The sequence below is a fragment of the Ruegeria sp. CH6 genome, assembly GCF_056537005.1.
Genome location: NZ_JBQFQS010000001.1, coordinates 1 through 225941, shown reverse-complemented (window position 1 = coordinate 225941; position 225941 = coordinate 1). Strand labels below are relative to the sequence as shown.

Here is a 225941-nt window from a genome sequence, read left to right as displayed (position 1 = left end):
GTCGGTTTATTCGCTGGGCGAACTGCAGGCACTGTGCGGCGTCGCCAAGGAATATGGGCTACCTGTGCATCTGGATGGCGCACGTTTCACCAATGCGATGGTCGCGCTGAATTGCTCGCCCGCTGAAATGACGTGGAAGGCCGGTGTAGATGCCGTCAGCTTTGGCGGCACCAAGAACGGTCTGATGGGGGTCGAAGCGGTAGTCTTTTTTGACGAGAGCAAAGCCTGGGAGTTCGAGCTGCGCCGTAAACGCGGGGCACATCTGTTTTCCAAACACCGCTATCTGTCGGCGCAAATGGCGGCCTATCTGCAGGATGATCTGTGGCTGAGGTCAGCGCGTCAGGCCAATGGCAACTGCGCCCGCCTCGCCGATGGCCTGCGTGCAGCAGGTGCTGAATTCTTGCACAAGCCCCAAGCCAACATGATTTTCGCCAGCTTCCCGCGCAGCAAACACCGCGCCTTGCACGACGCCGGTGCGGTCTATCATCTGTGGGGCGCTGAGCTGGAAGGCGAAGACGAAGATGAAATGCTGGCCTGCCGACTGGTGTGTGACTGGTCGATCGGCGAAGAACAGATCGACCAATTCATTTCGCTGCTCTGAGCCTATTCTGACCGGGTGTTCTCTTTTGCACCCCAGAACCTGAGTATCTGTTCAGCCGTTTCGTGTGGATGGGATATGGGCAGCATGTGCCCTGCCCCATCTATCACTCGGTCCGATGCAGATGGCAGACGGTTCTGAAGTCCGGTGTTGATCACCTGAATCGTGGGCTGTGTCCGTGATCCCCGCAAAAGCAGGACTGGCATCGTCGCGCGATCCAGTTGACCGGCTTTCAACAAACCAAGCCGGTCATCAAACAATACATCCTCAACCGGGGCGACCAGTTGGATACCCCGCTCCATCGCTGCCCGTGTTCGTTCGGGTAAATCCGGCCACCGGGGGCCGTCATCCAAAGTCCACATCCGATTGAACAACCGTGCAGCAAGCCTGTATTCCTTCGCGGCCAGCGCAGTCAGATAGGGCTGAGCCTCGCGGTCATGATCCTGAACCAGATGTGGCGCATCGTGTTTCACGACGGCGAAAAACACGGGTTCGATTAGGACAGCACTGCGAACAAGCTCGGGATATTCGACAGCAAGCCGCAATGCGATCATCCCGCCGAACGAATGACCGATGACATCCATGGGCTCGGTCAGTTGATCCAGAGCTTGTCTTGTCACAGCATCAAAAACATCGCCCTCACCATCCCAGTCTGGGCTTTGCCCGTGAAACAGCATGTCCGGTGCAATCAGTGTCGCCTCATCCTTCAGCGCGGCGGCCAATCCGACCCAGGCCCTTGAGTGGGCTATGGTGCAGTGCAGGGCGAGCACTTTGCGCTCCCCCTCTCCCAATTGCCGGACGAAAGTCGCTTGAGACGATGAGGCTTCGTCCTTCACCCCTTGGTCTCCGCCAGATGCCGGTCCAGATCATCCAGCCGATCCTGACCCCAGAAACGCTGGCCATCCGGCGTGATGTAGAACGGTGCACCAAACACACCGCGATCCACGGCCTCTTCAAGATTTGCTGCGTAGGTTTCGGCGCCCAGCAACAGGCCGCTGTCAGCCAGTTTGGGATCAAATCCCGCCTGCGTCAGGCAATCCCGGATGACATCATCCTGCGCGATGTCTTTATCCTCGGCCCAGCAAGCTCGCAGGATCGAGTGGCACAGCTTACCCACATCGCCTGAACCGTCCTGAATGGCGGCAATGATTGCATATGATGACGGCGCGGCATTTGTTGGCCAGTGCGCGGGCTGCAGATTGAAATCCATTCCCAGATTGCGGGATTGGCGCAGCAGTTCCTGCGCCCGGTATTCTATGCGGGAAATGTGCCTGTCTTTGGGCGGCGTTCCCCCGGTACGGCCGAACAGAGCGATAATGTCCAAAGGTTTGTAGGCGATCGTTGCACCATGTTTCGCCGCAACTTCCTCGAGTCGCATGCCTGCGAGATAGGAATAAGGCGACAGTGTCGCAAAAAAGTAGTCAATGTCGGCCATGTGCACTTTCTCCGCTACGTTATCTTTGCGGGACGGTAAGGCCATGCTAAGCGGTGTCAACATCACGAATCTGTCACATTGCCATTGCTGCCCGGGGATTTTCAGCCGATGCCGACACTTCACGAACCCAAGCTAATCGCTGGGAACGCCAATCTTCCTCTTGCCGAAACCATTGCCCGCCGAATGAGCCTGCATCGCGGTGTTGACCAGGGTCTGGTCGACGCACGCGTCGAACGGTTCAACGACGGCGAGATCTTTGTCGAGGTCTTCGAAAACGTTCGCGGCGAGGATATGTTTATCATCCAGCCGACCTCGAACCCGGCCAACGACAATCTGATGGAGCTGCTGATCATCGCTGACGCACTGCGCCGCTCATCAGCGCAGCGTATCACCGCAGTCATTCCTTACTTTGGCTATGCCCGTCAGGACCGCCGCACCAAGGCCCGCACACCGATCAGCGCCAAACTAGTCGCGAATATGCTGACCGGCGCGGGGATCGAACGCATCCTGACCATGGACCTGCACGCCGCCCAGATTCAGGGCTTTTTCGATATGCCCGTGGACAACCTCTATGCCTCGCCGATCTTTGCTCTGGACGTGAAAAACCAGTTCAAGGAACAGATGGATGAAATCATGGTGGTTTCGCCGGATGTAGGTGGCGTCGCCCGTGCTCGTGAGCTGGCCAAGCGGATCGGTGCACCTTTGTCTATCGTCGACAAACGCCGCGAAAAGGCGGGTGAAGTTGCTGAGATGACAGTAATCGGTGATGTGAAAGACAAGATCTGCCTGATCGTCGACGACATCTGCGACACCGCCGGAACACTCTGCAAAGCTGCGCAGGTTCTGATGGATAACGGTGCCAAGGAAGTTCACTCGTACATCACCCACGGTGTCATGAGCGGCCCTGCTGTTGAGCGAGTGACCAACTCGGTCATGAAGTCGCTCGTTCTGTCCGACACCATCCAACCGACGCCTGAAATCGCAAAGGCATCGAATATCCGCATCGTGCCAACAGCACCGATCTTCACACAGGCGATCCTGAATATCTGGAACGGCACAAGTGTTTCCTCGCTATTCGAAGACAAGACGCTGACACCGATCTACGAGTCGCTATATCACGCGAAGTAATCCGAACCGGGCGGCCTGCTGAGGCCGCCCGGTTTCCTTTCCGGTCAACTGCGCGACGATAACTGCAGATGGCCGCCTTCCCAACCTTCTTGACTGCGACCCGTTTAATGTTTGCAATGATCCAATGTCGTTGCATGCGTTTTGAATTTTGCTCCGTAGCCAAAAAGGACAGGTTGTTGCTGGAATACTCCACGTTTCGAGAACGTCCGATCCCCGTAACCACAAACCCTCCTACAGCTCTGGACTATCGAGAGTTCCCTGTGGACCAAAATGATCCGCGCGCTCAGGAACCTCTGGTCGATCTGGCTGACTACGAGATACCAAGTTTCAATTTCTACGCCCGCAGGGACGGCCTGAACACGCCCTACCGGCGTTGTTTTGCCACTTCGGACCCACATGTGCGAGTTCGCAAAGCTCTGGCTGAACGGCTTGCGGATATCAATGAAGAGCTCGCCAATCTGGGCATTGAGATTTATGCGCTGAATGGATTTCGCCCGCTCTCGGTCCAGCAGGAACTTTGGGACTTTTTTGTTGCCCGGGCGCGCAGGTCATTGAAAACCCCGACCGATGAGGAATGTATCGCCTTTGCGGGCCGGTATTGTTCGGACCCCCGCAGCTTTGATCCTGATGACCCACGTACTTGGCCAACGCACATCACCGGAGGCGCGATTGATCTGACGTTGCGAAACAAAGATACTAAGGAACACCTCTTCTTCGGCGGAATTTTCGATGATCCCTCGGACATTACGCACACCACCTATTTCGAAGAGATCCTGTGTTCGGTGGATGGCGATCCGGAACAATTGTCGCTCAGCGATCAGGAGGCTCTGCAAAATCGTCGACTATTATACTGGGCGATGTGCAGTGCCGGATTCACGAATTACGCATATGAATGGTGGCATTTCGATCTTGGAACGCAGCTTTGGGCGGCAAATCGGTCACTCGCTGCCGCTGGCGAACCAAAGCATGCTTGGTATGGCCCCGCGTCGACATAGCTTGCAGGCCAGAGCAGGCACGTTCAGGAGATATCCCAGTCATCCTCGTGCGCCACTTCCCCGATCGCGGTCCATGCGGCGCGAATGCGGGCGATGCGGGTGTCGGACCATGTACGGAACACGGCATTGAAGCCCTCGGCTGTGATGTCCTCGGCTTTCACTTCGGCACGCAACGCAGACGAGGTATCCACATCCCAGAGGGAGACACCAATCTGTAAAACCGGAGGCAACCGGAATGGCTGACTGAACCTAACTGATTTGCGCCTTTCGCGCGGTCCCTGACCAGTCCACATGCTGCCACCATCGGAAAACTCCGAGAACAACAATACTTCGCCTTGGTCGATGCCGATTGGATGGGTCCGAAAAGTTTTCATTCTGTGATCTTTGTACTTGAATATAAAAGCCTTAGCCTGCCCCAGCAGGAAAATCACCAATAAAAAAACGGCCCCGCCTGGCGGAGCCGTTCATAATGATCAGAAAGTCACGGAGCCTTACAGGCTCATGTGCGTCCCAAGGGCTTCCATGTCGGCCAGCAGCTTGGCAGCATCGTCGACGATGGTTTGATCATCGCCAGTCTTTGCCGCCTCGTGCGAAGCGCGGGCCTCAGCGATCAGGTCGTCCAGATGCGACCGGGTCACTTCGGCTACCGGAATGGCCTTTTCGGCCAGAACCGACAGGCCATCGCCGTTGATCTGAGCAAACCCACCGGTGACCAGGTACTCGCTGGACCCTTCGGGTGCTTCGACCTTCAGGATGCCCGGGCGCAGCGTGGTAATTGTGGGGGCATGATCGGGCATTGCCGTCATGTCCCCGTCCGCGCCGGGAATCTGGACCGCGGTGGCCGCGAGCGAAGCAAGGCTCCGCTCTGGGCTGACGAGGTCGAATTGCATCGTGTTTGCCATCAGGGATACTCCTTAGGCGGCTTCTGCGGCCATCTTCTCCGCTTTGGCGATCACTTCTTCGATGCCGCCAACCATCAGGAAGGCCGCTTCGGGCAGGTGATCGTATTCGCCAGCAACAACCGCTTTGAACGACGCGATGGTCACATCCAGAGGAACCTGAACGCCGGGCGAACCGGTGAAGACTTCGGCCACGTCGAACGGCTGCGACAGGAAGCGCTCGATCTTACGGGCACGTGCCACGGTCAGTTTGTCCTCTTCCGACAGTTCGTCCATGCCGAGGATGGCGATGATGTCCTGCAGCGACTTGTAGCGCTGGAGGATCTGCTGAACGTCGGTCGCAACCTTGTAGTGCTCTTCACCAACGATGGCCGGGTCGAGCAGACGCGAAGTCGAGTCGAGCGGGTCAACCGCAGGGTAGATACCCTTTTCCGAGATCGCACGGTTAAGAACGGTGGTCGCGTCAAGGTGAGCAAACGAGGTTGCCGGCGCAGGGTCGGTAAGGTCGTCCGCAGGCACGTAGATCGCCTGAACCGAGGTGATCGAGCCCGACTTGGTCGAGGTGATGCGTTCCTGCAGGGCGCCCATGTCGGTGGCCAGTGTCGGCTGATAACCCACCGCCGAAGGAATACGACCCAGCAGAGCCGAAACCTCGGAGCCCGCCTGCGTAAAGCGGAAGATGTTGTCGACGAAGAACAGAACGTCGGTACCGGACTGGTCGCGGAACTGCTCGGCCAGTGTCAGACCGGTCAGAGCAACACGTGCACGTGCTCCCGGAGGTTCGTTCATCTGACCGTAAACCAGGGCCACCTGCGATTCCGACAGGTTGTCCGGCTTAATAACGTTCGATTCGATCATCTCGTGGTACAGGTCGTTCCCTTCACGGGTACGTTCACCAACACCCGCGAACACCGAGAAGCCCGAGTGCACTTTTGCGATGTTGTTGATCAGTTCCATGATCAGAACGGTTTTACCAACGCCGGCGCCGCCGAACAGGCCGATCTTACCGCCTTTGGCGTAAGGGGCCAGCAGGTCAACAACCTTGATGCCGGTCACCAGGATTTCCGACTCGGTCGACTGTTCGTCGAACGCGGGTGCGGGCTGGTGGATTGCGCGGGTTTCAGATGCAACGACGTCGCCCTTTTCATCGATCGGCTCGCCGACAACGTTCAGGATACGGCCCAGAGTAGCATTGCCAACCGGAACCGAAATCGGTGCGCCTGTGTCGGTTACTTCCTCGCCACGGACCAGACCTTCGGTCGCGTCCATCGCGATGGTGCGGACAGTGTTTTCACCCAGGTGCTGAGCAACTTCCAACACCAGACGTTTGCCGTTGTTGGTGGTTTCCAGCGCGTTCAGAATTTCAGGCAGCTGATCTTCGAAGTGCACGTCGACGACGGCCCCGATGATCTGTGTGACTTTGCCTTTTGCATTCGCCATGTTTCGTCTCCGGTTTTCTTACAGCGCTTCGGCGCCGGAAATAATTTCAATCAGCTCGTTGGTGATCACGGCCTGACGCGAACGGTTGAACTGGATCGTCAGCTTGTCGATCATCTCACCCGCGTTGCGCGTCGCGTTGTCCATCGCGGACATCCGTGCACCCTGTTCAGACGCTCCGTTTTCGAGCAGAGCCGAGAAGATCGCGGTCGCAACCCCCTTAGGCAGCAGGTCGGCCAGAATGGCCTCTTCGCTGGGCTCGTAGTCGAATACCGCACCGCTGTCGTCACCCTCGGTTTCCTCAAACGAGGCTGGGATGACCTGCTGTGCCGTCGGAATCTGGGTCACAACGTTTACGAACTTCGAGTAGAAGATCGTGGCAACGTCGAACTCACCCCCGTCAAAGCGGGACAGGATGTCCTTCGCGATGTCTTGCGCGTTGGTGTAACCGATGCGCTTGACCTCACTCAGGTCGATATGTCCAACGAACAGATCGCCAAAATCACGCTTGAGCGCGTCGCGGCCCTTCTTGCCGACGGTCAAAACCTTGACTGTCTTGCCCTTCAGGCGCAGCTCTTCCGCTTTGACACGGGCCAGCTTGGCGATGTTCGAGTTGAAGCCGCCACAAAGGCCGCGTTCAGCTGTCATGACAACCAGCAGATGGACATCGTCACTGCCCGTACCACGGAGCAGCTTGGGGGCGCTGTCGCTGCCCCCGACCGAAGCCGCCAGCCCCGCCATCACGGCATTGAACCGCTCGGCATAGGGACGCGAGGCTTCGGCAGATTCCTGGGCGCGGCGCAGTTTTGCAGCCGCGACCATCTGCATGGCCTTGGTGATCTTGCGGGTCGATTTGACCGACTCGATCCTGTTTTTAAGGTCCTTAAGATTTGGCATATGCCCGCCTCTCCCTTAAGCGAAGGTTGCGGCGTATTCGTCCAGCGCAGCCTTGATCTTGTCGGAAGCGTCACCCTTGATCTTGGGATCTTCGTCCGTGATCCACTGAAGCAGATCCGCGTGTTTGCCACGCAGGTGCGCCAGCAAGCCAGATTCGTAACGGCCAACATCGGACACATCGATCTTGTCGAGGTAACCGTTGGTACCGGCGAAGATGACGCAGACGATTTCAGCGTTGGTCAGCGGCGAATACTGCGGCTGTTTCATCAGCTCGGTCAGACGTGCACCACGGTTCAGCAGCTGCTGGGTCGCGGCGTCGAGGTCGGAACCGAACTGCGCAAACGCAGCCATTTCGCGGTACTGAGCCAGCTCCAGCTTAACCGGACCAGCGACCGATTTCATCGAGTTGGTCTGAGCCGAAGAGCCCACACGCGAAACCGACAGACCGGTGTTCACAGCAGGACGGATGCCCTGGTAGAACAGTTCGGTTTCAAGGAAGATCTGACCGTCGGTGATCGAGATCACGTTGGTCGGAATAAACGCCGAAACGTCACCACCCTGAGTTTCGATAACCGGCAGAGCGGTCAGCGAGCCCGCACCGAAGTCTTCGTTCAGCTTCGCCGAACGTTCCAGCAGACGGGAGTGGAGGTAGAAAACGTCACCAGGATAGGCTTCACGTCCGGGCGGACGGCGCAGCAGCAGCGACATCTGACGATACGAAACAGCCTGTTTCGAAAGGTCATCATAGATGATCAGTGCGTGGCGGCCATTGTCACGGAAGTATTCGGCCATCGCGGTTGCGGCGTAGGGTGCCAGGAACTGCATCGGGGCCGGGTCGGACGCGGTTGCGGCCACAACGATCGAGTAGTCAATCGCACCGGATTCTTCCAGTTTCTTCACCAGCTGAGCAACGGTCGAACGCTTTTGACCGATCGCAACGTACACGCAGTACAGCTTCTTCGACTCGTCGTCGCCTGCTGCTTCGTTGTAGACTTTCTGGTTCAGGATCGCGTCCAGAGCAACGGCGGTTTTACCGGTCTGGCGGTCACCAATGATCAGCTCACGCTGGCCACGGCCGATCGGGATCATCGCGTCAACCGATTTCAGGCCGGTTGCCATCGGCTCGTGAACCGATTTACGCGGGATGATGCCCGGCGCTTTAACGTCTGCAACACCACGCTTGGTTGCGTTGATCGGGCCTTTGCCGTCCAGCGGGTTACCCAGACCGTCAACAACGCGGCCCAGCAGCTCGTCACCGATCGGAACGTCCACGATCGAGTTGGTGCGCTTAACAGTGTCACCTTCTTTGATGTCACGGTCGGAACCGAAGATAACGACACCGACGTTGTCGCTTTCCAGGTTCAGCGCCATGCCCATGATGCCACCGGGGAATTCGACCATCTCACCGGCTTGCACGTTGTCCAGGCCGTATACACGGGCAATCCCGTCACCGACGCTCAGCACGCGGCCGATTTCGGCCACTTCGGCTTCCTGACCAAAATTCTTGATCTGGTCCTTCAGGATTGCAGAAATCTCTGCAGCTTGGATTCCCATTTATCCGACCTCTTTCATTGCATTCTGTAGGGAGTTCAGCTTCGAACGGATCGAACTGTCGATCATTTTCGAGCCCACTTTAACGACAAGACCGCCGATGAGGCTTTCATCAACGGTCGCATTGATTGTTACGGTCTTGCCCACACGCTCGGACAGCGTCTTGGACAGTTTTTCCATCTGAGTTTTGGTCAGCGCCTTGGCCGACGCAACATCCGCGGTCACTTCACCGCGCTCATCCGCCAGCATGTCACGCAGGACCTGAATCAGTTGCGGAATAACAAACAGGCGGCGTTTCTCAGCCATCAGGCCCAGCGTGTTGCGCAGGATGGTGTGCAGACCCATCTTGTCGGCAATCGCGGTAATCGCTGCTTCCTGTTCGGAGCGCGAAACCAGCGGCGAGGCGATCAGGTCGCGCAAGTCGGCGCTTTCGCCCAGAGCTGCTGCCAGATCATTGATGCCGGTTTCCAGACCTGAAAGGTCATTATTCTCTTTTGCGATCTCAAAGATCGCGGTGGCATAGCGCTCGGCGATGCCTGTGGAAATCGAAGCTGGTTCGGACACGTCCACCCTTCCGATATTTTGGGCCCCGAATTCGCGTTGCGGCAGCTACCCCGGGGGCGTGAAGAAACCCCGGCCAGACGGTCGGGGATCAAAATCACCGGGGGTCTAGCAGAGCCGAACCCAGCTCGCAACATATTATAGTGGTGACGGATTTATCCACAATCTGTTTAAATTCATGCACTTAAGTTGAGTGCGACCCTTTTTATCAGCCGATCCGGTTGAAAAATGTTACCAACTTGCAGGTTTTTGCGATTCCTGTGACCTTTTTCCCGCATTTTTGGCCGCCGCAATACCGCTCCGGGGCACAAAGAGATCAGGCAGGCTTTAGCAACCCATCCAGCGCTTTGATCGGGCGTTTTTCAGCGTCCTTGGTCACGGTGCCACTGGGAGGCCGGATGAGTTTACTCACCTCGACCATCAACACGCCACCTGCCATCACAGACGGAATGCGCTGGCCTGTTCTCTCAATCAGGTTCCCGGATTTCAGCCAGAACCGGCGGAATGACGGAGGCATATAGAGCGCGGAACAATGGTTCTCGGGCACGAAGTGATGCGCTTTGAGCTGCTTCTCAAGCTGACTGGCAGTATAAGGATGACCAAAGCCAAAGGGTGTCCGATCAGACCTGGACCAGAGGCCACCCCGGTTTGGCACGATGAACATAGCCTTGCCTCCCGGCCCCAGAACGCGCCAACACTCATCAAGCAATTGGCTTGGTCTTTCTGAGTTCTCAAGCCCGTGCATGACGACCAGCTTGTCTACATGCCCGGTTTCAATCGGCCACATCGTCTCTTCGGTGAGGACCGAGACGTTGGGCATACCTGCGGGCCAGGGCATTACCCCCTGCGGGCCAGGCATCAGGCCAATCACTCGACGGGCATCAGCCAGATATGGACGTAACAAAGGGACGGCAAAACCAAATCCAGCGACCGTCTGACCTTTGGCTTCGGGCCATAAATCGATCAACCGACCGCGAATGGCCGCCTGCGCCGCCCGCCCCAGCGTGCTGCGGTAGTAAAAGTTCCTCAGATCCTGCACATCAAGATGCATTGCGGACACCCGGTCAATCGGCTTAGCTGGGCGCAGTCTAGCAACGAAAGGGCAAAAGGCCATGCCTCTTGAGATCGTCACAATTCCTTGCCTCAGCGACAATTACGCCTTTCTGGCCCATGACGCCACCAGCGGCGAAACCGCACTGATTGATGCCCCCGAAGCCGGGCCGATTCTAGCGGCCCTTGAAAAGCGTGGTTGGCAACTGAGCCATGTTCTGCTGACGCATCACCATTGGGATCATGTGGATGGTCTGGCCTCCATCCTGGAGAAACACCCCGCAAAAGTTGTTGGGGCGGCGGCAGACGCGCATCGTCTGCCTCCTTTAGACTTGCAAGTTTCCGAGGGCGATACATTCGAGGTTGGCGGTGAACCGGTCGAGGTGCTGGATGTTTCGGGCCACACTGTCGGTCACGTTGCATATTACATGCCCAAAAGCAGCGTCGTGTTCACAGCCGACAGCCTGATGGCGCTGGGATGCGGACGCCTGTTCGAAGGAGATGCCGCACAGATGTGGGCCTCGCTCAGCAAACTCGCTGCCCTGCCGGATGATACGCTGGTCTGTTCAGGTCACGAGTACACGCAATCCAACGCCAGATTTGCCGTCACGGTCGATCCCGACAACCCCGACCTTAAGAAACGTGTCGCCGATATCGATCGCGCACGCGCTGCCGGAGAAGCGACCGTGCCGTCATTACTGGCCCTGGAAAAGTCAACAAACCCGTTTTTGCGTGCCGCTGACCCGACGATTCTGGCGTATTTGGGGATGGAGGGCGCGGACCCTGCAGACGTATTTGCAGAAATCCGGTCTAGAAAAGACCGGTTTTAGGGCTTATTTGACGCTCCTCACGGCCACGGTCACGGGAAATGTGACTGTCAAGTGAAAGAAAACCCTTGAAGCCGGGGCGCGATCAACCAAACTCTAATAGTATGAGGACATGGTTGGGATGGGGATCCTGCCGATACTCGACCCCCTTCCGGCCCAATACAGAGGAGCACCCGCGTGCCTTCATTCTCGAGCACATTAGAACAAGCCATTCACGCGGCCCTGGCGGCAGCGAATGAAAGGCGTCATGAATTCGCAACGCTTGAGCATCTGCTGCTTGCGCTGCTGGAAGAGCCGGATGCGATCCGCGTCATGAAAGCCTGCAGTGTCGACCTGGACGAACTACGCAGTACATTGGTCGAGTTCATCGATGAGGACCTGTCAAATCTGGTCACCGATATCGACGGCTCTGAAGCGGTTCCAACCGCTGCCTTCCAGCGGGTCATTCAGCGCGCAGCAATCCATGTTCAAAGCTCAGGCCGTACAGAAGTCACCGGCGCCAACGTTCTGGTGGCAATCTTTGCCGAGCGGGAAAGCAATGCGGCCTATTTTCTGCAGGAACAGGATATGACCCGCTATGACGCGGTGAATTTCATTGCGCATGGAGTGGCGAAAGATCCGGCCTATGGCGAAAACCGCCCTGTGACGGGTGCCGACCAGGTCGAGGACGAAGCGCAACCTGCCGCGAGCGAATCCGAACAGAAAGAGAGCGCCCTCGGTAAGTACTGCGTGGACCTGAACGCTAAGTCTCGCGCAGGTGACGTTGATCCACTGATCGGTCGCGCCTCGGAAGTCGAGCGCTGCATCCAGGTGCTGTGCCGCCGCCGCAAGAACAACCCGCTGCTGGTGGGTGATCCAGGTGTTGGCAAGACTGCGATTGCCGAGGGTCTGGCCCACAAGATCGTGGCCGGTGAAGCACCCGATGTACTGTCCAACACCACGATCTACTCGCTGGACATGGGCGCCTTGCTAGCTGGCACCCGCTACCGCGGTGACTTTGAAGAGCGCCTGAAAGCGGTGGTGACCGAACTTGAGGATCACCCGGATGCGGTGCTGTTCATCGACGAAATCCACACCGTAATTGGTGCAGGTGCCACTTCCGGTGGCGCAATGGATGCGTCGAACCTGCTGAAACCTGCCCTGCAGGGCGGTAAGCTGCGCACCATGGGTTCTACCACGTACAAAGAGTTCCGTCAGCACTTTGAGAAAGACCGCGCGCTCAGCCGCCGATTCCAGAAGATCGACGTGAATGAGCCTTCGGTCGAGGACAGCGTGAAAATCCTGCGCGGCCTCAAGCCGTATTTCGAAGAGCATCACGAGATCAAATACACTGCAGATGCGATCAAAACCGCCGTGGAGTTGGCCGCGCGATATATCAACGACCGCAAGCTGCCGGACAAGGCGATCGACGTGATTGACGAGGCCGGTGCCGCACAGCATTTGGTCGCAGAAAGCAAGCGCCGCAAGACCATCGGTGTGAAAGAGATCGAGGCCGTCGTTGCCAAGATCGCGCGCATTCCACCCAAGAACGTCACCAAGGACGATGCCGAGGTTCTGAAAGATCTCGAAGCTTCACTGAAACGGGTGGTGTTTGGTCAGGATGAGGCCATTGAAGCGCTGTCCAGCGCGATCAAGCTGGCCCGTGCCGGTCTGCGAGAGCCTGAAAAGCCAATCGGCAACTACCTGTTCGCCGGTCCGACCGGTGTGGGTAAAACCGAGGTGGCGAAACAGCTGGCCGATACGCTTGGTGTGGAACTGCTGCGTTTTGACATGTCGGAGTACATGGAGAAGCACGCGGTTTCCCGTCTGATCGGTGCACCTCCGGGTTATGTCGGGTTTGATCAGGGCGGTCTGCTGACCGATGGTGTCGACCAGCACCCGCATTGTGTGCTGCTGCTAGACGAGATCGAGAAAGCGCACCCTGATGTGTTCAACATCCTTTTGCAGGTGATGGACCATGGCGAACTAACCGATCACAATGGCCGCACTGTGAACTTCCGGAACGTGGTGCTGATCATGACCTCGAACGCAGGCGCACAGGAACAGGCCAAGGCCGCCATCGGCTTTGCCCGTGATCGCCGCGAAGGTGAGGATACCGCCGCGATTGAACGCATGTTCACGCCGGAATTCCGTAACCGTCTGGACGCAGTGATCTCGTTCGCGCCGCTACCGAAAGAGGTCATCCTGCAGGTGGTCGAGAAGTTCGTACTGCAGCTTGAAGCACAATTGCTGGATCGCAATGTGACCATCGACCTGACACCAAAGGCCGCCGAGTGGCTGGCCGACAAAGGCTATGACGACAAGATGGGTGCGCGACCACTGGGCCGTGTCATTCAGGAACACATCAAGAAGCCTCTGGCCGAGGAGCTGCTGTTCGGCAAGCTGGCCAAAGGCGGTGTGGTCCGCGTGTCTGTGATGAAAGGCGAGTTGAACTTGGAAATCCTCGGCCCTGATCAGCCGCGTATTCCTGGCGACAAGCCGCCATTGCTTACCGCAGATTGATTGCGCAACGTTTCAAACAGAAAACCCGCCTATCAAGGCGGGTTTTTTCGTCTGAGGCCAACAGCATGATTGCATGGCGGAACTAAGGGCGGGTTTGGGCCAGAGAACCCGACGACATTAGCGGATGCGTGGCTGACTGTTTCGCACCGGGCAAGGCACCGGTAACTGCTGTGATTGGCTGCCCTGTGCCGCGATATAGGCCGACAGGATGCTGTGCGCATAGCGCGGCCCATTAACCCCCTGAGACAGGGCAGACAGGATCGCAATGCCGACATCACGTGCTTTGCGAAACCGCCCAGCCTTGGTGGGCACAAAATACTCAAAATCTATGAACCGAATCTGGCGCCCGCTCCAGCACATATCTCGAAAGGCCGGGCGCCCATGTGCCAGATTTACAGAGTGTAAACGCGCCAAGGCCTGCCCAGCGGCGCGGCACGCTTTGAGTTTGTCCGCGGTCGTAACGTTTGCTTTCTTACAAAGCTTGGTCAAGCTGGTGCCGGCGTCTTCAACCGCTATAAAATCCGAGCCTTCCGCTAATATCCTCGGTACAGCCGCGCCGCGACTCCAAAGAAAACGATGAGACCGCCGATCTCGGTCAAACGCCTGTTCAGGCTTGCCCTTGACCAACCAGAGGTGCGGCGCAAAACGCTCAATGCGTTTTAGCCAAAACCGGGTGCCTCGTTGGGACTGGCAAAGAGTCACACGTTGATATGGCGCGCGCAACGCCTCATCCACTGAATTGTGTATCTCAGCCTTCTTGTCCGTCACGTTCTGCTCCAATTAACCTCAGGTAATAGATAGGAATTCCGCGCGTACATTTCACCTTATGCGGATCAACATTCCGGTCGGTTCCGATCATTTTTTGCAATTTAGGATGTGGCATTGGTCAATACCGCTTGGTGAGGTTCAATTCGGTCCGAGTGTATTGCGCGCAAGCCTTGGTTGGTTTGGTCCGAGCGTCGGTGAAGGAAGCCGAGTTAATCCAGAAACCCAAAGCCCTGGTCGGCAGCAAAGTGTGCCCCCCACCCTCCACTGTTGGCAGCAGTCTGACACAAATGATGTCCTGGCGAATCTGATCGCGCCGTTGCTCTGTAACCGGGCAATTATGCATTTGCGCAGGCGCAGGACACATATTTCGACGGAATGGTTCTCCCCTCGCGTTTCATAGTTACGTTTGAAACGCGAAAGGGAATTTGATGACCAAGACCGTCGCTATTTGGAGTGCTGCTTTCGCCCTGTCAGCCATCGCAGCCATTGCCACCGCTCAGCACAGATTTCGATATCACGACGAAACGAAAACCCGGCCCCTGAATTTAGTGGCTGCCACTGTCGATCCGGGCGCCAGTACCTCTGAGATTTCCGAGACCCGCAAAGCTCTCCGCGTCTCGGCAAATGGAATTCCCGACCATCTTGTCGGGCGCTTTCCCAACCGGGGTAACCCACACAGTATTTCCGCGCAGAATGTAAGCTTGAAGGTACCGGCCAACCCAAAGCCCAAGGGGACAGTAACGCCGCTTGAACTGGGCTGGAACTTTGGCGTGTCACTGAACGGTGTAGTGTTCGATCCGCTGGCAGCCGAGTTTTGGCACGGTGATCCCAGATCGGGTTGGTCCTACAATGCATTGGGCGGTGCGATCGCGCTGGGGCTTGATGAGAACCATGCGCACGTTCAACCAAACGGGAAGTACCATTACCACGGCATTCCGACGGGTTTCATTGAACTGCTGGACTATTCATCGGACAGGCACTCTCCACTGATCGGGTTCGCCGCAGACGGTTTCCCGATTTACGCAATGACAGGCGTTGTGAACGGGAAGGTGACGGAAATGACGTCGTCCTATCGTTTGAAAAGCGGCAACCGTCCAGGGGGTCGCGCACCCGATGGCAAGTACGATGGCACTTTCAACGAGGATTTTGCCTATGTTCCCGGGCTCGGAACTCTGGACGAGTGCAATGGCACATTCACCATTTCTCCCGAGTATCCGGAGGGAACCTACGCCTACTTTCTGACCGAGGAATATCCGGTCATACCTCGGTGCTTTGCCGGTTCACCAGACAAAAGTTTTCGCTTCGGACGGCGCTGACCGACCCACGCATTGGTTAGCGAGTTCTGACGTTATCTTTCGGTGAGTTTCAGCTCGATCCGCCGGTTTTGCGCCCGTGCCTCCGGTGTGTCCGCCGGGTTGACGGGCTGGAACTCACCAAAACCGTTCGCAGCAAGCCGATTTGGCGGTATCCCCAGCGCGTCGACCATATAGCGCACCACGGACAAGGCGCGGCCCTGACTCAATTCCCAATTGTCGCGATAGCGGCCGGAACCGGCCAGAGGAACGTTGTCCGTATGACCATCGACCCGGATCACCCAGTTCAGACCCTCGGGGATTTCGGCAGCAACACTGCGCAGGATCTCGGCGACCTTCGCAACCTCCTGGCGCCCTTCCGGGGACAAGACAGCCGAGCCTGTATCAAACAGGACCTCGGATGAGAAAACGAACCGGTCGCCTTCGATACGGACACCTTCCTGATTACCCAGAACGTCCCGAAGTCGGCCAAAGAACTCGGACCGGTAACGTTGCAGGTCTTCGGCCTGAGCAGTCAGCTCCAGATTCTGCCCCGCCAATGCTTCGGCTTCTGCCTCCAAACGAATTCGCTCAGCCTCTTCCAACAGACGGCGTCGCCGTTCCTCGGATGCAGCGCGAGCCAACGCAGCATTCAGGTCCTGTCCAAGCGTCTGGATCTGAACCTCAGCCGCAGCATTGCGATCCTTGTAGTCATCCAACAGCGCTTGCAGCGATCCCAGTTGGCCACGCAATGCTGCGATCTGCTGGTTCAGCAGAGCCGTTTCGCGTTGCGCCTTTGCCGAGATTGCCTTTTCGGCAGAGATTGCCTCGCGTGCAACAGCCAGAAGCGCTTCGCGTTCTTCGGCCAGTGTTCTCTGAGATTGCGCCTCAAGCTGTGCCTGTGTCTGCGCTTCCAGCGCCGCCCTCAGCTGCGCCTGCAGCTCTTCGTTATCCAGCGCTCCAAACTGACGCTCAAGCTCGGCCCGGGCCGCTTGTGCAGCAGCCAGCAGGGTCAGGGTTTCCTCGGCCTCTTTACGCTGGGCTTCCAACGCCAGCGTCATAGCGGTCAGCTCCGCATCGGCATCCTGCAATCTGTTGCGCAGGTTTTCGGCTGCGGCAGCCTCGGCCAGCCTTGCGGCCTCTTCATCGCTGAGCTGTTGTTCAAGTGCCGTAATCTGGGCTGCACGGTCTTCACCGCTTTGTTCAAGATCAGCAACCAGAGCCTCCAGTGCCTCGCGCCGAGCGGCAGCAAGGCGTGCGGCTTCGGCCTGAGCATCAATCTCATCCCGGCTTTGAGCCAGGGCAAGATTCAGAGCCTCTTGTTCGCTCAGAAGCTGCTCGCGCTGTGTTTCGAGGGCTTCGATATCGCCAAGTGCACGTTCCTGATCCGCCAGCAACGCGGCGACCTGCGCCTCAAAATCCGTAATGCGAAGCTGCGCCTCATCCAGCGCGACAGCCTGCCTGTCCCGCTCTACCGTAAGCGACGAGATCAGAGCCTGCGCCTGCGTCAGATCGCTTTCGGCCTGAGAAAGCGTCGTGTTCAACGCCCCGAGCCGGGCTTGCAGCCGGGTGTTTTCGCGTTCTTCCAGACCGAGGGCCGCTGCAAGGGCCGAAACCTCGTCAGACAAGGCGGTCAGTTCATCCTCTTGTCCGGAAATCGTTTCGCGCAGCACGAACTGAACCACCATGAAGATGGTCAGCACAAATGTAAGCACCATCAGAAGACCCGTCATCGCATCCACGAATCCGGGCCAGACAGAGCCCTGAAAACGTTGACCGGTACGCCGGGACAGTGCCATCCGTTACTCTCCCTCGGATGTCGTGCGAACGGCACCGCGTGGCAGGGTTAGCGCCTTGACCAGCAGTTCGAAATCCTTGCGCAATTCGTTCATGCTGTCCTGTCGCCCTGCAGAAATCTCTTCGAGAATACGTAGCAACTGAACGTCCATTGAACGCAGGCGCATCCGGCTTTCTGCATCGATCCCTTCGCCTGCACCATGTTCGCGCATGTGATCCAGCAGGGCGTCCTGACTCAGCGCTACCCTTTCGAGCGCCGCTGTCACGCCTTCGCCTTCGGACTGACGTTGGTTCATATCGCCAATCACGTTCACCAACTGTCCCAGCTTGGCAGAAACCTCTGCTCTTTCCTCCTCCTGCGCTGAGAACAGATCCTGCAGCGCATCCATCTGTTCGGACATCGCATCCAGAACCGGCGTCAAAACCGCCAGTTCTGCACCACCTTCATCGCCCGAAGAAAATCCGACGCGGGTGATCGTCGACAGCCATTCCTCAAGCTCGCGATAAAAGCGGTTCTGTCCATGTCCTGCAAACAGCTCGAGCAAACCAACAATCAGCGATCCGGCGAGGCCCAGCAGTGACGATCCAAAGGCCACGCCCATGCCTTGCAGCTGGGCTTCAAGCCCTGTCATCAGACGGTTGAATACCGCCAGCCCTTCCTCACCTTCCTGTGGGTTCAGGCTGCGGATCGTGTCAACGATGGCAGGAACCGTTGTGGCCAGACCAAAGAAGGTGCCCAAAAGGCCAAGGTAGATCAGAACGTTCGTGATATATCGCGTGATCTCACGCTCTTCCTCGATTCGTTCAGCGACCGAATCCAGAATTGATCGGGTAGAGGTCGAGCTGATTTGCGAGCGCGCCCCGCGCGAGCGCAGCAGCGATGCGAGCGGTGCCAGCAACTGCGGCGGGCTGGTGTCATCTCTTTCGACACCGCCGACAAACGCTTCGATCCAGCGAACTGATCCGATTAGCTGGGTCACCTGATAGAAACAGGCGAATACGCCGATGACGAAGACCAGCAGGATGAAACCGTTCAGGTAGGGATTCGCGTAAAAGACGGGCAGCACATAAGGCAGCGCCATAAAGACCCCAAGGCCCGACAAGCCAATTGCGATCAACATCATCACGATCTGACGAATGGGATGCGAGAATTGCGGTCTCGCGCCCTGCTGTGCCTGCGCCATGCGCGTCATTCCTGGTATTGCCTGCTCTGAGGCAAACCTACCGAATTAACAGTCGCTAGGCCAAGGGTTTATGCAGTAAGACTGCGGACCCGTTGCGACAACCACTCAAGATCCGGATCGCGTAGTCCGATTTCGGCCAGATGTTCAGCTGTATTGTACAGATATTCGGTGTTCGGACCGCGCCCGCCCACCGCATGTGCGATGATATTTGCTTGCTCTTCCAAAGGCATACCGCCGCAATACTGAACGTGATGCGGATCAATCACGTAAGTCACGGCATTTATGACCTGTCCATTGTCTAGATCAACGTCCAGCATACGCTCGACATAGGCCGAGGAAATCAACTCACGTTCGCGCAGCTCGTCCAGCGTACGCTCTTCATGCCCGGCTTCGACGGCCAGGGCCAGACCGGTACAATTCGCATCACGTTGTTCATCCAGCGCCAACACAAGGCCTGGCTTGTCTTCGGTTCCGCGATGGTGGATCGAACTCATGCAGAATGAGCGGGCATATCCATGCAAAGTAGCGCGTTCGCTGCGCGCCACGGGAAATCCGGGATTCCACAGCAGCGATCCATATCCGAATACCCACATTGTCATTGCACTGGTCCTTGCCCGTTTGCGCCTATAAACATCAATTCCGAGGCAGGAAAAAGGGCCATTATTCTCATGCGCGGTCTCATACGAGTTCTTATCTTTTTAACGATTATCTGGAGCGCCTATTGGTTCGTCGCCGGCTACGGGCTGCGCAGCGCGGTCACCAGTTGGTTCGACAAGCAGCAGCAACTGGGCTGGCAGGCTGATTTTTCGGATGTCGGTACGGCAGGATATCCGACCCACCACATGACACGGCTGGATAATCCGGCACTGGCCGATCCCGTCAACGGTACAGCATGGAGCGCGGATTGGATCGAGTTCCAAAGCCCTGCAATCTGGCCCGGACGCCAAGTGTTGCGTTTTGCCGATACGCCGCAGCGCCTGTCTTATTTCGATGAAACGGCGACCATTCAGGCCAGCGAGCTACAGGCAGAGCTGCAATTGCAGCCGGGGGTCGCGCTGGAGTTGGAAAAGATGGCCCTTACCGCAGGACCATGGACCATTTCGCGGGAAGATGAGACCTCAGCAGCGGGTGACACGCTTAGCCTGATCATGGCACAGAGTGAAACGCCCGAGATTTATGCCGTCACGGCGACCATTGATGGGTTCACCCCGGGTGAAGACCTTCGCGGCCTTATGCGGACCGCCACCTCGCTTCCGCAATCCTTCGAGACGCTGGAATTGGACATGACGGTTACGTTTGACAAGCCGTGGGATCGGAGTGCGCTGGAACAACGCCGCCCGCAGCCTGTCGCCATCGATCTGGGGCTTGCCGAAGTCAAATGGGGTGAACTGCGCCTGTTCGCCGCCGGAGAGTTGAACGTTGACGAACAGGGAATTCCGACCGGTGAGATCGCCGTCAAAGCGGAGAATTGGCGTGACATGATCGCAATGGCCAATGCCGCAGGCGCCCTGCCCGATCAGGCAGTTGATCCGGTCACCCGCGCGCTGAAGCTGCTGGCAGGTCTGGGCGGCAATCCCAACTCACTGGATCTGCAGCTGAATTTCCGTGACGGGTTCGTGGCGTTGGGCCCGTTGCCATTGGGCCCTGCACCGCGGCTGATACTGCGCTAGCGGCAGTACGGGCCGCTGCGATAACGGGCTGTATCCAGATGGAAATGGTCCCGGTGGTAGCGGTCCGAGTTCGGCCCCAGCACTGTACCAAACGGCCCACATGCGCCACGCCAAACTTTGATCAATTGCTTCTGCGAGGGATTCTTGCGCCAGCCATTGAGGACTGTCACAACCTCGCCATCGGCCATTTTAAAGCCCGAGATATCAATGGCCCGACCCTTGCCGTGTTCAGAAACTCGCGCGCCCTTGCGATTGTTCCGGGTGCGGCAGGCATAATGGGCCGCAACCTGCAGCTCAACAATCGGGCCACGGCGTTTGAAGGTGGGCTTGACCGACTTGTCGACCCAGTTGTTTAACGCGATGGCGGTACCGCAATCCATGGTCGACGGGCGACTTAGCCTCACTCCGGATACCGATGTAATCTGCACGGCATCCTTGATGCCGCAGGCCTTGATCTTACCCGGCACTTTCCCGACAGGTTTGCCCTGAATTGCGATATCACCGCATACTGAGTTTTTGCGGAGCTTTCTTTTCTTGAAAAGTATCTCCTGCTCAAGCGTCTCAGGGCGCAGATATGGTTTCAGAGATACATCAGGGCTGAGCAGAGGCAGATCCGCAGGTCGTGCCGCAGCGGCCATCACCTGAGGAGACTCAGGCCTCAGCTTTGGCTGTACCTTAGGGATCGCTGCAATCGGCGCTGCACTGGCCAGAAGTAGCGCCGGCATCGCAGTTACATTGTTGGTTTCAGCTATTGGTCGCGCAACAGGAACCAAAGAGGTTTCGAGGGGTTTCGCACCAACCGTGACTGGCGACAACGCTGCAAAACAGATCAGAAAACCGCCTCGAACAAGCCTCATGTCGTGGCCTTTCCTCGTCCAAAATCCGGGGCATCCGTATCCTGACCGGCATCAATGATGCCGCGCCGGATGGCCCGGGTACGGGTGAAGTAATCGAACAGCTGCTCTCCATCGCCGGTTCGGATGGCGCGCTGCAGGGCAAAGAGCTCTTCAGTGAAACGGCCCAGAATCTCAAGCGTTGCGTCCTTGTTCGTCAGGAACACATCCCGCCACATTGTCGGGTCCGAGGCCGCGATCCGCGTAAAATCACGGAAACCGGCGGCCGAATATTTGATCACCTCAGTATCTGTCACCCGCCGCAAATCATCCGCAACACCCACCATCGTATAAGCGATCAGGTGCGGTGCATGCGACGTCACCGCCAAAACCAAATCGTGGTGGTCAGCGTCCATCTCATCGACATTGGCGCCCATGCCTTCCCAAAGCGCTCGCAGTTGTGCGACGGCGTCGGGATCAGAACCCTTAACCGGAACCAACAGGCACCAGCGATTGTCAAAGAGCTCGGCAAATCCGGATTCCGGACCAGAATGCTCGGTTCCAGCCAGCGGGTGAGCGGGAACAAAATGCACGCCGTCGGGGATGTACGGCCCGACAGCTTCGATCACGTGACGCTTGACTGATCCGACATCCGTGACAGTTGCGCCCGGTTTCAGCACCGGCGCGATATCCTGCGCCACCGGTCCCATCGCACCAACAGGCACACAAAGCACCACGAGATCGGCGCCTTCGACCGCCTCTTGCGCAGTGTCACAGACGCGATCACACAGTCCTATGCGCCGCGCGGTTTCGCGGGTGTTTTCGGAACGGGCATATCCCGTCACCTCGCCTGCGAGACCTGCGCGTTTGATCGCCCAAAACATCGACGAGGCGATCAGACCCAAGCCGATCAGCGCCACCCGGTCATAAATCTGGCTCATGCGGCGCCCCCTTTGAACGCGGTAACGGCCGCAAGCACGCGGCGGCAGGCTTCTTCGTCGCCTACGGTGATCCGCAGGGCGTTCGGCAGGTTGTAGCCCGCAACCTTGCGTACAATCAAACCCTGAGATTGCAGATAGGCGTCGCAGGCCTCGGCCTCAGCCAGATCCGAGAAGCGGGCAAGGATGAAATTAGTATTCGATGCGTCAGATGGCACGCCGATCTCTGCCAGTTTTTCGGAAAGCCACGTGCGCAGACGCGCGTTTTCGGACCGGCAGAACTCGACATACTCCACGTCGCGTATCGCGGCTTCAGCCGCAGCCAACGCGGTCAAGGACAGGTTGAAAGGTTGGCGCACGCGGTTCAGCACATCAATGATGGACTGGTGCGCGTAACCCCAGCCGACACGCATCCCGCCCAGCCCGTAAATCTTGGAGAAGGTTCGGGTCATGATGACGTTCTCAAAACGATCCACCAGTGATGCCCCGCCATCAAAACCATCTACGAATTCGGCATAGGCCCCGTCGATTACCATTAGGCAATCGACAGGAAGTTTTTCCGCCAAACGTGTAAGCTCGGCATCCGAAATCATGGTTGAGGTGGGATTGCCCGGATTGGTGACAAAGACGATCTTCGTTTGCCCGGTCACAGCCGCAAGGATTGCGTCGACATCAACCTTGCGATCCTTCTCATCCACCATGACAGGAGTCGCCCCCGCCATACGCGCGATGATCGGGTACATGGAAAATCCGTGCTCAGTATAGATCACCTCATCACCCGGACCGGCATAGGCCTGCGCCACGAATTGCAGAACCTCGTCGCTGCCTACACCACAGATGATCCGGCCAGCATCCAGCCCGTGACGCTCACCAATGGCTGCGCGCAACGAATAGTGATCTGTGCTTGGATAGCGATGCAGGGTGGTCGCGCTGTCACGCACGGCCTCGATCGCTTTGGGGCTGGGTCCGAACGGGTTTTCGTTCGAGCTGAGCTTGATGACATTCGCCACGCCTTCGACATGGGACTTGCCGCCCTGATACAGAGCGATGTCCATGATGCCGGGTTGCGGAATGATCTGGTTCATGAGGGGCTCCTTGATTGCGCCCCTCATACATTTCTCAACGCCTTGAGAAAAGCGGCAATTCCCTCAGGCGGCTTTGAAGCGCGCTGTCGCCGGGTCGGCGTTGTAATAGGGCGCGAATTCCTCGGTCCGGTGCGACAGGTCATTGACGCTGTCGATGATGAACTGAACCGTCTCTTCGCTCATCAGATATGAGAAATTCAGACGCACCCAGCCGGGTTTCTTCATCTCTTCACCTGCTGACAACGCCGCATGTAACTGCTCGGAAGTCTCGCGATCAATATCCAGCAGGCGATGGGCATAGGGACCGGCGCAGGCACATCCGCCACGGGCCTGAATGCCGTAGATGTCACTGAGCATGCGGGTAAACAGCTGCTGATGAACCGGCTGCCCCGAGCTATCCCGAACAAGGAATGAAAAGATCGGCAGACGATGCGGATTATCTGCCCCCAGCAGCGTCAGGTTCGGGTTGTCACGCCAACCATCCAGAGCCATTTTGTTATACAGAACCTCGCGTCTTCCGATCTCATCAGTTCCGACAACATCCTTGACGATAAAGGCAAGCGCAGCCCGGATATCGCCGATGACATTGGGCGTACCGGCCTCTTCCCGCGTCGCCAGATCTTCGCTGTAGTCATGCCGCCACGGGGACACGAAACTTACGGTACCGCCACCCGGCCAACTGGGACACGTGCGCTGAACGGCGCGCTGATTGACTACCAATACACCTGATGCGCCCGGACCGCCGGGAAACTTGTGTGGTGAGACGACAATAGCATCCTTGCGAGCATCTTCTGGACCCATATCCATCGGCAGGTAAGGGCCGCCGCCTGCATAGTCCCAAACGGCCAGCGCCCCATGCGCCCTAAGAAGACGCGTGACCGGATCGGGATCGGTGATGATACCCGTCACGTTCGACGCGGCCGAGAAAGAACCAATGATCAGATCAGACCCTGCATTGTCAGCCAGTGTTTGTTCCAGCACTGCCAGATCAGGCCCGCCAGCGGGCGCTTCGGGAATTTCGATCACCTGCGCCTTGCTTTCCCGCCAGGGCAGAATGTTCGAGTGATGCTCGTATGGACCAATCAGGATAATCGGCCGGTCAGCCTCTTCCACTCCCAGTAAGCTGACCAGCCGATTAAGCCCAGCAGTGGCTCCGGACCCGGTAAAGATCACCGCGTCCTCTCCCCTCGCGCCAACAATGCGGGCTATTTCCGCACGCGCTTCGCGACGAAGCCGTGTCATGTAGGAACCGCAATAGGAGGCCTCGGTATGGCTGTTCGCATAGAACGGCAGCACATCTTGGGCGATAAAATCTTCGACCTGCCGCATAGCGCGGCCCGAAGCGACGTAATCCGCATAGACAAGCGGTAAGTCCCCATGCAGACCAGGGATGAGGACACCCTCACCGATCAGCCCATCGCGCAGCGTGGAATTGTGAGCGGTGGATTGGATATCTGCACGAAACTTGGACAGGGTCATAACATAGGCTCCATATTGCATAACCAATGTGATTGATTTGGAATGCAGAAACTTCACCAATCTTTGCCTGTATTTCCCAAGATTTGTGTCATATGATTAGATATGGCCCATAAAATAGATCATATTGACACCCTCATCCTGAAAGAACTGCAAAAGGACGCGACCCTCTCGCAGCGCGAGCTGGCGGATCGGGTTGGCTTGTCCCAGAATGCTTGCTGGCGGCGCCTGAAGGTGTTGAACGACGACGGCGTTCTACAGGGGTCTTCCGCGCGGATTGCACGGGAAAAGCTGGGGCTCAATCTTGTTGTCTTTGTGATGCTGCGTACAAGGCATCATTCGGCGGAGTGGCTTCAAGCCTTTCGCAGCCATGTCCTGACCATCCCTGAAGTGGTCGATTTTCATCGCATTGGCGGAGATTACGACTATCAGTTGAAAGTCGTGACCGAAGACATGGCCTCTTACGACAAGGTCTATCAGCGACTTATCGAAAAGGTCGAACTGGACAGCGTGACCTCATACTTTGCCATGGAGGCTATTGCCGAAGGCCGACCGCTGCCGATCTGATCAGGCCGTGAACAGCGGGCGCAGCTTGCGAAAGTGTGGAACTGCGATGGAACGAAAGGCCTTCAATTTGGCCGACGGCCACACATCCGGATGGGCCACCACCCAGATATCCGCATAAGGTTGCGGTGAAAGTGTCGGGAGTTGAACGAGACCAGGCAGTGACCGCCCCAGAAACATCGGCATCCTTACAGCACCTAACCCCGCCTGCGCGGCGGACGACATGGCAACCATATCGTCAAATCGCATTCGAATACGCGAGCCGGGGTGTGTCTGCATCACCTCCTCAGACAGGTCTGGCTGTTTTTCATAAACCAACCAATCCACCGGCCCATGCGGGGCGTCCGACACACGCTGCATAAGTTCTGGTGAGGCGTAGTAAGCCGAGAATTGTTCGGCCAAGCGCAGACCCTTCAGGGTGTCACCCGGATTGCGACTAATGCGGATGGCTATGTCTGCTTCGCGCCTGTTCAGATCCACAATCTCATTGTCAGCCCGAACTCTGAGCTTAACACCGGGATGTTGAGCCGAGAACGCGTCCAGAACCGGTGAGAGTACATACGCAATCAAAAGCTGAGGTGCTGTCAGGGTTAGCTCCCCGTCCAGACGCGTATCCTGACCGGATAACCCTCTGAGCATGGCGTGCTCAGCGCCTTCCATGCTTGCCGCATGCTGCGCCACCAGATGTCCGGCCTCGGTGGGGCGGTAGCCATCTGGCAAACGTTCAAACAACACCTCTCCAGTGGCGGTTTCCACGCGCGCAATACGGCGGGCAACGGTGGTGTAGTTTACACCAAGCCGCTCTGATGCAGCGGTCAAGGTACGCGCGCGCACCACGGCCAGCACGGTTCGATAGTCATCCCAGTTTATCGTCATGCATGCGTTTATGCATAAGCTAACTGCAATTGCACGCGTTTTCGCAAAAACCTTTCCAACATAGGTTCTACCTGCACAACTAAGGAGTAGATTGATGATTTATGCCTACGCCAAATTGACAGTAAATAACCCCGATGCTCTGGCCGCCTATCGTGAAAAAGCCGGGGATGCGCTGGCACGCCATGGCGGCAGGGTCGAAACCGCGTCAGCAGAGCCTACCGCTCTGGACGGCGCGCCAGACCTGCCGGACGTTGCCGCCCTTCTTTCATTTCCAGATCGCGAGTCCGCCTTGGGATGGATCAATGACCCGGCGCTGAGTGATGTCCACGCACTGCGCCGCAATATCGGATCGTCCGACATAATCCTGCTTGGGTAAATAAAGAAAGAGCCGCGCTTTTGGGCGCGGCTCTGAAACTTGGATCGTTTCGGCGAAGATTAGTTCTTCGCGTAGAATTCGACGACCAGGTTCGGTTCCATCATGACCGGGTAAGGCACATCGCTCAGGCCCGGTGCACGAACGAAAGTCGCGGTCATTTTCGAGTGATCAGCATCGATGTAGTCAGGAACATCACGCTCGGCCAGAGCAACAGCTTCCAGAACAACAGCCAGCTGCTTGGATTTGTCACGGACTTCGATCACGTCGCCTTCTTTGACGCGGTAGGACGGGATGTTGACCCGCTTGCCGTTCACTTTGACGTGGCCGTGGTTCACGAACTGACGTGCAGCAAACACGGTTGGTACGAACTTGGCGCGGTAAACAACAGCGTCCAGGCGGCGCTCCAGCAGACCGATCAGGTTTTCACCGGTGTCGCCTTTTACACGCTCAGCTTCGGCGTAGATGCGGCGGAACTGCTTCTCGGTCAGGTCGCCGTAGTAGCCTTTCAGCTTCTGCTTGGCGCGCAACTGCAGACCGAAGTCCGACAGTTTACCCTTGCGGCGCTGACCGTGCTGGCCGGGGCCATATTCACGACGGTTGATCGGGGATTTCGGACGACCCCAGATGTTTTCGCCCATCCGGCGGTCGATTTTGTACTTGGCAGACGTGCGTTTGGTCACGGCTGATCTCCTTCGTTTAGGTCGAGGCCCAGCGGGCCACTATGAAGGGCGTTGTCCTCTTGAGGTCTCCCCCATGACAGGCATCCCCTTGCGGGGGCCACCAACACCAATGAAGTCGCGCTTATATCTTGGGAATTGTCAGAGTCAACATACTGAGGCCACCCTGCAGGAAAAATCCCGCGATGGCCGCATAGCCCTGCTTGCCACTTTATTCTGCTGCGTAAACAACGTGAGGAGTAGATGTCGACTCACGTTTCTCTTCTGAACGAGCGCCGGGAAACGCCACAACTGTCTGATCGATCTCCCGATCGAAATCAGCCAGGTCAGTTTGCGCGGAAACACTGCTCACCCAGAACTCCTGATCCCGTTCAGGACAACCGTTTTCAAAAATCAACACCGGGGAATCGCTTCCCTCAACTCTGATCAGTTCTGCCGAAAATTGCTGAGAGCCATTCGAAAACTCGATGGTCGCAACCGAACCGATTACGGGGCCAATCGCCGAAAGCATGTCGATGCCCGAGGTCAATAACGGTGCCACAGAGTGGGCCGTCTGCACCAAACCAATGGTCTCTGCGGCAGAAAGCTGTACTGCTTTACCACGCCATGACCAGGCGGACCCAACAGCTACGAGGGCAAGTGGCGCTGCCTCAAGCCCGTCAAGTTCTGTTTGATTCCAGGAAACTGCTATACGACCGTTTAAACCGGTACTCATCTGCCCACTCATACCTTTCAACACCCCACCAATTACAAGGCCTGTGTATCAACGATAAATTCGGCGGAAAAGAGACGTAATTGCAGCAATCACGAGATTGTTGCCTGTGTGTCAAATCAAATTGATACTTAGATCAACCGCATGTCAATCTGATTCATGCATATTTCCCGATATGCGCTCTCAAAGATCTAACGTCCTCACATATCAATATTGGTATCAATATTAGGGACTGCAAACACCCTATGCGAAGTACCGAATTAAACCCAACAAAGCGAATCATTTACCCTTAGCGTCAACACCATAAGCTTATGCTTTTAAAACGATTATCTGCTTCTGCATCAGCAAGTGCGGATACGGGTGATATGCCTAAATCAGCACCAACTAGAGTTGCCATGACCCGACAAAACAAGTTTTTTGATGACTGGAGAGTACACTAAACTTCGTGAAGTGGTGCCCCCACACGGACTCGAACCGCGGACCTACTGATTACAAATCAGAAGTATAGATTTTTACAGATAGTTCAGGTTGGTTCATTTTAATATATATTTCAGTAGTTTATGCGATTTTTAAAACGATAATCAGTCGGTTTACAGCTCAGGAAAGTCCATGTAAGCGTTGTCGAGCGTTTGAAAAAACGTTTGAAAACGGAGCCCAACATGACCCCGACGATCAATTTCGACAGCATTCCGCAAGTGCGTAAGGTTGCAGGAAACAAGCCCGAGGTGGGCACCACTTGGTATGCCCATGATGGCGACAAATACCCCTGCCTTTACTTAGGCGTCGGCAAAACCCGCGCCTCTTGGTATTTCAAAGGTCGGTTGAATGGGCGGTCACAGCAAAAGGCATTAAAAGCCACCTTCCCAGACACAACGGCAGCGCAGGCATTCGCAAAGATCAAAGCGCTTGGCGAGATGCACAAGGATGGCGCGTCGGCGGATATCAAAACGGTGCGCGACGCGTGGATGCACCATTGTGCTTCGAGCCAAATGTCGGATCGGCATCAAGCAGACATGACAGGCAAACTCGAACGTTGGGCATCAGAAATACTCGACAAGTCGCCGACCGACGTATCGACCATCATGATCCAGAAAGTCATCAACGCCATCGACACAGGACGCGGCAACAACTCAGCAGCCACAAAGCGCCACATCAGGGTCGCGCTGTCTTCCGCTTTCAATAGGTTGAGCATTCGCAACCCAGCTGAGGGTGTCACTGTTCCGAAAGCAAATGAACGCCCGCCAATTTGGTACGACCTGTGCGATATTCATCGCGACCTTGATCCCGATGACCTCTCAACTGTTTGGAAAGCAATTTGGGAGAAACGAGAACAAAACATCATCCTCGGCACTGCTTGGTTGCTGATGTTGTTCACCGGCATTCGCTCAGAAGACGTTTGTTCACTTCGTTGGGAAGCGGACGGCAGGCACGGCTTCGTCGACCTTCAACGCAAAGAGTTGGTGTTTCCAAAGCTCAAATCGGGTGTGCGAAACCGCGCATTGCCAATCGGGGACATAGCGACAAACGCTCTGCTGGCTGTTCGACACTCGGATAGCGAGTGGGTGTTCCCAGCCAACTCAGTGACGGGATACATCGGCGGTGGCCACGGCCTCGACACACTCAAAGCGACGGTCGAAGGCAAGCGTGTCGCCGTTATCCGCCCCCACGACACGCGCAAGTTTTTTCAAGAGGCGTGCAACGAGGCGCTTCTGCCTGACCACGTCATGCACTACCTGCGCGGTGACAAGGCGACACAGGGCGACGGAAAAATGCTGATGAAGTACACGGCCCGCGTTGGAACGTCAGCGCCAAACATGGTCGAAACGGTCATGTGTGAACACATCAAAACAACACCTAATTTCGTCGGTTGATGCAGCGTGGCTGTTTGACTACGTTGATCTTCGCCGACGGAAACGTCAGCGGCAGTCAATGCCGCGCCCATGATGGGGGCAACAGCATATGCTTTGGTGATGCGTGCGACGATGCCCCCGAAGCTGAGGGGAAAATTGTCGCCGGTAGCAACTGAAACCCGACTGTTCGAATTGGGACAGACAGAGAGGTTGGTTGCCGATGTCCGTACAAACAATCCGCGCGCTCGAGGAGCGTATCGAAGCGTTGGAGTTGGAGCTCACAACGCCCAAAATCATGACCACACCGCAGGTATGTGAATTCCTCGGAATTTCCGAAGGGCAATTCTACATGCGGAAACAGGCAGGAGACAGCCCGCCCGCAATGTACTGGTCGGAGAGAACGGTTCGGTATGACCGAGACGACGTTATCGCATGGGCACAATCGAAAAAAGTGGGGCAGGCATAAGACCCGCCCCATTGGTTTGGTGTTACCGCGAAGTCGATGGAATAACTCGTTTATATACGGGATCGTGGCGACGCTAAACCGATGATGCGGGTCCAACCTGAATTGGTATGGACAAAAAACTCATGGACGCGGGGTATCGCCTGATACCCCTGAAAGACAAACAGAAGCGACCACTGCACGATAAGTGGGGCGAAAACAAATACACGCTCGACGACCTCAAGCGGCAAGTTGGCATCGTTATTGAACAGGGCATGGTGGATGTCGATCTTGATTGGCCTGAACTTCGGTGTCTCGCAACGGACGGCCAATATGACACGACGGCATGGGGGCGCCACGGTGAGGTCACTCATCTCGTTTACCGCGCCGATCTGAAAGAGCCTGTGACGTTCAGATTGCCCAATGTAACAGGCGCACCAACCCTTACAGGTGAACATGCCTACACTGTCTGCGAACTTCGAACATCCGCACAAGGTGAGGCGTATCAGGCGATGATTCCGAGCAGCATCCACCCCGATGGGGATGAGCTGCAATGGTTCAATGAAATCGTTCCGCAAGAACGACCTGCTGATGCGCTCGTACAAGCGTTTGGGATTTATGCAGGGATAGCCGTGTTGACGCGGTTTTATCCCGGTGAAGGGATGAGGGACGAACTCGCCTTGGCTCTGACAGGTTGCATGGTGCGCGCGGAATGGTCGGAAGATCAGATTGCACAGTTCATGACCTACCTGTGTCAACTGACAGGCGATACCGAAGTCGAGATGCGGGCAAACAAAGCGAGACGCACCCTCAGGCGCCTTGAAGCAGGCCGAAAAGTTGCGGGCATTCCGAAGGCGGCAAATATCTTGGGTATCCCGATTGAATGGATGCAGGAGATTGCCGTTTGGTTCGGTTGGAAGAAGCGCAATCCAAAGGGCACAGGGTCCGCCGTATTTCTGTCCGCTCAAGTAGCCGAAGTGTCAAAGCAGGCATGGGATGCACTTGCCGAGTATCGCGTCGATGGTGATCCAGGCGTCTACGCCTACGGAGACGCGCTCTCTCGCGTAGATGACGGGCGGATGCAGTTGCTCGATGGTTCCGCCCTGAAATTCGAACTGAACCGTTGCACGACGTGGCTTGCTCAAGACGACAACAAATGGAAGCCAGTGTCGGCTCCCCCCAACGTTGTTGAGGACATGCTATGCGCACGTCGCCGTGATGTGACCGTACCGACGCTCAAACAGGTTTCCATCGTTCCGACTTTCACAAGCGACGGCCGCCTCTTGAACGAAAACGGCTTTGACGAAGCATCAGGGATCTTCCTTGACCTGCAAGTGTCGGTTGATGTGCCGACGGAGCCAACTCGTCAACAGGTTTGGTCGGCATTGAGACAGCTATGGACGCCGATCTCGCAGTTTCCGTTTGAGGACAAGTCGGACAAAGTTCATGCCCTCGCCATGATGCTCGAACCCTACATGCGGGATATGTTTGGGCCGACGCCGCTCTACTTCATCAATAAACCTGCGGCAGGAACGGGGGCATCACTGTTCATCGAAACATCGCTGTTCCCGACGCTCGGGAAGTGGCCCGATGCCCAAACACCGCCGCGCTCAGACGACGAAATGAAGAAGACCCTCACGGCATGTTTCGTCGAGGGCATTCGGTGCGTCTACTTCGACAATGCCAACACTCTGAACTCAGCATCGTTTGCGTCTGTGCTGACGGCTGAGGTTTATGCCGCCCGCATCTTGGGCGTATCAAAGATGCTTAGCGTGCCTGTGCAGGTTCAGTGGGTCGGCTCGGGCAACAACACCGAATTGTCGGGCGAGTTGTTCCGTCGCACGGCGGACATCCGCATGGATGCGAAGATGGCCAACCCCGAGGATCGGGACGTGGCGCAATTCCGCATCAAGGATTTGAAGTCGTGGGTGCGGGAGCATCAGGCAGATCAGGTTCGCGCGGCCCTGACGATCATTCAGTATTGGGTCAATCTTGGGATGCCGTCGGGCGCGGGTTCGAAGGCATCTTATGAAGCATGGGCGGCAAAAATGTCGGGATTGTTCGATGCAATTGGCGTGGGCGGGTTTCTCGCGACTCCTGCGGAACGTCGCCCCGAAGACCCTGAGGAAGAAGTTGCACGAGAATTGTTCATCGCAATGGATCGGGCGCACCGTGGGCGTGTCGATCCGTCGGGAGATCGGAACGAGTATGGCGAACCCGTACGTCGTACCGATTGGACGAAAGCGGTTCGGGCGGGTGACGTGGTTGATCTCATTCGGGCGCTGAACATCGACTTCGACTTCGGGTTCAAAGACGAGCGGAAGGCGATGGGGGCGTTCTTGAACAGGTTCAACGGGCGCGTGTTCGAGTTCGAGGCGGAAACAGGTCGGATGGTTGCCTTGAAGTTGTCGAAACATACCACGGGCCGTGGGACGTTTTGGCGGGTTGAACGCACCGTCGCTGAGTGATGGTGCACATGGTGCGGGCATGGTGCAGGCGGATTGTGCTTGGTTTTCAAGATGGTGACACCATGTGCACCATCGACACCATTGGATCAGCGTATTTGTTCGTAAATGGCAGTGGTGTCGGAATAGTGACTTTCACGCGCGTGCATAAAACTGATGGTGCACATGGTGCACATGGTGTTACGCACTTGATCTGCCAGTACAAAACCGCTGCACCATGGGTGCACCATCGACACCATCGGGCATTCTGTAACACCATCGGTGCGCGGCAACGCTCTGTGCCCTGCCTACCTCCTGTCGCAATCTCCGCCCGCTTGTTGCGAGATGGTCGCAACTGGCCCGAAAACTCCTACCCTACTGATGCCATATCAGTAGGACTGCCCATAGAGGCGTCATGGCAGCAAGTGGTTTCGCTATGGTGATCCTGAAGTTTCAAACGCTTTTTCACACACGGGTGAATTGGCGAGCAAAAAATCGTTGACCATTACGCAAACCCAGGAAAATCGGTCAGATGCTCAAAAGCGCCTGCCGACTCCGCGCCTCCCGTATGATCTTCTGTACTGGGGTGCACGAATTTGAACGGGAGGTGGACGTTTTCCTAGCTTAAACTGTTCGACCATGAAGGATCTCTTGAGCGTGTACATCAACGCAGAGTTTTCCAAACTTCGACCAATTACCCAGAGTTCATCAATTCCAAAGTCAAACACAACAGGAGCATTCAAACCGGCCCATTTCTTAAGGAAGCGAGAGTCGTAGTAGTAAAGTTCGTATACCTCGGCTCCACTGGAATTTGGCGTTCCGGCGTGCTTCAAAGCTTCCATGAATTGTTTGATGCTACTTTCCAGCCTTAAACCATCAACGATCCAGCAAATGTCGTTGTGGAAAGCTGTTCTGATCTCAACTTCTTCTCGAGAAATTGCTGAATGCTGAAACTCTAGTGCAAGCCCCTGCGGGGTTAGAACATCGGCAATGTGAAGCTCACCGTTGTCGTCGCGTCGTCCAATTTCTTGCCAGTCATTTGGGAACTGATTTTTCCACTGTCTGTGCCATTCTTTCTCTGGCTCCCACCAGTGATCACAGTGCTTGGTGGATTTGTGGGCCCAATGCCAAACGCGCACCTTCCCACACTTGGCGACAACCACGCTATCGCAGAAAGGGCAACTTGCTTTGAGCTTTGGGGCGGGCTCAACTCGCTGCCCATCAAGTATAGCAAATTTCACTATTCAACTGCTTTCTCAGTGCGACCAAGCATTCGATCTAAGTTCACAGCCAGAGTCAGATTCCCAGAGCAAGAAGAAGCCAGTCTTTGAGACTGCCTAGTAACAACGCGAGTTTCTCCCAATACGGCAATGCGGCTAGGACAGCAACTCCTGCGGCTTTTCCAAGGGTTGAACCAAACGACTTGCAAAATTCGTCGACGGTTTTGTCCAGCTTCCCTGCCACCCAACCCACCGCTTTCTTGAGAAAGGAAGCCTTCTCGGCCACGGCTTCTACATTCGGCGCGTCGGACTTTAGCTCCTTCTCAATTTTTTCTAGGCTTTGAGTGGCTGTCTCGAGTTCATCGCCCTGAAGTTCAAACTCTTCGGGCGGCTGATTGTGCCCCATTCCGCCATGTGAAGGAGGCTTGGGCATTTCCTCCCTTAGGGCCGCGATTTGTTCGAGAATATCGCTACGGGCGGTTTGTTCCTCTTCACTTCCAAGACCCGAAGGTCGCGTGTTTGAGGCAATTTCCCGAAGTTCCTCGAACTCCATGTCCTCCTCGTCATAATCGTCGGCGACCGCATCTTCGTAAAAGTCGATACTCGCTTGGTGTCGAGGCGAGGGAGCCCAATCGAACGTTCCGTCGCTTTGGATTTCATCGACTGCTTCTAGTATCGCATCCTCGGGAACCACATCTTCAAAATTGTCGCGCAGCTCTTCCTCAGCGTTATACGGCCCCCCTTTAATATAGAGGTACCCACCTTCTCGACTGTTGTATGGCGTCTCGTTCGCCGGATCTTCGTAGAGGTAGTGAAACCAATCGACCAATTTCTCCACTATCGCAGCTTTGGTGAGCGCGGCGGTCCAAGCTGGGTTTTCTTTGAACCGATCACGCAGATCCCCGGGATCCTCTTCGTCAAACTCAGGTTCAGGTTCAAGACCGTAGTCAAAGTCTTTGATCAGTCGGTGTTTGCCCACGTTTGTTTCTTTGAAGCCTTCCGACCCGACTGGGTATTCTGAAACAGTCCAGCGCAGTTCACCCAGTTCATCATGATCTACTAATGCTTGGTAGATCGTTTCCGGGCCCATACCTCGTTCGCTTCCACCCACAGGCTCCCAGTCCAATTCGTCATCATAAATTTCAAATTGCTCCGAGGTTTCGGCGTGTTGAATAGTCGCTGTGCCTCGCGCAAAAATAATCATTCTGAACCTATGATTTAATGATCGAACTCTCCAAATGCGTGTACTATGAGCTTAGCCGCTTGCGCCACCTAAATCTCCCACCGCTCTACCTTTTTCTTCGGAACATCGCCCTATAGCGAGGTGTTACACAATCATCGCTGGGTTTGCGGCGTGCCAATGAAAATGCGCTGCACTCGCGCGCACTCGGTGACCCAGTGGGCTGCCTCCTTTCGGCCTTGCCTGCCGGGTGCGCGCTCAACACAGAGAGGTTCCGAATGCCTGCACATTACCTGACCCTGCGCGCGACAATCGACAAGTACGACACCGTTACGATTGAAGGCAGCAACAACGCCTCGACCTTCGATCTCAAGGTGCCCAAAGGCATCGACCTGGCTGACGACATCGCCGCGACACTGAACGTCGGGCAAGGCAACGTGCACCGCGACACTTACGCCGTGCTGACCAATGACCGTGGTTGCGTCGTGAAGGTCGGAGATGGGACGTTCATGATCCCATGGCAGCGCATCACCGACGTGGTTTCACAACTCAGGGCATGATACTTAGCAACTGCCCACAGACGCCCGAAGCGGCCCTCGTGACGGCAATCATAATGCAGGCATACCGTGATCTGTTCATGACCGTTCGGACAGGTGCCACCGCATCCTTTACGGCACGCGCCGACCAAGATCAGGCCATGTCTTTCCTAACGGATCGGACAGGTACGCTCGCGCGGCATCGCAACCACCTTTGTAGCTTGATTGGCTGGGACGGCGATGTTTTGGCCGAGCGCATTCGCGCCATGATGGAAGGCGACGACTTTCCGATCTCACCGGACTGCACTCCAGCGATTAGGACCCGTCACGCACAGGCCGTCGAGATAATTCGCGCGCGTTGGCGGTACCTAAAAAACCCGCCCAAACAACCCCTTCCACCTAATTCTGCCGGTCGGAGATGTGAGGCAGCCCCATTAAATTCGAACGTGAACGCAACGGTGTGCGACGTTCCTGTCTAATCCAATTCGGATGAGCGCGACGCCCACCAAAGCGTCGCGCTCATTTTGGAAAGGACAAGATCGTGACGGACGACACCACGGCTGCATTGCAAGCCCTCATCAAGCAGGTCGAAACCCTCACCACCACGGTGACGGATCAGGCGAAACGCCTCGACGGCCTGCACAACTTCAACACCCGCATCTTGGATGAAAAGAAAGACCTCCAGCGCAAGCTGACCGCCAAACCTGACGGCAAGACAGACGCTGAGATGGAGAAGCTCGGCTTAGAGCGGAGTTCTGACGGCAATTGGTATCCCAAGGGAACACGCCCGACCCACAGTCTGACGCGCGCAGAGGCGCGTGATCCACATAAGTATCGTGAGGCCAAAGCGGCTGCTGAGAAAGCGGGGGCGACATTGCAAATCATCGACCCGGATGCGCCCGAAGATGCGCACCACCGTGGCCGCCCCGACACCGCAACATCGCGCACCACCGTCATCAAAGACGAGGATACGCGCCGCGCCTATGTGCGCCGCGATGTGTTGGGATCGTCTGAATTCCGGGCGCAGTATCGGAAGCTGCGCGAGGACGGGTTTACGCCCGTCTCATGGGACCAGCCGGACGAACTGCCCCAACACATGCAGACGAAGTTTGCGTTGATGGAGAATTCCCATGACGCCGACTGATCGCGCCTGCCTGCAATATGCGGTCCACGTCGCGCTTGGCTTGGATCATGCCTACGTCACACCGGATGGCGCGTGCGTCATGGTTGATTCCATTGGTCGGTTCGACCCGTCAAACAACTCGCTTGATGCGGTTATCACAACGCTTGCCCAGATGATGAAGCTCCATCTTGGCGGCGTCAGGTTTGGAGAGTTGCGCAACGACCTCCTGCGGTCGGGCGTGGGGGAACAGTTCGCAAATCGCGTTCATGATCATCTGGTCGATGTCTCCGTTGAGGAATGGGCGGCGCTCCGCGCCCGCATCCGTTGGTATGGCGACGATACGGGCGAACCGTTGCCTGCCTCAACCGAAGTTCAAGGTGAGTCCTGAAATGGCTGGCAACAAGGGCAGCGGTCGCCCCAACACGATCAACATTCACCCCGAGAAGAAGACAATCATCAAGCAGATCGTTCTTGGGGAACACGGCATGCCCGGAGGCATGTCAAAGGCGGCTGTCGCGCGCCGGATCGGTTTGTCGCCTGAAACGATCACCCGATACCGCAAGGATCACATCACGGAGGAAATGGTGCGGGCGATCTTGGCCGATACGCGAATTGAGAAAGTCGAAGCGGACACCGAAATCCTGAATGAAGAACGGATGGATGTTTCTCGAACCTATGAGTCATTGGCGCGGCGGGTCGAACGGCTCATCACCAAGGCCGAGGAAAACGAGGATGACGGGTTTGCGCTCGCCGCGATGGAAGGGTTGCGCAAGGTGTTGCGGGACATCGCCACCATGCACGGCAAGATGGCAACTGATCTTTCAGTGTCGGTCACGCTTTCTGAGTCACCTGAATGGGTCACGCTCAAGCAAATCATCCGTGATGTCTGCGACGAGGTGCCCGACGCCCGTGAGCCGTTTCTACGGCGGATGCGGCACCATGTTTTGTCTGTCAGTCAGGAGAACGGCGATGCCATTTGACGCCCTACATGACTGGTGCGTTGGCCTCGAACGCGATCTGAACCCATCAGCACGCCTTGCCCATTGGATTGGGCATAATCCCGATCCGTGGCAAATCGAGGCGTTCACAACGCAGTCGTCCGAGATTGCGCTGCGCGTCGGTCGGCAGGCGGGCAAGACATCCGTTCTTGCCGCACGCGCGGTCGAAGAATTGCACGTCCCTGAGTCACTAACCATCTGCGTTGCCCCGGCTGAGCGGCAGGCAAAGATCATCGCCCGCGAAATCGGGCAGCAGCTTCGGCGCACGGATTTGGTCATCACGAGATCGACCCTGACTGAACTCGAAATGTCGAATGGTGCCCGCGTTGTCGCACTGCCCTCCACGTCGGACACGATCCGAGGGTATCCATCGGTGTCTCTGCTGATCATCGACGAATGCGCCTTCCTGCAAGGTGAGGGCGGCGGCGAAGACCTGATCTCGTCTGTGCTGCCGATGCTGACGCAGGATGGGCAGGTGTATTTCAGCAGCACACCTGCTGGCAAAAACAACTACTTCGCGCGGCTGTTCCTCGACGCAAAACCCGGCGACGGCATCCACCGCATCGTCGTGCGCGGGACGGACATTCCGAGGTTGGCCGAGAAGGTCGAACGGATGCGCCGCACGCTATCCGCGACGAAGTTTCGGCAGGAAATCTTGGTCGAAATGTTGGCCGACGGTCAGGCGTATTTCGATCTTTCAATCATTGAACAAGCAACAAGCAAGGAGGGCGCAGTATGTCCGAAGCTCTAAACCTGACCTACATGCCAGACGGGCGCGTAATCAACGAAACGAACAATGACCCCGCAATCGAGCGTGTGACCGGATTTTCGACCTATTGGGTAGCAGCTGACCTTGGACAAGCGAATGACTATTCGGCAGTCGTCGTAATCAAAGACGAGGCGCTGCCGATTGTGGACAGCGGCAAGGTGATCGTTGGGCCGCGGCAACGGACAGTTGTCTATGCGGATCGGTTTCGTGGTATTTCTTATGTCGATGTGGTCGACCACCTGATCAAGGTGCGCAACGCCCCGCCCTTCGGCGGCAAGTCGGAACTCGTGATCGACGGCACGTCGATTGGTCGGGTCGTATCGGACATGCTTTGGGACCAAGGCGTCCGCCACAACGCGGTACAGATGACGGGCGGACAAGATTGGACGAAAAAGAGTTCTCGCTATGTCAACGCGGGCAAAACCTTCATGATCGAAAACCTCGCCGTGCTGTTCGCCTCCGGCGACATCAAGTTTGCTCACGACCTGCCATTGCGCGACGAGATCGAAACTGATCTCGCCTCATTCTCGGTGCAGACAACGGCGGCAGGTAATCAGATCATTACTCAGTCACGGTCAGCAGCCGGACACGGCGATCTCGGCATCGCCTTGATCGTTGGCGCATTCGCGTCCCAGTACCTAAAGCCGCAGAAAATCCTTGTCAGTACGTTGCGTGGGTGGAGTTAGTTCGCAGAGGAAAATTGAAGTACCCGACTAGGCCACTGCTCGCGTTGGCCATTCATCCCAAGTGCGACCGTCTAGAACTCGTCCTGTTTTCTTCTTGTTCACGCCACCCCATTGCTTGAAATGGAAAGCAACACCACGCTGGACACATTGATCTCTAATCGACCGAACCCACGCCGGGTCCATGTATCGTGCCCCGGGCCCACTTTCGCCCCCCGCAATGGCCCAGTCGATGCCCTGAAGGTTCATTCGTCCTACGTCACCTATCAGCGGTTCCAACGAAAGAAACTTCACGTGAGCATCGCACTTCCGAAGGTCATCTATTCTGAATGTGTAGTCGGAGTTTTCAACACTGACACCCATCCAAATGTTTGGTGACCATTCGAGCATTGATGAAAGTTCGCTTAGACGATCCGAACGCTTCGTAAGCACTTGGAATGTATGGTGACTACAGTCTCGCATAACCTTAAAGACCTGTTTCACGAATTCCAACGGAACACCCTCGTGAAAAAGGTCGGACATAGAGTTCACAAAGATCATCTTGCCTTGCTTCCACGCGTAAGGGATCTCAAGGGATGCTTCGTCCAACCGCATTTTGCCGTTCCACTTTGGGCGTCCACCAGATTGACGAGTAAGGCCCCTGTATTTCTCTTGGCCCATTGAGTCGAGCCGCTTGGCCATGCGCATCGCATAGCAATTGGTGCAGCCGGGAGAAATAATGCTGCAACCTGCAACCGGATTCCAAGTCGCCTCTGTCCATTCAATCTTTGAATTAGTACCCATCAGCAATCGCCTCCTTAAAAGGTCACGAGCAACCTATCCGCAAAGGTGCCTTTTTTGCGCTTTTTCCCCTCGGGATCGACAACTTCAATTTTTCCTTCATCTGCGAGTTTTGAGAGCACACCTTTGTAATGACGGCTGAGGTAAGGGCGCCCGACGCTGTGCTCACGGTAGATATCGCGCATAGACAAGGTACGCCCGCTAAAATCCTCAGGTAGCATTGTCGCAAGATCATCAAGTGGCCGCTGAAACTCGAACAGAAACGGCATTGTCTCATCAGCCGGCGAATAGGCAAAAGAGGCAACGCCCTGATCCTCGGTCGAGCTTTCTTTCGCCATTATCTCTTTCATAACTTCATAACCTTTGAAGTCCTTGGAGACAAAAACAAGGTGATGCGTCAATCGCCCCTCCTCGTTCTTAAAGCGAAACGGTAGCACGAACTTTCCTCCCATTTCCATCAGTGCGTTGGACAGTTCCTCAAGAACCATCTCTTGCCTAAGTGCAGCGTTAGCTCCATTGACTTTATCCCGCAGCAAGTTTGCGCGTTCCTCGCCGAACAATGCGTCCATGTGCGGCTTCACCATCGGGTTGGAAATACCAGCGTTGATGCGATTGTAGTTGAAGAAAAAGACGCAATCGCAACCCCAGTCCTTTATCACGCCATTGACCAACCGCAGCGACAGACCTTTGTATCCAAACGGGTCAAAAAACGTGAATGAGGGTATTATCTCGGTCTGAGAAAAATAATCCTCAGCGTCCTTGCCTACCTCATTGCAGTTTACGACGGGCTTGTGCTTCAGTTTCTCGATACCCGGCAAAGCAGCGATTTCATTCGACAAAGTATTCGAGTTATTCTCATCTACGTCGTTAAACAAAGCGACAAGGGCGTCTCGAATTCTGTCACTTTCGATTGCTTTTTCGAGGATAAGCAGAGGGGTAGATGCAGCTCCATCTTTGTATCTTCCGGGGCCAGCATAAAGGTCGATATACGCTATCTTACCTTCTCCCCATCGCTTGGCAGTACCGACAACAATGTTTGCCCACGCGACAAAATACTTCTGCACAATACGCGCTTTGACAACTGACTGGTCTCCACGCTCTTCAAAAAACTTTTTAGACATGCACGTCCTGATTTGATGTTTCAGATGCACGCTATGGTAGATGTGAAGGCTCATGCCTTACAGTAGAACATAAAGTGAACATTTGGAAGTTAAAACGTTTGCCCGAGATTACGCCAACTAATGACTTGAGGTGATCTGGCGCGTTCGCACCATTACGACTCCCTTTGGTCAGAACCTAGGTACCCGACCATGGTTTCCCCCACGTTACTTTTGAACGCACGACCAACGCTACGCAGGTCGCATTGGCGCACGACTGCGGATGCTTGACTGCTTGCAACCAAGTAAAAGCGTTCTTCATCATTCACTTCGAGAAGGCTCTTGCCGTCTCCGAAGGATTTAGCGTTAAGCACCTGGCTCAGTGCTTCCCAGAGAATGAACCCCTCACCCTTGTCGCGGTGATGTTTTGGCTTCTTTGAAAACAGTTTCCACAGGTCATCCTCGGTCGCGATTTCAGTCATCAGGCGGCCCCTTTGGTTGCTGTGGGCGTCTTGCTATGCGTTCACGCAGGACACGCCGGTAAAGAGAGTCATCCACGCAGAACGGTTGCATGGCATTCTCAACGACTTTTGCGATCCGTTTTTCCGTTTTCTCGACATCGACGGGTTCGTCGGTTCGGCGTTTTCGGATCGTAACAATGATCTCTGTTTCGGTGACGCGGATCGGATCGTCGGTCCAACCTGCATCTTTCAATTCAGCGGGTAGTAGAAACTTCTCAGTTTCGGACTTTTTGATCTCGTTCCGCTGTTCAGCCGCCTCAGCTTCGGCGAGAGCCTCCACGGAAGGCAGCAACTCCGCTGCTATTTCTCCGGTCTCCGCAAAACGCTCTTTTGCGGCTTGCTGAGCCTCAAGACGTTGCTCGGCGCGAAGCTTCTTTTGTTGCAAGACAAACAGCCGCTCTTCCGCGCGAAAAATCTGTTCATTCAGTTTCGCAACTTCCCGCTCCGTCTCATCGATAGCGGGCATGAACGGGTCATCAAGGTGGTAATTGGTGGTCCCCTCGGCCATGCGCTTGAGCACATCGCCTGCTGATATCCCGTCTGGGTGGAAGAACAATCCGTCTGCTGCTGTCCTCATGACTGCACTCGGTGCCTGGAAGCTACAATGCCGCGGACATTCTCACTCTTGAACAGCAAGCGCGAGTGGTCACCTTCGTGGACGAATTTGATTTCAGATGCGACTTTCAGGGCGTTCAGGAAGGTCGCCTGCCCGAACGCAACCTCGCGCCCCGAATGAGTTTCGATGCGGAGTTCAGTGTCTGGGCGGCTATCGAAGATACCTCCGGCGATGCGATCTGGATATACTGTCAGCAGTCCATCGTTGCCCAGAAGGGGTTTGAAGGAAAAGTGACCGACAACCTGCGCTCGCCAATCTTCATCAACTGGGGCGAAACCGTCCCAATCATAATAACCGAACAGATCGGAAAGTTCAGATGAAGGGTCGCGCGTATGGCTAAGTGAGAGGCGGTTGCCGTTATCCCATTTGAGGTCGAGGTTTCGCTCAAGAGAGGAATCGCCACTAACTGCCGCATGAGTCGGTGTCGCGCCAAACGCTTTGATAACTCGGCACTGCTTAACCGTCAGCGCGCAGGCAAGATCGCAACCGCCAATGTCGTGTTCGACGATTGTGACATTGTTCGTGGCAATCACTTTGCCGTCGAGCACGTGGGCATACTCGACTTTCGACCACTTAGGACTGCGCCCTTTTGCACTGCCGATGAACATTGAAGCACGTTCGATGCCTGCAAGGAATCGTTCCGGCAAAGCGTGCCACTCTTGAGGCTCAATGGGCGGCTCAAAGGACAGGAGTTCGTCTTGCGACTCCTCTAGAGGCAGAGTGTATGCCCTTTGCGTTACTGGCTCTATGTCTGCAACGTGTTTCAGCGATCACGCCCCCTTTAGCGAGGACGCTATTTTCCATATGTGGCAGGACTTTGGCGCGAACTTGGCAACAGTGGGTGAGTCGAGAGCCCGTTTAAACATGGCGGCGCGCAAATCACAGCAGCGTTTGAAAAACGTTTGAAAATTCGCGACAGCCGATCTCGGCGCTATCGAAAAATACGTTTATATTCAATGATTTGAAGTGGTGCCCCCACACGGACTCGAACCGCGGACCTACTGATTACAAATCAGTTGCTCTACCAGCTGAGCTATAGGGGCGCTGGCGTCCGATTAATCACTATGGGAAGAGACCGCAAGCCCCAATTTAACCTGATCTTGCTGTAGACAGAATTTTCTGGTGTCAGCCGTGCAACCAGCTACCGGTCAGAAGGGCTACTTGTGCATTTATGGCACCTAATGTGAGCAGGGAAATGCGCGGTCATGCGAGAGACGTGCCTTAGGCGCTATGGGCCGACTGCCCGACATCGCGTGAACATCCGCGGTTATAGCCTGAGCAACACAAGCGAATTGATTCGCCACCCCAGATCAACCGGCCTGGCAAGGTGAAGAAAGCCTGAAGTTGCGTCACAGGGCGTTCTGGCGTTGCAAGTCGATCTCGAGCAAGTATGGGGGAAATTGATCCCACCAATCGGAAACGGCGATGCAATGGCCGCCGTGTCCGAGTGGTGCTTGGTAAATCTGGCACATCACCAATGCGTGCCAACTGTTCTTTCGAAGCCCGAGGAGGCGCTTTGAGACCTCCTCGGCAAGGCTTACATGCCCAGCGCTTCCTTATACATTTCCAGAACCGCTTCTTCTTCGGCGATATCGTCTTTGTCGCGCTTTCTCAGAGCAACCACCTTACGCATCACCTTGGTGTCGTAACCGCGGGCTTTCGCCTCGGCCATCACTTCCTTTTGCTGTTCCGCGATGTCCTTCTTTTCGGCTTCCAGACGCTCGAACCGTTCGATGAACTGGCGCAGTTCGCCTGCTGTGACTCGATAGTTGGCGGCGGCCTGATCTTCGGTGATGTCTTCCATATGCGTCTCTCCCAAAGGCTAAAATAATCCGCAAGGTTTCGGGCAGTAAGCCGGATACATTGCTGCCGCTCTGGCCGCAAGCGCACTTTGGGCTGTCAGGCTTGTGCCAGCAGCGGTGATCCGCTAAGCGCGGTCGTGAAACAAGAGACATATGTGGAAAGCTATGTTCGACATCATCATCTGGGGCGGAGCTGCCCTGTCATTGGCCGGAATGCTTGGACTGGTATGGTGTATCCTGCGCGTGATGAAAGCGCGCAAGGCAGGCCTGTCGGATGATGAATTGCGCGCAGCGGTTCAGGCTGTACTGCCCTGGAACCTTGCATCACTGTTTTTATCCGTCATCGGACTGATGATGGTCATCCTCGGGATATCCTTTGGATGACCAACCGGTCAGACCGGCATGTTGTCAAAGCGCGCTTCAACCGCGTCTTCAAACAAAGCCGCGTCCAGCCTGCGCAGGCGTGACGGTATCTGCATACGTTTCGCCCGCATCTGATCGACTATTCTGCTGACATTCGGTTGAAGGGCCAACCGGGTGTCCAGACATGCGCCGTTAAGCTTTTTTTCAAGCCGCTCGACTTCTGTGTAGAGATCTTGTGCAGTCATTTCGCATCCTCCCACTTAGCACCAGTCTGCCAGATATAGGTAACGGCATTAAGACCAACTTGAGACTTAATGAATGCCTGCGGAAATCCGCTCAGCTATTTTGCGATTTCGGGCGAGGCTCCGCAGGATGCATACTTATTACGCGGATTTAACTTTGGCTGCCTTGACAGACATCAAGTCGTGAATTGGCAGTTGTGTCACATTCCGCTATCACTATATGAAAAGCAAGAAGCACAGGAGGAGCACGTGACACCAATCGTAAAGGCCTTTTTTGACGAGCAGACAAACACGGTGTCTTACGTGGTTCAGGAACCCGAAGGCGCGGCCTGCGCAATCATCGACAGCGTGTTGGATTTTGACCATGCCTCGGGTCGCACGGACACAGGATCTGCCGATCAGATCATCGAGTATGTGACCGCAAATAACCTCAAGGTCGAATGGATACTCGAAAGCCATGTGCATGCCGACCATTTGTCAGCAGCACCCTATCTTCAGCAAAAACTTGGCGGGAAAATCGGCATCGGTAAGAATATTGTCGTTGTGCAGGATACCTTTGGCAAAGTGTTTAACGAAGGTACGGAATTCCAGCGCGATGGCAGCCAGTTTGATGCGCTGTTCTCTGAAGGAGACAGCTTTCACATTGGCCAGATGCGGGGCGATGTCCTGCACACTCCGGGGCACACTCCGGCCTGTCTGACCTATGTTCTGGGTGATGCGGCCTTTGTAGGAGACACTCTCTTCATGCCAGACTTTGGAACCGCCAGATGTGACTTCCCGGGTGGTTCTTCGGCAATGCTGTATGAATCGATCCAAAAGATCTTATCGCTGCCGGACGGAACCCGGATCTATGTCGGACATGACTACAAGGCACCGGGGCGGGATGAGTACGCGTGGGAAACCACCGTTGGTGAGCAGAAAGCATTGAATGTTCACATCGGCCAGGGACGCAGCATCGAAGAGTTTACCGAGATGCGCGATGCCCGCGATGCAACATTGGGCATGCCACGACTGATCCTGCCTTCGCTACAAGTCAACATGCGCGCTGGTCAAATGCCCCCTGCCGATGAGGAAGGCGATGTTTTCCTGAAGCTGCCCATCAACAAAATTTGATGCACCTACGGCCTTAGATAAGGAGACATCTCAGCATGAATCCGGAATGGATATGGGGTTTGATTGGCGGTCTGCTGATTGGACTTGGCGCAGCGGTTTATTTGCTGGGGAATGGACGCATTATGGGTGCAAGCGGCATTCTCGGCGGGCTGGTTGACGGCAGTGGCAAAAGCGAAGCGAAGGAACGGCTGGCTTTCATTGCCGGTGTGATCGTCATACCATTGCTACTGAAGCCCTTAATCGCACCACAGGCAGCAACCCATTTGACCAGCGATCTGGCGGTGGTGATTATCGCCGGTTTGCTGGTCGGCATTGGCACGCGTATCGCGAATGGATGCACCTCGGGGCATGGTGTCTGTGGCATATCAAGATTCTCGCTACGCGGTATGGTTGCTACCGTGTTTTACATTCTGGCCGGTGGGATCACGCTTGTCTTGTTCCGCCATGTCTGGGGGCTAATCTGATGCGTGTTCTGATCGCGCTTATTGCCGGATCGCTTTTTGGTACTGGCTTATTGGTTTCAGGGATGACTGACACGACCAAGGTTCAGGGCTGGCTGGATGTGTTTGGCAACTGGGACCCAACACTCGCTTTTGTGATGGGTGGTGCAATCCTACCTATGCTGATTGCCTGGCGCCTAACGCAAAGCAGGAAACCACTGTCTGGCGGCAACTTTCCAGTGCCGCCCAAACCCGAGTTGGACAGGCGGCTGATCGTCGGATCCGTGCTGTTTGGCATGGGCTGGGGATTAGCAGGTTTGTGCCCCGGTCCGGCAATGGCCTCGCTCAGTTATGGCGGGTTTGGAGGGCTGGTCTTTCTCGTTGCCATGATGGCAGGCATGTTTGCGGCTCCTAAAGTCGGCGCACAACTGGACAGGATTGCAAACGCGACCTAAGGATTTGCCATGGAGATTCGTCAGATTACCCCCCGCTATGCCGTCTCACCCCAGATCACGGTGGAAGACGTGCAAGCCATCGCCGAGGCAGGTTTTGCCAAGGTGATCTGCAACCGTCCCAACGTAGAGGTCCCGTCGGACATGCAATCGGATGCGATCGGCGATGCCGTTCGCGCAGCGGGCATGGAGTACGAAGTCCTAGAGCTCACGCATCAGACCATGACTGCCGAAAACGTCGCCTTGCAACGCGATCTGGCTGAAAGCTGCGCGGGACCGGTGTTGGCTTATTGCGCCTCGGGTACCCGCTGTTCCGTTGTCTGGGCTTTGGGTCAGTGCGACAGGATGAGCACCGACGATATTCTCGACGCGACCAGCAAGGCCGGATACGCGCTGGAAGGCCTGCGCCCTGCCCTTGATCAGATTCGCAATTCGAACACCTGATCAGAATTTCTGGTCCTGATCGTCCTGAAGATCGGTCAACCCAGCCAACTGCGAAATCTCAGCCGCGATCTCGTCCGGATTCGAGGAGAGCGGGTTGTGATCCATTGGCAGCAAAGCGCTTGCGCCCAACGGGTCTAGCACTGTCATCTCGGGCTGATCAGCCTCTCTCACGTCGGGCTGTGCTTGTCTGGTTCTGCTTTCAATGAATTCAGGCGCATCTGGCCCGACAATCACTGGAATGCCTAATTCCTCGTTCACACGAATTGCCCGCATCCCGCCGCATTGCCCAAGGCGTCCGACAGCTGCGCGTTTTCGCTCGATGGTCAAAACGTCGATGCGATCCAGTCTCGCTCCGGTCAGAGGAAGAACATTGCCCACGTCCAGATCTGAAAGATCAGAAAGGGGCAACGACAAACGACACATAACTGCGTTCAGTTCAGCCCTCATCACACCCGTTGCCATTTCCAGAACAGGCCCGACCTCGGCAGGCGCTGCCTCTTCTTCGGGTACAATTGCAGGCTTTTCCGGTATGAACATACTTAGCTGGCCCTGACGAACTCCAACCCCGAGATCAACGGTCAGGTCGAAGACACGATACTCATCCTCGACAAGCGCAAGGGACAGCGATCGAACATCTTCAGCTCGGGACAAGAATTCGTATCCGACGAAGCATTCACTATCGGCCGGAGCGTCAATTAGATCCGGAACCTGGGTCAACACACTTTCAATGAGTGGTGCAACCATGGCCGCATCCGTATCGGTGAATACACGATCCGGGGGCGAGCCTGATAGTATTTCGCCTATGGTCTGCATTTGCAGGATCGCTGAAACACAGCTGGTGTCCAGACAGACCGCAGCTGTCCGTTCGTCTTTGTTGGTAAACGCGAGCAGCAACCAAGCATCGGTCAGAGACTGGCTTAGCGCGTCCGAGGGCTTGGTGGTTTGTTTGGCCCCGATGACGGACAGTGGCAGCTGAATGGTTTCAATTGCTGCCCGAGCCAATGCCAACCGCAGAGCTCGCAGGATAGGGCGAGGTTTATCCTCGGCATCAGCTTGCCCAACCACAAGTTTACGCGCCAAAGCTGCGCTGACATCATTTGCCATGGCACCGAACCGCTATCTATTTATCGCCTGATACCCGGTCTAACCCGGCGACGGTTACCAATACCTTTAAATCGCGATCACTGCGCGGCTTGCTTGTGCGCCAGTGGTAGGCTGACACGGAACGCGGCCCCCGCCTGCCCCGGCAAATAGCTGATTTCGCCGCCGAGGCGCTGCATGATCTCACGACAGATGGCCAGGCCCAGACCCGCGCCCCCGGCTTTGTCGAAGCCTACACGCGCGAATTTCTCGAACACCATCGATTGCGCCTCGGGCGGGATTCCACTGCCATTGTCGATGAAGTCGATCACGACCTGCCCCCCAACATCGTGCGCCGAAATGGTCAGAATCGGGTCGGGCGCATCACAGTACTTCTGCGCGTTCGAAATCAGATTAATGAAGACCTGACCAAGGCGATCCAGATCGGTTTGCAGCGGTATGCGTTCAGAGGTCAGGCTGCGCCGTATCTCGAGCTTTCGATCTGTTCCGGCAAGCGCGGTAGAAATGGCGCGATCCAGAACAGACCGCAACGTACTGTCGCCCAAGTTCAAACTGACCTGCCCGCTTTCCAGAACACTTAGGTCCAGCAGATCATCCAGCAATCGGGTCAGGCGCAAAGCCTCGTCATGGATGATCGCTGCATAACGCGTCTTTTCCTCGGCACTCAGCTCCTCGGTATCGCGCATGATCTCCGAAAATGCCCGGATTGAGGTCATCGGGGTGCGCAATTCGTGGCTCACCTGACCAAGAAAGGCATCCTTTTGCATCGAGATTTGCGTGAGTTTTTCATTCGCCTCACGCAATTGACGCGCCGTGCGGCTAAGTTCGGCAGATTTTGCCTCCATCTGACCTGAGTATTCCAGCAGTTGCGCCGATTCATCAGCCACCGCCAGCAGATCTTCGACCGAAACCGACGATCCCCCTACGATTTGCCCTACCATAGCATGAGCGGTAGCCGCTCCGACAGAACCGCTCAACTCACGTTCAAGACGCACCAGAAAACCCGGCGTAGGTTCGGGCAATCGTCCCCGACCGCCCTGTTTCAACGCTTCGGCCTGAAAGAACACCTGCGCGGGAATCGTGCCCAGAATGCGCTGTGTCATGATCATCAGATCTTCGCTTTGGCCAACGGACCCGGTCCATCCCTGAGGGGCAACCGAATGGTCAAAGACATTCACGAATTGAGCGCCTTGCAACCGCTCCAGCGGGCTGGGAAAGCTCAGCAGGGATGCCACGCAGAAGGCGATGGTGTTCAGGGACAGCGACCACATGATCGTATGTACCATCGGGTCAATCCCATCGATCCCGAACAACGCCTGCGGCCTGAGCCATCCCCAGCCAAATGGACCGTTTTCAAGGACCGAGGCAGGCATCACCCCCCCGCCCATTCCGGGCAACAGCAGCGTGTAAATCCAAAGAAAGAACCCGACACTTAATCCGATCAGAGCACCGGTTCGCGTCGCCCCACGCCAGAATAAACCACCTACAAGTGCTGGCAGAATCTGGGAAATCCCTGCAAAGGCAACAAGCCCGATGGAGGCTAGCGCTGCCCCCCCTCCGGAGAGGTGGAAATAGAAGTAGCCCAATCCCATGATGACAGCGATCGATACTCGGCGCGCCATCAGAACGATGTTGCGAACGTCACCGGAAACCGAACCCGATCCCTCCTGAGTACTCAGCCAGATCGGCATGACAACATGGTTGGAGACCATGGTTGAAAGCGCCATAGCCGTCACAATGACCATCGATGTAGCCGATGAAAAACCCCCAATAAACGACAGCATAGCAAGCCATTCATTACCCTGAGACAGCGGCACCGTCAGAACAAACAGATCCGGGTTTGATCCCTCGGGCATCAGGTCCAGCCCGATGACAGCGATCGGGACAACAAACAGGCTCATCAGCAGCAGATACAGCGGAAAGGCCCAGGCCGCCGTTCTCAGGTGCCCCTCATCATCGTTTTCGACGACCATTACCTGAAACATGCGCGGCAGGCAGACAAAGGCCGCTGCAGACAGGAAGGTAATTGTGGTCCAGCGCCCCGCATCAACGTTCCACTGACCGATTTCAGAGGCATCAATACGGTCCATCATCGGACCAACACCGCCTGCGATCCCCCAGACGACAAATATGCCGACTGCCAGCAACGCAAACAACTTGACCACAGATTCCAGAGCAATGGCCGTTACAACGCCATGGTGACGCTCGTTTACATCCAGATTTCGTGTACCGAACAGAATGGCAAAGACCGCCAGACCTGCCGCCACCCAGAAGACACTCGATCCCTCACGATAGAGACCAGACGAATCCGCTTCGGCAAATATCGAGAACGAGAGCGTAATCGATTGGAGTTGCAGCGCGATGTAAGGCGTGCCGCCCAACACAGCCAGAATGGTCACACAAATCGCCAGAGTGTTCGACTTACCATAACGGGACGAAATTAGGTCGGCAATTGAAGTCACGCGCTGGCTGCGCCCTACGCGAACAAGTTTACGCAGCCCCCACCACCAGCTGATCATCACCAGCGTCGGCCCCAGATAGATGGTGACAAATTCCAAACCCGAACGGGCAGCGTTGCCAACCGCGCCGTAAAATGTCCAAGCTGTGCAATAGATCGACAGGGACAGAGTGTAGATCAGGGGTGAACGCAACCATTTCCCTCGTCCGGCAACCGCCATCCGGTCGGCGGCGAATGCCACGCCGAACAACAGTACAACGTAGCCAAGGCAGACGAGTATCAGGACGTTTAATGTCGCCATTCGTCCGTCTCCGTATCCTCACGTGCTGCAAAACGCTTGGCCACGAAGCCGAAGAACATACTGATCAAGATGAGGGCACCCCAACAACCAAAGATGTACAGGATGGCGGAGGAAAGCGGCACCGCGTCTTCTCCTGCGCTGCCATCTGGCCAGAGCAAGGGGAGCCCGATCAGAGCGGCACCCAGAAATGGCAGCAATCTCGCAGCATCAGACAATCTGCGTCGACGATAACTCTGACGTTCTAGGAAGAGCGACGGTCTTGTCGCCGTTGATTGATGTGCATTATCCTCCGACGTCATGACCGCGACGCTTGCGCATGAAGATCGCGCACAGCAGTCAGAACTTCGGTATTGGAAAATGGTTTGGTCATAAAGCGGCTGACACCAGCCTGCTCCGCCATTTCCCGATCTCGGGATTGCCCCCTTGCCGTAAGCATCAACACAGGCAGGCCCTTCATCCCCTCAAGTTCCCGAAGGTCACGCAGGATGTCCATGCCACTCTTACCCGGCAGCATGACATCGAGAATAACAAGGTCCGGATTCTCAGCTACAATCACCTGAACAGCATCCACGCCTTCGGCATGGGTCTCAACCTGCCAACCCTCACGAGTCAGCAGAAATCGGATCGCCTCGGTAATGTTTGGCTCGTCCTCGATCAACAGAACCTTACGGCTCATATTTGCAGTTCCTCCCCATGGCCGATCAGACGCGCGGCCATCCATCGCTGTCAGATTAATCGTTCTGTCAGGAAACTGTCAAAAAACTTCGCTAAGAATCGACGGCTCGCGCCGTGATTCACATGCGTTTCTTGGGCAGATGCGACAGCTGGTCCCAACCTGAGCCTTCGCATCGACATCTGGCGACGGATCTTCGACCGACAGCACCAGCATTGCCGAATGGTAAACGGGGTCCTGATCAAATGACTGTGCAGGCTGAGGCCAGGCAATCGCATAGCAATCGAACTCGGCCGCGGTTCGGCCCAGTTGAACGATCCTTTTCCGCACAGGGACCAGCGGCCGATTAAGAGCTGTAAACAACGGCCATAATGGACAGCCTTCTCCGTGCCGGGGTAATGCAAATCCAGGTACAGGTTTATAAAACAGGATACTGCCGGACGCATCACAAATTGCCAGACCCGCCGCCCGTGGCAGAAGGCTTTTCGGAACAAATGCCAACCGACGCAGCACTGTCGCCAGATCTACCGAAAATCGCGCCGCAAGCCCCATCGGATCCGGCTCAGCACCGCCCAACTCTTCCCGAAGCCTATCCAGCGGAATTGCACGCGCGTCAGCAGCATAGGTTGCCAACAGGCTCTGCGCCACGGATTTTGCAGCGGATGTGTCCAAACCATCCAACGGAAACGAATCGGCTGCTGCACCTTCTTCGATCTCCGGGAAATGGTACTCTCGCTCGGCAAAGAACGCCTCGACCTCTTCCAGCGGCATCCCACGGCGGTCAGGCTCATCTTCGCTTTCATCTAGATAGGCAACCAGAGCCTTGGAACTTTCGGCCAGACGTTCAGCATCTTGGTGAATGTTGCGGTGGAAACGATCCCGCCATTCTGCATCAATCTCTTCGGGCTCGGCCAGAATTGCAGCGGTCGATCGGATTGCGGCCGCCGTCGAAAGCACCTCGTGCATCGAGGCCGCCAAATGCGGGTCATGGGTCAATCGATCTGACAATGTCTCAACCGTGCGCTCCAGCGACACGACACGTCGATGCATCTGCGACAAGACACCTGCCCAACCGGGAAACCGCCCCGCAAACTCATCCAGCGCATCCAGTTCGGCCGTTTGTCCAACCGCATCTGCCGCTGCCTCGCGAAGCGCCGCGATCAGAGTGGCCTCGATCCCCTGTGTCAGCAACGACGGCTCGACCGACAACGCGGACGCGATATCGACCAGCAGCTTACCCCCGATCCGCCGACGATTGTGTTCGATCAGGTTCAGGTATGACGCCGAAATACCAACCCGGCGCGCAAGTTCCGCCTGACGCAGACCGGAAATCTGTCGTCTTTCCCGTATTCGGCTTCCTGTCAGTGTGTCGCGCAAAGGCACAACTTTCCCCAAGGTGGCGTCGCCCGCTTTTCGGCCGGGCACACGATTTTTCAGAATAGTTGTTTAATTGTTATTGGTTGCAGGCCTATTTTCAAAGCACATTTACAAGATTTACTACGTTTCCGATTTAATATCACTCAAGAGCCCATCATTCAGCCAAGTGATTGAGAGTTTCGCCCCTTCAATTCTGCCCCAATACGCGTCACCATAGGTATATGAGCGATCCAGCCTTTGAATACGCCCCGATCGGGCTCGTCGAGCTTGAGAACCGGATCATCCGGCGCTGCAATTTGCAGTTTGCCCGCACCTTTGGCGGCAGTGAGGAAGAGTATCGCAATATGCCATTGTTGCACCTCTATCCGTCAGTTGCTGATTGGGAACGCATCGGCGCGCGCAGCCTGCAGGTGATGCGAGACACGGGCTACTATACGGACGAACGGGTCATGCGACGCCGGAATAGCGATCTGTTCTGGTGCCGGGCACGCGGACGGTCACTGACACCGGACGATCCCTTCCGCCACGGCATCTGGAGTTTTTCCGACATCTCCGAAGAGCGCCCGTTAGTAGAGCTTACACAGCGTGAGCGCGAAGTGGCGATCATGTCGTGCAGAGGGTTGTCCGCAAAGGAAATCGGGGCAGATCTTGGCCTGAGCTATCGCACAGTCGAGGCTTATCGGGCCCGATTGCTGGAGAAGTTTGGCGCCCGGAAACTGCCCGAACTGGTGGCGAAATTGTCGGGGATGCCACTCTGATCCCGCTTGGCTCTCGCAATGTGCGCAAAAACCCCCATTTGACAGGCTGAGACTGCGCTTTTCATGGCCGACTGCATGGCTTATAACGCTGCGTAATTAGACCAAGCCCGCAAAAACAGACGGGCCAAAGGGGAACCGTCGAGGACACTCATGACAGATACCAAACACGAAGCGGATGTGGCGTTCATCAAGGCCTTGGCCGAACTGCTGCGCGAAAACGACCTGACCGAACTGCAGGTCAAACGTGAATATGGCGAAGAAGACAGCCTGAACGTTCGTGTCAGCCGGATGAACCAAGCCGTAGCTGCTCCGGTTCAGGTGGCCGTTCCAGCCGCTGCCGCACCTGCAGCCGCAGCACCCGCTGCAGCGCCCGCCCCGGCCGAAGCACCCGCTGCAGCGGAAGATCCGGCAAGCCATCCGGGCGCAGTAACCTCACCCATGGTTGGCACTGTCTACATGCAGCCCGAGCCGGGCGCACCCGCCTTTATCACCGTTGGCGCATCTGTATCCGAGGGCGACACGCTGTTGATCGTCGAAGCGATGAAGACCATGAACCATATCCACGCACCCAAATCGGGTACCATCAAGCGTATTCTGGTCAGCGATGGTGACGCCGTTGAATTCGGCACCCCTCTGGTTATCATCGAGTAAGGCGGGCCCATGTTCGACAAGATCCTGATTGCCAACCGAGGCGAGATCGCCCTGCGTGTGATCCGCGCCGCGCGCGAGATGGGTATTGCGACGGTTGCCGTGCATTCGACCGCCGACAGCGACGCGATGCATGTACGCATGGCCGACGAATCGGTCTGCATCGGCCCGGCACCCAGCCCGCAGAGCTATCTGTCGGTACCCGCGATCATTTCGGCCTGTGAGATCACAGGCGCGCAAGCGATCCACCCCGGTTATGGCTTTTTGTCCGAAAATGCCGAATTCGTGCAGATCGTCGAAGATCACGGCATCACCTTCATCGGCCCCACCGCAGAACATATCCGCGTGATGGGCGACAAGATCACAGCCAAGGACACGATGAAGGAACTGGGTGTTCCCTGTGTTCCGGGTTCGGACGGTGGTGTTCCAGATCTGGCTGCGGCCAAGAAAATCGGTGAAGAATTCGGTTATCCCGTCATCATCAAAGCCACCGCCGGTGGCGGCGGTCGCGGCATGAAGGTCGCGCAAAGCGCTGATGAAATGGAAAGTGCGTTCATGACCGCACGCGCCGAGGGCAAGGCTGCCTTTGGCAATGACGAAGTCTATATCGAAAAATATCTGACCACACCGCGTCATATCGAGATTCAGGTCTTCGGTGATGGCAAAGGCAAGGCGGTCCATCTGGGCGAACGCGACTGCTCGTTGCAGCGTCGTCACCAGAAGGTGTTTGAAGAGGCCCCCGGCCCCAGCATCACTCCGGAAGAACGCGCCAAAATCGGTAAGATCTGTGCAGACGCAGTTGCCAAGATCAACTATATTGGCGCGGGTACCATCGAATTCCTGTACGAAAACGGTGAGTTTTATTTCATCGAGATGAACACGCGTCTGCAGGTGGAACACCCGGTAACCGAAGGCATCTTTGGTGTCGATCTGGTGCGCGAGCAAATTCGCGTCGCAGCGGGCGAACCGATGTCGTTCGGTCAGGACGATCTGGAAATCAATGGCCACGCCATCGAAGTTCGGATCAATGCCGAGAAACTGCCAAACTTCTCACCCTGCCCGGGCAAGATTTCTGCCTATCACGCACCTGGCGGTCTTGGCGTACGGATGGATTCAGCACTCTATGACGGCTATTCCATTCCGCCCTACTATGACTCGCTGATTGCCAAGCTGATCGTGCAGGGCCGCGACCGGGATGAGGCGCTGGCACGCCTGAACCGTGCTTTGGGTGAATTGATCGTGGATGGCATCGACACGACTGTGCCCTTGTTCCACGCTCTGCTGCAGGAACCAGACATCCACAGCGGGGACTACAACATCCACTGGCTGGAGCACTGGCTTGCGGAGAACATGGCCCAATAAATCTGTAAGGTCGAAGAGCGAACGCTCTTCGACCTTCGGGTATTCTGCATGAGCCTTTCACCCGAACTCCTTCTTCATGGGTATTCCATCGGCATTTTTCCGATGGCAGAACATCGTGACGACCCTGAGCTTTTCTGGGTCGATCCAAAATTTCGTGGTGTCTTCCCGCTGGATGGATTTCACGTCTCACGCAGCCTTGCGCGCAGAATTCGCAACAGCGGGTTTGAGGTGTCAATCGACCAACACTTTGCAGGTGTCGTTGATGGCTGTGCAGATCGTACAGACACATGGATCAACGCCGAGTTACGCGGCTTGTATCTGGACCTTCATCAATCCGGCCACGCGCATTCTCTCGAAGTCTGGGAGGAAAATCAGCTAGTTGGTGGCGTCTATGGCGTTGTGCTGGGGGCGGCTTTCTTTGGGGAAAGCATGTTCTCACGCCGCACAGACGCATCGAAGGTTGCATTGGCCTATCTGGTGGACCGTCTGCGCCAAACCGGGTTCCGATTGTTTGACACACAGTTTCTGACTGCGCATCTGGCATCATTGGGCGCGATCGAAATCCCACGCAGCCAGTATCGCCGAGAGCTTGAAGAAGCGATTAACGCCAGCGCAGATTTTACTGCCGCAATCGCTCAGTCGGCGGATGGCGTGATACAGCGGATCACCCAGACGTCATAACGCGCGTGATCCAGTGCATTCAGCGCGGGAGAGGTCGCAATCATCCAGCCATCGAACAGCTGCTCTGATTTGCCACTTTCCCAGATTGTCAGATAGGCGAAGGCATCCCCAGTCGGGTTATCCGCGGGGTATCGACAATCCCCAAGGGCAACATCCAGCCCGAATATGGCCTCTGTCTGGCCGCTCTGCAGTTCGACATCAACGGTCTGCCCGCTGACCTTATCCAGCCCACGCAGCATCGCGCCCGGGCCGGATTCCACCTTTTGCTGAGCAGCAGCACCCGTACCGGCCAGCAGCAATGCAAAAATAGCAGCCCGCATCATTCGCTACTGTCCCCGGCAACAAACTTGACCAACAGCGAGATCAGGCTGACCGCACCTTGAGTATCCTCCACCTCGTCTCCGGGCTCAAAATAGAACGGCGATCCACCCGGCATGACCTCAACGAAGTTACCGCCCAGCAGACCTTCTGAGGAAATGACGATGGCGCTGTCATCTGGAATCTGGATACCGTCAGCGACCGAAAAGGTCGTATCAGCACGGTATGTCTCGGGATTGAGCGCAACGTTCGTAACGGTCCCGATCTTCACACCTGCCAACCGCACGTCGGTGCCGATCCCGACACCTTCCAGCGAACGGAACGATGCGCCCAGTTCATACCCGGCCCGGTTCTGAGACAGGCCCGTGGACTGGCTGGCATAGACGCCAAACGCAACGGCGCAAGCCAGCACGGCTCCGCCGACAAGAACTTCGGTCATGTTGTGGGTAGACATTGCTCGCCTCGCCTATTCAGGGCTCCAGGCCTCATAATCCTTGCGCTCAACCGGGTCCGGTCGGCGCAGAGATCCCGCCGGCGTATAGGCCAATGCGGTGCCGGTCAGGTTTTCCTGATGCGGCAGCTCCCAGGATTTGTGCTTTAACGGTTTTTCTGTCGGAGGTTCATCCCAGGTGCGATGCAGCCAACCGTGCCAGTCCGGATCAATCCGGCTTGCTTCGGCTTCGCCATTGAAAATGACCCAGCGCTTGCTGTCATCGGCGTTGTGGTAAAACACGTTGCCCTGATCATCTTCGCCAACCTTGATACCCTTGCGCGCGGTGAAAATTTGGGTGTTCAGGGTCGCCCCGTTCCACCAAGTCACAGCTCGTAAAAGAGTGTTCAGGATTCCCATTGGCGCCTCCGGCAGTTATGCTCCTGAAGATATGGACCAAAGGCCGACTAAGGTCCAGTGTCAGCAGGGCCGCAGCCCTTATTCCGGCAAGATTGCAGTCACTTCGATTTCGATCCGGTACTTTGGATCAATCAGGCCACATTCGATCATCGTCGCCGCTGGCGGGTTCTCACCAAAGGTTTCGGCCAGAATGGGCCAGCAAGGCTCGAACTCGGCACGGTCCGGCAGCATGTAAGTGACGCGCACCACATCGGCAAAAGACGCACCAGCATCCGTCAGGGCCTTTTCTATGACAGCCAACGCTGACCGACACTGCTCGGCCGCGCCGTCACCCTGACCGACGGTACCGGCAACGTGCACCCAGCCACCCGCGACAACAGCCCGGCAATATCCGACCTTCGCCTCAAACTCACCACCTGAAGAAATACGCTTAATTGTCATTGTGCCCTCATATGAAAACGGCGCGGATGATACCGCGCCGTGTAAATTCGGAAACTCTCTGAGTTCAGCCAGCAGACGCCGATTCGGGACCGGCATCCGCATAAATGATGAGCGGTTGCGATTCCGAGGTCACCGCCTCTTCGTTCACTACCACCTCGGTTACATTCTTCAGACCTGGCAGTTCGAACATCGTATCCAGCAGGATATCTTCGAGGATCGAGCGCAGCCCGCGTGCTCCGGTTTTGCGCTCAATGGCCTTCTTCGCGATCGCCTTCAGCGCATCATCCGTAAAGGCCAGCTCGGCATCTTCAAGCTCGAACAGACGCTGGTATTGCTTAACCAGCGCGTTCTTGGGCTTGGTCAGGATGGTAACGAGCGCGTCCTCATCCAGATCCTCCAGCGTCGCCAGAACCGGCAGACGACCAACAAATTCCGGGATCAAACCGAATTTCAGCAGATCCTCGGGCTCGAGGTCCTTGAAGATCTCGCCAACACCGCGGTCATCATTGTCACGAACGTCGGCACCAAAGCCCATGGCCGAGCCTTTGCCGCGTTGTGCGATAATCTTATCCAGCCCGGCGAACGCACCGCCGCAGATGAACAGGATATTCGTTGTATCAACCTGCAGGAATTCCTGCTGCGGATGCTTGCGGCCACCCTGAGGTGGAACGCTGGCAACGGTGCCTTCCATCAGTTTCAGCAGCGCCTGCTGAACACCCTCACCCGAGACGTCGCGGGTAATCGAAGGGTTTTCGGACTTGCGCGTGATCTTGTCGACTTCATCGATATAGACGATACCGCGCTGCGCGCGCTCGACATTGTATTCGCTGGCCTGAAGCAGTTTGAGGATGATGTTCTCAACATCCTCGCCCACGTAACCGGCTTCGGTCAGTGTGGTCGCGTCCGCCATGGTAAACGGAACATCCAGAATGCGCGCCAAAGTCTGCGCAAGCAGCGTCTTACCGCAACCGGTCGGACCGATCAGCAGGATGTTGGACTTGGCCAACTCAATATCGCTGCCCGCTTTCTGAGCATGATTAAGGCGCTTGTAATGGTTGTGAACCGCAACCGACAGAACCCGCTTGGCAGTGGCCTGACCGATAACATAGTCATCCAGAACTTCGCAGATGTCTTTTGGTGTCGGCACACCATCCGAAGATTTAAGGCCACTGGCCTTGGTTTCTTCGCGAATGATGTCCATGCACAGTTCGACGCATTCGTCACAGATGAACACCGTCGGGCCCGCAATCAGTTTACGCACCTCATGCTGACTCTTGCCGCAGAAACTGCAGTAGAGCGTGTTCTTGCTGTCACCGCCTGAATTCGTCGCCATGATCTACCTTTCGGGCTCCATCCCTGCGCGCCGCTGCGTCGCGCTTGCGCCTGTTCATGCAGCTTAGGCCAGCACTGTGGCAGCTACAATCTCAAAATCACACCTCGCGCTACACGCGCGAGGTTTTGATCTTAGCTTTCTTCAACATCCATCTTAGCGCGGTTCTCGACGATTTCGTCGATGTGACCCCACTCTTTCGCCTCTTCCGGGCTCATGAAATTGTCACGATCCAGAGCTTTTTCAACAGCCTTTTTGGTCTGTCCGGTATGACGCACATAGATATCATACAGGCGATCCTTGAGTTTCTGCGTTTCAGCCGCATGGATCATGATATCGCTGGCCTGACCCTGATACCCGCCGCTGGGCTGGTGAACCATGATACGGCTGTTGGGCAGTGAAAAGCGCATGCCCTTCTCGCCACCGGCCAGCAGAACTGATCCCATCGATGCCGCCTGACCGATCACCAACGTCGAACATTTCGGCTTGATGTACTGCATTGTGTCGTAAATCGACAAACCGCTGGTCACCACGCCGCCGGGCGAGTTGATGTAGATCGAGATTTCCTTGTTCGGGTTTTCCGCCTCAAGATGCAGCAACTGGGCAACAACCAGATGGCTCATTCCGTCGTGGATCGGGCCATTGATGAAGATGATCCGCTCCTTCAACAGGCGCGAGAAAATGTCGTAAGCCCGCTCACCCCGGCTGGTCTGCTCGACGACCATGGGAACGAGCGTATTCATATAGGTGTCAACTGGATCGAACATTCGGAACCTGCCTGCTTTGCAATGGATCGGGACACTACCCGAAGAATAATTACATGAGTCTTAGTATCGGCACCGGGGGGCCGCAAGGGGTGCAGCAGACATCACTTCGCTAATGTAGGATTCGTGGCGAATGGAGAGCACAGACTGCTGGACTACTGAGCGTTACTTCGACCGCTAAAATCCGCCAGCCGAATGCCGCATAGACGCACTAGGGAGTCATATTCCGGCATTTTCCCCGTTATCCATCACGCTATTTTGATCCATACATATAGAAATACATGTTCGAAACATGTACTGAAATGGCTCGCCTTCAGCGAAACTTACGTAAGGGAACAATAGCCCGCAAGCCGGGCCCGAAAGGAAAACAATCTAGATGGCACTTCCCCAGCTGTCCCAGGACATGACTTCAGAAGATCTCGACCGAATGGTCGATAATGCGACGCGCGCATCGAATTTCCTCAAAGCGATCAGTCATGAAGGTCGTTTAATGATCCTGTGTCATTTGGTTTCCGGTGAGAAATCCGTAACCGAGCTGGAAGAGCTTCTGTCTGCCCGCCAGGCTGCCGTTTCCCAACAATTGTCCCGCCTCCGCCTTGAAGGGCTCGTGACACCGCGCCGCGAAGGCAAGGCTATCTACTATCGTCTGACCGATGATCGCCCCCGCCGCATGCTCGAAGTGGTTTACGAGCTGTTTTGCAGCGACGACAAATCCTGACGGGGACTGGTAGTGATTGGCGTTGTTAAGAACGCTGCAAGCCGCTCAAGTTACACACGACCCTGAGGGCTGTTGATCAAACCAGCTAGGAGAGCCGTTCCGGATTGGCGTTCAGCAATCAAAGAGATCACTTGAAAACCCCCTGCATTCACACCCTTGGGTGCGGTATCGATGAGGAGCGTGTCAGTTTGCAGCGCAACGGCACGTATATTCAGCTCGAGATTCCAACACCTTCTCAAGATACCAAGGGATCAAAAACGCTCAAAACGCTGGCCCGGACCTCAGAAAGGTGCTACCGACAAAATGACTGAGTAGCCAAGGAGATACCTATGATCCGCACACTTCTGATTGGTCTGAGCCTGTTTGCCCTCACCGCTTGCGAAACCGCAAAAGGCGCTGGCAAAGATATCGAGAAAGCAGGCGATGCCATCCAGGGCGCAGCGACTGACGTTCAGGAAAATCTCTGACTTCTTTCTGCATATTGTGAGAATGCCGCGCACAACCCCAATATATGGTTGATGCAAGGTCTGAGCCGAGCTACAATCAAAAGTACAGGTGCATAGACGCGGCATTGCATCATCTGACGCTACTACGGGGTTCTTTTGCGCAAGCGAAAGAACCCCGTTCCCTTTTTCAGGGTGGTGAGTGGTAGCCTGTATGAAACCGGGGTCCGGCAAAAGGAAAAGGCGTCAGGTGCGCAGACGCGGTCTTTGCATGCACCCATACGGATGCCCCTGACGCCTTGCCGGGTCGACACGCCCGAGGGACGTCCCGATCCAGTTGCTCCGATCCCGGGAGGACCGCAGCCGCCACGTTGTACGCGAGGGTACTTCGCAGCACGCATTGACCTTCTGAGAAGTTGATCACCCGGCATGGGTACGAGACCCGACATCGGCTGATCACCCACCGGTAAGCCCTTGCAGTACAACACAAATCCGTAGGACCTGCCCTCCCTGCTCTGGCCCCCTGGCCTTTGCGTCCCACCGTGGTTCCTAAGAACCTTGGCAGTGATCAGACTGTTGCACCCGCACCCCCGATCCGACAAGAAAATAGCACTGCAGCATGAAAATTAGACGGGGATAACCTGTTGGTATCCACAGGGAAAGCCATGTGGATAACTCCAGAACATGCGAAACTTCGCAGGGTTGACGGCGGAAAAGTCCGGATATGAAGGATCGACCGGATTTTGGACGCTTTCTGCGCCTGCAAAGGCCCCCGCACGGTCGTTTAGGCAGAAATTGCAGGATTTGTACAAAGCTCAGACCCCAAATCTTTCGAATCGTACAACCGGAGATTCGCCGATGCGCTGCACAATTTCCTACGCCCGCGCCCATCTGGGAGAGCTGGTCACCCGCGCACAGGACCCGCGTCAGGTGATCATTCTGACCCGACATGGCAAACCAATGGCCGCTCTGGTCTCGGTAACCGAGGTCGAGCGGATCTGGCATCTGCAGGACGACGATGAGATCGGTTGGAAACATCCCCTGAGCGGCATACGCGGAATGTGGTCGCGGGGACGAAACATTCCGGGAATGGAACCGGGGCCGGACGGCAGCTATGTCACCGCGCGCGAAGCCGCGCTGAAGGTCCGCGAGATCCAGATGACCCGTGCCGAGGAACGCCGCATATTAGCACGTGGCGGTCTGGATCCTGTCGCGGGCGGCGAACTGGCCGCCCGGCCCGTCTCCTCCCTGTGGAGACGATGGTTCCGTTTTTGAGAAGCGTTCCGACCCGCGCGTGGCAACCTACTAACCTCCGCTGCATTCACAATCGCAGCAGCGGTACTTACCCCCTACAATCGCCCGGGCCGGAAACGCTTCAGTTCACCTGACGTTCCAGAACGGTGCTGTAGGTCGTTCCGTTACGCAGGCTACGGAAATCGGCAAAAATCTTGCCATCTTCGTACCGTGCATCGATCAACGCGTTCGCGCCGATCACCAGCGGTGAGGTTTCAATGATGCCGATCGAACCCGAGCCATCGAGGCTGATGGTTCCGGTGGCCTCATATTCATTCCATTCGGTATCGCCATCCCGACGCCACTTGCTGGGCCCCCAGAAGACATTGTCTTCCTGCATCTGGACGTCGAGCATCCATTCGGCCTGATTGAAGCGGGGCTGATCGCCCTTGTAATAGTGGCTGGGCTGGACGGTCGTGTAAGACCCGACCCATGTGCCGCGCAGGTCCGGTGTAGTATCGGCCAGTGCTGCGGTTCCGAGGGCGAGGGACGTGGCCAGAGCGGCTGCTCCGGCAGTCATGTATCTGGTCATGGGGATCTCCTCCTGAATGCGACCCTTTGAGGTTCGAAAGCGAACATCTCTGCTGTGGCCTACAGATTGGGAGGAGGTTGGATGCTTACAAGTTACCTAAGGGAAACTTCATGATTGGTTTAGATGAGCGTTAGTTGGAGAGGCCGGACGAAACCTGATAGCCGACCCTGCGGTCAATCAATAGACCAGAAAGCAACGTGCAGGTCTTGGCCTACTTTCGCCTTAACTCTGAGAAAACAAACGACGAGCCGACAATGCAAAGAATGACGACCGAGACCCAAACACTCTCTCCGCGATCAACAACTCTCGAATAATACAAAAGAACGGCGAGGCCTAGAAAGGCCAACAACTTCCAGATGACTGACGCCTTCAATGATCGATCCTGTGACTATTGTTGGCCTCTTAGCAAAATGGGCCAAAGCACTGATTGTCACAACCTACACGCAACCAAGCTTCACTTGAAGCCATCATCTTCGGCAACGGTTGATGAAAAGAGATGAGGGCCGCGACTGAACCGAGGGGGTGAGGCCCGTCTCGGAAACGGTCCAGTGGACCGTTTCAGGGCCGAACGGGCGAAGCCCCGGGGCGCAAACGCGCTTGCAACCGTTGATCAACAGAACTGAGGGCAGCGCCGGCCCGAGGGGTGGCGCAAACGCGCCGCCCCATGGGGGCGGGTCGGCGCGGCCCGGCGGTGCCGCCGGGCGGGTAACGATAATTAATATAATTTTATCAGAATGTATTGAAGTTAACTTCGTACCAACCATATTCACTCAACTACCTAACAAAAGGAGATAAAATGGTATATACAGAATCTCAAATTCGGGACGAGGCCTGCAAAGAACTACTTCATGCACGTGGTCAAACACTCTCAACTTCGCAACTGATCAAAAGACTCTCAACTAGGCTTTCACCGACCGGACGGGACTCCGATATCGCGTTGAACCGCAGCGATACTTACTTTTCCCAGAAAGTTCGTAATCTTGTCAGCCATCGCAACCAGAGCACCGGCCTAGTTGCTCGCGGCATTGCAGACTATGACAAACAAAACGAGTCTTGGACACTGACGAAGATTGGCCGCCGACACGCAGCTCACCTTAGGTGATATTCATTTTTTTATAACCCGTCGGCAGCCATTTTAGCTCAGTTTTCCCGGCGTGATCCTTATCCCAAACGAACCAAGCATAGGCAGTGGTTCCACTGCCTTTGCGCTGGGCACCTTTAGGGTAAAATGTAATTCTCTCGCTAAATACCCATACTCTACTGGGTGCGGAATTTCGAAATATCGTTTCTTGGCGTTTAGCACCTTCCAAGAACGCCAACCTAAGAAGGAGCGCGAATTTTCCCTCTGCAGCGCCAAGCGCAGAGTGGACAAATTCTTCAGCTGCGTTGAATGGCGGGTTTGTTATGATATTGCGCGCTTTCCTTTTTGTGCTGCGAAAATCGACACCAGTTTCACCAAATCCACGATCGAAGAGATCCGAGCTTTCAACCCGCTGGCCTGTTTTCTCCAAAACATTACTCATTGCGCCATCGCCACAGGCGCATTCCCATATATCGCCAATAAAATTTTCGTTGTCGATTAACGCAAAAGTCGCCCAATCAGGCGTTGGATAAAAGTCTGGCCCATCAACGTCAGCTACTCTCTTAAGTGTGGGCTGAGGGGCGGTAACAAATAGTTCGTTCATTTTTTCCTCGCGCTACACACACAGTATTATCAAATCCAGACTCACCAGCAAGAAGGCTATGAATCTAAATACTTTCAAAGCCTTAAGCGGAGGATCGAATAAAGTTGGTCAAAGTCAGCAGATTTGAATATCTAACTCTTGGAGGTTATTGTCGCATTTCCCCACCGTGTGGGCACGCAGTTGGCTGCGCCAACCGCTTTCGCCCACCCGCCTTAAAAATGGCCAGCTATTAGCTGTCCATTTTTAAGGCACTAATAAACGCCTCCTGCGGGATATCCACCTTCCCGAACTGGCGCATCTTCTTCTTACCCGCCTTCTGCTTGTCCAGCAGTTTGCGTTTCCGCGTGGCGTCGCCGCCGTAGCATTTCGCGGTCACGTCCTTGCGCAGGGCCGATAGGGTCTCGCGCGCGATGACCTTGCCTCCGATGGCGGCCTGGATCGGGATTTTGAACATGTGGCGCGGGATCAGGTCTTTGAGCTTTTCGCACATCGCCCGGCCCCGCATCTCGGCCCGGTCGCGGTGAACCATGGTGGACAGCGCATCGACCGGTTCGTCATTCACCAGCACCGACATCTTGACCAGATTATCCTCGGTATAGCCGGTCATCTGGTAGTCGAAGCTGGCATAGCCCTTGGTCACCGATTTCAGGCGGTCGTAGAAGTCAAAGACGACCTCGTTCAGCGGCAGGTCATAGACGACCATGGCGCGGGAACCGGCATAGGTCAGGTCCAGCTGGATGCCGCGGCGGTCCTGACACAGTTTCAGCACGTCACCGAGGTATTCGTCAGGCACAAGGATAGTCGCCTTGATGCGCGGTTCCTCGATATGGTCGACCTTGGAGGGGTCGGGCATGTCGGCGGGGTTGTGCAGCTCGATCATTTCGCCGTCTTTCATGTAGACGTGATAGATCACCGACGGCGCGGTGGTGATGAGCTCGATATCATATTCGCGTTCGATGCGGTCGCGGATGACCTCTAGGTGCAGTAGGCCCAGGAAGCCGCAACGGAAGCCAAAGCCAAGTGCTGCCGAGGTTTCCATCTCAAAGCTGAAGCTGGCATCGTTCAGCGCCAATTTGTCGATCGCATCCCGCAGGTCTTCGAATTCGGCCGAGTCCACCGGGAACAGGCCACAGAACACCACCGGCTGCGCGGGTTTGAAGCCGTCCAGCGCGTCTTCGGTGCCGTTGCGGTCATTGGTGATGGTGTCACCCACACGAGTGTCGCGGACCTGTTTGATGGACGCCGTCAGGAACCCGATCTCACCGGGGCCGAGGCTGTCGACCATCTCCATCTCGGGCCGGAAGACGCCGACGCGGTCGACATGGTGCAGGGTACCGTTCGACATGAACTTGACCCGCATGCCCTTTTTCAGCGTGCCGTCCATGATGCGGACCAGAACGATGACGCCGAGATAGGCGTCGTACCACGAATCCACCAGCATCGCCTTGAGCGGCGCGTCGAGATTGCCCTGCGGTGCGGGCAGTTGCTGGACGATGGCCTCGAGCGTCTCGTGGATGCCCTGCCCCGTCTTGGCACTGACCTGAATGGCGTCGGTCGCGTCGATGCCGATCACATCCTCGATCTGTTCGGCCACGCGGTCACAATCGGACGCGGGCAGGTCGATCTTGTTCAGCACCGGCACGATCTCATGATCGGCGTCGATGGCCTGATACACGTTCGCCAGCGTCTGCGCCTCGACCCCTTGGGTCGAGTCGACAACCAACAGAGAGCCCTCGACCGCGCGCATGGACCGTGAGACCTCATAGGCAAAGTCCACGTGACCGGGAGTGTCGATCAGGTTCAGCACGTATTTCTCGCCATTGTCGGCGGTATAGTCGATGCGAACCGTGTTGGCCTTGATGGTGATGCCGCGCTCGCGCTCGATATCCATGCTGTCGAGCAGCTGTTCCTTCATGTCGCGATCCTTGACAGTTCCGGTCTCTTGGATGAGCCGGTCAGCAAGGGTGGATTTGCCATGGTCGATATGCGCGACGATGGAGAAATTGCGGATATGAGCGAGGTCTGTCATAGCGTCGGGATATGGTTCGAAAACGGGCGCTGGTCAAGGTAGGACCGCACGATCCGAAACCCTTTATTTGTAGGGTTCACCGGACGGGCCAACAATCCGACTTCATGGCTGTTCGCATTGAACGTAGCAGGCGAACTGTCAGCGTAGTCCATTCTTCACCAACTCGGCGTTCATCCAATGCGTTTCACTTTGGACGTGGCCCTCACGGACGTATTTGGCCAGATGGGTTGGCATAGCTTCTTCCGCATACGCTGCCGTGGTTCTTACGACAAACCCTTCTTGTGTCGACATGTCCAGATTGCTGATTACATCAGTGACGGACTTCTCCGAAAACTGTCCCCGAAACAGAACCGGCACAGGTGTGATGCCGAGTTCAGCGAACCGCAACAAGGTTGCGTCCCAAGATTGCACTACATTCCCTTTTATGTAGGCAAAACCCAGAAAATACGTTGGCAGCCGGGAATAGGCGATGGAATGCCGGGCAAACAAGTACTCTCCAACAATACGTTCATCCGGTGACAGCAGGGGCGAGATACCCGCTGCGAATGCTTTGATCCAATCACGAGATGGGTGATAACGCGCATCCAAACTCCGTGGGTGACAGCCATCGCAATGAATAGTTGTGTTTTCACCATCCATTTTTTCTGTAAAGACGACCTCTGCTGCGTTGAGCAGAGCAGCAACATCGGACATGATTTTATCATCACTAGTCGCGCCCGGTGACTGGGGCAGATGAAATGTACGACCGTATTTCCGGAGCATTGGTCTTTTCTCAATCAATTGAACCAAATAGTTCGCTGCACCAAACGCGACATTTCAGACTCGTACAATCACTTTTTCGAACCAAGTGATTGATCCGCATCGCAACTTGCACAATACTCTGCCGCAAGCCGAGAGGGGCATCAGACCCGTCCGGGCAGGCAAACACGAGGCTTGAGCATGAAACAGTTCCTCTTAATAGCATTTTGCGCAACGTCGTTGACAGCGGTGGCTCCGGCACCAAGCGAGGCTGCACAGATTAAACGGGCATGTCTGGCATCGGACCGGTCAGCAGCGACGCGGTCTCGGTGCAGTTGCATTCAGCGCGTCGCGGACCAGGCCCTGACCCGCAGTGACCAAAGGACCGTGGCCAAGTGGTTCACCGATCCTCATCAGGCGCAAGAGCTTAAGATGTCGAAGACCGCGCGTGATGATGCGTTGTGGGATCGGTATCAGGCCTTTGGCCAGATGGCACAGGCGATCTGCAGCTAACCCATTCTGAATACTTGACCTGACCCCCGCTGCGCCTCAGAAATGGCGCAGCGAAAGGGAAATTGCATGGTTATGAAAGGGCTGACCCTGCGAGGGCTCGAGGTGTTCGAAGCCCTGGCGCGGACGGGATCGGTGGCGCAGGCCGCCGAGATCACGGGGCTCAGCCAGCCCTCGGTCAGCCAGCAATTGCGCAATCTGGAAAAGGCATTAGGCACCGATCTGGTGGATCACGGTCGGCGGCCGATGCGGCTGACGCAGGCCGGGCGCAGCTTTCTGGCCCGGGCCGAGGCGGTTCTGGGTGAGTTACAATTGGCGCAAAGCGAACTGACTGTCATGGATCTGGGCCATCTGACCACGCTGTCAATCGGCCTGATCGATGATTTCGACAATGATCTGACCCCGCGACTGGCGACTCTGCTGGCCGACAGTCTGACACGGTCGAAATTCAAGCTGATCACGCTGTCCAGTCTCGATCTGTTTCAGGCACTTGAAGAACAGCGTTTGCATCTGGCGGTTTCGGCCCATAGCGGTGAGGTGTTGGAAGGTGTGGTGGAGTACCCGCTGGTTCAGGACCCATTCATTCTGGTGACCCCCAAAACAGCGGATAACGTTGACGATGCGCTGCAGAACCTGCCATTCCTGCGCTATGCAAGGGAACAGCTGATCAGCCGACAGATCGAAAGCCATCTGGCGCGCAATCAGATGGAGTTCGAGGAGCGGTTCGAGATCGGCTCGCATCTGGCCCTGATGGCGATGGTGGCGCGTGGTCTGGGCTGGGCCATCACGACACCGTTGGGATATATGCGCGCAGCGCGCTTCCATGAGGGCCTGACGGCCTACCCTGCCCCATTTGGCGAAAGCTCACGCATGATCTCACTCTTCACCCAGTCGGACTGGTCCGATCAGGTGCCGCGCGAGGTTGCCGGGATGATGAGGCGCCTGATGCAGAGCCAGATCATCGATCCGGCAGTCGCGCAATTGCCCTGGCTGAGCGGGCAATTGAAGGTGATTGACGACTAACTCTGCAGATGGGCGTTCAGGCCCGCGACTGTCTCTTCGATCAGATCCAGCGCCCCGTCGAAATCCCGTGTGTAGTACGGGTCAGGCACGTGGTCGGCACCGGACTGAGGTGCGAAATCAGTCAGCAGCCGCACAGGGGTCTCATTGCCGTACGGGCGCAGCGCCTCGATATCCGAGATATTGTTGGCGTCCATCCCGATGATCAGGTCAAACCGATCAAAGTCAGCGGCGGTGAACTGGCGGGCGCGCAAGTCCGAGATGTCCAGCCCGCGGGCACGCGCGGCCTCTTGCATCGGGCCATAGGGTGGATCCCCGATATGCCAGCCCGAGGTTCCAGCGCTGTCAGTTTCGAATTGCGGTGCGCGGGCGCGAAAGACGCCCTCGGCAGCGGGTGAACGGCAGATATTGCCCAGACAGACAAAGAGGATACGGTGGGTCATGGGCATGGTTTATCGCGCGGACGTGAAATGGAAAAGATCGTCATTCTGACTGGAGCCGGAATTTCGGCGGAAAGCGGTCTGGGTACTTTCCGCGATGAGGATGGCCTGTGGGCGCAACACCGGATCGAGGATGTCGCCACGCCCGAGGGTTTTACGCGCGATCCGGCACTGGTGCACGCTTTTTACAATGCTCGTCGGGTACAGGCTGCAAAGGCAGAGCCAAACGCCGCTCACGTCGCGTTGGCGCGCCTGCAACAGGACTGGCCGGGTGAGGTCATCATCGTCACCCAGAACGTGGATGGCCTGCACGAAGCAGGAGGAGCCAGTGATGTAATCCACATGCACGGTATTCTGGCCGGGGCGCTTTGTGCGGCGTGCGGACACCGATGGACTGCCCCTCCGGAAATGGCTGTAGGCGAGCCCTGCCCGGCTTGCGCCGCACCAACCGCCCGGCCGGACGTGGTGTGGTTTGGTGAGATGCCCTATCGCATGGACGAAATTTATGACCATCTGGCCGAAGCATCCGTCTTTGCCGCAATCGGCACATCGGGTCAGGTTTACCCTGCTGCAGCCTTTGTGCATGAGGCAATCGCATCCGGCGCGCGCACCATTGAGCTGAATCTGGAACCGTCTGCAGGTGTGTCCAGCTTTGACGAAACCCACTTTGGTCCGGCAACCGAAACTGTCCCACAATGGGTCGCCAAGCTGTTGGGGCGCCGATAGAAGCAGCCCCTCGCGAAGGTAGAAGACATTTCACCAAGTTCTCGTTTATGCTTAGAACTCAACAAGCTGGGGGAGACCCATGACTGAAAACGAAACCCAAGACGGCGAAATCGTCGATGATGGCAGCATGGCGGGCCGGGATGCGCTCAGCGAAAATCTTGCCAATCTGTGGTGGACCTTCCTGTTGCGCGGGATATTGGCGGCTCTGGTCGGGATTGCGGCGCTGTTCTGGCCCACGGGCAGCATTTCGTTGCTGTTGCGTCTGGTTGGCGCCCTTTTGGTTCTGGACGGTGCGCTTACACTGATGGGCTTTGGGCGCCGGGGGCTTGTCGGAGGCGTCGGTATCGGTGCGGTCCTGATAGGGCTTGTTCTGCTGTTCTGGCCGGAAGGTGTTGCCAAGGTCACGTTTTTCCTGCTGGGCGCCTGGGCGCTTATCATCGGGATCGGCTCGCTTATCGCGATTGGACAAATGCATACCTCGGACCCGGAACGTGCGACCGTGCGGAATTCAGGCATCGTGGCGCTTATCATCGGGCTGGTGCTGGTGTTCTGGCCGGTAGGCGGGCTTGTCGCACTAGGTTGGGCGATTGCGTTCTCGGCGTTGGCCTTTGCTGCGGTCATGTTCTTCATGGCTGCGCGTTTCAAGTCAGCTGGAGACCGTGTTGGGATGCGCGTCATCAATCGCTAGACAGCCGCGATCTGACACCTACGCATCAAAACGAAAACAGGCCGGGCATTGCCCGGCCTGACGCATGAAAAGGGCCGCATTGCGGCCTGAAGACAGGCGTTGCCTCAGTTCGAATGCCCGCCGTGGGCACCGCTGTCCTGGCGCTCGAGATCGACGGGGATCTCTACTTCGATCTCGCCGGCCTTTTCAAAGACCAGAGTCACCGGCACCATGGCGCCCTGTTCAAAAGGCTGCGAAAGCCCCATGAACATCACGTGGTCACCGCCACGCTGCAGCATATGCGTCTCACCTGCCGGAATGGCAAAGCCTTCTTCGACATGCATCATCTTCGCGACGCCGTTGTCGTCGATCATGTGAGTATGAAGCTCAACGCGACCAGCAGCATCGGACGACACACCAATCAGACGATCATCGGTGTCGCCAGTGTTTTCGATCATCATGAAAGCTGCGCCCGCCTTGGCTGTTTTCCCCGAAGACCGGGCATAGGCGTCGCCGATTTTGATCGTGTCTTCAGCAAAAGCGGCGGTGGCAAGTGTTGCAGAGGCCAGCGCGGCGAGCAGAGTGGATTTGAAGGTCATTTGCCTTCTCCTTTTGAATTGTCTGACAGATTGAGAGGAGTTCAGACAGAAAAGGGAGGTGCCCGCGCGGGCTGTGAAGGCCGCGGCGCGGCGATCAGGCTTTCAACCCGATGCGCGGGAGAGGGCAGTACCCGATCCGGAGCCTCAGGTAGCCCGGGTTGTGCAACCGCAATAGCGCCCAGCAAAGTCAGAGCAAATTCGGGACAGAAATGAGGTGGTTTGGTCGGCTGGCCGTGCTCGTCCATGTAGACGACAACAGGGCCTTCACCCGTGCACAGAACCATCTGCCCGACGGCAGCATCCACACCGCGTGACGCTGCAACGCTCTGCCCGGTCAGAACCAAAAGCAGAGACAATACAAAAGGCAGTGATTTCCGAAGCATCGATACCATTTCGACCAATGGTATAGGCCCAGGCCAGACGGGGCTTCAAGCGCAATCGGCGTGCTGAGACAGTTTGGCCAACCGCGCCGTATTCCCCGTCTGGTTATTCAGTATCCGGCAGATTTTGTTACCGGTTATCAAGGCCCGATCTGTTGGTCGGATCTATCGTCATACTTGTATGCAGCCGATTTACCCTTCGCTGGATAACGGTGCAGGTTCTGACTGCCTCGACCAAAATTTTCGAGGGAATTGCCAGAATTTCAGTAAGTCTTACAGGCATGAATATGGCCTCCGATTCTGAATAAGCTTAGACATAATTCAAATTCAGCATATCGTATGTGAACAATATCACTGTAACGCCTCTTATTATTCACAGTTTGGAATAATTCACCCTGATCCACCTACTTTGGATTTATGCCCGACTGGCTGGCAGTGACGCCGAAATCATCTAAATCAAGGTCATGAAACCTATCGATTCAAGCGACATTCAATTTGTGCGATTGCCTGAGATTTCCCAGGACAGAATCATGAAGCACATGTCTGATCCTCGCGTGGCGGCACATCTGCCACTGATGACATCGCCCTGGGATTCAGTTCAGGTGCAGAGCTTTGTCACAGCCAAAGAAATGTACTGGAAACGCGACGGATTGGGGCACTGGGCTATCCTTCACAGGGGGGACTATGTCGGCTGGGGCGGTTTCCAACGAGAAGGCAAAGACTGGGATTACGGGCTGGTTCTGACTGCAGATTCGTTTGGGCTCGGGAATGCCATCACACGAAAGGCACTGGAATTTGCCCGTAATGATCCGAGCATATCATCGGTAACCTTTCTGCTGCCACCAACCCGGCGCAATCTGGGCGCCCTGCGGCGGCTTGGTGCCGTTTCCGAGGGTATGGTCACATATGATGATGCCGAGTTTCAGAAATTCAGGCTGCAGACCCCCTGAAGACCGATACGTACAAAGAAAAACCCCTGCTCCATCAGGAACAGGGGTTCGAAATTTCGCAGTGAAAAAGCGTTACGCCGAAGCTTGTGCTTTGGCGATTTCTTTTTTCACTTTCAGTGCGTTCGCGGACAGTTCATCATCCTTGGCTTTCGCCAGGAAAGCGTCCAGACCACCACGGTGGTCAACCGAGCGCAGAGCAGCTGCCGAAATGCGCAGCTTGACGCCACGACCCAGTGTTTCCGACTGCAGTGTAACGTCGTTCAGGTTGGGCAGGAAACGACGACGAGTTCTGTTTTTGGCGTGGCTGACATTGTTGCCAGTCATCGGGCCTTTTCCGGTCAGTTCGCAACGGCGCGACATGGTTTCTTCCTTTGTTTCTGGTGGCCGGGCATACCGCCCTCGGCCAAATCACAAGGGGCGCAACCCGAAGTCGCGCCCGAAAACTGGTTGGATGCGTGTAGTGGGAATCGCACGGAGGGTCAAGACGGGCGGGGCGAAATCTTTTGCCGGGATTTCAGATTCCCTGCCGTCGGCTTAGTTCTACATAACCGAGAATACATGAAGCAAGGCTATGAGCGTACCAAATGCCCTCAGATCGCCTGCAACAGCGGCTTGTTGTTCTTCAGGTGCCGCGCGACCAGCTGCGCCTGCTGGCGACTCTTGGGAATATAGCTGGCCGGATTGGGCGCATAGTTCATCTCGGCCAGTTCCGGGAAGATATCAAAGATCTCACGCCGCGCTTCAGAGCTCAGGGATTTGAGCGCTTCCGGCCCGGTATAAAGGCTCTCGCTTGGGGCGCCTTCGGCAAAGACGATTTCGTGACGATCGAAAAGCAGGTGGAAGTACTCAACACTTTCGACCGTCTCATCGACAAAGATACCTGGCAGCGCAATCAGCTTGATTGCCGGGATCAGCACATCGGATGCTCCGAACATACGTTCGGCAATCCTGGACTGCACCAGCATCCTGTGTTGGCGCGACACCAGCAAGTCACGTTCCGGCAGACCACCGCCCAGCGCTCCGGCAAGGATACGAACCGGGCGGCGCTTGGCATTATCTTCAAGCGAACCGGTGTCAAAGCGGCGGCGACCGATCCAGCGGAGGGGTTGCATCCCATGACCTTTGGTCGGGACCATATCGCCGGTGCGCAGATCCTGCACGCGAACCGGACCACGTTCTGATAAGATCAGAGTATCACGGGTAAAGCAGACAAAGCCGGTACCTGTTTCAAAGGTGCTGTAGGTAACGGTGATCCCTGATGGCAGGGTAAAGGTGCCCCCGGAAAGGGAATAGCTGGTTCCGGCGACAACCGTGAAGGTGCCAAATGTGCTGTCATTGACTACCGTGCCTTCGGGCAGGTTAAGCGCATCGGTTCCATTGCCACCCCGAACATCTCCGGAGACGTTTGTGCTGCTGAAATTGAGAGTATCGTTGCCACGTCCCAACCGGATGTTGCCGATACTTGAGCCCTGAACATCGACTGTATCATCATCCCGCCCGGCATTGAGTTGCCCACCGATCGAACTGTCGGAAACAGTTATGTCATCATTTCCGGCATTGCCACGAACGCTGCCTGAAATGGTGCTGTTGGTCACATTGATCTGGTCGGCCCCGCCACGGGCCCGAATATCATCAATCGGCGTCCCCTGCGGGGTACCGTTCAGTGTCCCGTTGTCATCGGTGACATCAATATTGTCAGCGCCATTTGTCCCGGTGATGTTGGGCATTATCGGCAGTTTCCGTTAGCATCGGCTGCGCTCAAACTCCCCGAGTAAACGCACTTAGCCGGGCAATCTGAGCAACCAAAAATTGAACACGCATACAGAATACATGTTTCTGAGCGAACGAACTACCTCTGACAGTCGTGCGAATTCAATCTGTTGCGAGGATGCTCAGCATGTGATCCGCAGCGGCAGACGGGCTGAGGCTACCAGAACCAACCTCGGTGCCAAGGCGATCCATCTCGGCACGGGCAACTGGTGTTTCCAGTCGGGCCAGCAGGGCATGGCGCACCTCCTGATCAAACCAGAACCGAGCCTGAGTGGCGCGATTTGCATCCCAATGACCATTGCTGCGGCGCCACTCGGTCAAGGCCTGCATCTCTTCCCACGCCTGTTCCAGCCCATGTTCCTCAACCGCTGAAACGGTCATGGCCTTGGGAAAACTCTCAGGATCCTGTGGCCGCTTGCGCAACAGACGCAGTGCCCCGGCATAGTCGGCGCAGGTGCGGGTCGCCGTGGCCTTCAGATCACCGTCGGCCTTGTTCACAAGGATCATGTCGGCCATTTCCATGATACCACGCTTGACCCCTTGCAGCTCATCCCCGCCTGCGGGTGCCAGTAGCAACAGGAACAGGTCGGACATTTCGGACACAACGGTTTCAGACTGCCCCACGCCCACAGTTTCGATCAGCACCACGTCAAATCCTGCAGCCTCGCACAGCGCGATGGCCTCGCGCGTGCGACGGGCGACGCCGCCCAGATGGCTTTGGCTGGGGGATGGGCGGATAAAGGCGTTCTTCTCGCGGCTCAGACGCTCCATCCGGGTTTTGTCACCGAGGATCGAGCCGCCCGAGCGGGCCGAACTGGGATCGACAGCCAGAACCGCGACACGCAGCCCCTGCCCTGTCAGCATCATGCCAAAGCTCTCGATAAACGTGGATTTACCCACGCCTGGGGTTCCTGAAAGACCAATCCGCAGCGACTGGCGGCCACTGCCCACCAATTTGTCAAGTAACTGCGCAGCCTGTTCGCGGTGATCGGCGCGTTTACTTTCGACCAGCGTTATCGCACGGGCCAGTGCCCGCCGATCCCCGTTCAAAATCCTGTCACCCAGGCTGTCTATGTGCATACTGCCCCCAATCTTAACGGCATGACTACTTGCCGCCCCCGGAACCGATTTGTCCAGCCCGGACCGACGAGGAATTTTATCCAATGTCATTTGTTTTAATACGTGTGTTTCCGTTGATACTCGCCATGCTGCCTGTTGCCGGTCTTGCAGAGGTCAATCAGAGCCAGTTTGCGTTGCGCGCCCTTGGGGTAAAGGTGGGCGAAATGGCCTTGAGTTCCGATATCAACCAGACGCGTTACGCCGTGACAGGCCGGTTGGGAACAACGGGGCTTGCGGGCACAATCAAGCGGGTGCGCTTTATTCTGGAGGTCACCGGCCGACGCAAAGGCGCGCAGTTTCTACCCAAAAGATATGTCGAGGACATGGACACCGGTCAGCGGGAATCGCGGGTACGGCTGGACTATTCCCGGGGGATTGCGCGCGCGAGTGGGCCAAAGGTTGGCGAGGCCAGCGACCATTCCGTGACCGATGCTCAGCAACGCGGGGCTGTCGATCCTCTGACGGCGATCTTCATGGTTTTGCGTGATCAGCGCGAGGCCGAGCTGTGCACATTGCGCCAGAAGATCTTTGACGGCGAACGGCTCACTGAAATCGCCCTGACACGGCGCAGCAATTCCGGTGATATGGTGCAGTGCAGCGGGTACTTCACGCGGCTGGCTGGATATCCACCCGGTGATCTGCGGCAGGGCAGCCGCTTTCCGGTTCTGGTAACCTACGCGCGTTCAGGTGACATCATGCGGGCAATGCGGGTCGAGGCGAAGACGATCTATGGCCCTGCCGTTGTCGTGCGAAAGTAGCCTTCGCTGGACGCCACAGGCGTGATCACCGATAAGGGCCGAATGATGACACGCCTGCCCATTGATGACGCCACTCCCGAATTGCTGGACGCCCTGCGCAGCCATGGCCGCGCGGTGCTGCAGGCCCCGCCGGGCGCGGGCAAAACCACGCGGGTTCCGCTGGAAATGCTGCAGGCCGGTCTGTGCGGGGGCAAGATCGTGATGCTGGAGCCGCGCAGACTGGCAGCGCGCGCGGCGGCCGAACGGATGGCCGAAACCTTGGGAGAGCGTGCCGGAGAGACAGTCGGTTATCGCGTGAGGGGTGAGGCCAAGGTTTCCAAGGTCACGCGTATCGAGGTGGTGACCGAGGGCATTCTGACCCGAATGCTACAATCGGATCCGGACCTACCGGGCGTCGGCGCAGTGATATTTGATGAATTCCACGAACGATCGCTGAACGCGGATCTGGGACTGGCCTTGTGCCTTGAGGTGGCCGGTGCGCTGCGGGACGATCTGATCCTGCTGGCGATGTCGGCCACACTGGATGCCGAACCGGTGGGGAAGTTGATGAATGCCCCTCTGGTGACCTCGGAAGGACGCAGCTATCCGGTTGAGACGCGCTGGCTTGACCGACCGCTGGGCATACAGGCGCGGCGGCTGGATGCGCTGGTTGATCTGGTGGTTCAGGCCGAGCGCGGGACGCGTAACATTGGCGGGGGCATGTTGGTGTTTCTGCCCGGAGAGGGTGAGATACGGCGGGCTGAGACGGCCCTGACCGGGCGATTGCCCGATGGATGCGCGGTGCGCCCGCTATTCGGTGCCCTGCCCTTTGCCGCCCAGCGCGCAGCGATTGCGCCTGCCAAAGATGGGCGCAAGGTGGTGCTGGCGACTTCGATTGCCGAAACCTCGCTGACAATTCCCGATATTCGGGTGGTTGTGGATATGGGACAGGCCCGGCGCGCCAGGTTCGATCCGGGGTCCGGCATGTCGCGGCTGGTGACTGAACGGGTGACACGGGCCGAAGCAACCCAGCGCGCCGGACGCGCCGGGCGTGTGGCCGAGGGGCTGTGCTATCGGCTGTGGTCCAAGGGTGAGGAAGGCGCGCTCGCCGCGTTTCCTCCGGCCGAGATCGAAGCCGCTGACCTGACCGGGCTGGCGCTGGAGTTGGCTCTGTGGGGCGCCGGTGAGGGTGATCTGGCCTTTCTGACCACCCCGCCCGAAGGCTCGATGGCCGAGGCGCGATCGCTGCTGGGCATGCTGGGGGCGCTGGATAGCAAAGGTCGAATTACGGATCATGGGCGGGCATTGGCTGCGCTGCCCTTGCACCCACGACTGGGCCATATGCTGGTTACAGCTGGCACGGATGCAGCGCAGCTGGCTGCCCTGATGGCCGAGCGGGATCCGCTAAAGGGCGCGCCTGTGGATCTGAACCTGAGGCTGGAAGCGGTTCGGGACATGCGCGCCTTTCGAAAGAACCGGCCATGGCAGACAAACCCCGCGGTTGTGGATCGGATCAAGCAGGAATCCAAGCGACTGAAAGCACAAGCCGGACAGGTAAGGAACGATCTCAGCCCAGCCTCCATGGCCGCGCTGGCTTATCCGGATCGCATTGGCCAGCGCCGCAAGGGAGATGTTCCGCGTTACGTGTTGTCCGGTGGAAAAGGTGTTGTAATGGACAGCGGCGATACGTTGGCCGGAGCGCCCTATCTGGTGGCGCTCGACACTGATGGCAATCCGCGAGAGGCGAGATTGCGGATGGCCATACAAATCCCGGAAAGTGAAATTCGCGACCTGTTCGCCGATCAGATCGAATGGGTCGAAAGCTGTGAATGGTCCAAACGTGAACGCAGGGTGATTGCGCGCAGGCAACAGCGGTTCGGAGCGATCACGCTGGATGATCGCATCTGGAAAGGCGTGCCGGATGAAGCGATAGCGCGGGCCATGCTGGATGGTGTGCGGGATCTGGGCCTGAGGCTGGACGGCGCTGCTGCGCGTCTGGCCGCGCGGGTCGAACTGGTGCGTGCCGATGGGATAGAACTGCCCGATTTCTCGATCGAGGGCTTGCTATCAGAGCTGGAGGACTGGCTGCTGCCGATGCTGTCAGGTGTGCGCAATGCAGAGGACTGGAAACGGTTCGACCTGTTGCCGGCATTGGAGACTCGCTTGAGTTGGGAGCAAATGCAGGAGCTGGATCGTCGGGCTCCGGCCTCTTTCGTGACCCCTCTGGGGCGCAAGCTGCCGATTGATTACGGCAAGGCCGTGCCCGAAATCTCGGTTCGGCTGCAGGAGCTGTTTGGCGTGTCCCAACACCCTTTGGTTGGCGGTGAGCCTCTTAAAATCACTTTGCTTTCACCTGCACAGCGGCCCATTCAGATTACCCGCGACCTGCCCGGTTTCTGGGCAGGTTCTTACGCGGATGTGCGCAAAGATATGCGGGCGCAGTACCCGAAACACCCCTGGCCCGAAGACCCAACTCAGGCAGACCCGACATTGCGGGCCAAACGCAGACGCGACTGACGCGGGCCAAAAAGCCCACCCACAACACACCTTGCACGTGGGATTTTCCCACATATTTGAATATATGCAACAAAATTCGGGCGAAAAACTGCGATTTCCAACACGAAACTTGAGAAATATGTTGTTCATTGTTATGTGACATGAACTTTGGAACATACGCGTGAACTGACGACAAATTATGGCGAAAAAGCTGCGTAAAATATGGGATGAGGTCGCAAGACCGCTATTTCTGCGCCCCCGGCGGGTGCAGTTTGCAGCTTTGTGCACTCGAAAAGCCGGGGATCGTGACGATGTTCTGCTGATCACCAGCCGGGACACCGGGCGCTGGATCATCCCCAAAGGCTGGCCAATTGACGGTCTGGATGGATCGGAAACAGCCCTGCAAGAGGCCTGGGAAGAGGCCGGTGTTCGGGTCGCCGATGCGGGAAAAGAGCCGATGGGTCACTACACCTACGACAAAGTGCTCAAGGATGGGACGGCTGAACCGGTTCTGACCAGCGTCTATCACGTTCGTGTCGCCGAGTTGTCCGACAAATATCCCGAGGCGCATCAGCGCGAGCGGGTCTGGGTTTCTCCTGACGTTGCGGCCGAACGGGTTCAGGAGCCGGAGCTGCGTGATCTGCTGCTTCAGATGTAACAGCATCACTACAATTTTATGACATCGCACTTGCTCCCGGCCGCATAACAATATAGCGCGCTGGCGCTGAAACAACTGACCCGCAGACCGATGTCCGATACACAATCCAAATCCCGCTGGCAGGCTCTGGACCGCGATCTTCAGCGCATCACAAGCGTTGAACGCGCTAACGCCTATGTGGCACGTCCGATGCTGGCGCCGGGTATTGCGCTGGCCTTTATTGCTCTGGCTGGGTTGTCAGCCGCTGTACTATTCGGGCATGCCGACGGCAGCATGATCGTTATCGCCGCCGCCGCATTCGGCGCCTATATGGCGATCAATATCGGCGCCAATGATGTGGCCAACAACATGGGCCCGGCAGTGGGGGCGAATGCGCTGACCATGGCCGGAGCGATCGCGATTGCCGCCGTTGCGGAAAGCGCGGGCGCGTTGCTGGCAGGCGGAGACGTGGTTTCGACCATCTCAAAGGGTATTATCGACCCGATGTCGGTTCAGAACAGCGAAGTCTTCATCTGGGCGATGATGGCGGCACTGATCTCTTCTGCGATGTGGGTCAATCTGGCGACCTGGATCGGTGCACCGGTATCGACAACCCATTCAGTCGTCGGTGGAGTTATGGGCGCGGGTATCGCAGCGGCCGGCTTTAGCGCGGTCAGCTGGGGAACCATGAGCGCGATTGCGGCCAGCTGGGTCATATCACCGGTTTTGGGCGGCGTAATCGCGGCCCTGTTTCTGGCGTTGATCAAGGCCAAAATCCAGTATCAGGACGACAAGATCGCTGCTGCACGCCGCTGGGTTCCGATCCTTGTGGCCGTTATGGCAGGGGCGTTTGCCACCTATCTGGCGGTCAAGGGCCTGAAGCGGATCGTGAAAGTTGATCTGGAAATCGCGATCCTGATCGGCTTTGCCTCGGGCGCATTGGCCTGGGCCGTTACCGTGCCATGGGTTCGGCGCAAGTCAGAGGGGCTTGAGAACCGCACCCGATCCCTGAAAACCCTGTTTGGCCTGCCGCTGGTTATCTCGGCCACATTCCTGAGTTTTGCGCATGGCGCCAATGATGTGGCCAACGCGGTTGGTCCGCTTGCCGCCATCGTCCATGTCGCCGAATTCGGTGATTTCGCCGCCAAGGTGGCGATCCCGACATGGGTCATGATCATCGGCGCCTTCGGCATTTCCTTTGGCCTGTTCCTGTTCGGACCCAAGCTGATCCGGATGGTCGGCAGTCAGATCACCAAGCTGAACCCGATGCGAGCCTTCTGTGTGGCTTTGTCAGCAGCTATTACCGTGATCGTTGCCAGCTGGCTGGGGCTGCCCGTCAGCTCGACCCATATCGCTGTGGGTGCGGTCTTTGGCGTTGGTTTCTATCGCGAATGGCACGCCGATCAGCGTTGGAAAAAGTCGAACCGTCAGCGCCCGGCTGACCTGAGGCTGGCCCGCGAAGAACACCAGAGGCGCAAGCTGGTACGGCGGTCTCACTTCATGACTATTGTCGCGGCCTGGGTGATCACAGTTCCGGCAGCGGCGGTCATGTCAGCTGCGATCTTCTGGTTGCTGACGGCATTCACCTAAACAATCGGTCAGCCACAGCTGGCGACCTCCGACAGAATCTGATCTGGGGTCAGCGGCTGCTGAGGCGTCTTTTTGATCAATTCCGAAACGCGCGCGCAGATCGGGGTCGGTACATTCACATCAGTACCGATCCGGATGATTTCACCTTGCAGACTGTCGATTTCGGTCGGACGGCCTGCCATCAGGTCATAGGCCATCGACAAACGTGCATTTGGATCAATGGTCAGCATCCGGGCAGCGATGCGACTAAACAGGGGCGTAGGCAGACGCAGGATATGTGGCGTCATCCATGCAGGCAGCGGCGTGGTTGAGGCGACAGGATGCCCTGCAGCCTTGAGAACCCCCAAAGCTTCGGTCATCTGATCCGCCATGAGACGACGCCAGTTGCGGTCCATAAGTTGTTCGCGCAAGGTCAGACCGGACAGTGCATTGAGCGCATTGTTAAGGTTGATGACAAGCTTGCCCCACTGCACCGCCTCGATATCGTTGCTTTCGGTAACTGGCAGGCTGGGGCTGTTCAGCTGATCAGCCAGCGCACCAGGCCCGTTCTGGATAACGATATCGCCCGAGGTTGCGCGGTGGTAAGTCGCCGCATCGGTTGGCACCACGTTGAATGGCACCATGCCTGCACGGACATCACGATCTGGCAACACCGAGCGCAATGTGCGAGCGTTCTCCATTCCATTCTGCCACGATAAGACAGGTGCCGACTTGGGCGCATGGTCAGAGATCAGCTTGGCCATCTCAGCCGTTGCGCCGGTTTTGACAGTCACGATTATGACATCGGCACCCGCCAGACAGGCAGGGTCTTCGGTCAGCACCAGACCATCGGCCGGAACCGTGGTTCTCAGACCCGAGAAATCGCTTACCGTCAGACCTTGCTCACGTATTGGATCGAGTACGCGGGCGCGACCCAGCAGCGTGGCCCGATGCCCTGCATCCGCGAGCAGAGCACCGCAATAGCAGCCAATGCTGCCCGCACCCGCGATGACAAGTTTCATAGTCGCCCTCCCCTTTCGGAAGAGGATTGCCGGGACCGCTCGTGCAGGCAAGCTTACCGTGACGTCGCAGAGCTGACGTCAGCGCGCCAGTCGCGGGCGGGTACGCTCAAGTTCGGCCGAGATCGGGATGAATTCCTGATCGTCACCGGGGGGCAGATGAAACGCGCCGTTGGCCCAGTCGGCGGTTTTCCATTCACGGGTCGCGTTTTCGATCTTTTCCTTCGAGGAAGATACGAAGTTCCACCAGATATACCGCTCTTCATTCAGTGTCGCGCCACCCAGCAGCATCAGGCGCGCGCCCTCAGGGCCAGCCTTGACTGACAGATGGTCACCGGGGCGGAAAATCATCATATGACCCGCGTCAAAATTGTCGCCAGCAACCTCAACTGAACCCTGAGTGACGTAGACACCACGGTCCTCATGATCGTCGGGCAATGGGAACGAGGCACCGGGTTCAAGCTGCACATCCAAATAAAAAGTCTCGGACAGCATCGAAACCGGGCTGGTTTCTCCATAAGCGGACCCAAGGATCAGACGCGCGCTGACACCTGCATCCTGAATATGTGGCAAGGCCCCCTGTTTGTGATGCTCGAACTCAGGTGCCATGTCTTCGTGCGCCTCGGGCAGCGCGAGCCAGGTCTGAATGCCAAACAAGCTGTGGCGCTTGCTGCGGGTTTCGTCACTGGTGCGTTCGGAATGGGTCACGCCTCGGCCAGCCACCATCCAGTTGACCTCACCCGGATAGATCATCTGATGCGTGCCAAGGCTGTCACGATGCTCGAACTCGCCCTGATACAGATAGGTTACAGTGCCAAGGCCGATATGGGGATGCGGACGAACGTCGATGCCGCCTTCGGTAATGAACTCGGCCGGCCCCATCTGATCGAAGAAGATGAAAGGACCGACAAGCTGGCGTTGAAGAGAGGGCAGCGCACGTCGCACCTCAAAGCCGCCGATATCGCGGGCTCGTGGGATGATTAGCGTGTCGAGGGCGCTGTTTTGGCTCGGGTTCCAGCTCATGACTGATCTCTCGATCTCGATCCGGGGTTTGAATTCATGAATTCACAGATAATGCGAGCCGGGATCTCATAAAGTGCGCGCACGCACAGATCGGGTGCGGATCGCGATGACCTTCGCTGTACTGTCCTGACTGGCTTCGGGCATAGCGCGATGGGGTTATTGCCAGAACGTCCTGAAAATAAACATCTTATCAGAACGCAAAATCTCTTTCCCTGATTGAACCTGCTGGCTAAGGTCGCCGGAAGCAAGACAACTAACCGGACGTATTACCCTTGATCTTCAGCAGTATTCTCTTTGTCGGCGGCACATTCGCGCTGACCTTCGGCAGCTATTTTCTGATGCGCTACGTGCTTGGTGAACACCGGGTGTTGGAATCGCAGGATCTGGCATCATCCACCGCATTTCGCATGGCTGCACTGTTGGGCCTGATGCTGGCGCTGGTGTTTTCTCAGGAGTTGTCCAACCTGAACAAGCTAAACCAGACAATCGGACGTGAGGCAAACAAGCTTGAAAGCGTGTTTCACGACCTGAAGCAATATGGCGGCCCGGAAGCAGCCGAACTGCAGCGTGATATTGCATTGTATGTACATGAGGTGATTGAGGTCGAATGGCCCTTGCTGGATGTAAACAAACAGCTCAGCCCCAATGCGGATCAACTCTGGGCAAAGCTATATGATTCCATCCTGAACCTGCCTGCCACTGATGACAGGCAGAGATGGTTGCGCAATCGGATGCTGACACAAATTTCCGAGGTTGGGGATGAGCGCAGTACGCGTGAGATCGTGGCCCTGACCGACGTCAATCCGGCATTCTGGGTCATCACCTTTGTCGGGATTTCCGCAATTGCCGCGTCTTTTCTGGCTTTCCCGCCGGTGTTTGGCAACATGATCTTGCTGACGATCTATGCGGGTTATGTCGGCACCGTGCTGTTTTTCATCAACAGCTTTGATTACCCGTTTTCAGAGTTTGGCGGGGCCCAGCCTGTGGCCTTGCAAATCCTGTTTGATCATTACCTTCAGCCACTTGTTCCCCCGGGCAGCGCACAGGGATAACAGAAAGAACCTAGGTCGGCGGCAGAACCAGTCGTCAGCGTGACAGGCGCTTTGCGTAGGTGGTTCGATTCATTTCGACCTCTTGCACCGTGATACTGCCGACCCCAGGCATGGCCGAGGCCAGCGCGTCGAGGATCAGAGCGTTGAGCGCGGCGCGCGTGGTTTCGCTGCGGCCCTGCATCAACAGCAGCGTGGCGTGGACGAATGTCTGGGGGTCGGTCCCAATCCGGTAGAACGCGACAGGAGTGGCCCGAATTTTCAACGCATCGGCGTCGAACTCTGCATGTGCAGCCAAAACGGTGAAGAGGTCATTGCAGATCGCCTGAAAGTCATGGGTTTGTTCAAGACCTTCGGAAAATTCAAGGGTCACGTGAGGCATGGATTGCTCCGGAATGTGGGGGCGGGCCGCGGGGACCCGCCCGATGACAGCTTTACACGCCCAGACACCAGCGCATGACCGCCTTTTGGGCGTGCAGCCGGTTTTCGGCCTCATCAAAGATGACCGAATTCGGACCATCCATGACTTCAGAAGTCGCCTCTTCCTCGCGGTGCGCAGGCAGGCAGTGCATGAACAGCGCGTCAGGTTTGGCGTAGGACATCAATTCGGCATTCACCTGATACGGGCGCAGCAGGTTATGGCGGCGTTCCTTGGCCGACTGGGAATCGTGCATCGAGACCCAGGTATCGGCAACCACCAGATCGGCGCCTTCTACGGCTTTGAACGGGTCACGCTCGACCACGATTTTTGAACCTTTCTGCCGCGCCAGTCCCATGAACTCTTCTTCGGGATCGAACTGGGCCGGGCCGGTGAAGGTCAGGTCGAAACCGAACTGGCCCGCCGCATGCAGGAATGAGGCGCAGACATTATTGCCGTCGCCGGTCCAGACTACCTTTTTGCCTGCGATCGGACCGCGATGTTCTTCATAAGTCTGAACATCTGCCATGATCTGGCAGGGGTGGGTGCGATCAGTCAGGCCGTTGATGACGGGAACATCGGAGTATTCCGACATCTCGGTCAGGATGGTTTCGTCAAAGGTTCGGATCATGATCATGTCGACATAGCGCGACAGGACGCGCGCGGTATCCGCGATGGTCTCGCCATGGCCCAGCTGCATATCCTTGCCGGACAGAACCATGGTCTGACCGCCCATCTGACGTACGCCCACATCAAAGGACACGCGCGTCCGGGTGGATGGTTTTTCAAAGATCAGGGCGACCATGCGACCTGCCAGCGGCTGTTCGTCATCAGGGGCTGCCTTGGGGCGACCAAGGCGCGCCTGCTTCATCGCCGCGGCCTGATCGATCATGCCCCGCAGATCGGCTGCATCAGTTTTGTGTATATCGAGGAAGTGGTTCATTTCACTGTCACTTTTAGCTATCGAGAGTCGGGGACGCTGCCCCCGGCCCCCCGGAGTATTTTGGAAAGACTAGGATCAGGCGGTGGCGAGGCTGGCCTCGACCTGTTTGGCCGCTTTTTCGAGGCGGATCATCGCCTGCGCGATGTCGTCTTCGGTCAGCGTGAGCGGAGGCAGCAGGCGGATCACGTTATCAGCGGCAGGAACGGTTATGACCTCGTTATCATAACCGGCATTTACGACGTCGATATTGGTGGCCTTGCACTTGATGCCCAGCATCAGGCCCGAGCCGCGAACCTCTTCGAACACTTCGGGATGATCGGCAACCAGTCCCTCGAGTTTCTGACGCAACAAGCCAGCCTTGCGGTTCACACCCTCAAGGAAGGCAGGGGTTGCCACCTGATCCAGCACGGCGCACCCCACCGCGCAGCCCAGCGGGTTGCCGCCATAGGTGGAGCCATGCGTGCCAGCTGTCATGCCAGAAGCTGCATCTTCGGTTGCCAGAACAGCGCCAAGCGGGAAGCCACCACCGATGCCTTTGGCGACCATCATGATGTTGGGTGTGATACCTGCCCACTCATATGCAAACAGCTTGCCGGTCCGGCCGACACCACATTGTACTTCGTCCAGGATCAGCAACAGGCCGTTGTCATCACAGATCTGACGCAGCGCCTTGAGTTCCGCATCGGGCACCGGGCGAATACCGCCCTCACCCTGAATGGGTTCGATCATGATGGCGGCAGTCTTGTCGGTGATCGCATTGGTCACGCCGTCCAGATCACCAAACATCACATGCACGAAGCCGGGCAACAGTGGACCGAAGCCCTTGGTCATCTTCTCGGACCCGGCCGCTGCAATACCAGCAGAGGACCGGCCGTGGAACGAACCGTCGAAGGTGATGATTTCAACACGCTCGGGCTGACCTTTGTCATAGAAATACTTGCGGGCCATTTTTACGGCCAGCTCGCAAGCTTCGGTACCCGAGTTGGTAAAGAACACGGTGTCGGCAAACGTATGTTCGACCAGCTTGTCGGCCAGCGCCTGTTGCTGCGGAATCTGGTAGAGGTTCGAGACATGCCACAGCGCATGCGCCTGTTCGGTCAACGCGTTGACCAGTGCCGGATGTGCGTGACCCAACGCGTTCACGGCGATGCCCGCACCCAGATCAAGGAAACGTCGCCCGTCCGCCTCGGTCAGCCAGGCGCCTTCGCCCTTCACAAAGCTGAGGGGCGCACGATTATAGGTCGGCAAAACGGACGGGATCATCGGATCATCCTTTTCGATAGGTTGAGCCCAGTGACTGATACACTGAGGCCGGGTTCGTCAACTGATTTGGTGGGATTTGCGCTGATTTGGACAGCACAAAGGGATCAAACGGGCCGGTTACGCAAAAAAGCGTCGGCGTCGGAGGCGCAGGATATGTGCGTGTTTGATCATGGGACGCCGTATAGCGACAGGAATGCGATCTGAAAACCCAAAATCCTGTAGTACCGGAATTCTGATGCGGTTTTGCATTTCCGGCTTGCCATTTGGCATCGGCTGCCGCACCGCTTACGCATGTTCGTTCCCAAGAGCCATAATCCGGCGCTGGCCGCCATTCTGATCTTTGCGGCAAGCGCATTGATTGCGGGCACCACGCTGCTGGCCAAGGCGCTAGGCACGGATACGTTGGGTCCGGCGCTGCATCCGATGCAGATCAGCCATGGCCGGTTCATGTTTGCCTTTCTGGTAATCATCAGCGCCGTAGCCATCCTGCGACCGCCCCTGCGACGGCCGCATTGGGGCCTGCACATCGGGCGGACGACTTTTGGCTGGACCGGAATCACTCTGATGTTTGCCTCGGTCGCCTATATCCCTATCGCGGATGCGACCGCGATTTCGTTTCTGAACCCGGTGTTTGCCATGGTTCTGGCGATCCCGCTGCTGAAAGAAGGTGTTGGTCCGTGGCGCTGGCTGGCGGCGGCTGTTGCCCTGACCGGTGCCCTGATCCTGTTGCGCCCAACGCCTGACAGCTTTCAGCCCGCAGCCCTGCTGGCGCTGTCCGCTGCTGCGGTGATCGGGATGGAGCTGATCTTTATCAAGAAGCTTTCGGGCAAGGAGATCCCCATCCAGATTCTGCTGGTCAACAACTCGATGGGGCTAGCGATAGCCACTGTCGCGGTGGTGACCGTCTGGGAACCTCCGACGCCCGAACAATGGGCCGCATTGGCGGGGATCGGTGTCCTGATGGCCTGTGCGCAGGCCTGTTTTGTCAATGGCATGGCGCGGGCAGATGCTTCGTTTGTGGCACCAATCAGCTATGCCACGCTGATCTTCGCGGCATTCTATGACTTTGCAGTGTTCGAGGTTGTGCCCGATATCGTGAGCGTCATTGGATCAAGCATCATCCTGACCGGTGCGCTGATCCTGGTCTGGCGCGAGGCACGCGCGAGAGCCAGCTAACAAAAATTTCCTGCGGAATGTCTGCGGGCGACCCCCATGTCGCAATCCCTCATGAAACCAAAATCGAATGGCGCAATTTGAGCGCAGTTGATTAGAGAGATTGCGCCATGCATGAACGTCGTATCCCCGAATGGGTTCGCCATGCCCCAGCCCCGTCTGTTCGTGATTTCGGCATCCTTGCCGGATTCGAAGCGATTGTTCGTGGCATCCTGATATCCGTCTTTCCGCTGGTCATGTACCGGGCCCTAGGTGATGCCTCATCCGTCTCATTCCTGTATTTTCTGGTTGGGATCGTTTCGCTGGCCGCCGGGTTGATGGTGCCTTTTCTGATCCGTTTCGTACCGCGCAGATGGGCCTATTCCGCAGGCTGCGTCATGTTCATTGCCGGTGCCCTGTTGGCGATCGAAGGCAGCCCCGAGGCGGTCGTAGGCGCGCTTGCACTGAACACCGTGGCTGCGGTTGTGACGTTCATCTGCTTTAACGCTTATGTGCTGGATTACATCAGCAAGATCGAACTGGGCCGCTGCGAAACCAGCCGTATGTTCTACAGCGCCTTAGGTTGGACCGCAGGCCCGATGGCCGGTGTATTGCTGATGGAGGTCTGGGCCCCCGCCCCCTTTGTCATCAGCGCCGTTGCAGCAACTGCCATGCTGATCATGTTCTGGGCGATGCGGTTGGGCAACGGAAAGCTGATCACCAAGGCACGAGTGCAAGCCAAGAACCCGCTGGCGTTTCTGCCCCGTTTCTTTGCTCAGCCCCGGTTGGTTGCCGGTTACCTGTTTGCGATGATCCGGTCCTGCGGTTGGTGGATCTACGTGGTGTACCTGCCGATCTTTGCCATTGAGAACGGTCTGGGGGAACAGTTGGGCGGTATCCTGCTGTCGGTCACCAATGCGATGCTGTTCGTTGCCCCGCTGATCTTGCGGTGGGTGCAGGGGCGTTCGCTGCGTTCGGCTGTACGGGTCGGATTTGCGGCCTGTGCCGCGTGCTTCCTTGCCGCTGGTTTCATTTCCGGCTGGCCTGAGGCCTCGGTTGCGGCGCTGGTCTTTGGATCGGTCTGGTTGATCGTATTGGATATCTGCGCTGGTCTGCCCTTCCTGATGGCGGTCAAACCGTCGGAACGGACTGAAATGTCAGCCATCTATTCCAGCTACCGCGATGTCTCGGGCATTCTGACCCCGGGAGTTGCCTCGCTGGTCTTGTTGGTCACTCCGGTTGCAGGTGTCTTTGCCGCGGGTGGGTTTGCCCTGTTTGGGGCATGGGCCGTTGCAGCGCGGCTGCACCCTCGTCTGGGTCGACCACGGGTGCCGCTGCAGCCGGGATCACTGGCAGAACCAGCCTAGGCCTTGAGGCGGTACCCGGTCCGCAACATCTGCCAGGTTAGTGCGCAGATCAGCAGGGTCGCTGCCGAGCAGACGGCAAGGCCCAGATAGGGCGAGCTGTCGGATACGCCGATCATACCATACCGCAGCCCGTCGATCAGGTAGAACACCGGATTGACGTGGCTGATCCGGTTCAACAGCGGCGGCAAAGCGTCAACCGAGTAGAAAGTGCCGGACAGGAAAGCCAGCGGCGTGACGATGAAGTTGGTGATCGCTGCCATCTGATCGAACTTGTTGGCAAAGATGCCGGCGAACAGGCCCAGCGCACCCATAAACGCCCCGCCAAGGATCACGAAGAGCAAGGCAATCAGCGGATTTACAGGCACCAACCCAAGCACCAAGGCCAGCGCCGCAGCAACGACAAACGCGATGAGCACTCCGCGAGCGACACCCCCCGCCAGATAGCCCAGCAGAATCTCCAGCGGCGACAACGGCGGCATCAGCGTATCCACGATATTGCCCTGTACCTTGGCAATCACCATCGAGGAAGAGGTGTTGGCAAAAGCGTTCTGGATCACCGTCATCATCATGATCCCGGGTGCCAGGAAGGTCAGAAAAGGCACGCCCATTACATCCGGTCTGCCCGGACCAACGGCGATATTGAAGATCAGCAGGAACAATCCGGCGGTCACAAGCGGCGCCAAAAGCGTCTGCGTCCATACAGTCAGAAACCGCAGAGTTTCTCGTTGCGCAAGCGTATACAGCCCCATCCAGTTGACCACACCAAAACGGCGCGTGTCCTGATCTGTAAGATTCTGCATGCTCTGCCCCCAACTGATTCGAAGATAGCTTGTAACTCGGGCCGCAGTGATTAGAATAGGGGGCTGAGACGAATTCCGAAGGCGGCCCGAATCCGGGGCCGCTTTCCCGCTTTTTGAAAGGCTGACGATGTCCTGGACTGACGAGCGCGTAGAACTGCTAAAGAAAATGTGGGGCGAAGGCCAGTCGGCAAGCCAGATCGCCAAGGAACTGGGCGGTGTGACCCGCAACGCGGTGATCGGCAAGGTGCACCGTCTGGGCCTGTCGAACCGCGCAACCGGCGCAAGTCCGGCCAAGGCGGAACCCAAAGAAAAACCGGCACCCGCACCAAAGGCCGAGGCCAAGCCCAAGCCCGCACCAAAAACCGAACCGGCCCGCCCGACCCCGGCACCGGCTGCCGAGGCGAAACCGGCAACACCGCCACGTCGCCAGATTATTCCGGCCGGTCAGCCCCTGCCGCCGCAGCCTTCGGCCAATGAAATCAGCCCCGAGGCGCTGGCCAAGGTGAATGAGGTCGAAAAGAAAGCCAAGAAGCTGACCTTGATGGAACTGACCGAGAAAACCTGCAAATGGCCCGTGGGCGACCCCGCGACCGAGGATTTCTGGTTCTGCGGCCTGCCCGTTGAACAGGGCAAGCCCTATTGCGAAGCGCATGTGGGCGTGGCTTTCCAGCCCATGAGCTCGCGCCGCGACCGGCGGCGGTAAGACCTGTGCGCCAGGATCCGACAGCGATGGAGGATACCTGGCTTGCCCGGGCGAAACGATTGCTGGCGCTGGCCGAAACCGGCCAGCACTTTACCAAAGACCCGTTTGATCGCGAACGATACGACGAGATCGCGGATATGGCCCGCGCCATGCTGGCCGATCTGGGGCAAGTTCCGCTGTCGCGTATCGACGGTCTGATTTCCAAACACGCGGCAGGATATGCCACGCCCAGCATCGATATTCGCGGTGCGATTATCCGTAATGAGCGGATCCTGCTGGTGCGCGAGCGCAGTGACGGGAAATGGGCAATGCCCGGTGGCTTTGCGGATATCGGCAGTTCTCCGGCAGAAAACATCGAGCGTGAAGTTCTGGAGGAGGCCGGACTGAGTGTGCGGGCGCGGCATCTCTATGCACTTCGCCACAAAGCGCGGCATCCCTACCCGGCAGACGCGCGGGATTTCTATAAGCTGTTTTTTCTGTGTGATGAGACCGGGTTTGGCGAACCGGTGGCTGGAGAGGAAACCAGCGAAGCGGCATTCTTTGACTTAACCGAATTGCCTGAGTTGTCCCTGACCCGAAATCTGTCTTCGGATATTGATGCTGCATTTGAGCGGTATCGCACGAATGCACTCGGGACTAAGTTCGACTGAACGCAATATGAAGTTCAAAGTTCTTGTATGTATCTATGCCGCTCTGATTTTTGCGGCCTACATGCAACCTCTGAACCACCAGTTGGTCGCCCCAAACAATGAGACTCAACTCCCGCTTTTTGTGTTGGTCATGTATTTGTCCGCGTGGTTAGCCCCCATGCTACCAGCGTTGATTGCCTGCTTTGCCCTTTTGGGAATGAAGCGGTTTCCGCGCCTTGTAGCAAATTTACTTGCAGTAATTTCGATTATGGCCGGATTGATCCTTAATTTGGCTTCTAGTGTGTTTTCGCTGTTCTCTAACACGCAGGTTTTACATGGGGTTACGCTGACAATCGCTGTGGCGACCAGCTTTCTCATCTGGTCCAGCACTGGCGACAGAGAGTTTCCTTCTCGATGGGTCAAAATAGGGCTATCAGTGTCAACCGCCGCGGCGCTCTGGTCGGTGCTAACTGTTCCCATGATCCTGTTTCAGGCACGATGGATCGCTGACGGATCTCCTTATTGCATCGCACATCACGGGCGAGGTTCCGAAATCAGTGGTTTCTCGGACCTACGTGGATTCTCGTTTTACACTGAAAAAACTGGTTACAAATCTACATCTGAATGGTTTTTCCACGGGCTGATGATCGTCAATTTCCCAGATAGTGAGGCAGTTTACAACTGGTCACCGCGGGGGTGGCGGTTCGATCAAATAGCTGACCCGGGTGTCTTTATTGAGCCCGTCGGAAACGCCTGTGTCCCCCACTGACCCCTACTGCGCAGGATGCGAAGGTAGGTCCGGCATCGGCACCCAGCCCGGCAAATCGTCAGGTGAGACCGAGACATGCAGCCGTTCTGATCTGTCTCGCCCCACTTTCCGGTGCTTGCGCAGCAGGAAAATCTTGCCCCAGCCGCGCCATGTTCCGACCGATGTTGCATTGGGATCGGTGGGGAAACGGTCTCGCCAGCCTTCAGGCAGGGGCAGACCGTGCAGTTCGGCTTTGTCCAGCATCCAGACGAGTGAAATATTGCTGAGGGGCCGGGCCTCTTCATAACCGTTCAACTGACCGCCGACATCACCATGGGTGCCGCGGAACCAGACCTGATCGACATGGCCCTTGAATTCGGGCGTACATGTCCACAGCACGGGCTCGTACACTTCGCGCGTCTCGTCCAGTGCCATGGCGTGGTACCCGTGGCGGATCGATGGTCCCAAGCGGTGGTTATGGAAAGCATGGCGTTCCTCGGCCCAGCGCCAGAGCAATGGCAGGCGCAGACCCAACGCTTTGACGGTGTCCCAGACACCCACCATTTCGATCGCCACTTCTTCGTGGCAGAAATTGCGACGAAAATCGCGTGCAGCCGCACCGCCTGGATTGCATTCGTAATGGCGGTAAGCTTGTTTGATATTACGTTCGGTCGCGTGTTCAGCTTTGAGAAGGCCGATCATGTCGAGTACGCCAGCAAGGCTGCGCACACCGTAAGCGCCCCGCGAATAGCCGATGAAATAAATCCGGTCTCCGGGTTTGTAGCGCGATGCGAGATAGCCATAGGCACGACGGATCTGGCGATTGATCCCGCGCCCCATCATCACATCCAGCGAGGATTTCCAGTTCTCCCATTGCACGCCCGCCTCGTAGAACACTGACACGCTGCTGCCCATTTCGCAGCACAGGCGATAGGTCTGACCGGCATGGGTTTCATAACCCTGCTCCAGCGTGGACATGGTGCCATCAAGGATGATGACATGGCTGATCGGTTCGCGGTGGCGCGTCTCGGCGGAGTGCTCGGACCGTAAGGGGCGCCCGAGCCATCCCAGAACCTTTTTACTCAGCCGCGACAGAACCATGCGTCAGCAATTCCCATACTTTGTGAGGTGTGAAAGGCATATCCGCCTGCCGCACCCCGTGATCCCAGAGCGCATCCTGCACCGCATTTGCCACAGCGGCCAGCGCGCCCACGGTGCCTGCCTCGCCACAGCCTTTCATGCCCATCGGGTTGGCCGTTGACGGAACCGGCGCCGAGGTAAACTTAATCATGGGTACGTCTGCAGCGCGGGGCAAGGCGTAATCCATGAACGTTGCCGTGAGCAGTTGTCCCTCGGCATCATGGACAACGTGTTCATTCAGCGCTTGTCCGATACCCTGAACTACCCCGCCATGCACCTGCCCTTCGGCCAGCATCGGGTTGATAAGGTTGCCGAAATCATCAACCACAGTGTAGCGGTCAACGGTCACGACACCGGTGTAAGAATCGATCACGACCTCGGCAACATGGGCGCCATTCGGATAGCTGCGTGCCTCAAGCGTTGCTCGGGCTTCATGCTGCAAAAGGTCGGTACGGCCATCAGCACGCGCCATATCAGCCGCTTCGATTAGGGTCGGCGTCAGGTTGGAACCCGGCGCGCGAAAGGTTTCATGGTCGAAGATCACATCGCTTTCCTCGACCCCCATCTTATCAGCAAGATACGGCGTGAATGCGGCAACCATCGTATCGACCGTGACCAGCGTTGCATTGCTTTGCGTGGTGACCGAACGTGATCCGCCGGTTCCGCCCCCTTGCGCCAGCCGGTCGGAATCGCCCTGAACAACATTGATCCGATCCGCAGGAATCCCGGTCTGATCCGACAGAAACTGTGCATAGACAGTCTCATGCCCTTGCCCGTTTGATTGTGTCCCCACATAAAGGTTCACGGTCCCGTCCTCGCAAAACTCGACCTTTGCACCTTCGGAAGGATCACCCAAAATGCTTTCGATATAGTAACAAAGCCCCTGCCCGCGGATCAGGCCACGTTCGGCGTCCTTAGCTTTGCGTCCGGCAAAGCCCTGTGTCTGGTCGCCCGCCCGTGAGAGGACCATGTTGAAATCGCCCACATCATAGGTTTCGCCGGTTGCTGTCGAATAAGGGAACGCGTCCGGGCGGATGAAATTCCTGCGTCGCAGATCCCATGGATCGACGCCCAGTTCGCGCGCTGCGCGGTCCATGACGCGTTCCAGCACATAGATCGCCTCGGGACGGCCCGCACCTCGATAGGCGTCGACCTGCGTGGTGTTGGTGTAAAACCCCTCAACCCGCAGATAGGTGGTTTGAACGTCGTAGACCCCCATCAGAACCTTGCTGAAAAGGTTGGTCTGGATCGCCTGCCCGAAGTGACTGTTGTAAGCCCCCAGATTGACCTTGCTGTGCACCCGGTAGGCGGTGATGCGATTGTGTTCGTCAAAGGCCAGTTCTGCCAGTGAGGTCAGATCGCGGCCATGATGATCAGACAGCATCGCCTCGGTCCGGCCCGACATCCAGTGCACGGGTCGATCCAGCTTCATCGCGGCCGCGGCAATCGAGAAGTATTCGGGATAGGGCATGGCCTTCATACCAAAACCACCACCGACATCCGGGGTGGTTACACGAATGGATTCCGCATCAAGCTTAAGCTTCTGGGCCAGCTGCGCCTTCATTCCCCAGACACCCTGCCCCCCATATGAGAAATGCAGGCGACCATCGCTAATACTGGCCTGACAGCCTCGTGGCTCAATCGAGTTCACGATGACCCGATTGTCATGGACGTTCAGGGAAACCGTGCATGCAGCAGCTTGAAAGGCGGCTTCGGTTGCAGCCTCATCCCCCATGCCCCAGTCAAAGGCGCGGTTATCCGGCGCCTCGGGATGCAGGGTTTCCCCCCCGGCTTGAAGATCCAGCTTGGCGGGCAGGTCATCCGTGTCCATCCAGATCAGTTCAACTGCATCATGGGCTTGTTCCAGCGTGTCTGCGATCACCACCGCCACCGGTTCACCCACGAAACGCACGCGATCCTTGGCCAGCATGTGTCGCGCGGGTGCAGCACCTGAGGATCCATCGCGGTTGGGCACGACCGTTGCACTCATTTCTGTATCAAAGCCTGCATCGGTCAGATCGTCGATTGTCAGGACCAGGTGCACGCCATCAGCCTCGCGCGCGGCATCCAGATCAAGCGAGGTGATTTCGCCATGGGCAACCGGGCTGCGAAAAAACACTGCGTGCAGCGCATCCCCGGGGATCGCGTCATCCATGTATTGACCCTGCCCGGTCAGAAATCGCTGATCCTCGGTCCGTTTGACCGATTGGCTTTTGCCGAATTTTTCCATTGCCTGATCCTCTGTCTGCCCACCGTCGCGACACTAGCTTTCTGCCAATTGATGTCCAGAGCCCTGAACATGGACGTGAGGCGACCTGCATGTCGCAAAAAGCAATGCCAGATCCGGAATGTGCTTCGTAGTCTGAAGATGTGGTTCAGCCTGATGGAGATATCATGACAAACCCAATCACCCTGACGAACGGTCGCCTGACACCAGAGCAGATCGATGATTACTGGGAAAGCGGCTTTGTCTTTCCGATACCTGTGTTCAACAACTCGGAAGCAGCTGATCTGCGCTCCGAACTGGAAGAGATCGAGCGTGACTGGCGCGAGGCTGACCTGCCGCTGCCCCTGAACATGTACAAACGCGTGAACGCGCATGTGGTGATGCCGCTGGTGACACGCATAGCGCTGGACGCACGGGTACTGGATGTGATTGAGGGAGTTCTGGGGCCTGACCTGCTGTTGTGGTCAGCGGAATTGTTCATCAAAGAGCCGCACACCAAGCAGGTGGTCAGCATGCATCAGGATCTGACCTATTGGGGCATGGGCGAGACACCGGATCAGGTAACGGCGTGGATCGCATTGTCGCCTGCGACGGTCGAGAGTGGGTGCATGGATTTTGTCAGGGGCAGTCACAAGAACCCGATCCTGCCGCATACCGACACTTTCTCGGACAACAACCTTCTGTCACGTGGGCAAGAAATTGCGGTTGAGGTGGCCGAAAATGACAAAACCCATATCGAACTGCAGCCGGGTCAGATGTCATTGCATCACGGTCTGACCATTCATGGCTCCGGGCCAAACGTGTCGGATGACCGGCGCATAGGTCTGGCAATTCGATACCTAAACCCAAATGCACAGCAAAAGGTAGCTGATCGCGACTATGCCATTCTGGCGCGGGGTGAGGACCGGGTCGGGAACTTTGTTCACATCCCGGAGCCGACCGGGTTGTTCGCCGCCAACGCGTTGGATCTGCATGCGCGTATCCGGGCCGATCAGACCAAGGCACTGGCCCAGGGCGCGGCCGAGACCCTGCATCTGTATGAACCTGCACCACCAAAGGCTGGCTAAACAGCCGCGCAGACCCTTCCCCTTCCCTTACGCATTCGCTATTGCAGGCGCTGACCCGAGATTGATGACGCAGGACGCACCCCATGGCGATGGAAAAGACATTCAACGCGGCCGAGGCCGAGGCCCGCATCTACAAGGCCTGGGAAGAGGCCGGAGCCTTTAAGGCAGGCGCGAACAAATCGCGCGACGAGAGCTTTACCATCATGATCCCGCCGCCGAACGTGACGGGCGCGCTGCATGTGGGCCATGCGTTCAACAACACGCTGCAGGATATCCTGACCCGCTGGCACCGGATGCGCGGCTTTGACACGCTGTGGCAACCCGGACAGGACCACGCCGGTATCGCCACGCAGATGCAGGTCGAGAAAATGCTTGCTGCCACTCAGCAGCCCGGTCGACGCGAACTGGGCCGCGAAGCGTTTCTGGACAAAGTCTGGGAATGGAAAGGCGAATACGGCGGTACGATTATCGAGCAGTTGAAACGTCTTGGCTCGTCCTGCGACTGGTCGCGTAATGCCTTCACCATGGCAGGTGCGCCGCGCGACCCGCGTACCGGCCATGAGAACTCGCCGAACTTCCACGACGCGGTCATCAAGGTCTTCGTCGACATGTACGAAAAGGGCCTGATCTATCGCGGCAAGCGTCTGGTCAACTGGGACCCACATTTTGAAACCGCGATCTCGGACCTCGAAGTCGAGAATATCGAAGTCGCGGGCCACATGTGGCACTTCAAATACCCGCTGGCCGGTGGCGAGACCTATACCTACGTCGAAAAAGACGAAGACGGGAACGTTATTCTCGAGGAAGAACGCGACTATATCTCGATTGCCACGACTCGCCCGGAAACCATGCTGGGCGATGGCGCGGTTGCGGTTAATCCCTCGGATGAGCGGTATGCACCCATCGTTGGCAAGCTCTGCGAAATCCCGGTTGGCCCGAAAGAGCATCGCCGCCAGATTCCGATCATCACCGATGACTACCCTGATCCCGATTTCGGCTCGGGCGCGGTGAAGATCACCGGTGCGCACGACTTCAACGACAACATGGTCGCCAAGCGCGGCGGCATTCCGATGTACCGACTGATGGACACCAAAGGCGCGATGCGGGCCGATGGTGCGCCTTACGCGGAAGAAGCTGACAAGGCGCAGGAATACGCGCGCGGCAAAGAATTCACCGAGAACGAGATCGACGCGATCAACCTGATCCCCGACCACCTGCGCGGCCTCGACCGGTTCGAGGCGCGCGCCAAGGTTGTCGAAGAAATCACCGCAGACGGCCTCGCAGTCATGACCCGCGCGGATGACCCACGTCTGGGATCAACCGCTCTTAAGCCCGATCACGAAGGCGCGGATAAGCTGGTGCCGCTGGTCGAGAGCAAACCGATCATGCAGCCCTTCGGTGACCGCTCGAAAGTGGTGATCGAGCCGATGTTCACCGACCAATGGTTCGTCGATGCTGAAAAAGTCGTCGGTCCCGCGCTGGATGCGGTCAAGGATGGCACGGTCAAGATCATCCCCGAGTCGGGTGAGAAGACCTATTACCACTGGCTGGAAAACATCGAGCCCTGGTGCATCTCACGCCAGCTATGGTGGGGGCATCAGATTCCGGTTTGGTATGGGCCGGATGGTCTGACGGTCTGTGCGGAAGATCGCATGGAAGCGCTAAGCGCTGCTGCAGACATACTGAAAAAGAAGCATGGAATCGCAGATGGAAAGATCATAGTTGCCGATGTAACTGATCTTGAAAAATACCCCGCAGAGCTTGATGAGAAAGCTTATGATCTGAAGCTGGAGCCCCAGTTAATATTGGATTCCAGCAATGCGCCACAAAAGTTGAACGACGGTGCAGTGTTGTTTGGTTTGCGCCGCGACCCCGATGTCCTCGACACTTGGTTCTCCTCCGGTCTCTGGCCCCTTGGCACACTGGGCTGGCCCGAGCAAACTGAGGAACTGGAACGTTACTTCCCCACAGATGTCCTAATCACCGGCTTCGACATCCTGTTCTTCTGGGTCGCCCGGATGATGATGATGCAACTGGCCGTAGTGAACGAAATCCCGTTCCACACCGTCTATCTGCACCAGCTCGTCCGCGACGAGAAGGGCAAGAAGATGTCCAAAACCACCGGCAACGTCATTGACCCGCTGGAAATCGTGGACGAGTTCGGCGCCGATGCGCTGCGCTTTACCAATGCCTCGATGGCGGCAATTGGTGGCGTGCTGAAACTGTCCAAAGAGCGCATCACCGGCTACCGCAATTTCGGCACCAAGCTGTGGAACGCCGTCCGCTTTGCCGAGATGAATGAGGTCTTTACCGACGCCGTGCCGCAGCTGGACGTGGCCGACCTGAGGCCCAAAGCCGCCGTGAACCGCTGGATCATCGGTGAAACCGCCCGCGTGCGGGAAGAGGTCGACGCGGCACTGGAAAGCTATCGCTTCAATGATGCGGCCAACGGACTCTATGCCTTTGTCTGGGGCAAGGTCTGCGACTGGTACGTAGAGCTATCGAAACCGCTGCTGCAGGGCGACGACGCCGAGGCACAGGCCGAGACCCGCGCCACCATGCGCTGGGTTCTGGATCAGTGCATGGTCCTGCTGCACCCGATCATGCCCTTCATCACCGAAGAGCTGTGGGGCCTGACCGGTAGCCGCGCCAAGATGGTCGTCCACGCCGACTGGCCGACCTACGCCGCTGCTGACCTGATCGACGCGGATGCGGATCGTGAAATGAACTGGGTGATCTCGGTCATCGAAAACACCCGCTCGGCCCGTTCTCAAATGCGGGTTCCTGCTGGCCTCTATGTGCCGATGCTGGTGACTGAGATCGACGCGAATGGCCAAGCCGCATGGGACCGCAACGAAGCGCTGATCAAGCGCCTCGCACGGATCGACAGCCTGACCAAGGCGGATGAACTGCCCAAAGGCACCATCTCGATTGCCGCCCCCGGTGCGTCCTTCGGCCTGCCACTGGCGGATATCATCGATATTGGCGCGGAAAAGGAACGGCTGGAAAAAGCCAAGGGCAAGCTGGCCAAGGAACTGGGCGGTCTGCGCGGGCGCCTGAACAACCCCAAATTCGTTGCCTCGGCTCCGGAAGAGGTGGTTGCGGAAGCCAAAGCCAACCTCGCCGCACGCGAAGAAGAAGAAGCGAAACTGGACGAGGCGCTGGCCCGACTGGCGGAAATCGCCTGACCCTTCTTCAAAATCGAACGCTTTGAACCCCGCTGAGCCAAGCCCAGCGGGGTTTTCATTTACCCAACGGCTTTTCCCCTTGTTCCCAGCGGCTTGTGGTTGTTAGCAATTCCTCAAATGATCTTGAGGCAGTGATGGCACGTCCCCTTCCCCCAGTGCAGACGATTTCAACCGGCCTTGTGGTGGCCGTTGTCGGCTTTTTCAGTTCTTTCCCGATCGTACTGCAAGGCCTCGCTGCCATGGGTGCCTCGGCAGCTGAATCCGCATCCGGGTTAATGATGGCTGCAGTGGCGATGGGGCTGGCGGCGATCTTTCTCAGCCTTTGGTACAAGCAGCCGATCAGCGTGGCCTGGTCCACGCCCGGGGCGGCGTTGCTTGCAGTTTCGGCGACACCTGCCACAGGATTCTCGGGTGCGGTAGGTGCGTTCCTGTGCGCTGGAGCGTTGACCGTTCTGGCAGGCCTTTGGCGACCGCTGGGACGGTTGGCGGCAGCAATACCAACCACACTGGCGCAAGCCATGCTGGGCGGGGTTCTGCTGCCGTTGTGTATCATTCCGTTCAAGGCGGCAGTTGAGCTGCCATGGCAGGCGCTGCCCGTCATCCTGACTTGGTTTGTTGCTGGGCGGATCAACCGGCTGATCGCAGTTCCTGCTGCGGTTATTGCGGCGGCAATCGTCGTTGTTCTGAACGCGGGCGACAGTTCGGTCCGGCCCGAGTATCTGGTGGCTGCCCCTGTCTGGACCATGCCAACCTTCTCGGTCGCTTCGGCCGTGGGGATTGGCATCCCACTGTTCATCGTCACTATGGCAACACAGAACATCCCCGGTATCGCGGTGATGCGCAGCTTTGGCTACTCGCCGCTCGCCGGTAGGCTGTTCTCGGCCGTTGGAGGCGCCAGCATCTTATCCGCGCCGTTCGGAGCACCCGCCACCTGTCTTGCCGCCATCACTGCAGCGATGTGCTCGAACGAAGACAGCCACCCAGACCCGAACCAGCGATATTGGTCGGCGGTCATGGCGGGTGTGTTCTACTGCGTTTTCGGCGTCTTTGCGGTGGCGATTACCGGCTTCGCGGCCCACGCCGATCCGATGTTGATGGGGACATTGACGGGTATTGCCCTGATCGGCGTCATGGCAAACGCGACCTTTGCTGCGCTGGAAGTTCCTGCCGAACGAGAGGCTGCAATCCTGACCTTTGCAATCACCGCCTCGGGCATCACCGTATTTGGCTTGGGCGCGGCGGTCTGGGGCTTGGCGGCAGGCGGTATTGCGTATCTGGTAACCAAGCGGGCGCGGTGAGCGCTTTCGCCTGCACCCGTGGTGGAGTATAGTTCGGCCATGCTTGGATCACTTGGAAAACTGGTAGAGCGTCAGATCAAGAAGGCGCAAGCCGAAGGACAGCTGGAGGGGCTGGATGGTGAAGGCCAACCCTTGCCAGACCGTTCAACCGAGGCGCAGACTGACCCGGCCCTTGCAGCCGGACACCGGATCATGGCGCAAGCCGGTGTTCTGCCCGAGGAGTTCGGGATCAAGAAAGAGCTGGACGCAGCACGAAAGGCCTATCCCTCACTGACAGACCCGGCTGAACGCAAGGCTGCGATGGCGCGCATCGCGGACCTTGAGATGCAGTATAATATGGCCCGCGACGCCCGCAGGGCCTTTATGCGGTGATCACTTGAATTCCGGCTTTCGGCCTTGCATCTGGGCCGCGATGACCTCGATCTGATCCGGTTTGCCAATCAGTTCCACCTGTTCGGCAGATTCTTCCAACAAAACCTCGGCACGGGACTTGCTTTCGGCCACTTCAATCAGCCGTTTGGCTGCACGGATCGCTGATGGACTTTTGCCTGCGATGTCTTCAGCCAGTGCCAATGCTTCGGTCAGAGGATCGTCCGAGAGTTTCGTCACCAGCCCCCAGTCTGCCGCCTGTGGGGCACCAATCGGGCGCGCAGTGTAGGTCAGCAGGCGCAATACATCCGAGCGGACGAGTTGCGGCAGCAGGGCCATGCCCCCCATATCCGGGATGATGCCCCATTTCATTTCCATAACCGCCAGCTTGGCCTCTGGATGTGCGATGCGGACATCTGCACCCAAGGCAATCTGCAGACCGCCGCCATAGGCGACCCCCTGTATGGCGCAGATCACCGGCACCGAAACGCGACGCCAGACCATGGCAAGTTCCTGCATCTCATTGGCATCCTCATGGCAGCGGGTCATAAGCCATTCGGTCGGATCCATATGAGCCATCTTAGCAAAGCTCGCCATGTCGAGACCGGCACAGAAGCTTTTGCCTTCACCTGACAGGACAACGGCGCGGGCATCCGAGGCCGCGACCTCCTGCCCGGCAGACAGGATCGCCTTGACCATCGCATCGTCCAGCGCATTCATCTTGTCGCCACGGGTCAGCGTGACATGAGCAATGTGGTCTTTATATTCGACAGATACGCGCGCCATGCGAGCCTCCCAATCCTGCTTTTCAAGACAATGCCCCGAAAGGCCTGCACAGTTCCACAGCGACGTCAGGGCATCCGTGATACAGGCATCCGACCGAACCATGGTGAATCAAGCGTCATGACGTAAAACTGGTCATCTACGATTTTGCCACCGGTCGTGATCCCCAGTCGGCCATCCGGATCCTGCAGGGTCCGCAAGATGTTTCCCTGCCCATCGAACTGCACGATCATCCCGCGGTGGATTGGGGCCGGTCGCACCATCGGCCCCAGTCGCCAGATCACTTTGCGCAGGAACGGATAGGGCATGAGCGCTTCGGACGGCACACGCGGGCTGGCGAAGGCCACCCAGTAAGTGCCATCCCCCTGTGCCTCGAGATTGTCGGGATAGCCGGGCAGATTATCGAGCAGCACTTCGGTCTCACCCGCCCGGGGGCCTTTCAGCCAGAGCTTGTGGACTCTCGCCCGCCCGGTTTCAGCAATAAGCAGAAAGTCCTCATCCGGCGACAGTGCTACGCCGTTGGTATAGACGAAACCTTCGGCAATTTTCTCGGTCGTACCATTCGGTGCGTGTCTGGCAACATAACCGGTATCAGATTGCTCCCAGATCGTAAGAACCGAGGTCGGTTTGGTTCCGCCCATGGTTTCGGGATCAAAGCGATCCGAGGAATTCGAAAAATAGACCGTACCATCCTGCGCGACGTCCAGTTGGTTGGCGTAGATCACCGGTGCACCGTCAATTTCCGATACGACGGCCTCCAAAGTACCCGGCCCAGTCCAGCGCATCAGGCCTCGGAAACTGTCGGCGATAAAGAGCGCCCCGTCCGGCCCCGCCTTCAGACCTAATGGTCGACCGCCCAACCGGTCGACCTCAACCGGTTTATCCCCGTCGATGCGGTAGAGAATACCGGACAAGCTTGTGGTGTATATCGTGCCATCCGGGAGGACAGCCAGATCTTCGGGGCCGATCTCACCTTCTGGCAGAGTGATGAGTTCAAGCCCGTCCAGATGCCTGTTCTCTTCGAAATCACCTGTGAAACCTAGCGGTTCAGGTGGTTCATACGCAACTGGTGCGACCGGGACAGGCCAGAATATCAGATAGGCAAGCCCGACAAGAACCAGGATCAGAAAATAGCGCATGACACCTCCTGCAACGTTTAGGTGCACCCTGCAGGGGAAGCAGCGCCAGAGCAAGGCTTGCCCCGACCGCAGGCTTACGATTATCTGCGCGCATGACTGGTCCCCGATACACCCCGCTTGCCCAATCCCTGCCCGCGACCGTGCCATTTGTAGGCCCCGAAACGCAGGAGCGTCAGCGCGGCGCGCCCTTTGCTGCACGTCTGGGGGCAAATGAAAGCATATTTGGCCCTTCCCCCCGCGCGATCGAGGCGATGCAGCGGGCAGCGGGTGATCTTTGGATGTATGGCGACCCCGAGAACTATGATCTGCGTCATGCATTGGCGGCTCATCATCGTGTAAACCCCGAGAATATCGTTGTTGGTGAGGGGATTGACGGTCTACTGGGCTATCTTGTGCGCCTGATAGTAGGCCCGGGCGATGCAGTCGTGACCTCGGACGGCGCCTACCCAACCTTCAACTACCACGTGACCGGGTTTGGTGGGGATTTGCACAAGGTGCCCTATACTGGTGATCACGAGGACCCTGCCACCTTGTTCGCCAAGGCGGGTGAGGTGAATGCCAAACTTGTCTATTTGGCCAATCCTGACAATCCGATGGGCAGCTGGCATTCTGGCAAAGAAATCATTGCGGCAATGGAGGCGCTACCCGAAGACTGCCTGCTGGTACTGGACGAAGCCTATGTGGAATGTGCGCCGGAAGGGACAGCCGCGCCTTTGGCGGCAGATGATCCGCGTGTGATCCGGATGCGGACGTTTTCCAAAGGGTATGGCATGGCCGGTGCACGGGTGGGATATGCCATTGGTGCCGCCGAACTGATCGCGTCCTTCAACAAGGTTCGCAACCATTTTGGTATGAACCGCGCGGCACAAGCCGGGGCATTGGCTGCCCTGCAAGACAAAGAGTGGCTGACGCAAGTTCAGGAAAGGATCACTCAGGCACGCGAGACAATTGGGCAGATCGCACGCGATAACGGGCTGGTCCCCCTGCCCTCGGCCACCAACTTTGTTGCGATTGATTGTGGGCGTGACGGAGAATTTGCAAAGGCTGTACTGAATGCACTGGTGGATCAGGGCATTTTCGTTCGTATGCCATTCGCCGCCCCCCAAAACCGCTGTATCAGGGTAAGCTGCGGTGAGGCCGCCGATCTGCAGGCCTTTGCCGCCGCACTGCCCAAGGCATTGGCGACGGCAAACAGCCAACTCTAATCTTTATCGGCCAACGCGGCTGCCGCTGCCTCCAGTGCTCCGGCTCCGCGCGGGATGTTCAGGGCGGCCATCGCCGTTTCGACACCCCCCAGCATACCCATCACCATCTGGCCGTTGAGGTGCCCCATATGACCCAGACGGAAATAGGAATCTTCACACGCCATACCCAGACCAATGCCCAGCGTAAGGCCCAAGTTAGATTCCGTGTAGTCGCGCAGTGGTGTGCCCCGTCCTTCGGTCAGGCGCAGCGCAGTGACCGCGCGGCTGCGATGCGCGCGATCTGAGACGTTGAGATGCAGCGCACCGCCTTCGGCCCATGTTTCACAGGCAGCCCAGACCGCGTCGGCCAGTCGCTCGTGACGAGCCCAGACATGTTCCAACCCTTCGGTATGGATCATGTCCAGCGCGGCGCGCAGACCATAGATATGGTGGGTCGGGGCAGTGCCGCCAAAATACTGATAGAACCAGTCCGGCTCAGCACGCGGTTGCCAATCCCAATAACCTGAGACACGAGGCATCAAGGCGCGTTTGGCCTTTGCCTTATCGTTGAAAAACACAAAAGAAACACCCGCCGGGACCATCAGACCCTTCTGGCAGGCCGCAACCATGACATCCACGCCCCAAGCATCCATTTCGAACCGGTCGCAGCCCAGCGAAGCGATGCAATCCGCCATCAGCAAAGCCGGGTGGTCCAGTTCATCCAGCAAATCGCGCAGAGCCGGAATGTCGTTTCGGATCGAGCTTGAGGTATCGACATGCACTGCCAGAACACCCTTGATCCGATGGTCTTTGTCAGCCTTCAACGACTCGGCAATCCGGTCGAAATCCCAAGGGGACGATGTTCCGAAATCGATGAGTTCAACCTCGGCACCGATCGCACGGGCCATTTCGGCCCAGCCATGGGTAAAGCGGCCTGAGGCCGGAGCAAGAATGGTCTCACCCGGCGCAATGACGTTGGACAGCGCCCCTTCCCACGCACCATGACCGTTGGCAATATAGATCGCCACATCATGACGTGTACCGGCCACCCGGCGCAGGTCTTCGGTCAGGGCGGGCATCATTTCGACCAGTTCACCCGCATAGATATTGGGGGATGGACGATGCATTGCCTGCAACACCGCATCGGGTATGACGGAAGGTCCGGGAATGGCGAGATAATCGCGCCCGTGCGCGAGAGAAATTTTGCTTGTCATGAGATCGACCTGTACGAATTCACGCCTACCCTAGCGTGGGCTTTCGCGACGTCAATCCATCAGAGAGGCAGCCTCGCGCGCAAGTGTTTCGATACCCGACCAATCTCCGCCAGAAACCATCTGTTTGGGCGCAACCCAGCTGCCGCCTGCGCAGACAACATTGGACAGAGACAGGTAATCACGGGCATTTGACGTAGATACGCCACCAGTCGGGCAAAATTTGATCTGCGGCAGCGGTGCGCCGATGGCCTTCAGAGCGGGTGCACCTCCCGAGGCTTCGGCCGGGAAGAACTTGAGCATGTCATAACCCTTTTCGAGCAGCGCCATGGCTTCGCTTGCGGTGGCCGCACCGGGCAGCAGCGGCAAGCCTTCAGCCTCGCAGGCTGCGATCAGGGCATCTGTTGCGCCGGGGGATACGCCAAACTGTGCGCCGGCCTCTTTGGCGGCACGAACGTCTTCGGGTGTGACCAGAGTGCCAGCCCCAACAACCCCACCGGGCACTTCGGCCATGGCGCGGATCGCGTCCAACGCAGCGGGTGTGCGCAACGTGACCTCAAGCGCAGGCAGACCACCCGCGACCAACGCCTCGGCCAGAGGGCGCGCCTGTGCCGCGTCATCGACGACCAGAACCGGAACAATGGGCGCAAGCGCGCAGATTTCGCGGGTACGTTGGGACTTGGATGTCATGGCTCAGGCTCCAAATATGCTTGCGCCGGCATCCGCCGGACCGACAGTGTTGCGGAATGCGGCGAACAACTCACGCCCGACGCCGTGTTGATGAGCAGACAGATCAGCCGTGATGGGTGTCCGGTCCAGAACACCCTCCGTCAGGATCTCCAACTCGCCGGTAACTGCATTGACACGAAGCATGTCACCATCCCGAAGGCAGGCAATCGGGCCACCCTCAAGCGCTTCGGGACAGACATGAATCGCAGCAGGAACTTTGCCCGAAGCGCCAGACATGCGTCCATCGGTGACCAGCGCCACCTTTTGTCCCCTGCCCTGCAAAATCGACAGGATCGGAGTCAGAGAGTGTAGTTCGGGCATCCCGTTGGCCTTTGGCCCCTGAAACCGGACAACAACAATGACGTCATCCGTGAACTCTCCGGCCTTGAATGCTGTCTTGACCTCATCCTGATCGTGAAACACGCGCACGGGGGCCTCGACCACCTGATGTTCCGGGGCCACGGCAGAAACCTTCATTACCGCGGTGCCCAGATTGCCGGTCAGACGCGACAAACCGCCTGTGGGCTGGAAGGGGTCATTGGCGGGGCGAACGATCTTTTCGTTCAGGCTGTGGCCCGCGCCTTCTTGCCAGACCAGTTGCCCATCGATCAGCTTGGGTTCCTGAGTGTAGTGCTGAAGACCACGCCCCGCGACAGTCAGAGTATCGGGGTGCAGCAGACCATCCTCAAGCAACGTTCCGATGCAATATCCAAGGCCACCCGCCGCGTGGAAGTGGTTCACGTCGGCCAGACCATTGGGATAGACCCGCGCCACCAGCGGAACCACAGCCGAGATGTCGGAAAAATCCTGCCAGTCCAGCACGATACCACCCGCGCGGGCCATTGCGATCAGGTGGATCAGCAGATTGGTTGAACCGCCTGTCGCCATCAAACCGACGATCCCATTCACAAAGGCACGTTCATCGAGGATTTGGCAAACCGGGGTATAGTTATTCCCCAGCGCACTGAGGGACAGGGCACGGCGTGCGCCTTCCTCGGTCAGCGCATCACGCAGAGGCGTGTTCGGGTTGATGAAGCTGGATCCCGGCAGGTGCAGCCCCATAAACTCCATCAGCATTTGGTTTGTATTGGCAGTGCCATAAAAGGTGCAGGTCCCGGGGCCGTGGTATGCAGCCATTTCGGCGGCCATCAATTCTTCGCGCCCGACTTCTCCGGCAGCGAATTGCTGGCGAACCTTGGCCTTTTCGTCGTTCGGCAGTCCACTGGTCATCGGACCTGCGGGCAGAAAAACGGAAGGCAGATGCCCAAAGCTTTGTGCCGCGATGATCAGACCGGGAACGATCTTGTCACAGACGCCAAGAAAAACAGCGGCATCATAGGTGTTGTGGCTAAGTGAAACAGCCGCAGCCAGCGCAATCACATCACGCGAAAAGAGCGACAATTCCATGCCTGCTGCACCCTGCGTGACGCCGTCACACATTGCGGGAACTCCGCCCGCTACCTGTGCAGTGCCACCTGCGACACGCGCGGCCTGACGGATCAGTTCGGGGTAGCGTTCAAAGGGCTGATGCGCCGAAAGCATGTCGTTGTAGGCGGTGACAATACCCAGATTTCCGGCGTGGCCCGTGGCCAATGATTGCTGGTCATCGCCTGCGCCTGCATAGGCATGGGCCTGACCGCTGCAGGACAGGTGACCGCGCGCTGGCCCGGCTGAACGCGCCTGCTCCATCCGTTCAAGATGAACCGAGCGCAAGGGCGCGCTGCGATCAACGATCCGTTGTGTGACATCGGTGATGACGTTGTGAACCATCTCAACCTCCGATCTGGCGCCAGCGGCGCCCGTCGCGATGCATCAGCATCAATGCTTCTTCGGGTCCGGAACTACCCTGATCATAGCGCGAAGGGCGATCGCCCCGCTCTTCCCAATCCTGAATGATGGGATCAACCCAGGCCCACGCCGCTTCGGCCTCATCACCGCGCATGAACAGGGTCTGATCACCGCGGATCACGTCCATGACCAGACGCTCATAGGCGTCCGGCGATTTGGACTCGTCACCCAATGCATCAGCAAAGCTCATGTCCAAGGCCACGTCGGACAAGCGGAACCCACCTTGCCCCGGCTCTTTGATGGTTGTGCGCAGGGTGATGCCTTCGTCAGGCTGAAGCCGGATCACCAGCACGTTGCCGTGCAGAGGACCAACATTGGGAAAAATCGTATGTGGCGGATCGCGGAAGAACACCGCGATCTCGGATTCACGGGCGCGTAGGCGTTTGCCGGTACGCAGGTAGAACGGGACACCCGCCCAGCGCCAGTTCCCCAGATGAACCTTGAGCGCGATATAGCTTTCGGTGCGGCTGGCAGGGTTGCCCACGTGGTCCAGATAGCCGTCGCCACCCTTGTCCGTGCGATACTGACCGCGCGCGATATCGGCGGGCGCAACCGGCTCCAACGCCTCGATGACTTTGACCTTTTCATCCCGGACCGCATTTGGTGAGAACTTCGAGGGCGGCTCCATGGCCGTCAGACACAAAAGTTGGACAAGATGGTTCTGGATCATATCCCGCATCGCGCCGGATTGATCGTAATAGGCCCCCCTACCCTCGACGCCCACAGTTTCGGCCACGGTTATCTGGACGTGGTCAATATGGGTGGAATTCCAGAGCGGCTCGAACAGCGAATTGGCAAAACGCAACGCCATCAGGTTCTGAACTGTCTCTTTTCCCAGATAATGGTCGATCCGGTAAATCTGATGTTCATCGAAACACGCGCGCAGACCTTCGTTCAGCGCCTTTGCAGATGCAAGATCATGTCCAAAGGGCTTTTCGACAACGATCCGGCTGTCAGATGTCGCAAGCCCCTCGTCGTGCAAACGTTTCGCTATTCCGGGGAACAGGCTTGGGCCTACGGACAGGTAAAAGGCGCGAACAACATCGGGGCGGAGCGACTTTCCTAGTGCTTTCCATCCGCTATCGCCCAACGCATCGACCGGCACATATTCCACATGGGTCAGAAAGCGATCCAGAACCTCGGGCGAAAACTCGGGCGCGAATTCCTTCATCGAGGCACGAACCTGTTCGCGAAACCCGTCATCATCCATTTCAGACCGCGCTGTCGCGATGATGCGCGCGTCTTCCGGCATCTGCCCGACTTCGAATCGGTGATAGAGGCCTGGCAGGATCTTGCGTTGCGCCAGATCGCCGGTCGCACCGAACAACACAAGGTCGAACGGATGTACCGGAATTACGCGTGAGACCATTGCAAGGTTCCTTTCGAGTTCACCGCAATCAGCTTAACATGGCGTTTGGCGCAGAAGTGAGACGCGCGGATACAGATAATGTTATCGCTAACATTTGTCGTTTCAATAGAAAGACCCGTCCCAAAAATCAAGCATGGATTTGCCGGATGCGCCAGTTTCGGGCTTACAGCGCCTCATCCCTGATTACGGAGCCATTCCATAACAGACGGGCGTACCGATTGTTCTCCGCGATGGCGGGCATCTGCGATGATCTTGCGCACCTCCTGCAAATTCGATCGCAACAGCAGGCTTTTGACCGGGCCAATCGAGGCTGGGCGCATGGACAGGGTCCGGATACCCATCGCCGCAAGGCAGAGTGCCTCAACCGGGCGACCCGCATCCTCGCCGCAGAAACTGAGCGGCGTGTCCGAGATATTGCAGCGTTCGACAATCCGTTCGATGAAGCTGAGGAAGCTGACGTTCAGCGTATCATAGCGACGGCGCACCAGTTCATTCTCACGATCTGCCGCAAAGAAGAACTGTTTCAGGTCGTTGCCGCCGACCGAGATAAAGTCCACCTCATCAAAGAATTTCTGCGGTGCAAAGGCCAAGGACGGGGTTTCCAGCATCGCGCCAACCTCAAGCGCTTCCGGCAGAACATGGCCGAGCCGCTTTTCACGCTCGATGGTCTTGTTCACCTCCCAGCGGGCCTCGCGATATTCCTCGGCCTGCGCGACAAACGGGAACATGATCGTCAGTGGGCGACCATCTGCGGCACGCAACAATGCCTGCAACTGCATCCGCATCACGCCACGCTTGTCCAGACCAACCCGAATGGCGCGCCAGCCCAGCGCAGGGTTCGGTTCCTCCACATGTTTCATGTAGGGCAGAACCTTATCCGAACCGATATCCAAGGTGCGGAATACCACACGCTTGCCGTGGGCGGCATCGAGGACACGCTTGTATTGTGCGACCAGCTCGGACCGTTTCGGCATTTGGTTGCGGATCAGGAATTGCAGTTCCGTTCGAAACAGACCCACCCCTTCGGCACCAGAATTCTCAAGCGACGGCAGGTCGGCCATCAGGCCCGCATTCATCACCAGATTGATCTGGGCACCGTCCTGCGTAACCGTCGGGGTTTCTCGGATCGACGCATAACGTTCCTGTGCCTTCGCCTGCATCGCGATCTTGTCACGGAATGCTCCGACAACGGTTTCCTCGGGACGCAGATGAACAACACCCTGATCCCCGTCGACTAGGATATGGTCGCCATTCAGAGCCTCAGTCGTGATCCGGCCCACATGTACCACCAGAGGGATCGCCAGAGCGCGGGCCACGATAGTGGCGTGGCTGCCAACTGAGCCTTCCTCGAGCACTATACCCTTGAGAGAGCGGCCATATTCCAGCAGATCGCCCGGACCGATATTACGAGCAATCAGGATCGGATCAGGTGGCAGGTCCGCCCCGTTTGTTGCGCCCTGCCCGGTCAGAATGCGCAATAGCCGATTGCTGAGGTCATCCAGATCAGCCAGCCGTTCCCGCAGGTAGGGATCGGTAACCTGGCTCATGCGCGCGCGGGCCTGCGATTGCTCTTTCTCGACGGCCGCCTCGGCGCTCAGACCACGGGCGATGTCTTCTTCCATCCGCCGCATCCAGCCTTTGGAATTGGCAAACATCCGATAGGCTTCGAGAACCTGCAGCTGTTCCTTGTCACCGCCCTGAGAGATTTCGAGCATCTTATCGACGCCCACACGCAATTCATCAACCGCCTCGGTCAGGCGCTCCAGTTCGCGATGCGGATCATCCGCGATGGGATTGGTAACAACCACGCGGGGTTCATGCAGCCAGACATGGCCTTCGGCCGATCCTTCCTGAGCCGGACCACCACGCAGCAGAACCGATTGCTGGTGCAGGGGCGACAGGGCTGCACCTTCACCGACAAAGGCACCCAGCTCCGCCATTTCGGCCAGAACCATAGCGACCACTTCCAGGGCATAGACCTCATCAGCGGAAAATTCGCGCGCTTCACGGGACTGCACAACCAGAACGCCTAGCTTTTCGCCCAGACGCTGCACGGGCACACCGAGGAAAGAAGAAAATCGTTCTTCGCCCGTTTCGGGCATATATCGGAAGCCTTTGGCCGAAGGCGCATCGGCGGTGTTGACCACTTTGCCGCTGTTTGCGACGCGGCCCACCAGCCCCTCACCCATGCGCATACGGGTTTTGTGCACCGCTTCGGGCGACAGACCTTCGGTCGCACAAAGCTCGAGCGTGTCTTCATCGCGGAACAGATATATCGAGCAGACTTCGGCCTGAATGCTGTCGGCAATCAGATGCGTGATCCGGTCAAGACGTTCCTGACCGGCGGCTTCGCTCGCCATCTCTTCGCGCAGCCGCCCCAGCAGCTTGCGGGATTCTGTTTCTGTACCGTCCGCCATCGCCTAATCGCTTTACGGTGTCAGGCGTGACCTTTGGCCGATCAGCTCAGGCCGCCTTGTCCAGTTCAAAGGCATCATGCAGTGCCTGAACAGCAAGTTCCATGTATTTCCGATCCACAAGTACGGAAATTTTTATCTCAGAGGTTGTAATGACCTTGATATTGATCCCCTCATCCGAGAGCACCTTGAACATTTTAGCCGCAACACCCGACTGCGAACGCATGCCGATTCCGACGACCGAGACCTTGCAGACATCCTGATCCGCAACCAGTTCGGCGTAGTTCAGCTCGCCTTTTTCCTTGATCGCCAGCAGGGCCTGTTCGGCACGGGTCACCTGATTGGTGGGGCACGAGAAGGTCATATCGGTGCGACCTTCGTCCGAGATATTCTGGACGATCATGTCGACATTCACGCCCTCATCGCTGAGCGCGGTGAAGATGATCGAGGCGATGCCGGGGCGGTCCGCAACCGAAACAACGGTCATCTTTGCCTCGTCCCGCGAATAGGCCACACCGGCCACTACATTGGATTCCATGATATCCTCCTCGTCGACAACCAGCGTACCGGCTTCGTCGGATTGTTCCTCAAAGCTTGAGAGAACGCGCAGTTTCACCTTGTAGCGCATAGCCAGCTCGACCGAGCGGGTCTGCAGCACCTTGGCCCCCAGCGAGGCCAGTTCGAGCATTTCCTCGAACGAAATTCTGTCAAGCTTGCGCGCCTTTTCACAGATGCGCGGATCGGTGGTGTAAACACCATCGACGTCAGTATAGATGTCGCAACGCTCGGCCTCAAAGGCGGCGGCGAAGGCAACAGCGGTGGTATCAGATCCACCCCGGCCCAGCGTGGTGATACGGCCTTCGGGGCTGATACCCTGGAAGCCAGCAACGACCGCTACGCGCATACCCTCGCCGAACTTCTGGTTGATATTGTCGGTCGGAATTTCTTCGATCCGCGCCGCCGAGTGGGCACCGTTGGTGATCAGAGGCACCTGCCAGCCCTGCCAGCTGCGCGCGGGAATATCCATTTCCTGCAGGGTCAGAGACATCAGACCGGCGGTTACGTTTTCCCCGGACGACACAACCGCATCATATTCGCGGGCATCATAAAGCGGCGAAATCTCGTCAACCCAGCCGACCAGCTCATTCGTTTTGCCGGACATGGCCGATACGATGACAATGACATCATAGCCTTTAGCCACTTCGACACCGATGCGTTTTGCAGCACGGCGGATGCGGTCAAGATTGGCGACTGAAGTGCCGCCGAATTTCATCACGAGTACGGGCATGGGGGCAAGTGTCTCCGCGCCTTGGAATTCCGGTCCCGTGCCTCTTATGCGAGGGGGACCGCAAGAGCAAGTGGGCAAAGAACGCAAGGCTGCGCGAAAGGTGCGCTTTACATTGGAAGGTGGCAATGCCAGCGTGACGTCAACGACTTAGACCAAGAGGTTTCCCATGCTCCGTTTTGCTTTTGCCATTGCTTTAATGTCATCCCCTGCAGTCGCTCAGGTGGCGACCCAGGCCGGGACAGACGGTAAGAATGCATTGGGAACCGTTCCCTGCGCTGCCCTGGCTGGTGAACCACTGCAGAGCTGTAACGCGGAATTGCGTCGCCGCGATGATGGTACAGCAACACTTGCGGTTGCCTTGCCCACGGGTGAAGTCCGCAACATCTACTTTACCAATGGCGAACCGGATTCAAGCAGCTCAACGTCGCAACTCACCTCGGAAACCCGCGGCGATATTCTGGTGATTTTCATTGATCCCGGCGAGGTTTACGAGATCCCCAAAGCGGCGCTGAACACTCAGTAAGCGTGCGCGCGGCCGTCCCAGGTTTCAAAACAGCCCGAGTTATCAAGGCTGAGCGCTTCAAACCGGTCAGTCAGGCCTTCAACGGCCTGATCAGTCGTGATCTCGGCTGCGGGACCACCCATGTCCGTCTGAACCCAGCCGGGATGGTAAATACCAACGGCGATACCATCAGCGCGCAGGTCCGTTGCCAGATTGCGCCCCAGATTGAGTGCAGCCGCTTTTGACGCGCGATAGATGTAGCTGCCACCCGGCGCCCGTGTATGCGATGCCATCTGAGACGACATGATCGCGATCTTGCCCTTGCTGGCCTGCAAATTGGGCAACAGGGCCTGAACCGTCAGAAACACGCCCGTCACATTGGCCGCAAAACTCTGGGCCCACATCTCAGCCGGATATCCGTCGATACCGTGCCCTTTATCCAGATAGACGCCTGCGTTGCAGATCAACAGGTCAATGGGCCGATCTTCAAGCAGCGACGCCACAGTCCGATGCTGCGCGGGGTCCGTTACATCCAACGCCAGATCACTGCTGCCATCCCGCGCGGTTCCGGTGACGTCATGCCCCCGGGCCCGATAGTGATCCGCAAGCGATCGGCCAATTCCGCGATTGGCACCCGTAATCACGATGTGCATGATTCAGTTGGTCTTTCTGCTGGGAACAAAGGGCAGTGGCGCAACAGGGACACCATCTTCGATCAGGGCCTTCGCCTCTTCCGGCTTGGCCTCTCCATAGATCGGACGGTCCGGCGACTCGCCCAGATGCATCTTGCGCGCTTCTTTCGCGAAATTCTTGCCAACGTAGTCAGAGTTTTCTTCGACTTTACGGCGCAGTTCGGTCAGCACCTTCTCGACATCTGCGGCAGTCGGCTCGACACTGATTTCCTTGGTTTCCGGTGGCGCAACCTGTGTTTGAACCTTGGCATTTCGTGCAGGACGCACCCTAGGTGTCATGATTGCCTTTTCCACCTTCGCCGAACCGCAGATGGCACAGGTCACCATCCCGGCTGCCGCCAGCTTGTCAAAGGCTGAGGCAGACTGGAACCAACTGTCAAAGCTGTGGCCTTCACTGCATTTCAAGGCGTATTGAATCATTTTCCATCCAATATGTCGGTTGCCGAATAGATACCGACAGACATGGCAATATCAAGTCTTTCCGGCGGCAGTTCAGTGCGGATGGGGATCAAATCTGCGCAACATTTCTGCGAGATCGTGATCAGCAACCCGAAGCGCTGCTTTTTTAGGCGAAAACCACTTGAGCCGGCGTTCACCACACTCGGGATACGTTGTCTCCAACCGATGCACATGCAGTGAGAAGACATCCACAAGGCACAACACCGACCCTCGATCAGGATGGCGCTTCACATAAGAGAAACGGCCTAGACCTTCAGTGGAACAGGTACCGATAACGCCCGCTTCTTCCCATGCCTCCTGCCCTGCGGTTTCAGATGGGCTGAGGCCATCGATCAGCCACCCCTTGGGGATAATCCAGCGATTGGATCGACGTGTGGTGATCAGCAGGATTTCTGGCCGACCCTTGATGAGCCGGTAACACAACGCGGCAGACTGCGGCACAACGGGAAGTTTCCCGGCCTTGCAGAGTATATCTGGCGATAGCCTTGCGTTCATCACGCTGTCACGCCTTTCAACTGGGTATCTTTGCCTGTCTGCCGGATCGATTTTTACGTTATTTTGCGGTCCGATAGACAACAAATACCATATGAGGCGCTTATTGCCAAGTTACGGAGGATAGGCTGATATCAGTGCAGCATGCGCTGCGACAGGCGCTGAACAAGCTCTGGGTGCGGAATATCTGCGTCAATTGCCAACCGGCGCAGGCCAAAATGAACCCGCGCAACCTGCTGATAATACCGGGTGTAGACGTAGTTGGTGCCACCTCCGGCCAATGCCCCAAGCAAAGGCACAGACTGTGCAGCCAGTTTTTGCCCCAGTACAACCGACAAGCGTGGCGCAACCATCGCGATAAGTTTCTGCATTGCGGGGCCGGTCAGTGTCAGACGCACGGAATAGAACCCCAGATCCGAGCCATCATCCTCGGACATTGGTCCTGCTGCAGACAATACCCGAATGCAATCGAACTTGACGTTTTCCGCTGCAGGATCAAAGCCTTCCCGAGCAGCTGCCCCCTGAATTGAACGCAGCAGCATTGCGGTCGTCGCTGGCAGCTCGACAAGCGCGGTGGTCATGCCACCCAGTCCACCAGCGGCCCCCATAGCGGTTGTGATGGCGGTATTGACCCAGGGCTTTTGGTCCGGAACCGCCCGTCGTGTCCCCTCAGCCGCATGCATAGCGGCCCATAACGCATGTTCTGTTGCGTCGGTCAGACCCGACCGGACTGGCTCGGGGAGTTGATCAAGCAGCGATTCTGCGGATCCGCCAAGCCTGTTAAGCAGTTTAACCCCTGCCCCGCCGGCGGATCTGTAATGTCCGGCAAGCCGGTCAAGTTCAGCCTCTGTATCAATTTTTTCGATCAGAACCACGTCCTGCATATGTGCCCTCCTGTGCATAAGACATTGGCACTTTGATGGGATGATTCAATAGGTCAGCGGCTCCAGCGCGTGACCGAGCCGGTGATTCCAGCCCATGTACCATCGGTCAGTTCCATGCCCAGAATACGCTCGGGGTTGGTTGGCGGCGGCATTTCGACCCCTATTAACCGGGTAAAGCCAAAGCGCGCGTAGTAAGGCGCGTCACCCACCAGCATCACGCGATGCCATCCCATGCGACGGCCCGCTTCGACACCTTCGTGAATGAGATAGCCGCCCAGTCCTTCGCCCTGATGGGTTGGGTGGACTGCGACAGGCCCCAGCAACAGCGCATCGTGATCGCCGACATGAACAGGCCAGAACCGGATTGCACCGGCCAATATCCCCTGACCGTCGCGGGCTACCATGGACAGACCCTGAACCGGGGGGACGTCATCGCGCAAACGATACGAGGAAAGCGCTTCGCGCCCCGGGGCAAAGCACAGGTCATAGAGGGCTTCGACCTCCCACCAATCGTCCGGCTCTTCCGGCCTTATCCCGAACTGCTGCACCCCGGCCCTCTTTTCATCTCTGGCATTCGCCCTAGCACTTCGTTACGCCTTGGGCAAACGCTTGGAGATAAGATGTTCTATCGCCCCGAAGACGGCCATGGTTTGCCGCACAATCCCTTTAACGCCATCATCACCCCTCGCCCCATCGGATGGATATCGACCCGGGATGCGAACGGGATCAATAATCTGGCGCCTTATTCCTTTTTCAACGGCGTCGCCTACACCCCGCCGCAGGTGATGTTTGCAACTACCGGCACCAAACATGATCAGGACGGCGGCAAGGACAGTATCGCCAATATCGAAGCCACGGGCGTGTTCTGCGTGAATGTCGTTGCCCATGCCCATCGTGATGCGATGAACGCAAGCTCAGCAGGATTGCCAAAAGACATCGATGAGTTCGAGCATGCCGGACTGACCCCGATTGAATGTGAGACCATCCCCTGCGCGCGGATCAAAGATGCACCGGCGGCGCTGGAGTGTAAGCTGACCCAAATCGTCACGCTGCCGGGCGAAGCGAACCGTGTTGTTTTCGGCGAAGTGACCGGTGTGCATTTGCACGACGAACATATTCGCGACGGAAAGTTCGACGTCACTTCGTTCAAACCGCTGGCCCGCCTCGGGTATCGGGATTATTCGGTTGTCAGCGACCTGTTTAGTCTTTCAAGGCCGGATGATTGATGCCCCTACCCGATCCGTCACACCGATATCCGATTACCCTGCCCGATGGCTCTGACCATCGGGGAACCGTCTTTCTGTCTCAGGCTATTGATCACCCGCAGTTTCAGGCTGGCGCTTTCAGCTACGCGTCGGATTTTGATGCACCTGACGACTGGGCCTTTAGGCTGGCACCCTACCTGTTTCCCTTTTCCCGAGAGAAACTGGTGCTGGGCAAGTTCTGCCAGATCGCTCATGGCGTACGGTTTATCACCGCGTCCGCCAATCACGCCACAGACGGGCTGACCTGTTTTCCGTTTCCGGTTTTCGATCCGGACCGTATGGCAGGTTATCAACCTGATAGCCGGAACACTGTCATCGGGAACGATGTCTGGATCGGCTATGGCGCGATGATCCTGCCCGGTGCGCGGATCGGAAACGGGGCGATCATCGGCGCCGGGTCGGTCGTTCGCGGCGAAATTCCCCCATACGCCATCGTCACAGGCAATCCGGCAGAGGTCAGACGGTTCCGCTTTGATCCAGAAACTGTCGAAAGACTGCAGGCACTGAACTGGTGGGACTGGCCGGCCGAAAGCGTTGCCCACGCCGAAGAGGCATTGTTGTCCGGTGACATAGATGCGCTGGAACGGATGGCCCCAAAGTAAAAGGGCGGCCTGATCGGCCGCCCTTTTTCATTCAGTGTCCGCCCAGAATGCCGGTGCGGACCGAGTAATCCACGGCCAGACCATAGTCCGGGTCATCGTCACTATCGACCATCAGGTGACCCGCCTTGTTCAGCAGCTTGTGACAATCGCGGCTGAGGTGGCGTAACATGACGCGCTTACCGGCGGCCTCGTATTTGCCAGCAATGTTTTCGATAGCCTGCAGCGCCGATTGATCGACAACCCGACTGTCGGCGAAATCGACAATCACGGTTTCCGGATCATTTGCTACGTCGAACAGTTCTACAAACCCTTCAGACGACCCAAAGAACAACGGGCCCTGAATCTCGTAGACCTTAGCGCCTTTTTCAGTTTCGGACTCGCGCGTCACTGCATGAATACGCTTGGCGTTGTTCCAGGCATAGGCCAGCGCAGACACGATCACACCGACCACAACCGCAACTGCAAGGTCCTCCATCACGGTTACCACGGTCACCAGTACAATGACGAACGCATCCATCAGTGGGACCTTGCGCAGGATGTTGAACGAGTTCCAGGCAAAGGTTCCGATCACGACCATGAACATCACGCCAACCAGTGCGGCCAACGGAATTTGCTCGATCAGGGGGGCAGCGAACAGGATAAAGACCAGCAGGAACAGCGCCGCAGCGATACCTGCAACACGTGTACGGCCGCCCGATTTTACGTTGATCATCGACTGACCGATCATCGCGCAACCGCCCATACCGCCGAAAAAGCCGGTGACAACGTTGGCCGCACCCTGCGCAATACACTCCTGCGAGGCACCGCCGCGCTTGCCCGTGATTTCACCCACAAGGTTCAGGGTAAGCAGGGATTCGATCAACCCGATCGCTGCGAGAATGACGGCGTAGGGCAGGATGATCTCAAACGTTTCCCATGTCAGCGGAACCATCGGGATATGGAAGGACGGCAGCCCACCTTCGATCGAGGCCAGATCGCCGACGCGTGGAACATCCAAACCGAAGCCAATGACCAGTGCGGCAACGACGACGATACCGGCCAACGGTGCAGGCACGATACGTGTGATGCGCGGCATGACCCAGATGACTGCCATGGTCAAAGCAACAAGGCCCAGCATGGTATAGAGCTGCATGCCCGATAGCCATTCGCCGCCACCCATGCCGTGCCCGGTGTTTTCCATGGTCCCCGGCACTTTGAACTGACCCAACTGCGCCAGGAAAATCACAATGGCCAGACCATTCACAAAGCCCAGCATCACCGGATGAGGCACAAGACGTATGAACCGCCCCCAGTGCATCGCGCCTGCAATCACTTGCAGGATGCCCATCAGAACCACTGTCGCGAACAGGTATTCCACGCCGTGCTGTGCAACCAGGGCCACCATTACCACGGCCAGAGCACCGGTCGCACCCGAAATCATACCAGGACGCCCACCAATCAGTGCAGTGATCAGACCCACAAGGAATGCCGCATAAAGGCCAACCAGCGGGTGAACCCCTGCGACAAAGGCAAATGCAACAGCTTCGGGCACAAGAGCCAGAGCAACGGTCAGGCCGGACAGCAATTCGATACGCAGACGCGACATGGTCAGCCCCTCGTCGGGCATCCAGCGCAGGTCAGGTATGGCTAGGCGATTGGCAAAGCTTGCCAGCAAGGCTCGGGGCATTGGACAGTCCTGTGGGTTAATTTGTTCGCGCGAAGGGGGTCTTTTATATGCAATCCCGTGTCAGAGCTACCGCGCTGGGTGGGACACTGCCATGCTTTAGTCGCATACCAACTCTCTCGCAATAACGTGAGTTGAAGATCACAGCAGTCGCAAGCAACTCTGCAACATGCGCTGGATCATTCTACTTTTGCTATATCCGATTTCTGCAATTGCGCAGGACTTACAAGGCAATGACACGGCCGGGAACTGGCGTGTGACCCACTATGAAGCCCACGGGATATGGAATTCCATCTGCGATGAGCGAGAGGAAAACGGTGCGTTGCGGCAACGATGCTATATTCGGCGCGCCGATGTATTTTCGTTGCGTCCGAAGTTTGCCGCCCAGTTCGTATTCATCACACCGACCCCCGAAGGTTATGAAATCGAGTTCGGAATTGAACCCGGCACCCTGTTCAACCCGTCCGGGTTCCGGATCGACCAAGGCGAAGGCGTGATCTGGCGCACGCGCAGACCGGGCTGTCTAACAGGCCTCAGCTGTACCTTTGCCGGAGAAGGCGCGCAGGACATAATCGACGCAATGCTGACCGGTGAGGCCTATCGCTTTGTCTTTCGGGATCGGCACGGCCAATCACAGGATCTGACATGGTCGCTGGACGGTTTTGATGCGGCATGGCTGGACTTTAGGAGCCAATCCGACATTCGCGGATTGATAGCCGCGGAAGAATAGATGCAAACCCTTGTCAAAGCGGGTCGCAAACCGCAGATATCCAAGACAAACAACCTGCGGGGAGAAGATCAGTGACCCAAACCAAAATTGCCGTCATTGGCGGATCAGGCATCTACGAAATCGACGGATTGGAAAATGCGGATTGGGTCAGTGTTGAAACGCCGTGGGGCGATCCATCGGATCAGATCCTGACCGGCTCTCTGGATGGCGTCGACATGGCCTTTCTGCCACGCCACGGGCGCGGGCACGTCCATTCGCCGACCGAAGTCCCCTATCGCGCCAACATCGATGCGCTGAAACGGCTGGGGGTGACAGATGTAATCTCGGTCTCGGCTTGCGGATCATTCCGCGAGCATATGGCACCGGGTGATTTCGTGATCGTCGACCAGTTCATTGATCGGACCTTTGCGCGGGAAAAGAGCTTTTTTGGTACGGGCTGCGTCGCACATGTCAGTGTCGCGCATCCCACCTGCCCGCGCCTGAGCGATGCCTGTGAAACTGCGGGTAAGGCTGCTGGCATCACGATCCACCGCGGCGGGACCTATCTGGCAATGGAAGGGCCGCAATTCTCAACCCTGGCCGAGTCGAAGATGTATCGCGAGCAATGGGGTTGCGATGTGATCGGCATGACCAACATGCCCGAAGCGAAGCTCGCCCGCGAAGCGGAACTTTGCTATGCCTCCGTCGCGATGGTCACGGACTATGACAGCTGGCACCCCGATCACGGTGAAGTGGACGTAACCGCCATCATCGCCACGCTGACCGGGAATGCCGAGAAAGGCCGGGCGCTGGTCAAAGGGCTGCCGAAACTGCTGGGGTCCGAACGCGAACTTTGCCCGCATGGCTGCGACCGCGCGCTGGAATTTGCGATCCTGACCGCACCCGAGAAACGCGACCCAGCCGTTCTGGCCAAGCTGGATGCGGTTGCCGGGCGGATCCTCTGACACCCGACAGGGTTGCCCTTAGTTGGCTGGCAGGTTCTGACGAACCTCCTGCCACAATCCGTGCGACCAGAGGTCGTTATGGGTTCCACCCGGTATCATGAACAGCTGGGCCTTCGCGCCGGAGAGTTCCCCCAGCTTCTTGCTGTGGTGGGGCGGAACCGTTTCATCTTCGGAACCGTGAAAGATCAGGATCGGAACCTCGACATCATCGATAAGGTCGCGGGTGGCGAAGTGGTCTTTCATCAGCGCTGACACCGGCAGCCAAGGGTATCTTTCGGCTGCCACGTCCACTGTCGCTGTAAAGGGTGCTTCGAGTACCAGGAGTTCAGCTTCCGGGCGCTGTTCGGCCACTGCGGTCGCGACGCCCGTGCCAAGGCTTTGTCCGTGCAGGATAACAGTCTCGCCCTGGGTTTCGAGCAGATCAAACAGCTCAACACCATCCGAGATCAGGGCCTGCTCAGACGGTTCACCGGGACTGCCGGGATATCCCCGATAGCTGGGGGCAAGCAGCCCGAACCCACTGTCGACAATCTCTTCAAGCCGTTGAACTCGGTCGCCCAGATTACCGCTTTGACCATGAAAGAACAGGACCGTTGGTGCACCTTCTGCGCTGGCAGGAACGGACCAAGTGGTCAGCTCAACCCCATCAGACATCGGTACTTTTAAGACGGTCGCATCCGCCAAACCAACAGCTTGCGGTTCGGGCAGAACACCTGAGGGTTTGAACAGCAAAGACCGCTGATTGAGATACATGTATCCTGCGGCTGCCACATAAGCGACGCCGCCAACGGCCACCACAGAGATCAACGCACGTTTCAGCCAACTGCGCGATGGTTGGCCGGTTTGGATCTGCTGTTCATTGTCAGTCGTATGCGGTTGTGTCACCCGAACCTCCTGAGGCGAAATGGCCCTCATAGTCTTGTGTCCGCATATGGGCGTTTCAAGACAGGTGTATCAACCTTAATCCGAGCTTTAAGATTATCCGCACAATACGCCACTTCCACTGTGCCGCCCGGAACAGTCCCATTTCTCAAAGGAACACAGAACATCCTTGACCAGGCCACCACATACACAGCAGCGAAGCCATTACAAATCAGCGATCTGCTGACACGAGCCCAGAGTTCGGGTGCCCCCAAACTCCGCTATGCCCCCTCTTATCGCCTGAGTGCGGCTATTCGATACGTACCAGTTGCCATTCAGCCTTGATCCGCGTCAGCCAACCGATCTTGAGAACCTCATGTTTAGGCATCGGCTGCATGCAACTTGCACCACAGTCCATCGGTATGATGCTCGACCGGGATAGCTGAACCAGTTTCGGCATGTCGGGCTCATCCGGCGCATAGTAAACCATATCGACGATAAAGACCGACTGATCAGGCATACGTACGCGTTCGACCACACGCTCAAGGCAGTTCTGCTCAAGCTGGGTACTCAGCTCATCGCTGCGATAGATCTTGTTGAATTCCCACACGACATGCGCGCCTTCGAGGTTCATCTCATGAAGAATCTTCTCTCCGACGAACTGTCCCACCTGCGAGATCGCATCATTGAAGCCCTTTCCCCACTCATTGACGCCGGCAAACCTGACCGGTGCTGCCTGGAACGTATCAGCCATGTGCAAACGGCACAGTTTGATCGCCATGAAATCACCGGCCGAATGATCAAATGCATAGGCATCACCGGGTCGCGGACTATCCAGACGATGGGCTGGGATGCTGTTTCGGTCATAGCGCAAATCGGCCTCATCCGCATCCAGCACCAGCGGTGCCGTGAACGCCAGAACAGCGATAACGATCGCCACCGCAATCAGGTATCCAGAGCGTTTGCGCAACTCGTCAAGTGCGCCTGACCAGGTCATTGCTGCACCTTAGGACAACACAGGTTGCCTCCGCATTCTGTGTACCCTTCTGGGCAGCTATTGGCGTTTCCCGTCTGAGCAACGACAGCAATAAAGAGCACAAACACTGCAGCTAACCACTTCATAACAAATACTCCTTCTTAAAAAATGCGAATATTAACATAAAACATCGCAAAAAGCGACTCGCGGCGGGAGTTTTCACCTTATCCGGAGCTGCTTTGGACGCCTTGTCTGGTTGACTTTCCCGGCCCCGCGAGCCTAGCTGATCCGAGCTATTTTCAATCGCGGAACACGTGCATCATGTCTTTGGAGATCTGGTTGGCTTTTGTTGCGGCTTCTACGGCACTTTTGTTGATACCGGGGCCCACGGTATTGCTTGTTCTCAGCTATGCCCTGTCCAAGGGGCGCAGCGTTGCCGTTGCCTCGGCCTCGGGTGTAGCTGCGGGTGATCTTTTGGCCATGACCGCCTCTCTGCTTGGGTTGGGTGCGCTTGTTCTGGCATCGGCAACCCTGTTCACCGCGCTGAAATGGGTAGGTGCGGCCTATCTGGTCTGGATGGGCGTCAAACTGTTGCGCAGCGCTCCCTCGGGAGGTCTGGAGACCGTTTCGACCGGGCGTGATGTGACGACTCAAAGTGTCTTTGGCCATGCGGCGGCCGTTACGGCGCTGAACCCGAAATCCATCGCCTTCTTTATCGCATTCGTGCCGCAGTTTCTGCGCCCTGCCGATCCGCTAGGGCCGCAGTTCCTTATCCTGATTGCAACGTTTGTGGGTCTGGCCTGGCTGAATGCGCTGGCCTATGCACTGTTGGCGGATCGCCTGCGTCAGATGATTGGGCGTCCGAGCGTGATCACCGGTTTGACGCGATTTGGAGGGTTAACCCTGATCGGAATGGGGCTGGCCACTGCCCTTTTGCGTCGGCCAGCCTGAGTGCCTTCAACTAAAGAACAAGAAATGGCTGTCCGCTGCCAGCCACAACCTGTGCACTAGTTTTCGGCGTTCTCTTTCATGAAACCGCGGATGAAGCGCCGGATTTCCCGGGCTGCAGATGTGTCGAGCTCCTTGCAAAGCTCAACAAATGCGTCGCGTTCGTCCTTATCCAGCCGTAACACCAACTGACTGTTTTTCTTGGTAGATCCCTTACCGTCTTTCTTTCCCACGCGCCCTTACTCCGACGATCCCTTGATTCTTATCGCGATACATTGTATATACATCGCATAGAAGTTGTAGATATCGAGCACCTAACAATAAAAAAGGAATTAGGCAATGAACCTTCATGCTGCTCAGGCATTTCTGCTGCGCGACCAACGCAACTGGCGCAAACCGCACCTGTCGTGGCTGCCAGCTGCGCTGTATCGCTACTACGGTCTGCCAAAGGCGGTACCAGACCGCCACAAATGATCGCAGCTGGGAAACTTTCCTTGCATGACCCCGTCTGATGGGCCAAACACCCGCGCGTAATTTGACGCAAGAGGGTTGGCCCATGTCCAGAAACAAAACGGTCAAGGATTACATTCGGACCATCGTAGATTTCCCGCATGAAGGGATCATGTTCCGGGATGTGACAACCCTGTTCGCCGACCCGCGCGGGTTTCGCATGGCGATCGACCAGATGCTGCACCCTTATGCGGGTGAGCGGATCGACAAGGTGGTCGGTCTTGAGGCGCGCGGGTTTATCCTGGGCGGGGCAATTGCGCATCAGCTAAGCGTCGGGTTTGTGCCTATCCGCAAAAAGGGCAAACTGCCCGGCACAACCATCAGTCAGGACTATAAGCTGGAATACGGCGAGGCGATCGTTGAAATCCACGATGACGCAATTCAACCGGGTGAGAAGATTCTGGTGGTTGACGATCTGTTAGCAACTGGCGGCACGGCTGCTGCGGGCATCAAGCTGATCGAGCGGCTTGGCGGTGAAATCGTTTCCTGTGCCTTCGTGATTGATCTGCCCGAACTAGGTGGTCGCAAAGTGCTGGAAGATATGGGCATGGACGTCCACGTCCTGTGCGAATTTGAAGGCCTTTGACCTACTTACTTTCACGATTTCGTGATTGGAAATCTACGAATTGGCGGGCTTAGCCCGCCATGCCCCGGTTTCAAGCCGGAACATTCTTCACGCAAGGTGATCTTGTCGCGATGCGCCCCCGTACCCCTGATGATGCCACCTGAGGCATTCATTCAACAAGGGATATGAAGTCATGTTTCGCAAAATCGCTGTAGCTGGTGTCGCTAGTATTCTGTTCAGCACGTCTGCAATGGCAGACGGTCATGGAAAAGACATTGTGGACACTGCTGTCTCGGCAGGCAGCTTTACAACTCTCGTAGCTGCCGTTCAGGCCGCTGAACTGGTTGATACTCTGAAAGGTGAGGGTCCATTCACTGTTTTCGCCCCAACAGATGAAGCTTTTGCTGCATTGCCTGAAGGCACGGTAGAAACTCTGCTGAAGCCTGAAAACAAGGATCAATTGGTGGCCATCCTGACCTACCACGTGGTTCCGGGCAAAGTAATGTCGGGCGATCTGTCAGATGACATGACCGCTGCAACCGTGCAGGGCGGTGAGATCACCATCGATCTGGATTCGGGCGTGATGGTCAACGATGCCAACGTTGTTCAAGCCGATATCGAAACCAAGAACGGCGTGATCCATGTGATCGACAAAGTTATCATCCCTGCTTCGTAAGCGGATGTCAGGCACGGCTCGCATTTGTCGGGCCGTGCCTAAGCCTTCAGGATCGCACCGGGGTTCATAATCCCTTTGGGGTCAAGCGCTGCCTTGATCGCGCGCATCGCCTGCAGCTTGGCTGGGTCCCCGTAGCGCTCAAGATCATCGACTTTGAGCCTACCTATCCCATGTTCTGCGCTGACCGACCCACGGAATTCATGGACTAGGTCATGAACCGCGTGTTTGACCGTCGCCCTTTTCTCATCAAACTCTGCTCTGTCATGCCCCTTTGGCGGAAAAACGTTGTAGTGCAGATTTCCATCGCCCAAGTGACCGAAGCAGTTGATGCGATAAGGTCCCAGCGAGGCGACCAGCTCTGCGCCCCGTTCAATGAATTCAGGTATCGAAGAGATCGGGATCGAGATATCATGGCTGGATACTGAGCCGACCAGGCGATTAGCCTCGGGGATACGCTCGCGTACAGCCCAGAGTTCTGCACGTTGACCTTCGCTTTGCGCAATTACACCATCACTGACCAGATCTTGACCCAAAGCCGTCTGGAACAGGCTTTCGAGCGCCTCTGACGGGTCGTGCCCGGAAGCCAGACCCAACTCGATCAACACGCTCCATTCAGGCGGTGCGACAAACGGTTGGCGTACGTCGGGCAGAACCTCGGTCAGGAAGTCCATCCCCTGTCGGTGGATCAGTTCAAAAGTACTGACCCCCTCCCCCACCTGATCCCGCGCAAGGGCCAGCAGATGAATGGCAGCATCAGGAGAGGCCACCTGAAAGATCGCGGTGCCGATTCCGGTTGGTCTGGGAAACAGTTTGAGAGATGCAGCCGTGATGATGCCAAGCGTTCCCTCAGAACCGATCAGCAGATTGCGCAGATCATATCCAGTGTTGTCTTTCCTCAACCGGCTGAGCCCGTGCCAGATGTCCCCGTTTGGCAGTACCGCCTCGAGCCCCAGGCACAGATCGCGGGTATTGCCATATCGCAAAACGTTCACGCCCCCCGCGTTGGTGGCGAGGTTGCCCCCAATCCTGCAAGAACCCTGCGCAGCAAGCGCCAGAGGGAACAGCCGATCTGCAGCCTCAGCTGCCGCCTGCACGTCTGCCAGAATTGCGCCGGCTTCGGCCACCAGAACATTCTCGGTCGGATAGACACCCCGGATCGCTGTCATACGCTCTAGCGAGATCACCAAAGGGGCTGGATCATCCGCCATGACCTGCCCGCCAACCAGCCCGGTGCCGCCGCCATAAGGAACCACGGGCACATTCGCATCGGCTGCCAGCCGAACCAGCGCGGCGACTTCTTCCACATTGCGAGGCAGGCATAGGACGCCAACATGCCCGGCAAATCTGCGACGGGGTTCTTCGAGATATCGCGGCTCAACCGGGCGCAATATGTCGTCACCCAGTTGGGTTCGGATTCGCTGGGCAAAGCACTCATCTGCAGGGTTCAAAGTCATACCCTTTCCATGCCCAAGGCAGAAAGTTTCGGCAAGTCTTATTCCAACTCAATCAGATAGCGCGGCTCAAGAACGACCACCGTGGGTCGATCCGGAAGTGTTCGCAACGATACTTCAATCTCGGATACGCCGTCCCGCTCAACCGGAAAATCGTTTCGTATCCCACTCAGAAATCGTTCGAGTGAGTAATCCGAAAACCAGTGCATCGGAATGATGACCGAGCTTTTCAGGCGCCGCAGCACTGAAATCATTTCAGGCAACGGCATGGTGGTTCCGCCATCTACCGCTGCCATGACAACATCCAGCCGGCCCAGCGCTGCGAATTGCTCATCCGACGGGACGTGATGCAAATGACCCAGATGGCCGATACACAGCCCCTCAACCTCGAAGACAAAGATGGAGTTGCCGCGTTCCTCGACCCCGCCATAGGTTGATCGGATGTCGGTGGAAACGTTCCGGATCAGCATTTCCCCCAGATCAAGATGATGGTCGATGCCTTGCCCGAACTCTCCCCAGCCTTCCAGAACATGAGGGATCGCAGGATCGGGATGCGCGGTCCAGTGGGTGCTGTGTGCGTGGTTCATGGTCACCACATCGGGAATCAGGGCGGCCCCACCGATGAACCCTGTGAAATCGGTGACGGCATTTAGCCCGCCATGTGTCTGAAGCAAAAACGAGGCATGGGCGACATAGCTGATCCGGACGGAGAATGCCGGCACCGGATCCTGCCACGCAGCTTTATGAAGATACTGAATGCCGGGAGTTTCGTTGGCGATGGCAATACAATGGCTGGGCCGCCGCTCCTGCGCTACGGCGCCTTCCGCAATCACCAACAATGCCAGAACAGCCCAGCGCATGAGCAGAGTTTAGCGCAACATCGCCACAAGTCATGCTTCTTGTTTGATAGGGGTCAGTTTCCAGGCGCAGGCGTTAGCCTGCATCCGTCCGACCGCGCCGATCAGACCGCAAACTGGCATACAGAACATGGGTGCGCCAGCGGCCACCGATCTGCAGGTAAGACTGCGCGACGCCCTCGTATTTGAAGCCGGAGCTTTCGAGCAAACCGCGCGACGCTTTGTTTTCCGGAAGGCAGGCGGCTTCGATCCGGCTAAGGTCCAGCCGGGTAAATGCATAATGCACCATCGCGCCAATCGCTTCGCGCATATACCCCTGACGAGCAAAAGACTGCCCGGTCCAATACCCAAGCGTCCCCGCCTGAGCCGGGCCGCGACGTATGTTGTCCAAAGTAATTGCGCCTAACAGCACATTGTCGCTGCGCCTGAACAGAAACAGTGGAACGGCGGTACCGCTGGCCACCGAACGCTGTGCCCAATAGACCCGGTTGGTAAAGGATTTACGGCTCAGGTGATCCTTTGCCCAAACCGGCTCCCACGGGGTCAGGTATTCACGCGACGCTCGCCGTAGAGCAGACCAATCATGAAAATCGGAATGAACGGGTGGTCGCAGACTCAACCGTTCAGTTTCGAGTTTCAGCTTGCGTCTGCCCAACAGCATCAAGCCGCGCGCCTCTCCTGCAATTCAGCCAGTGTCGGTGCGCCTGAGACCGGCCCGTAAAGCGCCAGAGCGGCAGGCGCTTTGATTGCCATCTGCTCAGCGAATACGCGCACATCCTCGGTGCTGACCGCATCAATCTTGGCCACCGTATCCTCAAGCGACGGAACACGGCCCCAGATCTGAACCAGTCGCGCCAACCGTTCGGCTCGGTTCGACGGGCTTTCCAGTCCCATAAGCATTCCGGCCTTCATCTGCGCACGGGCACGGGCAACCTCTTCGGAGGTCATGTCCTCAGCCGCGCGCTTCATCTCGTCAATGGTGATGGTGGCAAGCTCTGCGACCTGATCCGCCGATGTACCGGCGTAGATCGTGGTTGTCCCGGTGTCTGCATAGGCTCCGGTCTGCGCAAAGATCGTATAGCAGAGCCCGCGTGTTTCACGCACCTCCTGAAACAGCCGCGAGGACATGCCGCCACCCAGTGCCGTCGAATATATCTGCGCGGTATAGATCGCATCATCACGGTAACCGGGGCTTTCCAGGGCCAGCGCAAAATGGGCCTGCTCCAACTCTTTCTCCTGCCGCGCTTCACCACCGGTAAAGCGCGCAGGTTCGGCGATCAGCCCTGTACGTGGTTGCAGATGACCGAACATCTCTTCAGCCATTTTCATCAGCTGATCGTGATCCACGGCACCGGCGGCTGACAGGATCATCTGATCGGGGCCATAGTGCTCAGCTACGAAGCCGGAGAGGTCCTCTCGCGAAAACGCACTGACCCGCTCGGTCGGGCCCAGAATCGTCCGGCCCAAGGGCTGGTCGTGATAGCTCTGCTCCTGCAACCAATCAAAGATTACATCGTCCGGCGTGTCATAGGCCTGACCGATCTCCTGCAAGATCACACCGCGTTCGACCTCGATCTCGCGCGGGTCGAAAACCGGATTCAGAACGATGTCGCCGATCACATCCATGGCCAGCGCCACATCGTCTTTCAGGACGCGAGCATAATAGGCCGTCACCTCACGCGAAGTGTAGGCGTTGATATACCCGCCTACATCCTCGATCGCCTCGGCGATTTGCAGCGCAGACCGACGCTCGGTTCCCTTGAACGCCATGTGCTCAAGGAAATGCGCAATACCGTTCTGCTCGATCCGCTCATGCCGCCCACCGGCGGTTACCCAGATGCCGATGGCCGCCGATTGCAGCCCCGGCATGTGTTCACTGACGATACGAAATCCGTTCTTCAGTTGGTCTTGTCTGACAGTCACTCAGCAATATGCCTTTTGATATGATCCTCGAGGGCACCCAGATCATTCGCTATGCGGGTCACCCGTTCTGGACGTTCATACAGATCAGACATGCGGGATGGAAGAGGCGGATGTTCGCCGCTCGCCTTCTCAACCGCCGCTGGGAATTTTGCCGGGTGTGCAGTGGCCAGCGTGATCATCGGAACGTCGGTGTTGCGATGCTCTTCCGCGACCTTGATACCAACGGCTGTATGCGGGCAAACGAGTTCAACGCTATGGGCTAGCGTGTGCTTGATCGTCTCGAGCGTTTCGTCTTCGGACACTCGGCCCGAGTCAAAACTTTCGCGCAACGCTTCCATCGCGCCTTGGCTGACATTGAAGCCACCATTCTTGAGCTCGTCCATCAGCTGCGCAATTGCGCCGCCGTCCTCGCCATAAGCGTAGTAGAGCGCACGCTCAAAGTTCGAGCTAACCTGAATATCCATCGACGGGCTGATCGAGGGGATGGTGTCACCCTTGAAATACCCCTCGCCCGACAGACAGCGGTGCAGGATGTCGTTCTGGTTGGTAGCCACGACCAGACGGTCAATCGGCAAGCCCATGCGCTTGGCCAAGTACCCCGCGAAAATGTCACCGAAATTGCCAGTTGGCACTGTGAAGCTGACCTTGCGATGCGGTGCCCCAAGGCTGACAGCGGCTGAGAAGTAATAAACGATCTGCGCCAGCACACGGGCAAAGTTGATCGAGTTCACCCCTGCCAGCTTCACCCCGTCGCGGAAATCAAAATCGTTGAACATATCCTTCAGCGCAGCCTGACAATCGTCGAAATCGCCATCCAAGGCCAAGGCATGCACGTTGCTGTCCGCTGGCGTTGTCATCTGGCGACGCTGCACTTCCGATACTCGGCCATGCGGATACAAAATGAATACATCCACGGCATCCAGACCCCGGAACGCCTCAATCGCGGCCGAACCGGTATCGCCACTGGTCGCACCCACGATGGTCACGCGGTCGCCGCGGCGCTTGAGGGCCACCTGGAACAGCTGGCCGATCAGCTGCATGGCAAAGTCCTTGAAAGCCAGAGTTGGCCCGTGGAACAGCTCCAGCAGGAAGTGGTTCTCGTTCAACTGCTTCAGCGGTGCACGGGCGTCGTGACCAAAGCCTTCATAAGCACGTGCGATGATGTCCTTGAACTCGTCCTCACCAAACGACCCGCTGACATAAGGCCACATCACCCGAAAGGCGATTTCCTCGTACGGCAATCCGGCCAAAGCCGCGATCTCGTCCTGCGTCATCACCGGGATTTCAGCGGGCAGATACAGGCCACCGTCGCGGGCCAACCCTGTCAGCATCGCCTCTTCAAAAGTCAGTTCGGGCGCCTGCCCACGGGTCGAGATGTATTTCATGGCTCGTCACTCTCAGAAGGGGCGCGGCTGCGCCACAGGAAGTACCCGGTCATCGCGGCCCAAACCAGGGCCAAACCAAACCAGGTGATTGCATATTGCAGATGGTCATTCGGGATGCCGGCCGTATCAACCGGCAAAGGCGTAATTCCGGGATCGGTTTGCGAACGCGCGATCAGCATGATCGGCTCGGCCCCCAAAGCTGCGGCAAGATTGGGCACATCGCGCGCAAACCAGATGTTGTCATCGATATCGGGCTCGGGCGTGTAACCGTCGATCTCATCCGGCCAATGCAGATTACCGGTGACCTCCATCGGACCAGTCCGGCGCTCGATCTGCTTCGCAGTCACAGGCACAAAGCCCCGATCCACTAGGATTGTCCGGTCTTCGGTACTGAAAGACTGGATGATGCGATACCCTGCCCCAACCTGCTTGACCGAGACCAGAACGTGGATCTCACCCGGCTCCATCTCGCCCTTGATCGTAACTGGCAAATACTTGTCGGTATCGGGCGACACACTTACCGGCAAATCAACGGGATTAGCGGATATCCGATTTTCAATCTCGGCCAATACGTCCTGTTTCCACGCCAGACGCTGAACCTGCCAGACCCCCAGCGACACCAGGATCGCCAGACCGGCGATACCAAAAATCAGCAGGAAGAGAATGCGGCGCATGTCGGGTCCAGATTACATCATTTGAAGGCTCTGCATGAGCCGGCGTCTTGTTAAGGGCTACACCTGCGGAAAGGCAACCGTGCAATTGTATGGGGCGCAATATTGCGCCCCGGATAGAGAAAAAGCCGCCCCTAAGGGCGGCTTTTGCAATTGGATCGCCTGTCCGGCGTTACATCAGTGGAGCCTGACCCCAGATGTAGACGGCGAAGAACAGGAACAGCCATACGACGTCAACAAAGTGCCAGTACCATGCAGCCGCTTCGAAACCGACGTGTTTCTCGGGCGTAAAGTCACCGCGTAGCGCACGGATCAAACAGACGCTCAGGAAAATGGTCCCGATGATGACGTGTGCACCGTGGAAACCGGTTGCCATGAAGAAGTTCGAGTAGAACTGATCATCACCGAATTTCCAGCCCTCATGCGCCAGCAGTTCATAGTATTCAAACGCCTGCAGGAAGGTAAACGCGATACCCAGAACGATACCGATCGCCAGACCGTTGATCAGCGCCTTGCGGTCATTGTCGTGAACCAGCGCATGGTGTGCCCATGTAATTGCACAGCCCGACAACAGCAGGACCAGAGTGTTGATCAGCGGCAGGTGGAACGGGTCAACCGCGTGGATGTCCGGCTGGATGTACTCGGTACCGGCATAGTCGTACATCGGATACATGCGGTGTTTGAAGAACGACCAGAACCACGCGAAGAAGAACATCACCTCGGACATCACGAACAGGATGAAGCCATAGCGCAGGCCGATGCGAACCACTGGTGTATGATCACCAGCACGGCTTTCGGCGACAACCTCTGACCACCATGCGAACATGGTATAAAGCACGGCCACCAGACCTGCCCAGAACATGAACGATGTGATACCGTGCATCCAGAGGACAGCTCCGAACAGCATCACAAAGCCGCCAATCGCGCCGATGAATGGCCAGATTGATGGGGCCAGAATGTGGTAGTCGTGGTTTTTAGCGTGTGCCATCAGCGTCCCTCACCTACAGGCGTTAGTTCGTGTTTGTATCTGCCTGCGCTTCAAGGGCGGCATAGCCCTCGGGCAGGTCAATTTCGTAGAATGTATACGACAGTGTGATCGTATGAACATACTGTGCTTCGGGGTCTTCGACGATTTCCGGATCGACGAAGAAGGTGACAGGCATTTCGACCCGCTCACCCGGTTGCAGAACCTGCTCGTCAAAGCAGAAGCAGGCAATTTTCTGGAAATATCCACCGGCCGAATAGGGCGTCACGTTGTAGGACGCCTGCCCCGCGATGGGTTTGTCTGTCGGGTTGTATGCCTCATAAAAGGCCAGCCCGGTTTCACCGATGCGCACTTTCATCTCGCGCTCGACCGGTTTGAACTCCCAGGGCATGTCCTTGGCTTTGGATGCATCAAAGCGAATGGTGACGATCTGGTCCAGAACATCATCCGGAGCCTGCTCGGCGACGCCAGTGGTGCCACCAAAACCTGTTACCCGACAAAACCAGTTGTAGAACGGCACGGACGCCCAAGCGAGGCCGCCCATCAGAACGACAACACCAACCAGCTGCACAACCGTTTTCTGTGGACCCGACATCGCCATCAGTTCTGCACCTCAGAAGTTGGAACCGTAAAGTCGGTACCGGAAACCTTGACGATGGTCAGACCAAAGATGATCACGATGAAGGCCGCCAACGTCAGTCCAACACCAAGATTGCGGCTGAACCGGCGCTGATGCAGTTCGTGGCTCTTGCGCAAGCTCATCACCAGCCTCCCAGACCGTAGTTCTTCAGAAGCGCTTCAACCAGAATAGCGCCAAAATGCAGGAAGAGGTAAAGCAGCGACAGCTTGAAGAAGCTGCGTTCGACTTTGAAGTTGTCGGCTTCCGCGTCCTCTTCTGTGCGCCGAGAGATTTTCCATGCTCCGCGCAGGAACAGCGCATTCAGGACGACAGCAACCACCAGATAAACCGGCCCGCCGATACCCGAGAATGCAGTCCCGATCGCCAGCAATGCCAGCAAAACGGTGTAGACTAGAATATGAGTGCGGGTCGCCTTGCGACCGTGGGTGACGGTCAGCATCGGCACACCGGCATCGTCATAATCCGAGCGCATGAACAGCGCCAGCGCCCAGAAATGCGGCGGTGTCCACATAAAGGTCAGGGCAAACATCAGCCAGGGCTCAATCGACATCGAGCCAGTTGCGGCAACCCATCCGATCACCGGAGGGAATGCACCCGCAGCGCCACCGATCACGATGTTCTGGGGCGTCGAGCGTTTCAGCCACATCGTGTAGATGACGACATAGAAAAAGATCGTGAAGGCGAGGAACGCGCCGGCAAAGATATTTGTTGCCAGCGCCAGCATCATCACGGACATGCCGGAAAGGGCCAGACCCAGGGCCAGCGCTTCGCCTTCCTCAACCTTGCCAGACGGGATCGGCCGACCTTTGGTGCGCTTCATCACCTTGTCGATATCGGCATCCCACCACATGTTGAGCGCGCCCGAGGCACCGCCGCCAATGGCAATGAACAGGATGGCACAGAATCCGACAAAGGGGTGCACCGGAACCGGCGCGGCCAGCAGCCCGACCAGAGCGGTGAACACAACCAGCGACATCACACGCGGCTTCAGCAGGGCGAAATAATCGCCAAAGCTGGCCTCGTCCGCGCGGGTCTGCGCGTTCACGGTGCTGGCATTGATGCTTGCGTCGCTCATTTCCGGTCCTTTTGGGGCGAAAGCTGCGCGTAAGACGCGCAGCCTGCTTTATTTGATGCGCGGGATGGGTACCCGCACGTGCTGTCAGTTCGATGCAACCTGATAGGAAGCCGGCTGACCCGCATATTCTTCAAGTGCGCCTTGCAGCCATTGCTCGTAAGCCTCTTCGCTGACCACTTTGACAGTGATCGGCATGTAGGCGTGGTCCTTACCGCACAGTTCCGAACACTGACCGAAGTAGATGCCTTCCTTGTCGGCCTGGAACCACAGCTCAGCCAAGCGGCCCGGTACACCATCCTGTTTCACGCCGAAGGACGGGATGGTCCACGAGTGGATCACGTCAGACGCGGTAACCTGCATGACGACGATCTTGCCAACAGGCACAACAACTGCGGTGTCGGTGGCCAGCAGCCACTCATCTTCGCTGTAGCCTGCATCTGTCAGTTTGGCGCGCATTGCGTCATCCAGAACGAACGGTGTCACATCTGCGTCCGCAGGGCGTGCGCCTTCGTCCAGAGTTGCGGGGTGACCCAGCAGATAGCTGTCGAAAGCAAAGTCATGATCGACATATTCGTAGGTCCAGTACCACTGGTTGCCGACGACTTTGATCACAACGTCACCTTCCGGGATTTCCTGCTGCTTGAACAGCACTGGCAGTGAGAAGGCACCGATGAAAACCAGAATCAGGATCGGACCCAGAGTCCATGCGATCTCGACCGGAGTGTAGTGCGAGAATGCAGCGGGTTTCGGGTTTGCGCGCTGATTGTAGCGCACGATGCAATAAACCAGCAGTCCAGCAACGAGCACACAGATTGCGGTGATGATCACCAGAATCATATCGTCCAGACGCTGGATCCCATCCGCAAGGCTGGTGGCGGCGGGTTGGAAACCGATGCCGCCGTCGACCGGCTTGCCAATAATCTCAAGCTCCTGAGCCATGGCGGGAAGGCTGGAGAGGGCTGTGGCAAGCCCCGAAAGCATCAAAGCATTCTTCATGTTCTGTCCTGATCGTTTGATCTTTGCTTCTCTCGCGAAAAGGCGTGAATCGGTCACACCTCTCCCGTTGTCTTTGGCCGCGTTAAAAACCATATTCCGTCGGGTAGATAAAGCAAAATGCTTGCGTCAAACAGACGCTATTTTTGATCTGGATCAAACCCGAAAGGCAGCAACCGATGACTCAAGCCCCGTTTCGCCCTTTTGAAACCGCCCTTCCCCACGACGAAGCGCTGGCCGTTCTGCAGTCTGCCACAGCGGGTGCAGAGGACGGAGAGCTTTATGTTGAACGGCGTAAATCCGAGTCTCTGGTCTTCGATGACGGGCGTCTACGCACCGCTTCCTATGACGCTTCTGAGGGATTTGGACTGCGCGCGGTTCAGGGTGATGTGGCAGGGTATGCGCATTCGACCGATGTCTCGATCCCTTCGCTAAAACGCGCGGCCGAAACCGCACGGCTGGCGGTTGGGGACGGCGGTGGAACGCTTGCCGATGCACCGCGCGCCACAAATACACGGCTTTATACAGACGAAGATCCGATCGAATCCGCCAGCTTCCCGGTCAAGATTGATACGCTGCGCGAGATTGATGCATTTGCGCGTAACCTCGATTCCCGAGTTGTTCAGGTCAGCGCAACCATCGCCGCCGCGGTGCAGGAGGTTGAGATCCTGCGCCCCGATGGAGTTCTTGTCCGCGACGTAAGACCGATGACCCGCCTGAATGTCTCGGTGATCGTCGAACAGAATGGTCGCCGTGAAAGCGGTTCCGCTGGCGGCGGTGGACGTGTGGGTCTTGATGGTCTGATTGATCCATCAGACTGGCAGGACAAGGCGCGCGAAGCGTTGCGCATCGCGTTGGTTAATCTGGATGCAATCCCCGCGCCTGCCGGCGTGATGGAAGTGGCGCTTGGCCCTGGTTGGCCTGGCATTCTTCTGCACGAGGCCATCGGTCATGGCCTTGAGGGTGACTTCAATCGCAAAGGAAGCTCAGCCTTCGCTGGCCTGATGGGGCAGCAAATTGCCTCGAAAGGCGTGACAGTAGTTGATGACGGCACGATCCCGGATCGTCGCGGATCGATCACCGTGGATGACGAGGGCACCCCAAGTTCGCGCACTGTGCTGATCGAGGACGGCATCCTGACCGGTTACATGCAGGACCGCCAGAACGCGCGATTGATGGGTGTTTCGCCAACCGGCAATGGGCGGCGGCAGAGCTATGCCCACAAACCCATGCCACGCATGACCAACACTATCATGCTGGGCGGTGATTCCGATCCTGCTGAACTGGTGGCCGAAATCAAGGATGGCATCTGGGCGGTCGGCTTCGGCGGTGGGCAGGTCGACATCACAAATGGCAAGTTCGTGTTTTCATGCACCGAAGCTTACCGGGTCGAGAACGGCAAGATCGGAGCACCCGTCAAGGGCGCGACACTGATTGGCGATGGGCCATCGGCGTTGAAACGTATCCGCGGACTGGGCAATGACATGGCACTGGACCCCGGGATGGGCACTTGTGGCAAAGATGGTCAATGGGTGCCGGTGGGCGTTGGCCAGCCAACCGTTTTGATGGACGGCCTGACCGTCGGTGGATCGGCAGCCTGAGTCGCAGGTCAGATCAGGCATTAACAGCTCGAGGTTAACTCGGGCTGTTGCAGTACCGAATATTGAAATCGCTATGCGATTTTCTCTTAAATATCCGCAGTAGCACTTATAATTAGATATCATATACTTACGAAAGTTCTGCGAAATATCCCAAGACAGACTTCTTAAAATTTTCGTCGATTCACAAGCTGTTAACCCCGCATCTCGTAAACCTGTTTTGCAATCAGGCGGAGCATCGGATGACCGAAGAGCAGCTATCTTCCAATCACCCCACACTCCCACCCACCACGGAAGAAGACCGGTTTTCCTGGCTTCGTCTGATGCGTTCGCGAAAGGTTGGTCCGGCGACATTCCGGCGCCTGCTGCGTGAACATGGCTCGGCGCAGAATGCGCTGGCCGCGCTGCCGGAAATGGCACGCGCTGCCGGAATCGAAGGGTATGAAATCTGCCCACCCGGCGTGATCGAGGCGGAACTCAAGGCTGCAAAGGCTGCGAATGCGCAGCTTTTGTGCCTTGGGGCCACTGACTTTCCAAAGAGTCTGGTCGATCTATCTGATGCTCCACCAATGCTTTGGGCGATTGGGAACCTGTCGGTCCTACAACGCCCGATGATCGCATTGGTTGGGGCACGCAACTGTTCCTCGCTTGGGTCACGCATGGCACGCGCATTGGCATCGGAGTTGGCGGAGCATGGCTATGTAGTGGTTTCCGGCCTAGCGCGCGGAATCGACACCTCGGCTCATCTTGCAACCATGGCAACCGGAACCGTAGCGGTAATGGCTGGCGGTGTCGATGTGATCTACCCGGCCGAAAACGCCAAGTTGGCGGAGGATCTGCTTGAGACCGGATTGCGCCTTTCGGAACAGCCGATGGGTGTAACACCTCAGGCGCGGCATTTCCCACGCCGCAATCGCATCATTTCAGGACTGGCACAGGCGGTGGTCGTAGTGGAAGCCGCAGCAAAATCAGGCAGCCTGATTACTGCCCGGGATGCGTTGGATCAGGGGCGTGAGGTTCTTGCGGTACCCGGCCATCCTTTCGATGCGCGGGCGGCAGGGTGCAATCTGCTGATCCGGGATGGAGCCACATTGGTTCGCTCTGCCCAGGATGTGATTGAGGCCCTTCCACAGCAATCGACTGGTTCCGGCAATGAGCCATCTGTCTCCACACTTTGCCCGGATGTGACCCCCAATACTGCACAGAACGGCAAGGATGGGCAGAGGTTGCATAACGAAATACTGTCTCGACTTGGCCCTTCGCCCATCGCCGAGGATCAATTGATCCGCGATATCGCCGCTACGGCCGGGGAAATCGGCCCTGCGCTGGTCGATCTGGAGCTTGACGGGCGAATCCAAAGGCAGGCTGGTGGATTGCTGTCTCTGGCAAGTTAGGTGCCTGATTTGGGGGGCACCCCAGTCGTTATTGAATACAAACAAGCGATTATCCCCCTGAGATTCCGGTCGAAAACAGTCATTTTAAGGAACGCATTGACAATTCCTCCTTGCCCCACACATTTTGCACGGCCATAGAAGGCGCCAAATCCGTCGAGCGAGGTTTTTCACTAAATGCCTGTAGTTGTTGTAGAATCCCCGGCCAAAGCTAAAACAATCAATAAGTACCTTGGCCCCGACTACACGGTTCTGGCCTCGTATGGTCACGTTCGGGACCTTCCACCGAAGGACGGATCTGTCGATCCAGACCACGAATTTTCGATGAAGTGGGAGGTCGGCAACGACAGCCGCAAACACGTCAAGGCGATCGCCGACGCCCTTAAGGAAGACAACGCCCTCATCCTTGCGACCGACCCCGACCGCGAGGGAGAAGCGATCAGCTGGCACCTGCAGGAAGCGCTGACCAAGCGCCGTTCCATTAAGAAGGATACTCCGGTAAGCCGGGTCACTTTCAACGCCATCACCAAAGAGGCGGTGACGCAGGCCATGCAGAACCCTCGCGAGGTCGATATGCCTCTGGTCGAGGCTTATCTGGCCCGTCGCGCACTGGACTATCTTGTGGGCTTCAACCTGTCTCCGGTTCTGTGGCGCAAGCTGCCGGGCGCAAAATCGGCTGGACGCGTTCAATCGGTCTGTCTGCGCCTGATCGTCGAGCGAGAGATGGAGATCGAAGCCTTCAAACCGGTCGAGTACTGGTCGGTCAAAGCACTGTTCGAAACACCACGCGGTCAGACCTATGAGGCACGCCTGGTCACTCTGGCTGGTAAAAAGCTGGACAAACACGATCTGGCCAATGCCACGCAGGCGGAACTGGCGGTTCAGGCTATCACCAGCCGCGCGCTGAGCGTGACATCGGTTGAGGCGAAACCAGCGGCGCGCAATCCCAGCGCCCCATTCATGACTTCGACTCTGCAGCAAGAGGCCAGCCGCAAGTTCGGCATGGGCGCGCGCCACGCTATGCAGGTGGCACAGCGGCTGTATGAGGCGGGTTACATTACCTATATGCGGACCGACGGTATCGACATGGCACCCGAGGCTGTTGCAGCCACGCGTGACGCCATCGCTGATCGGTATGGCGCGGAATATGTTCCAGACAGCTCGCGTATCTACAAGAACAAGGCCAAGAACGCCCAGGAAGCGCACGAGTGTATCCGCCCAACGGATATGACCCGTGATGCAAAGGCTCTGAAGGTTACGGATGAGGATCAGCGCAAACTGTATGACCTGATCTGGAAACGTACGATTGCTTGCCAGATGGCTGCAGCTCGGCTGGAGCGTACAACGGTCGAAATCGGCAGCGATGATGGTCAGGTTGGTCTGCGTGCCACGGGTCAGGTGGTGCTGTTTGACGGGTTCATGCGCGTTTACGAAGAAGGCCGAGATGACGTGGCCGACGAGGATGAAAAACGCCTGCCACAGATCATGCAAGGCGATACGGCTCGCTTTGCCAAAGCCTCATTGCGGGATCAGTTCGCGAAGGCGACCAGTGAAACTGGCGACAAGGTCGCGAAAGAGGCCGTTCTGTCCGAGAACGAATCCGTTCTGGCGCTGCAGCACCACACACAGCCACCACCGCGTTACACCGAGGCCACACTGGTCAAGCGGATGGAAGAGTTGGGGATCGGTCGCCCCTCGACCTACGCGTCGATCGTAACCACGATTCAAGACCGGGAATATGTGCGGAAGGACAAGAACCGGTTGATCCCTGAGGAGAAGGGCCGGATTGTTACGATCTTCCTGCTGAACTTCTTCCGACAGTATGTTGGCTACGAGTTCACTGCGAACCTCGAAGAACAGCTGGACGATGTCAGCGCAGGCGACCGGGATTACAAGGATCTGCTGGGCAAGTTCTGGCGCGACTTCTCAGCTGCAATTGGTGAGACGTCTGAACTGCGTATCTCGGAAGTGTTGGACAAGCTGGACGAGGCGCTGGCGCCGCAGCTGTATCCGCCAAGAGAAGATGGGTCAGATCCGCGTATCTGCCCGAAGTGTGGTGTGGGTCAGTTGCACCTCAAAACATCCCGGACCGGCGGTTTCGTGGGCTGCGGGAACTATCCCGAATGCACTTACACCCGCCCCATCGCTGGTGAGGGTGCTGAGGGGGATGAACGACTGCTAGGCGAAAACTCAGGGGATGAGATCTGGCTCAAATCCGGGCGTTTTGGTCCCTATGTTCAGCGCGGTGAACCAACACCTGAAAACAAAAAACCACCTCGTGCTTCTCTGCCTCGTGGATGGAGTAAGGACGACATGGATCTGGAGAAGGCGGTGACTCTACTGAGCCTGCCGCGTCAGATTGGTGAACATCCCGAAGGTGGTATGATCAGTTCTAATTTCGGGCGATTTGGGCCTTACCTGATGCATCAGCTGCCGGAAGAGGCAAAGCCGGTCTACGCCAACCTCAAAGACCCCAACGATGTATTTGAGATCGGCATGAACCGGGCTGTGGAATTGCTAGCTGAAAAGCGCGCCAACCCTGGGCGACGCGGTCAGGCGGCTGCGAAACCGCTCAAAGAGCTGGGAGAGCATCCGGATGGCGGCGCCATGCAGGTTCTGGACGGGCGCTATGGACCTTATGTGAAATGGGAAAAGGTCAATGCGACCATTCCCAAGGACATCAAGCCGGAAGATGTGACGCAGGAAATGGCCATCGAACTGGTCAACGAGCGCGCAGCCAAAAAGGGGACCAAGAAAAAAGCGGCCCCCAAGAAAAAGACCGCTGCCAAGAAGACGACCAAAAAGGCGGCCACTTGACGATCGGCTAGGTAGAAATACCACCTACCCCTTGGTTTCATTGACTTCCCCGTGACGCGGCGGCACAACCTGCGCCATCACCATGTCATTGGGGGAGTTTTCCATGAAGAAAGTCTATGCCAATGCCACCGAAGCGCTCGATGGAGTGATCTCGGACGGCATGATGATCGCGGCGGGCGGTTTTGGCCTGTGCGGTATTCCCGAGCTGCTGCTTGAGGCCATCAAGGACTCGGGCGCTCAGAACCTGACCTTTGCCTCGAACAACGCCGGCGTCGACGATTTCGGGATCGGCATTCTGCTGCAGACCAAGCAGGTCAAAAAGATGATCAGCTCTTACGTTGGCGAAAACGCCGAGTTCATGCGTCAGTACCTGAGCGGTGAGCTGGAGCTGGAATTCAACCCCCAAGGCACTCTAGCCGAGCGTATGCGCGCTGGCGGTGCGGGCATCCCCGGTTTCTATACCAAGACCGGCGTGGGCACTGTGATCGCTGAAGGCAAAGAGCACAAAGACTTCAACGGCGAGACTTACATTCTGGAAGAAGGCATCTTTGCCGATCTGGCCATCGTCAAAGCCTGGAAAGCCGACGACACCGGCAACCTGATCTTCCGAAAGACCGCACGCAACTTCAACGTGCCCGCCGCAACCTGCGGCAAGATCTGCATCGCCGAGGTTGAAGAGATCGTACCGCGCGGCTCGCTGGACCCCGATGCAATCCACCTGCCCGGCATCTACGTGCATCGCATCATTCAGGGCCAGCACGAAAAGCGCATCGAACAACGCACCACCCGTAAGAAGGAGGAAGCATAATGCCCTGGGATCGTAATCAGATGGCCGCACGCGCGGCGCAAGAGCTTGAAGACGGCATGTATGTGAACCTCGGCATCGGCATTCCGACGCTGGTGGCGAACTACGTAGGTGACAAGGACATCACCCTTCAGTCCGAAAACGGTATGCTGGGCATGGGTCCCTTCCCTTTCGAGGGCGAAGAGGACGCGGACCTGATCAATGCCGGTAAGCAGACGATCACCGAACTGTCTCGCACGTCTTACTTCGACAGCGCGACCTCATTTGCGATGATCCGGGGCGGTAAGATCGCTGCCGCTGTTCTGGGCGCGATGGAAGTCGATGAAGAGGGCGACCTGGCCAACTGGATGATTCCCGGCGTACTGGTCAAAGGCATGGGCGGCGCGATGGATCTGGTTGCGGGCGTTGGCCGCGTGATCGTTGTGATGGATCACACCAACAAGCACGGCAAATCCAAGCTGCTGAAGAAATGCACCCTGCCGTTGACCGGAAAGAAGGTGGTGAATCGCATCATCACCAATCTGGGCGTTCTGGACGTGGTTGAGGGCGGCCTGAAAATCATCGAGATCGCAGAGGGCGTGACCGAGGACGAGATTCGCGCTGCGACTGAGGCCAATATCGTCAACTGATCCTGTAGATATGGATAGGCCCGCCTGAGAGCGGGCCTTTTTCAATTCAGGGTCTGGAAAACGCACCCGTCAGAGATCAGTTCAGGTGGTGTGGCGCAAAGCGCTCGGGCGACCTGAAATGCCGCCAGAACCTTGGGAACGTAATCGCGGGTTTCGGCATAGGGTGGCACACCGCTGTGTTTGCGCACTGCACCCTCTCCTGCATTATATCCAGCCAGAACCAGGATCGGATCGTTTCCGAATTCCCCCATCAGCCAGTCCAGGTATTTTACACCACCGGCTATATTCTGCTCGGGCTTCAGGCTGTCCTTGACCCCGAAACGTTCGGCAGTCGCTGGCATCAACTGCATCAACCCCTGCGCGCCTGCAGAGCTGACAGCATCCGAGCGCCCCGCAGATTCAACGGAAATCACAGCAAGCACCAGCGCCGGAGAGACCTCCGTGCCTATTGTTGAGCGCAGAATGTCGACCCCTCTTTGCTGTACGATATTTTGAAGGGTCTTCAACCGTGGTGAAGTAACACCCGTCGACGAAAGTGCCTGGAAAGCACTATCGAGTCGGCCAGCACCGGCTTTTGCCAATTCAGGTGAAATCGTTTCCCAGAATGCCTTGTATGACCCGACAGGTTTTTTTGGCGCATCTGGCAAAGGCAGATCGGCCGGCGGTTTTGCACGTGCAATGATTTCTGGCACCACCAACTCAGTTCCCGTGCTGGGAGCTGAAGGCGATGACGCGTGCTCTTCTTCGGTGATCTGAACAGTCACGCGCGGTCGCGCGCCGGGCTTAGGAGCCTTGATTCTTTTGTATACGCCGCGTGGCTCTACATCAGCTGCGGGCACAGGCGCCGCCGTTGCGAATAGCAACGCCAAAACGCCGGCGCATGTAAGTGCGTCCCGGAGATACATTCTGCCTGCCTCATCTTTTCTTTTGGGTTGATTTGATACGCGAATCTTCCCGCAAGGCCAGAAAAACAAAGCGAAATGGGGCGATTTCGCCTCATTTGGCGTAAATTTGCATCGCCCCCCACGGTTCCGTCAAATGGCACAACATTTTTTTCCATTATTTTTCAATTAGTTATAAAATAAATGACTAAAAAGTTAAGCTTGAGGCGAAAAATTCGCTGTTTGGCCCAATTCCTGCCACGCACGAAGAGCAATCATAGTGCCATGCCGAGACGATCGGGGGCTGACTGAGAGAGAAAGCTCTGACAAGACGCCGAGGTTAATTAGAGTTAGATCCTTTAGGAGGGACGAAACATGATCAAGTTCATCAAGAACTTCCGTAAAGACGAAGACGGTGCCGTAACTGTAGACTGGGTCGTTCTGACCGCTGCTGTTGTTGCTCTGGCTGCTGTTGCATACAACCAGGTTCGTACTGGTGCCAGCGATCTGGCAGACAGCGTAGAAAGCGCGCTGACCGGTGTTACCGTAACCACGCCGAACTTCAACTAAGTTAATCTTAGTCACACCAACCTCCAGTACTATTCTATAGGCTGTATGGTTGACCAAGCTATCTGGGGGCCGCGCCTTTCGTCGAAGGCGTGGCCCCTGTTTATAAAATCGCTGCCAATCTGGTGAAACTATGCCGATCAATCTAGCCGAGTTTCTTTCGAACGAAGACGGTGCCGTCACTGTAGACTGGGTTGTCCTGACTGCTGCTGTCGTGGGCCTTGGAGCAATTGCTTATGCGAGTCTCTCGACATCTTTTCAGCACGTGGATTCGCAAACTGGTTCGGCCCTCGCAAATATCGAGATCAGACGGCCTAACTTTTAAAGAAGGGGCGTAAATCGCCCTTTCCCGAGACTATTTCGGTGTTGTAGTCCGTTTAATCGAGAACCCGAAGAAAATCTCCGATTGTCCCCCTTTTCGACACAATTCGTATCTATACCCAATCGAGATGAATCCGCACCTCGTGTGGAGATTTGCCTAGAGTAACAGTAATACAAGGGGACGCGAATGCGTGCTGTATTTGGACTTGTCCTGATCGTTGGGGTCGCATTGGCCGGTGGTGCCGTTTACATGGCCCGCAACTATATTTCTGAGTATCAGGCCCAGCTGGCGCGTGAACGGCAGGCCGCCCAGGAAGCCTTGGCCAATGCCAAGGTTGATGTCGTTCCGACCGTAGAGGTCGTCGTATCGAATCGCACACTTAAATACGGCGAACCGCTGACGAAAGAAGATGTCCGGTTGGTTGAGTGGCCTGAGACCGCTGTTCCCGAAGGCAGCTTTACCGATATGACGATTCTGTTCCCCGAAATCGCAAACGGCGACCGATTCGTCTTACGCACGATGGAGAAAGACGAAGCTTTGATGGAGGTTAAGGTCACCAAACCCGGTGAAGCAGCTGGCCTGACCTCTCGTCTTGAAAAGGGCATGCGCGCATTCGCCATCAGCGTTGACGTCGCATCGGGCGTTTCAGGCTTCCTGCGTCCGGACGATATTGTCGATGTTTACTGGACCGGCTCGCTGCGCGGTGCTGTTCAGGGCGCTGACGGGGAAATAACCCGACTGATTCAAACCAACATTCAGCTGATTGCGGTGGACCAGACCGCCGGTTCCGACGTCACCGGAACAACGATCGCACGTACGGTAACCGTTGCGGCGACGCCCGAACAGATCGCTGCTTTGGCACAAGCCCAAAACACAGGACGTCTTTCTCTGGCGCTGGTTGGCGTGCAGGACGAGACCATCGCATCCGCGATCGAAGTTGACCAAAGAAAGCTGCTGGGAATCGAAGAAGAGGCTCCTAAAGTCCAGCCTGTTCAGGAAAAAGTCTGCACCATCCGCACACGCCGCGGCGGAGAGACAGTCATAACTGAGATTCCCTGCACAAACTGACATCAATTCAGTCTGTTAACAGGTAAAGGCCACACGTATCGTGTGGCCTTATCTATTGGAATGTTGCGCATTATCCACATAAGGAAAATTCCGGAAACCATTGATTATTGCAATAAATCCCGAATTCGCGCAGTGTTTGGCACCATAGGGCGCAAGACCCAAAAAATCGAGTGGTGATCGGAGAGGCAGGTCACATGACAATACGTTCCTGGATTAGTGCATCCCTGTTGGGGATGGCACTTGTTATGAGCCCAGTTGGCAATGCCGCCTGGGCAGAAAACATTCGCGTGGTTAAAAACGGAACAGCTGAAACGCTGGATGTTCCGATGAACCGCGCAATCGTGGTGGAAAGCGAACAGCCGTTCGCGGAACTCAGCATCGCCAACGCAGGCATCGCTGATATCTCCTCGCTTTCAGACCGCACAATCTATGTTCTTGGTAAAGCGCCCGGTCTGACCACGCTGACCCTGTTTGATGGCGCAGGTAACCTAATCACGAACGTCCGGGTGCGCGTTGCACCGGATGTCTCTGAATTTAAAGAGAGACTTCGCCAGATTCTTCCGAATGAGCGAATCGAAGTTCGGACCGCAAATGACGGCATCGTGCTTTCGGGTGTTGTGTCCAGCTCGGCTCGATTGGCACGAGCTCTGGAACTGGCAGAACGGTATGCACCTGAGCGCGTATCGAATCTAATGAGTGTCGGTGGCGTACAGCAGGTAATGATGAAAGTCCGGTTTGCTGAAATGAACCGGTCGGTTGCAAAGAGCTTAACAGCTTCGCTTGGCTTTAGAGGAGGCGACGTAACGGGCGGCTTCAATGGCCTGAACACTAATTTCGCTCTTAACAATGCACTGAACAACAACATTCCTCTGACACAGACGAATACCGGCGCCATTCTCTTTGGTTTCGGTGTAGGTTCGACGCAAGTTCGTTTGTTGCTTGAGGCGCTGGAGGCCAAAGGCTTGGCTCGCAGCCTGGCGGAACCGAATCTGTCAGCCTTGTCTGGGCAGGAAGCGGAGTTCCTTGCAGGTGGCGAGGTGCCAATTCCGGTTCCGCAGGATGACGGTGTTGTTGCCATCGAATACAAGACGTTTGGCGTGCAATTGCTGTTCGTGCCGCGGGTTACTGACAGCGATGTGATCAACCTGGAAATGGGTGCGGTGGTGTCGAGCATCGATCCAAACTCGGAATTCACTATCAACGGTGACCGTGTTCCAAGCTTCATTACTCGCACCACGAGAACAACCGTTGAATTGCGGGATGGTGAGAGTTTTGCTATTGCGGGCTTGATTCAGGACAACTTTACTGACTCGAACAACCAGGTCCCGTGGCTGGGTGACGTTCCGGTTCTTGGGTCGCTGTTCCGCAGCTCTCAATATCAGCGTCAGCAAAGTGAACTCATGATTATCGTAACCGCACATCTGGTATCTCCGACACGTGGCGAAGCGCTGGCGCTACCCACGGATCGGGTAAAACCGCCCAGCGAATTCGATCTGTTCGTGAATGGCAAAGTCTCACGGACGACGCGCGATGGCAGCGGCGCAGCCTCGGAAGTCGCCAAACAAGGCTTTGGCAATTCCTACGGCTACGTGCTGGATTGATTGAGAGGATAGGACCAATGCAGAAGTGGATCTTAACACTGGGTCTTACAGTCGCTGTCGCTGGTTGTACTCGCGAAGCTGGCTATGAAATCGATCAAGGTACTTTCGGTAACGCGGGTCATCACAACACTCTGGTGATGACCGGCCAACTGACATACGGACAGATTCTGGCGCGTCGCTTTGCGGCAGAGGTACCGAGCCAGATCAACTTTGCCTTTGACAGCGCCCAACTGGACGCATCAGCTCAGCGCATTCTGTTGCAGCAGGCGGACTGGATCAAACAGTTCCCCGAGGCGCGGTTCCGCGTATATGGGCATACCGACGCTGTTGGTTCGGCCGGCTACAATAAGAGCCTGGGCATGCGACGCGCCCAGGCGGTTGTATCGTTCTTTGCCCAGCAGGGGATTTCACGATCGCGGCTTGAGGCTGTCGTTTCCTTCGGAAAGACGAGACCTCTTGTTGCAACGCAGGATCGGGATCGCCGGAATCGCCGCACGGTTACCGAAGTCTCAGGCTTCTTCGACAAGCATCCGCTGGTGCTGGACGGCAAGTACGCCGAAGTCATCTATCGCGAGTACGTCGAAAGCGCGACCGCCATCAGCATCATCCAAGCGGATGATGGCGGCGACGGCGGCGGCGGCGGCGGCGGACAATAAGTCCAGATTGGGCGGCATCGTCGCCCAATTCCCTACAATTGGTTCTTTTGCGCCAAATTCTCGCCCAAGTTTCGAGTGAATTTGCGAACAATAGGGTGACCTGCGGCCAGAATTGACCGCTTTAGGGCGACAGCAGACCGAATAGCGATTTTCGACGTTCTCTCGTTTGCTGCGCTCTCACGACGAGGATTGTGTTTATGACGAGCGCCACGCCGCAAGACGAAAATACTGCCATCCTGGCCTGCACGATCAGCCGTGATGTCCAGAATTTTGATCTGTTGATCGAAGACATGGAAGCTGCGCTGGGGGAGCGTTGGGGGGATCTAGGTTTTGCCGAAGCGCTCGCCTTCTTCAGCCAGCCCGAAGCCGAATCGCTTCAGTTCGTTGCCCTCGCGATTGACGGCGAAGACGAAGACAACCTGACCCTGATGGGCGAGATCATCTCGCAGGCCAAGGAAAAGAAGATCAAGGTTGTTCTCATCGCCGAAGATGTGACCCCTGCGTCATTGCATCAATTGCTGCGCAAAGGTGCTGACGAATTCGTCCCCTACCCTCTGCCGGAAAACGAGTTGCAGGAAGCAATAGACCGGATGAACAAGCCGGATCCGGTTCATGTACCGCAAGCTGACGCTGTGCATCTGTCGAATGGGGATTCCAAAGAAGGTGCGCTTTTTGTCGTTCAAGGTCTGGCTGGCGGTGTCGGTTCGACCACATTTGCGGTCAATCTGGCCTGGGAGTTGGCAACGGTGTCCGACAAGGATGCCCCCAAAGTATGCCTTATCGATCTGGACCTGCAATATGGCACCATCTCGACGTATCTTGACCTGCCCCGTCGCGAGACTGTGTTCGAGATGCTGTCTGATACGGCCTCAATGGACGAGGAAGTATTCGGCACCGCATTGCAGACTTACGAAGAAAAGATGGAAGTGCTGACTGCACCGTCGGATATGGTGCCGCTGGATATCATCACTCCTGAAGATGTACAGCGTGTGATCGACACGGCCCGCGCCCACTTTGATTATGTCATCGTGGATATGCCCAAAACGCTGGTCCACTGGTCCGAGACCGTTTTGCAAGCTGCACATGTGTATTTCGCTCTTATCGAGCTGGATATGCGCTCTGCTCAGAACGCATTGCGCCTGAAACGCGCATTGCAAGCCGAAGAGCTGCCGTTCAACAAGCTTCGCTTTGCTTTGAACCGGGCCCCCAAATTCACCGACCTGAATGGTAAAAGTCGGGTCAAACGCATGGGCGAAAGCCTGGGCATTTCAATCGATCTGCAACTGCCTGATGGCGGAAAGCCAGTCATGCAAAGTGGCGATCACGGTCTGCCCCTGTCCAGTTCAGCGGCCAAAAACCCGTTACGTCGGGAAATCGCAAAACTTGCGAAATCGCTGCATAGCCTGGGCACAAGTGACGCCGAAGCAGCCTAACATCAGCCCGAGGGGGAGCCGCAGTGTTTTCACGATATAAGAAACAGCCCGCCGGACAGCCGGTTGAAACGGCGACCAACGCTCCGGCGCCAACCCCTGATGCCGCAGCTGCGCCAGCGGCAGCAAAATCGAACGCAATCGCTCGCAAGCCGCTGCAAAAGAAGGCTGCCGAGGTGACGGGATCTGATCGGGAACGCAAACGCAAAGAGCGTTTGGGTGAGATCAAGATCGAGCTGCACCGAGAGCTTTTGGAAAACCTGAACCTCGCGGCTCTGGAAAATGCTGCTGAGGCGGAACTGCGGACCGAGATCAGCGCAATTGCCAGCGAAGTTCTCGAAACACGCAATATCGTTCTCAATCGCGAGGACCGGACGCAGCTCAACAAGGAACTCTATGACGAGGTGACCGGCCTTGGTCCGCTGGAGACATTGCTGCGCGACGACACGGTCAACGATATTCTTGTCAATGGTCCGCAACAGATCTTTGTCGAACGATTCGGCAAGCTGGAAGTCAGCGACATTACCTTTAAAGACGAAAAGCACCTGATGCGGATCATCGACAAGATCGTATCCGCTGTGGGTCGTCGCGTCGATGAATCAAATCCTTATGTTGACGCCCGTCTTGCTGATGGCTCGCGTTTCAACGCGATGGTGCCGCCGATTGCGGTTGATGGCTCACTGGTTTCCATTCGTAAGTTCAAAAAAGACAAGCTTGGCATCGACGATCTGGTCAATTTTGGTGCGTTTACGGAAGAAATGGCAGCTTATTTGCAGGCAGCCGTCTCGACCCGTCTGAACGTTATCGTTTCGGGCGGTACGGGTTCTGGTAAAACAACCACTCTCAACGCTTTGTCCAGCTTCATCGATGATGCTGAACGTATCCTGACGATTGAGGATACGGCGGAACTTCAGCTGCAGCAGACCCATGTGGGCCGAATGGAAAGCCGCCCGCCCAACGTCGAGGGCAAAGGTGAAGTCAGCCCGCGCGACTGTCTGAAAAACGCCCTGCGTATGCGTCCTGACCGCATTATCGTGGGCGAGACGCGTGGCGCTGAGGTTATCGACATGTTGCAGGCCATGAACACCGGCCACGACGGATCAATGACCACAATTCACGCCAACTCGGCCCGCGACGGTATCTCACGTCTGGAGAACATGATCGCGATGGCCGGTATCGAGATGCCGATCAAAGCGGTCCGCAGCCAGATCTCATCGGCTGTGAACTTGATCGTACAGGCCAGCCGTTTGCAGGACGGCTCGCGTCGGATGACCTCGATCACCGAGATCACCGGTATGGAAGGCGATGTGATTTCCATGCAGGAAATCTTTCGTTTTCAACGCGTTGGCTTGACTCCAGACAACAAGATCATCGGTCACTTTACCGCGACAGGTGTACGCAGCCACTATTCCGAGCGGTTCCGGCTGTGGGGCTTTGATCTGCCCTCGTCGATCTACGAACCCACCACAGTGTAGGAGATCCGGATATGCAACTGCCCGTAGAGGCGCTTATCTATGTCGTGATCTTCGTCGGAGTTTTGCTCCTGGTCGAAGGTATCTACCTTGTGGCGTTTGGCAAATCGATCAGCTTGAACAGCCGGGTCAACCGGCGGCTGGATATGCTCGACAAGGGCGTCGGGCGTGAGCAGGTGCTGGAACAGCTGCGCAAGGAAATGCAGCAGCACATGAAGTCGCAGAGCATCCCGCTCTACTCGTTGCTGGCTGACAAAGCCCAGAAAGCGGCTATCGCCTTCAGTCCCCGCCAACTGATCATGATCATGGCTTTGCTGTCTGGTCTGGCCTTCATGGGGCTGAGCATTGGCACCACCGCCGATACTGTCTTGCGGGCGGCTATCTCGGTCGCGATCGGCATCGGCGCTGTATATGCCTGGGTGAACAGCAAAGCCAAAAAGCGTATGGCGCTTATGGAAGAGCAATTGCCCGATGCCGTGGAACTCATGGTTCGGTCGTTGCGCGTTGGTAACCCGTTCATATCTTCGGTTCAGATTGTTGCCAACGAAGTACAGGATCCCTTGGGCACGGAATTCGGCGTCATTGCAGATGAATGTGCATATGGCCGGAGCGTGGGTGAAGCTCTCAAGGATATGGCCGAACGTCTGGGCATGCAGGATTTGCGATTTTTGGCCGTTGCCGTCGCGATCCAACAACAGTCCGGTGGTAACCTAGCCGATATTCTGGCCGGGCTTGCTCAGGTTATTCGTGCGCGCTTTCGTCTGTTCAGACGCGTCAAAGCGATCACCGCCGAGGCCCAATGGTCCGGTAAGTTTCTGTCCGGTTTCCCGCTGGTCTGTCTGGTATTCATCCTGGTGAAGGATCCGAACTACTATGACACGGTCATAGATGAACCATACTTCATTCCGGCCTGCTTCTTCGTTGGCATCATGCTGACGCTGAACGTGATCGTTATGAAAATTCTGACCAACATTAAGGTCTGAGGAGTCACCGATGGAATTCTTGACCTATGTAAACGACATGTTGACAGATCAGCTGGGTGAATTCGGACCCCTTATCGTTGTCGGGGTTTTAGGTCTGTTCATGATCCTGGTGACTGTTCCGCTGATGCTGAATCAGCCCGAAGACCCGCTGAAAAAGCTTCAGCGCTCGAATACAGCGCCGAAAAAAGAAAAAAAGAGTAAAAAGGACCAGCTCAGAAACTCTGGGCGGAACGAAAATCTCGAAAAATTCTCGAGTTTTCTTGAGCCGCAGAACGAAGACGATCTGTCTGCTATGCAACTCAAGCTGCGTCAGGCTGGCTATCAGTCCAAAGACGCGGTGCGGTTCTTCCACTTTGCCCAGTTCGCCCTGGCCATTGCAGGTCTGTTGATCGGCGTGCTGCTGATAACAGTGTTCTCCAGCGGAGAAGAAGAGCTTACTGGTCAACAGATGGCGATGCGCGTTCTGATCCCGGGCGGTATCGGCTACTTCATCCCGAAATACTGGATTACCCGACGTGTCGCGGAGCGCCAGGAGGCGATTACGGCGGGCTTCCCGGATGCACTTGACCTGATGCTTGTCTGTGTCGAAGCGGGTCAGTCGATGGATCAGGCGATCGTTCGAGTGGCGGCGGAAATGCAAAGTTCTTACCCTGACATCGCGCAGGAGTTCGAAGTGGTCGCATACGAAATGAAGGCCGGTAAGGACAAAGATACGGTTCTGCGTGATTTCGGAACCCGCTGCGGGGTGCAGGATGTCAGTGCATTTGTAACCGTGATGATCCAATCGGCAGCATTTGGTACATCGATTGCCGAAGCCCTGCGGGTCTATGCTGGCGAAATGCGTGACAAACGCGTGATGCGCGCCGAAGAAGCCGCGAACAAGTTGCCAACCAAAATGACACTTGCCACAATGATGCTGACGGTCCCCCCGCTTCTGATCATTCTGGTCGGTCCATCGGCAAAAGGCATCATGGAGTTCGGAAAAGGCGGCGGGGTGGACTCGGGACTCTAATCCCTTCGTTAGGCCTGCTACAGGAGTCTTTATCAGGGTGTTTCGCAACTTTCCAATCTTGGCCACCGTGGTTCTTACCATGGTGGCTTCTTGCACTGACACCGGTCTGAACAACGGCCCTTTCCCTCCCGGAGTCGACCCAAAGGGCGAAGCCGCGGACGAGCTAACCGTCGGAAACAGGCTGATGGCCGCAGGGGAATATGAGCTGGCGCTCGAGTCCTTTACCCGCGCTGCTTTGGATGAGGGGATGACCCCTCAAATCCTGACTTCGCTTGGGACAGCGAATCTGGGCCTCAGGCGTCTGGGCCAGGCGGAAACGCTTTTACGTCGCGCCGTGGAAGACGAGCCTGACTGGCCTGTTGCATGGAACAATCTGGGCGTGTTGTTGATGGAAACCGGTCAGTATCCCGAGGCGTCGCAGGTCTTTCAAAGGGCCTACGCCCTGGACAATGGCGAAAGTGACGCAATCCGTGACAATCTGCGGTTAGCACTCGCAAAAATGGAAAATCCTGTTAATAATACCCCTCAAGAACAAGAATATACGCTGGAACAGCGGGGCAACGGTGCGTTCGTGCTTCGCAAAACCCAGTAACAGAGGCGAGAGCAGTAAAAGGACGCAAAAAATGCGCCAACTATTCCTGATTCCGACAGCAGTCGCGTGTGGGCTGGTTCTTTCCGCCTGCGCGAAAGAAACCGAAGAAGAAAAAGTTGAACGCACTTTCCAAGAAGTGAACGTCATCGACGAAACCAACCTGAACGATGTTATGCTGAGCGCAGCCGACCCCAACGAGGCGGTCACCTATTTTCTTGGCGCTGCCAGTAAAAACCCGGACCGTATCGACCTTCAGCGTGGTCTGGCCATTTCGTTGACACGTGCCAAGCGCAACACCGAAGCGGCGGTTGCGTGGAAACGTGTTCTGGATATGAAGGGTGCGACAAACGCCGACAAAGTCGAATACGCAGATGCGTTGGTTCGCGGCGGCGAGTGGAAGCGCGCCAAGGCCGCTCTGGATGCGGTCCCCCCCACTTATGAGACGTTCCAGCGCTACCGACTGGAGGCACTGGTTGCGGACTCCAGCAAAGACTGGAAACGCGCCGATCACTTCTATGAAACGGCCGTCGGCCTGACAACGCGCCCGGCGGGCGTTATGAACAACTGGGGCTATTCAAAGCTGAGCCGCGGCCAGTATGCCGAAGCCGAGCGTCTGTTCACCGAAGCAATCCGCCAGGACAAGTCGCTGTTCACGGCCAAGAACAATCTGGTTCTGGCCCGCAGCGCGCAGGGCAACTATTCAATGCCTGTGGTTCCGATGTCGCAAGCCGAACGCGCACAGCTGTTGAATACAATGGGAATTTCGGCCGTAAAGCAGGGCGACCTGACGACCGCCAAAAACCTGTTCCGCGAAGCAATTGCAACTCATCCACAGCATTTCGACGAAGCTGTTCGCTCGCTCCGCGCGCTCGAGGAAGCATAAATCATGCAAATACCCGCAACGGCCGCGATGTGGTTTTTGCCGTTTGTTCTGCCGATCTGCTTTTACGTGATATTCACGGATATGCGGGAGATGCGGATTAAAAACCATGCGGTCAAAGCGCTGACCTTGGTATTTGTCATTGTTGGTTTGTTTGCACTTCCTCCATGGTCAGGACCGTGGCTTGAGGGAGAGATTGGTCCATTGTCCTTTTCGCTGCCCATCTATCTGTGGCAGCTATTCCATCTGGCCGTGGTTATGTTCTTTGCCATTCTCCTGACTGCTGCGGGAGCGATGGGAGCCGGTGACGCAAAATTCTGTGCATCAGCTGCGCCCTTTATCTGGCTGGGAGATCTGATGGTTCTGATGGCCATCGTTACGGCGTCAATTCTTGGCGCTGTGACCACCCATCGGCTGGTAAAATACACCGCTTTGCGCCGTATCGCGCCGGATTGGAAAAGCTGGGACACGGGTAATCGCTTCCCAATGGGGTTTGTCCTGGCCGGAAGCCTGTCCATCTATTTGATTTTAGGTATATTTTACGGCTCCTAAACCATCATCAGTACGCCTTGCCCGCGCCTTGGTCCTGCCACAAAGCTGCGCCAAATTTTCCGCAAGCGACCCCTGTTCGGGGCATTTGACGTGACAACCTGATAGACGAGCAACGCTCATGAACATGCAGACGACCTCCGTTGTAGCCCCCCCTGCCCCCAAGGGCTTGGGTGAAATGCGGCTTCCACTGGTGATGATGCGGGACATTCTTCTGAAAACAATCTTTCGTAAGAATGTGGATACTGTATCTGACATCGCCTCAGCCATTTGCTTGCCGGGCGCAGTTACCCAGGAACTGGTCGACATGGCGCGCGAACAGAAACTCCTGCAGGCGACGGGTACGCTGAATGCCAACAGCGGTAATGAGATGGGCTATCAACTCACCGACGCTGGAAAAGCGCGTGCCTTGGACGCGCTCAGCCAGTCCGAATATTTCGGCGCAATGCCGGTACCGCTGGATGTCTATCGCGAACAGGTCAAACGCCAATCGATCCGCAACATTCAGGTCACGCGTGACCAGTTAACTGGCGCGATGGGGCATCTGGTTTTGCCCGACAGTCTGCTGGACCATCTGGGCCCCGCGGTCAGCGCGGGCCGTTCGATCCTGATGTATGGCCCTCCGGGCAACGGTAAGTCCTCGATTTCAAACGGTATTCGGGATGCGCTGGGAGATAACGTTTATGTCCCTCGCGCCATCGAATATGCCGGTCAGGTGATTACGGTCTACGACCCGATCGTTCACACCGCGATTGAGCAGGAAGCGGATGACCCTAACAGCATTCGACGCCGCAAACGCTTTGACACGCGCTATGTACAATGTGAGCGCCCCACGGTGGTCACCGGTGGTGAACTGTCGCTCAGCATGCTGGATCTGGTCTACAACCCTACAGCGCGTACCTATCAGGCGCCACTACAGCTGAAATCCACCGGCGGCATCTTTATCGTGGACGACCTTGGTCGTCAGGCAGAACCGCCGCAGGCACTGATCAACCGTTGGATTGTTCCGCTTGAGGAAAGCAAAGATATTCTTGGCCTGCAGTCGGGTGAAAAGTTCGAAGTTCCGTTCGATACGCTGGTTATCTTTTCGACCAACTTCCACCCGAATGAGATTTTCGACCAAGCGGCTCTGCGCCGGATCTTCTTCAAGATCAAGATCGATGGCCCGAATCAAGAAAACTTCCTGAAGATCTTTGCCATGGTTGCTCGTAAACGCGGCATGCCACTGGATGAGTCGGCGCTGGTTCATCTGCTCAAGGTCAAATACCCGACAATCAACAACATCTATGCGAACTATCAGCCGATCTTCCTGATCGATCAGATGATCTCGATCTGCGAGTTCGAGGGCATCCCCTATCAGATGAACCCGGACCTGATCGATCGCGCATGGGCCAACATGTTCGTCAAAGAAGAACATATCGTCCACTAGGAACACCTTCCCCCCTGCCATTCTGATCACGGGCGGGTAATCTGCAGTCATGACGCAGATTCCCGCCCGGATTGACAATTGGTTTGCCGCCAAAGGCTGGTCCGTTCACCCCCATCAGCTAGACATGTTCGACCGGGCACAGAATCCGGCGACGGTGCTGATCGCCCCTACTGGCGGGGGCAAAACCATGGCCGGGTTCCTCCCGTCACTCGCCGAACTGGCTGATGGCAGACACAATGGTCTGCATACGATCTATGTCTCTCCCCTAAAGGCGCTGGCTGCAGATATCCGGCGAAATCTGCGCGTACCGGTAGAAGAGATTGGCTTACCCATTCGCATCGAGGATCGAACAGGCGATACCTCGGCCACCCAAAAGAAACGCCAGCGCGCCGACCCACCGCATATCCTGCTGACCACGCCCGAGAGTCTGGCACTGCTGACCTCATACGAGGATGCGGCCCGTATGTTCAGCGGCGTTGAAAGGGTGATCGTGGATGAAATCCACGCTCTGGCCGAAAGCAAACGTGGTGATCAGCTGATGTTGGCGTTGGCAAGGTTACAATCACTTAACCCTGCGCTACGACGCGTAGGACTGTCGGCAACAGTAGAGGATCCAGATGCAATCGCGCGCTTTCTGGCACGCCATCCTGACCCTTGTGAAATTGTGCAAGCAGACCCCGGCCCGGACCCAGATATCTCAATGCTGGAAACCGAGGAGATGCCACCATGGTCAGGTGGTGGCGCTGCCTATTCGATCCCCGCAGTGTTGGACCAAATCAAGAAACACAAGACGACACTGATCTTTCACAACACCCGCGCACAGGCCGAAATTTTCTTTCACAATCTCTGGCTGGCCAACGACGATGCCCTGCCTATTGGCATCCACCACGGCAGTCTTGACCGGCAACAGCGCGAGCGCGTCGAAGCCGCTATGGTTCGCGGAGACTTGCGCGCCATCGTTTGCACCGGCAGCCTGGACCTGGGGATCGATTGGGGCGACGTGGATCTGGTGATCCAGATTGGAGCACCAAAGAATGTCAAACGGCTGGTTCAACGCATTGGACGTGCCAACCATCGTTACAATGCGCCATCCAAAGCCTTGCTGGTCCCAGCCAACCGTTTCGAAGTGGTGGAATGTATCGCGGCGCTAGAGGCTGCAAAGGCGCATGAACTGGATGGAGAACCGCGCGGCCGCGGCCCGCGCGATGTCCTGTGCCAACACATCCTGATCGCTGCAGCCTCGGGGCCATTTGATGCGGATACTCTGTTTTCCGAGATGACGTCCGCGGGACCCTATGCGCAACTGGATCGCCTCCAGTTTGATGCCTGTCTCGATTTCTGTGCGACCGGCGGCTACGCGCTGCGTGCCTATGATCGCTGGCAGCGCCTACTAAAACGTCCGGATGGGCTGTGGCAACTTCGCGACCCCAGAGCTGCGCAGCGTATCCGAATGAATATGGGCACCATTCAGGACACTGACACGCTGAAAGTGCGCCTGAAAAGAAATCGCGGGGGCAAACCGCTGGGTGAAGTTGAAGAAGCCTTTGCCGCGTCTCTGACGCCCGGAGATACGTTTTTGATCGGAGGGCAAATCGTACGATACGAAGGGTTGCGCGAAATGACGGTCGAAGTCAGCCGTCGCGCTGACCGGAAACCCAAGATCGCCACCTTTTCGGGTACGAAATTTGCCACCTCTACGCAATTGAGCGATCGCATTCTTCGTATGTTCGCACAGTCAGACTGGCCTCAACTGCCACCACATACAGCGCAATGGCTGTCCTTGCAGCGTGACCTCTCACAGCTGCCGCAGCGTGACAGGCTGCTGATCGAGAGCTTTCCCAGCGATGGGCGAGAACATTTGTGTGTCTACGGTTTCGCAGGTCGCAATGCCCAGCAGACACTTGGCTTGCTGGTCACCAAACGGATGGAAGAAACAGGATTGGCCCCATTGGGCTTTGTGGCAACTGATTATGCCACTCTGATCTGGGGGCTGGATGCTGTGACCGACCTGCGCCCGCTGTTTCAGATTGATGCCCTTCGCGATGGTCTGGAGAACTGGCTCGCAGGAAATGCGGTGATGAAACGTACCTTTCGCGCCTCGGCCACGATTGCAGGTCTGATCGAGCGAAACACGGGCGGACAACGCAAAAGCGGGCGGCAAGCAACGTTTTCCTCAGACATCCTGTACGACACTTTGCTCAAATACGATCCGGATCACCTGCTGATGCAAATCACCCGTGAAGAGGCGATGCGCGGGCTGGTCGATTTCGGGCGGATTGAGGCCATGATCGACCGTATCGGTGATCGGATCGATCTGTTGCGCCTGGATCGTGTTTCACCGCTGGCCGCACCTCTGTTCCTTGAAGTCGGTAAAGTCCCCGTCAAAGGCGCCGCCGAGGAACGCCTATTGGCAGAAGAGAGCGCTCGTCTGTTGCAAACTGCCGGATTGGCGGAAGTGTAACGCTGCCTCTTGCAAACATTGCTCAAACGAGCAAAGAACGGATCATGAACAGTCTAGAGTTTTCCTTTGCAGGTCAGCGCCTGCGCGCGCTGGGTTCAGGGGCTTTGTGGTGGCCGGAACAGGATTTGCTCTGTGTGTCAGACCTGCATCTTGGAAAATCCGAAAGGGTGGTCCGGCGCGGAGGCCCCGCCCTGCCCCCTTACGATAACCGCGAGACACTTGCGCGGCTGGCGACAGATCTTGAGTACACCGCAGCAGGAACAATGATTTGTCTTGGCGACAGCTTTGACGATCTGGATGCGTCTCTTTCGCTGACTGATGACGAACGGCTACAGATTTCAACGCTTCAGGCTGGGCGTCTTTGGATATGGATCGAGGGCAACCATGATCCTGGGCCAGTGGAGCTGGGTGGAATGCATCTGTCCGAATGGTCCTGCGATTCTCTGGTGTTCCGGCATATCACGCAATCCCACGATCGCGGTGAGGTTTCCGGTCACTACCACCCCAAAGCGCGCATTCTTGTCAAAGGACGCTCGATCACGCGCCCTGCCTTCCTGCTGGACAGCGATCGCATGATCTTACCCGCCTATGGGACATATACAGGTGGGTTGCGCAGCTCTGAAAAGGTTCTGAGCGAGATCATGGCACCCGACGCCAAAGCGATACTGACAGGACCGCAGCCTCTGATCGTGCCAATGCCGCGATAACAGCTCAGAGCAAACCATCCTCAACCAATTTCGGTTTGTACTTTCTGCTCACGGGGACCAGATCACCGTTCTGAAGTCGCAAGAAAATCTTCCCGTCCATCCGCTCGGTGCCGGTGATAGAAGCATCCGTCACCCAATGTGATCGATGCGTACAATGCCCCGGGACAGGCTCCATCTCATTGATGGCGTCAGTAAATCGAGACCTGATGGTGAATGTCCCATCCGAAGTCACAACATCCACATTGTGGTCACGCACGGTCAGCCGATAGATCTGGCCGGAAAATCCACTTGGCAAACGGTTCGTCAGTCGCGGTTTGATCGATTCTTCCGGCTGAGATGTCGAGTCGGCGACATCGCTACTGCTCACCAGGACCAATCCAGCGCTAAACAATATCCCATAGGTACCGACCGACAACAGGTCCGGCGCATCTTGACCGCTGAACGTATATAGCATCCAAGCAAGCAGCCAAAGCGACGGTGTGAAGAGTGCCAAAATCAGGAGCGTGAAGGTCACGTTCGGCATGGATCGGCCTAACTGATCAAAGTGGCCATTCACCAGTGTTTTTGAGGTCCAAGTAGCTGCCACCGCCAGCATCATCACGCCGATCCAAAAAACGAGGCGTTGGGAAAATGGCAGATCCATTTCGCGGAAGGGTGGAAAAGAGTAGGCAAGCAGAGGAATAAATACGAGACCGGCGATCACCCTCTGAGGGCTACACGCGGCAAGTATCTTGCGTAGCTTTGACGTCATACCAAACTAACAAGCGGTCTTCCGAAACCCAGCCCAGATGCCTCGGGCGACCTGCACTTATACTTCGTAACTGGCTGGAATGACGTATTTATCACGATATGTCAGACATTCAAACCCGTTTATGGGATAAAGTCACATTCGTGATCAACCGCAACAAATTTGGATAATTTTGGTAACAATCAGCCAAATTTAACGGGGGCCGGGCAGAATTACTCTGCCCGGCGAAATGTCTTAGGCAGTCAGGCCTTCGGGCTCTGGCAGGCTATTTGCACGGCAGCATGCGGTCAGAGTATTTGCCAGAAGGCAGGCAATGGTCATTGGGCCAACACCGCCGGGTACAGGTGTAATGGCGCCTGCACGCTCAGCCGCGCTGGCATAGTCCACATCACCGACCAGCTTGTTCTTACCATCACGCTCAATGCGATTGATGCCCACGTCGATGACAGTGGCGCCTTCTTTGATCCAGTCACCAGGCACCATTTCCGGGCGGCCAACTGCAGCGACGACAATGTCGGCGCGGCGTACAACGTCCGGCAGGTCCTTGGTGCGCGAATGCGCGATGGTCACGGTGCAGCTGTCACCCAGCAGCAGTTGCGCCATCGGCTTGCCCACAATGTTCGAACGGCCGATCACAACTGCGTCCATGCCGGACAGCGAGCCGTGGTGGTCACGCAGCATCATTAGGCAGCCCAGTGGGGTACAAGGCACCATCGACTTCTGCCCGGTGCCCAACAGGCCAACGTTCGAGATGTGGAAGCCATCAACATCCTTGGAGGGGTCGATCGAGTTAATGACCAGATCTTCGTTCAGGTGCTTGGGCAGCGGCAACTGCACCAGAATGCCATGCACAGCCGGATCGTTGTTCAGCTTGTCGATCAGGGCCAGCAGATCTTCCTCGGATGTATCGACGTTCAGCTTGTGCTCGTACGAATTCATGCCGACTTCGACGGTCATCTTGCCTTTCGAGCGGACATAAACCTGGCTGGCTGGGTCTTCACCCACCAGAACCACGGCGAGACCGGGGGTGATGCCATTTTCTTCTTTCAGCTTTGCGACCTGATCGGCCACCTGAGCGCGAACCTTGGCCGCAAAGGCCTTACCGTCGATAACCTGCGCTACCATCCTTTGATCCCTTCTTTCAAAAAACGGATCGGGCGCGGAAAGCGCCCGGTTCTTCAGTCGGGGCCGAGCACGCGTTCTTCGCGGGCAATCGACCAGTCAATCAGTATACGCCAGAGCTTTTCGGCAAGATCGGGGTCCATGCCCAACTCATCCGAGCTCTTGCGCACACGCTGCACCACTTCTTCGACACGATCCGGGATGCGGGCTGGAAGCCCCTCGCCGGGTTTCAGCTGAGACGCGCGGTCAATGTAGCCTGCGCGCGTTACCAACAATTCGATCAATTGGCGGTCCAGCTTGTCGATCTGAGGCCGCAATTCCTGCATCGAGTGACAGTCTTGCGGTGGTACCAGAGTGGGCATGTCATTCTCCTCACGGCCCGGGGATATCCCCGGACCACGAGATGTCTTATTCGGGCGCTTAGAACAAGCCCTCGATCTCACCTGCGTCATTGAGGCAGATGGTTTCCGCAGCCGGTTTGCGGGGCAGACCGGGCATGGTCATGATCTCGCCGCAGACAACCACGATGAAGCCGGCACCTGCGGACAGACGCACTTCGCGAACCGGAACCGAGTGGCCGGTCGGCGCACCGCGCAGGGTTGGATCGGTTGAGAACGAGTACTGGGTTTTTGCCATGCAGACCGGCAGGTTGCCATAGCCAGCTTCTTCCCACTCACGCAGTTGGTTACGGATCTTGTTGTCAGCCAACACCTCGTCAGCGCGGTAGATGCGCTTGGCGATGGTTTCGATTTTCTCGAACAGCGGCATGTCGTCGGGGTAGATCGGCGAGAAGTTCGCGCTGCCACCTTCGACAATTTCGACGACTTTCTCAGCCAGCGGTGCGGACCCTTCCGAGCCCAGCTCCCAGTGACGCGACAGAATTGCCTCAACGCCATGCTCACCGCAATAGTCGCTGACCGCCTGCACTTCGGCATCGGTGTCGGTGACAAAGTGGTTGATGGCGACAACAACTGGCACACCGAACGATTTCACGTTCTCGATGTGGCGGCCCAGGTTGGCGCAACCATTAACAACCGCTTCCACGTTCTCCGCACCCAGATCGGCTTTGGCAACGCCGCCGTTCATCTTCATCGCGCGCACGGTTGCAACCAGCACCACTGCAGACGGAGCAATGCCCGCCTTACGGCACTTGATGTTCATGAACTTCTCGGCACCCAGGTCAGCACCGAAACCGGCTTCGGTCACGACATAGTCAGCAACTTTCAGTGCGGTCTTGGTCGCGATGACCGAGTTACAGCCATGTGCGATGTTCGCGAACGGGCCGCCGTGGACGAATGCCGGGTTGTTTTCCAGCGTCTGCACCAGGTTCGGTTGCATCGCGTCCTTCAGCAGAACGGTCATCGCGCCTTCGGCCTTGATGTCCCGGCAGTAAACCGGTGTCTTGTCGCGGCGGTAAGCAACGATGATGTCGCCCAAACGCTTTTCCAGGTCTTTCAGGTCGTTTGCCAGGCAAAGGATCGCCATGACTTCGGACGCCACAGTGATGTCAAAACCTGCCTCACGCGGGAAGCCGTTCGATACACCACCCAGAGAAGCTGTGATCTGACGTAGGGCGCGGTCGTTCATGTCGACCACACGACGCCATGCGACGCGGCGGGTGTCGATCTCGCACTCATTGCCCCAGTAGATGTGGTTGTCGATCATTGCCGACAGCAGCGAGTGAGCTGAGGTGATGGCGTGGAAGTCACCGGTGAAATGCAGGTTCATCTCTTCCATCGGAACAACCTGCGCGTAACCGCCACCTGCAGCGCCGCCCTTCATGCCGAAATTCGGACCCAGCGATGCTTCGCGGATACAGATCATCGCGTTTTTACCGATGCGGTTCAGGCCGTCACCCAGACCAACGGTGGTGGTGGTCTTACCTTCACCCGCCGGGGTCGGGTTGATCGCGGTCACGAGGATCAGCTTGCCGTCTTCGCGGTCCTGAACCGAGTTGATGAAGTCCTGGCTGACCTTCGCCTTGTCGTGGCCATAGGGCAGCAGGTCTGCAGAATCGATGCCGATTTTTGCGCCGATTTCCTGGATCGGCTTTTTGTTCGCCTCACGGGCGATTTCGATGTCGGATTTGTAGCTCATTGGGCAGGGTCCCTGATTGAATGCCGTGCGAAACCGACGCTGAACGTCGGCGCTGGACAACCCATACCGTTGTGTACAATTGCGATGGATAGAGATTCCGACATAATCATGCCGTGAAACGTCGTAGACGCCATTCAGCAGTTTCAAATCGGAAACGACGGCGCCTTATGGTGCCCAGCTACGCTGATCCGGCACAAACAGGGACAATGTATCACCAACCCGCAGATTTCCGGGACATTCAACCCATGCGGTGACGCCACGACGGCCCTGTGCAGCAGGCTTGAATGCTGCGCCATGCCCCGGTGCTTCGTTTTCGATTTCACGGCCGGGTATAACGCAAGGGCGGTTTTCCATATCAATTGTGACAGTAAGTCCCCCCGAAGCCTGCAGCCGCGACGACGGAGGCACATAGGTAAAATCAGGTATCCCTCTTACGACGATGCTCACACCCAGCAATGCAGGATCAAGCGTTTCAAGCCCCATGTCAGCTGCGATTGCATCCATTTCTTCCGCGGACAGAATCGATAATTGGCGCACATTGCGGATTTCGGTTCCCTGCGGGTAGAGGTTCTTTACCCGAACGCATGAGGCACGGTTGATCCCTTCGTGGCGCGCACCCTGTTCTCCGGCAAATCCGAGCTGCAATTCTTCGACGGATCTGGCGCGAATGTTACTGCCCGATGGAACGTGACCAAGCCAGACGACTTCGCCTGAAAACTCCGTTTTTCGCAAAACCGGCATGCTGCTCCCTCGCTTTCTTATTGCTCAAGGTCGCACCCTAAACTCATCCATTGCAAATTGAAGAGCCAAACAAAAAAAGACCCGGGTCCAGGCCCGGGTCTTTTCGAATTATGTGGTTGGTTCAGGCTCCATCCCACCGTCCGGCGGCGATTTCTTAGCCTTGGTTTTGGGAATCGCCGTGACACTTGGTGCGCTGCCCTCATCCGAGCTGTCGCTTTCATCATCGCCTTCGTTTGGCGAGTCACCGTTCATCACGCGCTTGATCTCATCACCGGTCAGAGTCTCATATTCCAAAAGGCCCTGAGCCAGACGTTCCCACTCTTCATTGTGGTCGGTCAGGATTTTGTGCGCTTGCTCATACCCTTGCTGGATCAGGCGTTTCACCTCTTCCTCAATCAGCTCTTTGGTATGTGCTGAGACCGAGAAACCAGCAGTGTTACCCGAGTAGCCTTCATGGGCTTCGGCATAGTCGATGTTACCGACCTTGTCGGACATGCCCCAGCGCATCACCATGGCGCGCGCCAGTTGGCTGGCCTGCATGATGTCACCCGCCGGACCGTTCGACACATGGTCTTCACCGTATTTGATCACCTCAGCCGCCTTGCCTGCCATGGTCATGGCCAGCTTCTGCTCGCACTCGTCACGGTGATAGTTCAACTGATCCATCTCAGGCAGGCTGACAACCATACCCAATGCACCACCGCGCGGAATGATCGTCGCTTTGTAGACCGGATCACACAGCGGCAGCGTCATACCAACAACGGCGTGGCCAGATTCGTGATAGGCTGTCTTTTCCTTCTGATCCTGCGTCAGCACCATCGAGCGGCGCTCGGCCCCCATCATCACCTTGTCTTTCGCGTTTTCGAAATCTTCCATGGTGACAAAGCGGCGTCCCACACGGGCGGCCATCAGCGCCGCCTCGTTCACGAGGTTGGCCAGATCGGCACCCGAGAAGCCCGGAGTACCGCGTGCAATGATGCGCAGGTCGACATCGGGGCCCAGAGGCGTCTTACGCGCATGCACGCCCAGAATCTTCTCACGACCTTTGATGTCGGGGTTACCAACGGTCACGTTGCGGTCAAAACGGCCCGGACGCAGCAGCGCGGGGTCCAGAACGTCTTTACGGTTGGTGGCCGCCAGTATGATCACGCCTTCGTTGGCCTCAAACCCGTCCATCTCGACCAGCAACTGGTTGAGGGTCTGTTCGCGTTCATCGTTACCGCCGCCGTAACCGGCACCACGATGGCGACCCACGGCGTCAATCTCGTCGATGAAAACGATACAAGGCGCGTTCTTTTTGGCCTGTTCGAACATGTCACGCACACGCGATGCACCAACACCCACAAACATCTCGACGAAGTCCGAACCCGAGATGGTGAAAAACGGCACACCAGCCTCACCCGCAATTGCGCGAGCCAATAGCGTTTTACCTGTACCCGGAGGGCCAACCAGCAGCGCACCTTTGGGAATCTTGCCACCGAGGCGCGAGAATTTCTGCGGGTTGCGCAGGAATTCCACGATCTCTTCCAGCTCTTCCTTGGCTTCATCAATGCCAGCAACGTCATCAAAGGTCACGCGGCCATGTTTTTCAGTCAGCATCTTGGCTTTGGATTTGCCAAAGCCCATCGCGCCGCCTTTGCCACCACCCTGCATCCGGTTCATGAAGTAGACCCAGACGCCGATCAGCAGCAGGAAAGGCAACAGAGTGATCAGGAACGACTGGAAACCCGATTGCTGCTGTTTTTCAGCGCGTACGGGGATGTTCTTGTCGATCAGCAGCTTGGTCACTTCTGCATCCGTAGGTTTGATCGTGACATAGTTGCCGCCGGTATCAGTGGAGTAGCGAATTTGTTCACCGTCGAGTGTGACGTTTTTGACGTCACCGGCCTCGACCGAGCTGACAAACTCGGAATAAGTTTTTTCATTGCTCTGGAGCGTTCCACCCGGTCCACTGAACAGATTGAACAGTGCAAGGATCAGCAGGAACAGAACAACCCAGAAGGCGATGTTACGAGCGTTGCCCAAGGAAAATCTCCCAACAGATTTCGGCAGATGGGGATCTGCCGGGTTGCTCCTTAAAATAGAGATGATTGTGGCAGGTTCAATGCGATAAAAACGATGCGTGAAAGTCTGGCACATGCGGGGCCAGTTCAACGCTCCAGCCATTGGCATATCCGGCAAGCGGTGCAGACAGCAGCTCATCCCCTCGCCAAACGGCAGGTGAGGATAGAATCGCCGCTCGGGGGCGCCCCAGCAAACGCCAGTCATCAAGGCGTGAGATTCCGCACTCGCCAAGCGGCCGCACCCTTGTTTCAGCTGCGCTCGGCCCGTTGAGAACCCAGCGCCTATCCCACGGGGTTCCCGGATGCGCTGTCTGATCCTTCACCGCGTTTAGTTCCCTGCAAATCCAAGCATTATTGCCTTTGGGGATCACCAGGCACCCCCCGACAGACACTGTCTGCCTTGTCCAAAGCGTATCAACTACTTGATCAACCGCGCTCTGACGTGGGGGATATCCGCCCTGTGCAATCCAGCCGATGGCTCCCACCATAATCCTGCGCTGGATTTCTTGAGGCAGTGCTTCAAACCCATTCAGGTCGATACACACATCACCGGATTCAACCACGGCGATCTTGCGGGCGGATTCCTGCGCAAACAGCTCCAACGCATCACGCGCTTGTGCAAGGTTGCCAGCCACCCTGGATAAGGTTTCAGCAGTAATTCCGATGTTGCCAAGACCTGTCAGAGCCCCACGGGTCTTGATCCGGTCAAAGCGTGTGTCCCGATTCGATGGGTCCTCGATCCATGTCACACCAGCCGCGTTCAGATAGTCGCGCAGCCGGGCGCGGGTGATCGAGAGCAGCGGACGCAGCAGGTCGATGCCGTCTTGTCGACGAACCGTGGCCATGGCCGACAAGCCAGTGACCCCGGCAGAACGCGCCAGGCGCATCAGAAGGGTTTCAGCCTGATCATCCGCTGTGTGGCCCAATGCAACAGCCGCGATACCATGACTTTGCGCCCATTCGGCGAGCAATCTGTATCGAGCGCGCCGGGCTTGATCCTGAAGGTTGCCGGAACCGTCCCAACCTTCCCATTTCAAGGTCTCGTGAGGCACGCCCAAATCTGCTGATCGCCTTGAAACAGCGACGGCCTCATCCGCAGCTTCAGCACGTAAACCGTGATCGACTGTTGCGGCATAAAGTTCGAAACCTTCCGTTCGGGCGATCCCAGCAAGCAGATGCAACAGCGCGGTGGAATCACTCCCGCCGGAAACCGCCACGCCGATGCGACGCGGCAGCGGTTCCGGCAGATGTCGCAGGATTTCGGCCCTCAGCGTGTCGGTGTCAGAGGTCAAGAACAGCCCAGCGACGCCATTTCCTGAGTGGCAGACGCAACCGATGGAGAAGCGGGGAAGCGCACACCGACCTCACCCAGCGTAATACAGGCTTGATCGGTTTGCCCCAGACGACCCAGCGCTGCGCCAAGCTCATAAAGCGCTTCGGGTGCGACAGGTCCTTCGGAATCCCCGGTAAAGCTTGCCAGAAACGCCTTGGCTGCTTCGCGTGTGTCACCCAGACCTTCCAGTGCCTGTCCTCGCTTCAGATTGGCCTGAGGTGCAAGCGGGCTGCCCGGATAGGATGTGTCGAACTGTGCAAACATATTGGCAGCAGTTTGGAAATCACCATCCGACAGTGCCTGAGAGGCGGTATCAAAGTCAGCCTGTTCACCAACCGCAAGCTCGGTCTGGCTAACCTCAGAAGTTTCGGATGCCGTTGGCGCAACAACAGTCGTAGTCTGTTCTTCACCACCCAATGTCGAAGTTTCACCCAAGGTGCTCAGATCGCCGCCTTCCAACTCGACCAAACGAAACTCCAGATCACCAATCCGGTTGGTTCCGTCGGTGACAACATTCTGAATACGTTGATTCAGTTGCTCAGTCTGCCGGGTCAGGCGCTGCAACTCGGCCTCAATGGCGTCAACCCGTTCCAGCACTGAACTGCCGGACAGGTTTGGGGCGGGAGAACCGGTCGTCGAAAACTCGCGCTTTAGGCGTTGGATTTCAACGTGCAGCACCGTCAGTTCCTGCCGGATGTCCGCTAAAGTTTGCTGGTCCTGCGCCTGCGCTACACCTGCGGCGGTTACCACCGCCGCCAGAACCCATCCTGCAAGTCTCATTATCTTACCCCAAGGTTGATCCGGTCAGCACCGTCACCGCACGACGGTTCTTGGAATAGCATTCCTCGGTGCTGCAAATTTCAATCGGACGCTCTTTGCCATAGCTGATTGTCTGAATGCGATTGCCCGCAACGCCACGCGAAATCAGGTACTCCCTTGCCGCATTCGCGCGGCGAGCGCCCAATGCAAGGTTGTACTCGCGGGTGCCCTGCTCGTCCGCGTGGCCCTCGATCGTCGCGGTGTAATCGGTGTTGGCAAGCAGCCACTCGGCTTGACCCTGCAGAATTGTCTGCGCCTGAGGCGACAGTGTGGACTGATCGACCGCAAACAACACGCGATCACCGACAGTCTGCTGGAAATATGCAGGTGAACGCGGGTCACTTGGTGAACCCGGTTGGATTGCACCGCTGCCACCAGCACCACCGCCCAGAGCCGAAGGATCATTGTTGCTACAGGCGGCGATCAACATCAGCGCGCCCAACGCCGCGAATTTGCTCAATACGTTCATTACAATTGCCTCTTGTCCCGTTTGTTTATTGACGACTGTCTACCATAGCGCGGTTGCATTGTGAACTTTGCCTGTCTGCCGGTTCGATCAATTCTGCAATGGTCCCCATGCCGGATCGCTGCCCCCGTCGGGTGTGCGAACCGGGCGAAGATTTCGCCCCGAGATATCCACGGAATAAAGCGAAGACCGTCCGCTTGCCCCCTGCGTTTCCCGCGAGAACATGATGACCCGGCCATTGGGCGACCAGGTTGGGCCTTCGTCCAGGAATGAGGCGGTCAACAGGCGTTCCTCACTGCCATCTATGCGCATCACACCAATATGGAAACGACCCTTGTTCTGTTTGGTAAACGCAATCAGGTCACCGCGCGGAGACCAGACCGGCGTACCATAGCGCCCCTGACCAAAACTTATGCGTGTAGCCTCACCGCCATTGGCGGGCATGATGTAAAGTTGTGGGGTGCCGGACCGATCGCTTTCGAACACGATCTGAGTACCGTCCGGTGAATAGCTGGGTGCTGTCTCAATCGCAGGCGTGTTGGTCAGACGTACGCTCTGACCCGAAGCCAGATCCATCTTCCAGAGGTCGGTATTGCCCCCTTGGATCAACGAATAGACGATCGATCTGCCATCAGGCGAGAAGCGCGGTGAAAAGCTCATTGTGCCGTCCTGCGTCTTCAATTCCTGCCGTTTCACACGACCGACATCCAATACGTAGATACGCGGCCTGCCGCTTTCATAACTGGTGTAAAGCAGCCGATCACCCGTGGGTGAAAACCGTGGCGCAAGAACGATTGCGGCGCTGTCGGTCAGGTACTGAACATTGGCGCCATCGTAGTCCATGATCGCCAATCGCTTGCGCCGCTGGTCTTTGGGTCCGCTTTCCGAAACAAAGGCAACCCGGCTGTCGAAATATCCACCCTCACCCGTGATACGGCTATAGACCTGATCGGCCACCTTATGCGCCATGCGACGCCAGCCATCAGTGGTGCCAGCGAACTGTAGGCCATTGCCCAGCTCTTGCCCCGAAAACACATCCCAAATCCGGAACCGCACCGTAAGACGTTTGCCCGAAACATTGACCGCACCAGTAACCAGCGCCTGCGCATTGATCGCCTTCCAATCGGCGAATTGAACAGGGGCTTCGAAACTGCTGACCCGACTGATGAAAGCATCGGATGAGATTTCACGGAACAACCCCGTGCCGGTTAGGTCGGCGGCAACCACACGCGAGATATCGGCCGCATACTGCGCGGCTGCAGGACTGTCCGGCACGAAACTGGGCACCGCAAAGGGCATGGGTTCGATAATGCCCTCAGTGAGCTCAAGGCGTAGCGGTCCGCTTTGCGCATATACCGGCGCCGACAACAGAGTCAGACCGACAAAGAGGCTGGTCAGAAGTTTCATCATTTGATCCGCATCCTCTCGGGATTGAATGTAATCTCAATATCCTGCCAATGTTCATATTTGTCAGCAGGCAGGTCATAACCTCTGGCACCACAGCGCAGGATCGCGCGGCGCGCCGCATCAAAGGCTTGTTTTTCCGCACCGGCGGAACCGCCGGAACTGTCCAGCAGGCGCAAACTGCCGCCCACGACCGTTCCGTCACGGTTCAGCGAAAAGCCGACAACCACCACAGTACTCAATGCGTCGGTCGACAGCGATCCGACATTCCAGCATCGCGATACGGCCAGACGCATCGCGTCCTTTTCGCCACTGGTCAACGGTGGACCGGAAGGTTCCGAATCGCGCAGAGCCTCGGAAAGCGCATCCTCAATCGCGTCCTGTTCACTGGACGACGGCGCCTCTGCCGGGGCGGCAGGCTCAGATGTTTCCGCAACTTCAGGCTCAGCGGGCGGTGCAGGACGGTTGGGTCGAACGCGCGGTCGGGGAGAGGTTGTCGGCGCCGTCTCATCGGATTCCTCAGCCTCGGTCACGATCTGATCAGTGGCTTCCTCGGGTGCGGTCTGGTCCTGTTGTTCTTGCTGCGTCTCAGCGCCTTCGTCCAGAGAAACCGGTGGCGATTCCACGTCATCAATCTGGGCCTCGGGTGGTGGTGGGGCTATTGGTTCGGGTGCTACGCGATCAGCTGGCCTGGGCTGGGCCTCGGGTCCGGGAGGTGTGGGAAGGACTACCGCTTCTGGCTCTGGCTGTTCCAGAACCGGCGGCTCTTCAACCACTTCTGGCTCGGGTGGCACTTCGACTGTTTCCGGCACCGGTTCCGGTTCGGGTTCAGATGGTGTCACCGGCTCGGGGCGCGGTTGTTCTTCCTGAGTGGGCTCAGGCGCGTTCACCTCTTCAACGGGTTCAGGGGGCTGCTCCAGTGATTCAGGTGTCGAAGGAACCTCAGGCGCTTCGCGCTGCGCGGTCATTGCCGCGAATTGCTCAGCAGAGATCACGGACACATCCTGCACAGCCATAGGCAGCGGTTCCGACCGGAACGTACCGCCGAACAACGCCCATCCGATCAGACTCACATGGGCAATCGCTGAGATCTTGGTGCCGGTTTCCACCCCGCGGCCTCACTCTCCACCTTCGTCCAGCGTTGGCCCGCCCGTATCGGTAACAAGGCCCACATTCGAAAATCCGCCCGCATTCAGGGCGCCCATGATCTGCATCACCTGCGCATAAGGAATAGCGCCGTCCGCCCGCAGGAATACACGGTCACTGCTGCGCTCAGCAGCGATGGCGCGCAGCTTGCCAATCAGTTCTTCGCGCAGAACATCTGTCGTCTGGATCTGAACCCGACCATCCGCAGTGAGGGTTACAGTCAAGGGTTCTTCATTGTCCCCGGGCAATGCACTGGCGGCGGTTTTGGGCAAGTCAACCGGAACACCCACAGTCAGCAAGGGGGCCGCCACCATGAAAATGATCAGCAACACCAACATGACATCAACAAATGGCGTAACGTTGATTTCCGCCATCGGCTGTGCGCGACCGCGACGTCGACCGCGCCTGCGCCCGTTTCCGTTTGACGATTGCTGAACCGCAGCGCCCATATCAGCTGTCCAACTGACGAGAAAGGATGGTGGCGAACTCGTCGGCAAAAGCTTCATAGCCACCGACGATCCGATCACTGTCGGCGCTCAGCTTGTTGTAGAAGATCACGGCCGGGATCGCGGCCAACAGGCCAAGGCCGGTTGCCAGCAACGCCTCGGCGATGCCAGGCGCCACAACTGCAAGGTTCGTGTTCTGCTGCTCGGCAATCTCGATGAACGCATTCATGATGCCCCAGACAGTACCAAACAGGCCGATAAACGGCGCGGTCGAGCCGACGGTCGCCAGAATGGGCAGACCTTTTTGCAGGGTTTCAGCCTCTTTCGCGATGGCCACATCCATTGATCTGTCGATCCGGGCGGTTGCGCCTGCGATCAGTCCGCCATCAGTTCGATGGGACCTTCGCCACTCGATCATTCCGGCCGCAAAGATCTTTTCCGAACTTCCATCCGGGCGTGAACCAATCTCTTCGAACAGCTCATCCAGAGGATTGCCCGACCAGAAGGATTCATCAAAAACCTGTGCTTCACGGCGTGCCGCGCGATAGTTGATGAGTTTCTGTATGATGATCGCCCAGGACCAGAATGATGCGATCACTAGGATCAGCATGACCACCTTGACGATGAATGTCGCGCGGGCGAACAGCCCCCACATGGAGAAATCGATCTCCTGCGCCAGCACCAGCGTTTCAGCTTCCATGAACCTGCTCTTTGTTTTGCCTGACGGCCGTTCGTTTGGCCTTGTTTTGCCAGACGCTAACGCAGATCGGTATGAAATGCCAACATAACCACCCCTGGGCTACGTTTTGTTACATCAATGCGCGAATCTCTGCCGGAAGGCGGATTGGCTTGCCTTCGCTGTTGATGCAGACAGCCGTGACTGTGGCGCGGAATATTTCCGTCTCCCCCCGCAAAACCAACTGTGCCATCGTCAGTCGAACACCCGAGATTGCGACAACTTCGGTCTCAACAGTCAATTCGTCATCAAATTTGGCAGAGGCAAGATAGTCCGCTTCCAGCTTGCGCACGACCCAGACGACACCGTCATCCCGCATCGCGTTCTGATCATTCCCCAGCTTACGAACCCAGTCAGACCGGGCGCGTTCGATGTAGCGCAAGTAATTTGCGTGATAAACGACACCACCCATGTCGGTGTCTTCGTAATAGACCCGGATCGGAAAGATATGTTTCTGTTTCACTAGTGACTTATCTTGCGACATCGCAAATCCGGCTATCCAGTTTCATCAATCTGTCCTTTGGGGCCTAAACCTCGCCCCCACAGACATGCCCGCGCAGTGGCAATCCCGCAATCCCTGATTGATCAGAAAATTCACTGAGGCCGTACTCAGTATCGAAATCTGCGCATTTGCATTCTAGTGTTCCAAGTTATGCAGAGGCATTGAACAGGGAACCCAATGACTAAAGCGACAAGAAATGGGATCACATTTCCGCTTCCTGTTCTGCAGGGCATCTTACCTTTCGATCGATCTAAGCTGCCGACCGAGATCCTTGCGGGCCTCACCTTCGCCTGCCTCGCGATCCCCGAAGTCATGGGTTACACGAAAATTGCCGGAACCCCGGTAATTACCGGCCTCTACACAATCCTCATACCGATGGCATTGTTCGCCATCTTTGGATCTTCCCGTCATCTGGTTGTCGGAGCGGATTCCGCGACTGCGGCCATAACAGCCTCAGCCTTGGCGGGCATGGCGGTATCGGGTTCATCCGAATATCTCGCGCTGGCTTCACTTCTGGCACTGATGGCTGCGATACTCCTGATCGCCGCTCGGATCATTGGTCTAGGGTTTTTGGCCGATTTTCTGTCCAGAACTGTCCTGGTCGGCTTTTTGACAGGCGTTGGTATACAGGTCGCCAGTGGAGAGATCCCCGGAATGCTGGGCATTGAAGTCTCAGCGCACGGAACCATTGCCAAACTGAAGGGCGTCGCCGAACATTTCGAACAATTCAGTTGGCCAACATTGGCTGTCGCAGTGGCCGTGCTGACCGTGGTGACCGGCTGCAGACGCTTGTCCCGCAAAATTCCTGGCCCACTGATCGCAATACTGGGCGTGATCCTGTGCAGCTGGGCCTTTCAATTCAGCGGAGCAGGTATAGCAGTTCTGGGGGCTGTTCCCAGCGGCCTGCCCTCGCTTTCTATCCCTGCTGTGGACTGGAGTTGGTCTCTGTTCAAACAACTGCTGCCCACCGCACTGTCGATCTTTGTGGTGATCCTTGCACAAAGCGCCGCGACATCCCGCGCCTATGCGGCACACTACGAAGAGAAATTTGATGAGAACTCGGACCTCGTCGGGCTTGGTCTTGCAAACCTTGGCGCTGCATTTACCGGAACCTTCGTCGTCAATGGCAGCCCTACCAAAACCGAAATGGTGGCAAGCGCAGGTGGGCGCAGCCAGATCGCTCAACTTACCACAGTCGCGATCGTTCTGGTCGTGATCCTGTTTCTGACCGGTCCGCTTGCTTATCTGCCAAACGCAGCACTGTCTGCCATCGTGTTTTTGATAGGCGTGAAGCTGATCGATGTACGGGGGCTGGCCAATATTTACAGGCAGGCCCGATCCGAATTCTGGATCGCCATCGCAACTGCTGCCGTTGTCGTCTTCGTTGGCGTTGAACAGGGTATCATTTTTGCGATGGTGCTATCGCTCATTGATCACACGCGCCGGGGGTATCACCCCAAGAACTCTGTCATCGTGGAGAATAAGGTCACTGGATGGCACTCAAAATCGATTGACCACCCCAACCAGTTTGAACCGGGTCTGGTCATCTATCGTTTTTCCCACAGTCTATACTACGCAAATACTCAGCGCCTGTCTGACGAAGTTGCCACTATTACCCAAGGTGCTGACCACAAGCTGTCTTGGTTTTGCATCGAGGCTTCGGCAGTAGATGATGTGGATTTCACTGCAGGCTACACCTTGCGCAACGTTCACCAATACCTGCAGTCAAAGGGCATCAAACTGGTCTTTTTACTTGTCGAACCCGATGTCCGAGCGGAACTGGACAGATATGGCGTCACCGATCTTGTCGGAAAAGACGCCTATTTTGAATCCGGCAGCGAATTGCTTGAGGCCTTTCACCATCGCACAGGCCGCGAACACGGCACCCAAAGTGCGTCGGGAAAACCATAAACGAGACTGTCGCTTACTGCGGCTGCTGCAAGCGTGCGAACAACCGCAGCGCATGGGATGCATCATGTGCCACACCGGGCAGAACCGGATCATAGGCCGCACGGATCAATGCAGCGATGTCCGGGCGCAGTATGGTCGCCTCGCCTGCCACCGCCAGTGGTGATTGCGTTCTGAACGCAGAGTCCGACCACAGCAATACGGTCTGAACCACCTGACTTAGCGCCAGTGTCTCTGCCGGGACCTTGGACAGTTCCTTGTCCATCCTCAGAAAGACAAAAGCTGCGCGGATGGCACCGTCTTCTTCGAACCGGAAAATGCGATATTGATTGGCGTCTGCAGCTTCAAGGCGGTCAACCAACGGGGCTATATCCGGGATCAGGCGATCAAGATCGGGAACTTCAAGCAACTCCTGCCAGTCCCGGAAAAAGAAGACCATACAGTTGGCGCCCAGCTCCGGGTCCGTCTCGGCCATTTTGTGATCGGCCAAGGTAACTACTGCTTCAAAGGCCCCTTTGACGGTTGCCAGAGTCTCATCCTCGACGCCAAAAACGATTGGCACGAGTGGCCGACCCCAGCGCGCGAACAGGAATTCTCCGTTTTCGCGGGTGAACAGCGCTTCGATCTCTTCTGGTGTCACGCTCAAACCTTCATCTGCATTAGATCACTATCGCTGAACGCATAGTTTCTCTGGCTGTGGTCTTCAACCAAACAGATCGCTTTGCCGCTTGGGCGCGGTCATGCCCAAATGCGTCCAGGCCTTCTGCGCCAGCATCCGTCCGCGCGGAGTGCGTTGTATGAGGCCTTGTTGCAGCAAATAGGGTTCGATGACTTCTTCCAGCGAGTCTCGGCTTTCCGACAACGCAGCCGATAGAGTTTCAATCCCAACAGGGCCGCCCGAGTAGTTTTCAGCAATCAGCGTCAGGTAACGGCGGTCCGCGCCATCCAACCCAAGATTATCCACACCCAGCCGTGTCAAAGCACCATCTGCCAGTTCGCGCGTAATCCGCCCATCACCTTCGACGATAGCGAAATCCACAACACGCCGCAGCAGCCGCCCGGCAATTCGGGGCGTGCCACGAGACCGGCGGGCGATTTCACGCGCCCCGTCGTTGTCCGCAGGCGCGCCCAACTTACGTGCATTGCGCGTGACGATCTCGTGCAGCTCGTCGACCGTATAGAACTGAAGCCGGGTCGGAATACCAAATCGGTCACGCAAGGGTGTGGTCAGCAAGCCCATTCGCGTCGTTGCTCCGACAAGCGTGAAGGGTTGCAACTCGATCCGTACGGTCCGCGCAGCAGGTCCCTCACCAATCACCAGATCGAGCTCGAAATCTTCCATCGCGGGGTAAAGCACCTCTTCCACTGCCGGGTTCAGACGGTGGATTTCGTCGATAAATAGGACATCACGTGCTTCGAGATTGGTCAGGATCGCAGCCAGATCACCTGCTTTCGCCAGAACCGGCCCGGATGTCATGCGAAAATTCACCCCCAGTTCGCGCGCCATGATCTGCGCCAATGTGGTTTTACCCAATCCAGGCGGGCCATGAAACAACGTGTGATCCATTGCTTCGCCCCGTTGGCGTGCGGATTGGATAAAGATGCGCAGATTGGCGCGGGCTTCGGCCTGACCGATAAATTCATCCAACCCCTGAGGGCGCAATGCGCGGTCGTTGTCTTCCGGCAGCGGCTCGGGGCGCAGGGCGGGATCAGCGTCTACCATTTATTCACCCTTTCGGCGCCAGCAGTTGCAGGGCGGCACGGATCAAACCTGCTTCGTCTGCATCCGGGTTGTTGGCGGCAGCCTCGGCAACCGCAGCTGCTGCGTCCGACGGACCATAACCGAGATTGGACAGGGCAGACAGCGCACCCGCTGATGCGGCAGCAGCCCCGGAGGCTGGTTTGGGCGTTCGCTTCGGTACAGGCGCTGCCTCGACAGGCTCTACAACTTCGATCGCGGGGCCATCCATCGCATCCGTTACGGTGCCACCCATGGCCATTACGCCTGGCGCTTTGTCTTTGAGATCAAGCACGATCCGCTGCGCAGTTTTAGGTCCGACGCCTTTCGCCGCCTTCACCGAGCCCCAGTCGCCCAGTGCGATGGCGCGACTGACACCATCCGGACCCAAAGCGCTCAGGATCGCCAGAGAGACCTTGGCTCCGACGCCCTGCACGGAGCACAGCAACCGATGCCATTCCTTTTCGACCAGCGACAGAAAACCGTAAAGCTGCATCAGATCTTCGCGCACGACCATATCTGTGTAGAGCGAAATGCCTTCCCCCGCACCCGGCAGTGCCGCCATTGTCCGGTCAGAGCAATAGACGATGTATCCCACACCCCGGACATCAATCAGCACGTGATCTGCTGCGCGATAGTCCAGCCTTCCGGTGAGTTTTCCGATCATGCCCGTACCTCTTTCAAACGCGTCTGTTGCGTCTTTCCGTAATAGGCGTGACAGATCGCAATCGCCAGAGCATCTGCGGCATCCGCCCCTTTGGGCTGACATCCGGGCAATTGCAGTTTGACCATGTGTAGAACCTGCTCCTTTTCCGCGTGCCCGACACCCACGACCGTTTTCTTGACTCGGTTCGGAGCATATTCCCCCACCGGCAATCCGGCCTGTGCCAACGTCAGCAACGCCACGCCACGCGCCTGACCCAGTTTGAGCGTTCCCGCCCCATCCTTGTTCACGAAAGTCTGTTCGATGGCTGCCTGATCGGGTGAATGTTCGGCAATAACCTCGACGATCTGATTGTGCAGCGACAATAACCTCTCGCCCAAATCATCCCCGTCCGATTTGCACAAACCGTTTGAGACGTGGCTCAGACGGCTGCCATTCGATTCGATGACGCCCCATCCCAGGGTTCTCAACCCCGGATCAATGCCCAGAATCCGCATGTTTTGCCTCGGCCTGCTCGGGTTTTCTTGATCTTTTTCACCGATTAGCACGAAACATGAACATTTTCCAAGCGAATTGACCTCACGCTCAAAAACGACACAACTATCCCAAGCGCGACAGAGTGGCCTGTTTTCGACCCCGAATAGTCAGGAATCGACCTGTTTCATGAACGTATTTTCACCAATTATTTAAGGGGATTACAGGCCCATAGAGCATTGCAGAAACTGCATAGGACACTTGCAAAAACTGCTCTTGTGCGGGAAATCCGACATCACTAGATGCCCGGCAGATCACAAGATCAGAAGTTAACACAAACCAGAAGGAAACAGGATATGGCTGCACTGGACACCACCCGCACCACCACTGGCTCATTCGGCCTCGTTGGCCGTATCGGCGCAACGTTCGCATCGGTAGTAAACGCCGTAGTAGAATGGAATGACGCTCGCGTAACTCGCAACGCGCTGAACGGTCTGACCGACCGCGAGCTGGAAGATATCGGCCTGAGCCGCGGCGACATTGAGATCGTTGCTGAGGGTCGTCGCTAAGACTACCACTCACTCGCCCCGTTATCCCTCGGGGGCAAATAAGAACACCGCGCGCCATGGGCCGCGGTGTTTTTTGTTTAACTGCTGTGATGACAATGCGGTTAGAAGCCCCTGATCGCAGGCCTCTTGGATAGCAGAGGCGTCAGCGTTTTCAGGTCGCTTTAGTACATCACCTTGCTCAACTGAGCTGAAACAGCTTCGGTCACCGGATCGATTTGCATGATCCAGGCCCCGGCCTGTTCAACCGACGTTCCCTCGTTCAGGCTGTTCACCCGAAACTGATAGGCAGATGGCCCCAAGCTTGATAGGAGAAACGCCTTGAAAGCGAAAAACCCAACCAGGCACAGCAAAAGAACCTTTGCCGGAACCGCGGATCTTACGCGTTGTGGCTTCATCACGACCAAGCCGTCTTTGCGCATCGACGCACGATACCCACGGCTCATCTTTTGATGCTTCTTGCTCAGGCGATGAACGCGCTGATCAAATTCCAGTTGTTTACCCGTCATGGCAGCCTCCGAAAACCGCCCCCCTCGACTTCATCAGGTGACGGTAGATAGAGAATGCGTCAAAAGAGTGGCAAAAATCCACAAAACTCCTGCAAATGGTCTAAGTAACGCCCTGTTTCGTTAAGATTAGCGTCGTCCACTCACCAATCTCACCTCTGTCAGCAAGATTGAACCCGTTTTGAGAATAAACAGACACGACTTCGTCAGCCTGCTCGTTAAGGATTCCCGACAGGATCGCATGCCCGCCATCCCGCAGATTCTCTGCTATTTCGGGTGACAGAGCCACCAAGGGGCCCTTCAGGATATTAGCAAAAATCAGGTCGTACGGCGCTGATGACTGCAACTCCCGGTGATCAAACCCTGCTGCTTCGACACACCGAACTGCGCCAGACATTCCGTTGGCCTTCAGGTTTGCCTCAGCCACATCAACGGCAACTTCGTCAATATCGCTGGCCAGTATCTCGCCATCCCAAACCCGTGCAGCCGCCATGGCCAGCACAGCAGTCCCGCAACCGATGTCCGCGACTTTGTCCGCGCTAAACCCATCCTCGATCAGCCTGTCCAGCGCCTTGAGACAGCCTAGCGTCGTGCCGTGATGCCCCGTGCCAAAGGCCATCGCTGCCTCGATGAGCAATGGAATGCGATCTTCGGGGATCTTGTCGGCGTCATGGCTGCCATACACAAAAAAACGGCCGGCTTCGACCGGAGCCAACTCTCGACGAACATGTGCGACCCAGTCGGTTTCGGGCAGTTCGGAAACCACAAATGGCTTGGCCTCAAAAGCCACAGCCAAGACAGCCAGCGCAGTCTCATCAGGCGCCTCAGTAAAATAGCCGCCGACTTCCCAGAGGCCGGATCCGTCCTCGACCTCGAAAACACCTACACCGGTTGGTTCCGGCTCCAGACGCTCCATCGCTTCGCCCAGGCCTTCGGCTGCGGCTTTCCCGTTCAGAGTGGTGAGCGCTGTGAATGTCGGCATGGATGCCTCCTGTTTAAGTTGTCACAGCGCCTATGGCGACAGGCGGCCAAGGTCAAGCACCGGCGCCTATTCTGCAGGCGCAGGCGCGTATTTCGACAGGATAGTTTCGTTGCCGGGTTCAGGGTGGCGTGGGATCAGCAGCGACAACGCCAGAGACACCAGAGCCATTGCAGCAGCCAATGCGAACACCGCACCGGGTGATACGACCCACAGCAACCCCAAAAGCGCAGGCAGGAATACCGCCGCGATGTGATTGATGGTGAAGGCCACAGCTGCCGTCGGCGCGATATCCGCCGGATCAGCGATCTTTTGGAAGTAGGTTTTCAGCGCCAGCGCCAGCGCAAACAGAACATGGTCAATCACATAGAGGATAGCCGCCAGCAGCACGCCCCAGCCAAACCAGTAGATACCGCCATAGGCTGCGAACACGATAGCCAGACCGGTATATTCGAAGATCAGTGTCCGGCGTTCGCCAAAGACGGAAACTGCCTTACCCAGCATCGGCGCTACCGCCATGTTGATCACCAGATTGATCAGGTAGAGGCTGGTCAGTTCATGGACTTCGAAACCAAACTTCTCGACCATCATGAAACCGGCAAAGACAACGAATATCTGTCGCCGGGCTCCGGCCATGAACTGCAGTGCGTAATACAACCAGTAACGTTTACGCAGGACCAGTTTCTTGGTCTGCGGCGTCGGTGAATCGAATTGCGGGTAAGCGAGCAGACAGAACAGTGCCAGCAGGGCTGTCACTCCGCCCGCCGCCATGAAGACCGTATTATAGGACAGATCAAACCGGTCCCAGGTCAGCACGATCAGACCGTAGACCACAGCTGTCGCTGCCGATCCCATGGCGACCAGCCAGCCCAGCACCTGGGGCGCGCGGTCCTTGGGCAACCACTGCAGCTGAAGCGACTGGTTCACCGTCTCATAATAGTGAAAACCGATCGAGCTGAAGAGGGTCACAAACAACAGGCCACCAAGGCTTGGAAACCACGCAGTTACTGCTGTGGCCACGCCGAGCATCATCAGCGAGATCATCGCCAGCACCTGCTCGCGCACAAATATGATGACTGCGATCACACCAACGGCCAGGAAACCGGGGATTTCCCGCACTGTGTGCAAGAGGCCGATATCCGCGCCATCGAAGTTTGCCACTTCGATTACGAAATTGTTCAGCAACGCGCTCCATCCGTTGAACGCAATCGGCATAGTCAGCGCCATCATGAACAGGAGCGTGACGGGTCGGCGCCAGAACGGAAGGCTCTGCGCCTCGGATAGGGGCATTGGTTTCAGCATGAGAGTCCTCTACGCCCATTTCTGTAATTTGGCGAGAGGAAAGCAGTCGCCGCACATTGCCTCTGCACTGATGCAGAAGTCAGTAGAAACTTTGTGGATCGATATCGACGGTCAGACGAATATCACCCTTCAGCCGCAATGGCGCGATCCAGCGCGCGATAGCATCCTGAATGGGCGCGCCTTTCGGGGCTTTGACCAGCAGACGCACCCGATGCCGCCCGCGAATTCGGGCAATCGGTGCGGGCGCCGGGCCAAAGACCTGCGCACCGATATCGCGCAACGGGCCATCATTGCGCGCCATGGCGTTTCCGATGTCGAACACAGGGCCAACCTCTGGCCCCGAGAGCACTATCCCGGCCATACGACCATAAGGGGGAACGCCTGCAGCCTGTCGCCCGGCAGCTTCTGCCTTCCAGAACCCTTCTTCGTCCCCGGACAAAATCGCCCGGATCACGGGATGTTCAGGCTGGAATGTCTGTAGCAGCGCCTGACCCGGTTTATCCGCCCGCCCAGCGCGGCCAGCAACCTGGCGCATCAATTGGAATGTCCTCTCAGCCGCACGCAAATCGGCACCATGCAGGCTGAGATCGGCGTCGATCACGCCAACCAGTGTCAGTTTCGGAAAGTTGTGCCCTTTGGCCACCAGCTGCGTACCGATGATTATATCTGCTTCACCTTCGGCGATCTCTTCAATCTTGGCTTTCAGGGCCCGGGCAGATCCGAACAGATCAGAGCTGAGCATCGCAATATTGGCTTCAGGAAAGGTCGCCTCAGCCTCTTCGGCCAAACGTTCAATCCCCGGCCCGACCGGAGCCAGCTTGCCCTCGACCCCGCAGGATGGGCACACCTCGGGCATCGGCTTCGTCTCACCGCATTGGTGGCACATCAAGCGTTTCAAAAACCGGTGTTCGACCATCCGCGCATCACAGTGATCACAGGCAATCTGCTCACCACAAGCCCGACATAAGGTAACGGGCGCATAGCCACGGCGATTGATAAACAGCAGCGACTGCTCGCCTTTTTCAATCCGCTGCCGCACTGCCTGACGCAGAGACGGGGAAATCCATGTTCCCGGCTGCATCTGTTCCGCCCGCATGTCGATTGGCTTCATCTCGGGCAGAACGGCGGCCCCAAACCGCGACGTCAGATCGATCCGGTCATACTTTCCCGCCTCGGCATTGGCCCAGCTTTCTAGCGAAGGCGTGGCACTGGCCAGTACCACCCGCCCCCCACAGATGGCTGAACGCAACACGGCCATGTCGCGCGCGCTGTACTGGACACCATCCTCTTGCTTGTAAGAAGTGTCGTGCTCCTCATCGACCACGACCAAGCCCAGATTGCGAAACGGAAGGAACAGGGCCGATCTTGCTCCGACGACCAGTTGCGCATCCCCCTGCCCGACCATTCGCCAGACCCGGCGGCGTTCAGTCATCGTCGCGCCCGAGTGCCATTCAGCCGGGCGCGCGCCAAACCGCGCCTCGACGCGGGTAAGGAATTCCGCGGTCAGCGCGATCTCAGGCAACAGAACCAGCGCCTGTCGTCCCATGCGCAGCGCCTCGGCCACGGCCTCCAGATAAACTTCGGTCTTACCTGAGCCTGTCACGCCCTTGAGGAGCGTGGTTCCGTAACTCCCTGACTGCTGACCTTCCTGCAGCTTTGCAACTGCGGCCGCCTGATCTTCGGTCAGCTCTTTTCCTGGCAGATCCGGGTCCAGATGCGGATACGGCAGATCACGGGGACTGTCTTCCTCCCGCACTGCACCCAGCTTGACCAGCCCTTTGACGACAGATGAGGTCACGCCGGCCTGCTCGGCCAGTTCCTTCAGCGTAAAGGCAAGACCGCCATAATCACGCAGAACCTCGAGCACGCGGGTGCGCGCGTCGGTCATACGGTCCGGTTCAGTATTGCCAAGGCGATAGATCTTACGCATCGACGGCGGATCACCCAATCCGGGTGCACGTGTTGCCAGCCGCAGCATCGCGGGCATCGGCGTCAGCGTGTAATCTGCCACTTTACCCAGAAACACGCGCATCTCTTCGCGCATCGGTGCAACTTCCAACACTCGGATCACTGATCGCGCCTTGTTAAGATCAAATCCCCCTTGCCCCGGTCCCCAGACAACACCCAGAACCTTACGCGGCCCCAACGGGACCTCAACGAATGCACCCAGAAAACACCCACCCTCGGGCGCTTTGTAATCCAGCGTCCGGTCCAGAGGCTGTGTGGTCAGAACCGCCACCAGTTCGCCTTCGTCAAAATACTCCTGAGTGCTCAACGCATATCCTCGGGCCGGGGGGTTTCAGCAAGTCTCTCTTTGGGGTAAAGCCATCCGCGACCAAGGCCAACCCATCAAAGGACTGCCCTCATGAAATTCTTCGTAGACACAGCCGAGATCGATGCCATCACCGAACTTAACGATTTGGGCATGGTAGACGGTGTGACCACCAACCCTTCGCTGATCCTGAAATCGGGTCGCGACATTCTGGAAGTGACCAAAGAGATCTGTGATCTGGTCGATGGCCCCGTATCCGCCGAAGTTGTCGCCACCGAAGCCGACGACATGATCGCCGAAGGCCGCAAGCTGGCCAAGATCGCTCCGAACATCGCCGTGAAGGTGCCGCTGACCTGGGCCGGTCTTAAAACCTGCAAGACGCTTTCGGACGAAGGTCAGATGGTCAACGTAACTCTGTGCTTTTCGACTAATCAGGCCATTTTGGCGGCAAAGGCAGGCGCGACTTTCATCTCACCCTTCATCGGACGTCTCGACGACATCAACCTCGATGGCATGGACCTGATCGCCGATATCCGTCAGGTCTATGACAATTACGGGTTTGAAACCGAAATCCTGGCGGCCTCGATCCGCACCGTGAACCACGTGACCGACAGCGCCCGTATCGGCGCCGACGTGATCACCGCACCGCCCGCTGTCATCAAGAAGCTGGCCGATCACCCCTTGACTGACAAGGGTCTGGAAACCTTCCTGGCCGACTGGGCCAAGACCGGTCAGAAAATTCTCTGATCCCGACAGTTTCTGCGAAACCGCGTGGCGCCCTCGGCGCCGCGCTAGGCCCAACTGCAAAATCTGATCTCTGATCAGAGAGTTGCGGGTTGGAGCACCTTACCACCACATTGCTGCACTAATTCGAGCTTCAGGTGCATTTTTTCCAAGTCAAATCCGGTGTCCCATGCTATAAACCGCGCAACAAAAAAAGACCGGACAGGAAATGAGCAGCAACCCGAAACTCGAGGATAATCTCCGCGCCGCGATTCTGGCTGAGCCTGACGCAGTGCTGGATGACAAGGACCTGATGCAGGCGCTTGTAACTGCGAATGAGCGCGCACGTGGTGACAACATCATCGATCTGCGCGGGATCGCCATGCAGCGGCTCGAAGCCCGGCTGGATCGGCTGGAGGATACCCATCGTTCGGTGATCGCAGCTGCCTACGAAAATCTGGCAGGCACCAATCAGGTTCATCGCGCCATTCTTCGTCTGCTTGAACCCGTCGAGTTCGAAGATTTCCTTCGCACGCTGGGTAATGACGTCGCCGAAATACTGCGCGTCGATAAAGTCACTCTGGTTCTGGAAACCACACTTATTCAGGACGACCCCGCAGTCGACAAACTGGGCGGTGTTCTTACAGTCGCAGAGCCCGGCTTCATCGACAGCTATCTGACCTATGATCGCAGCGGGCAACCCCGGGATGTCACCTTGCGCGAAATACACCACTCCAATCGCAGAATCTATGGCGACAAGGCCGACCAGCTGCGCTCCGAGGCGTGCCTGAAGCTTGATCTTGGCGAAGGTCGCCTGCCCGGCATGATCGTCATGGGCGCCAAGGATCCCAGACATTTCTCACCCCAGCTGGGAACCGATCTTCTGGCCTTTTTTGCTGGCGTGTTCGAACGCTCGATGCGCCACTGGCTGTCGTGAGCCTGATCTCTCCGGCGTGCCGCGATGCACTCCAGCACTGGCTAGATAGTCTGGGGGCGCTTTCGGGGCGATCGGAAAACACGTTGACGGCCTATCGTGGTGATGTCAGCGAATTCCTGTCGTTCATGACACTTCACAACAGTGCCCGGCAGGGGCTGGCTGCGCTGGAGCGGATCACAGTCTCAGACATGCGGGCCTGGATGGCGCAACAGCGCGAAACAGGTGTAGGCGCGCGTTCGCTGGCACGCAAACTCTCCGCTGTCAAAACATTCTACCGCTGGCTGGCAGAGCGAGAGGGTTTTGAACCAACAGCCGTTCTGTCAACGCGCGCACCGAAATACACCAAGAAACTCCCGCGCCCTCTGGCCGAAGATGCCGCCCGCGCGATGATCGAAACAGTCGAATTGCAATCGACTTCTGACTGGGTCGCTGCACGTGACGTCGCCGTTGTGACATTGCTGTACGGATGTGGCCTTCGCATTTCCGAAGCCCTATCCCTAAAGGGAGCAGACGCACCACTGCCATCCACCTTGCGCATTCTTGGAAAAGGCGGGAAGGAACGGATTGTCCCGGTAATCCAAGCCGCGAAAGACAGTGTCGAGCATTACCTGCAACTGTGCCCTCATTCACAATCACCGGATGCGCCATTGTTTCGGGGCGTGCGCGGTGGACAGTTAAACCCCCGAGCCATTCAGGGCGTCATGGCCAAGGCACGCATGCAACTGGGTCTGCCGTCAACGGCAACGCCTCATGCAATGCGCCACAGCTTTGCCACGCATCTCCTGTCGGCTGGTGGGGATCTACGGGCGATCCAAGAGCTGCTGGGCCACGCATCGCTGTCAACTACGCAAACCTATACAGCAGTCGATACCGCGCGGCTGATGGAAGTCTACAACCGCGCGCATCCGAAGGCCTGATTTAGTCGGCTTTCAGGGTGATCGGCTTATAACTGTAAGCGTCGCCTTCTTTTTCTCCACTGACTGCGCCGGCCACGGCCCCACCAAGAACGCCGGCAAATAGAACGCCGGCCCCAACTGCATTGGCCCTGCGATTTTCAGCCGAGATATTCTTGGGCGCGACCATTTCAGAGTGCGTTTCTCCATCTAACTCGCAGTTGACCTGAATGGGCTTTGTTTGCTTTCCATAGCTTGGCAAGTTTACAATTGCAGGCGTTTTGAATTTTGCCTTAAATCCATCGCCCACAATATTGCACGACGCTGGAATGCTTGAATTTCCGTTTTGAGAGACACGTACGCTGGTTGCGCGGAAACCAACCACCGATTGTTGCGCATCTGAGGAATCAAACTCAACACTTTGGGCACTGCCCTTTTCTTTGAGAATACTCTCTTGTTTGGTGGCGCACGCTGCGCAAACCAATGACAAAATAACAAGAGAAGGAAGAGTGAATTTCATTGCGGGCCCGTTCCAGATTAGGTTGTTTTTGTTGAGTAAATCAGGCTGATAGATTTTCAACCCAAGCCCATCAAGATCATCTGTGTTTTCCCGTTAGAGAATAGTACTTGCTATGCGGCAAGATTGTCACAACACTCGCTCGGGCTGCAATTAAAGCCGGCTTATTTCAGTTTAAACGTGACCAAAAACCAAACAGGACCGACACAGTCTGACACAGACGGTCTTTTTGCTTTGCATCCGCGGCTTGCATCGTTCATGACACCTGCATGACACTCAGATTTAAAGCTCTTTCCGTTCATCTGTTCACCGCAACCGGCGCTGTTTTTGCAATGTTGGCCATGCTGGCTGCCGTCGAAGAAAAATGGAGCCTGATGTATCTCTGGCTCGTAGTATCTTTCATCGTAGACGGGATCGATGGCCCCCTGGCCCGGCATTATGACGTCAAGAAGAACGCGCCTGAATTTGACGGGGTGCTCATGGATCTGATCATCGACTATCTGACCTATGTGTTCATCCCGGCCTATGCATTGTTCAAATCCGGGTTGATGGACGGCTGGACTGGCTGGTTCGCAATCATAGTCATCACTTTTGCAAGCGCGATGTATTTTGCCGACACACGGATGAAGACCAAGGATAACTCTTTCTCAGGCTTCCCCGGATGCTGGAACATGTTTGTCGTTGTGATCTTTGCACTTGAGCCAAACTTCGGGTTCATCCTCATTCTGGTCACCTTACTGGCAATCGCTATGTTCCTGCCGCTCAAGTTCATTCATCCGGTGCGCACCGAGCGTTGGCGCACCCTGTCACTGCCAATGGCACTGGCATGGACATTCTTTGCGGGTTGGGCGGCCTGGGTCGATTTCCATCCGGAAAGCTGGGCACATTGGGGTCTGGTAATCACTAGCTTGTATCTGGTGTCTGCGGGTATTGCTCAGCAACTGATCCCGCAGCGAAACGGGTGACAAATCTCAATGGGCGCTGGACCATGACAGCGACCGAGAGCCTTTCTACAGGACTTCTTCGACTTCGAATTCAGTCCCGTTATGCGTAAAGTAGTCACCTTCTTTCAAACCAACCATAGCCAGATAAATCGGGCTTTGGGTTGAAATTCCCATATAGGTTTTGCCATCCACCTCAAACCGGGTAGTCGATACGCATACCACAAAACGCCGGTTGTTGAATTTGATAACCGCACCGGGCTGCACCGTGTCGGTCACGCTGAAATCCGTGTTTTCAATCACGTCGATCTTGGCGTGATGGGCGTGAACCGGCGCATCAAAAGCTGCGGCTAGATCCGCATTCTCGCGTGACGCAGCTATGTCGTCCTTGTCATGCCCTTCCCGGTCATCAAGCTGCGCATCTTTCAGGAATGCATCATAATGCGCCTGAGCAGTTGCCAGTTCTTGCTCTTCAAGCGACATAAGCCGGTCAATGATCGCCTTTTTCCGGGCGGCACGGTCTGTCTGGGCAGTCATACAATGCGGTCCTTTAAATTCAGCATCTGATATAAGTTGGGCCGCAAACAAGTGGATTGCAACAGGATTCAATCGATCAGATCAACAGGCCCGCCGCGCGTTCGTGCCGTAAAAGAGCTACTTTGGTTTCAATACCGCCCTGCCCTGAAAAGCCGCCAAGACTGTTCGCAGCCAGAATCCGATGGCATGGAATGATGACCGGGATCGGGTTGGCACCACACGCCTGCCCCACAGGCTGGGCAGGCTGGCCTAGCTCTTTCGCAATATCGCCATAGGTTCGGGTCTCTCCGAACGGGATCGCGAACATAAGATCGCAAACCTGGCGCTGAAATTCGGAGCCATCGACGTGATACGGCAGATCGAACTGCTCCAGCCGGCCTTCGTCATATGCCGTCAGCTGCGCAGCAGCCTCTTTCAACAAAGGGGTGTCCGGGTCTTTGTTCGTACCGTTCCAAATCAAACGCGTGATTGCGCCGTCTGTTTCTTCGACCCCAAGACATCCAAACTGTGTTTCAACCGCGATCATTGGCATGAGCGCAGGCTCGCAGATTGACAGAATTGACGCAACCAAGGAAAAGCCCCGCCCATTGGTAAAAGGGCGGGGCTTGTTTGCTTTAGCTCAGCGCTTCGTCACAACGGCCACAGACGCCTTCGTGCGAATGTCGTCCGACATCGGGCAGGATCTTCCAGCACCGCTGGCATTTCGCACCTTCGGCCTTTTCGAACACGACGCCGACGCCTTCGATTTCAGGCACGCGGAAAGCCTCAGCCGGGGCAGGATCGCCTGTAACGGTCAGACCCGAAGTGATGCACATGTCATCCACATCGAATGTAGCCAGCAGGTCGCGGGTTTCCGCGTCCTCGATATGCACAATCGGTGCCGCCTCGAGGCTGGAGCCGATGACCTTGTCCTGACGCTGTACTTCGAGCGCAGCAGTCACAGCACGACGGACACGGCGCACCTTGGCCATGTTGGCTTCCAGTTCAGCGTCGCGCCAATCGGTAGGCGTATCGGGGAAGTCGACCAGATGGACCGAGCTGTCATCCCCCGGGAACCGCTCTAGCCAGACCTCTTCCATGGTGAAGACCAGAACCGGCGCCAGCCAAGTGGTCAGGCGATGGAACAGAATGTCCAACACGGTGCGCGCAGAACGGCGACGCAGGTTGTCGCCATCGCAGTACAGCGCATCCTTGCGGACGTCGAAATAGAAAGAAGACAGGTCAACTGTCGCAAAGTTGAACACTGCGCTGAATACACCCTGGAAGTCGAACGCGGCATAGCCTTTGCGCACCTGCTCATCGAGCTCGGCCAAACGGCTGAGCACCCAGCGTTCCAGACGCGGCATATCCTCGGGCGCGACGCGGTCGGCCTCGGTGAAATCAGCCAATGATCCCAGCATGAACCGCATTGTGTTGCGCAGACGGCGATAACTGTCAGCGGTGCCTTTCAGAATCTCCGGCCCGATCCGCTGATCGGCGGTGTAGTCGGTCTGAGCAACCCACAGACGCAGGATATCAGCGCCGTATTGCTTGACGACCTCTTCCGGTACGATGGTATTGCCCAGAGACTTGGACATCTTGTTGCCCTTGGCATCCAATGTGAAGCCATGTGTCACAACGTTCCGGTACGGCGCACGGCCTTTGGTGCCACAGGCTTGCAGCATCGACGAGTGGAACCACCCGCGGTGCTGGTCGGTGCCTTCCATATAGACGTCGGCGATGCCGTCTTCGGTACCGTCTTCGCGGTCACGCAGTACGAAAGCGTGTGTCGAACCCGAGTCAAACCACACGTCCAACACGTCGAAGACCTGATCGTAATCCTCGGGGTTGGCGATGCCATCAAGGATCTTCTCTTTGAAGCCGTCGGTGTACCAAACATCCGCGCCGTCTTTCTCGAACGCCGCCTTGATGCGTGCGTTGAGGTCTTCGTTGCGCAGTAGGTAGTCTGCGTCGGTGGGCAGAGCACCCTTTTTGGTGAAGCAGGTCAGCGGCACGCCCCAGGCGCGCTGGCGGGACAGAACCCAATCCGGGCGCGCCTCGATCATGGAATACAGGCGGTTACGACCGGTCTGCGGCGTCCACTTCACCAGCTCATCAATCGAGCGCAGCGCGCGTTCGCGGATGCTGTCACCCATCTCGCCCATGCCATCGTCCAGCTTGCGGTCAACGGACGCAAACCACTGCGGCGTGTTGCGGTAGATGATCGGAGCTTTCGAGCGCCACGAATGCGGATAGCTGTGCTTGATCTTGCCACGCGCCAGCAGCCCGCCAACCTCGACCAGCTTGTCGATGACGGCTTTGTTCGCATCACCCTCACCGCCTTTGCGGGACAGGATGTACTTGCCGCCAAAGAAAGGAAGATCGGCACGGAACGAGCCGTCGTCCATCACGTTGTAGGTGATGACCTGTTCCAGCATACCCAGATCACGGTACAGCTCGAATTCCTCCATACCATGCGAAGGCGCACAGTGGACGAAACCGGTACCTTCGGTATCGGTCACGAACTCAGCGGCGCGGAAGTCGCGAATGTCGTCCCATTCGCCATTTCCGCCCTCGGCACCAGCCAGTGGGTGGGTCAGTTGGACACCTTCCAGTTCATCGGCTGTCACATCGCGGACACGAGTCCACTGGTCGTCGTTCAGACGGGCGCGGCCTAGCACGTCGGCGGCCAGATTGTCCGCCAGCAGGAACTTGTCTCCGACACTGGCCCAGCATTCCTCAGGTGCGCCGGTGACTTCGTACAGGCCGTAGGAGATATCCTTGCCGTACACGACCGCTTTGTTCGACGGCATGGTCCATGGAGTCGTCGTCCAGATCACGACAAAAGCGTCATCAAGATCGCCCGCATTCACGACTTTGAACTTCACCCAGATGGTGAAGCTTTCCTTGTCGTGATATTCGACCTCGGCCTCAGCCAGAGCTGTCTTTTCAATCGGCGACCACATCACGGGTTTTGAGCCCTGATAGAGCGTGCCGTTCATCAGGAACTTCATGAACTCGTCGGCGATCACGGCCTCGGCGTGATAGTCCATGGTGATATAGGGATCGGGCCAGTTGCCGGTGATGCCCAGACGCTTGAACTCGTCCCGCTGGATGTCGATCCAGCCCTCGGCGAACTTGCGGCATTCCTGCCGGAAGTCGACGATGTTCACCTCATCCTTGTTCTTGCCCTTCTTGCGGTACTGCTCTTCGATCTTCCATTCGATCGGCAGGCCGTGGCAGTCCCAGCCGGGTACATAACGCGAGTCAAAGCCCATCATCTGATGGGACCGCACGATCATGTCTTTGATGGTTTTGTTCAGTGCGTGGCCGATATGCAGGTGACCGTTTGCATATGGAGGGCCATCATGCAGGGTAAAGGGCGCTCGGCCCTCTTTCTCGCGCAGGCGGTCGTAGACGCCGATCTTCTCCCAGCGTTCCAACCAAGCAGGCTCGCGCTTGGGCAGGCCAGCGCGCATTGGGAATTCGGTTTTGGGCAGGTTCAGCGTGTCTTTGTAGTCAGGTGTTTGGGTCGTGTCGGCGCACATGGGGGGCGTCCTCAGAGTGATCTTGTCGTGAATGGATCGAAGCGGTCAGTGCGAATTCTCAAGCACCTTTGCCCGGCGTCTCGCGATATCAGAGCGCCGGGGATATAATTCGAATAATGATGGCCAGACGGTCATACATGGCCGCGCTTATAGGACGCCCTTGCCTAATGGTCCAGAGGTTCTGCCTCCTGCGGCGAATGGCGCAGCTTGGCCCAACGATTGAGCCATGCCAAACCCGCCAGAGCCAACCCAAGCGCCAGCAACGAGAACACCCGGATCAGCCCGCCCAGACCCGCGATATCGATCAGGAACACCTTGGCCACGGCGAAGCCGATCACCACCAATCCTGCCTTGCGCATCAGATCGGACTGACGGGCGAGCGACTGGTAGAACAAGATTGCGCCAATTAGCAACAGCGTCAGAGTGTAGGTGTACAACTCGGGCTGCTTGACACCATTGCCCTCGTACATACCCTCGGCCCCTTGCCAAAAGTGGCGGATCGCAAGCCCCAGCCAAAATGCTGCAAGCGCGCCTGCAGCAACGTAGCTGATCTGTTTCAGCCTCAAGGGCATCGACGGAATCCGCCACGCTGAAAGCCCGATGACCAGCGCGGGTAACAGATAGGCCACCGCAAGCGTGTTCAGGATCGGGGGGCCAAGCACCGGATCGACGTAGAGATGGAGCAGCGGGTTTTGTTCGATCAGCGCCTCTACCAGACGTACCACACCATGTGCCGCAAAAAAGCCCGCAAGCAGATAGCGTGCGTAGTTCAGCTTACCGCCCAGCTCGAACCTCTGAACCTGAGCATAGGCCAGCAGCAGCCAGATCACGGCAAGCAACCCAAGTCCCCACGGGCTGCTCTGAGCCCCGCCTTCGCCGAACCCCTCGAGCCAGCGCATTAGCAGCAGAGACAGCAATATGCCACCGGTCGCCCATGCGGCGCTTTCCAGCAACAGCACAGCCACCGGCCGCGTGAGTGGCCTCAGCAGCCACCATGCGATCAGAAAACCAATAACTGCCGCGCCATAGACGAATGTCATTTCGAGCAACGGCGCTGTATCCGCCCACTCAAGACCCGGGTTGAGGACCAGCCTTACCGTGATTGAAAACACTCCGGCCCAAATAAACCAACTCATCGGCGGCAGTGTGAATTTTCGGTCCAAAGCAGCGGCGATCACCACCGTTACGACAAGCGCAACTGTCAGCGCGGCCGAACTGAGGACAATCACACAGGCGAAGGTCAGACAGGACAGGGCTGAAAGAGTGACCAAGGCTGTGCGCATGCGGTATTCACCGTCAATTCGCGCAAACCGCTCGGCCAGAGCCACCATCAAAGCGCCCAGCGCAATGGCATGCAGAGCCCATGGGTAGGCCCCGATCACCTGCGCAGGGTTCCAGCCGATTTCCAGCGCGATTGCCATCACTGGCGCGAACACCGCAGTGCCCCCTGCCCAGACAACAGCATAACGCCCGCCCATGAAGGAACGCCATGCGGCAAGCAATGTGATCACTGCACCCAACGCGACCAGGATAGTGACGACCATCGGATAGTCGGCCTCGGCGGTTTCCGCATAGGTCGCCGCAAACGCCCGTTCAACAGAACCTCCGTCCATCCCGTGTGAAAAAACCGACCACACAAGACCCGCAGCAGGGAACACAACCAGGTCCTGCAGGGCACGCGCATCCTTTGCCCAGATGATCAGCGCCAGCAGCAATGCAACGAACAAGACTATGCCAAGCCAGAACTCCGACGACGAGTCTGCCCAGTGAAGCGAGAGGATCACGGAACTGGCAACCACTGCCCCAAAGGCCAGCCGGGTTGGGAATTCAGGCCAAGGCCCCCCTTTCTTGCGCCGGATGGTCTCCAAAACCATCAGTCCCGAGTGATCGGGGATCAACCGCCTGACCGGAATTGCGATCGTAATCAGCGCAAGAACTGTGGCAAATGTCAGATATGCTGGTTCAGTTGATGGCGACGACAAGACCAGCAGCAAGGCCGTTGCGTAAGACCCAACCAGCGTAAGCACCGAAATCCAGGCCCATCGCCGGACGGTATCGATGCCCAGCCCCAGCACGGCGATCACGAAAAAATATCCGTAAAGCCATGAAGGATCATTCGATGAGCCGCCAACCATGAAAGGTGCTGCGAAAGCTCCGATCAGACCAACGGCGGCCAATAGCGGGCCATGAAACCAACCCAGCACCAGCCCCGTCAGTGCAATCACGACCATTCCAAGCAATGCGGTTTCGGGACCGATCAGATCATATAGCTGTCGTGCGGACAGTACGCCCCCAAACAGCGTCACAAGCCCTGCGCCCGAGAATACCGACGGCAAATAGGCGGTAGCCGAGTCCTCATCGTCGCCGAACCGGCGGCGTACCACTTCACCTGCTACGATCAGAGCGGCACCAAAGGCCAGCGCGGCCAGAACACGGGCAGTGGGCGGCAGCAGGCCATTTTCAACGCCATATTGGACAAGAAATATACCTGCGAGAGCCAACGAAAGAGCAGAGACCGCATAAAACCAATTCTCGCGCAGCCAAGCGCCCAGCGCCGCAATACGATCCCCGCGAAAGACAATCGCTCCACTGTCTTCTTCTTCGGCTTCAATGACGGTCGTGTCGGTTTGCTCACTCTCAACTGCCGCAGGCATCTCTTCCGCTCTTGGCGCAGACCATGGCGCAGGTTTCGACTGTTCTTTTTCCTCCTCGGAAAGTTCCTGCTCAGCGGCTGACATGGGTGATGTAGTAGGCGCTCGCTCAATCGCGCCCGCAGACATCTCCGTAATCTGGTTTTCGAGTTGTTCGACCCGTTTACGCAAACGGGATTGACCGACCAACAACACAATGATCGAAATGGGTATGGCCAGAACAATCAGGCCAATGAGGACGAGAAGGGACTCCAAAAAAATACCTCCGGAGAAATTCGGCCTGAACCTACATTGAACGGGCACCGGGTAATAGTCTGGAAATCCAGATAGATTTGTTTTGTTGCAGGCTGGCCGGTATCAGAACAAGGCTATGTCGGGACGTTCCAGCATTAGCCAAATTATAGCCAGCACTGCCACAAACGCGGGAAATCCGCAGGCAAACCAGATGCGAAACAATCGATGATAGGCATCTGGCAGTTCTTCGCCATTTCCCGCTGCACGCCGGGCATAGTCACGTAAACGGAGCTGTATCCAGACCACCGGAAGCCAGAACAAACCTGTAAAAACATAAAGCAGCAGCGACAGAGCGATCCATCCCTCGGACAATGACCATCCCAACCTCCACGCCAGTAGAAATCCGGTAATCGGCTGCAGAATGACGGCTGACGTCGTGAACAACAGATCAGCCAGAACCACGATACCGGCTGTATGCGCAATGATACGCGGATCCCGGCTGCGATGCGCCATCAGCATAAAGAACGCGATGCCCGCACCCGTTCCCAGCAAGACACAAGCACCAATGACATGCAGCCAGCGCAGGATCAGATCGGGGTCCATTACCTGCTCTCCAACATCGGCCACGCAATCAAAGACAGCATCATCGCTGGCAAGATTTTGACCAGAGGTCCAAGAGGGTCACCCCAAAGCGCCGGAACGGCAACGGTTGCGGCCACCAGATAGAACAATGCAACAGCGAACTGCAAAAGGCATACCCGTCCCGCCCATGGACGCCACAACAACGCCAGACCCAGAGCGATGTCGACAAGCGACCAGAACACGACGCTGACTGCTGCGGACGGGGCAGACCAACCTGCATCCAGAAGAACCGATTTGGCCTGCGATAATCCGGTCAGCCCAAGGACACCGGACAACACCCAGAACAGGCTCAGCACCGCGATTACCAGTGGCATCAACAGGGACATACGCGCCGTCAAGCGATGTTCGCGCGCGCAGGTCAGGCGGCTAAAGACCTCATCCATTGAAGCCAGCGATGCACCCGCAGCCTTACGATATGGTTCCGGGTCGCCCGTGACCCCATCCGCCATGACCGTCATGGCAGTACTGCGCAAGGGCGAACGCCATCCCAGTTTTCCCAGAAAATCCGCCAAGGATGCGACCAAGTGGGTCGTCCACACCGGCACTCCAACCGTCAGCCGAGCTGCCGGAAAACCCAGCCACCGACGCGTCGCCGCGAGCACGTCAGACAGCGGATGTTCAGCATCTTCAACGAGATCATAGGCTCCCTGAGGCAACTCACCTGCAACAGTCGCAGTGATAGCACCGCACAGATCGTCCATGCCAACACACTGAACCGGCGTTGCCGGGTAAGCGATCGGCTGCACCAGCGGGATTGCCGCCAGCATCCTTAAGAGCGCAGTCCCGCCATAGTCGCTCTGCCCTATTACCAAACCCGGTTTGAGTATCCATGCAGTAGCTCCACAGATACGGAGTGCTGCATCGCCTGCGGCCTTGGTTCGCATGAAATCAGTCGTTGCATCAGGCTCGGCCCCGATGGCTGAAATCTGGACAATTGAAATGCCCAACTCGGCACAAGCCTGTCCCAAAGCAGCGATGGCTTTGTGATGCACAATCTCAAGATCATCGACCCCGCCGTCTTGCAGCGCACCTGCGCAATTCACCACCGCATCAACGTTGTTCAGACGGGATCGCCAATCCTCAGGATCCAGAAAATCCCTCAGATCACCTTTCACAAGCGTGACGCCCGGCAAGACTTTTGTCCCTGTTCGTGCATCGCGCACCATGCCTGTTACGCTTGCGCCTTCAGACTGAAGCGCCCTTGTGACTGCAGCTCCGATAAACCCGTAAGCCCCCAAAACCAGAACGCGTTTTCCGTGTAATTTCTTTTGCGGCATGACCACTCAAATCCGTTTTCACAACAGTATCTGATTGATCCGCGCGCACCAGAACCACCGCGCAAACTGCGACATCAACTGCCCTCATGGATGGAACAGCGATCCAACCAAATAGGCGATCGAAGCTGCCGCACCACCAATCAAAAAAGTTTCCAGCCCTGAGCGCCACCAAGGAGACAGCGACCACCGGCTTTTCAAAGCCCCGATCGCAAAGAAAACACCCATCGTGAGCCAGGCCGAGATAACAAAGGCACCATCCAGAGAAAGCAGGAATGGCAGGAGCGGGATCATGCCTGCCGCTAGAAAGGCAAAAAATGTCGCCGTCGCGGCTTTGATTGGATGGGGATCAACGCTACCCAATCCGTATTCGCCCTCAAGCATCAGGCTAATCCAATTTTCCCGGCTAGCAGTGATTGCCTCGGTCGCTTCATTGAGCACCTCGCCAGAAAGCCCTTTTTGCGCGAGTATTTCCTTCACTTCTGCCCGCTCGCCTTCGGGATAAAGCTCGATATGCCTTTCCTCAATGGCGCGGATGCGTCGGATGTTGTCCAGTTCAGCCTTGGTGCCTGAGTAATTGCCTGCAGCCATCGAAAACCCGTCCGCCAGCACATTGGCCAGACCAAGAGCAACGATTACGAATGGCGACAACCCTGCCCCGGCAACACCCGCGACGATCGCAAAGGTGGTCACAGATCCATCGATCCCGCCATACACAACATCGCGCAACACACCCCGCCCGGGCGGTGCATTTATCCGCGCCGTGATTTCCTGCTGGCTGTGTCCGTGATCGGTCATGGCTGGCTCCTCCCCCATTTTGCGGGGTTTGGCAGGCCAGGACCTTGCGACAGATCAACCCTTTGAAAACAACCCGCTCAAGGCACGTTTAACCATACCACGGGTCGATGGTTTGTGCCGTTCGGAAAATGGTAACGGGCGACAAACCTCCATCGCGGCAACTCCGACACGGGCAGACAGGGCGCCGTTTACAAGGCCCTCGCCAAAACGCCGGGACAGTTTGCTAAGGACTGAACCACCAAGAACCGGCTCGAGCAGATCATCACCAACGGCCACAGCCCCGGTCGCAACGAGGTGAACAAACACTGCCCGAGTCAAACGCCAGCTACCCAGAAAACCGGCGCGACCGCCATAGATTTCCGCAATCCGGCGGATCATACGCAGCGAAGATGCCAGGGCCGTCACGACATCCGCCAACGCAAGGGGCACCAGCGCAGTAACCGTGGCCACCTGCCGTGCTGCCGCCTCAACCTCTCGGCTGGCTGCAGCGTCCAATGGTGCCAGTAGCTCATCTTCGGCCAATACCAGCAGCCCGGAGGCATCGAACTGCTCCTCCATCCGCTCAGACAGGCGTTCCCGCCCCCAGCGAGTTTCCTCACGCCCCTTGTAGAACGAGATCAGGCGGTTCGTGACTGCGCGCGCTTGCCCCAGATCGGCATCTGCCAGCGCAGTATCAGCGGCGCGGCGCATTTCATCCACACGGGACAGGCGGCCAATTGCAGCCAACTCGCGCAAAGCAATGATCAGCCCGACAAGCACCAGGGCGCCAATCAATACTGTGACGATCCATCCCAAAACTGGTGCACGCGCAACCAGAGACGTGGCGAAATCCCACGCCGCCACCGAAATCGCCGCTCCGACCACAGCCAGTGCCAGCCCCCAAAACCACCGCGACAAGACCGAGGGCTTACTAGCTGCCAAACGCGCTGCAGCCTGCATAGCCTGCCCTTGCGGCTGCGCTATGTCAGGGACCGGAGGCGCATCAGATACATCCGTTGCTGGCCCGGCATCATCTTCGAGATCAATCAGAACCGGACCTTTAGCCATCGTTCAAACCCTCTTTTCGCCAGGCAAATTTGATGTCGGGCAGGTTTTCATCATTGTCTGTTCCATCGCTGCGCGCAATTTCAACAAAACCATTCTGCCTGTAGAAACGAAGGGCTGGTTCATTTGCCTGAAAAGCGAACAATGACAATTCAGAATTCTGAGACTTTGCAAGATTCAGTAATTGTCGCCCTATCCCCTTTCGACGCGCGGCGGATGTCAGGTACAACGAGTGGATTTCCGAACCCTTCAGCGACAGAAACCCTACGACATCACCACCATCATCAGCGACTGTTACCCAGCCCTGATCGATCATGTAGCCACAAAACGCTATCGTTTCGGCACAGGTATGGAGATTTGGCATCCAATCGTTTTCCTGCGCAAACCCATGCAGGATCGTGCCTGTCGTACCTGCATCCGTGCTGCGCGCGGGTCTTAGGGTAACGGTCACAGGCGATCTCCGATCAGAAACTGCGCAGCGCGGTCCAGACGGATATGTGGCGGGCCATCCCCAGGTCGAAGGGTCAGCTTTGCCGGAGCGAAGGCCATAAACCCATAATCTTCCCCCAGCCAGCCTTCGGCACCGTTGCGCGCTGGCGTCAGCAGATGGGCGGGATCTTCCGGTAAATCCCCCGGGTAAAAAGCTGCCTTCTTTCCGCTTTCCAGCAAAGTGCCACGAACGCAGGGCAATTCTACCCCATCGTGACTGCGCATTTCTTCCGTGGTCGCACGAAGGGCTGCCAACGACAGCGCAGCGGTTTCAGCCCCAGCAAACTTGGCGCGATCACGGGCCACTCGCGTCAACGCCTCCATAATCGCGGTCAGACGTGGGTGCTGAAGATGATGAAGGTGATCAGCTTTAGTGGCCGCAAAAAGGATGCGCTCAACCCGTTTGCCAAGCAGCATTTGGCTCAGCCAGGCATTCCGCCCCGGTCGGAAGGCAGACAGAATATCAGCCATGGCGCGACGCATGTCTTCCACGGCCTGTGGTCCCTTGTGGATCGCGCCCAGCGCATCAACCAGAACGACCTGCCGATCGATCCGGGCAAAATGATCGCGAAAGAACGGTTTGACCACCTGCGATTTGTAGGCTTCGTAGCGCCGTTCCATTTCACGCTGAAGCGTTCGCCGACGCGACGGTCCAGAAACAGGCAGAGGAGCAAATGTCAAAACCGGGGATCCGGCCAAATCGCCCGGCAAGATGAACCGACCCGGCGTGCAGTCATAGAACCCTGCTTCCCGGGCTGCGTTCAGATAGGTGGTGAACAAACCAGCCAACGCCTGAGCTGCGGGCTCTTCATGAGGACCTGCAAGGTCGACTGCCTTTGCCTGCGCCAGAAACTCAGCAGCCTGCGGGCGTTTCTCAATCCTCTCAAGCGTCTCGTGCGACCATTCTTCGTAAGACTTCTCGAGCAATGCCAGATCAAGCAACCATTCGCCGGGATAATCGACGATGTCCAGATGGATCTTCCGCGGCCCCTGCAGTCCTGACAGCAAACCCGCAGGGCGCGCCTTGAAGGATAAACGCAACTCTGACACAGCGCGCGTACTGTCCGGCCAGTGCGGCTCCGGTCCGGTCAGGTCTGAGAGATGGGATTCGAAATCGAACCGTGGAACTGTATCGTCTGGCTGTGGCTGCAGATAGGCAGCGTTAATCCGCCTCTCCTGCTGCGCGACCAGTCCGGTCATACGTCCGCGGTCCAGCAGGTTGGCGACCAATGATGTGATGAAAACCGTCTTTCCCGATCGCGCCAATCCGGTGACGCCCAGACGGATAACAGGCTCGAACAGGGTCTCAGATACCCGGTCGCCCACGGTTTCGACGCCGCGCACAAGACTGTCTGCCAGTGATGAGATGACCAATCTGTCGCCCCGCAATTATCGTTTTTTCCAAGATAGGTAGAGGTCGCAGGACTTGCCAGAGCTTTTGTCCATCCAGCCCTTGCCCGAACCCGCGCGTCGCGATACCAGCGCCTCATGCCCAGATACGCGTTGAAAGTCGAATACCAAGGGGAACCGTTTGCCGGATGGCAACGGCAAAAAGAGCTGCCGTCTGTACAGGGCGCTATCGAACAGGCCCTGTCACGCATTCAACCCGGCGAGCATACCATCGCGGCTGCCGGTCGTACCGATGCGGGCGTTCATGCGTTGGGACAAGTGGCTCATTGCGATCTTGAAAAAGAGTGGGATCCGTTCCGCCTGTCCGAGGCGCTGAACTATCACCTCAAGCCGCAGCCTGTCGCCATCGTGAAGGCAGCGCGCGTGGATGACGACTGGCATGCACGCTTTTCTGCGCTCGAGCGGCAATACCTGTTCCGCATCCTGATGCGTCGCGCACCTGCAACCCATGACAAGGGTCAAGTCTGGCAGATCAATCATCGGCTGGATGTGGATGCTATGCAGGCCGGGGCTGACATGCTGATCGGACAGCATGATTTCACAACCTTCCGTTCATCCATCTGCCAGGCTGCGAGCCCGGTCAAAACACTGGATGAATTGCGTGTCGAGCAGGTTCAGGGCTTTTCCGGTCCCGAAGTACATTTTCACGTCCGCGCGCGGTCATTCCTGCACAATCAGGTGCGCAGCTTTGTCGGCACGCTCGAGCGGGTTGGTGCAGGTGCATGGAGCCCGGAAGATGTACACCATGCGCTGGAAGCAACTGATCGAGCAGCTTGTGGCCCGGTCTGCCCTCCGCAAGGCCTCTACCTCGCGCGGGTTGGGTATCCCGAGGCTGTTTTTGACTGAATCAAATCGCGCGCAGCAAAAGGCCGCCCGCGATCACTGCAATGATCAGTCCTGCGACCAATTCGATGGTCGGCGCCAGCACGGATGCGAAACGGGTCGCCGAAGCTGATGCCAAAAGCCCTCCGCGCAATCCAAATGACGTCCACCCCACCAAGGTCGTGACCAATGCTGTGCCCAGCGCCATAGAAAAGGCACCTGCAATTCCCACCATCGCGATACCCATTTGCCATGTCAGGATGAGGACAAACAAAGCTCCGGTACAAGGGCGGGCGGCAATACCTGCGATCAAGACCATTGCCTCGCGCAGGCTCCCGACCTGAGCCACTTCTTCGGCGGTTGGACCATGGCGATGACCGCAATCTGAACAGACCTCATGTTCCTGGTCTTGGTCGTGGTGATGATGAACGTGGTGATTATGTTCATGATGGTGATGATGGTTGTGTGAGTTCGCATTGCGCTGCCGTCTTGCAAAGCTGCGCAATGCGCGAAAGACCAGCCACAGACCAATAGCTGCGATTGCGCCGTAGCTGATTGGTGCCATCACCTGTTCCGTCGTTCCGACAAGGCTTTCCCGGGACATCTGGAAAACCAACACCCCGGCATAGACCAAAACGATGGCCGTCACCGCCTGCCCCAGACTGGACAATAAGCTGATGGCAGACAGACGCCAGAACGCGACCCGGCGACCCAAACCATAGCCGCCGATCAACACCTTACCGTGGCCCGGTCCTATTGCGTGGAAAAACCCGTAGGCAAAGCAGACCGTCAATAAGGTTGCAACAGCTTCGGGCTGTTCCGCCCGCGCAGCACGTAGGGATCGTGCGATCTGGTTCTGGAATTCACGCTGTTCGCCCGCTGCCCATGCGGCAAGGTGATCAAACCCGCCACTGCCCCAGAACCACAGCAGCAATCCACACGCCAGGGCTACCGGTACAATCAGGTATTTGGACATGAAACACGAATCTCGGTCGCAAAGTTCTCGCCGACAAGCGGAATGTCATTTTCTTCGAGGTCGTAGTCGGCATCCAACGTCAACAAAAAGGCCTGCATCTGGGCGAGTTGCCCGTCGATATCCGGATCAAAGCGTTCGACCTTACAGGTGTCAGGTCCTGAAACCGTGACAGGGCGCGTGACCTCGTAAGCAGTGTAATACGTTTCGTCGAAAGGTTTGGCTGACAATGCGGTGGCCGGGACAAACCCATCTTCGACCGCGCGCAGATGTGTGGTTACAATCCGCCCGTCTTCGGTGGTTGCACGAGGCTCCATTGGGCCAGAAAGTGGCACATTGGTTCCATCTGCCTGAACTACCAGATCGCCGTTATATCCTTCGACCCATTGCGCATCAAAACCGGCCAGCACCTGTTCCTCGGCATCAGTCAGGACACCATCAGCATCCTGATCCAGTTTCATATCTTCCAGAACCAGCAACGAATAGAATTCGTCATATACCCAGGTTACGCGCACATGGGTCAACTGACCGGCGTCGTCAACAATGAACTCAAGCCCAGTGTCGATAAAGACGTGCGGGTGTGCGGTTGCCGAAATCGGCAGACAGCAGGTCAGGAATGTGATCAGCCAACGCATGACGGGAAGATAGGGTGCACAGGGGATGGCGGCAACGTGTTTCACTGCAATGGCGCAAAAACCAGCCAACGGCCTACCCCGGCGGGAACAGAACCAGAGTTTGCAGCGCCGTCCCAACCGGCCCTTCGGTGTCATAGAGCACTGATTGTGACATTCCGATCCCCGACGAATGCCAGTGGGATACTGAGTCAGAGGCCAACCATTCCGAGACGGGCTCTCGGTGAATATGTACCGTCAGATCGGTGTTCATGAACCCCATCTCAGTCGGTGGTGCATTCCATGAGATACCATTGCCGCAATCCGCCAGGGGGCACAGTGCCTGAATCGGGGATGGCGTCTCTCCTTCAAGCAAGGCAGGTGTGCGCATCCAGATCGCCTTGGGGCCCGGCCCCTGATTGCCGCCCGCGGGGTATGCAACTTCGGTGAAATGCGCAAAGCCGGGCAGATCATGACGCATCTGACGAATTGGGAAAGGCCCATCAACGACATTGTTAAGGTCCAGCGAGTTGATGCTTGCATTCGGAACGCTGCCCAGTTCCTTTCGAACCAGATGCATGGTTGTCGCCGTCGCACATAACGTGTCATCCAGATCATGCACCGTCACCCGTGTCGTGGCGAGCGTCCGGGTGTGCCGCGTGGTTTCAGCCGCAACCCTCAATCCGGCTAGCGGCAAGGGGCGTAGCAAATCCACCGTCAGCCGGGTCAACATTTTCTCTGGGCCGACTTCGGTTTCGGCTGCACGCGCAATCAGACCCGTTACCGGCCCGGCGTGACAATGATCTGCCGACCATGGGCCACGCACCGGATCGTTGCCGACAAAGGCACCGTCAGTGCTGGTGTGAAAATAGGCCTGCTCTTTCAGGTCTGGTTGCATCATTTGTCTCTAAACCTCAGATCTTTTCCTGAGTGTATTTCTTCAGTTCTGCCCGTGCCACCTGACGACGGTGAACAGCATCCGGCCCGTCGGCCAACCGCAATGTCCGGACGTGAGTCCATGCCGACGCGAGCGGTGTATCCTGACTGATACCCTGAGCTCCGAACATCTGAACGGATTCGTCGATAACCTTGAGTGCAACGCGCGGGGCAACAACTTTGATCTGGCTGATCCACGGCGCTGCCGCTCGCGCATCTCCCTGATCCATGTACCAGGCGGCCTTGAGGCACAAAAGCCTGGCCATCTCAATCTCCATCCGGCACTCAGCGATGATGTCGAAATTGGCGCCCAACTGAGCAAGTTTCTTCCCGAAAGCTTCTCTCTGCAGTGAGCGTTTGCACATCTGCTCCAGCGCGATTTCGGACTGACCGATTGCGCGCATGCAGTGATGAATGCGGCCCGGCCCCAAACGACCCTGCGCAATCTCGAAACCTCGGCCTTCACCCAGCAGAATATTCTCGGCCGGAACCCGAACGTTGGTAAATCGAATATGCATATGTCCGTGCGGCGCATCATCGTGGCCGTAGACCTCCATAGGCCGCAGAATCTCGATCCCCGGGGTATCTGCGGGCACAACAATCATCGATTGCCGTTTGTGTACTGGCAAATCGTCTCCACCAGTTTTGACCATCACGATGTAAACTTTGCATCGCGGATCACCCGCACCGGATGACCACCATTTCTCACCGTTCAGAACATAATTATCGCCATCTCGCACACAGGACATTGAGATATTGGTCGCGTCAGATGAGGCAACATCCGGCTCAGTCATCAGATAGGCCGATCGGATCTGGCCATCGAGCAGTGGCTTGAGCCATTGCTCTTTCATATTCTCAGTACCGTAGCGTTCGAACACTTCCATGTTGCCGGTGTCCGGAGCCGAGCAGTTGAACACTTCGGCCCCAAGTGGCGTTTTGCCCATTTCCTCTGCAAAATAGGCGTATTCCACCGTTGTCAGGCCAAACCCTTTGTCACTGTCGGTTAGCCAGAAGTTCCACAAACCCGCTGCCTTGGCCTTGGCTTTCAGCCCTTCGAGAATTTCGGCCTGCCGTTTCGTGTACTGCCAGCGGTCACCTTTATTGATTTCCGCGTGGTATTCTTCCTCAAGCGGCATGATCTCATCGCGGATCATCTCAGTCACGCGTTGCAACAGCGCGCGATTTTCCTCACGCAGTCCAAATGACATCATTCCCAAATTCCTCCCTGCCCCCACGAACCGAGGCTAACGTTTAACAAGAGGATGTCTTAGCTGCACTAATCCTGTCTAGTTGGGTGACGGGACGTCACTAAGATCAATTTTGAATGAAAGACACGCAAGTGTCCGTTCAGGCTTTTGGCATCTCGGTATTTCAAGGGACAGCAAGAGTATTTTCCGATCAGCATAGTGTGAGTTTAGCTCAACGATTGCAGGTCACGACACGTATGATTCCAGGCCGACCATGTTCCATTCACAAATCGCGTATCCAGAACTGTAGAGGTTTAAGCGTTTCGTCCTTGTCACCCAGATCTTTCCACGAGAACTGGGCCACCGCACCCGTCAGCTTTTCATATCCCCGTGCGCGCCAGAATTCATCCAGCGGGCGATAGCTGGCGGGGCGCATCGGGTGATCTTGCGGCCTCTGAACAGCACAGAAAGCGCATTTCCCGAACCCCAAGCTCCGCGCATGCGCTTCTCTCAGATCAAAGAACCTGTGGCCGACACCCTGCCCCCGATACTCGGGCAGCAGCACGGATTCAGCACAATAGAATATCTCGGCCAAATCCAGCCCCGAGCCTTCGAAAGCGGCGGCGAAATCGACGGCGTGGTCTGTCAGGGGCGCGCCTGTCGACGTACCGATCAGACGATCGCCATCAAAGGCGCCAACCACGATAGCTTTGTCGCTGTCACGATAGGATTGCAGGTACTTACGTTCGTATTCCAGATCACCATCATAGAGATAGGGCCATGCGCGGAACACCGCGATCCGCAGACGTGCCACGTCGTCCAGTGCCCCTGCCAGCGTGGAACCGGTCAGGGCGCGGACGTCGGTGACCTCAGCCATTGGAGACCTGCTTTACCCAATCCGCCAGATTGTAGAAGGTCGTCACCCGTGTGATCTTGCCGTCCTTCAGGTTAAAGAACGATCCCGCTGGCAGACGGTATGTCTGTCCATGCGCCTCAGGCAATCCTGCATCCGTTTCCAGATAGGTGCCGTTCACGATGAACTCTGCCGCCGCGCGGGTGCCGTTTTCAGCCTCGAACACCACAATATCCGTAAGGTTTTCTTTGTAGCACCGGTTCATGTGGGCACAGAACTCCGCGAACTTGTCCTTACCGGTCCGAATTTGGCCCTCGTTCACGTGATGGGCTATGTCATCAGACAAGCATTCCAGCATGCCTTCAACATCACCGGCATTGAAGGCATCGAAATAGGTTTTGACAGTCTGGTTCATGCGATCTCCGTAGGTTCACCCCAGCGATCCTTGAGATGTTTGATGATCTGATCGCGGGTCTGACGGTAGTGGTGTAGCTTCTGATCCCGTGTCTCGCCCAGTCCTGTAGGGTCCATTATTGGCCAATAATCGACATCCAGATGAAAAAACCGGGTCAGTTCCAGCGCTTTTCTCTGGCTCGCCGGCGAAAGCGCGACGATCAGATCAAAAGAACTCAGATCGTCGCCCCATTCCTCCATCTCATCGAAGGAGCGAGAGCGGTGACGGGACAACTCAACATCAATTTCCTGACAGGCAGCGATACTAAAGCCATCTATTTCGAGATCATTGTGCACACCAGCAGATTGAACATAGGTGCCCGTGCCATAGAATTTCTTCATGATCCCTTCGGCCATAGGTGACCGAACCGCGTTATGGTCACAACAAAACAGGACCGATTGCGGCAAAGGCTTCACGCGTCACCCTCCAAAGTGCAAAACGCAGATCAGGGTGAAAAGACGACGCGCAGTATCAGTGTCGATTTCGGCCTTGCCGTCCAGACGCTCCTGCAACACACGACTGCCTTCGTTGTGAATGCCCCGGCGCGCCATGTCGATGGTTTCGATCTGGCTGGGCGGCAGAGTTTTCACCGCGTTGAAATAGCTTTCGCAGATTTGAAAGTAGTCTTTGACCACCTGCCTGAACGGCCCAAGCGACAAGTGAAACTCGGCCGCCTTTTCGCTTTCTTCAGTCGCGATATCAAAAACCAGCCGCTTGTCGCGGATCGACAGCTGTACGTGATAGGGACCCTCAGGCACAACGCGATCATCCCGTTTCGGCAACGCGAACGAATTCTCTTCGAGCAGATCATAGATCGCAACCTTGCGCTCCTGCTCGATCTCCGGTGTCGGAGGTGGCAGATTTCGGTCGTCCAGTTCGATGTGCGAAATTCGGGTCATGTTTCCAAGGGTCCGATCAGGTCATGACAGACCTATATCAACGTTTTCAGATGGGCAACGCGCAGATGCACCTGCGCGCCTCACTGTTGCGTTGGGTCAACCGTTCAGGCGTTTCAGCCGTGCCGTCACAGACAGCCCGTGCGCCTCAAGGCTTTCGGATTGCGCAAGCTTTTCGGCCGCAGGACCAATGGCGCGCAGGGCTTCAGGTGTCATGTGACTGAGCGTGGTACGCTTCAGGAAATCCATAACGCTGAGGCCGGATGAGAACCGGGCCGAACGCGCGGTGGGCAGCACATGGTTGGGGCCGCCGACATAGTCACCGATAGCTTCGGGTGTGTACTGGCCCAGGAAGATCGCGCCAGCATGCACGGTCTTTTTGCTCAGCGCGACAGGTTCTGCAACGCAAAGTTCCAGATGTTCGGGTGCAATTCTATTGGATAGTGCTGCCGCTTCATCCAGGTCGCGCACAGTGATGACCGCTCCGAAATCACGCCAGCTGGCCCCGGCGATATCCCGGCGCCGCAGCGTTTCCAGTCGCTTCTCGACCGCTTCGCTGACGGCCACACCAAAAGCGGCGTCATCGGTGACCAGGATGGATTGCGCGCTTTCGTCGTGCTCGGCCTGACTCATCAAATCCAGTGCGATCCAATCCGGATCATTGTCCTTGTCAGCGATCACCAGAATTTCCGAAGGCCCCGCAATCATATCGATGCCGACCTTGCCGAAAACCCGACGCTTGGCCGCAGCAACAAAAGCGTTGCCCGGACCGGTGATTTTATCGACCGGAGCGATGGTTTCAGTGCCATACGCCAGCGCCGCAATCGCTTGCGCACCGCCAATCCGATAGATTTCATCCACACCAGAAAGCTGAGCCGCCAACAGGACAAGCGGATTGATCTGATCATCCGGCGTGGGAACTGCAATCGCCAGACGCTCAACTCCCGCAACCTTGGCCGGGATCGCGTTCATCAATACGGATGAGGGGTAGGACGCCAGACCACCCGGCACATAAAGGCCCGCTGCAGAAACTGCCGACCAACGCCAGCCCAACGTCGCACCAGTTGCATCCGTCCATTCGTGATCCAAAGGCAGTTGCTTTTCGTGGTAAGCGCGGATGCGTTCTGCTGCCAGTTCCAGCGCGGCGCGATCTTCATCCGAAACCTGTCTGACCGCATCAGAGATTTCTTCTGCGCTGAAGGCCATCGTTCCCGGTGTCAGCTCCAGCCGGTCAAATTTCGCCGTCAACTCAACGACCGCAGCATCACCCCGGCTGCGCACATCATCAATGATCCCGGCAACCACTGCATCGACATCGGGGCTGTCTTCGCGCTTGGCTGACAAGAGCGTCTGGAAGGCGATTTCGAAATCAGAGGAAGTCGTGTCAAGGAAAACGGGCATGATTTGCAACTCCGGGCGTTTGAACGGGTCATATCGCCGGGACGCTGGCGCCTCAACCCTCAGTCCGTCAGGTGCAGCGATTTGCGCATTGGGAACTGTGGAATACCGTTCCAGTCTTGGCTCTGGCCAGAGTCCTGCCAGCCTCGGGTCAGATAAAACTTTCTCGCCGTTCGCGTGGCCTCCAACTGTGCTTCTTTGCAACCACCAGATGCCAATTCGTGCTCGAGTCGGTTCAGCAAAGCAGAACCGATGCCCTGCCCCGTATGTGCAGGATCAACGTACAGCAAAGAAATCTTGCCTGTTTCGAACAATCCACCAACAGCGGCAACACGTCCGCCGTTTTCTGCCAGCCATATCTGCGAGCCTGCCTCTATCCACACGCGGATCGTGGCAGGATCTTTATTGGCTGTCCAAAGGGAGATTTTCTCCGGATCGCCCTGATGGTCGACCGTACAAAGTTGCGTAATCGAACGGATCAGGACCCGGCTCAGATCGAATACATCAAAAACGGATGCACGACGCAGCACCAAAGCCTTGGGCACTTCAGAAAATGCCTGCGATATGCCACGTTTGTTTTGCATTTACTCCGGGTGGTGCGGAGCCTGCCCGGACGGAGCCTGATACGGGCGCGTGACGTCCTTGAGCGTGACTTCAATGGCTTCTACCGACAAACGGATCGCACCATCACCGGCCAATGTCAGCAGAACCTCTCCAGCGCCATCTTCTCCGGCCTCGAAGTCAACGGACATCAACGACAGTATGGTGTCTTTGTCGCCGCGATCGATACCCTGACTCGCAACAGACAAGACAGAATCAAACACCAGCAACGACTGCACGCGTTCAAAGGCCCGACCGCGACGCGCGGCGGCATCTTTGTCTTCCCAGCGGAAGCGGTTCAGCAACAGCCCGAAACGACGTTCTGAGGCACGCCATGTCATCTCGGTGACCGGGAACACAGCATCCTGCGTCAGGGTCGAGATCACCTCAAGGTCATCTGCATCCTCGGCTCCAAGGTTCAGGGGGGCTTCGCGCCCTTCTTCAAAGGTTGCGTCTGTCATCAGCCCTTAATCCGTTCAATTTTTGCACCCACGCCTTCCAGCTTGCGCACCACATGTTCATATCCGCGGTCCAGATGATAGACCCGGCTGATTGTTGTCTCGCCTTCCGCTGCCAATCCGGCCAGGATCAGCGAGACCGAAGCACGCAGGTCCGTTGCCATAACGGGGGCGCCCTTCAGGTTCTCGACACCGGTCACAGTCGCGGTCCCTCCGTGCACTTCGATATTCGCGCCCATGCGCACCAATTCGGGGGCGTGCATGAAGCGGTTTTCAAAGATGCGCTCCTCCAGAACCGAAGTACCCTCAGCCGTGCACATCAGTGCCATCATTTGCGCCTGCAGATCTGTCGGGAATCCGGGGAACGGTTCGGTGACAACATCGACTGAGTTCACACGACCATTCTTACGGGACACTTTCAGCCCCTTTTCAGTCTCCACAACACTCACACCGGCAGCATCCAGTTTGGCCGCAAAGGATTCAATGAGCCCTAATCGACCGCCCAGCAACTCAACCTCACCACCGCAGATCGCGGGGGCCAGCATATAGGTGCCCAGCTCAATCCGATCGGTCACAACCTGATGCGTCGCGCCATGCAGACGGTCCACGCCCTGAATTTCGATAGTCGGAGTTCCCTCGCCCGAAATCTGCGCACCCATCTTGCGCAGACACTCCACCAGGTCGACAATCTCAGGCTCACGCGCGGCGTTCTTCAGAACCGTAGTTCCCTTTGCCAAAGTTGCGGCCATAACGATGTTCTCGGTCGCACCAACAGAGGCAAAACGCATCTCATGCACTGCACCTTTAAGCCCACCCGGCGCCTTGGCGTGCAGATAACCATCCTTTAGCTCGATCTCTGCCCCCAAAGCCTCGAGCCCTTCGACGTGTAGGTCCATCGGCCGCGCGCCAATGGCACATCCGCCCGGCAGCGAAACCACGGCCTGTCCCAGCCGCGCCAGCATCGGGCCCAGCACAAGATTGGACGCCCGCATCTTCCGCACAATTTCGTAGTCTGCCGTGTGGCTCGTCAGGTCATGACTGGACATGGCCAACACCTGCCCGTCCTGCAGCGCAGAAACCTCGGCCCCCAGCGATTGCAGCAACAGCGACATAGTCTTGATGTCACTCAGCCGCGGCGCATTGGTCAGCGTCAGCGGTTCTTCGCTCAACAAAGTTGCCGGCATCAGCGTCAGGCAAGCGTTTTTAGCGCCTGCAATCGGAATCTGGCCATTCAGCGGGCCGTTGCCCGTAACTAGAATCGAATCCATCTGCTCTTATCCCTCGTCCTGATCCGGCTTGGTATCAGAAGTCGCTCGCGCCTTCGCCTGCGCCTTACGCCGTGCAAGGTTAGCCTTCAATGCGGCCTTTAGCCGATCTTCGCGCGCGTCCCCGGATTTGCCGTGTTTTTTAGGTGAATTTTTATCTGCCATGATCTTTCTCTACAGGAGGCGAAAAAAACCGTCCAGACACCCTTGCACCCTGTTTCGTTTGAGTCTAATCACCCGCCACAGCGCTGCTGTAGCTCAGAGGTAGAGCACTCCCTTGGTAAGGGAGAGGTCGAGAGTTCAATTCTCTCCAGCAGCACCATTCAACCGATATATTTCACTCACTTGCTGTAGCTCCTACAGAGCTCTGGGCAAAAGTCGTAAAGCTGGGCAGATCCGGCACCTTTGTATGGCAGGGATTTCACGCAGTTCCGGCGCAGGCTTGCACAGAAGGGAAATGCGGGTTCAATGAAGTCGCATGCGATCAAAGCCAGAGACCTACCAAGTCGCAGAATTCATCAGATGAACGCTTGATATGTCGTGCCCGACGACAATGCACTAGAGATCAGAGCGAACATTTCTCAACTCAATTAATCCACTTGCTTCATCAAAGTATCGAGACAGTCTTTCGCGGAAGAACGAGGGCACCAACACACGCCCACGGATAAGACTCGCACTCCTTTTTTGATCTACATGATGAAGCGCCACGTGGCGTGGGATCGCCGAACTCTGAGCACATTCGATGTTAGGCGGGAAGTAGATTAGATGCAGCCCCGAGGGTCAACCAACGAGGCACTATTGCAGCAACGCCACCAACTTATTAATTTTATTTGATAAATGGTGCCCGGGGGCGGAATCGAACCACCGACACGAGGATTTTCAATCCACTGCTCTACCCCTGAGCTACCCGGGCACGGGAACGACTTTCGTCGTTGGGTGGAGGCCTTCTATGACTTGCACCAGGCAGTGTCCAGAGGCTTTTTTACATTTTTTCAATGCGGGCGCTGTAAGCTCTTTTCACCCAGAGATTCTTCGCTTTCAACGTCCTCCTCACGCTGTGATGGCACAGCGTAGGAGCCATTCAGCCATTTGGCCAAATCGATATCGGCACAGCGTTTCGAGCAGAACGGGCGGAACTTTGTCACGGTGTCCTCGCCGCAGATCGGACAACTCACTTCAACACCTCCGACAATGGAATTCGACCGCGTTTACGCTGAAGCTCGAAGTGGCCAAGAGGTGTCCAGCCGGCCAGGGTCGTTTCCATCGGGTCCGCTTTGAATGCGGCCCGCAGCGATGATTCAAAACCGCGTCGGTCTTTTTTGGGCATCGGCGCAAGATCCAAGGTAATCTGGCCACCCAATCCTCGCACACGCAGTGCCCGGGCCAACAGCTTGGCGCAGGCAAAGTTTGCTTTTGTTCCGGCAGCCAGTGAAGTGTCTGCGCCTGTGTTCACATCAACGGCAACCAGAGCACGGGTGGGTTGTATGTAAAAATGCCCTCCACCGGGAAGAGGTTCCGAGATTCCACGAGCGGTATCGAGCGCATCAAGGACGCCATGGTCCTCAAATCCACCGGATTGCGTCACAACGTCAGCGGGTTCTGTCCATTCGCGCCAAGCAAGCACATGCGGGCCATCGCCCTCGAGCATCACTTCAGGCTCAGCGCTTTCGTCAGCAAGAACCTGATCCGCCTGTACCAGCATAGCGCTGATATCTTCGGCAATCTCTTCAGCATCCTCTCCGGCACAGCATGAGCGCAGGATCAGGCCATATTTGCTGTCGCCCATCTGCTCGTGTGCGATTTCCAGCAGTCTGTCCCGCTCATCTTCGTCACGAATGCTGCGTGAGATATTCAGACCCGGCGCATCGGGCGTCACGATCGCAAATCGGCTTTTGAACAGGACGCGGTCGGTTACCGGCAGCGCCTTTCCCGATTCAGCATACCCTGTCACCTGAACCAGAAGCATAGCGCCCGGAGCCAACCCTTTTACCTGCCGCAAAAAGGCCGGGCCATCCGGTGTTGTCAGAAACATCCCGCCTTGTCCTTTGACAGGGCGGTCGGCCCGGGCGCGATAGATCGTCCCCAGTCGCGGGGCGTCTCCGTCAATCAGGAAATCATCCAGCTTGCCATCAACCATCAGAGCTGCGGCTTCGCGATTGTCGATGTGATCAAGAACGATGGTGCGACCCTTCATGGTGCCTCACGATACAGGGGGTAGCCGATACCTTGCAAAAGGGCGGCGGTTTCAGACAGGGGCAGTCCTACGATGCCCGTAAACGAACCCGAAATCCACGGAATGAAAGCTCCGGCCGGCCCTTGAATGGCATAAGCGCCTGCTTTGCCTTGCCAATCCCCGGTTGCCAGATAAGCGTTGATCTCAACATCTGACAGCCGTTTGACCTTGACCTGAGAAACAACGTCGCGCTGCAGTATTTTGTCGCCACGCCGCACAGCGACCGAAGTAATTACGCGGTGTCGCCGACCTGACAAGGCATGCAGGAATTCGGCTGCTTGGCCCACGCCTTTAGGCTTGCCCAAAATGCGGCGACCCAACGCGACTGTGGTATCTGCGCACAGAGTGACGTCATCGCTATCCGCCTGAATTGCCTGCACTTTTGCACGCGTAATGCGGCTGCAATAGGGAACCGGCAGCTCACCTTTCAGCGGGGTTTCGTCGATGTCAGGCGCACGAATTGCATCGGGCTGCACGCCAAGCTGGGCCAACAGGTCCAGCCGCCTTGGGCTGCCCGATCCTAAGATAAACGCCATTGCGGCAGCGGTTACTTGAAGCGGTAGTTGATCCGACCTTTGGTCAGATCATAAGGGGTCATTTCGACCTGAACTTTGTCGCCGGCCAGAACACGGATGCGGTTTTTGCGCATCTTGCCTGCCGTATGTGCGATGATCTCATGGCCGTTTTCCAGCTCGACCCGAAACGTCGCATTATGCAGGAGTTCCTTCACGACACCGGGAAATTCGAGCGTATCTTCCTTGGCCATGTTGTCTCCATCATTACGTTGCACCTGCAGAATCTGCAGTGTGTGCGCTTAAATGAGCCTATTTCGGCCTTATTTCAAGGGTGGAATCACCTAAAGGCGACACAATGTGACCGAATCGACTCGGCTGTCCTGCTCAACCCAGTGCGACCGGTTCAGCACACGGCCATCTGCGCGGACATGAGCAATCGCCGACAAGTCGACCTCGGCATAGGTCCAGCCCGGTTTGTTCAGCTGACCTTCGGCCAGGACGCCGGTTTCAGGAAAGCCGGTATCCGGTGGGCCGAATATACCACCTGTTCCGGTGTTCATATCCACCGCTTCGGACCATTCATTACTGCCCACTAGTGATGACATGACCGTAACACATTGATTTTCAAGGGCGCGTGACATTGCGCCGATGCGCACACGCCAATACCCTGACAGCGCTTCGGTGCAGGATGGCACCAGGATCAAATCGGCCTCCTGAAGGGCGCGGCCCAGCAAGGGAAACTCACTGTCATAGCAGATCAGCACACCGATTTTGCCGAGTGCGGTGTCGAACAATTTCAACGGACCGCCGGGAGCGACGTCCCAGTCCTCTCGTTCGAAACGCGTCATGATCTGCTTGTCCTGATGGTCGAGGCCGCCCTCTGGCGTGTAGAGCTTGGCCCGGTTTACGGGACGGCCGGGACCTTCAAGAACCGGGGCGGATGCACCCAGAATGTGTGTTTTGTACTCTTTCGCGAGGCGGGTATGCAGGTTTTGTACATCCCCCATCCGATCTGAAACCGAACGGATCGAACGCTCCAGATCTCCGGCAACTTCGGCACCATCCAGTGTCGACAATTCCATTGCGCCGTATTCAGGGAAGACCAGCAACTCGGCCCCCTGCCCCGCCGCCTCTGAAACCCAACGGTCAAGCTTGTCCTCATACTGTGCCCAACTGTCGAGCCAATCGAGATCGTAGGCGGCTGTGGCGACTTTCATTACTGAGTTCCCTGAAGCGGATTTGGCGAGACACTAGAAGAGGACAGGACGGAGTGTACAGACCATTTGTGCGATCGGATGGAAATGACCAACAGAATCGCTGCGCAGCGAAATGCGGCTTATTCAGATTGAAAGTCTCACCCCGAGCAGCCTTACACTCGCAGCTCAATTTCCGTTGCAAACTTTGAAAACTGCTGTGTGCTCATACAGTTCTTGCAAGCATCAGCAGGACAGCGCTTTTGAATCGCACACAGCTGTCCGGGTATTGCTGAAAATTGCGCAACGCTCTGCACGTCGGCCGTGGTGACACCAAAATAGTCCTCGACAAAAGCACAGGGTGCTATGTTGCCCTTTTCATCTATGAACAAGAAGTTGCGGGCGACCTGACAATCGTCGATTTTCAGCGCCACGTTTTTGGCAGAGTCAGCTATCCGCCCGACATACGGATCACCACCAAGCAGCTCTACCCCCCGGCTCTTCAGCCTTGATCTGAGACCTGGGAGGACCCTCTTTAACTTGGTAACGTCATCAGCGGTCAAGCGATTTTTGGGAAAGAACTCTGGCCTGTCACGACCCCCAAGCTGGTTGAACGTGATTTGGGAAACACCCCAATCCGCCAGCACGGCACACAGGTTTTCGAATTCGCCAAGCGTGTCATGCATCAGCACGACATTTGCCCGTACGCGCAACGCACTGTTCTTTGCCAAAGCATCCTCTACCAGCTTCGGAACCCAGCGCTCCAGCTTTGTGAACCCTCCGCACCAGCCGCGCAGGTCCTCGTGGCGCTGACCGATTGCATCGACGCTAAGTGTCACTTCATCGAACTGATCCACCAATCTCGCGCGCAAGCTGCTTGAGCCGAGCGTTGTGCCGTTGGTGGTCAGGCTTTGCGTCAGCCCTGCCTTCGCCGCCTGGCCAGCCATCCTTCCGAAATCCTGCCAGAGGGTCGGCTCACCGCCAAGCCAGCTCAGCATGACTTTGCGACCTTCGGCTTGTTGTAGACCAGCCAACAGCCCGATCACCCGGCTAACTTCTGCGGGGGAGGCCGCAGAGCGCGGAAACGCCAACCGTTTATCATACGCGCAGAACGGACAAGCGAGGTTACATGTGTCCATCACGCGCCACAGAACAACTAAGGGCGGAGTGTCCAACTGATCCAACATAGTAGATTCCCCATACAAGTTGCAAAATGCAAGTTGCATCTTGCTGACATATGAGTCAAGTATTTTGGATGACAATCTACCCTGCCCCCATTCTGACTGTTGATGTTGTGCTTCTGGAGCTGCGGGAAGAAACGCTTTGGGTCGGAATCCTTCAGCGAGGAGATGCCCCCTATTCCGGAAGCAATGCCCTACCGGGCGGCTTCGTTTACACGGATGAAGATGCCAATACAGAAGCTACTGCATTGCGCATCATCCGGGAAAAGACAGGTCTAAATGGTGTGTTCTGTGAACAGTTGGGCACGTTCTCCAGCCCTGACCGGGACCCGCGCGGTTGGTCAGCGACCGTCGTTTATTACGCGTTGGTCCGCGGCGAGAGGCCAACTGAAACCGCGCTGAAGTGGGTGCCTGTCGACGAACCCGGAGATTTGGCCTTTGATCACAATGCCATTGTTGCGGCAGCTACTGACAGGCTTCGGGCCAAGGGGAGCTGGTCTAATCTTCCGGCGTTCCTTTTGCCGCCGACGTTCACCTATTCTGAACTACGCCGAACATACGAGCTTGTTCTCGGGACGAACCTGAACGACAGCGCCTTCCGCCGAAAGATGGACGAAATGAACCTGATCGAGCCCGTTGTCGGACAAAAGAGCAAAGCGACTGCGCGCCCCGCTCAATTGTTCAAGCTTAAAAGCGAGGCCATTTGCTCGCTGAATCGTCGCATCTGACCAACGAAGCGGACGCCAGTATCCTTACCTCCGCCCCTTCTTTCGGTTCTTCCAGAACGGCGGAACGTCGCCGGCCATGATGCAGCCGTAGGGATCGATATAGTCTTCGATCTCGGCCAGATCATACGACTTTATCTGCGCTACGACGCTATCGGCACTTTTGTAACTGGATGGCAGTTCCGACGCATCGACCGCACCGGCGTGGAACCGGATATCCAGCCCGTCGGTTTCGGCCCGCAGCATCTGTTCGGACGTGACCGACCCCATGCGCCGCTTGTGCTCCGAGCGCGAGAAGTTGCGCCCCGCGCCATGCGGACTGAACCCCAACCCGTGATCCGCGTCCTTACCACGCACAACCAGTACGGGCTCGGACATGTTCAGCGGGATCAGCGTCAGCCCCGTGGCATCAGCGGCGTAATCACCCCAGGCGGGGGTCGCGCCCTTGCCATGGAAGAACAGCTCACCACGCTTGAACACAAAGTTATGCTCGTTCCAGAACCTTTCACCAACTTCCCCAACGCGTGCCGCCTCGACCGTGGCCTGATGGATCGCGTTATGGTTGGCTTTGGTCCACTTGCGGATCAGCTGCAGTGCTTCCCAGTAATCCCGTCCTTCTTCGGTGTCCGCAGGAATCCAGGCGTTCTGCTTGGCAGTCTTTGGCGACAGCTCTTTCCGGAACCGCTCGGCCACAACCATGCCGTTCTTGTACAGAACCGCCCCCGGACCACGCGATCCGTGATGGGTTACGATCGCAGTCCGTCCGGTTTTGCGGGACCGACCGACGAACAGAAAATGGTTTCCATCACCCTGGGTACCCATATGTTCCTGCGCCATGCGCAGAGATTTCGGGTTGTCCAGAAACGGGTTCTCACGGAATGCATCCAGCAGCTTGAGCGATGTTGTAAACCGCTTGCCCTGCGGGCGCCCGCCGGGTCCGAAATGGGTCACCGATTGCGCTGCATCCAGAACCGTCTTGGGATCAGCATCGCCCAGATCCGTGATCATCACCGAACAACAGATATCCGCCGAATGCATCCCCGGATGGATCGCATTGCGAGCGGCGGCCACACCCCCCACAGGGATCGTTCCAACCGGCCCCGCCGGACAGGCATCGGGCATGATCGCACCGGCTTCGATCGTCGGCGTCCGCATCAGGGCGGTCATCGTCTCACGCACTTTCGCGACGTTGCCCTCTTCATCGGGATCAGTGGCCTCGATGTTTTCGTGAAAGGTGACTTCGCCCGGCAGGCGCGGATCCATCGTGACCGGTGCCGGTGGGATTTCGCCCTCCAGCTCCTGCCGGATCCGCACCAGCCCGAACCCTTCGGCCCGCATCTCATTCGCGCGCGCCAGCAGGACTGGGAATTGCTTGCCGGGGCGATGTCCCCAGTCTTTCAGATGTTCCCCGGTTACAGGGTCGAATGTGGTTTCTTGCTTCATAATATTCACTCACTCAAACTCAGGCCCCGGCGACAAGGGATGAAGAAACAATTGGGAGGCCCGCCCCGCATCTGAATGGGCAGATGCGTTTACCGTCTGGGCGCCGGCACGGAGGGGAGTTGAACCCGCTCGGCCTGTCCCCGTTGCGCCATGTAGTTCCTTCGGCATTCGCCGGGGTTTTCCTTTCATTTCGGGTCAGGCAGACAAGAGTTGGTGAGACAGCGCCCTTTACGGGCGCGGATCGTAAACAGCGATGTAGTCCCACCGGCATTCTGCCTGATGTTGTCAGGTCCCGGCGACAAATCGTAATGAGCAAATCTCTCCACCCGCTCTCTCCACTGAGCTCGCCGCAAGGAGCAACGTTGGGGCGTGAACCCAATTTGGCAGACCCTGTAGGCCCATCGGCATTCGCCGGGAATTATCTGTCGGGTCAGGCGGACAAGTGATTTGTGAGACATCTAACAGAGTTCAAGGCTGTAGTCCCACAGGCATTCCGCCTGACCCGTTTTTATAGTTCGATCTTTTCGATCTCGCCGACCCAGTGATCGGGGCCGGTTCGACCGGTGGCAAAGGCAGCGATCTGGTCAAAGACCGCATCCGAGAACCCGCCGACATTCAACACGTCGGACCGTGTCTGTGCCTGTGTGGTCCCGTATGGGGCGATGTCGATGCAGACCAGTTTGGCCTTCGGGTTGCGACGTTTGATCACTTCCCACTCGGTCAACATCGCGGTCCCCTGCCCGCCGCCCCGGGCATCAACCCAGGATTGGTTGTCGGACACGAACACCACCAGATCCGGCACGCGACCATGCTCGTTCAGCCACTTCAGCGGCGCGGAACAGTTTGTCCCACCACCGGCCAGAGCGGCCAAACGCTCGGCATAGGTCAGGATCGTGTCGCGCGGCTGCAGACGTACATTGCGCACATCGAAGTCGAACGGCAGCACCTGAGATCCGCGGTTCACGCGCTGGAAGGACGCCGCCACCAGTGCCGCCACATCCACGTGGCGCACGGCAGAGGTTGCCCCGGCACGATACCCGGTTACGGCCCATGTCATCGAGCCCGACACATCCGGACACACGACGACCTGACCCGCGACCTTTGGCACGTTCTGCACCGCGATTTCCATCGCATCATGCAGCGCGTCCACGATCTCGCGTGGCATATCCGCCATCACGTTTTGCGCCGCCACCATCAACTGGTACGGAAAAGCACGTGCCTTGGCGATGGCCTGCGGGTCTCGCAGCAATGAGGCGATGTGATCAACGTTCTTTGCCACATCGAAAACGCCGTGACGCTGAAACGTGTTCAGGTTCTGCCGCACCATTTGCCACGAGCCTTTGCGCGCGATCTGCGCCCAGTGCTGTGGCGTCAGATTCAGCTGCGTCAGCATCTGAAACGGAACATCCGGCATCTGACCTTTCCCGGTTTCCCGGAACGCGATCCAGTCCTGCAGGGCCTGTGGCAGCCGCGCCAGATTGCACGGCCGCCCGACGATCCAGGCAAACAGCGCCTCCCGTTCGGCCGAGGCCGGTTTCGGGTGCACCATCTTGATCACGTCGGCCAGTGACGGGTCATTCCCGATATTGGCGTTCAGCAACGCCCGGTCAGGCGCGGCGTTCAGCCAGTTCTGCACCATGGCTTTCGGTGCTGACCCCAGAGACTTACGCCCCGTCTGACCCGACCGGATCACCTGCACAAAAGTGCGCAGCATCTTGCCGTTGTCCACTACCCGGCCAAACGCCGAACGGAACAGCACCGGGTCACGCCGGGCCAGAATGGCCAGCAGAACCGCTGGCATATCCTTCATGTAGCCCGACTGGCGGGCATAGATCGCCGTCTGCGCAAGAAACCTCGGCTCAACGGCCTCGGCCACATCCAGAACGTATTCCAGCTCTTCCTGCGGCGTTTGATAGAACATGCCCCCGAAAGTGCCGGTCACGGCGACCTGTGCCAGAGCATGGGCATCGGAATAAGCATATGCCGGTGCGCCATGCGCGTTCTTTGCAGTTGCCTTTGGCAGCAACCGGCCCTTGATCGATGCAAACACGGATTTGTTCGCCATTTTCTTGTCCTCATTTTGTATGAGGAGGTTTTGCCATGGCGCGGGCATTGTGCGGAGAAAAACCCAATACAGACACAAAGCCTTGTTTTTAAAGGATTAATTACAAATTTGAGCTTTATGGGTTGTTGTTTTAATATCCAGAATTATCGCTTCTTATAGAAAATGATAGCAATGAAGAACGTCATCATCGGATTCCTCGGCACCCAACTGGATATGGGCAAGAAACGCCGCTGGAAGCCGACGCCCAGCCTCGTCTCGCATGATCATTTTGACGTCGACCGACTTGAACTTCTGTATGACCGGAAATTCAATCGCCTCGCTCATCAGGTCAAACAAGAGATCGCAGAGCTGTCTCCTGAAACCGAAGTTCTGCTGCAGCAAATGGACCTGGCTGATCCATGGGACTTTCAGGAGGTCTATGGCAAACTGTTCGACTTTGCCCGAAGCTATGGGTTTGACGAAGATCGTGAGCAATATCACGTCCACCTGACCACCGGCACCCACGTGGCACAGATCTGCTGGTTTTTGTTGACGGAAAGCCGCCACATCCCTGCACGACTGATCCAGACCGGTCCGCCCGGACCGGACGATGACACACCCAAATTCGATATCATTGATCTGGATCTCAGCCGTTACAACGCGCTGCAGCAGCGGTTCGATCAGCTATCACGCGAATACAGTGACCAGTTGAAAGGTGGAATCGAGACGCGCAACAGGCAGTACAATGCCCTTATCGATCGGATCGAAGTGGTCGCCAGCAACTCGGACGAGCCGATCCTGTTGCTGGGCGAAACCGGTACCGGAAAAACGGAACTCGCTGAACGGATTTACAACCTCAAGCTTGATCGGCGCCGTATCAAGGGGCGGCTGGTTCACGTGAATTGTGCCACACTGAATGGGCCCGATGCGCAGGCGACGCTGTTCGGGCAGCGGCGCAGTTATCTGGGGCAGGCCGGATCCGAACGCGGCGGATTGCTGCGAGAGGCGGATGGCGGTGTGCTTTTTCTGGATGAGATCGACGAGTTGGGCTGGAACGAACAATCCGTCCTGCTGCATGCCATTGAAACCGGGCGCTTCTACCCCCTGGGTTCGGACCACGAAATCACCAGCCGGTTCCAGATCATTGCTGGCGCCAATCGCGATTTGCATATGCTGGCCGCTGCCGGACAGTTTCGTCAGGACCTGCTGGCGCGGCTGAACATGTGGCACTTCAGGCTCCCTGCCCTGCGCGAGCGCCGCGAAGATATCGAAGCCAATCTGATGTTCGAACTCGCCCGATCAGAACGCGCCCTGGGCACGCGGGTCGGCTTTAACGCCGATGCGCATGATGCCTATCTGAAATTCGCAAATAACCCCGCCACTTTGTGGCCCGGCAATTTTAGGGACTTTAGCGGATCGGTTAAACGCCTGTGCACCCTTGCACCCCGCGGACGGATCACCCGGGCTATGGTCGAGGATGAGATCTTGAACCTGCAAACCGGCTGGTCTGCAGCTGCTACAGACACCGATTTCTCGTTGGTGCGGAAGGTACTTGGCGAAGCCGCCAGCGATATCGACCCCTTTGACATGGTGCAATTGGCCAAGGTCATACACACCTGTCAGAACGCGCCCAGCATCAGTGCCGCAGGCCGGATGCTGTTTGCGGTGTCACGACAAAAGCGCAAAACTCAGAATGATGCGGATCGATTACGAAAGTACCTGCAGAAGTTCGGACTGGATTGGGACACTTTGACCATCGGAACATCTGGCTGAACTGTTCATCGTAGCCTGAGTTTGCCGGAGGCCTAACGCGAGTCTGCAGATACAGGTATCAGGAACCCTGCCACGCAGAAAAGCTCCGAGCGGAGAGCTGCCGCAAACAACCAAAAGATAACACAGACGTATTCCGGAACGAATCTGCATGAAACTTCGGGTGCCTATTTTCTGTCATGCGAGCCGAGAACCTCGCTGACAAAAAGGAAACACCATGAACTCCTCTATCCTAAAGAAAATGACGATTGCCGCTGCATCTGGCCTGTCTCTTCTGGCGCTATCCACGTTCGTTTCGGCCGAACCAGCCGGGACAGAAAAAGTGATCTCGCCCTCCGTCCCGTTTGCCAAGGCAATGGAAATCGCAACCGGTGCTGCAGAAGGTAATCTGGTGGCGCTTGAAGTGGATCACTACGGCAACAGCCCTGTCTATGTTGCCGAACTCGAGAGCAACACAACTCACACGATGCTTCAGATCGACGGCGTGTCCGGCGAAGTGCTCGCCAACAATACGATCTCAGCAGCCTCCCCCGAAGCACTGCACGCGATGCTGGAGGAACTGGATCATGACGACGATGATGATGGTGATGATCATGACTTCGAACATGATGACCACGATGATGATCATTAAGTTCTAAACTTTTCAGGAGGTGATATACATTGCCTCCTGAACTTAGTTTTGGGTGCGATCAGGGTGAAACTGCTACTACTCGAAGACAATTTGGAAATTACCCAGCGGGTTGAGAAAGGCCTCGAAGAGGCCGGGCATTCCGTGGATTGCTTCGAAAACGGGCCTGATGCCCTTTTCGCAGCGACAACTCGTAGTTATGACGTGCTTATCCTTGACCGGATGGTTCCAGAACTTGACGGATTATCGGTTCTCAAAGCATTGCGTGCTGCCAAGAACACAACACCTGTTCTGATGCTTACGGCATTGAACGAGGTAACCGATCGCGTTGAAGGGCTAGAAGCTGGTGCAGATGACTATCTTGCAAAACCATTCGCAATCAGCGAGTTAACAGCACGGATAGTCGCGATTTGCCGCCGGTCCCAAGCCATACAGGCGAACGAAGAAACCACGCTGAAATACGAAGACCTTGAACTGGACCTGCTCGCGCGGACCTGCCGCCGGGGTGATCAGATCATCGAGCTTCATGCCAAGGAAATCCGGTTGCTCGAGGTCTTTATGCGTAACAGAGGCCGGGTTTTAACGCGCTCCATGCTTTTGGAGAAAGTTTGGGATATCAACTTTGATCCCGAAACAAATGTTGTGAACACAAACGTAAGTCGACTGCGCAACAAGATAGACAAGCCCTTCAATACGGCATTGCTCAGAACGGTTCGCGGGGCAGGCTATGTATTCGGTACTTAGAAAGCTCCTGCGCATGAGTGCGCTGCGAAACACCCTGCTTCTTGCGGCGGTGTTCCTTGCGATCATCCTGATTGCAGGCAGCATTTTGCGGTTCGAGCTTACGCGCCAGGTCTTTGATGCGATTGATGATGATCTGGCTTTGAATGCGCAGAGGTTCGAGAGTGCGGCAACGGCATCCGGACCGGGCGATTCAATATTCAACAATCTGATTACTGCTCATTCCGGAGTATCCTTTGGGTATCTGTCTGCCCTGGGTGAGAATTTTGGCCCCGTCAGAAGCGTCGTCTTTGAGACACTGGGATTTCAAAATCTAACCCGGGCCGAACTGTTTCACGATCGTCGCTTCGCACCCGTGGATTCTGACAACTTCGAAGATCACGATGCCTATCATGAGTGGGAAGATGATCCGGATCTGTGGAGAGTTCTGGTCACGGACATAGGCCCGGATCGATTGGCGGTGTTCACACCCATTCATGAAATTGAGGATGCATTGGATCTGTTGCCCAAGATTATGTGGCCGATCACCATTGCGACTGTGATGGCGACGCTGGTTGTTGGGGTGTTTCTCGGGCTTGTTCAGCAGCGACGTATCAACAAAGTCCAAAGCGCATTCGAGCAAATAGCAATTGGCAATCTAGGCCATCGGATCCAACCTCAGTCATCACGAGATGACATGGACGACCTGATGCACGGCTTTGATACCGCCGCGACCCGGTTGGAAACTTCTGTCCAACAGATGAGAGATTTTTCCCGCAATGTGGCACATGAGCTTCGGACGCCTCTAAGTGAACTGCACCTCGCACTGGACAACATTGAGAACGGCCCGGAGCAGGAAAAAGCGATTGCAAAGGCTGATAAAGTCATGCGTACGTTCGATGCCATCCTGCGCATATCGCGATTGTCGGCAGGTACCGACCAATCACATATGTCGCCGATAGACCTCAATGCGATAGCGCAGCAGCTATATGATCTCTACACGGACAGTGTGGAAGAAGCGGGGCAATCCCTCACGCTGAACCTTGGAAATTGCAGAACCGTGACCGGCGACCGCCAGTTGTTGCTGCAACTCGGGTCAAACCTTATCGAGAATTCAATAAGATACGCAGGCGATGGCGCTCTGGTTTCAATCCAGACCGAAGGCAACAGGTTGACTATTGCAGACACAGGACCGGGTATCCCTGCGAGAGATCGGGTGAATGTTCTACAGCCATTGTTCACATTGGATGGATCTCGTTCGAGGCAAGGAAATGGCCTGGGATTGGCGTTCGTGAAAGCGATTGCCGATCATCACGGAGCGATTTTGGAGCTGTCTGAAGGGAAAGAAGGTGGGTTGACTGTTTCGGTTTGCCTGAAGGAAGGCAGTTTAGCGCCCCGAAACGGGTAACTGAGGCCTCTGCCGCTTCGTTTAAGCGATCGTCTAGCTCCAGTCGATAGCCCGATACCCCACATAACCTCATTTCATTTGGTATAGAGTTCCCCAGCTTTTAGAAGGTGGCAGCCAAGCTGGCTGAGACAGAACAGCCTGACCAGTGATGGATGTTACATGGGCTGATACGCAGCCCCAGCTGCTGTCTCTACAACGATAGTCTTTGCCTCTAATATTAGGCCACTGTTTTGACCGCAAAAGCAGCCAGTCATCCTCTTCCACTAGATAAGCGGCGATGTCCAAAAATTTGGGCGTCTAGCGCCACTACAAGACTCTGTTTTCGAAACATTTAGAATGTCACCTTGCGGTCAGATGCAACGCTTACTGAAAGATCTCAATCAGGGGTTACAGGTAACGTTTACCGTTCACTATAGAAGGTGAATACGTTCCTTTATTCCTTCCACAGTGCTTGCAGCGGCGATGGTGTGAACGCAAAAAACCTCGCGTTGTGCGAGGTTAAGTGTTTGATATCCGGCTTTAAAGTTTGGTTTCGGGAGTATGATTTGAACCTGTGCGCTTCAGGTTATGAGCCTGACGATGTGAAGCCGTCAAGCAATTGATCCAGTGGATCAATTGTAGTCTGAACGGGCTGTACGGAGATTTTCTG

The 225941-nt window shown here is 56.9% G+C and carries 232 protein-coding genes and 3 tRNA genes (1 of these 235 running past the window's edge); 93 read left to right on the top strand and 142 right to left on the bottom strand.

All coding sequences use genetic code 11. From position 1 onward, the window contains the following. On the top strand, positions 1 to 601 hold the 3' portion of the coding sequence (locus tag ACR0CW_RS01175) for a threonine aldolase family protein (protein ID WP_480786540.1). The gene continues 434 nt to the left of window position 1, outside the view; the window shows 601 of its 1035 coding nt (coding positions 435-1035); its start codon lies off the left edge, out of view; its stop codon occupies positions 599 to 601. Positions 602 to 603: 2 nt separating this feature from the next. On the opposite strand, the gene ACR0CW_RS01170 is transcribed toward ACR0CW_RS01175, so the two are convergent. Then, positions 604 to 1434: an alpha/beta fold hydrolase gene (locus ACR0CW_RS01170; protein WP_480786539.1), complete on the bottom strand. Its 831-nt coding sequence runs from the start codon at positions 1432 to 1434 to the stop codon at positions 604 to 606. After that, on the bottom strand, positions 1431 to 2033 hold the full coding sequence (locus ACR0CW_RS01165; RefSeq protein ID WP_480786538.1) for a DsbA family protein: 603 nt from the start codon (positions 2031 to 2033) through the stop codon (positions 1431 to 1433). The genes ACR0CW_RS01170 and ACR0CW_RS01165 overlap by 4 nt, the downstream gene beginning before the upstream one ends. A 108-nt stretch (positions 2034 to 2141) precedes the next feature. Between ACR0CW_RS01165 and ACR0CW_RS01160 the strand changes: the two genes are divergently transcribed. Continuing rightward, entirely contained in the window at positions 2142 to 3161 is a 1020-nt protein-coding gene (locus ACR0CW_RS01160; RefSeq protein WP_155144874.1) for a ribose-phosphate pyrophosphokinase, read from the top strand. A gap of 134 nt (positions 3162 to 3295) precedes the next feature. Then, complete coding sequence (locus tag ACR0CW_RS01155) at positions 3296 to 4156, top strand: M15 family metallopeptidase (RefSeq protein ID WP_480786537.1); 861 nt, start codon at positions 3296 to 3298, stop codon at positions 4154 to 4156. Positions 4157 to 4179: 23 nt separating this feature from the next. On the opposite strand, the gene ACR0CW_RS01150 is transcribed toward ACR0CW_RS01155, so the two are convergent. From ACR0CW_RS01150 to ACR0CW_RS01120, 7 genes are all read right to left on the bottom strand, one after another. Then, positions 4180 to 4530, bottom strand: coding sequence for an H-type lectin domain-containing protein (locus ACR0CW_RS01150; RefSeq protein WP_480786536.1), 351 nt, complete (start codon positions 4528 to 4530; stop codon positions 4180 to 4182). Between the two features lie 117 nt (positions 4531 to 4647). After that, positions 4648 to 5058 (bottom strand): F0F1 ATP synthase subunit epsilon, encoded by a 411-nt coding sequence (locus ACR0CW_RS01145; RefSeq protein WP_155144877.1) that lies wholly within the window; start codon positions 5056 to 5058, stop codon positions 4648 to 4650. A 12-nt stretch (positions 5059 to 5070) separates the two neighbouring features. Further along, positions 5071 to 6495: a F0F1 ATP synthase subunit beta gene (atpD, locus tag ACR0CW_RS01140; RefSeq protein WP_155144878.1), complete on the bottom strand. Its 1425-nt coding sequence runs from the start codon at positions 6493 to 6495 to the stop codon at positions 5071 to 5073. An 18-nt stretch (positions 6496 to 6513) separates the two neighbouring features. Continuing rightward, positions 6514 to 7389: a F0F1 ATP synthase subunit gamma gene (locus ACR0CW_RS01135; RefSeq protein ID WP_155144879.1), complete on the bottom strand. Its 876-nt coding sequence runs from the start codon at positions 7387 to 7389 to the stop codon at positions 6514 to 6516. A 15-nt stretch (positions 7390 to 7404) separates the two neighbouring features. Further along, complete coding sequence (atpA, locus tag ACR0CW_RS01130; protein ID WP_480786535.1) at positions 7405 to 8943, bottom strand: F0F1 ATP synthase subunit alpha; 1539 nt, start codon at positions 8941 to 8943, stop codon at positions 7405 to 7407. After that, complete coding sequence (locus ACR0CW_RS01125) at positions 8944 to 9504, bottom strand: F0F1 ATP synthase subunit delta (protein WP_209016103.1); 561 nt, start codon at positions 9502 to 9504, stop codon at positions 8944 to 8946. 313 nt (positions 9505 to 9817) lie between these two features. After that, entirely contained in the window at positions 9818 to 10552 is a 735-nt protein-coding gene (locus ACR0CW_RS01120; protein ID WP_480786534.1) for a class I SAM-dependent methyltransferase, read from the bottom strand. Between the two features lie 61 nt (positions 10553 to 10613). Between ACR0CW_RS01120 and gloB the strand changes: the two genes are divergently transcribed. Then, entirely contained in the window at positions 10614 to 11381 is a 768-nt protein-coding gene (gloB, locus tag ACR0CW_RS01115; protein ID WP_155144883.1) for a hydroxyacylglutathione hydrolase, read from the top strand. Between the two features lie 174 nt (positions 11382 to 11555). Next, positions 11556 to 13880, top strand: a complete 2325-nt coding sequence (clpA, locus tag ACR0CW_RS01110; protein ID WP_170331383.1) for an ATP-dependent Clp protease ATP-binding subunit ClpA — start codon at positions 11556 to 11558, stop codon at positions 13878 to 13880. Between the two features lie 117 nt (positions 13881 to 13997). Here the strand turns inward: clpA and ACR0CW_RS01105 are convergent, their stop codons facing one another. Next, the gene (locus ACR0CW_RS01105) at positions 13998 to 14648 is read right to left on the bottom strand and encodes a phosphotransferase (RefSeq protein ID WP_480786533.1); all 651 of its coding nucleotides are present in this window, start codon (positions 14646 to 14648) and stop codon (positions 13998 to 14000) included. Positions 14649 to 15076: 428 nt separating this feature from the next. On the opposite strand from ACR0CW_RS01105, the gene ACR0CW_RS01100 reads away from it, so the two are divergent. After that, a complete protein-coding gene (locus ACR0CW_RS01100; protein ID WP_480786532.1) occupies positions 15077 to 15964 on the top strand; it encodes a YHYH protein in 888 nt (295 codons plus the stop codon). Positions 15965 to 15996: 32 nt separating this feature from the next. Here the strand turns inward: ACR0CW_RS01100 and ACR0CW_RS01095 are convergent, their stop codons facing one another. From ACR0CW_RS01095 to ACR0CW_RS01085, 3 genes are all read right to left on the bottom strand, one after another. Next, a complete protein-coding gene (locus ACR0CW_RS01095) occupies positions 15997 to 17739 on the bottom strand; it encodes a peptidoglycan -binding protein (RefSeq protein ID WP_480786531.1) in 1743 nt (580 codons plus the stop codon). Between the two features lie 3 nt (positions 17740 to 17742). Beyond that, positions 17743 to 18921, bottom strand: coding sequence for a biopolymer transporter ExbB (locus tag ACR0CW_RS01090; protein WP_155144887.1), 1179 nt, complete (start codon positions 18919 to 18921; stop codon positions 17743 to 17745). Positions 18922 to 18989: 68 nt separating this feature from the next. Continuing rightward, positions 18990 to 19520 (bottom strand): gamma-glutamylcyclotransferase, encoded by a 531-nt coding sequence (locus tag ACR0CW_RS01085; protein ID WP_480786530.1) that lies wholly within the window; start codon positions 19518 to 19520, stop codon positions 18990 to 18992. Positions 19521 to 19589: 69 nt separating this feature from the next. On the opposite strand from ACR0CW_RS01085, the gene ACR0CW_RS01080 reads away from it, so the two are divergent. Next, positions 19590 to 20591, top strand: a complete 1002-nt coding sequence (locus ACR0CW_RS01080; RefSeq protein WP_480786529.1) for a DUF2125 domain-containing protein — start codon at positions 19590 to 19592, stop codon at positions 20589 to 20591. Here ACR0CW_RS01080 and ACR0CW_RS01075 read toward each other — a convergent pair. The 4 genes from ACR0CW_RS01075 to ACR0CW_RS01060 form a co-directional block, all read right to left on the bottom strand. Then, positions 20588 to 21448 carry an extensin-like domain-containing protein gene (locus tag ACR0CW_RS01075; protein ID WP_480786528.1) on the bottom strand — a complete coding sequence of 287 codons (861 nt, stop codon included), beginning with the start codon at positions 21446 to 21448 and terminating at the stop codon, positions 20588 to 20590. The genes ACR0CW_RS01080 and ACR0CW_RS01075 overlap by 4 nt on opposite strands. Beyond that, complete coding sequence (locus ACR0CW_RS01070) at positions 21445 to 22365, bottom strand: prephenate/arogenate dehydrogenase family protein (protein WP_480786527.1); 921 nt, start codon at positions 22363 to 22365, stop codon at positions 21445 to 21447. Before ACR0CW_RS01070 ends, ACR0CW_RS01075 begins: the two co-directional genes overlap by 4 nt. Next, complete coding sequence (gene hisC, locus ACR0CW_RS01065; protein WP_480786526.1) at positions 22362 to 23447, bottom strand: histidinol-phosphate transaminase; 1086 nt, start codon at positions 23445 to 23447, stop codon at positions 22362 to 22364. The genes ACR0CW_RS01070 and hisC overlap by 4 nt, the downstream gene beginning before the upstream one ends. Before the next feature lie 63 nt (positions 23448 to 23510). Then, positions 23511 to 24926, bottom strand: coding sequence for an aminotransferase class V-fold PLP-dependent enzyme (locus ACR0CW_RS01060; protein ID WP_480786525.1), 1416 nt, complete (start codon positions 24924 to 24926; stop codon positions 23511 to 23513). A gap of 102 nt (positions 24927 to 25028) precedes the next feature. Here ACR0CW_RS01060 and ACR0CW_RS01055 point away from each other — a divergent pair, with 102 nt between their 5' ends. Beyond that, positions 25029 to 25490 carry an Lrp/AsnC family transcriptional regulator gene (locus ACR0CW_RS01055; protein WP_155144896.1) on the top strand — a complete coding sequence of 154 codons (462 nt, stop codon included), beginning with the start codon at positions 25029 to 25031 and terminating at the stop codon, positions 25488 to 25490. On the opposite strand, the gene ACR0CW_RS01050 is transcribed toward ACR0CW_RS01055, so the two are convergent. Beyond that, complete coding sequence (locus ACR0CW_RS01050; protein WP_480786524.1) at positions 25491 to 26363, bottom strand: LysR family transcriptional regulator; 873 nt, start codon at positions 26361 to 26363, stop codon at positions 25491 to 25493. A gap of 94 nt (positions 26364 to 26457) precedes the next feature. Between ACR0CW_RS01050 and ACR0CW_RS01045 the strand changes: the two genes are divergently transcribed. Beyond that, a complete protein-coding gene (locus tag ACR0CW_RS01045) occupies positions 26458 to 26739 on the top strand; it encodes a DUF1330 domain-containing protein (RefSeq protein ID WP_480786523.1) in 282 nt (93 codons plus the stop codon). Between the two features lie 59 nt (positions 26740 to 26798). Here ACR0CW_RS01045 and rpsD read toward each other — a convergent pair whose 3' ends face one another. Then, complete coding sequence (gene rpsD, locus ACR0CW_RS01040; protein WP_170325974.1) at positions 26799 to 27419, bottom strand: 30S ribosomal protein S4; 621 nt, start codon at positions 27417 to 27419, stop codon at positions 26799 to 26801. A gap of 208 nt (positions 27420 to 27627) precedes the next feature. Then, complete coding sequence (locus ACR0CW_RS01035; RefSeq protein ID WP_480786522.1) at positions 27628 to 28143, bottom strand: hypothetical protein; 516 nt, start codon at positions 28141 to 28143, stop codon at positions 27628 to 27630. Between the two features lie 644 nt (positions 28144 to 28787). Here ACR0CW_RS01035 and ACR0CW_RS01030 point away from each other — a divergent pair. The 3 genes from ACR0CW_RS01030 to ACR0CW_RS01020 all read left to right on the top strand — a co-directional run bounded on the left by ACR0CW_RS01030 (position 28788) and on the right by ACR0CW_RS01020 (position 32888). After that, positions 28788 to 29999, top strand: coding sequence for a tyrosine-type recombinase/integrase (locus ACR0CW_RS01030; RefSeq protein ID WP_480786521.1), 1212 nt, complete (start codon positions 28788 to 28790; stop codon positions 29997 to 29999). Positions 30000 to 30198: 199 nt separating this feature from the next. Continuing rightward, on the top strand, positions 30199 to 30444 hold the full coding sequence (locus ACR0CW_RS01025; RefSeq protein WP_480786520.1) for a helix-turn-helix transcriptional regulator: 246 nt from the start codon (positions 30199 to 30201) through the stop codon (positions 30442 to 30444). Between the two features lie 107 nt (positions 30445 to 30551). Further along, positions 30552 to 32888: a bifunctional DNA primase/polymerase gene (locus ACR0CW_RS01020; protein ID WP_480786519.1), complete on the top strand. Its 2337-nt coding sequence runs from the start codon at positions 30552 to 30554 to the stop codon at positions 32886 to 32888. A 512-nt stretch (positions 32889 to 33400) separates the two neighbouring features. On the opposite strand, the gene ACR0CW_RS01015 is transcribed toward ACR0CW_RS01020, so the two are convergent. Together ACR0CW_RS01015 and ACR0CW_RS01010 are read right to left on the bottom strand one after the other, a co-directional pair. After that, positions 33401 to 34105, bottom strand: coding sequence for a competence protein CoiA (locus tag ACR0CW_RS01015; protein ID WP_480786518.1), 705 nt, complete (start codon positions 34103 to 34105; stop codon positions 33401 to 33403). Positions 34106 to 34160: 55 nt separating this feature from the next. Further along, entirely contained in the window at positions 34161 to 35288 is a 1128-nt protein-coding gene (locus ACR0CW_RS01010; RefSeq protein ID WP_480786517.1) for a hypothetical protein, read from the bottom strand. A 254-nt stretch (positions 35289 to 35542) separates the two neighbouring features. Between ACR0CW_RS01010 and ACR0CW_RS01005 the strand changes: the two genes are divergently transcribed. From ACR0CW_RS01005 to ACR0CW_RS00975, 7 genes are all read left to right on the top strand, one after another. Next, on the top strand, positions 35543 to 35824 hold the full coding sequence (locus ACR0CW_RS01005) for a hypothetical protein (RefSeq protein ID WP_480786516.1): 282 nt from the start codon (positions 35543 to 35545) through the stop codon (positions 35822 to 35824). Beyond that, complete coding sequence (locus tag ACR0CW_RS01000; protein WP_480786515.1) at positions 35821 to 36279, top strand: hypothetical protein; 459 nt, start codon at positions 35821 to 35823, stop codon at positions 36277 to 36279. Before ACR0CW_RS01005 ends, ACR0CW_RS01000 begins: the two co-directional genes overlap by 4 nt. A gap of 62 nt (positions 36280 to 36341) precedes the next feature. After that, entirely contained in the window at positions 36342 to 36944 is a 603-nt protein-coding gene (locus ACR0CW_RS00995) for a hypothetical protein (protein ID WP_480786514.1), read from the top strand. Beyond that, positions 36931 to 37311 (top strand): hypothetical protein, encoded by a 381-nt coding sequence (locus ACR0CW_RS00990; protein WP_480786513.1) that lies wholly within the window; start codon positions 36931 to 36933, stop codon positions 37309 to 37311. The genes ACR0CW_RS00995 and ACR0CW_RS00990 overlap by 14 nt, the downstream gene beginning before the upstream one ends. A 1-nt stretch (position 37312) precedes the next feature. Further along, entirely contained in the window at positions 37313 to 37903 is a 591-nt protein-coding gene (locus tag ACR0CW_RS00985; protein ID WP_480786512.1) for a hypothetical protein, read from the top strand. After that, a complete protein-coding gene (locus ACR0CW_RS00980; RefSeq protein ID WP_480786511.1) occupies positions 37893 to 38672 on the top strand; it encodes a terminase large subunit domain-containing protein in 780 nt (259 codons plus the stop codon). Before ACR0CW_RS00985 ends, ACR0CW_RS00980 begins: the two co-directional genes overlap by 11 nt. Then, a complete protein-coding gene (locus tag ACR0CW_RS00975; protein ID WP_480786510.1) occupies positions 38657 to 39376 on the top strand; it encodes a hypothetical protein in 720 nt (239 codons plus the stop codon). Before ACR0CW_RS00980 ends, ACR0CW_RS00975 begins: the two co-directional genes overlap by 16 nt. A gap of 27 nt (positions 39377 to 39403) precedes the next feature. Here ACR0CW_RS00975 and ACR0CW_RS00970 read toward each other — a convergent pair whose 3' ends face one another. The 7 genes from ACR0CW_RS00970 to ACR0CW_RS00940 form a co-directional block, all read right to left on the bottom strand. Then, a complete protein-coding gene (locus tag ACR0CW_RS00970; RefSeq protein WP_480786509.1) occupies positions 39404 to 40156 on the bottom strand; it encodes a DUF5131 family protein in 753 nt (250 codons plus the stop codon). 14 nt (positions 40157 to 40170) lie between these two features. Beyond that, the gene (locus ACR0CW_RS00965; RefSeq protein ID WP_480786508.1) at positions 40171 to 41328 is read right to left on the bottom strand and encodes a three-Cys-motif partner protein TcmP; all 1158 of its coding nucleotides are present in this window, start codon (positions 41326 to 41328) and stop codon (positions 40171 to 40173) included. 98 nt (positions 41329 to 41426) lie between these two features. Beyond that, positions 41427 to 41732 carry a hypothetical protein gene (locus tag ACR0CW_RS00960; RefSeq protein ID WP_480786507.1) on the bottom strand — a complete coding sequence of 102 codons (306 nt, stop codon included), beginning with the start codon at positions 41730 to 41732 and terminating at the stop codon, positions 41427 to 41429. Next, positions 41725 to 42348 (bottom strand): hypothetical protein, encoded by a 624-nt coding sequence (locus tag ACR0CW_RS00955; RefSeq protein ID WP_480786506.1) that lies wholly within the window; start codon positions 42346 to 42348, stop codon positions 41725 to 41727. Before ACR0CW_RS00955 ends, ACR0CW_RS00960 begins: the two co-directional genes overlap by 8 nt. Beyond that, complete coding sequence (locus tag ACR0CW_RS00950) at positions 42345 to 43034, bottom strand: hypothetical protein (RefSeq protein ID WP_480786505.1); 690 nt, start codon at positions 43032 to 43034, stop codon at positions 42345 to 42347. The genes ACR0CW_RS00955 and ACR0CW_RS00950 overlap by 4 nt, the downstream gene beginning before the upstream one ends. 320 nt (positions 43035 to 43354) lie before the next feature. Next, positions 43355 to 43430: transfer RNA gene (locus ACR0CW_RS00945), tRNA-Thr, on the bottom strand. A gap of 494 nt (positions 43431 to 43924) precedes the next feature. After that, on the bottom strand, positions 43925 to 44191 hold the full coding sequence (locus tag ACR0CW_RS00940) for a DUF2312 domain-containing protein (protein WP_155144903.1): 267 nt from the start codon (positions 44189 to 44191) through the stop codon (positions 43925 to 43927). A 163-nt stretch (positions 44192 to 44354) separates the two neighbouring features. Between ACR0CW_RS00940 and ACR0CW_RS00935 the strand changes: the two genes are divergently transcribed. Continuing rightward, on the top strand, positions 44355 to 44573 hold the full coding sequence (locus ACR0CW_RS00935) for a hypothetical protein (RefSeq protein ID WP_155144905.1): 219 nt from the start codon (positions 44355 to 44357) through the stop codon (positions 44571 to 44573). 8 nt (positions 44574 to 44581) lie between these two features. Here ACR0CW_RS00935 and ACR0CW_RS00930 read toward each other — a convergent pair whose 3' ends face one another. Beyond that, a complete protein-coding gene (locus ACR0CW_RS00930) occupies positions 44582 to 44797 on the bottom strand; it encodes a hypothetical protein (protein ID WP_155144906.1) in 216 nt (71 codons plus the stop codon). Between the two features lie 246 nt (positions 44798 to 45043). Here ACR0CW_RS00930 and ACR0CW_RS00925 point away from each other — a divergent pair, with 246 nt between their 5' ends. From ACR0CW_RS00925 to ACR0CW_RS00910, 4 genes are read left to right on the top strand one after another with little or no spacing between them, the layout of a single operon-like run. Then, a complete protein-coding gene (locus tag ACR0CW_RS00925) occupies positions 45044 to 45907 on the top strand; it encodes an MBL fold metallo-hydrolase (protein WP_480786504.1) in 864 nt (287 codons plus the stop codon). Positions 45908 to 45942: 35 nt separating this feature from the next. Continuing rightward, positions 45943 to 46371, top strand: coding sequence for a YeeE/YedE family protein (locus tag ACR0CW_RS00920; protein WP_480786503.1), 429 nt, complete (start codon positions 45943 to 45945; stop codon positions 46369 to 46371). Next, entirely contained in the window at positions 46371 to 46802 is a 432-nt protein-coding gene (locus ACR0CW_RS00915; protein WP_480786502.1) for a DUF6691 family protein, read from the top strand. The genes ACR0CW_RS00920 and ACR0CW_RS00915 overlap by 1 nt, the downstream gene beginning before the upstream one ends. Before the next feature lie 9 nt (positions 46803 to 46811). Then, positions 46812 to 47243, top strand: a complete 432-nt coding sequence (locus ACR0CW_RS00910) for a protein tyrosine phosphatase family protein (RefSeq protein ID WP_155144912.1) — start codon at positions 46812 to 46814, stop codon at positions 47241 to 47243. On the opposite strand, the gene ACR0CW_RS00905 is transcribed toward ACR0CW_RS00910, so the two are convergent. The 4 genes from ACR0CW_RS00905 to ACR0CW_RS00890 all read right to left on the bottom strand — a co-directional run bounded on the left by ACR0CW_RS00905 (position 47244) and on the right by ACR0CW_RS00890 (position 53153). Further along, positions 47244 to 48347 (bottom strand): FliM/FliN family flagellar motor switch protein, encoded by a 1104-nt coding sequence (locus ACR0CW_RS00905; protein ID WP_480786501.1) that lies wholly within the window; start codon positions 48345 to 48347, stop codon positions 47244 to 47246. A gap of 77 nt (positions 48348 to 48424) precedes the next feature. Continuing rightward, positions 48425 to 51103, bottom strand: a complete 2679-nt coding sequence (locus tag ACR0CW_RS00900) for an ATP-binding protein (protein ID WP_480786500.1) — start codon at positions 51101 to 51103, stop codon at positions 48425 to 48427. Positions 51104 to 51398: 295 nt separating this feature from the next. Continuing rightward, positions 51399 to 51779: a response regulator transcription factor gene (locus ACR0CW_RS00895; RefSeq protein WP_155144919.1), complete on the bottom strand. Its 381-nt coding sequence runs from the start codon at positions 51777 to 51779 to the stop codon at positions 51399 to 51401. Between the two features lie 78 nt (positions 51780 to 51857). Then, the gene (locus ACR0CW_RS00890) at positions 51858 to 53153 is read right to left on the bottom strand and encodes a helix-turn-helix domain-containing protein (RefSeq protein ID WP_480786919.1); all 1296 of its coding nucleotides are present in this window, start codon (positions 53151 to 53153) and stop codon (positions 51858 to 51860) included. A 221-nt stretch (positions 53154 to 53374) separates the two neighbouring features. Between ACR0CW_RS00890 and ACR0CW_RS00885 the strand changes: the two genes are divergently transcribed. The 4 genes from ACR0CW_RS00885 (at position 53375) to aat (ending at position 56602) form a co-directional block, all read left to right on the top strand. Further along, positions 53375 to 53911 (top strand): helix-turn-helix transcriptional regulator, encoded by a 537-nt coding sequence (locus ACR0CW_RS00885; RefSeq protein ID WP_480786499.1) that lies wholly within the window; start codon positions 53375 to 53377, stop codon positions 53909 to 53911. Positions 53912 to 54061: 150 nt separating this feature from the next. Then, positions 54062 to 54562 (top strand): acetyl-CoA carboxylase biotin carboxyl carrier protein, encoded by a 501-nt coding sequence (gene accB, locus ACR0CW_RS00880; RefSeq protein WP_170331345.1) that lies wholly within the window; start codon positions 54062 to 54064, stop codon positions 54560 to 54562. Positions 54563 to 54571: 9 nt separating this feature from the next. Next, positions 54572 to 55921 (top strand): acetyl-CoA carboxylase biotin carboxylase subunit, encoded by a 1350-nt coding sequence (gene accC, locus ACR0CW_RS00875; RefSeq protein WP_155144928.1) that lies wholly within the window; start codon positions 54572 to 54574, stop codon positions 55919 to 55921. Positions 55922 to 55969: 48 nt separating this feature from the next. Then, positions 55970 to 56602, top strand: a complete 633-nt coding sequence (aat, locus tag ACR0CW_RS00870) for a leucyl/phenylalanyl-tRNA--protein transferase (RefSeq protein ID WP_480786498.1) — start codon at positions 55970 to 55972, stop codon at positions 56600 to 56602. Here aat and ACR0CW_RS00865 read toward each other — a convergent pair. The 6 genes from ACR0CW_RS00865 to ACR0CW_RS00840 all read right to left on the bottom strand — a co-directional run bounded on the left by ACR0CW_RS00865 (position 56557) and on the right by ACR0CW_RS00840 (position 60308). Next, positions 56557 to 56925 carry a DUF2155 domain-containing protein gene (locus tag ACR0CW_RS00865; protein WP_170331341.1) on the bottom strand — a complete coding sequence of 123 codons (369 nt, stop codon included), beginning with the start codon at positions 56923 to 56925 and terminating at the stop codon, positions 56557 to 56559. The two genes, aat and ACR0CW_RS00865, sit on opposite strands and share 46 nt — an antisense overlap. Further along, complete coding sequence (gene mlaD, locus ACR0CW_RS00860) at positions 56922 to 57374, bottom strand: outer membrane lipid asymmetry maintenance protein MlaD (protein WP_170331339.1); 453 nt, start codon at positions 57372 to 57374, stop codon at positions 56922 to 56924. Before mlaD ends, ACR0CW_RS00865 begins: the two co-directional genes overlap by 4 nt. A 12-nt stretch (positions 57375 to 57386) precedes the next feature. After that, a complete protein-coding gene (locus ACR0CW_RS00855) occupies positions 57387 to 57770 on the bottom strand; it encodes an NADH:ubiquinone oxidoreductase subunit NDUFA12 (protein WP_155144935.1) in 384 nt (127 codons plus the stop codon). A gap of 78 nt (positions 57771 to 57848) precedes the next feature. Continuing rightward, the gene (locus tag ACR0CW_RS00850) at positions 57849 to 58211 is read right to left on the bottom strand and encodes a RidA family protein (RefSeq protein WP_155144937.1); all 363 of its coding nucleotides are present in this window, start codon (positions 58209 to 58211) and stop codon (positions 57849 to 57851) included. Between the two features lie 64 nt (positions 58212 to 58275). After that, complete coding sequence (gene clpX, locus ACR0CW_RS00845; RefSeq protein WP_155144939.1) at positions 58276 to 59544, bottom strand: ATP-dependent Clp protease ATP-binding subunit ClpX; 1269 nt, start codon at positions 59542 to 59544, stop codon at positions 58276 to 58278. Between the two features lie 131 nt (positions 59545 to 59675). Continuing rightward, a complete protein-coding gene (locus tag ACR0CW_RS00840) occupies positions 59676 to 60308 on the bottom strand; it encodes an ATP-dependent Clp protease proteolytic subunit (protein WP_155144941.1) in 633 nt (210 codons plus the stop codon). 373 nt (positions 60309 to 60681) lie between these two features. Between ACR0CW_RS00840 and ACR0CW_RS00835 the strand changes: the two genes are divergently transcribed. The 3 genes from ACR0CW_RS00835 (at position 60682) to ACR0CW_RS00825 (ending at position 62741) form a co-directional block, all read left to right on the top strand. Then, positions 60682 to 61023, top strand: coding sequence for an ArsR/SmtB family transcription factor (locus ACR0CW_RS00835; protein ID WP_155144943.1), 342 nt, complete (start codon positions 60682 to 60684; stop codon positions 61021 to 61023). Positions 61024 to 61352: 329 nt separating this feature from the next. Then, on the top strand, positions 61353 to 61490 hold the full coding sequence (locus ACR0CW_RS00830) for an entericidin A/B family lipoprotein (protein WP_155144945.1): 138 nt from the start codon (positions 61353 to 61355) through the stop codon (positions 61488 to 61490). An 834-nt stretch (positions 61491 to 62324) separates the two neighbouring features. Then, positions 62325 to 62741, top strand: a complete 417-nt coding sequence (locus ACR0CW_RS00825) for a type II toxin-antitoxin system Phd/YefM family antitoxin (RefSeq protein ID WP_480786497.1) — start codon at positions 62325 to 62327, stop codon at positions 62739 to 62741. A gap of 100 nt (positions 62742 to 62841) precedes the next feature. On the opposite strand, the gene ACR0CW_RS00820 is transcribed toward ACR0CW_RS00825, so the two are convergent. The 4 genes from ACR0CW_RS00820 to ACR0CW_RS00805 form a co-directional block, all read right to left on the bottom strand. Then, positions 62842 to 63291, bottom strand: a complete 450-nt coding sequence (locus ACR0CW_RS00820) for a hypothetical protein (RefSeq protein WP_155144949.1) — start codon at positions 63289 to 63291, stop codon at positions 62842 to 62844. A 1094-nt stretch (positions 63292 to 64385) separates the two neighbouring features. Continuing rightward, a complete protein-coding gene (locus ACR0CW_RS00815) occupies positions 64386 to 64976 on the bottom strand; it encodes a hypothetical protein (protein WP_480786496.1) in 591 nt (196 codons plus the stop codon). A 229-nt stretch (positions 64977 to 65205) separates the two neighbouring features. Next, complete coding sequence (gene lepA / locus ACR0CW_RS00810) at positions 65206 to 67005, bottom strand: translation elongation factor 4 (RefSeq protein WP_170331333.1); 1800 nt, start codon at positions 67003 to 67005, stop codon at positions 65206 to 65208. A gap of 138 nt (positions 67006 to 67143) precedes the next feature. After that, entirely contained in the window at positions 67144 to 67698 is a 555-nt protein-coding gene (locus ACR0CW_RS00805; protein ID WP_480786495.1) for an RNA ligase family protein, read from the bottom strand. Between the two features lie 246 nt (positions 67699 to 67944). Here ACR0CW_RS00805 and ACR0CW_RS00800 point away from each other — a divergent pair, with 246 nt between their 5' ends. Together ACR0CW_RS00800 and ACR0CW_RS00795 are read left to right on the top strand one after the other, a co-directional pair. After that, positions 67945 to 68256: a hypothetical protein gene (locus ACR0CW_RS00800; protein WP_480786494.1), complete on the top strand. Its 312-nt coding sequence runs from the start codon at positions 67945 to 67947 to the stop codon at positions 68254 to 68256. 66 nt (positions 68257 to 68322) lie between these two features. Then, positions 68323 to 69276, top strand: coding sequence for a LysR family transcriptional regulator (locus ACR0CW_RS00795; RefSeq protein WP_155144961.1), 954 nt, complete (start codon positions 68323 to 68325; stop codon positions 69274 to 69276). On the opposite strand, the gene ACR0CW_RS00790 is transcribed toward ACR0CW_RS00795, so the two are convergent. Then, positions 69273 to 69716, bottom strand: a complete 444-nt coding sequence (locus ACR0CW_RS00790) for a low molecular weight protein-tyrosine-phosphatase (RefSeq protein ID WP_480786493.1) — start codon at positions 69714 to 69716, stop codon at positions 69273 to 69275. The genes ACR0CW_RS00795 and ACR0CW_RS00790 overlap by 4 nt on opposite strands. Positions 69717 to 69743: 27 nt before the next feature. On the opposite strand from ACR0CW_RS00790, the gene ACR0CW_RS00785 reads away from it, so the two are divergent. Together ACR0CW_RS00785 and ACR0CW_RS00780 are read left to right on the top strand one after the other, a co-directional pair. Further along, positions 69744 to 70439, top strand: coding sequence for an NAD-dependent deacylase (locus tag ACR0CW_RS00785; protein ID WP_480786492.1), 696 nt, complete (start codon positions 69744 to 69746; stop codon positions 70437 to 70439). Between the two features lie 79 nt (positions 70440 to 70518). Further along, entirely contained in the window at positions 70519 to 71127 is a 609-nt protein-coding gene (locus tag ACR0CW_RS00780) for an HdeD family acid-resistance protein (RefSeq protein WP_480786491.1), read from the top strand. A 104-nt stretch (positions 71128 to 71231) separates the two neighbouring features. Here ACR0CW_RS00780 and ACR0CW_RS00775 read toward each other — a convergent pair whose 3' ends face one another. Both ACR0CW_RS00775 and ACR0CW_RS00770 read right to left on the bottom strand, forming a co-directional pair. Next, positions 71232 to 71705 (bottom strand): copper chaperone PCu(A)C, encoded by a 474-nt coding sequence (locus ACR0CW_RS00775; protein WP_170331321.1) that lies wholly within the window; start codon positions 71703 to 71705, stop codon positions 71232 to 71234. Positions 71706 to 71746: 41 nt separating this feature from the next. Continuing rightward, complete coding sequence (locus ACR0CW_RS00770; RefSeq protein WP_480786490.1) at positions 71747 to 72088, bottom strand: hypothetical protein; 342 nt, start codon at positions 72086 to 72088, stop codon at positions 71747 to 71749. A 536-nt stretch (positions 72089 to 72624) separates the two neighbouring features. Here ACR0CW_RS00770 and ACR0CW_RS00765 point away from each other — a divergent pair. Then, on the top strand, positions 72625 to 73035 hold the full coding sequence (locus tag ACR0CW_RS00765; protein ID WP_480786489.1) for a hypothetical protein: 411 nt from the start codon (positions 72625 to 72627) through the stop codon (positions 73033 to 73035). A gap of 72 nt (positions 73036 to 73107) precedes the next feature. Here the strand turns inward: ACR0CW_RS00765 and rpmB are convergent, their stop codons facing one another. The 3 genes from rpmB to meaB all read right to left on the bottom strand — a co-directional run bounded on the left by rpmB (position 73108) and on the right by meaB (position 75885). After that, complete coding sequence (gene rpmB / locus ACR0CW_RS00760; RefSeq protein WP_008756960.1) at positions 73108 to 73395, bottom strand: 50S ribosomal protein L28; 288 nt, start codon at positions 73393 to 73395, stop codon at positions 73108 to 73110. A 230-nt stretch (positions 73396 to 73625) separates the two neighbouring features. Continuing rightward, complete coding sequence (locus tag ACR0CW_RS00755; protein ID WP_480786488.1) at positions 73626 to 74762, bottom strand: Hint domain-containing protein; 1137 nt, start codon at positions 74760 to 74762, stop codon at positions 73626 to 73628. Between the two features lie 145 nt (positions 74763 to 74907). Continuing rightward, a complete protein-coding gene (meaB, locus tag ACR0CW_RS00750; RefSeq protein WP_480786487.1) occupies positions 74908 to 75885 on the bottom strand; it encodes a methylmalonyl Co-A mutase-associated GTPase MeaB in 978 nt (325 codons plus the stop codon). Positions 75886 to 75968: 83 nt separating this feature from the next. Here meaB and ACR0CW_RS00745 point away from each other — a divergent pair, with 83 nt between their 5' ends. From ACR0CW_RS00745 to ACR0CW_RS00730, 4 genes are all read left to right on the top strand, one after another. Further along, the gene (locus ACR0CW_RS00745) at positions 75969 to 76682 is read left to right on the top strand and encodes a DUF3108 domain-containing protein (protein WP_480786486.1); all 714 of its coding nucleotides are present in this window, start codon (positions 75969 to 75971) and stop codon (positions 76680 to 76682) included. 45 nt (positions 76683 to 76727) lie between these two features. Continuing rightward, a complete protein-coding gene (gene hrpB / locus ACR0CW_RS00740) occupies positions 76728 to 79178 on the top strand; it encodes an ATP-dependent helicase HrpB (RefSeq protein ID WP_480786485.1) in 2451 nt (816 codons plus the stop codon). A 178-nt stretch (positions 79179 to 79356) separates the two neighbouring features. Then, positions 79357 to 79815, top strand: coding sequence for an NUDIX hydrolase (locus ACR0CW_RS00735; protein ID WP_480786484.1), 459 nt, complete (start codon positions 79357 to 79359; stop codon positions 79813 to 79815). Between the two features lie 90 nt (positions 79816 to 79905). Then, on the top strand, positions 79906 to 81384 hold the full coding sequence (locus ACR0CW_RS00730) for an inorganic phosphate transporter (protein ID WP_155144981.1): 1479 nt from the start codon (positions 79906 to 79908) through the stop codon (positions 81382 to 81384). An 8-nt stretch (positions 81385 to 81392) separates the two neighbouring features. On the opposite strand, the gene ACR0CW_RS00725 is transcribed toward ACR0CW_RS00730, so the two are convergent. Together ACR0CW_RS00725 and ACR0CW_RS00720 are read right to left on the bottom strand one after the other, a co-directional pair. Further along, positions 81393 to 82385, bottom strand: a complete 993-nt coding sequence (locus tag ACR0CW_RS00725) for a 2-dehydropantoate 2-reductase (RefSeq protein ID WP_480786483.1) — start codon at positions 82383 to 82385, stop codon at positions 81393 to 81395. 78 nt (positions 82386 to 82463) lie between these two features. After that, positions 82464 to 83405 (bottom strand): pirin family protein, encoded by a 942-nt coding sequence (locus ACR0CW_RS00720; RefSeq protein WP_480739686.1) that lies wholly within the window; start codon positions 83403 to 83405, stop codon positions 82464 to 82466. 272 nt (positions 83406 to 83677) lie between these two features. Between ACR0CW_RS00720 and ACR0CW_RS00715 the strand changes: the two genes are divergently transcribed. After that, complete coding sequence (locus tag ACR0CW_RS00715) at positions 83678 to 84457, top strand: bestrophin-like domain (protein WP_480786482.1); 780 nt, start codon at positions 83678 to 83680, stop codon at positions 84455 to 84457. A 34-nt stretch (positions 84458 to 84491) separates the two neighbouring features. Here ACR0CW_RS00715 and ACR0CW_RS00710 read toward each other — a convergent pair whose 3' ends face one another. The 3 genes from ACR0CW_RS00710 to ACR0CW_RS00700 form a co-directional block, all read right to left on the bottom strand. Next, complete coding sequence (locus tag ACR0CW_RS00710) at positions 84492 to 84836, bottom strand: 5-carboxymethyl-2-hydroxymuconate Delta-isomerase (RefSeq protein ID WP_480786481.1); 345 nt, start codon at positions 84834 to 84836, stop codon at positions 84492 to 84494. 52 nt (positions 84837 to 84888) lie between these two features. Further along, positions 84889 to 85815 (bottom strand): ornithine carbamoyltransferase, encoded by a 927-nt coding sequence (gene argF, locus ACR0CW_RS00705; RefSeq protein WP_480786480.1) that lies wholly within the window; start codon positions 85813 to 85815, stop codon positions 84889 to 84891. A gap of 75 nt (positions 85816 to 85890) precedes the next feature. Beyond that, positions 85891 to 87078 carry an acetylornithine transaminase gene (locus ACR0CW_RS00700; protein ID WP_480786479.1) on the bottom strand — a complete coding sequence of 396 codons (1188 nt, stop codon included), beginning with the start codon at positions 87076 to 87078 and terminating at the stop codon, positions 85891 to 85893. Between the two features lie 291 nt (positions 87079 to 87369). Here ACR0CW_RS00700 and ACR0CW_RS00695 point away from each other — a divergent pair, with 291 nt between their 5' ends. Both ACR0CW_RS00695 and ACR0CW_RS00690 read left to right on the top strand, forming a co-directional pair. Beyond that, a complete protein-coding gene (locus tag ACR0CW_RS00695; RefSeq protein ID WP_155144996.1) occupies positions 87370 to 88254 on the top strand; it encodes a DMT family transporter in 885 nt (294 codons plus the stop codon). 107 nt (positions 88255 to 88361) lie between these two features. Further along, positions 88362 to 89597, top strand: a complete 1236-nt coding sequence (locus tag ACR0CW_RS00690) for an MFS transporter (RefSeq protein WP_480786478.1) — start codon at positions 88362 to 88364, stop codon at positions 89595 to 89597. On the opposite strand, the gene ACR0CW_RS00685 is transcribed toward ACR0CW_RS00690, so the two are convergent. After that, complete coding sequence (locus tag ACR0CW_RS00685) at positions 89594 to 90397, bottom strand: ABC transporter permease (RefSeq protein ID WP_170331299.1); 804 nt, start codon at positions 90395 to 90397, stop codon at positions 89594 to 89596. The genes ACR0CW_RS00690 and ACR0CW_RS00685 overlap by 4 nt on opposite strands. Before the next feature lie 127 nt (positions 90398 to 90524). Between ACR0CW_RS00685 and ACR0CW_RS00680 the strand changes: the two genes are divergently transcribed. The 3 genes from ACR0CW_RS00680 to ACR0CW_RS00670 are packed head-to-tail and all read left to right on the top strand — an operon-like array spanning position 90525 to position 92498. Then, positions 90525 to 91100: a GcrA family cell cycle regulator gene (locus ACR0CW_RS00680; RefSeq protein ID WP_480739693.1), complete on the top strand. Its 576-nt coding sequence runs from the start codon at positions 90525 to 90527 to the stop codon at positions 91098 to 91100. 26 nt (positions 91101 to 91126) lie between these two features. Continuing rightward, positions 91127 to 91750: an NUDIX hydrolase gene (locus tag ACR0CW_RS00675; RefSeq protein WP_480786477.1), complete on the top strand. Its 624-nt coding sequence runs from the start codon at positions 91127 to 91129 to the stop codon at positions 91748 to 91750. A gap of 7 nt (positions 91751 to 91757) precedes the next feature. Beyond that, positions 91758 to 92498, top strand: coding sequence for a hypothetical protein (locus ACR0CW_RS00670; protein ID WP_480786476.1), 741 nt, complete (start codon positions 91758 to 91760; stop codon positions 92496 to 92498). Between the two features lie 3 nt (positions 92499 to 92501). Here ACR0CW_RS00670 and ACR0CW_RS00665 read toward each other — a convergent pair whose 3' ends face one another. Together ACR0CW_RS00665 and ACR0CW_RS00660 are read right to left on the bottom strand one after the other, a co-directional pair. Beyond that, positions 92502 to 93578, bottom strand: coding sequence for a DUF2235 domain-containing protein (locus ACR0CW_RS00665; RefSeq protein WP_170331291.1), 1077 nt, complete (start codon positions 93576 to 93578; stop codon positions 92502 to 92504). Continuing rightward, positions 93556 to 95847, bottom strand: coding sequence for a xanthine dehydrogenase family protein molybdopterin-binding subunit (locus ACR0CW_RS00660; RefSeq protein WP_480786475.1), 2292 nt, complete (start codon positions 95845 to 95847; stop codon positions 93556 to 93558). Before ACR0CW_RS00660 ends, ACR0CW_RS00665 begins: the two co-directional genes overlap by 23 nt. A gap of 164 nt (positions 95848 to 96011) precedes the next feature. On the opposite strand from ACR0CW_RS00660, the gene ACR0CW_RS00655 reads away from it, so the two are divergent. The 4 genes from ACR0CW_RS00655 (at position 96012) to ACR0CW_RS00640 (ending at position 101769) form a co-directional block, all read left to right on the top strand. Further along, entirely contained in the window at positions 96012 to 96911 is a 900-nt protein-coding gene (locus ACR0CW_RS00655) for a phytanoyl-CoA dioxygenase family protein (RefSeq protein WP_480786474.1), read from the top strand. Positions 96912 to 96994: 83 nt separating this feature from the next. Then, positions 96995 to 100099, top strand: a complete 3105-nt coding sequence (locus tag ACR0CW_RS00650) for a valine--tRNA ligase (RefSeq protein WP_480786473.1) — start codon at positions 96995 to 96997, stop codon at positions 100097 to 100099. Between the two features lie 134 nt (positions 100100 to 100233). After that, positions 100234 to 101397 carry a benzoate/H(+) symporter BenE family transporter gene (locus ACR0CW_RS00645; RefSeq protein ID WP_480786472.1) on the top strand — a complete coding sequence of 388 codons (1164 nt, stop codon included), beginning with the start codon at positions 100234 to 100236 and terminating at the stop codon, positions 101395 to 101397. 39 nt (positions 101398 to 101436) lie between these two features. Beyond that, positions 101437 to 101769, top strand: coding sequence for a DnaJ family domain-containing protein (locus ACR0CW_RS00640; RefSeq protein WP_480786471.1), 333 nt, complete (start codon positions 101437 to 101439; stop codon positions 101767 to 101769). On the opposite strand, the gene ACR0CW_RS00635 is transcribed toward ACR0CW_RS00640, so the two are convergent. Both ACR0CW_RS00635 and ACR0CW_RS00630 read right to left on the bottom strand, forming a co-directional pair. Then, positions 101770 to 102552, bottom strand: a complete 783-nt coding sequence (locus ACR0CW_RS00635; RefSeq protein ID WP_480786470.1) for a crotonase/enoyl-CoA hydratase family protein — start codon at positions 102550 to 102552, stop codon at positions 101770 to 101772. 65 nt (positions 102553 to 102617) lie between these two features. Beyond that, entirely contained in the window at positions 102618 to 103688 is a 1071-nt protein-coding gene (locus tag ACR0CW_RS00630) for an SMP-30/gluconolactonase/LRE family protein (protein WP_480786469.1), read from the bottom strand. 92 nt (positions 103689 to 103780) lie between these two features. Here ACR0CW_RS00630 and ACR0CW_RS00625 point away from each other — a divergent pair, with 92 nt between their 5' ends. After that, positions 103781 to 104893, top strand: a complete 1113-nt coding sequence (locus ACR0CW_RS00625) for a pyridoxal phosphate-dependent aminotransferase (RefSeq protein ID WP_480786468.1) — start codon at positions 103781 to 103783, stop codon at positions 104891 to 104893. Here the strand turns inward: ACR0CW_RS00625 and ACR0CW_RS00620 are convergent. The 6 genes from ACR0CW_RS00620 to ACR0CW_RS00595 form a co-directional block, all read right to left on the bottom strand. Next, positions 104890 to 106086: a pyridoxal-phosphate-dependent aminotransferase family protein gene (locus tag ACR0CW_RS00620; protein ID WP_480786467.1), complete on the bottom strand. Its 1197-nt coding sequence runs from the start codon at positions 106084 to 106086 to the stop codon at positions 104890 to 104892. The two genes, ACR0CW_RS00625 and ACR0CW_RS00620, sit on opposite strands and share 4 nt — an antisense overlap. A gap of 51 nt (positions 106087 to 106137) precedes the next feature. After that, a complete protein-coding gene (locus ACR0CW_RS00615; protein ID WP_170331273.1) occupies positions 106138 to 106773 on the bottom strand; it encodes a bifunctional 4-hydroxy-2-oxoglutarate aldolase/2-dehydro-3-deoxy-phosphogluconate aldolase in 636 nt (211 codons plus the stop codon). 3 nt (positions 106774 to 106776) lie between these two features. Further along, positions 106777 to 108582 (bottom strand): phosphogluconate dehydratase, encoded by a 1806-nt coding sequence (gene edd, locus ACR0CW_RS00610; protein WP_480786466.1) that lies wholly within the window; start codon positions 108580 to 108582, stop codon positions 106777 to 106779. 1 nt (position 108583) lies between these two features. After that, positions 108584 to 110029, bottom strand: coding sequence for a glucose-6-phosphate dehydrogenase (zwf, locus tag ACR0CW_RS00605; protein WP_480786465.1), 1446 nt, complete (start codon positions 110027 to 110029; stop codon positions 108584 to 108586). 173 nt (positions 110030 to 110202) lie between these two features. Beyond that, complete coding sequence (gene ptsP / locus ACR0CW_RS00600; RefSeq protein WP_480786464.1) at positions 110203 to 112446, bottom strand: phosphoenolpyruvate--protein phosphotransferase; 2244 nt, start codon at positions 112444 to 112446, stop codon at positions 110203 to 110205. A gap of 46 nt (positions 112447 to 112492) precedes the next feature. Further along, a complete protein-coding gene (locus tag ACR0CW_RS00595; protein ID WP_155145037.1) occupies positions 112493 to 113731 on the bottom strand; it encodes an aspartate kinase in 1239 nt (412 codons plus the stop codon). A gap of 166 nt (positions 113732 to 113897) precedes the next feature. Between ACR0CW_RS00595 and ACR0CW_RS00590 the strand changes: the two genes are divergently transcribed. Continuing rightward, positions 113898 to 114254 (top strand): hypothetical protein, encoded by a 357-nt coding sequence (locus ACR0CW_RS00590; protein WP_480786463.1) that lies wholly within the window; start codon positions 113898 to 113900, stop codon positions 114252 to 114254. On the opposite strand, the gene ACR0CW_RS00585 is transcribed toward ACR0CW_RS00590, so the two are convergent. The 5 genes from ACR0CW_RS00585 to ACR0CW_RS00565 all read right to left on the bottom strand — a co-directional run bounded on the left by ACR0CW_RS00585 (position 114248) and on the right by ACR0CW_RS00565 (position 117308). After that, the gene (locus tag ACR0CW_RS00585; protein WP_480786462.1) at positions 114248 to 114886 is read right to left on the bottom strand and encodes an SDR family oxidoreductase; all 639 of its coding nucleotides are present in this window, start codon (positions 114884 to 114886) and stop codon (positions 114248 to 114250) included. The genes ACR0CW_RS00590 and ACR0CW_RS00585 overlap by 7 nt on opposite strands. A gap of 3 nt (positions 114887 to 114889) precedes the next feature. Continuing rightward, positions 114890 to 115345, bottom strand: coding sequence for a DUF1178 family protein (locus ACR0CW_RS00580; protein ID WP_480786461.1), 456 nt, complete (start codon positions 115343 to 115345; stop codon positions 114890 to 114892). A 72-nt stretch (positions 115346 to 115417) separates the two neighbouring features. After that, positions 115418 to 115879 (bottom strand): NUDIX hydrolase, encoded by a 462-nt coding sequence (locus tag ACR0CW_RS00575; protein ID WP_480786460.1) that lies wholly within the window; start codon positions 115877 to 115879, stop codon positions 115418 to 115420. A gap of 131 nt (positions 115880 to 116010) precedes the next feature. Beyond that, on the bottom strand, positions 116011 to 116760 hold the full coding sequence (locus tag ACR0CW_RS00570; RefSeq protein WP_480786459.1) for an EcsC family protein: 750 nt from the start codon (positions 116758 to 116760) through the stop codon (positions 116011 to 116013). Between the two features lie 53 nt (positions 116761 to 116813). After that, positions 116814 to 117308 carry a GNAT family N-acetyltransferase gene (locus tag ACR0CW_RS00565; RefSeq protein ID WP_480786458.1) on the bottom strand — a complete coding sequence of 165 codons (495 nt, stop codon included), beginning with the start codon at positions 117306 to 117308 and terminating at the stop codon, positions 116814 to 116816. Positions 117309 to 117380: 72 nt separating this feature from the next. On the opposite strand from ACR0CW_RS00565, the gene ACR0CW_RS00560 reads away from it, so the two are divergent. Continuing rightward, positions 117381 to 117986, top strand: coding sequence for a flavin reductase family protein (locus tag ACR0CW_RS00560; protein ID WP_480786457.1), 606 nt, complete (start codon positions 117381 to 117383; stop codon positions 117984 to 117986). Then, positions 117986 to 118627, top strand: a complete 642-nt coding sequence (locus ACR0CW_RS00555; protein WP_480786456.1) for a CatB-related O-acetyltransferase — start codon at positions 117986 to 117988, stop codon at positions 118625 to 118627. The genes ACR0CW_RS00560 and ACR0CW_RS00555 overlap by 1 nt, the downstream gene beginning before the upstream one ends. 31 nt (positions 118628 to 118658) lie before the next feature. On the opposite strand, the gene ACR0CW_RS00550 is transcribed toward ACR0CW_RS00555, so the two are convergent. Beyond that, entirely contained in the window at positions 118659 to 120293 is a 1635-nt protein-coding gene (locus ACR0CW_RS00550) for a SulP family inorganic anion transporter (protein WP_480786455.1), read from the bottom strand. A gap of 166 nt (positions 120294 to 120459) precedes the next feature. Here ACR0CW_RS00550 and ACR0CW_RS00545 point away from each other — a divergent pair, with 166 nt between their 5' ends. Both ACR0CW_RS00545 and ACR0CW_RS00540 read left to right on the top strand, forming a co-directional pair. Further along, positions 120460 to 121020: an invasion associated locus B family protein gene (locus tag ACR0CW_RS00545; protein ID WP_480786454.1), complete on the top strand. Its 561-nt coding sequence runs from the start codon at positions 120460 to 120462 to the stop codon at positions 121018 to 121020. Between the two features lie 71 nt (positions 121021 to 121091). Beyond that, positions 121092 to 121964 carry an S-methyl-5'-thioadenosine phosphorylase gene (locus ACR0CW_RS00540; RefSeq protein ID WP_480786453.1) on the top strand — a complete coding sequence of 291 codons (873 nt, stop codon included), beginning with the start codon at positions 121092 to 121094 and terminating at the stop codon, positions 121962 to 121964. An 18-nt stretch (positions 121965 to 121982) separates the two neighbouring features. Here the strand turns inward: ACR0CW_RS00540 and ACR0CW_RS00535 are convergent, their stop codons facing one another. Both ACR0CW_RS00535 and ACR0CW_RS00530 read right to left on the bottom strand, forming a co-directional pair. Continuing rightward, on the bottom strand, positions 121983 to 122849 hold the full coding sequence (locus ACR0CW_RS00535; protein WP_480786452.1) for an alpha/beta hydrolase: 867 nt from the start codon (positions 122847 to 122849) through the stop codon (positions 121983 to 121985). A 286-nt stretch (positions 122850 to 123135) separates the two neighbouring features. Then, positions 123136 to 123822, bottom strand: coding sequence for a hypothetical protein (locus tag ACR0CW_RS00530; protein WP_155139613.1), 687 nt, complete (start codon positions 123820 to 123822; stop codon positions 123136 to 123138). A 300-nt stretch (positions 123823 to 124122) separates the two neighbouring features. Here ACR0CW_RS00530 and ACR0CW_RS00525 point away from each other — a divergent pair, with 300 nt between their 5' ends. After that, positions 124123 to 124752 (top strand): LysE family translocator, encoded by a 630-nt coding sequence (locus ACR0CW_RS00525; RefSeq protein ID WP_155139611.1) that lies wholly within the window; start codon positions 124123 to 124125, stop codon positions 124750 to 124752. 56 nt (positions 124753 to 124808) lie between these two features. Here ACR0CW_RS00525 and ACR0CW_RS00520 read toward each other — a convergent pair whose 3' ends face one another. Continuing rightward, positions 124809 to 124982: a hypothetical protein gene (locus ACR0CW_RS00520; RefSeq protein ID WP_155139608.1), complete on the bottom strand. Its 174-nt coding sequence runs from the start codon at positions 124980 to 124982 to the stop codon at positions 124809 to 124811. A 106-nt stretch (positions 124983 to 125088) separates the two neighbouring features. Here ACR0CW_RS00520 and ACR0CW_RS00515 point away from each other — a divergent pair, with 106 nt between their 5' ends. The 3 genes from ACR0CW_RS00515 to ACR0CW_RS00505 all read left to right on the top strand — a co-directional run bounded on the left by ACR0CW_RS00515 (position 125089) and on the right by ACR0CW_RS00505 (position 126500). Further along, positions 125089 to 125223: a hypothetical protein gene (locus ACR0CW_RS00515; protein ID WP_256372725.1), complete on the top strand. Its 135-nt coding sequence runs from the start codon at positions 125089 to 125091 to the stop codon at positions 125221 to 125223. 82 nt (positions 125224 to 125305) lie between these two features. Further along, positions 125306 to 125845: an adenine phosphoribosyltransferase gene (locus ACR0CW_RS00510; RefSeq protein WP_155139606.1), complete on the top strand. Its 540-nt coding sequence runs from the start codon at positions 125306 to 125308 to the stop codon at positions 125843 to 125845. A gap of 172 nt (positions 125846 to 126017) precedes the next feature. Continuing rightward, positions 126018 to 126500, top strand: a complete 483-nt coding sequence (locus tag ACR0CW_RS00505) for a fasciclin domain-containing protein (RefSeq protein WP_170331238.1) — start codon at positions 126018 to 126020, stop codon at positions 126498 to 126500. A gap of 38 nt (positions 126501 to 126538) precedes the next feature. Here the strand turns inward: ACR0CW_RS00505 and ACR0CW_RS00500 are convergent, their stop codons facing one another. The 11 genes from ACR0CW_RS00500 to coxB all read right to left on the bottom strand — a co-directional run bounded on the left by ACR0CW_RS00500 (position 126539) and on the right by coxB (position 136483). Then, a complete protein-coding gene (locus ACR0CW_RS00500; RefSeq protein WP_480786451.1) occupies positions 126539 to 127954 on the bottom strand; it encodes an FAD-binding oxidoreductase in 1416 nt (471 codons plus the stop codon). A 38-nt stretch (positions 127955 to 127992) separates the two neighbouring features. Then, positions 127993 to 128811, bottom strand: a complete 819-nt coding sequence (locus ACR0CW_RS00495) for an MBL fold metallo-hydrolase (RefSeq protein WP_480786450.1) — start codon at positions 128809 to 128811, stop codon at positions 127993 to 127995. Between the two features lie 73 nt (positions 128812 to 128884). After that, positions 128885 to 129469 carry a GNAT family N-acetyltransferase gene (locus ACR0CW_RS00490; RefSeq protein WP_155139599.1) on the bottom strand — a complete coding sequence of 195 codons (585 nt, stop codon included), beginning with the start codon at positions 129467 to 129469 and terminating at the stop codon, positions 128885 to 128887. After that, positions 129469 to 130731: a M16 family metallopeptidase gene (locus ACR0CW_RS00485; protein ID WP_170331232.1), complete on the bottom strand. Its 1263-nt coding sequence runs from the start codon at positions 130729 to 130731 to the stop codon at positions 129469 to 129471. Before ACR0CW_RS00485 ends, ACR0CW_RS00490 begins: the two co-directional genes overlap by 1 nt. Continuing rightward, positions 130728 to 132116 carry a threonine synthase gene (thrC, locus tag ACR0CW_RS00480; protein ID WP_480786449.1) on the bottom strand — a complete coding sequence of 463 codons (1389 nt, stop codon included), beginning with the start codon at positions 132114 to 132116 and terminating at the stop codon, positions 130728 to 130730. Before thrC ends, ACR0CW_RS00485 begins: the two co-directional genes overlap by 4 nt. Next, on the bottom strand, positions 132113 to 132790 hold the full coding sequence (locus tag ACR0CW_RS00475) for an SURF1 family protein (protein WP_480786448.1): 678 nt from the start codon (positions 132788 to 132790) through the stop codon (positions 132113 to 132115). Before ACR0CW_RS00475 ends, thrC begins: the two co-directional genes overlap by 4 nt. 169 nt (positions 132791 to 132959) lie before the next feature. After that, on the bottom strand, positions 132960 to 133775 hold the full coding sequence (locus tag ACR0CW_RS00470; RefSeq protein ID WP_155139594.1) for a cytochrome c oxidase subunit 3: 816 nt from the start codon (positions 133773 to 133775) through the stop codon (positions 132960 to 132962). Between the two features lie 22 nt (positions 133776 to 133797). After that, the gene (locus tag ACR0CW_RS00465) at positions 133798 to 134373 is read right to left on the bottom strand and encodes a cytochrome c oxidase assembly protein (protein ID WP_155139592.1); all 576 of its coding nucleotides are present in this window, start codon (positions 134371 to 134373) and stop codon (positions 133798 to 133800) included. Further along, positions 134373 to 134534: a hypothetical protein gene (locus tag ACR0CW_RS00460; protein ID WP_170331225.1), complete on the bottom strand. Its 162-nt coding sequence runs from the start codon at positions 134532 to 134534 to the stop codon at positions 134373 to 134375. Before ACR0CW_RS00460 ends, ACR0CW_RS00465 begins: the two co-directional genes overlap by 1 nt. Next, positions 134534 to 135487, bottom strand: coding sequence for a heme o synthase (cyoE, locus tag ACR0CW_RS00455; RefSeq protein WP_170331223.1), 954 nt, complete (start codon positions 135485 to 135487; stop codon positions 134534 to 134536). Before cyoE ends, ACR0CW_RS00460 begins: the two co-directional genes overlap by 1 nt. An 84-nt stretch (positions 135488 to 135571) precedes the next feature. Beyond that, entirely contained in the window at positions 135572 to 136483 is a 912-nt protein-coding gene (coxB, locus tag ACR0CW_RS00450; RefSeq protein ID WP_480786447.1) for a cytochrome c oxidase subunit II, read from the bottom strand. Positions 136484 to 136659: 176 nt separating this feature from the next. Here coxB and tldD point away from each other — a divergent pair, with 176 nt between their 5' ends. The 5 genes from tldD (at position 136660) to ACR0CW_RS00425 (ending at position 143720) form a co-directional block, all read left to right on the top strand. After that, positions 136660 to 138081 carry a metalloprotease TldD gene (tldD, locus tag ACR0CW_RS00445; RefSeq protein WP_480786446.1) on the top strand — a complete coding sequence of 474 codons (1422 nt, stop codon included), beginning with the start codon at positions 136660 to 136662 and terminating at the stop codon, positions 138079 to 138081. A gap of 239 nt (positions 138082 to 138320) precedes the next feature. Further along, on the top strand, positions 138321 to 139472 hold the full coding sequence (gene dprA / locus ACR0CW_RS00440; RefSeq protein WP_480786445.1) for a DNA-processing protein DprA: 1152 nt from the start codon (positions 138321 to 138323) through the stop codon (positions 139470 to 139472). Positions 139473 to 139646: 174 nt separating this feature from the next. Further along, on the top strand, positions 139647 to 142286 hold the full coding sequence (gene topA, locus ACR0CW_RS00435) for a type I DNA topoisomerase (RefSeq protein WP_480786444.1): 2640 nt from the start codon (positions 139647 to 139649) through the stop codon (positions 142284 to 142286). A gap of 103 nt (positions 142287 to 142389) precedes the next feature. Beyond that, the gene (locus ACR0CW_RS00430) at positions 142390 to 143094 is read left to right on the top strand and encodes a CoA transferase subunit A (RefSeq protein ID WP_155139581.1); all 705 of its coding nucleotides are present in this window, start codon (positions 142390 to 142392) and stop codon (positions 143092 to 143094) included. After that, positions 143094 to 143720: a CoA transferase subunit B gene (locus tag ACR0CW_RS00425; RefSeq protein ID WP_155139579.1), complete on the top strand. Its 627-nt coding sequence runs from the start codon at positions 143094 to 143096 to the stop codon at positions 143718 to 143720. Before ACR0CW_RS00430 ends, ACR0CW_RS00425 begins: the two co-directional genes overlap by 1 nt. Before the next feature lie 41 nt (positions 143721 to 143761). Here ACR0CW_RS00425 and ACR0CW_RS00420 read toward each other — a convergent pair whose 3' ends face one another. Further along, positions 143762 to 144625, bottom strand: coding sequence for a lytic transglycosylase domain-containing protein (locus ACR0CW_RS00420; protein ID WP_170331213.1), 864 nt, complete (start codon positions 144623 to 144625; stop codon positions 143762 to 143764). A 351-nt stretch (positions 144626 to 144976) separates the two neighbouring features. Here ACR0CW_RS00420 and ACR0CW_RS00415 point away from each other — a divergent pair, with 351 nt between their 5' ends. The 15 genes from ACR0CW_RS00415 (at position 144977) to pdeM (ending at position 160330) form a co-directional block, all read left to right on the top strand. After that, on the top strand, positions 144977 to 145171 hold the full coding sequence (locus tag ACR0CW_RS00415) for a hypothetical protein (RefSeq protein WP_155139560.1): 195 nt from the start codon (positions 144977 to 144979) through the stop codon (positions 145169 to 145171). A gap of 130 nt (positions 145172 to 145301) precedes the next feature. Next, positions 145302 to 145493: a hypothetical protein gene (locus ACR0CW_RS00410; protein WP_254436738.1), complete on the top strand. Its 192-nt coding sequence runs from the start codon at positions 145302 to 145304 to the stop codon at positions 145491 to 145493. 183 nt (positions 145494 to 145676) lie between these two features. Continuing rightward, positions 145677 to 146558, top strand: a complete 882-nt coding sequence (gene cpaB / locus ACR0CW_RS00405) for a Flp pilus assembly protein CpaB (RefSeq protein ID WP_480786443.1) — start codon at positions 145677 to 145679, stop codon at positions 146556 to 146558. 194 nt (positions 146559 to 146752) lie between these two features. Beyond that, entirely contained in the window at positions 146753 to 148159 is a 1407-nt protein-coding gene (locus ACR0CW_RS00400; protein WP_155139557.1) for a type II and III secretion system protein family protein, read from the top strand. Between the two features lie 17 nt (positions 148160 to 148176). Then, positions 148177 to 148815, top strand: coding sequence for an OmpA family protein (locus ACR0CW_RS00395; protein ID WP_155139555.1), 639 nt, complete (start codon positions 148177 to 148179; stop codon positions 148813 to 148815). A 197-nt stretch (positions 148816 to 149012) separates the two neighbouring features. Continuing rightward, positions 149013 to 150248 carry a CpaE/TadZ family protein gene (locus tag ACR0CW_RS00390; protein ID WP_155139553.1) on the top strand — a complete coding sequence of 412 codons (1236 nt, stop codon included), beginning with the start codon at positions 149013 to 149015 and terminating at the stop codon, positions 150246 to 150248. A gap of 23 nt (positions 150249 to 150271) precedes the next feature. Beyond that, positions 150272 to 151720: a TadA family conjugal transfer-associated ATPase gene (locus tag ACR0CW_RS00385; protein WP_170331212.1), complete on the top strand. Its 1449-nt coding sequence runs from the start codon at positions 150272 to 150274 to the stop codon at positions 151718 to 151720. Positions 151721 to 151731: 11 nt separating this feature from the next. Then, on the top strand, positions 151732 to 152700 hold the full coding sequence (locus ACR0CW_RS00380) for a type II secretion system F family protein (protein WP_155143336.1): 969 nt from the start codon (positions 151732 to 151734) through the stop codon (positions 152698 to 152700). 10 nt (positions 152701 to 152710) lie between these two features. Further along, positions 152711 to 153712 carry a type II secretion system F family protein gene (locus ACR0CW_RS00375; RefSeq protein WP_155143335.1) on the top strand — a complete coding sequence of 334 codons (1002 nt, stop codon included), beginning with the start codon at positions 152711 to 152713 and terminating at the stop codon, positions 153710 to 153712. A gap of 79 nt (positions 153713 to 153791) precedes the next feature. Continuing rightward, positions 153792 to 154304 (top strand): tetratricopeptide repeat protein, encoded by a 513-nt coding sequence (locus ACR0CW_RS00370; protein ID WP_155143343.1) that lies wholly within the window; start codon positions 153792 to 153794, stop codon positions 154302 to 154304. Positions 154305 to 154335: 31 nt separating this feature from the next. Next, positions 154336 to 155187: a tetratricopeptide repeat protein gene (locus ACR0CW_RS00365; protein ID WP_155143334.1), complete on the top strand. Its 852-nt coding sequence runs from the start codon at positions 154336 to 154338 to the stop codon at positions 155185 to 155187. A 3-nt stretch (positions 155188 to 155190) separates the two neighbouring features. After that, positions 155191 to 155736, top strand: a complete 546-nt coding sequence (locus ACR0CW_RS00360) for a prepilin peptidase (protein ID WP_480739727.1) — start codon at positions 155191 to 155193, stop codon at positions 155734 to 155736. Positions 155737 to 155854: 118 nt separating this feature from the next. Continuing rightward, positions 155855 to 157162 carry an ATPase gene (locus ACR0CW_RS00355; protein ID WP_155143332.1) on the top strand — a complete coding sequence of 436 codons (1308 nt, stop codon included), beginning with the start codon at positions 155855 to 155857 and terminating at the stop codon, positions 157160 to 157162. A gap of 49 nt (positions 157163 to 157211) precedes the next feature. Continuing rightward, complete coding sequence (locus ACR0CW_RS00350) at positions 157212 to 159623, top strand: ligase-associated DNA damage response DEXH box helicase (protein ID WP_480786442.1); 2412 nt, start codon at positions 157212 to 157214, stop codon at positions 159621 to 159623. 44 nt (positions 159624 to 159667) lie between these two features. Continuing rightward, entirely contained in the window at positions 159668 to 160330 is a 663-nt protein-coding gene (gene pdeM / locus ACR0CW_RS00345; protein WP_480786441.1) for a ligase-associated DNA damage response endonuclease PdeM, read from the top strand. Positions 160331 to 160334: 4 nt separating this feature from the next. On the opposite strand, the gene ACR0CW_RS00340 is transcribed toward pdeM, so the two are convergent. The 14 genes from ACR0CW_RS00340 to ACR0CW_RS00275 form a co-directional block, all read right to left on the bottom strand. Beyond that, on the bottom strand, positions 160335 to 160973 hold the full coding sequence (locus ACR0CW_RS00340) for a LytTR family DNA-binding domain-containing protein (RefSeq protein WP_480786440.1): 639 nt from the start codon (positions 160971 to 160973) through the stop codon (positions 160335 to 160337). Between the two features lie 339 nt (positions 160974 to 161312). Next, positions 161313 to 162203 carry a bifunctional methylenetetrahydrofolate dehydrogenase/methenyltetrahydrofolate cyclohydrolase FolD gene (folD, locus tag ACR0CW_RS00335; protein ID WP_480786439.1) on the bottom strand — a complete coding sequence of 297 codons (891 nt, stop codon included), beginning with the start codon at positions 162201 to 162203 and terminating at the stop codon, positions 161313 to 161315. Between the two features lie 53 nt (positions 162204 to 162256). Then, positions 162257 to 162562 (bottom strand): chorismate mutase, encoded by a 306-nt coding sequence (locus tag ACR0CW_RS00330; RefSeq protein WP_480786438.1) that lies wholly within the window; start codon positions 162560 to 162562, stop codon positions 162257 to 162259. A 58-nt stretch (positions 162563 to 162620) separates the two neighbouring features. Continuing rightward, on the bottom strand, positions 162621 to 164297 hold the full coding sequence (locus tag ACR0CW_RS00325; protein WP_155143326.1) for a formate--tetrahydrofolate ligase: 1677 nt from the start codon (positions 164295 to 164297) through the stop codon (positions 162621 to 162623). A 165-nt stretch (positions 164298 to 164462) separates the two neighbouring features. Further along, a complete protein-coding gene (locus tag ACR0CW_RS00320) occupies positions 164463 to 165038 on the bottom strand; it encodes an MOSC domain-containing protein (RefSeq protein WP_480739730.1) in 576 nt (191 codons plus the stop codon). A gap of 108 nt (positions 165039 to 165146) precedes the next feature. After that, the gene (ftsH, locus tag ACR0CW_RS00315; RefSeq protein WP_155143324.1) at positions 165147 to 167063 is read right to left on the bottom strand and encodes an ATP-dependent zinc metalloprotease FtsH; all 1917 of its coding nucleotides are present in this window, start codon (positions 167061 to 167063) and stop codon (positions 165147 to 165149) included. A gap of 76 nt (positions 167064 to 167139) precedes the next feature. Continuing rightward, on the bottom strand, positions 167140 to 168393 hold the full coding sequence (gene tilS / locus ACR0CW_RS00310; RefSeq protein ID WP_480786437.1) for a tRNA lysidine(34) synthetase TilS: 1254 nt from the start codon (positions 168391 to 168393) through the stop codon (positions 167140 to 167142). Next, positions 168390 to 169214: a tol-pal system protein YbgF gene (gene ybgF / locus ACR0CW_RS00305; RefSeq protein ID WP_155143322.1), complete on the bottom strand. Its 825-nt coding sequence runs from the start codon at positions 169212 to 169214 to the stop codon at positions 168390 to 168392. Before ybgF ends, tilS begins: the two co-directional genes overlap by 4 nt. Positions 169215 to 169218: 4 nt before the next feature. Further along, positions 169219 to 169722 carry a peptidoglycan-associated lipoprotein Pal gene (gene pal / locus ACR0CW_RS00300; RefSeq protein ID WP_155143321.1) on the bottom strand — a complete coding sequence of 168 codons (504 nt, stop codon included), beginning with the start codon at positions 169720 to 169722 and terminating at the stop codon, positions 169219 to 169221. 87 nt (positions 169723 to 169809) lie between these two features. After that, on the bottom strand, positions 169810 to 171129 hold the full coding sequence (tolB, locus tag ACR0CW_RS00295) for a Tol-Pal system beta propeller repeat protein TolB (protein WP_480786436.1): 1320 nt from the start codon (positions 171127 to 171129) through the stop codon (positions 169810 to 169812). Then, the gene (locus ACR0CW_RS00290; RefSeq protein ID WP_480786435.1) at positions 171126 to 172232 is read right to left on the bottom strand and encodes an energy transducer TonB; all 1107 of its coding nucleotides are present in this window, start codon (positions 172230 to 172232) and stop codon (positions 171126 to 171128) included. The genes tolB and ACR0CW_RS00290 overlap by 4 nt, the downstream gene beginning before the upstream one ends. Positions 172233 to 172241: 9 nt before the next feature. Continuing rightward, positions 172242 to 172718: a protein TolR gene (gene tolR, locus ACR0CW_RS00285; protein ID WP_155143319.1), complete on the bottom strand. Its 477-nt coding sequence runs from the start codon at positions 172716 to 172718 to the stop codon at positions 172242 to 172244. 1 nt (position 172719) lies between these two features. Then, entirely contained in the window at positions 172720 to 173415 is a 696-nt protein-coding gene (tolQ, locus tag ACR0CW_RS00280; RefSeq protein WP_155143318.1) for a protein TolQ, read from the bottom strand. Positions 173416 to 173524: 109 nt separating this feature from the next. After that, positions 173525 to 173863 (bottom strand): YbgC/FadM family acyl-CoA thioesterase, encoded by a 339-nt coding sequence (locus ACR0CW_RS00275; protein WP_480786918.1) that lies wholly within the window; start codon positions 173861 to 173863, stop codon positions 173525 to 173527. Positions 173864 to 174130: 267 nt separating this feature from the next. Between ACR0CW_RS00275 and ACR0CW_RS00270 the strand changes: the two genes are divergently transcribed. Continuing rightward, a complete protein-coding gene (locus ACR0CW_RS00270) occupies positions 174131 to 175864 on the top strand; it encodes a SulP family inorganic anion transporter (protein WP_480786434.1) in 1734 nt (577 codons plus the stop codon). Between the two features lie 13 nt (positions 175865 to 175877). Here ACR0CW_RS00270 and ACR0CW_RS00265 read toward each other — a convergent pair whose 3' ends face one another. The 4 genes from ACR0CW_RS00265 to ruvC all read right to left on the bottom strand — a co-directional run bounded on the left by ACR0CW_RS00265 (position 175878) and on the right by ruvC (position 178760). After that, positions 175878 to 176501 carry a hypothetical protein gene (locus ACR0CW_RS00265; RefSeq protein ID WP_480786917.1) on the bottom strand — a complete coding sequence of 208 codons (624 nt, stop codon included), beginning with the start codon at positions 176499 to 176501 and terminating at the stop codon, positions 175878 to 175880. Between the two features lie 63 nt (positions 176502 to 176564). Beyond that, positions 176565 to 177584 (bottom strand): Holliday junction branch migration DNA helicase RuvB, encoded by a 1020-nt coding sequence (ruvB, locus tag ACR0CW_RS00260; RefSeq protein ID WP_170331180.1) that lies wholly within the window; start codon positions 177582 to 177584, stop codon positions 176565 to 176567. 4 nt (positions 177585 to 177588) lie between these two features. Beyond that, a complete protein-coding gene (gene ruvA, locus ACR0CW_RS00255) occupies positions 177589 to 178266 on the bottom strand; it encodes a Holliday junction branch migration protein RuvA (RefSeq protein WP_480739739.1) in 678 nt (225 codons plus the stop codon). Further along, positions 178263 to 178760, bottom strand: coding sequence for a crossover junction endodeoxyribonuclease RuvC (gene ruvC / locus ACR0CW_RS00250; RefSeq protein ID WP_155143312.1), 498 nt, complete (start codon positions 178758 to 178760; stop codon positions 178263 to 178265). Before ruvC ends, ruvA begins: the two co-directional genes overlap by 4 nt. Before the next feature lie 333 nt (positions 178761 to 179093). Between ruvC and ACR0CW_RS00245 the strand changes: the two genes are divergently transcribed. After that, the gene (locus tag ACR0CW_RS00245; protein ID WP_480786433.1) at positions 179094 to 179306 is read left to right on the top strand and encodes a DUF1127 domain-containing protein; all 213 of its coding nucleotides are present in this window, start codon (positions 179094 to 179096) and stop codon (positions 179304 to 179306) included. Between the two features lie 161 nt (positions 179307 to 179467). Here ACR0CW_RS00245 and ACR0CW_RS00240 read toward each other — a convergent pair whose 3' ends face one another. The 4 genes from ACR0CW_RS00240 to ACR0CW_RS00225 form a co-directional block, all read right to left on the bottom strand. Beyond that, positions 179468 to 179812 carry a hypothetical protein gene (locus ACR0CW_RS00240; protein WP_155143310.1) on the bottom strand — a complete coding sequence of 115 codons (345 nt, stop codon included), beginning with the start codon at positions 179810 to 179812 and terminating at the stop codon, positions 179468 to 179470. Positions 179813 to 179912: 100 nt separating this feature from the next. Continuing rightward, entirely contained in the window at positions 179913 to 180791 is an 879-nt protein-coding gene (locus tag ACR0CW_RS00235; RefSeq protein ID WP_480786432.1) for a 50S ribosomal protein L11 methyltransferase, read from the bottom strand. Between the two features lie 66 nt (positions 180792 to 180857). Next, complete coding sequence (locus ACR0CW_RS00230; RefSeq protein WP_480786431.1) at positions 180858 to 182090, bottom strand: MFS transporter; 1233 nt, start codon at positions 182088 to 182090, stop codon at positions 180858 to 180860. 79 nt (positions 182091 to 182169) lie between these two features. Continuing rightward, positions 182170 to 184365 (bottom strand): primosomal protein N', encoded by a 2196-nt coding sequence (locus tag ACR0CW_RS00225; protein ID WP_480786430.1) that lies wholly within the window; start codon positions 184363 to 184365, stop codon positions 182170 to 182172. 90 nt (positions 184366 to 184455) lie between these two features. Here ACR0CW_RS00225 and fsa point away from each other — a divergent pair, with 90 nt between their 5' ends. The 3 genes from fsa (at position 184456) to ACR0CW_RS00210 (ending at position 186939) form a co-directional block, all read left to right on the top strand. Beyond that, positions 184456 to 185109 (top strand): fructose-6-phosphate aldolase, encoded by a 654-nt coding sequence (fsa, locus tag ACR0CW_RS00220; RefSeq protein WP_480786429.1) that lies wholly within the window; start codon positions 184456 to 184458, stop codon positions 185107 to 185109. 205 nt (positions 185110 to 185314) lie between these two features. After that, positions 185315 to 186022, top strand: coding sequence for a DUF484 family protein (locus ACR0CW_RS00215; RefSeq protein ID WP_170331171.1), 708 nt, complete (start codon positions 185315 to 185317; stop codon positions 186020 to 186022). Continuing rightward, positions 186019 to 186939, top strand: a complete 921-nt coding sequence (locus tag ACR0CW_RS00210; protein WP_480786428.1) for a tyrosine recombinase XerC — start codon at positions 186019 to 186021, stop codon at positions 186937 to 186939. Before ACR0CW_RS00215 ends, ACR0CW_RS00210 begins: the two co-directional genes overlap by 4 nt. 1 nt (position 186940) lies before the next feature. On the opposite strand, the gene ACR0CW_RS00205 is transcribed toward ACR0CW_RS00210, so the two are convergent. Further along, positions 186941 to 187435, bottom strand: coding sequence for a hypothetical protein (locus ACR0CW_RS00205; RefSeq protein ID WP_480786427.1), 495 nt, complete (start codon positions 187433 to 187435; stop codon positions 186941 to 186943). A 266-nt stretch (positions 187436 to 187701) separates the two neighbouring features. Here ACR0CW_RS00205 and ACR0CW_RS00200 point away from each other — a divergent pair, with 266 nt between their 5' ends. Then, positions 187702 to 188397 (top strand): CDP-alcohol phosphatidyltransferase family protein, encoded by a 696-nt coding sequence (locus ACR0CW_RS00200; protein WP_155143304.1) that lies wholly within the window; start codon positions 187702 to 187704, stop codon positions 188395 to 188397. Between the two features lie 45 nt (positions 188398 to 188442). Here ACR0CW_RS00200 and ACR0CW_RS00195 read toward each other — a convergent pair whose 3' ends face one another. The 10 genes from ACR0CW_RS00195 to ACR0CW_RS00150 form a co-directional block, all read right to left on the bottom strand. Then, positions 188443 to 188910, bottom strand: a complete 468-nt coding sequence (locus ACR0CW_RS00195) for a hypothetical protein (protein WP_155143303.1) — start codon at positions 188908 to 188910, stop codon at positions 188443 to 188445. A 76-nt stretch (positions 188911 to 188986) separates the two neighbouring features. Next, positions 188987 to 189442, bottom strand: coding sequence for a methylated-DNA--[protein]-cysteine S-methyltransferase (locus ACR0CW_RS00190; protein WP_480786426.1), 456 nt, complete (start codon positions 189440 to 189442; stop codon positions 188987 to 188989). Positions 189443 to 189524: 82 nt separating this feature from the next. Next, complete coding sequence (gene ileS / locus ACR0CW_RS00185; RefSeq protein WP_480786425.1) at positions 189525 to 192437, bottom strand: isoleucine--tRNA ligase; 2913 nt, start codon at positions 192435 to 192437, stop codon at positions 189525 to 189527. Positions 192438 to 192601: 164 nt separating this feature from the next. After that, a complete protein-coding gene (locus tag ACR0CW_RS00180) occupies positions 192602 to 195343 on the bottom strand; it encodes a DUF2339 domain-containing protein (protein WP_480786424.1) in 2742 nt (913 codons plus the stop codon). A gap of 102 nt (positions 195344 to 195445) precedes the next feature. Then, a complete protein-coding gene (locus ACR0CW_RS00175; RefSeq protein ID WP_480786916.1) occupies positions 195446 to 195925 on the bottom strand; it encodes a DUF2269 family protein in 480 nt (159 codons plus the stop codon). Next, positions 195925 to 197241, bottom strand: a complete 1317-nt coding sequence (locus ACR0CW_RS00170) for an SDR family oxidoreductase (RefSeq protein ID WP_480786423.1) — start codon at positions 197239 to 197241, stop codon at positions 195925 to 195927. Before ACR0CW_RS00170 ends, ACR0CW_RS00175 begins: the two co-directional genes overlap by 1 nt. Before the next feature lie 84 nt (positions 197242 to 197325). Beyond that, positions 197326 to 198036, bottom strand: a complete 711-nt coding sequence (locus tag ACR0CW_RS00165; protein ID WP_155143297.1) for a VIT1/CCC1 transporter family protein — start codon at positions 198034 to 198036, stop codon at positions 197326 to 197328. A gap of 54 nt (positions 198037 to 198090) precedes the next feature. Next, the gene (locus ACR0CW_RS00160) at positions 198091 to 199083 is read right to left on the bottom strand and encodes a YcjF family protein (RefSeq protein ID WP_480786422.1); all 993 of its coding nucleotides are present in this window, start codon (positions 199081 to 199083) and stop codon (positions 198091 to 198093) included. Then, entirely contained in the window at positions 199076 to 199531 is a 456-nt protein-coding gene (locus tag ACR0CW_RS00155) for an N-acetyltransferase family protein (RefSeq protein WP_480786421.1), read from the bottom strand. The genes ACR0CW_RS00160 and ACR0CW_RS00155 overlap by 8 nt, the downstream gene beginning before the upstream one ends. Continuing rightward, a complete protein-coding gene (locus ACR0CW_RS00150) occupies positions 199528 to 200943 on the bottom strand; it encodes a YcjX family GTP-binding protein (RefSeq protein WP_480786420.1) in 1416 nt (471 codons plus the stop codon). Before ACR0CW_RS00150 ends, ACR0CW_RS00155 begins: the two co-directional genes overlap by 4 nt. A 114-nt stretch (positions 200944 to 201057) precedes the next feature. On the opposite strand from ACR0CW_RS00150, the gene truA reads away from it, so the two are divergent. After that, positions 201058 to 201825, top strand: coding sequence for a tRNA pseudouridine(38-40) synthase TruA (truA, locus tag ACR0CW_RS00145; protein ID WP_480786419.1), 768 nt, complete (start codon positions 201058 to 201060; stop codon positions 201823 to 201825). A 1-nt stretch (position 201826) separates the two neighbouring features. On the opposite strand, the gene ACR0CW_RS00140 is transcribed toward truA, so the two are convergent. From ACR0CW_RS00140 to ACR0CW_RS00080, 13 genes are all read right to left on the bottom strand, one after another. Next, the gene (locus ACR0CW_RS00140) at positions 201827 to 202777 is read right to left on the bottom strand and encodes a nickel/cobalt transporter (RefSeq protein WP_480786418.1); all 951 of its coding nucleotides are present in this window, start codon (positions 202775 to 202777) and stop codon (positions 201827 to 201829) included. After that, positions 202762 to 203409, bottom strand: coding sequence for a DUF1007 family protein (locus ACR0CW_RS00135; RefSeq protein ID WP_480786417.1), 648 nt, complete (start codon positions 203407 to 203409; stop codon positions 202762 to 202764). The genes ACR0CW_RS00140 and ACR0CW_RS00135 overlap by 16 nt, the downstream gene beginning before the upstream one ends. Before the next feature lie 73 nt (positions 203410 to 203482). Further along, positions 203483 to 204283 carry a thioesterase family protein gene (locus ACR0CW_RS00130; protein ID WP_480786416.1) on the bottom strand — a complete coding sequence of 267 codons (801 nt, stop codon included), beginning with the start codon at positions 204281 to 204283 and terminating at the stop codon, positions 203483 to 203485. Positions 204284 to 204299: 16 nt separating this feature from the next. After that, entirely contained in the window at positions 204300 to 205532 is a 1233-nt protein-coding gene (locus tag ACR0CW_RS00125; RefSeq protein ID WP_480786415.1) for an acyl-CoA dehydrogenase family protein, read from the bottom strand. Between the two features lie 259 nt (positions 205533 to 205791). Then, the gene (locus tag ACR0CW_RS00120) at positions 205792 to 206385 is read right to left on the bottom strand and encodes a GNAT family N-acetyltransferase (protein WP_480786414.1); all 594 of its coding nucleotides are present in this window, start codon (positions 206383 to 206385) and stop codon (positions 205792 to 205794) included. Continuing rightward, complete coding sequence (locus tag ACR0CW_RS00115) at positions 206378 to 206776, bottom strand: ketosteroid isomerase-related protein (protein WP_480786413.1); 399 nt, start codon at positions 206774 to 206776, stop codon at positions 206378 to 206380. Before ACR0CW_RS00115 ends, ACR0CW_RS00120 begins: the two co-directional genes overlap by 8 nt. Further along, a complete protein-coding gene (locus ACR0CW_RS00110; protein ID WP_170331139.1) occupies positions 206773 to 207231 on the bottom strand; it encodes an arsenate-mycothiol transferase ArsC in 459 nt (152 codons plus the stop codon). Before ACR0CW_RS00110 ends, ACR0CW_RS00115 begins: the two co-directional genes overlap by 4 nt. Before the next feature lie 3 nt (positions 207232 to 207234). Further along, on the bottom strand, positions 207235 to 207714 hold the full coding sequence (locus ACR0CW_RS00105) for a UPF0262 family protein (protein ID WP_155143289.1): 480 nt from the start codon (positions 207712 to 207714) through the stop codon (positions 207235 to 207237). Between the two features lie 96 nt (positions 207715 to 207810). After that, complete coding sequence (gene hisD / locus ACR0CW_RS00100) at positions 207811 to 209112, bottom strand: histidinol dehydrogenase (RefSeq protein WP_480786412.1); 1302 nt, start codon at positions 209110 to 209112, stop codon at positions 207811 to 207813. Between the two features lie 59 nt (positions 209113 to 209171). Then, the gene (locus tag ACR0CW_RS00095) at positions 209172 to 209693 is read right to left on the bottom strand and encodes a GNAT family N-acetyltransferase (protein WP_480786411.1); all 522 of its coding nucleotides are present in this window, start codon (positions 209691 to 209693) and stop codon (positions 209172 to 209174) included. Then, on the bottom strand, positions 209694 to 210170 hold the full coding sequence (locus tag ACR0CW_RS00090) for a DUF2948 family protein (protein WP_155143286.1): 477 nt from the start codon (positions 210168 to 210170) through the stop codon (positions 209694 to 209696). Further along, the gene (murA, locus tag ACR0CW_RS00085; RefSeq protein ID WP_155143285.1) at positions 210170 to 211435 is read right to left on the bottom strand and encodes a UDP-N-acetylglucosamine 1-carboxyvinyltransferase; all 1266 of its coding nucleotides are present in this window, start codon (positions 211433 to 211435) and stop codon (positions 210170 to 210172) included. The genes ACR0CW_RS00090 and murA overlap by 1 nt, the downstream gene beginning before the upstream one ends. Positions 211436 to 211441: 6 nt before the next feature. Beyond that, the gene (locus ACR0CW_RS00080; protein WP_170331131.1) at positions 211442 to 211597 is read right to left on the bottom strand and encodes a hypothetical protein; all 156 of its coding nucleotides are present in this window, start codon (positions 211595 to 211597) and stop codon (positions 211442 to 211444) included. A gap of 82 nt (positions 211598 to 211679) precedes the next feature. Here ACR0CW_RS00080 and ACR0CW_RS00075 point away from each other — a divergent pair. Next, positions 211680 to 211754 (top strand) — tRNA-Thr (locus ACR0CW_RS00075). 516 nt (positions 211755 to 212270) lie between these two features. On the opposite strand, the gene ACR0CW_RS00070 is transcribed toward ACR0CW_RS00075, so the two are convergent. From ACR0CW_RS00070 to ACR0CW_RS00040, 7 genes are all read right to left on the bottom strand, one after another. After that, a tRNA-Phe gene (locus ACR0CW_RS00070) sits at positions 212271 to 212345 on the bottom strand. Positions 212346 to 212424: 79 nt separating this feature from the next. Beyond that, the gene (locus tag ACR0CW_RS00065; RefSeq protein ID WP_480786410.1) at positions 212425 to 212607 is read right to left on the bottom strand and encodes a DNA gyrase inhibitor YacG; all 183 of its coding nucleotides are present in this window, start codon (positions 212605 to 212607) and stop codon (positions 212425 to 212427) included. Beyond that, positions 212604 to 213626, bottom strand: a complete 1023-nt coding sequence (locus ACR0CW_RS00060) for a ribonuclease E/G (protein ID WP_480786409.1) — start codon at positions 213624 to 213626, stop codon at positions 212604 to 212606. Before ACR0CW_RS00060 ends, ACR0CW_RS00065 begins: the two co-directional genes overlap by 4 nt. Beyond that, positions 213623 to 214201, bottom strand: a complete 579-nt coding sequence (locus ACR0CW_RS00055) for a Maf family protein (RefSeq protein WP_480786408.1) — start codon at positions 214199 to 214201, stop codon at positions 213623 to 213625. The genes ACR0CW_RS00060 and ACR0CW_RS00055 overlap by 4 nt, the downstream gene beginning before the upstream one ends. A gap of 11 nt (positions 214202 to 214212) precedes the next feature. Next, positions 214213 to 214431, bottom strand: a complete 219-nt coding sequence (gene infA / locus ACR0CW_RS00050; RefSeq protein WP_480786407.1) for a translation initiation factor IF-1 — start codon at positions 214429 to 214431, stop codon at positions 214213 to 214215. 90 nt (positions 214432 to 214521) lie between these two features. Further along, positions 214522 to 215397 (bottom strand): carbon-nitrogen hydrolase family protein, encoded by an 876-nt coding sequence (locus tag ACR0CW_RS00045; protein WP_480786406.1) that lies wholly within the window; start codon positions 215395 to 215397, stop codon positions 214522 to 214524. 152 nt (positions 215398 to 215549) lie between these two features. Continuing rightward, on the bottom strand, positions 215550 to 216560 hold the full coding sequence (locus ACR0CW_RS00040) for a radical SAM protein (RefSeq protein ID WP_480786405.1): 1011 nt from the start codon (positions 216558 to 216560) through the stop codon (positions 215550 to 215552). A 68-nt stretch (positions 216561 to 216628) separates the two neighbouring features. Between ACR0CW_RS00040 and ACR0CW_RS00035 the strand changes: the two genes are divergently transcribed. Then, positions 216629 to 217282 (top strand): NUDIX hydrolase, encoded by a 654-nt coding sequence (locus ACR0CW_RS00035; RefSeq protein ID WP_480786404.1) that lies wholly within the window; start codon positions 216629 to 216631, stop codon positions 217280 to 217282. 24 nt (positions 217283 to 217306) lie between these two features. Here the strand turns inward: ACR0CW_RS00035 and ACR0CW_RS00030 are convergent, their stop codons facing one another. Together ACR0CW_RS00030 and ACR0CW_RS00025 are read right to left on the bottom strand one after the other, a co-directional pair. After that, the gene (locus tag ACR0CW_RS00030; RefSeq protein ID WP_480786403.1) at positions 217307 to 218722 is read right to left on the bottom strand and encodes an RtcB family protein; all 1416 of its coding nucleotides are present in this window, start codon (positions 218720 to 218722) and stop codon (positions 217307 to 217309) included. A gap of 508 nt (positions 218723 to 219230) precedes the next feature. Continuing rightward, a complete protein-coding gene (locus ACR0CW_RS00025; protein WP_480786402.1) occupies positions 219231 to 220787 on the bottom strand; it encodes a vWA domain-containing protein in 1557 nt (518 codons plus the stop codon). A gap of 171 nt (positions 220788 to 220958) precedes the next feature. On the opposite strand from ACR0CW_RS00025, the gene rtcR reads away from it, so the two are divergent. The 4 genes from rtcR (at position 220959) to ACR0CW_RS00005 (ending at position 225292) form a co-directional block, all read left to right on the top strand. After that, positions 220959 to 222539: an RNA repair transcriptional activator RtcR gene (rtcR, locus tag ACR0CW_RS00020; protein WP_480786401.1), complete on the top strand. Its 1581-nt coding sequence runs from the start codon at positions 220959 to 220961 to the stop codon at positions 222537 to 222539. A gap of 214 nt (positions 222540 to 222753) precedes the next feature. Then, positions 222754 to 223167, top strand: a complete 414-nt coding sequence (locus tag ACR0CW_RS00015) for a PepSY domain-containing protein (protein ID WP_480786400.1) — start codon at positions 222754 to 222756, stop codon at positions 223165 to 223167. 63 nt (positions 223168 to 223230) lie between these two features. Beyond that, positions 223231 to 223908 (top strand): response regulator, encoded by a 678-nt coding sequence (locus ACR0CW_RS00010; protein ID WP_480786399.1) that lies wholly within the window; start codon positions 223231 to 223233, stop codon positions 223906 to 223908. A gap of 13 nt (positions 223909 to 223921) precedes the next feature. Next, complete coding sequence (locus tag ACR0CW_RS00005) at positions 223922 to 225292, top strand: sensor histidine kinase (RefSeq protein WP_480786398.1); 1371 nt, start codon at positions 223922 to 223924, stop codon at positions 225290 to 225292. Positions 225293 to 225941 lie beyond the last annotated feature (649 nt).

Coding starts and splice junctions, on each gene's coding strand:
- ACR0CW_RS01165 (WP_480786538.1), bottom strand. CDS start 2,033: ATGGCCGACATTGACTACTTTTTTGCGACACTGTCGCCTTATTCCTAT.
- ACR0CW_RS01160 (WP_155144874.1), top strand. CDS start 2,142: ATGCCGACACTTCACGAACCCAAGCTAATCGCTGGGAACGCCAATCTT.
- ACR0CW_RS01155 (WP_480786537.1), top strand. CDS start 3,296: ATGCGTTTTGAATTTTGCTCCGTAGCCAAAAAGGACAGGTTGTTGCTG.
- ACR0CW_RS01150 (WP_480786536.1), bottom strand. CDS start 4,530: ATGAAAACTTTTCGGACCCATCCAATCGGCATCGACCAAGGCGAAGTA.
- ACR0CW_RS01145 (WP_155144877.1), bottom strand. CDS start 5,058: ATGGCAAACACGATGCAATTCGACCTCGTCAGCCCAGAGCGGAGCCTT.
- atpD (WP_155144878.1), bottom strand. CDS start 6,495: ATGGCGAATGCAAAAGGCAAAGTCACACAGATCATCGGGGCCGTCGTC.
- ACR0CW_RS01135 (WP_155144879.1), bottom strand. CDS start 7,389: ATGCCAAATCTTAAGGACCTTAAAAACAGGATCGAGTCGGTCAAATCG.
- atpA (WP_480786535.1), bottom strand. CDS start 8,943: ATGGGAATCCAAGCTGCAGAGATTTCTGCAATCCTGAAGGACCAGATC.
- ACR0CW_RS01120 (WP_480786534.1), bottom strand. CDS start 10,552: ATGCATCTTGATGTGCAGGATCTGAGGAACTTTTACTACCGCAGCACG.
- gloB (WP_155144883.1), top strand. CDS start 10,614: ATGCCTCTTGAGATCGTCACAATTCCTTGCCTCAGCGACAATTACGCC.
- ACR0CW_RS01100 (WP_480786532.1), top strand. CDS start 15,077: ATGACCAAGACCGTCGCTATTTGGAGTGCTGCTTTCGCCCTGTCAGCC.
- ACR0CW_RS01095 (WP_480786531.1), bottom strand. CDS start 17,739: ATGGCACTGTCCCGGCGTACCGGTCAACGTTTTCAGGGCTCTGTCTGG.
- ACR0CW_RS01090 (WP_155144887.1), bottom strand. CDS start 18,921: ATGGCGCAGGCACAGCAGGGCGCGAGACCGCAATTCTCGCATCCCATT.
- ACR0CW_RS01085 (WP_480786530.1), bottom strand. CDS start 19,520: ATGACAATGTGGGTATTCGGATATGGATCGCTGCTGTGGAATCCCGGA.
- ACR0CW_RS01080 (WP_480786529.1), top strand. CDS start 19,590: ATGCGCGGTCTCATACGAGTTCTTATCTTTTTAACGATTATCTGGAGC.
- ACR0CW_RS01075 (WP_480786528.1), bottom strand. CDS start 21,448: ATGAGGCTTGTTCGAGGCGGTTTTCTGATCTGTTTTGCAGCGTTGTCG.
- ACR0CW_RS01070 (WP_480786527.1), bottom strand. CDS start 22,365: ATGAGCCAGATTTATGACCGGGTGGCGCTGATCGGCTTGGGTCTGATC.
- hisC (WP_480786526.1), bottom strand. CDS start 23,447: ATGAACCAGATCATTCCGCAACCCGGCATCATGGACATCGCTCTGTAT.
- ACR0CW_RS01060 (WP_480786525.1), bottom strand. CDS start 24,926: ATGACCCTGTCCAAGTTTCGTGCAGATATCCAATCCACCGCTCACAAT.
- ACR0CW_RS01055 (WP_155144896.1), top strand. CDS start 25,029: ATGGCCCATAAAATAGATCATATTGACACCCTCATCCTGAAAGAACTG.
- ACR0CW_RS01050 (WP_480786524.1), bottom strand. CDS start 26,363: ATGACGATAAACTGGGATGACTATCGAACCGTGCTGGCCGTGGTGCGC.
- ACR0CW_RS01045 (WP_480786523.1), top strand. CDS start 26,458: ATGATTTATGCCTACGCCAAATTGACAGTAAATAACCCCGATGCTCTG.
- ACR0CW_RS01035 (WP_480786522.1), bottom strand. CDS start 28,143: ATGAGTGGGCAGATGAGTACCGGTTTAAACGGTCGTATAGCAGTTTCC.
- ACR0CW_RS01030 (WP_480786521.1), top strand. CDS start 28,788: ATGACCCCGACGATCAATTTCGACAGCATTCCGCAAGTGCGTAAGGTT.
- ACR0CW_RS01025 (WP_480786520.1), top strand. CDS start 30,199: ATGTCCGTACAAACAATCCGCGCGCTCGAGGAGCGTATCGAAGCGTTG.
- ACR0CW_RS01020 (WP_480786519.1), top strand. CDS start 30,552: ATGGACAAAAAACTCATGGACGCGGGGTATCGCCTGATACCCCTGAAA.
- ACR0CW_RS01010 (WP_480786517.1), bottom strand. CDS start 35,288: ATGATTATTTTTGCGCGAGGCACAGCGACTATTCAACACGCCGAAACC.
- ACR0CW_RS01005 (WP_480786516.1), top strand. CDS start 35,543: ATGCCTGCACATTACCTGACCCTGCGCGCGACAATCGACAAGTACGAC.
- ACR0CW_RS01000 (WP_480786515.1), top strand. CDS start 35,821: ATGATACTTAGCAACTGCCCACAGACGCCCGAAGCGGCCCTCGTGACG.
- ACR0CW_RS00990 (WP_480786513.1), top strand. CDS start 36,931: ATGACGCCGACTGATCGCGCCTGCCTGCAATATGCGGTCCACGTCGCG.
- ACR0CW_RS00985 (WP_480786512.1), top strand. CDS start 37,313: ATGGCTGGCAACAAGGGCAGCGGTCGCCCCAACACGATCAACATTCAC.
- ACR0CW_RS00980 (WP_480786511.1), top strand. CDS start 37,893: ATGCCATTTGACGCCCTACATGACTGGTGCGTTGGCCTCGAACGCGAT.
- ACR0CW_RS00975 (WP_480786510.1), top strand. CDS start 38,657: ATGTCCGAAGCTCTAAACCTGACCTACATGCCAGACGGGCGCGTAATC.
- ACR0CW_RS00970 (WP_480786509.1), bottom strand. CDS start 40,156: ATGGGTACTAATTCAAAGATTGAATGGACAGAGGCGACTTGGAATCCG.
- ACR0CW_RS00965 (WP_480786508.1), bottom strand. CDS start 41,328: ATGAGCCTTCACATCTACCATAGCGTGCATCTGAAACATCAAATCAGG.
- ACR0CW_RS00960 (WP_480786507.1), bottom strand. CDS start 41,732: ATGACTGAAATCGCGACCGAGGATGACCTGTGGAAACTGTTTTCAAAG.
- ACR0CW_RS00955 (WP_480786506.1), bottom strand. CDS start 42,348: ATGAGGACAGCAGCAGACGGATTGTTCTTCCACCCAGACGGGATATCA.
- ACR0CW_RS00940 (WP_155144903.1), bottom strand. CDS start 44,191: ATGGAAGACATCACCGAAGATCAGGCCGCCGCCAACTATCGAGTCACA.
- ACR0CW_RS00935 (WP_155144905.1), top strand. CDS start 44,355: ATGTTCGACATCATCATCTGGGGCGGAGCTGCCCTGTCATTGGCCGGA.
- ACR0CW_RS00930 (WP_155144906.1), bottom strand. CDS start 44,797: ATGACTGCACAAGATCTCTACACAGAAGTCGAGCGGCTTGAAAAAAAG.
- ACR0CW_RS00920 (WP_480786503.1), top strand. CDS start 45,943: ATGAATCCGGAATGGATATGGGGTTTGATTGGCGGTCTGCTGATTGGA.
- ACR0CW_RS00915 (WP_480786502.1), top strand. CDS start 46,371: ATGCGTGTTCTGATCGCGCTTATTGCCGGATCGCTTTTTGGTACTGGC.
- ACR0CW_RS00910 (WP_155144912.1), top strand. CDS start 46,812: ATGGAGATTCGTCAGATTACCCCCCGCTATGCCGTCTCACCCCAGATC.
- ACR0CW_RS00905 (WP_480786501.1), bottom strand. CDS start 48,347: ATGGCAAATGATGTCAGCGCAGCTTTGGCGCGTAAACTTGTGGTTGGG.
- ACR0CW_RS00900 (WP_480786500.1), bottom strand. CDS start 51,103: ATGGCGACATTAAACGTCCTGATACTCGTCTGCCTTGGCTACGTTGTA.
- ACR0CW_RS00895 (WP_155144919.1), bottom strand. CDS start 51,779: ATGAGCCGTAAGGTTCTGTTGATCGAGGACGAGCCAAACATTACCGAG.
- ACR0CW_RS00885 (WP_480786499.1), top strand. CDS start 53,375: ATGAGCGATCCAGCCTTTGAATACGCCCCGATCGGGCTCGTCGAGCTT.
- accB (WP_170331345.1), top strand. CDS start 54,062: ATGACAGATACCAAACACGAAGCGGATGTGGCGTTCATCAAGGCCTTG.
- accC (WP_155144928.1), top strand. CDS start 54,572: ATGTTCGACAAGATCCTGATTGCCAACCGAGGCGAGATCGCCCTGCGT.
- aat (WP_480786498.1), top strand. CDS start 55,970: ATGAGCCTTTCACCCGAACTCCTTCTTCATGGGTATTCCATCGGCATT.
- ACR0CW_RS00865 (WP_170331341.1), bottom strand. CDS start 56,925: ATGATGCGGGCTGCTATTTTTGCATTGCTGCTGGCCGGTACGGGTGCT.
- mlaD (WP_170331339.1), bottom strand. CDS start 57,374: ATGTCTACCCACAACATGACCGAAGTTCTTGTCGGCGGAGCCGTGCTG.
- ACR0CW_RS00855 (WP_155144935.1), bottom strand. CDS start 57,770: ATGGGAATCCTGAACACTCTTTTACGAGCTGTGACTTGGTGGAACGGG.
- ACR0CW_RS00850 (WP_155144937.1), bottom strand. CDS start 58,211: ATGACAATTAAGCGTATTTCTTCAGGTGGTGAGTTTGAGGCGAAGGTC.
- clpX (WP_155144939.1), bottom strand. CDS start 59,544: ATGGCGACGAATTCAGGCGGTGACAGCAAGAACACGCTCTACTGCAGT.
- ACR0CW_RS00840 (WP_155144941.1), bottom strand. CDS start 60,308: ATGTTCGATCCAGTTGACACCTATATGAATACGCTCGTTCCCATGGTC.
- ACR0CW_RS00835 (WP_155144943.1), top strand. CDS start 60,682: ATGGCACTTCCCCAGCTGTCCCAGGACATGACTTCAGAAGATCTCGAC.
- ACR0CW_RS00830 (WP_155144945.1), top strand. CDS start 61,353: ATGATCCGCACACTTCTGATTGGTCTGAGCCTGTTTGCCCTCACCGCT.
- ACR0CW_RS00825 (WP_480786497.1), top strand. CDS start 62,325: ATGCGCTGCACAATTTCCTACGCCCGCGCCCATCTGGGAGAGCTGGTC.
- ACR0CW_RS00820 (WP_155144949.1), bottom strand. CDS start 63,291: ATGACCAGATACATGACTGCCGGAGCAGCCGCTCTGGCCACGTCCCTC.
- ACR0CW_RS00815 (WP_480786496.1), bottom strand. CDS start 64,976: ATGAACGAACTATTTGTTACCGCCCCTCAGCCCACACTTAAGAGAGTA.
- lepA (WP_170331333.1), bottom strand. CDS start 67,005: ATGACAGACCTCGCTCATATCCGCAATTTCTCCATCGTCGCGCATATC.
- ACR0CW_RS00805 (WP_480786495.1), bottom strand. CDS start 67,698: ATGTCCGATGTTGCTGCTCTGCTCAACGCAGCAGAGGTCGTCTTTACA.
- ACR0CW_RS00800 (WP_480786494.1), top strand. CDS start 67,945: ATGAAACAGTTCCTCTTAATAGCATTTTGCGCAACGTCGTTGACAGCG.
- ACR0CW_RS00795 (WP_155144961.1), top strand. CDS start 68,323: ATGGTTATGAAAGGGCTGACCCTGCGAGGGCTCGAGGTGTTCGAAGCC.
- ACR0CW_RS00790 (WP_480786493.1), bottom strand. CDS start 69,716: ATGACCCACCGTATCCTCTTTGTCTGTCTGGGCAATATCTGCCGTTCA.
- ACR0CW_RS00785 (WP_480786492.1), top strand. CDS start 69,744: ATGGAAAAGATCGTCATTCTGACTGGAGCCGGAATTTCGGCGGAAAGC.
- ACR0CW_RS00780 (WP_480786491.1), top strand. CDS start 70,519: ATGACTGAAAACGAAACCCAAGACGGCGAAATCGTCGATGATGGCAGC.
- ACR0CW_RS00775 (WP_170331321.1), bottom strand. CDS start 71,705: ATGACCTTCAAATCCACTCTGCTCGCCGCGCTGGCCTCTGCAACACTT.
- ACR0CW_RS00770 (WP_480786490.1), bottom strand. CDS start 72,088: ATGCTTCGGAAATCACTGCCTTTTGTATTGTCTCTGCTTTTGGTTCTG.
- ACR0CW_RS00765 (WP_480786489.1), top strand. CDS start 72,625: ATGTCTGATCCTCGCGTGGCGGCACATCTGCCACTGATGACATCGCCC.
- rpmB (WP_008756960.1), bottom strand. CDS start 73,395: ATGTCGCGCCGTTGCGAACTGACCGGAAAAGGCCCGATGACTGGCAAC.
- ACR0CW_RS00755 (WP_480786488.1), bottom strand. CDS start 74,762: ATGCCCAACATCACCGGGACAAATGGCGCTGACAATATTGATGTCACC.
- meaB (WP_480786487.1), bottom strand. CDS start 75,885: ATGCACATAGACAGCCTGGGTGACAGGATTTTGAACGGGGATCGGCGG.
- ACR0CW_RS00745 (WP_480786486.1), top strand. CDS start 75,969: ATGTCATTTGTTTTAATACGTGTGTTTCCGTTGATACTCGCCATGCTG.
- hrpB (WP_480786485.1), top strand. CDS start 76,728: ATGACACGCCTGCCCATTGATGACGCCACTCCCGAATTGCTGGACGCC.
- ACR0CW_RS00735 (WP_480786484.1), top strand. CDS start 79,357: ATGGCGAAAAAGCTGCGTAAAATATGGGATGAGGTCGCAAGACCGCTA.
- ACR0CW_RS00730 (WP_155144981.1), top strand. CDS start 79,906: ATGTCCGATACACAATCCAAATCCCGCTGGCAGGCTCTGGACCGCGAT.
- ACR0CW_RS00725 (WP_480786483.1), bottom strand. CDS start 82,385: ATGAAACTTGTCATCGCGGGTGCGGGCAGCATTGGCTGCTATTGCGGT.
- ACR0CW_RS00720 (WP_480739686.1), bottom strand. CDS start 83,405: ATGAGCTGGAACCCGAGCCAAAACAGCGCCCTCGACACGCTAATCATC.
- ACR0CW_RS00710 (WP_480786481.1), bottom strand. CDS start 84,836: ATGCCTCACGTGACCCTTGAATTTTCCGAAGGTCTTGAACAAACCCAT.
- argF (WP_480786480.1), bottom strand. CDS start 85,815: ATGAACCACTTCCTCGATATACACAAAACTGATGCAGCCGATCTGCGG.
- ACR0CW_RS00700 (WP_480786479.1), bottom strand. CDS start 87,078: ATGATCCCGTCCGTTTTGCCGACCTATAATCGTGCGCCCCTCAGCTTT.
- ACR0CW_RS00695 (WP_155144996.1), top strand. CDS start 87,370: ATGTTCGTTCCCAAGAGCCATAATCCGGCGCTGGCCGCCATTCTGATC.
- ACR0CW_RS00690 (WP_480786478.1), top strand. CDS start 88,362: ATGCATGAACGTCGTATCCCCGAATGGGTTCGCCATGCCCCAGCCCCG.
- ACR0CW_RS00685 (WP_170331299.1), bottom strand. CDS start 90,397: ATGCAGAATCTTACAGATCAGGACACGCGCCGTTTTGGTGTGGTCAAC.
- ACR0CW_RS00680 (WP_480739693.1), top strand. CDS start 90,525: ATGTCCTGGACTGACGAGCGCGTAGAACTGCTAAAGAAAATGTGGGGC.
- ACR0CW_RS00675 (WP_480786477.1), top strand. CDS start 91,127: ATGGAGGATACCTGGCTTGCCCGGGCGAAACGATTGCTGGCGCTGGCC.
- ACR0CW_RS00670 (WP_480786476.1), top strand. CDS start 91,758: ATGAAGTTCAAAGTTCTTGTATGTATCTATGCCGCTCTGATTTTTGCG.
- ACR0CW_RS00665 (WP_170331291.1), bottom strand. CDS start 93,578: ATGGTTCTGTCGCGGCTGAGTAAAAAGGTTCTGGGATGGCTCGGGCGC.
- ACR0CW_RS00660 (WP_480786475.1), bottom strand. CDS start 95,847: ATGGAAAAATTCGGCAAAAGCCAATCGGTCAAACGGACCGAGGATCAG.
- ACR0CW_RS00655 (WP_480786474.1), top strand. CDS start 96,012: ATGACAAACCCAATCACCCTGACGAACGGTCGCCTGACACCAGAGCAG.
- ACR0CW_RS00650 (WP_480786473.1), top strand. CDS start 96,995: ATGGCGATGGAAAAGACATTCAACGCGGCCGAGGCCGAGGCCCGCATC.
- ACR0CW_RS00645 (WP_480786472.1), top strand. CDS start 100,234: ATGGCACGTCCCCTTCCCCCAGTGCAGACGATTTCAACCGGCCTTGTG.
- ACR0CW_RS00640 (WP_480786471.1), top strand. CDS start 101,437: ATGCTTGGATCACTTGGAAAACTGGTAGAGCGTCAGATCAAGAAGGCG.
- ACR0CW_RS00635 (WP_480786470.1), bottom strand. CDS start 102,552: ATGGCGCGCGTATCTGTCGAATATAAAGACCACATTGCTCATGTCACG.
- ACR0CW_RS00630 (WP_480786469.1), bottom strand. CDS start 103,688: ATGCGCTATTTTCTGATCCTGGTTCTTGTCGGGCTTGCCTATCTGATA.
- ACR0CW_RS00625 (WP_480786468.1), top strand. CDS start 103,781: ATGACTGGTCCCCGATACACCCCGCTTGCCCAATCCCTGCCCGCGACC.
- ACR0CW_RS00620 (WP_480786467.1), bottom strand. CDS start 106,086: ATGACAAGCAAAATTTCTCTCGCGCACGGGCGCGATTATCTCGCCATT.
- ACR0CW_RS00615 (WP_170331273.1), bottom strand. CDS start 106,773: ATGACATCCAAGTCCCAACGTACCCGCGAAATCTGCGCGCTTGCGCCC.
- edd (WP_480786466.1), bottom strand. CDS start 108,582: ATGGTTCACAACGTCATCACCGATGTCACACAACGGATCGTTGATCGC.
- zwf (WP_480786465.1), bottom strand. CDS start 110,029: ATGGTCTCACGCGTAATTCCGGTACATCCGTTCGACCTTGTGTTGTTC.
- ptsP (WP_480786464.1), bottom strand. CDS start 112,446: ATGGCGGACGGTACAGAAACAGAATCCCGCAAGCTGCTGGGGCGGCTG.
- ACR0CW_RS00595 (WP_155145037.1), bottom strand. CDS start 113,731: ATGCCCGTACTCGTGATGAAATTCGGCGGCACTTCAGTCGCCAATCTT.
- ACR0CW_RS00590 (WP_480786463.1), top strand. CDS start 113,898: ATGCTCCGTTTTGCTTTTGCCATTGCTTTAATGTCATCCCCTGCAGTC.
- ACR0CW_RS00585 (WP_480786462.1), bottom strand. CDS start 114,886: ATGCACATCGTGATTACGGGTGCCAATCGCGGAATTGGCCGATCGCTT.
- ACR0CW_RS00580 (WP_480786461.1), bottom strand. CDS start 115,345: ATGATTCAATACGCCTTGAAATGCAGTGAAGGCCACAGCTTTGACAGT.
- ACR0CW_RS00575 (WP_480786460.1), bottom strand. CDS start 115,879: ATGAACGCAAGGCTATCGCCAGATATACTCTGCAAGGCCGGGAAACTT.
- ACR0CW_RS00570 (WP_480786459.1), bottom strand. CDS start 116,760: ATGCAGGACGTGGTTCTGATCGAAAAAATTGATACAGAGGCTGAACTT.
- ACR0CW_RS00560 (WP_480786457.1), top strand. CDS start 117,381: ATGTTCTATCGCCCCGAAGACGGCCATGGTTTGCCGCACAATCCCTTT.
- ACR0CW_RS00555 (WP_480786456.1), top strand. CDS start 117,986: ATGCCCCTACCCGATCCGTCACACCGATATCCGATTACCCTGCCCGAT.
- ACR0CW_RS00550 (WP_480786455.1), bottom strand. CDS start 120,293: ATGCCCCGAGCCTTGCTGGCAAGCTTTGCCAATCGCCTAGCCATACCT.
- ACR0CW_RS00545 (WP_480786454.1), top strand. CDS start 120,460: ATGCGCTGGATCATTCTACTTTTGCTATATCCGATTTCTGCAATTGCG.
- ACR0CW_RS00530 (WP_155139613.1), bottom strand. CDS start 123,822: ATGACCTGGTCAGGCGCACTTGACGAGTTGCGCAAACGCTCTGGATAC.
- ACR0CW_RS00525 (WP_155139611.1), top strand. CDS start 124,123: ATGTCTTTGGAGATCTGGTTGGCTTTTGTTGCGGCTTCTACGGCACTT.
- ACR0CW_RS00515 (WP_256372725.1), top strand. CDS start 125,089: ATGAACCTTCATGCTGCTCAGGCATTTCTGCTGCGCGACCAACGCAAC.
- ACR0CW_RS00510 (WP_155139606.1), top strand. CDS start 125,306: ATGTCCAGAAACAAAACGGTCAAGGATTACATTCGGACCATCGTAGAT.
- ACR0CW_RS00505 (WP_170331238.1), top strand. CDS start 126,018: ATGTTTCGCAAAATCGCTGTAGCTGGTGTCGCTAGTATTCTGTTCAGC.
- ACR0CW_RS00500 (WP_480786451.1), bottom strand. CDS start 127,954: ATGACTTTGAACCCTGCAGATGAGTGCTTTGCCCAGCGAATCCGAACC.
- ACR0CW_RS00495 (WP_480786450.1), bottom strand. CDS start 128,811: ATGCGCTGGGCTGTTCTGGCATTGTTGGTGATTGCGGAAGGCGCCGTA.
- ACR0CW_RS00490 (WP_155139599.1), bottom strand. CDS start 129,469: ATGCTGTTGGGCAGACGCAAGCTGAAACTCGAAACTGAACGGTTGAGT.
- thrC (WP_480786449.1), bottom strand. CDS start 132,116: ATGAAATACATCTCGACCCGTGGGCAGGCGCCCGAACTGACTTTTGAA.
- ACR0CW_RS00475 (WP_480786448.1), bottom strand. CDS start 132,790: ATGCGCCGCATTCTCTTCCTGCTGATTTTTGGTATCGCCGGTCTGGCG.
- ACR0CW_RS00470 (WP_155139594.1), bottom strand. CDS start 133,775: ATGGCACACGCTAAAAACCACGACTACCACATTCTGGCCCCATCAATC.
- ACR0CW_RS00465 (WP_155139592.1), bottom strand. CDS start 134,373: ATGGCGATGTCGGGTCCACAGAAAACGGTTGTGCAGCTGGTTGGTGTT.
- ACR0CW_RS00460 (WP_170331225.1), bottom strand. CDS start 134,534: ATGAGCTTGCGCAAGAGCCACGAACTGCATCAGCGCCGGTTCAGCCGC.
- cyoE (WP_170331223.1), bottom strand. CDS start 135,487: ATGAGCGACGCAAGCATCAATGCCAGCACCGTGAACGCGCAGACCCGC.
- coxB (WP_480786447.1), bottom strand. CDS start 136,483: ATGAAGAATGCTTTGATGCTTTCGGGGCTTGCCACAGCCCTCTCCAGC.
- tldD (WP_480786446.1), top strand. CDS start 136,660: ATGACTCAAGCCCCGTTTCGCCCTTTTGAAACCGCCCTTCCCCACGAC.
- dprA (WP_480786445.1), top strand. CDS start 138,321: ATGACCGAAGAGCAGCTATCTTCCAATCACCCCACACTCCCACCCACC.
- topA (WP_480786444.1), top strand. CDS start 139,647: ATGCCTGTAGTTGTTGTAGAATCCCCGGCCAAAGCTAAAACAATCAAT.
- ACR0CW_RS00430 (WP_155139581.1), top strand. CDS start 142,390: ATGAAGAAAGTCTATGCCAATGCCACCGAAGCGCTCGATGGAGTGATC.
- ACR0CW_RS00425 (WP_155139579.1), top strand. CDS start 143,094: ATGCCCTGGGATCGTAATCAGATGGCCGCACGCGCGGCGCAAGAGCTT.
- ACR0CW_RS00420 (WP_170331213.1), bottom strand. CDS start 144,625: ATGTATCTCCGGGACGCACTTACATGCGCCGGCGTTTTGGCGTTGCTA.
- ACR0CW_RS00415 (WP_155139560.1), top strand. CDS start 144,977: ATGATCAAGTTCATCAAGAACTTCCGTAAAGACGAAGACGGTGCCGTA.
- ACR0CW_RS00410 (WP_254436738.1), top strand. CDS start 145,302: ATGCCGATCAATCTAGCCGAGTTTCTTTCGAACGAAGACGGTGCCGTC.
- cpaB (WP_480786443.1), top strand. CDS start 145,677: ATGCGTGCTGTATTTGGACTTGTCCTGATCGTTGGGGTCGCATTGGCC.
- ACR0CW_RS00400 (WP_155139557.1), top strand. CDS start 146,753: ATGACAATACGTTCCTGGATTAGTGCATCCCTGTTGGGGATGGCACTT.
- ACR0CW_RS00395 (WP_155139555.1), top strand. CDS start 148,177: ATGCAGAAGTGGATCTTAACACTGGGTCTTACAGTCGCTGTCGCTGGT.
- ACR0CW_RS00390 (WP_155139553.1), top strand. CDS start 149,013: ATGACGAGCGCCACGCCGCAAGACGAAAATACTGCCATCCTGGCCTGC.
- ACR0CW_RS00380 (WP_155143336.1), top strand. CDS start 151,732: ATGCAACTGCCCGTAGAGGCGCTTATCTATGTCGTGATCTTCGTCGGA.
- ACR0CW_RS00375 (WP_155143335.1), top strand. CDS start 152,711: ATGGAATTCTTGACCTATGTAAACGACATGTTGACAGATCAGCTGGGT.
- ACR0CW_RS00370 (WP_155143343.1), top strand. CDS start 153,792: ATGGTGGCTTCTTGCACTGACACCGGTCTGAACAACGGCCCTTTCCCT.
- ACR0CW_RS00365 (WP_155143334.1), top strand. CDS start 154,336: ATGCGCCAACTATTCCTGATTCCGACAGCAGTCGCGTGTGGGCTGGTT.
- ACR0CW_RS00360 (WP_480739727.1), top strand. CDS start 155,191: ATGCAAATACCCGCAACGGCCGCGATGTGGTTTTTGCCGTTTGTTCTG.
- ACR0CW_RS00355 (WP_155143332.1), top strand. CDS start 155,855: ATGAACATGCAGACGACCTCCGTTGTAGCCCCCCCTGCCCCCAAGGGC.
- ACR0CW_RS00350 (WP_480786442.1), top strand. CDS start 157,212: ATGACGCAGATTCCCGCCCGGATTGACAATTGGTTTGCCGCCAAAGGC.
- pdeM (WP_480786441.1), top strand. CDS start 159,668: ATGAACAGTCTAGAGTTTTCCTTTGCAGGTCAGCGCCTGCGCGCGCTG.
- ACR0CW_RS00340 (WP_480786440.1), bottom strand. CDS start 160,973: ATGGATCTGCCATTTTCCCAACGCCTCGTTTTTTGGATCGGCGTGATG.
- folD (WP_480786439.1), bottom strand. CDS start 162,203: ATGGTAGCGCAGGTTATCGACGGTAAGGCCTTTGCGGCCAAGGTTCGC.
- ACR0CW_RS00330 (WP_480786438.1), bottom strand. CDS start 162,562: ATGCCCACTCTGGTACCACCGCAAGACTGTCACTCGATGCAGGAATTG.
- ACR0CW_RS00325 (WP_155143326.1), bottom strand. CDS start 164,297: ATGAGCTACAAATCCGACATCGAAATCGCCCGTGAGGCGAACAAAAAG.
- ACR0CW_RS00320 (WP_480739730.1), bottom strand. CDS start 165,038: ATGCCGGTTTTGCGAAAAACGGAGTTTTCAGGCGAAGTCGTCTGGCTT.
- ybgF (WP_155143322.1), bottom strand. CDS start 169,214: ATGAGACTTGCAGGATGGGTTCTGGCGGCGGTGGTAACCGCCGCAGGT.
- pal (WP_155143321.1), bottom strand. CDS start 169,722: ATGAACGTATTGAGCAAATTCGCGGCGTTGGGCGCGCTGATGTTGATC.
- tolB (WP_480786436.1), bottom strand. CDS start 171,129: ATGATGAAACTTCTGACCAGCCTCTTTGTCGGTCTGACTCTGTTGTCG.
- tolR (WP_155143319.1), bottom strand. CDS start 172,718: ATGGGCGCTGCGGTTCAGCAATCGTCAAACGGAAACGGGCGCAGGCGC.
- tolQ (WP_155143318.1), bottom strand. CDS start 173,415: ATGGAAGCTGAAACGCTGGTGCTGGCGCAGGAGATCGATTTCTCCATG.
- ACR0CW_RS00275 (WP_480786918.1), bottom strand. CDS start 173,863: ATGGGTGGTGTCGTTTATCACGCAAATTACTTGCGCTACATCGAACGC.
- ACR0CW_RS00270 (WP_480786434.1), top strand. CDS start 174,131: ATGACTAAAGCGACAAGAAATGGGATCACATTTCCGCTTCCTGTTCTG.
- ruvB (WP_170331180.1), bottom strand. CDS start 177,584: ATGGTAGACGCTGATCCCGCCCTGCGCCCCGAGCCGCTGCCGGAAGAC.
- ruvA (WP_480739739.1), bottom strand. CDS start 178,266: ATGATCGGAAAACTCACCGGAAGGCTGGACTATCGCGCAGCAGATCAC.
- ruvC (WP_155143312.1), bottom strand. CDS start 178,760: ATGCGGATTCTGGGCATTGATCCGGGGTTGAGAACCCTGGGATGGGGC.
- ACR0CW_RS00245 (WP_480786433.1), top strand. CDS start 179,094: ATGGCTGCACTGGACACCACCCGCACCACCACTGGCTCATTCGGCCTC.
- ACR0CW_RS00240 (WP_155143310.1), bottom strand. CDS start 179,812: ATGACGGGTAAACAACTGGAATTTGATCAGCGCGTTCATCGCCTGAGC.
- ACR0CW_RS00235 (WP_480786432.1), bottom strand. CDS start 180,791: ATGCCGACATTCACAGCGCTCACCACTCTGAACGGGAAAGCCGCAGCC.
- ACR0CW_RS00230 (WP_480786431.1), bottom strand. CDS start 182,090: ATGCTGAAACCAATGCCCCTATCCGAGGCGCAGAGCCTTCCGTTCTGG.
- fsa (WP_480786429.1), top strand. CDS start 184,456: ATGAAATTCTTCGTAGACACAGCCGAGATCGATGCCATCACCGAACTT.
- ACR0CW_RS00215 (WP_170331171.1), top strand. CDS start 185,315: ATGAGCAGCAACCCGAAACTCGAGGATAATCTCCGCGCCGCGATTCTG.
- ACR0CW_RS00205 (WP_480786427.1), bottom strand. CDS start 187,435: ATGAAATTCACTCTTCCTTCTCTTGTTATTTTGTCATTGGTTTGCGCA.
- ACR0CW_RS00200 (WP_155143304.1), top strand. CDS start 187,702: ATGACACTCAGATTTAAAGCTCTTTCCGTTCATCTGTTCACCGCAACC.
- ACR0CW_RS00195 (WP_155143303.1), bottom strand. CDS start 188,910: ATGACTGCCCAGACAGACCGTGCCGCCCGGAAAAAGGCGATCATTGAC.
- ACR0CW_RS00190 (WP_480786426.1), bottom strand. CDS start 189,442: ATGCCAATGATCGCGGTTGAAACACAGTTTGGATGTCTTGGGGTCGAA.
- ileS (WP_480786425.1), bottom strand. CDS start 192,437: ATGTGCGCCGACACGACCCAAACACCTGACTACAAAGACACGCTGAAC.
- ACR0CW_RS00175 (WP_480786916.1), bottom strand. CDS start 195,925: ATGGACCCCGATCTGATCCTGCGCTGGCTGCATGTCATTGGTGCTTGT.
- ACR0CW_RS00170 (WP_480786423.1), bottom strand. CDS start 197,241: ATGCCGCAAAAGAAATTACACGGAAAACGCGTTCTGGTTTTGGGGGCT.
- ACR0CW_RS00165 (WP_155143297.1), bottom strand. CDS start 198,036: ATGACCGATCACGGACACAGCCAGCAGGAAATCACGGCGCGGATAAAT.
- ACR0CW_RS00160 (WP_480786422.1), bottom strand. CDS start 199,083: ATGGCTAAAGGTCCGGTTCTGATTGATCTCGAAGATGATGCCGGGCCA.
- truA (WP_480786419.1), top strand. CDS start 201,058: ATGCCCAGATACGCGTTGAAAGTCGAATACCAAGGGGAACCGTTTGCC.
- ACR0CW_RS00140 (WP_480786418.1), bottom strand. CDS start 202,777: ATGTCCAAATACCTGATTGTACCGGTAGCCCTGGCGTGTGGATTGCTG.
- ACR0CW_RS00135 (WP_480786417.1), bottom strand. CDS start 203,409: ATGCGTTGGCTGATCACATTCCTGACCTGCTGTCTGCCGATTTCGGCA.
- ACR0CW_RS00130 (WP_480786416.1), bottom strand. CDS start 204,283: ATGCAACCAGACCTGAAAGAGCAGGCCTATTTTCACACCAGCACTGAC.
- ACR0CW_RS00125 (WP_480786415.1), bottom strand. CDS start 205,532: ATGATGTCATTTGGACTGCGTGAGGAAAATCGCGCGCTGTTGCAACGC.
- ACR0CW_RS00120 (WP_480786414.1), bottom strand. CDS start 206,385: ATGGCTGAGGTCACCGACGTCCGCGCCCTGACCGGTTCCACGCTGGCA.
- ACR0CW_RS00115 (WP_480786413.1), bottom strand. CDS start 206,776: ATGAACCAGACTGTCAAAACCTATTTCGATGCCTTCAATGCCGGTGAT.
- ACR0CW_RS00105 (WP_155143289.1), bottom strand. CDS start 207,714: ATGACCCGAATTTCGCACATCGAACTGGACGACCGAAATCTGCCACCT.
- hisD (WP_480786412.1), bottom strand. CDS start 209,112: ATGCCCGTTTTCCTTGACACGACTTCCTCTGATTTCGAAATCGCCTTC.
- ACR0CW_RS00095 (WP_480786411.1), bottom strand. CDS start 209,693: ATGCAAAACAAACGTGGCATATCGCAGGCATTTTCTGAAGTGCCCAAG.
- ACR0CW_RS00090 (WP_155143286.1), bottom strand. CDS start 210,170: ATGACAGACGCAACCTTTGAAGAAGGGCGCGAAGCCCCCCTGAACCTT.
- murA (WP_155143285.1), bottom strand. CDS start 211,435: ATGGATTCGATTCTAGTTACGGGCAACGGCCCGCTGAATGGCCAGATT.
- ACR0CW_RS00080 (WP_170331131.1), bottom strand. CDS start 211,597: ATGGCAGATAAAAATTCACCTAAAAAACACGGCAAATCCGGGGACGCG.
- ACR0CW_RS00060 (WP_480786409.1), bottom strand. CDS start 213,626: ATGAAGGGTCGCACCATCGTTCTTGATCACATCGACAATCGCGAAGCC.
- ACR0CW_RS00055 (WP_480786408.1), bottom strand. CDS start 214,201: ATGGCGTTTATCTTAGGATCGGGCAGCCCAAGGCGGCTGGACCTGTTG.
- infA (WP_480786407.1), bottom strand. CDS start 214,431: ATGGCCAAGGAAGATACGCTCGAATTTCCCGGTGTCGTGAAGGAACTC.
- ACR0CW_RS00045 (WP_480786406.1), bottom strand. CDS start 215,397: ATGAAAGTCGCCACAGCCGCCTACGATCTCGATTGGCTCGACAGTTGG.
- ACR0CW_RS00040 (WP_480786405.1), bottom strand. CDS start 216,560: ATGTTGGATCAGTTGGACACTCCGCCCTTAGTTGTTCTGTGGCGCGTG.
- ACR0CW_RS00035 (WP_480786404.1), top strand. CDS start 216,629: ATGACAATCTACCCTGCCCCCATTCTGACTGTTGATGTTGTGCTTCTG.
- ACR0CW_RS00030 (WP_480786403.1), bottom strand. CDS start 218,722: ATGAAGCAAGAAACCACATTCGACCCTGTAACCGGGGAACATCTGAAA.
- ACR0CW_RS00025 (WP_480786402.1), bottom strand. CDS start 220,787: ATGGCGAACAAATCCGTGTTTGCATCGATCAAGGGCCGGTTGCTGCCA.
- rtcR (WP_480786401.1), top strand. CDS start 220,959: ATGAAGAACGTCATCATCGGATTCCTCGGCACCCAACTGGATATGGGC.
- ACR0CW_RS00015 (WP_480786400.1), top strand. CDS start 222,754: ATGAACTCCTCTATCCTAAAGAAAATGACGATTGCCGCTGCATCTGGC.
- ACR0CW_RS00005 (WP_480786398.1), top strand. CDS start 223,922: ATGAGTGCGCTGCGAAACACCCTGCTTCTTGCGGCGGTGTTCCTTGCG.